This window comes from Chryseobacterium viscerum, assembly GCF_025949665.1.
In the GTDB taxonomy this organism is placed as follows: domain Bacteria; phylum Bacteroidota; class Bacteroidia; order Flavobacteriales; family Weeksellaceae; genus Chryseobacterium; species Chryseobacterium viscerum_A.
Genome location: NZ_JAPDFT010000001.1, coordinates 749,730 through 980,415, shown reverse-complemented (window position 1 = coordinate 980,415; position 230,686 = coordinate 749,730). Strand labels below are relative to the sequence as shown.

Here is a 230,686-nt window from a genome sequence, read left to right as displayed (position 1 = left end):
CAGATAAAGGTTTCCTCTGGAATACGTTCCATTAATTTCCGGCATCACAAAAGGATTAAACTCAGAATACCACGGTCTCCAAATGGTTCGGTTATAAGTAAGGCTCAAATCAAATTTCTCTGAAAAACTATATTTCAGCAATAGATTGGGAAGAAAAGTACCATAAGAATCTTTTCTCTCTGTTCCTGCTACGTCCTGTGTTACTTTATAATCAATATATTCATAACGGATTCCGACTCTTGTTTCCAGCTTTTCAAAAAAAGTCTTGCTGTAATTGGCATATAAAGAGCTCAGATGATCTTCATAATGGAATCTGTCATTCCTGGATAGATTGGCATATTCCGGTGTGGGATTATCAATACTGAACCCATAGAGTCTGTTAGGAATAACATGATTATTCAATTCGGTTTTTCCTCCCACTTCCATGGTTCCCCCTGTTTTACCAAAAGGATGAGTATAATCAATTTTCAGATAATAATTACGCATTTGGTTTGTACTGACAACTCCCAGCTGCTGATTAGTAATTACCCCCTGCTTATTAATTTGTTTGTCAATCAAATTATCATTATTATCGCTGGAATAATTGGTTCCCAAATTAATATCTAAAATCCTGTTCTTTTCTTTATCATAATATTTATAGAAGGCATTGGTCCCTAAATTCCGGCTGAATCCCCAGTTATTTTGTGTCTGAAGGAAAGATTCACCGGGATCTCCGTCTTTTTTAGTCACCCCGTTAGATTCTGCTGAAAGTAAGTTTCTATTCTGTGAATACTCCAGCACAAATCCGAAATTATTCTTATCATTGATTTCAAACTCTGATGTAGAAGAAAGAGACGGACTTTCATTTCTCATCACATTTTCCAGATTGAACTGCGTAAGCTTATTACCTTCAAACCGGTTATCCCAGGTCTGGGTTTTCTGTACATAAGTTCCATTGTTGTAGCCTCCTATAAAAGTTTGGGTAAACTTTTTCTTGTGATAATTCAGGTTAAAATTCGTGTATTGTGAATTCTTGGTACTTTGTCTGTTGTTCAGGGAGATACTTCCTTTCAATCCTTCGTCATCCCTTTTTTTCAGGACAATATTGATAACGGAACCGGAGGTTTCATATCTCGATGAAGGGCTGGTAATTACTTCAATTTTCATCAGGTTATCAGCAGGAATTGTCTTAAGATATTCCTTTAATTCCTTCCCTGTAAAAACTGATTTTCTATCATTGATGTATACGGTAACCATCTGCCCTTCGGCTTTTACATCATCATTATTATCTATGCTTACCAAAGGAGTCATTCTAAGAACATCCCATGTTGTATTTCCTGCCAGAATTGCACTGTTAGCTACATTAAATACAGTTCTGTCTACTTTAGATTCTACGGTCGGTTTTCTGGCAACCAGAGTAACCGCTTCTATTTCTTTTGTATTTCCTTTTACAGTATCCTTTGCTGCCGGAGCCTGAGCCTGCTGAGCCATTGCTAATGATCCTGCTAATATCGCTATTGGAAATAATATTACTTTCATGTGAAATTATAGTTTTTACTATAAGACCATTATCTTCACAATTTTGTTACATCAAAAAATAAAATAAATACTTAATTCCCAATAAGATACCAATTAAAAACAGAACCATAAATTAAAAAACAATAAAAAATCCTCAATAAAGCGATATAATATAAATTACTTCCATAATAAATATTCTTAAAAGTACATTTTATCTGTAATTTAAATTTTATTAAAAAAAATCATAATTTATCATTTATACGTGAATCTTTATTATGAAAACAAGTTACTCATTTTCTCAATTCTCAAAGATTTGCAAACAAAAAAGCCCGGATCTCACCCGGGCCGCTAGCAATAGCAAATTTACAAGGATTAATATTAAAAAATATATGCTAGTTTAAATTTTCAAAATAATGGATAACGCCTACTTCAGGCAGACGAAGCGGATCTTTATTAAAATCAGACTCTTTATTTCTGCTGTTTTCCAGGAAAGAATTACTGAAAAGAGCATATGAAGGCTGTTCTGCCAATCCGTTTTTCAAAAGCTGATGTGCCTCCACAATCGTTTTCCCATACAGCTTTCTGAAGTTTCCAATATTGTATTGTGAAAAAGATCCATAATGAACAATAAATTTGAGTGCCAGATCAATGGTAGTGCTTAAACTCTTACTCAGCTCCTCTATCTTTCTGTTGAATGCACTCCTCATCTTCCACAACATTTTGGAAATGCTCTGGTAAGACGGATTTTCATCATAACGGTAAAATAAAATGGCATCCCCCTCAATCTCAGAAATTTCAAAGTACTGATCGTTCACATCAATCAGTGTAGACAATAACTGTCTTACAATATACTCGCCTGTATACAATTTTGTATTGAACACAAATTCGGTAAATCCGCTGAAATCCGGAATTAAAATGATCCCCTCCTGTATATTTGTCTTCATAATGATATGGATTAAAAAACCTGCTTCATCATTACAGACGAAGCAGATTCAATTTTACTTTATTGCCATCCGCCACCTACAGAGCGGTAAAGAGCTGTAATAGCATTCAGTCTCTGGGTTTTCAGAGAAGCCAGTTCCAATTCTGCCTGAAGTTTGTTCGATTGAGCAATGATCACCTCTACATAAGTTGCTGAATTATATTTAAATAACAAATCAGCCTTCTTCACCGCTTCACCGGATTTCATGGCCAGCCCTTCAGCAATTTTCTGCTGTTCTTCGAGTTTTTGGATCTGTACCAATGCATCAGAAACTTCACCTACCGCTTTTAAAACAGACTGTTTAAAGTTGAGCTCTGCCTGATCCGCCAATACTTTAGACTGCTCATACTGCGTTTTCAACTGTTTCCCATTCAGAATAGGCTGTGCTACAGCTCCTGCCATCATTCCGAACAGTGATCCCGGAACGCTGAACCATTTACTGATCTGGAATGCATTTACACCACCTTGCGCCGTAATATTCAACGAAGGATACATGCTCATTTTGGCAACATGAATTGCGGCTGCACTTTTTCTTACCTCAAGTTCTGCCGTTTTAATATCCGGTCTGTAACTTAATAATTCTGAAGGAACCCCTGCAGCAATATGATCCGGAGACTGTACATTGTTCAGGCTTGCACTTCTTTCAATTTTCCCGGGCATAGAACCGGTCAGCAGACTCAAAGCATTTTCCTGGGTTTTCACAGAACTTTCAATCGCTGGAATTGATTTCAGGATCTGATCTTTCACAATTTCCTGCTGCTGCACTGCCAAAGCCGTTGTTAATCCTAATTCCTGCTGTTTAGCCAGAAACTTCAGAGTATTATCAGCATAAGCCAGATTGGATTTTGTAATTTCCAGCTGAGTATCCAGCATCAGAAGATTATAATATCCCTGCACTACAGCAGACACCACTTGTGTTTTTACCGCCTTTGCTGCTTCCTGCGTTTTGAGATATTCTGCCAGAGCCTGTTCTTTTCTTCCTTTGATCTTACCCCAGATATCGGCTTCCCATGAAAAACTAAGAGAAGCTGTATAATCTTCCATATATCTTTTTCCCATGAACTGCCCGGCCATCATTCCATTCATACTGTTGTCTGAAGGACGATTGATATTCGCATTGGCAGAAGCACTTACCGTTGGAATATTCCCCCATTTACTCTGAGTATAGGCCAGGGAAGCAAATTCAATCTGTTTTAAAGCTACCTGAAGATCATTATTCTGTACCATAGCTTTATCAATCAAGCCTACCAGAACCGGATCTTTGAAAAAATCTTTGTAGCTGATCTTAGCAATATTTTCATTTTGATCCGAAACAAGACTATCACTTCTGAAAGCTTCAGGCATTTTTACCTCAGGCTGTTCATATTTCTGTACTTTACAGGAAATTGCTGTTCCCGAGATGAACGCGATATATGCTATATTTTTAATTTTCATTTTTAAAATCATTTGAATTAATATTCCCAATCCGCATCTGTTACTACCTTTCCGTTGATTCTCTCATGCAAAGCCTGGAATACCACGAAAAGAACCGGAACCACAAAAATCCCTAAGACTGTTCCGAAAAGCATCCCTGAAATGGCTGCATATCCGATAGAATGGTTACCCATCGCTGAAGGTCCTACCACAAAGATCAATGGCAGTAATCCTGTAATAAATGCAAGAGAGGTCATCAAAATAGGACGCAAACGTGCTTTTGCCCCTTCTACAGCAGAAGCAATAAGGCTTTTTCCTGCTCTACGTCTTTGAATCGCAAATTCTACAATCAGAATACCATTCTTCGCCAAAAGCCCAATCAGCATCACCAAAGCAATCTGTACATAAATATTATTGGATAATTCTGCGAATGTAATCCCTACAAATACTCCTGATAAACCTACCGGAATAGCAATCAATACGGCTAACGGAAGAATATAACTTTCATATTGTGCAGATAAAAGGAAGAATACAAATACAATACATAGCCCGAAGATCATAACAGATTGCGAGCTTGAACCCGCTTCTTCACGGCTCATTCCTTTATAATCGTAAGTATATCCCGGAGGAAGCACCTGCTTACTCACTTCTTCAATGGCTGCCATAGCCTGTCCGGTACTGTATCCCGGAGCTGCCATTACCGTTAAATTGGATGAATTAAATAGATTGAAACGGTCTACCACTTCAGCTCCCGTCACCTGCTTCAGGCTTACCAATGTATTAATAGGGACCATTTGTCCTAAATTATTTTTAACAAAAATTCCGTTCAGGGATTCTTTATCCTGTCTTGTCTCCGGAGTAGATTGCACCAATACTCTATAATACTTTCCGAATCTGTTGAAATCCGAAGCCTGAATACTTCCGTAATACCCCTGCATCACTCCTAATACATCAGAAACGTTTACACCCAGCTGAGCAGACTTCACTTCATCTACAAGCACTTCAAACTGCGGATACGTAACATCAAAGGTGGTAAATGCTACTGCTACTTCCGGTCTCTGCATCAAAGCTCCCATCATTCCATAGGAGATATTTCCTAAATTCTGAAGCTCTCCGTTGGTACGGTCTTGAAGCACCAGTTCCATCCCGCTGGTATTACCGAAACCGTCTACCGTTGGGGTATTGATCACAAGGAAATTAGCTCTTTTATCCTGAGAAAGCATTCCCTGCGTTTGTCCGATGATATCATTGATGTTATTCACTGCTCCTCTTTCGCCTCCTTTTTTTAATTTAACGAAAATAGAAGCTGCTGAAGATGACATAGAGCCACTGAATAAGTTTAATCCGTCTACTGAAATTACTTTGTCCACAGCAGGATTTTTCATCAATAAGTCTTCTGTATCAGAAACTACTTTTGACGTTCTGTCCTTTGAGGCTCCCGGAGCAAGATTCGCGGTTACAATAATGAAACTCTGATCTTCATCTGGAATAAATCCTTTTGGTGTTGTCATAGACATCCACGCGAATAAACCTCCAAAGGCTACAATGATGATCAAGGCCACCCATTTTCTTTTTAAAAGGAACAGTACAGCTTTTCCATATCGGAAGGTCAGCTTATTGAAGCTTGCATTGAAACCTGCAAAGAAACGGTCTTTGAAATTCATCTTCTCATGCGTTCCGGGATGGTGCTGTTTTAAAAATAAAGCACATAACGCCGGGCTCAGTGTCAATGCATTGATCGCTGAAATTACAATGGCAATGGCCAATGTCAGGGCAAACTGCTGGTAAAACAATCCTGTAGAACCACTCATAAAGGCTACCGGAACAAACACCGCAGACATGATCAGCGTAATCGAAACAATTGCTCCTGTAATCTCACTCATTGCCGACATCGTAGCCGCTCTTGGGTTCAGCTTTTTATGCTCCATCTTAGCATGAACGGCTTCTACCACTACAATGGCATCATCTACTACAATACCGATTGCCAGTACCAAGGCAAACAACGTCAAAATATTAATAGAGAATCCGAAAACTTTCATAAAGAAGAACGTTCCTACGATGGACACCGGAACTGCAATGGCCGGAATCAAAGTAGATCGGAAATCCTGAAGGAAGATATACACCACAATGAATACCAGGATAAATGCTTCTATCAATGTATGAATCACCTGTTCAATAGACTGATCCAGCGCATCTTTTGTTGCATATGGAATTTCATAATCCATTCCTGCCGGGAAAGATTTTTCCAGTTCTTTCATTCTTTCCTGAAGAGCGATCTGCACTTCATTGGCATTGGAACCTGCCATCTGGAAGATCGCCATCGTTACAGACGCTTTCTTATTATAATTGGAAGAAACCGTATAACTGTAAGCCCCGAATTCTACTTTGGCAATATCTTTTAATTTTAAAACTGAACCGTCATTCAGTGCTTTGATAGTGATATTTTCATATTGCTCAGGCTCTGTAAATTTTCCTTTGTAGCGAAGAACATACTCCATTACCTCTTTACTTCTCTCCCCTAATCTTCCGGGTGCTGCTTCGAGGTTTTGCGTCTGAATAGCACGGGAAACATCAGATGGAGTAAGATTGTATGAAGTCAGTTTATTAGGATCCAGCCAGATACGCATGGAGTAATCTTTATTTCCATACACCATTGCATCTCCTACTCCTTTTACTCTTTTCAGTTCCGGAACGATGTTGATTTTCGCATAGTTTTCAAGGAAAAGGTCGTCCATCTTTCCATCTTTACTGGTGAGGGAAACCATTGCAATCATACTGTTCTGTCTTTTCACCGTGGTGATTCCCGCCTGAATTACCTCTGCAGGAAGCTGGTTGGTCACCTGAGCTACCCTGTTCTGCACGTTAATAGCCGCCTGGTCAGGATCTGTTCCCAGTTTAAAAATAACAGTAATACTCAATGTACCATCGTTACTTGCTGTAGAAGTAATATAGTCCATATTTTCTACCCCATTGATTGCGTTTTCCAGCGGCGGCGCTACAGACCTTGCAATGGTTTCAGCATTAGCTCCCGGATAAGCTGCAGTTACCATAACGGTAGGCGGTGCAATGTCTGGAAATTTGGTAATCGGAAGACTCACCATACCCACGATTCCCAGAATAACAAGCAATACGGAAATCACCGTTGCCAGTACGGGTCTTTTTATAATTTTCTTTAACATGATTTCTTCTTACGATTTTTTCTGTTGAGCAGTTTTCTTTTGTGCCACTACAGGAGTTCCCGGCTGTAATCGGTCGAAACCGCTGGTGATATATTCGTCTCCTGCCTTAAGCCCTTTGGCTACAATGAAATTGTCACCGACTTTACCATTCACTTCAATCGGAAGCATGGCCGCTTTCCCTCCCTGAATGGTAAACACAAATACTTTATCCTGAATAGTTCTGGTAGAAGCAATAGGAAGTAAAATAACATTACTGTAGAATTGATCCAGTACAATTTTACCGGTATTTCCGCTTCTTAAAAGATTATTGGGATTGTTGAATTTTGCTCTTAATGTAATTGATCCGGTTGTTTTATTGAACTGCCCTTCCACAGCATCAATCTTTCCTTTTTCAGCATATTGCTCACCACCGGAAAGGAGTAATGATGCTGCAGGAGTATTTTTAATCACCTCATCAATACTGCTGCCTGTGTATTGTTTCTGGAAATTATTAAAATCATTTTCACTTAAACTGAAATACGTATATACCTGATGAATATCTGACAGCAAGGTGATCGGTTCCTGATTCCCCGGGGCCATCAAACTTCCCAAACGATAGTTGAATCTCCCGATAAAACCACTTACCGGGGCTTTAATTGTAGAGAAATTCAGATTGATTTTTGCTGATTCAATAGAAGATGTTGACTGACTTACAGCTCCTCTTGCTCCATTGTAAGCCGCTTCCGCTTCTTTCACCTGAATTTCGGAAACCATTTTGTTTTTAAACAGTTCTTTTTTTCTATCCAAATCAATTTTAGAGGTTGAAAGACTGGCCTGAGCGGTAATCAAAGCCGCCTGAGCACTTCTCAACTGCTCACGGAAAACCTGATCTTCAATTTTGAACAGAGGCTGGCCTGCTCTCACAAAGTCTCCTTCATCCACAAAAATTTTGCTTAAATATCCTGTTACCTGAGGTCTGATCTCCACATTGGAAACACCCTCGATAGATGCTGCATATTCTCTGGAAACAGAAGCGTCTCCCTGTGTTACCTTTGCAACAGGTAATTCCGGTGCCTGCTGCTGATATCCCTGGTTTTGATTATCTTTCCTACATCCCGTCAAAACGATCAGCGAGAGGAAAAGTAAAGTCGATTTTTGAATAAAAAATCTTTGCATAACAATAGTCCTTTTAAATTTTCCGGACAAAAATCGAACGAAAAAAATTCAATAGGATTATTCAAAAAACTCCTTATTTTGTCAAAAAGACTCCTTATTTTAAAAAATATGAGAAATATCATTTATAGACAATATAAATAATACTATTTACTTTTTTAAATCGAAATTATAGTTGAAATTTGGTAAAAAGACGTCTTAAAATCTTAAATCACTGATTATCAATACAAGTCATCTTTTCTGTATTCCAAAGGAGATCTTCCTACATGTTTTTTAAAAAATTTACTGAAAGAAGCCTGGTCTGAAAACTTCAGTTGTGATGCTACTTCACCGATATTCAGGTTAGGATTTCTCAGCAGCAATCTGGCTTCTACCGCTAAAACCTGATGAATAATATCTCTTGGGGATTTGAACACCGTTTTATTGATCACTTTCGTAAGGTATTTGCGACTGATAAAAAGCTTGTCGGCATAGAACTGAACATTATGCTCTTCTTTGAAATGATCCTGAACCAGCTTAAAAAAACTGGTCGTCAATTCATCTTCCCTATTGGTTACCTGATGAGGTTTTTCTATTTTCTTGAAATAATTATCAATTTCATAGATCACCAGTGAGAAATGATGCCAGATCATTTCATTGAAATAATAATTATCTTTTTCCTTATCATTCAAAACCTTAAGTTCATCGAGATGGAAATTCAATTTCCTGTACACATCCTGCTCATTTCTGACGATATGGGTAGGATCTGATGACAAACTTTTCAGAACATTATTTGACTTATAATTAAACCCTGCATCAGAAATAAAATTCAACGAGAAGAAAATATACTTAGCATTATAATCATCGGTAATTTCATCCAGCCAAAAAGTTTCTAACATAGGACAAAAAACAATATCACCTTTGGAGACCTCATAGCTTTTATCATCCAACCTGAATGTAACTCCTCCCTTCTGTATCATAAAAATGCAGAAATAATCTGAACGGTAAGGCATATTGGGCTTTATGATATAATTTGCCTTATCAATTTCCATCACCACAAATTCCTTGATTCTAAGATCAAACTCAACCTGCTGAAGCACTTCATCAAAGGCTAGCTGTGAAACAAAATCAGGTTTCGGCTGGGATTTTTTAGGCATTGGAAAGAAAATTAAACACGAAGATAGTTGAAAAAGGAAAAAAAGCCAAGAAGGCCAATAATCGAATTACACTTTTTATTGTTTCCTAAACAACAATCAGCAATTCTTTATCATATCCGTTGTATTTTTCATCAATATAACCATGGGGATTACAGATGATCTCAGTTTCTCCGATTTTATATCTGCACGGGGTATGAATATGTCCGTGAATCCAGTACAGCGGTTTGTATTCTGTCAATAAACATTCCAGATCGGAGGCATAAGCAGATGTTACCGGATCTTCCTTATAATGTTCCGGAACAGATTGTATACTGGGTGCATGATGGGTAACGACTATATTTTTAAGACCTTTTGAACTTTCAAGACTTTCTTTTAACCATTCTTTTGAAAGCTGATGGATTTTGAAGGTATCCAGTGTCCTCATTTTCGAATAGGAAGGATCTCTCCTGATCATTTTATAATCATTCATTTTGGACTGGCAAAGCATTCCGTACTGAACCGGATTCCCAAAGATGGAAAAATCCGTCCACAAAGTTGCTCCATGAAAACGAATTCCATCAATGTCTACAAATGAATTTTCCAATACGTGAACATTAGAATTCAAGGAAGCGTCTCTGATCTTATGGAGCGTTTTTGGATATGAACCTTTATAGTATTCATGATTGCCCAAAACATAAATTACAGGTTTATCGGGAATTGCATTTTTAATCCATTCAATTCCTTTGGTTCCCAAATTGACATCACCTGCCAAAACAACAATATCAGAATGATCAAAACATAATTCCGTACTTCCAAATTCCCAGTGGAGATCACTGATGATCTGTATTTTCATGATGAATAGTAAAAAACCAAAGATAATAAAGCTAAACGGAAAGACAAAAAAAGAACCGACACCTAAGCACCGATTCTTCCTCATATAGTTTGTGTATTTTTAGGCCACCTGCTATGAAACAGCCACTTTTGTCTGCTTCACTTTTAAGCCCTTCATTATAAAATAAAACAACATTCCGAGCGCCAGAAGAGCATAGCTGATTAAGACAACCAGATTCAGACTTCCTACTGAAAACCCTGAAGGAAAGATCTGGCTCATTAAAGTCATGAAAGACAATCCAATACCGGCTCCCAAAAAGTAACTTGTAGAACTCAAACTTGATGCCAATCCGTAATTGGAAGGCTCAACATCCTGGATTCCCATTACCGAAAGCGCGGTAAAACAAAACGTCATTCCAACTCCTGAAATACATGCTGCTCCCAACAAAACTACAGCCAGCGGATGTCCGGTATAAACGGAGGTCAACAGTGACAGCCCTCCCATCAACATAAACAACCACCCTAACACTCCCATTTGGGAAGAGCTCAGACGTTTTGATACATGCGGCAGAATAAATTTAGCCGTCAAAGCAGATATGATACTGAAAGGAACAAGCATTAATCCTGCTGAAGCAGCGCTATAGCCCATATCTTTCTGAAGCATCAATGAAATCAGGAATAAAAATCCGATAAAAAATGCCCCCAACGTAAAGAATACGGCATTGGAGATCACTAAAGATCTGTGTTTGAATAATTTTAAGTCAACTAAAGGTGCAGCAACGGATTTCAATCGGTAATATACCATAACCAGCAGCAATACCGCCAGAATCAAAGAGCCTATGACCAGGAATGGCTGTTCTTTAATATGGACTAATTCATGGGTACCGTAAGTAAGACTTAAAAGTCCAAGCACCATTAGTATCCCGGAGACCATATCTGTTTTCTGTGCGGTTTCATTTTTCTCATCTGCAGGCAGATAGTAATAAGACAGCACAATTGTTATTAAAAGAATAGGCACATTAATCAGAAACACCCAGTGCCAGCTCAGGTAGGTACTGATAATTCCTCCTACAGAAAGGCCGCTTCCTGAACCGATAGCAGCGAATGAACTGAAAATTCCGATAGCATGATTCCTCTCCTGCTCTCCTCTGAATGTATTGGTGACAATGGATAGCGCAGACGGCATCACCAATGCGGCTCCTAATCCCTGTAAAGCACGGAAAACAGCCAGCACTTCAAAGTTTTGAGACAATCCTGCACCTAATGAAGTCAGCATAAAAATCAGTGCCCCCAGCAAGAACATTTTCTTTCTTCCGATCTGATCTGAAAGCTTTCCGCCAATGATCAGAAATCCTCCAAAGAACAATACATAAAGGGTCTGCAACCATTGAACCGTCTCTGCTCCAATCTGAAACTGCTGCTGAATAGAAGGAATTGTTAAATTAATAATGGCAATATCCAAAGCCTCCACAAATGTTCCTACCGATGCTAAAATTAATATTAAATTCTTCCTTGTACCCATGTTTCAAATTTCCTGCAAAATTAAAATTAACAGAACGTATTTGAAAATTTAACCTTAAATTTGGAACAATATTATATATATAAAATATTTATAAGAACAAAACTACTGATACACCATACAACAACCTATAAAAACAGAACAAAATGGCAACTGAAAATTATATACCCGATGAAAAAGACTTATCCATCCTGCGTCTTCTTCAGAAAGATGCCAAGATGAGTATCCGTGACATTTCAGCAAGAATCAATTTAAGTCCCACTCCTACTCATGAACGCATCAAACGTATGGAAAAACAGGGGATTATTAAAGAATACACTGCTGTTGTAGACCGTAAAAAGGTCAATAAGGGAATGATGGTGATCTGTATGATTGCCCTGAGTGTTCACAATAAAAAAACTGCAGGAAAATTTATTGAGGAAGTGGGCAAGCTGAAGGAAGTTGTGGAGTTTTATAACATCAGCGGTGATTTTGATTTTATGCTGAAGATCCTTGCTCCCAATATGGATGAATTCCATGAGTTTTTTGTGAACAAATTATCAGAAATTGAAGGAATTGGCCAGACCAAGAGTATTTTTGTGATGAACAGTATCAAGGAAAGCGCCCAGATTGTTTAAGACAAAATACAAAGCAACTGTATGAAAATATACAGCTGCTTTGTATTGTAAACCAGAATATTCCAGAGTAGTTTCTCATCATTTATTTCCAGTAATTCCAGACTGACCCGTCAAATATTGCCAGTGTCTTACTGGTTGTATCGTAACAGATCATACCCGGGTACGGATTTTTTACACTAAGATGTGGTGTTGTTATTTTTGGAAGAATCATGGCCTTATTCTGAGATTCAAGGACTAACACTCCATCAGCAGTACTTACCGCATCTCCCATAATAACTCCTTTACCTGATTCAGCAGAATTATTAGCAACAACTGTACTTGAATTACCGGCATCGGATAAAGATTTCCAGGTGTCATTTTCGTAGACTTTTACTTTATTATCTGTGATATCAAAGATCAATGTTCCATTCACCAAAGTTCCGGTAGGGACTCCGGATGTTGCAGGAAGAATCAAACCTTTTGTATTTCCGGGAACGTTATCAAAATCCAATACGGTACTGTTTCCATCTACTGTTTGTTTTCCAATAGCCACCTGAGCAAAAACTGAATTAAAAACAATCAGGGCAGCTGCTATACTTATATTTCTTACATTTTTCATAAATTCTTTATCAGTAGATTAATCGTTACAGCTTTTTTGTACACACTTCCATTCGGTACCGTTATAAAGCTTTACACATTTGTCCTGGATATCATATAAAAGCATTCCTTCTTTTGGATCAGTAATGGCATCACCAGGTTGTGGTGACTGGCTCACATGCTGAACTCTCGTCATGACAAAACCTTTATTTTTTGATTCCATCGCTAAGAATCCATTGGGTATGTTTTCCGGCCAAGAATTGTTTTTCTGCTGCACTGTAATTCCAAATTTGGTAAAGCCATCAGGCGTTCCTGAAGCTGGTGGTTTTGTACAGAATCCGTCCAGGTCATCAATAATAACCGGAGCGTTACCACAGCTTGTTTTATCTTCAGACAGTCCTTCCGGCCAAAGTCCCGGGCACATGGCTTTTGTTGCATTAGGGCCGCAGAAGCTTGAATTCCCCATCCCCAATCCTGTGACAGATCCCATGGCAATTGTTACTATCTGACTATCATCACTAATAATGGAGCCTTCCCCTCCTCCACTTACATCTGCTTTTGCAATACAGTAAGCTTTTCCGGTAGGATTTCCAATATATTCAACAGAGGGATAAGTCTTAGACTGCTGGGTAAATGTTCCGCATATTTCTACAACACTATTTGTTCCCATCTCAATAACAGAAGTTGCTCCAGGGTAAAATCCGCCAAAAGAAGGGTCTTCCTGAATAACCGATCCTACCAGTGCTAAAAATGATTTGGTTCCTAGTTTAATTTTTGAATTTTTCTGAGATCCGAAAGTTCCTACTTTCACTGTCCCGGTAGACTGAACACTTGTTCCATCACCTATTTCCAGGACTCCATCTACCTGAATACTATTAGATTGAAGCTGCCCGGATTGAATAATAAGTGTTGCCCCATTTGGTATGCTTATATTCGTACTTACATTAAGGTTACTGTTAAGACAATAGATATTTCCACTGGTCATCGCCTGCCCTGTGTAAGGAATACATTGAGCATAGGCTACAGCGCTGAAAGCTAGCATTAATAAAAAAACGACTTTTTTATTAATATTTAAAAAAAATAATTTATTCATGTGCATTTATAATATTTTAACAGATTATTGTTGCTTAATTGGAAAATATTTAAATTTTCAACATCATCGTCGGACTAACCAACAATTAATATACCAAACAAGTGTTTAATTTTTTCGTTATTAAATTATTCTTCATAAAAATGAATACTTTCTGAAACGATCAAAAAAACACATAAAATATTATATTACAACACATTAAACTTATCAAAAGCAATATTGAATCATAGGATTTTTTTTATCTAAATATTTTGTTTCTTACTTCATTCGGACTACAGTTTAATAAATAATATCCTGTACTTTTTAAATATGCCTTTCTTATTTATCCTACAGAATAATCAAAACGACAATAAATTTTATCATAATATATTCTGTTCTATTTTTCCATCTTAATGAAACAATAGATAATCTGAATAACAGACCTCAACGAAAATTCATATTAAAAACCGTAAATTTGCAGCATGAATAACGATACGATATGTGCACTGGCTACTGCCAATGGAATAGGTGCTTTAGGCATCATCCGGGTTTCTGGAAATGAAGCTTTATCTGTAGTTCAGAAAAGTTTTCCGGCAAAAAATCTGGAAAAACAGAAATCTCATACCATTCATTATGGTTATTTTATGGATGAGGAGGAAGCAATTGATGAAGTAATGCTTTCCATCTTTCTGGCACCTAAAAGTTTTACCACTGAAAACTCTGTGGAGATTGCATTTCACGGCTCCCCGCATATCGGAAAACGTATTCTTGAAACGCTGATCAAAAACGGAGCAAGAATGGCAAAAGCAGGAGAATTTACACTCCGCGCCTTTATCAACGGAAGGATCGACCTTTCCCAGGCAGAAGCGATTGCTGATGTGATTGCCTCTGATAACGAAGCTTCCAGAAAGGTAGCCATCAATCAATTGAAAGGAGGAATCACCAATGAAATCTCCCTATTAAGAACGGATCTCCTGAATTTCGTTTCCCTGATTGAGCTGGAACTGGATTTTGCTGAAGAAGATGTAGAATTTGCTGACCGAACCGCTCTGAACGGATTATTAGATAAAATTGAATTAAAATTAAATTCTCTTATCGAGAGTTTCCAATACGGAAATGCCATTAAAAACGGGACAGCCGTTGCCATCATCGGAAAACCAAATGCCGGAAAGTCTACGCTGCTGAACTCACTTTTAAAGGAAGAGAGAGCAATTGTAAGTAATATTGCGGGAACCACCAGAGATACCATTGAGGAAATTCTTCACATTAAAGGCCACGCCTTCCGACTGATTGACACCGCAGGACTTCGCGAAACGATGGATGAAATTGAAGCTATCGGGGTAAAAAAAGCAAAAGAAAAAGTAGAAAACGCCAATATCCTTGTTTATCTGGCTGATGCTGCTACTGAAGATTTTTCGGAGGATATTGAAATGATTCAGTCTCTGTTGAGAGAAGATCTGAAACTAATCATTTGTGCAACAAAAATTGATGAGGTGACTCCTACCAAATATGAAACTGTAGAAAATATCTTTAGAAATGCTATCTCTCACGAGTTTGATTTTATCAAAATCTCAGCCGTTGAAAATCAAAATATCCAGGATCTGAAAAATGAACTTTCATCATATGTTGAGCATCTAAAATCCGAAGAAAACAATGTTGTAATCACCAACCAGCGTCACTTTGAAGCATTACGGAAGTCTCTGGATGCTGTTCATAAAGTAAAAGAAGCCATTTCTTTCCAGATCTCTACAGAATTACTGGCTTATGAGCTTAGAAACGCCCTTGAACATCTTGGAGAAATTTCCGGAGAGGTTACAAATGATGAGGTGCTTGGGAACATTTTCTCTAAGTTCTGTATCGGAAAGTAATTTATCTTTATAAAACCTTAGAAACAATACATTTAATCAATCTGTTGAAACCAAGTTTTTAAGAAAATAAAAAGAGCACCAATATGTTGGTGCTCTTTCTTCTCAAATTGTTATTAATATATGAAAAACCTTTACTTATTTCTGTAATATTTTCTTGGTTTCTATTGTACCATCTGTATATACTGCTGTAATATTATATACTCCGTTGCTAGATATGGAAGGTGAAGAGATCTCTGTGGAATTGATATGGTCTGCATTCCAGATTAACCTACCGCTCATATCGTGAACTTTTACTTCTTGTAGATTCTTGTTTGCTTTTATTTTAATAATACTGTCTACACTTACAATAGTCAGGTGAGTGTCATCTAGTAAATTACTCATTGTCTTTTTATACTTTGCGGTTAGTGAGCTAATTGGTGATATTACCAATTCAAATGTATAGGTTTGTGGTGTTAATTTTTGAGTATTAATGATTAGCTCTCCATTTTTTATCTGGCTACTCTCAAAACTGTTAACGAGTTGTTTTTGCTCATTAAAAAGATTTATTTTTTTGAAGCCCGCTACATCATGAAGATCCAGAATGATTTCATTACTATTGGGCTCTCTGATAAAAGATGAACTAGGTATTTCTTCAGGAGCTATTTTAACGTAAGGAATCGTCATTTTTTTATTTTCATTTGTTGTGACTTCAATAAAATGAGGTCCTTCATTTAATGCTTTAAGATCTATTTCCTGATTTTCTCTGTCAGCTGAGCTTGTTTTCTCTACATCTTGTTCTTCACCATCAAACTTAACTTTGAAGTTTGTAGCTCCCAAAATGTTTAATTTTGAATCTAATGGAGAGCCATTAAAATCATAACTAAGCTCTTGCTTGTCATTTAATTTTTTTGAAAATGCCATTTCTTTTTTAGCACTGGAATTAGTAAAGCCACCTTGCCTTAGGCCTGCAAATATCAGTGAGCTTGCAATGGTATAAGGCACAGCTCCCATTACATGATTCACAATATTTTTAAGTCCATAATCCATATTAAATACGGTTCCATTAATTGTTAGATGGGCCTTAATAAAATTATACTGAAACTTAGACCTCATGACAGCTTTTGTTTTATCTGTATTTTGATAAGGGATAAGGTTGTCTACTTTATTATTGGTCATATATATAGGCGTAGTATTGTACCAGTCATAAACATCACTTTCTTCAAGACATTTTCTTAAAGGATGATTTTGATCATTTTCAAAGGCATTGACAAAAGATGGATAAAACATATCTCTCCAAGTCAAAGGTCCCCAATCCAAAGACAATTCATCAGGATTATCAAGAATATTTTTCTGATATGCTTCCTGATATGCAGGTGCTATAATTTCTTTATAAGAATTATTGTAGCTCTTGTATCCTATTGTCTGACAGCCATTAATAATATTAGCCAAAATATTAATGCTATATTCAGGTTTCTGAAGTAATCCAATATTCAGGGTTGTATCAGACATATCATATGGCCCACCTCCGACAGAAACATATTTGAAATCAAAGTTTTTGTATATAAGATTGTTTGATTTCAGAGCCGCCATTGCTGCGTGCGCACCTTGAGAATAACCAGTCAGAAAATATTCATCATATCTCTTAGTTCCTAATTGCTGTAAAAGTTGATTTGATGCCTTTGTCATATCGAGAGTAGCCGTGGCTTCTGTTTTTGCATTCATATAAGGATGATAACCTTCTGAATCTCCCAATCCAATAAAGTCTGGTGCTACCACAATATATTCATTTACAGCAAAAATTGTAGGAAGTATAAAGCCTAATTTTCCTGAATCACTAAGATTGGAAGGAACATCTTTTTTTGTTGTGGTACCATGGCAGTATACTATAGTAGAAAGTTTGTAATCCACTTTAGGAAACATAACCAGACCAGATGCTTTAACCAGTTTTCCTTCATAATTTGGTGTCCAATAGACAACTTTATAAGCCTCAAGCTTATAATGAGATTGATCAATTATACTGATTAGACCTCCTAGCACTGATCCCAATTGCTGTTGGCCCGCTAGCTCTCCAACGAAATGCTGTGCCAAAAAACTAGGAGTTAAATCTGGTTTTTTTTCGTAACTAATCATTTCTCCGGCACTTTGTGCATTGAGAAATACACCTGCAGTAATACAGGCCAGTAATAATTTTCTTTTCATATGAATTAATTTATGTTAAACAAAAGCACTAAAAAATCATTTTTTTAGCGGTATTTTTCATGTCATTGAAAAAGCTGTAAGTAAATTCTGCATCATAAAAGTTTGCAATATTCTCAGCATCAAGATGATTTCCACCTCCTATAGTTTGGAAACCTATTTGACCCGAACAAACAGTGTTTTTGCAATCTTTTTACTTTAATTAGATCTGATGAAAAAAGATTTCATTGTTATCAAGTTTCAAATCAATTTGAAAATAACTTCCATAAACATCTCAATATTTTAAAACTAACTGTTGGCCATTATACAATTTATTAGTTGAGATTTTCGAATATAATTAAATTCCTATAAGAGCTAAATATATTTCCTAATATTTAGGGAGTCTACCAGTATCACATAGGTATCACGTAGCAAGATGTGCTTTCTATGGCGGTTAATCCAGCTTTCCAAACGTTCAGAAAAACATCTTAAATTGTTAATATATATATATGGGATTACTAGGATCATAGAACTTTACACAAAAAATAATATTTACAAAAAGAGATTGTGTTTTTGCAGCCCCTAATCATAGAGCTACTAATGGATACAAGTAATATTAACCTTAAACTTACAATTGAATTTATTTTATTATTTCCATAATTCTTCTTTATTGGGGAAATACAGAGTGTCATATTATTTTTTCTTCATTTTTAAAGTAGAAAATAAAAATCTGCCCATAAAAAAAAATATGGGCAGATAAATTAAATATGAGAAATTCTGTTTAAACAGAGTGTTTGAGCTGGTAATTTAAATATTGTCAACGACCAATATTTTAGTTAGTTTTTTCAATAGTAAATTCAACAAAAGGACTATTCCCGGTAGATATTTTACCAATCAGTTTGATATCATTTTGAATTTTAGTTATGGTAGGAGCAGTACTGTTGTTTTCTAATTCACTTTTAGTTATTTCACCAAACCCAACAAGAACATTATTAGCATAAGTGTAAGACCATGGAACATAGGTTCCAAAACTTATTTTTACATTCCCTGAAAAATAACTGAGCTGATTATAAACACCGGTAGCCTCTCCCGTATCGTGGGTAGCTAAAATAACTCCGTATTTCCCTGGAGGTATCTTTGAAGGAGGAGAATTAAAAAATGTACTGTTATACCATTGTGTCTTGTTGTTGAAAACAACATCCTGGTTTGTATTATTGTGAATTATTATTTTTGCTGTTAAGCCCGTTCCATATGTTGATTTTAGATTATTAACTTTATCAACTGCTTCATTATAGGTGTTCAAAACATATGCATCAGGTTTATGAATTTTTTTTTCAAGGGTAAGAGTAGACTGTAAACCATAATGATCTGAACATGGAGCGGTGGAATTTAAATACCGGGATTGATAGTTGCAGTTCGTTATCATATGTGATGAGACAGTATTCCAACCCTCGGAGATTAAAAAATAGTCTAATCTTTCCTGAGAAGAACCATAGGATGCAACCGGATAAAAATAATTTGCAAGTTTATTGGATACATTATCATAAGTAAATCCATTATCATAGTTGGGACTTTGATTGGACTCCCTATAAGTATCTTTATAATTGTTGAAAAGTAATTTCAGATCATTGTATTCTGCTGAAGTGTCTCCTATTACATTTAAGTCTCCTGTAATAATTGAAGGAATTCCCTCAAGGTCATTCATTTTTGATTTAATCTGTTCAAACTGCTTCTTTCTTGTTGGAATATTATCTGAATCCTGAGCATGAGTGAAAAAAGAATAAAAATCTCCATAAGGGGTAGAAAACCTTGTTTTATGAAAACCTTTAGTGGCCAATTTAGCTTCCCCCACCGAATCATTATAAGCCGTAAAACTACTTTCCTGAATAGGAAACTTAGATAAAATGAGCAATCCATCTCCCGGATTAATGAATACAGCATTAGAATGCATTGAATAAGGGTATATATCTTTAAGGTTTTCCGCAAGTTCGTTTTTTGTTGAGTCCTTCCATACTTCTGAAAGATACAGAACATCATTAACATATAAATTGGTTCTTATAAACTCAGTGATTTTTTCCTGACGTGCTGCATCTTCCAAGGGAACAAGAGGAAGAAAAAGATGGAGATTATAAGTAGCAACTGTAATTGTATTACTGCCAACCCTTAAATTGGAAGGTTTAATTTCTTCATTAATTTCACCGGTTGCAAGGCTTTCTGTCTGACAGCTGGTAATGAAAATTAACAGTAATAAATAAATAAGATTTAATTTTTTTTCATAACTATTCATGTTGAAATATTAAAATGGTTTTTTATATATAATTATAATTCAGCAATAAAAACTCACAACTATCTATATACCGTTTTTGTATACCACAAGTATATTTATGGAAAGTTTATTACCTTAGAAATTTATATTGATAAAAAACCCCCCATTTTAACAGGAGGTTGGGAACAATAAAAACTTTATTGTTGCACTTGTGTTATTAGAATCGAGGCTTAATTTCTAAAGAATCTCATAAACATATAATCTCCTACAGCTCCTATTTCCGAAGCATAAAACATTCTTGTGGAAAGATTATAAGATTTAACAGTAACACCATCTAGCGGGCTCGGATCATAGGTGTCAAACTGTATTATATTACCCTCTGAATTCTGGAAACCAAAAGAATAGGTTTCAACCCAGGTATTAGGCTGTAAAGTATAAGGACCATTGTATGTTGTACCAGAGTTGCTTGTATGCCCCCAAACAGCAAAATAATATGCATATATTGGATGGGTGGTCATGTTTCTAACCGAAATTGTACCTGCCGTATTGGTACCATTATATCTAACCTGAAGATTTCCCAGCTGAATAACAGAATTAGCGGGAGTAGCCGCATTAATAAATCCTTGATAATTCACACTTGCCCCACTTTGGTTGCTAGGTGTCTGATTTGTTAAATACCATCTTGTACCATCATTGTAATATACTCCGGGAATTACATTATTAGGAGACACTCCGGCAGTTGCTGTATTATAGACAAACATACCTGCTGTATGCGAGGCTAAAGGAGCGCTGGCCACACTACTGGTAAGTGCAACCCTTGGGAGTAAAAGTCCTTTATTAGTGGCTGATGTTTCAAGTATAGCATCACTATTTGGGGCAGCAGTTCCAACACCTACATTTCCGATACCTGTAAAACCTAAACTATTACCTCCCAAATTTAAATTTCTATTTCCTGTTAGTGTTCCATCCGTATTATAAATATTAGTACCACTTCCTCCGTTTCCAGCAAACTTCTTCCAAGCTGTTCCTTCAAAATAGTAATACCCTGTTGCATCAATATTAGCAGCTTGCCCTGTTGCAGTCCCTGTTGAAATATCATTAATATAAACAAAGGTCCCATTGGGAACTCCAGACATATTGAATGCCTTCAATCTATCAATTCTTGGAGCAATAACACCATCTACACTTGTAGCAGATATATTTTTAGCAACAATATCCAAAGTTGCTGAGGGAGTAGTTGTATTTACACCAACTTGGGACTTGACCAAAATAATGCAGCCTAAAGTCCCTAATAAAGTAATTAAATTTTTCATTTTAAATGGTTTTTAAATTAATATATATTTATTTTTCACGTGGACTCAATCAAACCTTGTACTAAATTATACAACCTTAGCTGTTGAAAATCCAAAGTTTACTTTCAATCACTTCACTTATGTATAAGAAGAATGAAGACATTTAAAGAAAATAGTTTTAACAATGAATAATATTTCCTTTCATTAGTCGTTGACAAAAGTATTAATTTGATAGAAATGTTAATTAAACAGAGCTATCACATTGGTATCACACGGTGTTTTAATTGATTTTTTTCATCTAAAATGTAAGTTTTCAGCTTTATTATCATTTTAGATGCTTTATTTATATTTTTGTCTATAACAGTAATTATGTAAAATTATTTATAGTTACAAAAACAAGTATTTTTTCTATATAAACATCCCTTATAAACTTTGTTTTGTTAAGAAGTCAATACAAGATGATTACACAAGTTCAGTATTAAAGAATCACTAAGAACTTGAAAGAATAGCATATAATATAATTGGGAATAATCATTATTAGTCTCTGTTTTTCACCAATATCCAGTTTGAATACTTAATAGCTGTGTTCTTTTTATTATTTTCATTCCATCTTACAGAGAACCAGTAATTTCCTGTGGAGATCTTTCTTCCTGCAATGGTTCCATCCCATTTGTATTGATTGGATTTGTCACCCTGGTAAATTCGGGCACCATATCGATCAAAAATACTAAAAGCCAAATTTTGCTTGCCAGATAATGAAGAATAGTCTATTCCATCATTTATTCCATCACCGTTTGGTGTAATTACGTTAACGAGATTAGGAATTGTTATAGTAATCTCAATAGGTATACAGTTGTAAGCATCTTTTACATATATATTAGCTTCTCCTCTTGGTAAATTATTAAATACATTAGAATTCTGCCAGCTGATATTATCTAATGAATATTGATAAGGAGGAGTTCCACCCACTACATTCACTGTGATTGTACTGGCTGAGATATCTACATTGTTGATTACCGGCTGTTCAGCAGGATATATCGTTACCTTTTGTGTTGCAGTACATTCTCCGGTCTTTAATTTCACCCAATAAATACCAACTCCGGCATTTGTTATCGTTTGAGTTGTAGCGCCAGTACTCCACAGATAAGATACAAAACCTGGTCCTGCATCTAAAGTTGTTTTACCTTCCATACAGATTATTTTGTCTTTTAAGACCGTAGAAAGCACAGGAGCTATGACAACTAAGGTTACTTTGGCTATGGCGTAACATTCATTTGAGTTAATCACTTTAATATAAACGACCCCATCTGGAGCTATGTATGCTGCTGGTGTACTAATTTCGTTTGTCCCATTAGTTGCATCGGTTAAAGAGGGGTAATATTTTTTAATAACTCCAGCTTGAGAGTTTACAGAAGCAGTTGTCAGATTAAAAGAACCCAATGCCGGAGTTGCTTCTATAAAGCAAGATCTCAATGCAGCGTCTTTTACAGTGACGGTTGGCGCAACTTTTAAAGCTATTGTAGCATCATTATTGTCACATAATACTGATGTTGGATCTTTGATGACAACGGAAATATTTGTATCAGTATTATATTGAAAATCTGTAGGATTGGCAATCGGAGTTCCACTTCCGGTAATATAATATGTGAAAGTATAATTGTTAGAGTTTGTTGTAAATTGCGGATTGAATGTTGTTAAATCAATATGGGCCATTCCAGCTAGATCAGGACATACAAATTTGGTGATTGCTGGCTGTAAAAGAGGAATTTTGTCTACAAAAACTTTTACATTTTTAATAGAGTGTCTTGCTCTTGCCCCTCCTGTAGATGCAGAAAATCCAAAATATCCTATAGTCATTGCTGCTGCTGCACCTGTAGGAGTAAAAGACTGGTTAACAATCAGATTGCCATCAAGGATTATTTTTACAATCCAGTTAGCAGGAGCCGCAGGATCTACTTCTCCACTTACTTCAACATGTTTATAAGTTGTCCCTTGAAATGGCTGCGTTGCATTAAGGTCCGCAGAATGAAAGGAGCTTCCTGAGACGTTATAAAATTCAATATTGTTGGAGTCTGTTGTATTTTGAACTTGTCCATATGCAACGTGTACTTTACTCATCCCTGCTTTTCCGGCGATATTGTTATAAGTGTCAAAAGCTGTAATAAAACCTATAGCATTTTGAGGAACACCCATTCCAGAACCAAGAACACTTGCGACTGGAGGGTTTGACAGGTACCAAAATGCTATACCATCGCCGGTATATGCTTGATTTGAATCCATTCTAAAATCAAATTCTACCCGCCACTTATCACAATATTTCAAATTAATTGGTTCATTCAATTTTATAGAACCAGATTTATCATTGGTGTCAGGAGTAAGTTGTACAAAATCACCACTCGCTACGGTAGGAGTAAGCATTGTCCATCCCGTTGTGTTTATAGGATTCCCTGTTAACTGATACGTCTGAGAGATCAGTTTTATAGGAAGAGAAAGTAAAATAAGGAAGAAATAAAAGAGTTTTTTTTTTCATTATTCGTATGTTTATTGGTAAATTATGGTATCATTAATATTGACTTACATTACTAATTTTAATATTGTTCTCTTACTTGTTCTCAGTTTTATTAGGTATTCTAGCATGAATATTTTAATAATGTTTTCGTCCCGTTGGTTAAACTACTACTAAATCATATATTATCTGAAACACATGAATTACAAGAAGGTCAAGTACTATAATAGGTTATAGGTAAAGACAGCCCAGTTATTTGAAGTAAGTGACTCCGGAGCAATACCATCATTGAGATGGAATTTGCTCCGGAGCAGTTATTATTTTGAATATTTATAAGCGTAATGGCCTATATAATAAGTGTATAAATTATAAAACTTCTAAAAGAGAAAATCCTGATGATAAAGCGCAAATTCTTTTTGAATGAGGGGAATAGTTCCTTCAGTTCTTAAAGGAGAGATTCCAAACCCATAGGACATATCTGCCTGAACTTTTGCTTTTACATCAAGAATACCTTTGCCTTGAGGATTTAGCTGTGTTCCCATAGAGACTCCTGCTTTACTCCATAATTCTGAATTGGCAATTGGGATCGTTAAAAATTGTAATTTGATAGCTCCTTTAGCTTCTATTCCTATCTCTGCAGATAAGTTTCCTTCCAAAGAGGTAATACCAAAATTTGATTTTTTTTCCAGAGTAATGTCTAAAACAGGATTTGCAGATACAAGAAAGTTTGCAGTTCCTCCAATATCAAGAAGGTTTAGTTTTGCCTTTCCTGTGGTAGTAATTCCCAAGAAAGGTCCTGCAGAAACAGCGGGACTTAATACAAGACCAGTTGGCCCTAAAATTACTGGAGTAAAAGGAATATTCAGAAAATCAGCTGTATTTAAAGTATAGGCTGCTGCTGCCTGAATGTTTGTCGTAGCCTGAAGACTGATATCATCCATAATAAAGTTAACGGAAAAATCAACTAAATGTCCCCATGAGAAGGTAATATTATAATCAATTTTGGGCGTTACTCCTCCTTTTACATTTACATTTGAAGCCGAAACTTCTGACCCGATTTGACCTATTGGAAAAGTTTTATCAAAGCTGATACGGTTGAAAGCAGTAAGTTTTTGAACTCTTTGATTTTGAGCTTCAATATTATTTATTTTATTATTCAATTCCTTAGAAATAAGGCCTTCTACAGGAATATAATTTACCATTTTACCATTAACACTGATTGGCGTCTTATCAGATGGATCATAGACTCCACTCAAAGTTCCGCTATAAATAAATTCTTCAAGTTTAGCACTCGATGTCTGTACAAAATATTGGTTATTGGTTTTAACGACTGCAGTTACTTTTGAAAGAATTGTTTTAACCGTATTACCTTCCACTTTTGTCCCAACCAATACTGATCCTGTTTTGATTTCATCTGTCTGATCCGTAGCTTTAGTGAAAGTAATATTTTGATTGTTTAAAGTAGAAATCGCAGCTACCGATTCATCATCAAGAATAATCACATTTTTTTGCAATGTCAGGCTTCCTAAAGTTTTAAGGTTGCCAGATTCTGGTAAAGATACAGAGGTTTCTTCATCCAGATTGTCTTGAGAGCAGGATGTTAAACTTAGTGTAATGAATATAGAAACAAAGATAAAATTGAAAAATCTTTTATACATTCTGGAATAATTATTTTTTTTTTTCATAAAGTGGTATTTTAATTTTTAATAAATAAATAATGTATGTAAATGAGATTACAAGAAGTATATTTTTGGTTATTGAAATGATATAAACCGAGGATTATCCTCCTTTTTTATTTAGTGTTTTTTAGAACCTTTAATTCATATTATTTTATATGTAGTTTAGTAATTAATCAGTTTTATGTTCAATAATTAATAGAAAAAATATTATCACAAAACAACAATTTTAAGTAAGGCTTAGATTTTAAACCTAAGCCTGTCCTTCCAACTACTAACCAGAATAGAATTTGGTTCTATAACACGTTAAAAATGACTAAAAGAATTTTAAAGATTAGCAGCTAATTGATGTATACACCAATGCAAAACCAGTATCTTTTATAGTTGAGCAACATCACCATTTTTACTTAAACGCTCCATCTGCTGCTGTCTCTATTGGCCCTTTACAGCAAGTAGCTTGTGGGAGTTTGGGAAAATAGTATGCACAATAATTTTTTTCATTTGTATTTGGTAATAAGTTGTCTAATTCAGTTTAATAAGTTGTCTTTTTTGTGTAAAAGCTCAAAACACGGGATAAAATATCCCGCATTTTGATGAAAAATATGGATGTTTACTTTGTTTCTTGTGTATTTAATTAATAAAAACCAATCCTTCTTTTATTTTTAGTAATTATATTTTCCTTGTTCTTTTATATGTATTATGTTCTATATTTTTGAAGCCATTTATGTAAAGTAGTCTTGGGTATTCTATATTCATTAATAACTTGTTCTTTAGTCATTTGATTACTTGAAATAACCTCAATAATATGTTCTATGATTTCTCTCGTATAAATATTTTTCCTAAACTGTGGTAATTTTGTACTTTGTTTCTCTCTTCTAGATCGTGAATTGTTAGTTTTAGCAGGGGAATATAATATGAGGTGATGGGAATACAATCTGAAAAAATCATAGTCCAAAAGTTTACTCCATTTTAAAAGTATTCTGGTGTCTAAACTTTCGGAACGGAACATTTGTTCAACATCTGCATCTGTACATTTGAAAAAATTGCATATACGTGACAAATCTATTTTATATTCTATAGTTGTTTGCCTAATAAAAAAACCAATATGAATATTTTTTAAGTTCTCCATTTTAAAATTTATAAATAATTAATATACAGCATATTATGTTTTAAATAATTTATTAAACTTTAATATTTATCAAACTTATAAATAAGAAAGAATAGAACAAAAAACATAAATATCACATTAATATCTCATGTTCTTTTTTTAAAATACAACTACAACATAACCAATCACTTATGTTCTGTTTTTTTATTTTAGGTAGCATGTAGAATTTAGTAATATAAATATATAAATCAGTAATAAGTAAGGTAAAACAATGGTCTAAAAAGGCCATGTGAAATATAGATGAAAGATATTTACCCAGTAAATTTTCTTTGCTCTGTATCTTTTTTAGATAGTTTAAAACGCCAATTCTAAACTGATTCTGATTATGTAATAAAAAAGAAGTTTCGGAAACTTTCTACATATATTAAAAATTATATAATACAATAAAATATAATTTGATACTTATTTAAATTCCATAAATAAATGAGTGTGATATATCAAATTAAATATTAGACATTTAATTAATAATGTTGTATGAAAAGCATGCAACTTTGTTTTGAAATCAATATTTGAGTACAGAATAAAAATTAAGAGAGATTTTTAAGCCATAAATAAATATCCTCTTCAGATAAAATATTTAGTTTTTTTCTTAGGCGATTTTTTCTAATCTGGACAGCTCGGGGGGTTACAAAAGTGTACTGAGCAATTTCTTTAGAAGAGAAATTGAGATACAAGTATGCACAAAAGGTGAGTTCACTAGTTTGCAATTTAGAATCAATTTTAAGAAGTGAATTAATAAAGTTGGGATAAACTTCCCTGAATCTTGTAAGAAACCCAGGATCTCCTTCTTTCGCAAGTTGAATGATAACATTAAAAGATTCATTGACTTTTTGTTCAAGTAATTGATTCTTTTCATTCTCCTTTGCAATAACTTTTTCTTGGTGATTAATTGTTTTTTTGGCTGATTTATGTCTTTTTATAAGATAACAAATTGACAAAATAATCAGCAAGGATAAAATTGCCGTAAAAATATACTTATACATGTCTTTTTTTGTCTCCTTGTCTTTTTCAGACAGTAAAAATTTATTAAGTATAGTGTTGGAGAAATCATCATATTCTTTTTCTGACTGAAAATTGTTTTGTAAATCTACCGTTTTGGCATCATATTCATTGGCCATTTTAAAATTCTTTAGCTCACGATACACTCTTGAAATATGGTAATGAACAGTTGGTATATTATATCTACTGCCAATTTCTTCCTTATTTTTTAGAGATTTAAAATAATAAATGAGAGCAGAGTCACTCTTTTTTTGCTTTGCTGCCATCAGTCCTAAAGCCAAATAAATATCAGACTTGTCTCTATATTTGAACTTATCAGCAATACTCATAGACTTTTTTAAATAATATCTAGCTGAGTCATATTTTAATTTTTTAGATAGTAACAAACCTTTAAACACATAAAATTCTGTTGCCTCTTGAGCCGGAATTCCTATCCCATGTTGATCAGATATAATTTCATTTGTCTTTTTTAAAGAATAATATAATGAATCCCACTCCCCTTCTTCAAAATACAAAGAACTTAAACTATTGTATGCTTTAATTTTAATAAGATTTCTAGTGGTCCTATTTTCAATTTTATCAATAAATACAAATCCTTTCTTTAATTCTTTTTTTGCGTCATTAAGAGAAAAAGACGGAACATAGTCATAAGGTATACTATATGTTATTGATATTTCAGCCATTAAAAGGGGATCATTTTTAGAATATTCTTCTTTTTCAGCAAGCATCAGATGTTTTAACCCGGAATTAAATTTTAAAAATTGAATCATTGCCTGCCCTATATAAAAATGACTATATGCTTTTCCTAATGAATAATCAGCTTTTTTACTGTAAATGAGTGCTTTATTTGCATATTGATAGCTGCCTTTAATATCCATGATCTGATATTTCTTTTTTGCTGAATCTAAAAGAATATTAATTTTTTGCTTTTCACTTTTCGATTTTGAAGATTCAAAAAATGAGAACCATTCTTGAGATTTTAAAGATTGGGAGGCCAATAAACTTATAAAAATATATAGAATATTTTTTATCATAATTTTCGTAACAAATTTTAAAATAATAAAAAGACAGAATTCAAATTGTAATGTTGAGGATCGGTTAATAGTTAACATTTAAAATAAGAAGTAAAACAAAATAATCTCAAGGTGGGTAGTGATTATAAAAAACATCAGTAAAACTCATTATTTAATCTTTTCTTAAATAGTTTAGAATTTACATTTTAATCATTCCTTCTTTCAATAATTTTTGTCTATATTCTATACCCCATTTACCCATAATATCAATCACATCATGCAAACTTTTTCCAAAATCAGTCAATTCATATTCAATAGAAACAGGCTGGTTATTATTTTCTATCCTTTTGACCAGATTATTCATTTCTAAATCTTTCAATTCTTTCGAAAGTACTTTGGGGGCTATTTCCGTTTGTCTTTTTAAATCCATAAATCTTATTTTCCCGGTATAATAAAGCTTGTCAATAATGAATGTTTTCCATTTTCCATTTAACAGGTCTACTGTATCTTTTACACCACGAATTTGCTTTATACATTCAGGGCTTAATTGTTCTTTTTTTTTCATATTAAAAATATTACAAATTTAAATTAAAAATGTTTTTTTTGCCGATTACCAATTGGTAACCAGTTACTAACAGGTAATAAGTAGTAAATGGGGATTAATATTTATTATTTTTACATCGCAATTGATGTAACAAAATAATTTACTCTGGGATTTATTTTAAATAGATAAAAGAGTGTTATTAAAATTAAACAAAAAAATTAATTATTTATGATTATTTTAACAAAAAAAATTAATGCAGATTTAGGCATTTTAATTTTACGCATTTCATTAGGTGTTTTGATGCTTTTTCATGGAGTTTTTAAACTTACTGAGGGATTTGATTTTATTAAGAGTGTACTTTCAGAACATGGCTTACCACAGTTTTTATGGCTGGGTGTTCTGGTTATGGAGGTCATAGCACCAATTTTACTCATTCTTGGTATTTTTACAAGATTTTCTGGTTTAGGAATAGCCATACTGATGATTTTTTCTATTTATTTAGCACGTTTATCTGAGGCTTTTACCTTAAATCAATTTGGTGGATTGGGTGGTGAGCTGAACTTTTTATTTTTATTTGGTGGGCTTTCACTCTTTTTCACTGGAGGTGGTCAATATTCTTTATATAAGCCATCAAACGATTGGCTTAAATAACTAAAATCCTATAATAATCCATAATAATCATCTCTAACATAGCTATAACGAAACTGTTTTAGTTTTAAGTTTGGTGGCTTAGGTTTGATCCTAATCAGTTGATTTTATTCATTCCATTTATTTGTTCATCTAACAATTCTGAAGTATTTCTTTAGAGTGGTTAGCATTGAATGTACTAAGTTTAGAGGAAAGAGAAAGATTTGTCAGGCACAGAAGATCTTTATAAGCATTAACAATTAAATTTTCATTGACAAGCTTTCTCTACTCTTTCATTAGAAATAGTACTGAATAATCTATATAATAATTAAATTCACCAATGCCAGTTATTAATACAATCTACTTAAAAAGTAGTTCAGTAAAGCTGGTTTCATAATTTTTTCCTTTCTTAAAATTTTTATTGTCTTAGCGACCTTAAATTCAAAACTTATATTCTGTTATTTCATGTATTTTGAATTTTCAATAAGGAATATAATGGCTTATTTCTTCCTTAGCCACAATCTATTTCACATCAGTAGAAACCGATTGAAGAAAAGACTACAGATTTCATCTTATGAAACCTCTGGATCTTAATGAAGATATTTTCTAACCTTTATTTTTTTAAAACAACAAACACCTCCATGATGATACAGTTGGTATTTTTCATCAGAAAATCACTGAACAGCTTTGCAGATTCAGTTTTCACCCAGATCCTGCCGGAAGATCCAAAAGTTATGTGAAAAACTTTCTGTTGTTGGATAGGGCTAAGTCTTTAGCAGTTATCCCGGCATTAAACTTAATAAATGAGATCTCCCATCATCACTGTTGATTCTTTGCTCAACATATCTTTGAGCCTGTAAAGAAATTCCACTTACCAAAAGTGGAATAAAAAATGCGAAAATTAATTTGTTCTTCATACTAAATCTTTGGTTTATTAGACTTCATTTGTCGTTTTTATTCACCAATCACATTACAATGATTATGAATTTCACAAGTATACACTTCGATTTATTATAAGTCATAATTTTGAGGTATCACATAGATATAACATTACCATAAACAATACAAAATCAACAACATATAAACTATTTAATGAATATGAAATTTTAATAATTTAAGTAAAACATAATACCTGTAAATCTAGATTTCAACATTATAAGCAGTTTTTTTCTATTTCAACCATATTTAAATATCAAAAACTCTTATAGTAATTTAAATAAATATTTGATCAGTTATTAAATCTAAGAGAGAATGATCTTTAAATTGTCTGAAAAATAAGCATCAAAAAACTCCTGCAAAGTGCAGGAGTTGAGAATTGAGCAGTAACAGTAACTACTTATTTTTTATCAGTTTTAAAGTTCCGCTTTTACCAATATTGGATTTCCACTGGACAATATATGTTCCTCCCAAAGAATTTTGGAGATCAACCGACAATTTGTTTAGCCCAGCTTCTATATCTGTAGTGTATGCTCTAACTACTTTACCATTGATATCAACAACATTGATTGAAATTGTTTCCCTATCCACTGCTGTATAATAAAGCTCAGAGAGTCCAATGCTTGGATTAGGTACCAATATTGGATCATTACTTTGAAGATTTCCATTTTTAGAAACGGGAGGACGGATACATATATGACATAAGAACTTGGTAACTCTAATGGTATATTTATTTGGAGCATTACAATAAATATCTACCCCATATCCATACTTACCGGGGTATGGATCATACACAATTAGATTAGGGTCTGAAATGGTTGTATGGCTCCCAACTACCGTTGAAAGTGGATAGTATCCGCTAACTAATACTGGAGATACCGGATCATTAAAAGTTACTTTAACATAGGTAACCTGGGATGAAGTAGTAAATGTTGGAAAAGCATAATCTTTAGAAGCATTATTATTAGGAAGAAATGAATTAAATTGTGGAGCAGAAGACCCTGTTTTTATTTCAAGTGTAAGAGTAGTATCAGCGTATGCAATATCTCCCGGAGCATAATCATCATTTCTAGTAAAGGCAACCTTGTAAGTCTCTACAGGACCAATAATTATTTGCGCCGTTAATTGATTTTGGCAGGCAAATAAAAAAGACAGTAGAAGGATAATTTTTTTCATTTTATTATAATTTTAAATTGTTCTTTTTACTATTAAACGTTATTATGATTTTATTCATAATGTAAAATTGAAGGTTATTGGTTATATAGTAAAAGAACAATTAACAAATGTGAAGGGTTTCCTAATATCTGTTTATATCCATTTAATAACTGTCGATTTAACTAGCTAATAGCTATCTATTTTTTGGATACCATGTCTCAAAATAATCAGCAAATCAACAACAGCCGATATTCACCATCATTTTCTACGGGAGCCCTGTGAACACATGGCAGCGCCTGCTGTTCCGGATGATCTACGGCGATTCGCCAAAGATGACCAATTCCTAAGTTTACAGGTTCTGCATTGGGTTTAGTTTGATAATGAAGATCAAAGAAATATTCTTTGAGAAAGTCTTCAAACTCTTCTTTGGGGCCGCCGTGTAGTTTTTTGAGCTGTTCCCGGATTTCAGGAATCAAAATTTTCTGTTCAACCTGATCATTGGGAATAATATCACTTGCAGCTCCATGATAGGTGCATAAAAAAGTATCTGTTGCAATAGGTGAACGGTCTACATGATATGAATATACATCTGTTGAAATGAAACCAAGTTCTTCATCCCGATCATAACATTTAAGAAGATTAAGAACTGGAGAAGCTCCAAAATCGGTCAATAGCTGTAAGTCATTTAAGATCATTGTTCTTGCCATATCCCCTTCTTCTGATAATTGTAACGCTAAAAGATCCTGAGCGGAAACTACCGTTACATCCTCTTTTAACTGAAGCTGAGAAACAATTTCTTTGAAATTTCCAACTAAATTCCGCTGCCAGCAAATTGCGTTCATAGTTCCTTGGAAATTGCTATGTACAAGTTCTGAGAAAGAAGATACTACCTCTATTTGCGGGTTGTCAGAAAATATATTGCCCATGTTTTGAAATAAACAGTTTAGTTGCTTAATTGTCTGCAAAAATACGGAATAGGTTTTCAAAATCTCCATTTCAAAAAAACGAACATATTTTGATATAGGAGGTATTATTTTGATCACCTTCTTATCTCTTCGTATTATTTTTATTCTTAACTTAGAACAATCTATCTATCAACGAATTAACACCCAGTACCAGCTATGCAAATTTCACCTTCCGCCAGCTTAGCTCCTTACATAAAAAGCTATACCATTGTTACCATTGACAATGATCTCCGGGATGAAGTATTTTATCCTAGCGGATATATAGACCTTATCATCAATATTTCCGGTGGTGCTGCGGCTACTATTATTAATGGAAAAAGAAAGGACACTCCGGATATTGAACTCCTGGGACACCTCACCCTCCCTACAAGGCTTACCGTTGCACAGGGAACTTCTGTGCTGATAGCACGGATTTATCCTTATGCCGGTACTTTATTCTTTTCTGATCCTTTGTCGGAATTCACGAACTACGCAACTGATATGTATGATATAATAAAAAATGAAAGCATAGATTTATATGACCGCATTATGCAGGCTGATGGTCTTCATACAAAAATCAGTGTATTGGAAGCATATTTTCTTCAACAGCTGAAAAGGAATGAAACCAGGCTAAAGAAAGCTGTAATGGTTCAGGCACTCAGCCAGCAATTTTTCATGAATCCTTACCCATTGGATCTTCATGCTTTGGCACAGGATTCAGGATTATCGGAAAGGTATATTCAAAAGCTTTATCTTAAGAATATTGGCATAAATCCTTCGGCTTTTGCTGCTGTCATCAGATTTAACAAAAGCCTGCCAATGGTTCTCAACACTCCGCAACCTCTTACAGCCATAGCTTATGACTGCGGGTATTATGATCAGGCCCATTTTATCAAAGAGTTTAAAAAATTTACAGGTATCACTCCTTCTGCATCCAGACATTCGCAGATCAAAAATGATATGGATCTTCAGCAGGCTGTCAATATTGGTTTTTGATTCTATTTTGCAGGATAGTTGCTGCTGAACATGTCACGGTGCATCCTCCAACCGTTTGTTGTATTCTTCCAGATCACAATTACTTTTCCATCATCCAGTTTTTTGCCTTCTAAATCTGTCATTTCGTAATAACTTTCTTCAGTGACCGATGTTTTGCCGTCTCCATATAGGTTTTGAATAGTAAACTTAACCTGAACCTTAGGCCCGTTTTTAAAGAAATTGAGTATCTGTTCCCTTCCGCAAACCGGTGCCGCATTGGGAGGAAACAGACAGGCATCATCTGTATATCGGGTCAAAATAGATCCGTCATTTTTGTTAGCCAGGTGGGCATAGATTGCATTGCTGGCTTCAATAGTCTTTCTTACCGTTTTCATAACATCATCTTTAGTCTGGGCATTACACAAGGAAGTAAGCATTAATGACAGGCTTAGAATAAGTAATTTTTTCATTTTAATTTTTTATACAAAGCAAAGTATTCTGACAGGCAAAAAATTGTAAAATAACGAACAAGTTCATTTTTTCAGCCCAAGAGTATCCAATAAAAAAACAGTGTCTTCTTTTGGAGAACACTGTTTTATATATAAGGTTATTAATTTTCAGTTTTGTTTTTTACTTCTTCAATATTTTTTCTGTTACTGTAGAAGATTTGGTTTTAAGTTTAATGTAATATACTCCTGTCTGAAGAGGGGATAATACTACCTGTTCCTGCATCAAATTCAAAGTTCCTTGTTTTACCAACTGCCCAGCAGCCCCAAAGATTTCATAAGAAATCAAAGGCTCCTTACTTCTGATCATAAGTACATCCTGAACAGGATTCGGATATAATTGTATTCCTGCCTGAGCGGCTGTTTCTTCTACTGACATCTGACTGCATGCCGATTTAGCATATTTTGTAAAAAATGACTGGGATTTTCCTCCTGCTACATTGACGGCCATTGTATTGACATTATCATTAGAATCTGTAAACAATTGGTCATGAAAAAAGCCTCCCACAATATAATTACCATCTTTATCTGCAGCTACTGCCGTAAATTCATCTATCACATTAAAATTGCTGCGGATCTCCCCAGCTCCTAAAACAGCTCCTGTATCTTTGTTAAGTCTAACCAATAAAGGATCTGATCTATCTCCATCAGGTCGGGTCATTGTATAACTTCCCCAGATATCAGACCAGCTTCCTTTGGCAAAAGCCACTTCATTTCCATTAATAACAATGGTTCCCTTCGTAAAACGATACCCAAACTGAAGACCGGACATTCCCTCCGGAGTTCTTGCCCACTGTACCAAACCAGCAGCATTAAGCTTCATAACAAACGGAACAGCTTCAACATAACTTCTTAAAGGGAAAGTATAACTCCCAAAAGTTGCAGGTACCGTTATCCCATTGAAATAACGTCCTGAAATATAAATATCCGAAGTAGCCGGATCTTTGATGATGGAATGAATTTCATCATCTGTACTTGTAGAACCATTATTAAGTTCTTTTCTCCATACTTCTGCTCCGGTAGTACCGTCAAAAGCCAATAAATAAGCAGCTTTCGTAAATGGTACATTATTATAGGAAAGATCGAGCAGGTTACTAAACCCGGCATCCATTCTCTTTCCTGCAAGATAATAGCGATTTAAGCTTTCATCATATACCAGATTCACTTTACCCTCTCTTCCTACTGAACTTATTGCATCTCCGGTGATTGGAAGAAGCACTGGAGCAGCAGGTGTCATATTACCGTTATCATAGTTGAATTTAACAGCATAATACTGATAGGCCGAGGTGAACGTTGAAGGCACTGTAATTAAACCATTCAAATGGGTACCTGCTCTGAATCCCATAACAGCATGGATATTTTTGGAAGAATCCATGTACATCATCTGAACATCACACATACGGGATGAATAATTAACATCTCCCTGCAAAGGTTTGCTCCATGCAAGTGTACCGTCAGAAGTATTGTATTTCAACAGAAAAGCTGCTTTGTGGGCAGGATCTATTGTCTGGTCATAATGGGTATACAACGGTAATGTGTGGGTATCATCGAAATGCACGGGAACAGCACCTGGATCTCCTATATATGAATTATTATAAATGGTAGCCATCACATATAATCCACCGTTATTATCCAGTTTAATATGCCAGGCATTTTCTCCATCTCCCGATCCTCCTATTGGTCTGGACCATCTTATATTCCCTTCACAATCAGCAGAGAAAAGAAAAAGGTCACTAAGCCCATAATTGTTTACAGAAGTGCCATTCAGGTTTTGTCCCTGCTCACGCATGGTTGCGAGATAGTAAGTATTGTTGTTGTTATCCACTACAATATCCCTTATTGATTCATCAAATACATAATGAAACCCCGGATCAGCAGAGCCTGTTATTCCTCCGGCCTGCTTTCCCCATTGCCATTGGTAAGTCTGGCTAAAAGATAATGCCGGCAGTATCAGAATCAGTCCCCACAGTTTGTTTTTTAATTGTATCATAAAAATTCTTTTTGTTATCACATACTATAAAAAAACAGTGCTCTCCGGGGAGAACACTGCTTTATAAGCTACTAATTTTTAATTAGTTTTCCTTGTAATGATGTGTCTCCCGTTTGTACAATGACAATGTAAACACCTTGCAGCCAGCTGGTAACTTCTACGTCCACCTCACCGGAAGCCGCTTTTAGTTCCTTACGGAATTTGACATTGCCCATGGCGTCAAAAACTGTAATCTGTTTTGCCAGTAATTTTTCACTGCCCGTATTATACGAGATTTTCACTTTTTCCTTCGCAGGATTTGGTATCATTTTCAGAGAAGAGGCTGAAGCAGCAATCACGCTTCTTCCTGCACTTCTCATACCCATCCAGTCCGGATCTGTTGCTTTGGTTGTAAACTTACAAGTTTCATTAGAGAATAAAATCTCATCAGTTCCCTGGAAGCCTGAGTTTGGATAGAATGCCAATGGATTAGCATTCATATCATACACTCCTCCTGCCGGAATAGTGATGATAGACGGAATATAACTTCCATATCCATTAAGACTCGAAACAGTAAGACTTATCGGTTGACTTCCCATATTGTGAAGGATACCAGTAACAGCATAATGATCTCCAACCCACTTCATTCCTTTGATACTTGTTTCCAGCTTACAGTCTGTTTCAAATCCACATTCTTTACCTGGATAATAATTCATAGTTCCGGAAGTAAACTGACATCCTAAATGATCAATCTGAAGCTGATAGGTTCCCGGAGCATTGATATACAACGGATAGATGAAATCATTGTTTCCGCTCTGGATATTGTTTCCAAACAGCTGCCACTCATGATGATCGAAAATTCCTTTTGGTCCTAAAATATAATTCTTTCTAAGACATTCATCATAGCATCCTGTAGGGAATACCCACATCAGACTTTCAATGCTTAACGGCACTTCTGTATTACCAGCTACTTTACAACCGCTTGGCGCAGTATAAATAACCTGATAAGCACCACCTTCATTTACTGTAATAGACTGACCTGTCATTCCATTACTCCAGTTGTAATCTCCAGCAGATGGTCCTGATGCTGTTAACTTTATTTTATAAGGCTGGCAGCTTACCAAACTGTAGCTTACCGTAACCGGCGATGGCGGAGGACTTACTGTAACTGTAAAGTTTTTAGAACTCATACATCCTGATGTACCCGGAGTTCTTACTTCCAGCGTATAAACATATGTACCTGCAGGTAATGATCCTGTATCGAGAACAATCGGATAAGGACCAGGGCTCCACGGACCTGATATCAATCCTCCATTTTTCTTCCATTGATACTCCAATGTTGTATCTGTTACAATACCGCTAAGGATTGCGGAAGATCCTTCACAGATATTAGCTTTTCCGGATATATTAACATATGGAGGGTTTTTAAGGGTTACAGGTATTGCTTTAGTACTCATAATACTTGTTCTACATCCATCAGCCGATACCAGCACCGGCCAGTAGCTTCCTGATTGAGCTGGAGTGAAAACCGGAGCGTCTGGTGCTCCAGCCACAGGCTGAGAACCATTCATCCAGATGTAATGACTTGGAGATCCAAGTGTACTTGTAAATATGATATTAGGAGCACTTCCTATACAAGCAACAAGAGCCGGAGGTGCCATATTACCATCAAGAGTAGCCTCTTTCACACTAATATTAATGACAGCGGAAGTATATTCACATCCATTAGGTGTTTTAATTCTCAGCTGAATTGTTTTTGTTCCGCTCGTATTGTACGTTATAGTAGCATTCGGTCCTCCGGTTACATAAGACGTGCCGTCAAAGACCCAGGTATATGTATTTCCGGGAACATATGATATAGGAGAGAATGTAATTGCTTCACGCACACATATCCATGCCGGAACCAGGAAGCTGGTACTAGGAACCGGAGCCAATGTAATAGTCTGCGTAGTGGTACACGCAGGTTTTCCAGGTGCAGACATTGTCATTGTAAAGGTATAGGTACCAGGCGCCAGATTGTTATAAGTAGCCGTCTGCCCTGTCTGGGTTGGCAGCCCCGGGCTGGTAAATGTGTAAGTAATAGTTGACGGATTGATTTCAAATATAGTAGATGTATTGAAAAGAGTTACATTGTAACCTCCTCCGTTACAAACTGTACTTACATTGAACTTAGGCTCATAGTTCTTTCTTACTTCTACTCCTTTGCTGTACCAGCACGCACCATATCTTAAACGTACAAAAACAATATGTGCAGCAGGAAGATTCGTCTGATATACCGGTGTAGCTGTTCCCTGTCCGGAAGATAAAGTAAGTACAGTATCTGATAGCCACTGAATCTCATCAGGAGTTCCAATGTAAGATAAACCGGTAACAGAAATTGTATTACAACCTGACCACTGTGGAACAAAACTGATCTGAGGGTCTGTTGTACAACCTCCACTGCTCGGACATAACTGAGTAACATTTACATCCTGAGAATAAACCACACAGTTATTAATGTCTACAGCTTGTACTTTATATGTTCCAAAAGCACCTGCTCCTGATATGGTATATGAGTTCGTATTAGCACCTGGTATAATTCCGTTATTTTTATACCATTGCCATGCAATAATATTCGTAAGACCTGTAGAACTGTTAGCCGTAAGTGTATACGGTGTCATTGTTGTCGGGTCACAAACAGTAATATTATATACCGGAGAAATGGTGATAATAGTCTCTGGATATATCGTAAAGTTTGCACTTGCCGTTGGGTTATAGCTACATCCGTTAGTTCCTGTATACGTTACAGTAACTATCTGAGAAATATTACCTCCTGTATTATTTGAGATATATCCGTTATTTGGGAAGCTATAATTTCCGGACGGATTGAAAGCCGTAGTATAGGTTGTTCCGTTAGCAAATGTGAAAGTCACATTTGTAGCCGAAGTAATGGTACCCTGATTTACAGTGAAAGAAAGGTTTGAACCTAAACAAACTCCGCCCACACTGGTAAAGTTTACTACCGGAAGCGGTATTAAAGATACCGGTATGCTGATAATTTTCGTTACCCCGCATTTTACAATTCTTAAATTCAGAGTTGTGCTGCTTGTAGAAGAGATCTCATTGAAGTTTACAGTAATATTAGCTGTACCCTGCCCTCCTATCACACTTCCGAAATTGGAACTTCCAAATGTCCATTCCATAAATTCCGGAACAATTCCATTTAGATTGGCACTGAAAGTCTGAGTACTGCTCGGACAGAAAGGTCCTGGATTAGGATTAATTGTAATAGAATTAAGATCTAACGGTGCTACACTGAACGAAGTTGGAGCCGAAAGACAGCCTGCGCTGCTGATCGATTTGTTCTGTGCAGACACAGTATATGATGAAGCACCAGCGTTAAATATAACGGTTACGGAAGATCCTGCATTACTTCCCTGGATTGTTCCGTTGGTAACACTCCAAACCGGGATCATTCCTGCATCAACAGGGCTGATGGTATATACATAAGGTCTTCCGGAACATACTTTTGTTTCTCCGGAAATAGTACCTGTAGGTGCCTGTGGAATTGGTAATACCTTAATAATTCTTGCGTTACTTTCACAACCTCCACCTTGTTTGGTAGCAGTAATAGTATAAGTACCCGCTGCTGTAAAATTGTAGGTAAATGATCCTGTCGTTACCCCTGATGTAAAAGTAGATCCGCCTGTAGTCACTTTCCAGATAACAGGTACGTTAGGGTTAGTTGTAAATACCTGGCTTGTTCCTGCACAGATTTCATCTGTACCACCACTTACTACTACCGGAGCTTCTACTACGATATCAATAGAAGCCTGGCCTTCGCATGGCAATAAAGTATTGTGATAGTTTGCTACAAGGTGATAAGTTCCAGGCTGTGTTGCAGAGAAAATAGCCTCATTTCTTTGCTGAGTATAATTCAGCTGACCTCCTGCAGGACCGGTTACGCTCCATTGAACGCTGGTTGTAGGCCATTGAGGAATTGAATAGGTATACTGTTTACCTGCACATACTACCGCCTGCCCTTTCACTTTTGCATTCGCTAAAACTACAGGAATTTTGATGGTAGTCCACTCAGGGCATGCACATTCAGATAAATACATTACATAACCGAAACCATCAAGCGGATCTACCTGATCCCACTTCACTTCGATTTCGCTGCCGTAATTATTCACAATAGATCCTCCAATGACTTTCCATTGCCCTTTATTACATCCGTCCTGTGCGCTGTATTTTTCAACACTGCCTTCACATACTACAGATGCACAGTTGATCTGTACAGGATCTGATTTCAGTACTTTGATTTCCTTTTTGTATATACTCTGGCAGCCGCACTTATTAGTGACATTCAGCTTTACAATAAAGTTTCCAGGATTAGTATACACATGAGAGGGTTCAAAAGCAGTTGAAGTAGAAGTAATTCCATCTCCAAACTCCCAGAAATAATTGATAATATCCGATCCTCCGTTTTGCTCGGAAAGGTTATCAAAATACACCGTTGTATTTTTACATACGGTATAATCCAGGTTTAATAATTCAAATTTAGCAATCGGTCTGTTGATTTTTTCAATACAGATGGTCTGGGTTTCAACAGTTCCGTCATTGTAGGTAATAACAGCCTGTAAAGAGCCATTGCCTGCAGCTCCCCAGGTAACATACGCTGCGGTATTTCCTGGTCCTGAAGGGGTTAAAGTTCCTCCTGAAATAGTCCATTGTACATTAGAAACGTTCGGTCCCTGAACCAGATATTTGACAGGGTCTATTGATTTTTCACACACACGGAGACATTGGGAAGAATTGATGTAGGAAACAGCGACTCCGTTATCCGGAATCTGGTCTTCTTTTTCGCCACGGAATTCCTGGCATCCGACCTGTTCAGTCCATGTAATTCGAGCTTGTGCCTGTAGTACCCATGGTACCAAAAGCCAACATAGCAGCAGCCATCTAAAGATATGCTGCCTACTAAAATAGGTGTTGTTTTTCATAGTTATTAAAAAAGTGTTATTAATTTTTTGTCAAATTAATAAAAATAATAATACAAAAATCATTTAATAGTGAAAAAATAACATTATTTTGCTATTGAATATCAATAATATAGACAAATACGTGATTATATCTTATTTCACCCATGTATTAATTATGTAAAAAAGATCTGTCAGTTTCGATATTTCCATGATTCACAAGGTATTTAATCAAATAAAATACTTGTTTTTCTAAAAAATAACGACAAAATCAATAACTAAAACCTAAATTAATTTATTTTTTACTAAATAAATATGTTTTATATTAAAATTAATCAACATTAAAAACCATAAAAACAAATCTGATTTTAAAATAGAATTTCTCACAGTAAGCACCATTTTTATGCAGCCACTTCACACATTACCCAACCCTATCTGACAAAACAAACATCAATGGTGTAATAAAGGAACATTGCCGACAAGATCAAAATACTTTATCTTTGTTTTTCAAGGCTTATCATAAATATTTTATTTGAAGATCTTCTCTATGAAAAACAACAGCTTTTTATTTTCTGCAAAAGGAATTTGTACCGCAGCTTTTCTTTCCTTAAACACAATAGTTTACGCTCAAAAAGTCGCAGACATTTCAACAATCTCAGAAAAAACACTCAATACTATTCTGGAAAAAAACAGAGCTTATTATACACAAGGCAAAGTAGCAGATTATATTCCTGAACTGGGAAAAATGGATGCTAAAGCAATTGCTTTTTCGGTGGTTGATAAAAACGGGAAAATATTCAACACAGGTGATGTGAGTAAAAAATTCACCATGCAGAGTATTTCCAAAATTATATCATTAATGGTGGCTGTAAACGAAAAAGGCGAAGCCCATGTTTTTGATAAGATGGGATATTTCGGTTCTGATAAACCTTTTAACCATTTTTCAAACCTTGAAACCACAGGCAAACCTCTCAATCCTATGATGAATGCTGGAGCTATTCTTACCACTTCGCTGATTTCGGGAGATGGTGAGAAACCCTTCCTTAAGATTCTGGACATGGTGAGATACATTACCAAAAATCAGACTATTGATTACAACAAATCTGTTTATGAATCTGAAAAATCAACAGGACACCGAAACCGTGGCATGTTCTATATCATGAAAAACAGCGGCCTGATTTCAGGAAATGAAGACCAGCTGGATAACTATTTTAAGCAATGTTCTATTGAGCTTACTGCTGAAGATCTTGCAAAAATAGGATACTTCTTTGCCAACCAATGCGTAAGATTTGATGGCGATACTATTTATAAGAATGCTGACATGGCCAAACTGGTAGAATCACAGATGCTGACTGCCGGAATGTATGAATTCAGTGGTGAATACTCCAGAACCGTTGGCCTTCCAAGTAAATCCGGTGTAGGAGGCGGAATTACCGTAAGTGTTCCCGGAAAAATTGGAATCGGTGTATTCAGTCCATCTTTAGATCAGCATGGTAATTCACTGGCAGGATATCACATGATCTTAGACCTGGCAAAACAGTATGGATTAAGTATATTTTAAATCTTAACAGGCAGTTAATTTACAGACCATTCATGGGATAATAAAATTATACTAGCCCTCACAGCCTTTAAATGGCTTATTTATCAGAAAAATCTTAACGATCAACCTATTTAAAAACAGTAAGTATATCAAATACTTACTGTTTTTTTATGAATTTCGGAAAGATATTTTAATTATTCATTAAAATACCTATCTATTTATTTATCAAAAAGATAGATAAAGTTCACAAATAATTTAAATTAAATCACAATATATTGATTAATTTTATGTAAATTCGTTTATCCGTTTTATCAGATTGATAAAGGTTATTCTTACAATTCCCGACCCTATTCAAAGTATATTATCTTTTTGTAATATACCCTAAAACAAATCTCTCATTTTTGAAATATTTTATTTTTTATTCCTATATTTGCTTAACATTTTTTTAACTATAAATATTTATAGTTATAATTAATAAGATTGTACCGACCATATTTCTAAAAATAAGAAAACAATAAATATACTTTAATAGCATTTGAACAATTGATATTTTACTATTAAAAAATCATTATCAAATTGCATTTATGATTAAAGATATATTATAATTTTATTATTTTTATTTCCTCATAACAGCAAATCGCGATTTATGCCGATGGTATTAGCGTTTTGCTATGAGATATCATTAATCATTCCTATACCGTAAATGCTATGAAAAACTTGACTAAAATCAGGCTAATGCCTTTTGAAAAGCCGGACATCAACCTTATATCATACAATCTATCAACAAACAATAGATTCTTGAATAATTACCATAAAAAAACACACATCGTTAACGATTTAACAAAAACCAATTTTATTATATCATAACAAAAAGCGATCGCCTTAATACCGAAAGGCCCTGCATTTTGTTATGAATCTCTTGCTATCATTCAATAATTATCACGCCATGAAAAACTTAACCATTATTGGACTGACGCCTTTTGAAAAACCAGACGTTAACCTTATCCCTAAACTACACCAGGCGGGTGCATTTCCCGTTTTAAGTTTAGGAAATGAAATAACGGCTGCACAGGAAGCGTTACATCAACTTGACCAGATAGACGTACCATCGTATGGTATTTATTTTTCTAAGGACAACTTCGCCTCTCTTCAAATTTCTGAAAAAGTAAGATTTGCGATCCTTCCCTTCGGAATGTTGAAACCTTTCAATCTACCTGTTGTTTATCAGGTAAGCAGTTTGGAAGAAGCCATACAGGCTGAACAATCGGGAGCAGAAGGAATCATTATTAAAGGAAATGAAGCAGGCGGATTAGTAGGCTATGAATCCACGTTTGTATTATTTCAGCGTGTGATCAAAGAAATTCAGAACATTCCGGTGTGGTTACAGGGAGGAATAGGCCTCCATACTGCAGCAGCATCAAAAGCATTGGGAGCAACAGGAGTTGTACTGGACAGTCAGCTTGCCCTGTTTCCTGAAAGTTCAGTTCCTAAGGATCTGAAAGAAGCCTGCTCAAAACTGAATGGTACGGAAACTAAGGTGATTGCTAATCATCGTGTATTAGTAAGACCCAATTCACCTGTATTACCTGAAAATGTAACAGCTGAAGATCTGAAACAGTACTTTACCGGTCTTGACCTTAGTACCTGTTATATTCCTATGGGACAAGACATTTCGCTGGCAACAGACCTGTATGAGGACTTTAAAACCCTGAAAAAGCTGATTTTCGGATTCAAAGAGGCTATGTATGGACATCTGAAACAGGCAAAAGCACTGAAGGTAATCAATAAAGACAATCCAATGGCTCAGGAGCTGGGGCTGCGTTATCCTATCGCTCAAGGTCCTATGACCCGTGTAAGTGATGTTCCTTTATTTGCCAATGCAGTAGCGGAAGCAGGAGCCTTACCTTTTGTTGCCTTATCCTTATTAAAAGGAGAATCTGCAAAATCTTTGGTGATGGATACCAAAAAACTGGCTGGAGAAAAAACATGGGGTGTAGGGATCCTGGGATTTGCACCGCAAGAATTAAGAGAAGAACAGACCTCGTATATATTAGAAGCTAAACCTCCTGTGGTTTTGATTGCAGGCGGAAGACCAGCTCAGGCTAAAGTATTTGAAAAAGCCGGAATAAAATCATTCTTACACGTTCCTTCCCCTGCCCTTCTGGATATTTTCCTTAAAGAAGGTGCTAAAAATTTCATTTTTGAAGGACGCGAATGTGGAGGGCATGTAGGTCCTCTTTCAAGTATGGTCCTTTGGGAAAAACAAATTGAACGTATCTTAAAAGAAGAACACCCTGAAAACATCAGTGTCTTTTTTGCAGGAGGGATTCACAACGCATTTTCAACCGCGTTTGTTTCTATCATGGCTGCACCATTAGCTGCAAGAGGAGTAAAAATTGGTGTATTAATGGGAACTGCTTATCTCTATACACACGAAGCGGTACAAACCGGAGCCATTCAGGAAGAATTCCAGGCGCAGGCTATGCAGGCAAAAGATACCGTTCTATTAGAAACAGCCCCGGGACATGAAACCCGTTGTTTAAATACTGCATTTGCCAACCATTTCAATACAGAAAAAGCAAAACTTCTTGCTGCCGGAGTGGACAAAAAACAGGTGTGGGAACAACTTGAAAAATTAAACGTAGGCCGTTTACGAATTGCGGCTAAAGGTATAGAGCGTCAGGGTGATAAACTTGTCAGCATTCCTAAAGATGACCAACTAGACTTAGGAATGTACATGATAGGACAGGTAGCCACGATGCACAATCGAGTGATCTCATTAGCTGCTTTACACCAAAGTGTTGTAGACAATTACGAGCATATTCAGAATGCGGCGTTACCGGAAGAACCTATTTCTACAGAAAAACCTCTGGACATCGCTATCGTAGGGATGGAATGTATATTCCCTGGTGCTAAAAATCTCGATGAATACTGGAGAAATATCATTTTAGGAAAAGACAGTGTTACTGAAGTACCGGATGAAAGATGGAATAAAGAACTTTATTACAAACCTGATTCCAATGAATCGGATGTATCTCATTCCAAATGGGGAGGATTTATTCCTAAAATTGATTTTGATCCGCTGGCATTCGGAATTCCGCCACAATCGCTTGCAGCCATTGAACCCACACAGCTATTAACCTTATTGGTTGCTAAACGTGCGATGGAAGATGCAGGATATGGTGAAAAATACATTAACAGAGAAAACATTTCTGTCATTATAGGAGCTGAAGGAGGTAATGACCTTGCCAACAGCTATAGTTTCAGAGGATATTATAAGCAGGTTTTCGGAGAACTTCACGAAGAAGTAAAAGAGGCTTTCCCACATACTACTGAAGATTCTTTCCCGGGTATTCTGGCGAATGTAATCGCAGGTAGAATTACAAACCGACTGGATCTTGGCGGTAGAAACTTTACCGTAGATGCAGCTTGTGCTTCTTCTTTGGCCGCAATTGATCTTGCTTGCCAGGAATTGGTATTAGGAAAGTCAGATATGGTTCTTGCCGGAGGAGCAGATTTACATAACGGAATCAATGATTATCTGATGTTCTCCAGCACACATGCCCTATCCAGAAAAGGAAGATGTGCTACATTCGATGGTGATGCAGACGGTATCGCCCTTGGAGAAGGTATTGCTATCCTTGTTTTAAAAAGATATGAGGACGCCGTACGTGATGGTGACCGTATTTATTCAGTAATCAAAGGAGTTGGCGGATCCAGTGACGGTAAAGCACTGGGATTGACTGCTCCAAGACAAATAGGCCAGGTAAGAGCATTAGAACGTGCTTATTCCCAGGCTGGGATAAGTCCGGCTTCCGTAGGTCTTGTAGAAGCTCATGGTACAGGAACCGTAGTAGGTGACAAAACAGAATTAAGTGCACTGACTAATTTATTCAGCCGTTCAGGAGCTTTACCGGGACAGACTCATTTAGGTTCTGTGAAAACACAGATCGGGCATACCAAGTGTGCAGCAGGATTAGCTGGATTAATCAAAGCTTCGCTTGCCGTTTATCACGGGGTAAAACCACCTACCCTACACCTTCAACAGCCTAATGCCTATTACAATTCAGAAACCAGTCCGTTTGCATTCCATGCAGAAAGTGGATTATGGGGTGAGAAAAACCGTTATGCAGGAATCAGTGCTTTCGGATTTGGGGGAACAAATTTCCATACGGTTATTGCCAACCATCCTAAGCAGGATAATTCAATCGCAATGCAGTCATGGCCTTCAGAATTATTTGTTTTCCGTGGAAACACCTATGAAGAAGCCAAAGGAGAATCAAGCAAGGTTAAGGCTTTATTAGAAATTAATGATGGTATTCCATTAAAAGATATCGCTTACAGTTTAAGCATCAGTTCAGAAAAACCAATCCAGTTCAGTATTGTTGCAGACACCGCTGAAGACCTGATGATGAAGCTTGAACTAGTATTGCTGGGGATTGAAACAAAAGACACTTTTACCGTAAATAAAAAAGAAGGTAAAGTAGCTTTCACATTCCCTGGACAAGGCAGTCAGAGAATCAATATGGCTCGTGACTTATTTGTGGTTTTCCCGGCTATGCGTAAGATCATTGATGAATATCCTGAACTTGAAAAAGTAGTTTTCCCATCCAAGACCTTTAATGAAGCTGATTTAAAACAACAAAAAGAAACCATTAAAGATACCCGTTTAGCACAACCGCTTTTAGGAATTGTAGACCTTGCATTGGCTAAATTCCTTGAGTCATTGGGAATTATTCCTGATATGCTGGCAGGTCACAGCTATGGTGAAATACCGGCTTTATGTTTTGCAGGAGTATTTGGAGAAGATAAACTGGTTGACTTAAGTGTTAAGAGAGCTCAATCTATTTTAGACTCAGTAGAAGGAGGAGATCCGGGTTCAATGCTGGCAGCAAGTGCTACTCCGGAACGTTTACAGTCAATTATTGCAAAAGTAGAAGGATGTTATCCTGTAAACTTCAATGCTCCTACCCAATGTGTCATTGCCGGAAGTACAGAAGCCATCAACAAATTGCTGGAAGTGCTTAAACAGGAAGGTATTTCTGCTAAAAAATTAGAAGTTGCATGTGCATTCCATAGCCCGTTATTGGCAAAATCCAAGAATTTATATGCTGAAGTATTAAAAGACGTTCCTTTCCAGGAAATGCAGATCCCTGTATGGTCTAATACCACAGCAAAAGTATATCCCGCGAATCCATCAGAAATAAAAGAAAGACTTACTGACCATCTGGTACAGCCTGTAAGATTTGTAGAACAGCTTCAGGCGATGTACAACGACGGTGCCAGAATATTTATAGAAGTAGGCCCCGGAAAAGTACTTACCGGATTAACCAAATCCTGTCTGGAAAAAGATCAGTTAACCTTATATGTTGAAGACAACAGCCGTAATAAATTCAGTCATCTTCTTTGCATGCTGGCTCAATATTTAGGAACCGGCAGAAGCTTCAATATTGATAAACTTTTTGATGGTAGAAGCGTGAAGGTTATTGATCTTAACCAACCCGAGCTTTACAAGAAAAGCCCTGCCATCTGGCGTGTTAACGGGCAAACTGCCTACCCAACTACCGGTAATCTGCCAGCAAATGGTGCATTACCACTTATAAACCCTATTCCCATGAACAATTTTACTAATAATACACAGGCATCTGCAACTGAGGCTCAGTCTACTGCTGAACGTATGTTGCAGGAATATTTAAACAGTATGAAATTAATGATACAGGCACAGCGTGATGTGATGCTTTCCTTTATGGGACAGAATCCTCAGGCATTCCCTGCTCCTGTATACCATTCACCAGCACCAGTTGCTGCGCACCAGCCAATATCTTCTATTCCGGTTCAGCCTGTTCAACAGGAAAGACCGGTAGCCGTTGCTGCTGTGAAGCAAGCTCCTACGAGAGATATCAAATCCTTATTACTACAGGTAGTAAGTGACAAAACAGGATATCCTCAGGAAATGCTGGGTATGGAAATGGACCTTGAAGCTGATTTAAGTATTGATTCTATTAAAAGAGTGGAGATCATTGGAACACTTCGTAATGAACTGGGAACTCTGGGTAACGGAAATACCAATGAAGATACTGTTATGGAACAGCTTGCAGGAATAAAAACCCTAAGCGGACTGGTTTCATGGCTTACTGAATTCTCAGGAGCCGAAACAACTGCTACGCCTGAAAAAAACGGTTCTTCAGCTGAACCAACAAGTTCAAAACCACAAACACAACCGACATTCTCTCTTGAAGACCTTCAAAATGCGATTCTGAATATCGTAAGTGAAAAAACAGGATACCCAAAAGAAATGTTAGGTCTTGATCTTGACCTGGAAGCAGATTTAAGTATAGACTCCATCAAACGTATGGAAATCATCGGTGATCTTAAAACCAAGATCGGGTTTGGCCAAAACCTTGAACAGGCTGATGATGTTATGGAAAAACTGGCTGCTATTAAAACACTTCGCGGCCTGGCGAGCTGGATCAGCGAAATGAATGGTGAAACCAACGAAGCTGTCCATGAAGTGAAAGAAACCAATATCGCAGAGCCAACTCAAAATGTACTTTCACGTCTTCGTTTCGATATCACTCCTACCGATGATTTTTTAGTACAAAATACAGAAGTATTGCAGGGAAAACGTTTTGCGATTACACAAGATGACAATAAACAAACTTCAGCAATTAAAGAAGCTTTGGAAAAGCATGGAGCTATTGTAGAATTAGTAGATACAGAAAAAGATTTTTCTAATATTGACGGATTAATTATGCTGGATTTATTCTCAGCAACTGATAAACCAAGCATTATTGATCATGTAGATCTGATCAAAAAACTGGATTTTGATAAGGCAAAATGGGTATATCTGATTTCTGATATTCCGGCACACCTTCAGGAAATTACAGATGCAAGCATATTACGCCACCATCAGGGGTATCCGGGACTTTTCAAAAGTCTGGCAAGAGAATTTGATAATACAACCTGCAGACTGATCAGCCTTGGCACGCCTCAGGAAGTAGATCAGATTGCTGAAATTACTTTAAAGGAAATCCTTACCAATGATAAACCCGCTGAAGTTATTTATAAAAATGATCAGAGGCATAAAGTAGATATTATCCCTTCTCCATTGTCAACAAGCTTAAACGAAGCTCATATCCAATTAGATCAAAAATCTGTGGTATTGGTATTGGGAGGCGCACAGGGAATCACTGCTGAATTGGCAAAACATATGTCTCAGGCTTATCCTTGTACTTATATTCTGGTAGGAAGATCAGCTGATCCAAGAGAGGGAGCATTAGAATTAAAAGAATTTGAAGCTATGAAAACCAAAGAAGAAATCAGAGGTTTCCTTATCAGATCCGGCCAATTCACTGCCCCTGCAGAAATAGAAAAAGAAACAACTAAGATTTTCAAAAACAATCAGATCCTGCGCACAATCCGTGATATGGAAGCGCTTGGAAATACTATTATTTACCAATCATTGGATCTTTGTGACGAAGAAGGTTTGAGTAATCTGATCAGCAGTATTTATGAAAAATACAACCGTCTGGATGGAGTAATCCATGGAGCAGGTCTCTTAGAAGATAAACTATTCAAACAAAAGACCACAAGCTCTTTCGGGCGTGTATTTGACACCAAAGTAAAACCACTTCGTGTATTGGCAGAACAGCTTCGTTCAGACTGCCAGTTTGTAGTATTATTCTCAAGTATTGCATCTGTATACGGTAACAAAGGTCAGACAGATTATGCTGCAGCCAACAGTGTACTGGATGATTACGCGAATGCTTTAAACAAAAGATTAAAAGGAAAAGTAATCTCTATCAACTGGGGACCATGGAAAGGTGCCGGAATGGTTTCCTCTACTCTTGAATCAGAATACGAACGCAGAGGTATTTCCATGATCCCATTGGATGAAGGAAAAGAAATCTTCCTTAACGAGATTAAATACGGAACTGAAAGCCAGGTGCTGATCATGTCAGGAAATAATTGGTAAAAATCTGTATAAACGAAGTATGAAAAAAACAGATGTTGCTGTAATTGGTCTATCCTGTGTCTTTCCCGGGGCACAGGATGCCAGCACTTTTTGGCAGAATATTGTCAATAAAGTTGATTCTACCGAGCTGGCTCCGGCTGATCGGATAGATCCGGTTCATTTCAGTGATGCGACAAGTCCCGTTGACCGTTTTTACTGTCAGCGTGGAGGATTTATCCCTGATTATACATTCGATCCTACCGCATTTGGTATCCTGCCATTGGCTGTTGAAGGAACGGAACCTGACCATTTGCTTACCCTTGATCTGGTACAGAAAGCGCTTGAAGATGCAGGTGTATTTCAGAAGAATATTTCCCTTGAAAAAACGGGAATCATCATTGGTAAAGGAAATTACACAGGTCCTGGAGCTACCCGTGCTATCGAAATTGTAAGAACCGGAGAACAAATTTCTTCATTATTACAGGAATTGCTGCCTCAGGTTTCTTCTGCAGACATTGAAAAAGTAAAACATGCTTTTCAACAGCGTAAAGGACGTTTTGCAGCAGATACTGCCATGGGATTAATTCCCAATCTTGTTGCCTCTCTTGTTGCCAACCGCTTCAATTTAGGAGGCGCTGCATTTACTGTAGATGCCGCTTGTGCCTCTGCTTTAATTGCTGTAGATCATGCTGTACAGGAACTTCAGAGAGGTCGTTCCGATATTATGATCGCAGGAGGTGTACACACTGGACAGAATGCCGCTTTCTGGAGTATTTTTGCCCAGTTGGGTGCCATGTCTCACCAACAGCAGATCAAACCGTTCAGTATGGATGCTGACGGTCTATTGATTGGGGAAGGCTGCGGTTTTGTAGTCTTAAAAAGATTAGAAGATGCCGTTCGTGATCAGGATAAAATCTATGCGGTGATCAAAGGCGTGGGGGTAAGCAGCGATGGTAATGGAACCAGCGTGATGAGCCCATCCGTAAAAGGTCAGTTAAAAGCATTAGAACAGGCATGGATCAATGCTGATTTAGACAAAAATAAAGTGGGATATCTTGAGGCGCACGGCACAGGAACTCCCCTTGGAGATAAAACAGAACTTCAGACCTTAGCTCAGTTCTTCGGAAAAGAAGAAACTGCGCCGGCAGCAGGTATCGGATCGGTAAAGTCCAATATCGGACATGCTATGCCAGCTGCAGGAATTGCAGGATTAATTAAAACCTGTTTAGCATTGCATCACGATACTCTGCCACCAACCTTATATTGTGAAAATCCGACTTCGGATATGAAGAATACAAGGTTTGAACCTGTGCAGGAAGCCAAAAACTGGTCAAAAACAGGACTGCCAAAAGTAGCTGCAGTGAATGCTTTCGGATTCGGAGGAATCAATGCTCACGTTGTTCTGGAAGGCTATGATATGCCGAAAAAAGATCATGTGTTGATATTGGCAAGACCTACCCATGAAGAACTGCTTTCTGCATTACAAAATAATGAAACGACCATTGGTGAAGGAGATTTCAGGATTGCGATATTCGATCCGACACCTGCCAGACTGGAAAAAGCCATTAAAATTGTTTCCAAAAATATCATCTGGAAAAACAAACAGGATATCTGGTATACTTCTACTCCATTATTAAAAGATGGCGGTAAAGTAGCCTTTGTATTTCCCGGCTTAGATGGCCTGGCAAAAGGTGAAGTAGAAACGGTAAGCCGTTATTTTGGACTGACAGCCCCTATCGAAACGGAAGGTGAAGGCCTTTTAACCGATGCCTTAAATATTTTCAACAACTGCAGTATCCTCGATAATTCACTGAAAAAACTGGGAATTATCCCAGATATGAATGCCGGACACAGTTTAGGAGAATGGCTGGCAGGATATTCATCTGAGCTGGCAGAAGCCAACTCAGTAAAAGCTTTAATTGATGTGCTGAATCCTGAAACTTTTGAATTAAAAGATTCCAAGTTCATCGCCATAGGAGCCGGAATTGAGGTCATAAAACCTTTTATTACTGAAATTCCAAACCTTTATGTTTCCAATGACAACTGCCCTAATCAGGTGATTCTTTGCGGAAGCAATGCAGCATTGGATGAGTTAGTTCCTTTGTTAAAAGCAAAACAGATCTTCCATCAGGTATTACCGTTCCAGTCCGGATTCCACTCTCCTTTTATCGCTGATAAACTAGATGTGATCCTTGCCGGAATGGAAAAAGCACAGTTTCAGCAGACAAAAATTCCATTGTGGTCTGCCACAACATTAGAACCTTATCCTGCAGATCAGGCAGCGATCAGAAAACTGAGTGCCGAGCATTTGGTAGAACCTGTCCGCTTCCGTGAACTGACAGATAAATTATACGAAGAAGGTGCAAGAGTGTTCATTCAGGTGGGTACAGGAGGTCTTATCGGATTCATTGATGATACTTTGAAGGGGAAATCCTTCAGTACCATTGCTTCCAGCGTTCCTACCCGTTCTGCATTGGCGCAGTTACAACGTGTAGTTGCTTCATTATTTGTAGAAGGAAAAACAATCGCTCTTGACTTTTTAGAGATTCAGAATCACTCGAAAAAACCTTCAGGAAAAGGCATTAAGCTGGAATTAGGGTCACCTATTATCCGTGATTTTAAAGAAGTAAAAGCGTTGGCTCAGTCTTTTGACACGCCAAAACAATATACAGCAACAGCTTCAGCTATTGCTGCAAAAAGCGGCCACCCGCTGGTACAGGCATTCCAGGATAACGTTGCAGATATGATCCGTATGCAGGAAGAAGTACTGACTTTATTCCAGAACCGTCCGGAAATCACGATTCAAAGACCTGTACCTGTAGCTCCTGCAGCTCAAAAAGCACCAAGAAGCACAACCTTCTCAAAAGATTTGTACGTAACCTTAGAAAGTCATCCTTACCTGATCGATCACAGCTTATTGAGACAGCCTAAAGGATGGGCTCATGTGGCAGATATGGAACCGGTTATTCCGATGACGATGATCTTTGAACAGCTTGCAGAAATTGCAGAAGCGGAAATTCCGGGAACACAGGTTCATAAAATCATGAACGTAAGTGTATTCCAATGGATGAACGTAGCCAAACCTTTTGAAAAAACCGTAAAAGGAGAATGGCGCACACCGAATCACGCTTATCTCGATATTGAAAACTTTGCCAACGCAGAAGTAGTCTTAAAATCGGGTCATGTTCCCACCCATGATTTCAATCTTTCCATTGGTAATCTTTTGCCTATTGAAAGAACGCCTGAAGAAATCTATGACATGCACATGTTCCATGGAGACAAATATCAGGGAATCACTGAAGTTTCAGCCGTTGGAGATAAAGGAATCATCGGAAAAATAAAAGGAAACGGCGGCAAAGGTTCTTTGCTTGATAATGCAGGACAGTTATTCGGGCTTTGGCTTCAGCTTACTTTGGTGAAAGACCGTATTGCATTTCCTGTGAAAATCAGAGATATTGAATTCTTCGGAGATATGCATGACCAGAAAGGTATTTTTGAATGCACCTGTATGCTGACCGAACTTAATGATGAATTTGCCATCGCCGATATCATCCTGAAAAGAGACGGAAAAGTATGGTGCGCCATTACCGGCTGGCAGAACAGAAGACTGGAAATTGATGCCGCTTTATGGAATGTTTCCATGTCACCGCTGCACAATAGACTTTCGGAAGAGATTGCTCCTGAAGTTTTCTTCTTCCACCAAGCCTACACCAGAGTTGCTTCATGGGATTTTATCCTGAAAAGATATTTCAACCAAACGGAAAAACAGCATCACCAGCAGTTATTACCCAACAAAAAGAAAAACTGGATGGTAAGCCGTGTGGCCGTGAAAGATGCCGTAAGAAATCTTCTCCGTCAGGAAAAAAATCATGCCTGCTTCCCGATCACTTTTGAAATCCGTTCCGATGAAGTGGGGAAACCTTACCTCATCAGTGATTTTACAGAAGACATCCATATTTCTCTGGCTCACAAAGGAAAAGAAGCCGTAGGAATCGCGAGATATGGAAAATCTGTAGGAATCGATATGGAACTAATGGAAGAACGCAGTTCAGGATTCTACGACATGGTATTTACCGACAAAGAATTAACCTTATTAAAAGACAGAGATCAGGCAGAATGGACCACCCGATTCTGGGTAGCCAAGGAAGCTTACGGAAAGTTCCTGGGAACAGGACTGAAAGGAAATCCTAAAGCCTTTGAAGTCGAATTTATAAAAGATGATCACCTGTGGATCAACAATATTGAAATCAAAACTATTAAACATAAAAATTATATTATCGGATGGACACTGTAAACGCAACATTAAAAATGAACCACGAAGAACTTTTTACTTTATTAAAAGGTTTTATTACTGAAGTGATAGGTGCTGAATTTGTAGAAGAGATGGATATTACTCCTGAAAGTTCATTCACCAAAGATCTTGAAATGGACAGCATCGAGATTGTCTCTTTCTCTGAAAAGATCAAAGCGCATTTTGGAGATCAGATCGACTTTACAGGTTGGTTATCTTCTATGGATCTTGACCAGCTGATCAATCTTGACCTTAGTATGATCATCAATTATATCTACGAATGCCAATAATCACTGTCAATAACAGACAAGTTCATATACAGGAACTCAACAAAGGAGCCGAACAAACCGTGGTACTCATCCACGGTATGTTCAGTAACCTGTCCATTTATTATTTTAATATTGCCCCTGTGTTGGCAAAGCATTTCCATGTGGTGATGTACGATCTGAAAAGCCACGGTATGAGTGAACGCTTTCTGGATGGGTACGATCTTGACAACATGTCATCCGATTTAATAGGTTTAATAGATCACCTTCAACTGGAAAAAGTACACCTTGTAGGCTATAGCTTCGGAGGTCTTATTGCGTTGAAAACAGCATTAGAATATCCTGACCGCGTGAATCAGCTCGTGGTGATGGAAGCTCCGGATCCTCAGGACGAAAAAGCCCGTAACATCATTGATGAATATAGCAAAGAGTTTCTTGAGCATTATGTAGCCAATTTTACAGATACCACCAAAGTGCAGATGGGCAAAAGACAAATGGAAAAGAACCATCGTATGTATGAATTTCTGTTTAACCAGACCAGCATCAAAGCAGATATGATCAGGGAAAAACATTTCCTGGGTGAGACTGATTTTAATAAACTGACGGCTTCTACTCTATTGCTTTATGGCGCTGATTCCAACTGCAGACCTACTGGTGAGTGGCTGCAATCTCAAATCAGCCAGTCTGAACTTGAATTAATTCCGGGTGATCACAATATTCCTATTCAGGAACCTCAGCGCATTGCTGAAACGATTGCTCAATTTTTATCTAAAATTTTAACACAAAACCATGGCTAAATTTGCATTTATAGTTCCACCATTGACAGGACATGTCAACCCTACCTTAAGCATTGGTGCTACCCTGCTGGAAAGAGGACATGAAGTAGCCTGGATCAGCCTTGACCCGACTTTAGAGGCTAAACTTCCCGAGGGAGGAAAATTATTACTGATCCAATACGATCAGACCGACGAAGAAAAAAAAGAAAGTGAACAATATCTCGATATTATTTCAAAAAAAGTAGTGTATGGTATAGACAGCGTTAAGTTCCTGTATGAAGAGGTTCTTATCCCGCTGAACAGACATTGCTATAACGGAATTGTTTCTTTATTAAAAACATATCAGCCCGATTTGATTATCGGGGATCATCAGTTATTTGCAGCCCCGGTTGCCGCCAAAATACTTGGAATTCCTTGTGCCACTTCTGTTACCGCTCCGGCAGCCATTAAAATTATGAATGAGCTTCCGAAAGTACACGAATGGGAAGTCAATCAAATCATCGACTTGCAGAAAGAGCTTGGTTTCCAGGAAGAACGTTCTCTTGCAACTTCAGATTTGTTGACCCTTGTTTTAACATCTAATTATTTCTTTGGTGAAATGGAAGATCTGCCTTCTCAATACCAATTCACAGGTCCGGTTCTTACCGAAAGACGTATTTCATGTGAATTCGACTGGGAAAAATTAAAAAGCAATGGCAATAAAAAGATTTTAGTAAGTATCGGAACAACCTTCGATCACGATCATAAAAAAGCATTTTTCCAAAAGGTCGTTGATGCCTTTAAAGATGAAGATTTAACTGTAGTAGTCGTTTCTGACCCACAGCTTTTCGAGCAGTGGCCGGATAACTTTATGGTGTATCAGCAGGTTCCTCAGCTGGATCTGTTACCTCAACTGGATGGTGTGGTTTGCCACGGCGGTCATAATACCGTATCTGAAACATTATCCAATGGTATTCCTTTGGTGGTAATTCCGATTGCGTATGACCAGTCGCATGTTGCAGGGCGTGTTGTGCGTACAGAAGCGGGTGAGCGTCTTAATTTTAACCGATTTAAAGCCAATCACCTGAGAGAAGCTGTACAACAGATTTTAAATAATCCAAGCTACCGTGAAGCCGCTCAGAAAGTAGGACAGTCTTTTGTGGAAGCAGGAGGTGCACCTACAGCAGCTAATCTACTGGAACAGGCTATATCAAAGGCTTCAAAATCTGAACAACCGTCTAAGTTTTTATTCGTAGTTCCTCCGTTTTTCGGACATGTAAGCCCGACTCTAAGTGTGGGAGCAAGTCTGATTGCCCGCGGACACGAAGTAAAATGGTTCGGAATTACGCCTTTAGACAGCAAACATATTCCTGAAGGAGGTTCTTATTTCTATCCTGAAGAAGATCTTATCCCATATCAGGAGGATATTGCCCGTATTTTAAAAAGACAGGATGACGGACCTGCATGCTCCGGACCTGAAGTGATGAAGCTTGCCCTGGAAGAAACGTATGTTCCTTTCGCTAAAATGATGATGCCGGGATTAACCAGACTTACAGAAAGCTGGATGCCTGATGTGATCGTGAACGACTGTATCACTTTCGGAGGGGCTCTTTTCGCTCACAAAAATAATATTCCTTGTGTAACGACAACTCCGGTTCCGCCGGATGTGATGGGAGACACGGAAAAAAGTGCTCCAAAAATCTGGGAATGGCAGCAAAACCTGATTAAAGACCTTCAAAAGGAAGTAGGTATTCATGAGGAAGGAATTTACATCCATTCTCACAAACTGAATATGGTATTTACTTCGCAGGCTTTCGCTGGTTTTGAAACCGTTCCGTCCCATATGAAATTTGTAGGTCCGGTGAAAGGCCGTCCGAACGATGCTCCATTTGACTGGGATAAATTAAACGCTTCCACAACTCCTAAAATATTTGTATCATTGGGAACGCTGCTGGTAGATATCAGAAAAGCCTTCTTTGAAAAGATCATCGCTGCATTTAAAGATCAGCCGGTAACAGTGATTGCTGCTACTCCACCGGAAATTTTTGAAGAATGGCCGGACAATTTTATCGTGAATAGCTTTGTCCCTCAGTCGGCAGTAATGCAGCAAATGGATATGGTGATTTGCCACGGTGGTTTCAATACGGTAAATGATACTTTCCGTAATGGCTTACCAATGCTGATCACTCCAATTGCTTATGATCACTTCCACATTGCAAAACTTATTGAGCAGGCAGGCTGCGGAATCAGCATCCGGTACAAGAGACTGCGTGTAGAAGCTCTTCGAGAAACCGTTTTTGAATTATTGGAAAATCCAAAATACAGAACCGCCGCTCAAGAAGTCCGCAACACATTTACGCTTGCCGGAGGAAATGACAAAGCCGTAGAACTATTAGAAAATTTTGTACATGAACATTTAATATTAGCCTCCGTATAAGCTCATGGAATCGCAATGATCTGGAAACAAAGGTTGATGAAGACATTGTGATTCATACAACCTTAAAAAAGAAGATATCCGTATATGAAAAGAAGATTGCTATTTGGTGAACGCATGTTACTGGGAAATGGAACAGAACCTTTTAACGCGGTCATTCCGTTCAGACTGAAAGGGACTTTTACATTAAAAGAGATCCAGCAGGCTTTAGCCCAAATTCAAAATAAACATCCATGGCTGAGAGCATTAATCAGCCATGATGAAAAAAATATTCCCTGGTTTAATGTTCCTGAAAAAACCATTTCTATTCCTGTAAGAATCGTCACCAGACAAAGTGAAGATCAGTGGCAGGAAGAATCCAAAAAAGAATGGAACACCACCTTTAATTACGAAAAACTGCCCCTGATCCGGTTTATCTGGATCAAAGGAGAAGACGTCTCCGACATGCTGTTTGTATTCCATCATTGTCTTTGTGATGGTGGCTCTGCAATGGCCTTCTTAAAAGAGTTTTTCATCGTTCTGGACAATCCGGCTGCCGATATAGGAATAGAAAACCCGATAATGGGAATTCAGGATGTAGTTCCTGCCCATATTCTGAACAGCCGAAGACAAAAACTGAAAGCCAGATTTATTGGAAGACTGGCAGCTACAGCCATCAAATGGCTTCCCGTAAACAAAAAGCCTGTTGAAAGACAGAATGACTATCTGATCCATGGAAAACTGGATGAAGAAACAAGTCAGCAGGTCATCGCTTATTGTAAATCTCAGGAAGTTACCGTCAATACATTTTTGAGTGTCGCATTATTACATTCATTTAAAAAAGTAAGAGGTAAAAAATCCTTCAACAAAGTTTCCTGTCCGGTAGATATCAGACGTTTTGCCAAACAGATTAAAGAAGATCATATCTTCGCTTTCGGGCTGATGATTGTGATTTCTTATGATGAAAAGCTAAGCTTTACAGAGAATCTCCGTGCAATGCAGAAATCTGTTGAACAAAAGGCTTCAAAGCTGGATCCGTATATCACTATGATGGTAATGGAATCCGGACATGATGCGCTGAAAAGTTTCACCAGACTGTTAAAGAACGGAAAGTCTTCTAACGACTGTATGTTTTCTAATCTGGGACCTCTTCAGATTCCCCATGAGTATAAAGAGTTTTCAGTAGAGACGATCTTTAGCCCATCGGTCATTGGTCCGTTGGGAAATACTACAACCCTGGTGGTTTCTACCTACCGTGGAAGAATGGATTTTTCAATCATGGGAAGCGAAGGCTATTTACCTTATACTGAAGTAACAGCCATCCGTGATGAGGTTCTGAGGACAATTTATTCACAAGTTAAACAGACAGCAGTATCATGATCAAAAGACCCTTAATGATGGTGGAAAGGATCATGTATGTAGATCCTGAAACACCTTTAAACTGTATTTATACAGCAAAAATAAACGGACAGGTTTCTGAGGACAATTTTAAAACAGCCTTAGTGAAAATCCAGCAGAAGCACCCTATTCTGAGAGTCAATATTGATCATAGCAAGGGACGCTATCCTTTTTTTATGGGGCAAAAGGATATTGAACCTATTCCCCTTCGTATTGTAGAACGAAAGACAGATGAAGATTGGATCAAAGAATCCGAAAAAGGATGGTTTCAGCTTTTTGAAACACCTAAAAAGCCACTGGCCGAAGTAGTCTGGATAAAAGGACAGGATACTTCCGAAATTCTTTGGATCATGCCTCACTGCATTTCAGACGGAACCACCGGAGTGACCTTAATGCGCGAACTTCTGAGTTTGCTGGATAATCCTCATTCCCCGCTGATTCCTTATGTAGCTTTTGAATCTGTAGATGATTTTCTGCCTTCGGATTTTAATACAGGAATCAAAAAATATAAAGCTAGCCTCTACTTGCTATTCGCCAGAATATTCTTTTCTATCCAGCGAAAAAGTAAAAAGAGAAACCTTGGAAAAAACTACGCCATCCACTGGAAAATGACGCCGGAGGATACAAAACTGATCACAGAAAAATGTAAGGCCAACGGCATCTCCGTCCATGCTTTGCTGTGTTCTTCCGTGATGCAGGCGTTCAGGGATATTCAGGGAGACCGTGCCAAAGGGAAGGTGATCAGTCCTGTAGATGTACGTCATTTTATCCCGGAAATAAAAGAAGATCATTTATTTGCTTTTGCTCCAACCGTAGAACTTTCCCTGAAAAAAGACAGCAAAGATGTTCTGAGCAATGCCAGACAGATCAAAAGAGATCTTATTGAGAAAATTGATAAGCTGGAAGCCCGTGAACTCCTGTGGATGGGAGAACATATGCACCCCATTGTGGAACGTATGATCCGTATGCTGAGATCCAGCGAAGGCGGACATGATGTAACCTTATCCAATATGGGAAAGGTGAATATCCCGAATGATTACACAAATTTCAATCTGGAAACGGTATTTAGTCCTACTGTGGCTTTCCCATGGCTGAACTCGAATACCTTAGTCGCCAGTACGTACAACCAGCAGATGGACTTCACCTTCATGTCCAATGAAAATTTCCTTCCCAAAGAGGAAGCCCATAAGATAAAAGATAAAGCCATTGAGCTATTGACCACCTCATGAAATTGAAAATAAAGCCGCCAAAGCCAAAACCTATAAAAAAAACCACCCTCAGACGCTTTCTCATCAAGCGTACGATTTACTATGTCCTCCCGAATGTATTTTTTAATTTCATCATCGCGTATGCCAGCTTCAAAGAATTAGGCTACACCCATTTTTTCTCAGGAACCCAAAACCTGGCCCGTCTTACCCTGCCAATGGCCATCTTCCTTCCAGTAGTCCTTACCATTGATATCATCAAAAGAGTAACCGATGCCGCCAGCCAGGAAGCCATAGAGTTTACCGTAGACGAACAGCTGAATATTAAAAAGCTCATGACCAAGCTAAGCATCTTACATGGCTTAATTACAGGTTCATTGGTACTCTCCCTACTCTTTATAGGACAGTATAATTTTTCAAAAGATTATAAACTGGATGCTACGGTAATGGCTGTGGTGGTAGGTGTATTGGCTGGGATTTTGTCTGTGGTGTTTGTGTATCTGCCGGTTTGGAGGTTGAGGAGGTGGATGTGTAGGAGGGTGAATTTAGTTAATTTAGACACTCAATAAATACTCTAAGTTCTTAAATATTGATAATAAAATAATTGAAATTTTAACACTAGAAAAATAGAAATTACTTGTCTTATTTCTTCGTTTGAGGAGCTCGGAATCTTATCTTTGCCGAACTAAACCAATAACAGAGAAAATTCCTAATGGCATTTAACGAAAATTCCAGAGTTAAAATTCCAGCCCTTCTTCATCTTATGAAGTTGGGCTACAAGTATATTCCATTTTCGGAACAGAATCGTAGAGATGAAACTAATATTTTCGAAGATATTTTTGTTGAAAGTCTCTTGCGTATTAATCCAGATGTATCCAAAGAAGATATCTTACGTATATTAGATGAAATTATTTTAGAATTAGATTATGATGATTTAGGAAGAAAGTTTTTTCAAAGACTTACTGCTAACTCTGGCATTAAGCTGATAGACTTCAAGAACTTCAACAACAATAGTTTTCATGTAACAGCTGAATTAACAGCTAAAAATGGAGACGAAGAATTCAGACCTGATATTACGATTTTAATAAACGGTATACCACTGGCTTTTGTTGAAGTAAAAAAACCACATAACAAACAAGGTGTACTTGATGAAAGAACCCGTATAAATACCCGCTTTAAAAACAAGCATTTCCGACGTTTTGCCAACATTACTCAATTGATGGTCTTTTCCAATAACATGGAATATGAAGATGGTATTGTAGAACCTGTTTTCGGAGCTTTTTATGCAACAGCAGCTTATGCTGATCTGCATTTCAACTATTTCCGTGAAGATGAAGAATTTCCGGTTAAACAAAAATTTGGAATAATTTCAGATTCTGAAGAAAATAGCATTCTAAAAGACAACAATTTATTAGTTATAAAACATAGCCCCGAGTTTAAAGTTAATAAGGAACCTTATACGCCAACACACCGCATACTTACTTCTTTATTCAGCAGGGAACGTCTGGCTTTTATATTGCGCTATGCCATTGCTTATGTAGAAGAAGAGAGCGGTTTGCAAAAACATATTATGCGTTATCCGCAGATTTTTGCGACTATGGCTATTACTCAAAAATTAAGTGAAGGAAAAAACAAGGGAATTATCTGGCACACACAAGGTTCAGGAAAAACAGCATTAGCTTTTTTTAATGTTAAACATCTTACTGATTATTACCAGAAACAAAATACGATTCCAAAGTTCTATTTTATTGTGGATAGAATTGATCTATTGATTCAGGCTTCTACAGAATTTTCTAATCGTGGATTAAAAGTTAATCAAGTTAATTCCCGACAGGAATTTATTAAAGATTTACAGGTTGTAGGCGCTATTCATAATGATGGTGGACAAGCTGAAATTACAGTAGTCAATATTCAGAAGTTTAGTGAAGATTCAACGATTATTAAACTACCGGATTATGATATCAATACTCAACGTGTCTATTTCTTGGATGAAGCTCATAGAAGTTACAATCCAAAAGGTAACTACCTTGCCAATCTTATCAATTCTGACAGAAATTCTGTAATTATAGCATTAACAGGAACTCCATTGCTAAGAGAAGTTACAAAGGAATATGATTCTAAGCTACTCTTTGGAAACTATATTCACAAATACTATTACAACCGTTCCATTGCAGACGGCTACACCTTACGTTTGATTCGTGAAGAAATCGAAGGAAGCTTTAAGATGGAGATGAAGGAAGTAATGGAGCAGATCAAATTGCTGAAAGGAGACATCAAAATATCAGATGTATATGCCGAAAGACCATTTGCACAAGGATTACTTAATTATATAACTAAAGATCTCATAGAATTTAGAGATCGCTGGAAAGATGAATCTTTGGGAGGAATGGTTGTTTGCGATTCTTCCAAACAAGCTAAAATGTTGTTCCAGCTATTTGAAGAACAGTATGGCGAACAAGAAACAGATGCAGATAAACTACCATTAGTTGCGGAAGCATCTGCTCCTTATGGTAAGCGTAAAAAAGACAAATTAACCGCTGCATTAATTCTGCATGATGAAAATGATAAATCCACTCGTAAGGAACTGATAAAAGCCTACAAAGGAGGAAAGATAGATATTCTTTTTGTATACAATATGCTATTAACAGGTTTTGATGCCAAACGATTAAAAAAGCTTTATTTGGCACGTGTTATTCAGGATCACAATTTGTTGCAGACATTGACCAGAGTAAACCGTCCGTACAAAAACTATCAATATGGGTATGTAGTAGATTTTGCTGACATATCCAAAGCTTTTGACCGTACCAATCAACTGTATTTTAAAGAATTGCAAGACGAGCTTGGTGATGAAATGGAAATGTATTCTAACTTGTTCAAATCAGAAGAAGAAATCAGAGAGGAGATTGACAAGATCAAAGAAACTCTTTTCCATTATGATACTGAAAACAGGGAAATATTCTCACAGCAAATAGCTCAGCTGACTGATAAAAAAGAATTGTTACAGTTGGTAAAAGCCTTACGCACTGCAAAAGAATTAAAAAACCTGATAGCATTGCAAGATTTACAGGGACTGGGAGAACTCATAGACTTTGAAATTCTAAACCGCTTATTAATTGAAGCACAAAATCGTTTGGATAATCTCAATCTTCTTGAAAATCTTGCTAATGCTGAAGAAACTCAAAATCTTTTGAATATTGCATTGGAGGATATTGTTTTCCAATTTATTAAAGTAGGAGAAGAAGAACTAAAACTGGCAGATGAACTGAAAGATCAGCTTCGCAAAACACGTGAAGCCCTGCAAAATAATTTTGACCAGAACGATCCAGTTTTTGTAAGTTTAAGAGAAGAACTGGAACGTATTTTCAAGAAAAAAAATCTCACCGAAACAACGCAAGCTGAAATGGTAGAAAACTTACCTTTGCTTCGTAAAATATATGATGAAGCCAAAGAGCTGAACCGTAAAAATGCATTATTGAAAGCCAAGTACAACAACGATGAAAAATACGTCCGCATCCACAAACGCCTGACCGAAAAAAGTAAGCTTAATGCTAAAGAAATACAACTTCACAGGGCACTAATGCAGGTAAAAAATGAAGTAGATACCAGACTTGAAGGACAGGAGGATTATTTAAATAATGAAGCGCTATTCGAACGTTATTTGGTTCGATTGGTTGCTCAAAAATTCGTAATAGAAGAAAAATTAAATTTAGACACTGATACCAGGCAAAATATCAGTAACCTTATTGGAAAAGAATATTTTCAGCTGTATAACAACAGAATATAAAAATGACGCAGGATATAACATACAAAGCTAAAACCGAACAACTAATTGACAACCTAAAAAGTGTCTGTGCTAACTTTGGTCTTGGAAATGACGGTAACGAGTTCAAGATCATATCACAGATGTTTTTATATAAATTTATAAATGATAAGTTCCATTACGAACTAAAAAAAAAGCAACAAGAACTAGGTAAAGATATTGATTCTGAACTATTAGTTGATTTGTTAGATGAAAATGTTGCTAGATTAAAACCCCATCAGTTAATTGCACATTTACATAATAATCAAAATAGTGATGATTTTGCTAAAACATTTGATGAAACATTAAGAGGTATTAGTATAGAGAATGCAGATATATATTCCATAAAATCATATTCCGGAGCTAAGGATTTACTTTTTAATGATTTAAGCGAGTTTATCACTGACCGTTCAGAGCGTGATAATTTTTGTAGAGCATTAATTAACAAATTGTTTGAATTTAACTTTGAAGAAAGTTTTGAAGATTATTTCAGTGAAAAATATGATTTCTTTAAAGATATTTTTGAATACTTAATCAAAGATTACAATTCTGATTCCGGAGGTAAATATGCTGAATATTACACACCAAATGCTGTTTCCCGTATTATTGCCAATATTTTGGTTCCGGAGCCTGTAAAGCAAGCAAAATGTTATGATCCAAGCGTAGGTTCAGGTTCCTTATTAATGTCTTTGGCTCATAAAATTGGAGAGAATAGATGTACTATTTATTCTGAAGATATTTCTCAGAAATCCAGTACTATGTTACGATTGAATCTAATTCTCAATGATCTCATACATAGTATCCCTAATGTAATTAAAACCAATACTATTTCCCAACCATTTTATCTGGAGAAGCAAAAGTTTGATTATATTGTATCTAACCCACCTTTTAAACTCGATTTTTCAGATTTCAGAGATGATTTAGAAAAGGATAATTTTAAAGAACGTTTTTTTGCAGGTATCCCTAATGTACCAAAAACAAAAAAGGAATCAATGGCTATCTATCTGTTGTTTATACAACATATTATGCACAGCCTGAATGATAAAGGAAAGGCAGCCATTGTAGTACCTACCGGATTTATTACAGCACAAAGTGGCATAGAAAAGAAAATACGTGAGCGATTAATAGACAAAGGCTGGTTACGAGGTGTGGTAAGTATGCCTAGCAATATTTTTGCAAGCACAGGTACCAACGTATCAGTATTATTTATAGATAAAAAAGCCGACAGCAAACATATTGTCCTTATGGATGCCAGCAAGCTCGGTGAAACTGTAAAAGAGGGCAAAAACCAACGTACTGTGTTAACCCGTGAGGAAGAAACTCAAATTGTAGGGACATTTAACAATAAAGAAGCCGTAGAAGACCTTTCAATAATAGTAACCAAAGAACAGATAAAAGAAAAGAATTATTCTTTTTCTGCTGGGCAGTATTTTGAAGTTAAAATAGAATATAAGGATATTACCGCTGATGAATTCAAGAATAAAATGCAAAGTTTTGAAGAACGTTTGAATATTTTATTTTCTGAAGGAAATCTTTTGGATACTGAAATTCAGAAACAATTAAAAGGATTGAGGTATGAATAGTTTGAAAAGTGTTATTGAAATTAAAAATGGAAAAATAGCTAAGCGAAATGGTTTAAAATATCCAATTTTTGGTGGAAATGGAATAATTGGTTATTCCAATGAGTATAATTATGAGAATATTATTATAATTGGTCGTGTAGGTGCTAATTGTGGCAGTGTACATAAACATTCTGGAAAATGTTGGGTTTCGGATAATGCGCTAGCTGGCTTGCCAATTAATGGATGTAATGACTTTAACTACTATCTAGTAAAATCTATTGATTTAAATAGTAAACAAATTGGATCAAGCCAACCTTTGTTAACACAAAGTATTCTATATAACCTAAGTATAAATTTTCCTAAAGAGCTTTTCATTCAACAAAAAATCGCGTCTGTTTTATCTGCATTAGATGATAAAATAGAGCTCAACAACAGCATCAATGCAGAACTAGAGCAAATGGCCAAAACACTATATGACTACTGGTTTGTACAGTTTGATTTTCCTAATGAAGAAAGCAAGCCTTATAAATCTTCAGGTGGTAAAATGGTCTATAATGAGGTTTTGAAAAGGAAAACTCCAAAAGGATGGGATGTTACTGTTTTTAATGACTGGATAGAAAAAACCAAAACAGGAGATTGGGGTAAAGATAAAATTGAAGGAAATTACACAGAAAGAGTTTTTTGTGTAAGAGGAGCAGATATTAATGGCTTAAATGGAAAAGGAGATATAAAAGCTCCCCAACGATTTATTCTAAAAAATAATCTATCAAAAAAATTACAACCAAATGATTTTATTATAGAAATTTCAGGAGGAAGTCCCACTCAATCTACAGCTCGGATAGCTTTACTTACAAAAGAGTCTTTTGAGCGTTTTGATACTAATATAGTTTGTTCTAATTTTTGCAAAGCCATTACATTAAAGGACGAAACTTATGCATATAACTTTCAGCAAGAATGGCAAAGGTTATATGATGCAGGAGTATTCTTTGGATATGAGGGAAAAACTAGTGGTATTAAAAATTTCCAATTTGATTCATTTATGGATTCTTATCATGTCGTTAAACCAGATGAAAAATTAGTAAAGAAATTTAATGTTTTTGCCACAGATTTAGAAAAGAAAAGACAATCTAATCTAAAACAAAACCAAGAACTTTCCTCTTTACGTGATTGGCTACTACCAATGCTAATGAACGGACAAGTAAAAATAGCAGATTAACAATACAAAAAGCTCAACAGAAATGTTGAGCTTTTCATTTATAATATCTTAAACTACTTATTGTCAATCAACCTCTCCAGTCTCCCTATCATCTCATCCTTCTCCTTCAACATCCTTTCATAAAGTTCCATTTTTTCTTCATGCAACTTCTTTATTTCATCAATAGGATTGACATTAAAAGTAGGTGTATGCCCTGTGTTCAGAAAAGAATCATTATTGAACGTATTAGAAATAATATTCACCGCCTGTTCCTCATCAAAATTCTGAAACGCTTCCACTGGAATTTTCAATACTTCAGAGATTCTTTTCAGTAAGAGGTCTTCAATAATTTCTTTCTGTTCCAGCAGAGAAACTTTCTTCTGGTTCTAGTCGTCCCCAAGGTCAAGAGCCAATGCCTCCTGCTTGATGCACAGCATTTCCCTAAATCGTTTCACATTGTACCCTGATGTATGTTATGTTCCATGATAAATCAACATTTATGAGGTTTAAATAAAAAAACATTAATAAAAACGCTTCCTAAAAAACAACATAATGAGCTCTAAAAGTATCCTCCTCTCCTATTTCATCATTTCCTTCATTACACACTCTTTTTTTTCTTCAAAAATTCAGAAAAAATAAACCTTATTATCCTGTTTTTATTTTCTGATGAACACGGTCTGAAAACTTTACAACAGCCACTTTTTCTATGCTTTACGCTTCTTATATTTGATAAGACAAACCCAAAAACACAAAATTATGGCATTAGACAATTTAATCAGTATAAGTTTTACTGCAGAAGAACTTAATAACCTCGATCAGGCATTGCATACTATTGAAACGGTGCTATCAGGAAAAACCATCAACCTTACTCCGGAAGAAAGGCAACAATACGGAAGTATTGCAGAGCAAAACAAACTCTTCGTCAACAAAGCTAAAATCTACATGGAGCAATATCCCCAGTATGTTCCGAACTTTTTAGATAAAGCAGAATTCGATAAGGATTATCTGGGAAGAGAACAGGTAGAACAGCGCCTGCAAATCATGAGCTCATTAACTGAGCAGCTGTCTGATACTAAAGTTTTACTGGATCACGATAACTACCACAACGCTATCACCTTCTATAGAAACATGAAATTCCTTTCAGGAGAAAATGTTCCGGGTACCAATGTTATTTATGAAGATCTGAAACAGTTTTTTGTGACAACAGGGACTTCAACCCCTCCGCCAACTCCCTCTGATGACGTAAAGAACTGATAACAATTGGTTAAACAAGTATTAATAATCGGTTCTGAAGTTCAAACACCTATTTATATAAGTATCAATACCCCCTTCCCTAAGGGGGTGTTATTATTTAAAAACTGCCTGCAGGTTATTGGTGAAGTGTCTCCAACTTATTCTAAACTCCCTGTAAACACTTGATCAACTTGTTATCGCTATTTCAAAACCGGTTTCCGATATATCAACCACGTGTTTCAGGGGCTTATTAAGTCCGCTATTGATACTTACGAAATATCAACAGACACTTTTATAAGTACCTGGAGCGACATGTGATAATGGCTGGAAATATTTTTGAGTGGTTAGAAAGTATGGTCTGAACAGGCTTTCAGAACATTACGCTTTTCCGTAAACAAAAGATCGAAATCTTTATTATCATTGCTGCATCTAACAATGATGTGTAAGGATTAATCATATGAAAACGTGTACAATTTTAAATAACACGACAGGTTCTGTCGCTTCAAAGAAATATTTTTGTATTAAATCAAAGTCATATTCGGATACATATGTTAAAAAGTGTTAAATTTGTCAGATTTTATGAATCAGTCAAATCCTGGCTAAAAAACAATAACTATGAAATTTTTATTCAATTACATTCATTCGGCGGATATTCTTCAGCTACTTTTAAAATATTTAAAATCAAGTTAATATGTACAAATTTTCATGCATATGAAATACAATATTTTTTTTCCACAAAGAATATTATTTTGAATAGTTTTGAAACATTTTACAATATAAACCAATTTGATTCTCAGAGATCTATCACCAGATAATCAGATTTAACCATGATTTATCATTACAAACAATGTTAACTTAAAAAACACGGGAATGAAAAAAATCTCTCTCAGTGCATTTATTTTATGTACAGCCTTGGGTATCCATGCCCAGGAAGTGGTATGGCAGAAAGACATCAAATCCTCTACCCAGGATTTTCTTAGCCAGATTACCACAACCATCGATCAGCAATATTTGATCACCGGAAGTTCTATACAGTCAGGAAGCGGGAAGCTGGAGGCTGGAAGTAAGCAGAATAATGGGTACGATTTTCATCTTATCAAACTCAACCAGCAGGGTGAAGAAGCCTGGGAAAAATATTTCTCGGGATCAAATCATGATTATCTGTCAGCCACTGTTACTACACAGGATGGAGGATTTTTATTAGCCGGAACTTCTTATTCAGGAAAAGGACTGGATAAAAAAGAGGATTCCAAAGGAGGATCAGATATCTGGCTGATCAGAATCAATGAATTCGGTGATGAATTATGGCAGAAAACTTTAGGAAGTTCTTCAGACGAAGAAGCCAGAGCAGTAATCCAAACTACAGACTTAGGATTCTTTGTTGCAGGGAATGTACAGAATGCTCCAAAAGGTTATGGCTCTAAAGACGTCTTAATTACCAGAATCGATAAAAACGGAAAAGAACTCTCCCAATTAATCTTAGGGGGAAAAGGCTTAGACGAAGTGGAGAAAATGATTCCAACGAAAGACGGAGGAGCATTATTGGGAATTTATTCCAGGAGTTCAGTTGTACAAAGTAAAATGTATAATGTACAAAGTCCTCAAAATACATCCGACACCCGACAACTGACAACTGTACAAAAACAAAGCGAAAACTTCGGTGAAGGAGACTACTGGATCGTCAAGTTAGACAAAAACGGAAAAGTAGAATGGGAAAAGAATTTTGGAGGCAAAGGTGATGATCATATCAGAACCCTGGCATTAATATCAAATGGTTTTGTTATCGGTGGAGAATCCAGATCAGAAAGATCAGGCAATAAAACGGTTGGACTGGAAGAAGGAACAGACCTTTGGCTGATTTCTTTGAATGAAAGAGGCGATGAACAGTGGCAGAAATCCTACAACTTCAAAAACCGTGATATTTTGATGGGAATGAGCGTTCTTCATTCTGCGGATGACAAATCTTCCAAAGGAATTTTATTAGGAGGTTACACTCAGGCAGAAGGAAGAATACAGACAGATGATGAAACTTTTTGGATGCTGTATTTGGATCAGAATGGCAATGAACAGTGGAGAAAGCATGTGAAAGGAGAATCCAGACAAAAAGAAGAGAGACTTTCAGATTTGAAGCTGAACAGAGACGGTTCTATTGTTCTTGCCGGAACCAGCGCCGAAGAACTTGGTAAAGAAAATTGGAAGATTGTGAAGTTGGGTGACAAACAGGTTGATCAGTTAATTGAAAAATATGACATTAAGATTTATCCGAATCCGGTTTCAGATTATGCTTACGTAGAAATCGGTTTTGAATTTAAAGATGCTGATATTCTGTTATATGATATGAGTGGAAGACAGCTTCAGAGTATAAAAACAAAGAACAGAGTAACTAAGATTAATACCCAGGCTTTGGTTCAGGGAGCTTATCTGGTGACAATAAAAACTGATAACAACAAAACGGCGAATGCCAAATTAATTAAGAAATAAAACATAGTAATGAAAACCTTATATAAACTATTACCATTATCCATATTAATTTTTGGTTTGGGAAAAGGACAAAGAAACTTTGGGGATACTCCTGAGCCGGTTCCTTCAGTTTCCTCTTTTTCCTCTTATGTAAACACCCCTGTTTCATTATCAACAGGTGTACCTAATATATCAATTCCTTTGTTTAGCCTGCCTACTATTAATAGCCAATTAGGAATGTCTACCGGGTTGAGTTATCATGTCGCCAATGCATCAGGAAATAAACCTGGTAGTGAGGTAGGTATCGGATGGTCGCTGGGTAGTGGAGGAAGTATATCACGCGTTGTGAACAGCGAAGTAGATGAATTTTATGATAACGCAAGTAAACCGGATTACAAGAAAAACCAGTTTGATGATGTTTACTATTACAACATTCCCGGAAACTCAGGTAAGTTTACCTTTATCAGGGATCTTACCAACAATACTTTTACCTTAAACCATATTTCAGGGAACAATATTAAAATTGAGTACACGAGAGATTCCAATACTGCCACATTGGTTTTAACCTCTTTCAAAATTACCGATGAAAAAGGATTTAAATATATTTTCGAAGATTATAGCAAGTCTTTGAATGGAACTAACTTTTACTTTAAATCAGCTTTCTTTCTTACTAAGATTCTGGATGAAAGCAATATCGAAGTTGCCAATTTTGCATATCAAAAGGATAATATTAATAAACCAGGAAGTACCACTTTATTATACCAGAGCTGTAAGCTAAAAGAAATTTCCACCGATTTTGGAAAGCTTGGTTTTGAAAATATCTATGAACCTTTGAAAGAAAAAGGATATGATGATCCTTATAAAATAAACAGTGTATCCTTATTTGACAAATACAACAGACTTATTTCCAAATATAAACTCTTTTATTCTAACGGTACCAAAAGAGAACTGAACAGTTTAGAGAAACTTAATAACAATCAGGAGAGTATTGAAAAAAGATCTTTTGAATATGATAATTTTTCATTTGTAGAGTATCAGGATATCGGAAATAATGATTATGCATGTAACAGTTATACTAAAACAGAACATACATACCGTGCTTTAAAGAAAATGCTCCATCCTGAAGGGGGATACACGATGTATAATTTCCAGTTTAACGAGGTTTACAAAGATAATAGCTCCCTTCAGCTAAACAACACTAGTTTAGCAAATCCATATTTACAGTCATTAAATGAAACAAAAAGAATATTTTTTGATACCAATCAAAGCAGTACGTATAACCTTCATGTAGATACTGCAACAACATTTTATATCGGATATTCTGTGGATGAAATATATGAAGATAAATATCCCATGCATGTTCTTCCAGTCATTAATATTAAGCTAAAGAAATCAGGAGTAGAAATTTTACCCACTACAACTACTTGCAGCAAATACAATCTTGCCCCTGGAGATTACACTTTTGAAATTAAAGGACAGGGAAACAATGCAGGTTTTGGTTACGGTAATATAGTACTTAGTACAATTACGACTGCTTCATTACCCTTCAGAAATGCCATGCAGGTTAAAACAGGAGTAAGAATTGCAAGTATTCAGCATTTTGACAGCAATAATGTTTTGAAAAAAACAACACAATATGAATATAATTCGTTTTTAAATCCTAATGATTCCAGCGGAGCGTATTATACTTCTGAAAACTGTGACGGCAACAGTGAATTTTATGATAACGGAATTGTGCTCTATAAAAATGTAAAAGAGATTTATGGAGATACGGGTAATAATCTGGGATATACCAATTATTCTTTTAAAATGCCTGGCGATTTTACTTCTACGATACCTTCTTTTCGGCCTTATTATAATATTACCTCTACCGGTCTTCTGTATAAGCAGGATGTATATAACCAGCAAAATGTAATGACAAGCTCGCAAAATACAGAGTATGTTATGGAGGATATTTCGGGAGCCCCTCAGTATTTTACCTGCTCAGGATATAATTCAAAAGCAGCGTGGATCAAGTCTGCAAAAGTGATTTCTACAACTTTCTTTGATAATGCATCAAGTCTTGTAAACAGCACAGAAACCTCTTATAGCCCTTATAATTTTGCTCCTTCAATCGTAAAAGAAACTTCTCCCGAAGGCATCATTACTGAAAAAACAATAAAATATGCATCTGATGTAGCCAATACGAAACTGATGAATGCCCGTATGCTTGCTACACCTTTACAGACAGAAACCAAAGTAGATGGACAGCTGGCAGCAAAATCAGAAACTAAATTTGACAATCCTGCCAACCTGTATCCCAGCTCAATAGTTTCTTATGACCTTAAAAGCCTGGCTCCCATCACAGAAAGCATCATTACAAACTATGATGGTAAAGGAAACCCAAGGGAAGTCATTGCAAAATCAGGAATTCCAACTGCAATTATTTACGGATATAACGGAACACAGGTCATTGCAAAAATTACAGGCGCATCTTACAATCAGATTTCCTCTCTTGCTACTGTTACAGCAGCCGTAGCTGCCTCTGATGCAGATGCTTCTAATCCGGTCAATGAGCCTGCTTTACTTACTGCTCTGGAAAATGTAAGAAAAGACCCTGCTATGAAAGAGTATTCTATTACTACCTATACCTATGATCCGCTTATCGGGACCACCTCAGTGACCTCACCCAACGGAATAAGGACAGTGTACAGGTACGACAATTTCAACAGACTGCAGAGGCTTGAAGATAAAGATGGGAACATTCTGAAAGATTACGAATACAACTACAAACATTAAAAGTGATGAGTGAATATTTAAATATACATCTAAGCTTTTACTCTTTAACATAAAAAAATCATGAAAAGAATTTTAAATATATTCAGCATATTGTTTGTAGCAGGATCATCTTATGCACAGACAAGCCCCAGTACTACAGAAAATTATATACAGACCAGAACCTATCTGGAAAAAGTAACCACTTCAAGCCCTGGTGCCAGACAGGCTCAGACCGTTCAGTACTTTGACGGATTAGGAAGAGCTGTACAAACCATTGATGTGAAAGCAACACCGGCTGGGAAAGATATTGTAACACCTGTTATTTACGATGAATTCGGAAGGCAGACCAAAAGCTATCTTCCGGTTCCCCAGCCGGGAACACAGGGAGGAGCCATCTACAGTGCTCCGTTAAATAATGCCACAGCTATTTACGGAAACGAAAGGATCTATGGAGAAAAAGTCCTGGAAAATGCTCCTGCAAGCAAAATAAAACAAGTGACACCTATCGGAAATGAATGGGCCCTACATCCCTCAACATTTACCTATGCTGCCAATACCACCGGGGAAGTAATATGGTTCAGTGCACCTACTTCCGGTTCCGTTATTTACAAAGGGAAATATCCAGCAGGTACATTGTACAAGAAAACAGCAACGGATGCAGACGGAAACCTTACTATTGAGTTTTCCAATGGTCTGGGACAGGTTATTCTGGCAAGGAATAATGATGATACCAAAAATATAGATACTTATTATGTATACAATGAATATGGCCAGCTGGCTTATGTAATTCCTCCTCTAGCTGTGAAAGATGCTGCGCCGGATCAGACAGCCCTGGATAATCTTTGCTACCAGTATCAATATGATGGGCAGGGAAGAATGATAGAGAAAAAACTTCCGGGCAAAGGTCGGGAATATATGGTCTATGACAGGCAGGACAGGCTGGTTGCTAAGCAGGATACTGAATTAAAGAAAAAGGGACAATGGCTGTACACCAAGTATGATCAGTTTGGAAGGGTGGCCTTCACAGGCATCTTTTCAGGAGCGGCAAGATCTTCTGAACAGACTTTGGCTGATGGTTTTGGTTCCAATAATACCAAAAGAACAACTGGTGCTTTCTTTAACAGAGAAGGAATGGATGTTTTTTATGATCCCAACGGAACTTATCCTGATACCGGCTGGGTAAAGCTATTGTCCGTCAACTATTATGACACTTATCCCCAGTACAGCTTCAATCCGGCATTTCCGGCAGCAATATTAGGAAAACCTGTTATTTCTGACGTACAGAATACCAGTATAAATACTAAAAACCTTCCGGTGGTAAGTCTGGTTAAAAATATTGAAGATGATAACTGGACGAAAAACTATGTGTATTATGATGACAGAGGAAGAACTATCGGAACCTATTCTGTCAACCATCTGGGAGGTTATACCAAAACGGAATCAGAACTGGATTTTGCAGGGGTTACGAAGCAGTCAAAAGTCTACCATAAAAGACTCCCTTCAGATCCGGAAAAAGTTATTACCCAGACTTTTGAATACGACTCACAGAACAGGTTAAAGAAACAATGGCATCAGGTAAATAGCCAGCCGCAGGAACTGTTATCAGAGAACAGCTACAATGAATTGTCGCAGCTTTCCAATAAAAAGGTAGGAAATAACCTGCAGAGTATTGATTACGCTTATGATATCAGGGGTGCAGTTATTAAAATGAATAATCCGGCCGTCCTTAATGGGAAATTATTTGGATATGAGCTGAAATATACCAATCCTTTAGGAACTTCATCAAAATATAACGGGACTATCGGAGAAGTAGACTGGAAAACAGTTACTGATAATGTACTGAGAAGGTATACCTATGAATATGATGGGTTAAACAGGCTGAAAAAAGCATTGTATTCTGAACCAGGTGCATCCGTTCCACAGAATGGTTTCTATAACGAAACTATAGGATATGATATGAACAGCAATATCACTTCCATCAAGAGAAATACAGGTTTGTCGGGAATTGCGTCTCTTATGGATGATCTGACTTACAATTATACCGGGAACCGGTTAAACGCTGTTACAGATGCTTCGTCCAATTACAGCGGGTATCCTGATGTATCAGGAAGTATCATTTCTTATGATGACAACGGAAACATGACAAACCATCTTGACAAAGGTATACTACAAATAGATTATAACTTATTGAACCTTCCGGATTATGTAAAGTTTGACACTTCATACAGATCCCATGATACCTCAGTACTTTACAATGTCAATACCAGGTATACCTACCGCGCAGATGGCACCAAGATAAGAAAAGTATATACGTATGGATCAGGAAGGGGACAGTTTGAAGCGGCCAATATTGTAGATTATCTGGATGGTTTTCAGTACGAAGGAGACGATATTGTAGGTAGTGCTTTACCGGTTCCGGCACTAAAGTTTGTTCCTACAGCAGAAGGCTACTATGATTTTGAAAATAATAGGTATATTTACAGCTATACTGACCATCTGGGAAATGTACGCCTCAGCTATTTTAAAAATGCCGGTGGCAGTGCAGAAGCTCTTGAAGAAAACAACTACTATCCTTTTGGATTAAAGCATTTGGGATATAATAATGTAGGTGGAAACCCATCTTACAATTATCAATACAACGGTAAGGAATTACAAAAAGAAACCGGATGGAATGATTACGGTGCCAGAATGTACATGGCTGACATCGGAAGATGGGGAGTAATAGATCCTTTAGCAGAAACAAGCAGAAGATTTTCGCCATACACTTATGCTTTAAACAATCCTGTCAGCTTTATAGACCCAGATGGAAGAAAAGCTGCGATGCCTTATGAAGCCAGTGACATGGCTCCTCAGCATCCGAACTCCGGATGGTGGATGGGCATTGCAGGAGATGGATACAGAATGCCAGCAACAGGCATGGGACGTGGTGGCGGACCATTTGCAGGAAACCTTCCAACATTTGGAGAAACACAGGCTTATAGAGATTTGATGGCATCTATCAAAAATGGAGGAGACTTTTCGCTTAAAACCAAAAACGGCTATATGAGCTGGTGGACAGGAGGAGCTTTGGGAGATGCTACAACAGCTCAGGAGATGGTAGGACATATGATGAAGTTTGAAGATAAAACTTTAAGTGATAGTTATTTTGATGGATTTGTAGGAGGAGCTCAGTCATCTTGGAATTATATTAAAGGGCAATTTTTTGGAGAAAGTTATTGGAATGGGCTCGCTAATACTTTTACTTTAGGAGCTTATGGAACAGTAAAAACACTTAATAGTTTAATAGATATTACGAGTAACATTCCTAATTATACCTCAAATGATTATTCATACGGTGCAGGGTACTTAACAGAAAAAGCTGCTGAAGCAATAATATTAAGAGAAGCTGCTGAAGTAAATCCTTTTGGATTTAGAGGGGGATATGGATTTAAAATTGGAAAAGTAGAGTTTTTATATTCTAATCCTAGTGTTGGTGGTGGAACAATATTTTCATATGTTTCATCAACAAACAATAAATTTAGATTAGATTATCATGGATTACCATCATTAAATAAAGGTAATACTTTACATTTTCATACAAATTATTGGGGTTATACTAATTCTCCTCATAGAAGTTTAAATCCATTTCGTTGGGGACAACCTATAAAATAATATGAATGGAAATTAATAATAGTATTTTGAATAAAAATATAAATCTTCTTTCTATTGAAGATTTTGATTTAGATGTGTCAGAGGATTTAATTCGTTTAAAAAAAATATATAAATGTTTGTTTTCAGATAGTAATACTCTTTTTTTTGCTTTCCGAAGAGAAGAAAACTTAACTGATAAGGAAGAGCTTAAAAAGCTTAAAGTTAAGATACTTGAAAATTTTGAGAATTATGGAGAATATATTGTGCTGAAAGAACTTGATAATGCTCGCTTTGATAGTGTTGGCAGAATTAAGATAAATGAGTATACATATAACTTTATTTTTGATGTTTGGAAATATTTTTACAGTTGCACCTTTTTTATTCCTACTGAAAATTTTAATTTTTCTGATTATATCACTTTTCAAAAAAAGAATAAATTTCATGATATAGGAAATGAAAAATTATTAATTCATCACTATGCAAATTTTAGTTGTATAAAAGGGTTAGGTGGAAATACCTTAATCATAAGTTCTCGAAATGACTTCAAGCTACCTGATTTAACGATTAGTTAATAGTCAAAAGTATACAAAATGAATATCCATTATAGATAAGTATATTGGTAACAAATTAGAGTATTGAAAAATCAATACTCTAATTTTCCAAATATGAAAAAAATATCTTGGAAATACCAGGGTAAGCTTTGCCAAAAGCAGCACAGGCGCTCCTGAAATTATTGATACCAACAATTACTATCCTTTTGAGATGAATCATATCTCAGGTTCGTTCAGCACTTCAGGTTTCGGAAGTTTCTACAGCTATAAATATAATGGTAAAGAACTCCAGGAAAGTGGAATGTATGATTATGGTGCAAGGATGTATATGCCTGATCTGGGAAGATGGGGAACCACAGATCCTTTAGCAGAAGGCTTTAGACGATTTAGTCCTTATCATTATGGAGCAGATAATCCTGTTATGTTTATAGACCCTGATGGGATGAGAAATAAACCATATGATGGAGGGTTAGAAATTAGTGTACCTGATGGCTCATGGTGGTTTGCAGGAGGAAGTGGAAATTTCACCTCAGGATATATAGAGAATAACTGGATTGGTAAACGAACCGGAGGTGGAGCAACCCCGAAGACATTTGGAGAAACACAAGCTTATAGAGATATAATGGCTTATCTTGCTGTGCCTGAAGCTGAATATTTCAAAGAAAATGATTTTACACAGGATGATATAGATGAAGAGTGTCCTAAATGTCCCAAATCTAAAGAATATTCAGGTATTCGAAAAACATGGAACTTTCTAGCAGATAATATTATTTCAAAACCAGCAGAAGGTATTCAAGTTGTAGGATATCTCTTTTATGGAAGTTTTTATCTTGCACCAAAAGAAATGATTAAACAAGGAAAGGCTGGTGATATGCATGTAAAAATGGACATAACCTTATGGGGGTTTAAAGATGGGGCATGGGGGCAAACATTAAATTATAAAGATGGAACTACAATATTGAGTGAAAAGGAGAAATTTAATAAAATATCTATTCCGGCTATTGAAGCGATGACAATGGGTATTGGTTTTAGACTTAAACCATTCACTCAATTGGGTACAGTAGGAAACGCTGTTGGCAATTGGGGAGTTAATACAGGAATGAAAAGCACAGTTAAAAAAGGTATATATCAATTAGGACCAAAATATTAATATTATGATAGATTTTGTATTTGGAGGATTTGGAGTTTTTATAAGATGGATTTTTGTATATAAATTTAATTCAAAAAAAATGTCTGAAGCATATAACTCTAATATAGAAAAAGAAGGAGCCAAAAATAATATGGCTGGCTTATTTTTGATACCTATAGCTATAATTATTGGTATAATAATTAATTACTTAGATAAATGGTAACTTTGCAAATATGTTGGTGATAAATTAGAGTATTAATTTTCAATACTCTAATTTTGAATCTTACTTAAAAATACTAGCATTGGTGCAAAAGCTCTTGAAGAAAACAACTATTATCCTTTTGGATTAAAGCATGCCGGATACAATGCTATAGGAGGTAGCAACCTATCTTACAATTATCAATACAACGATAAAGAATTACAAAACGAAGCATGATAGAATGATTACGATGCAAGAAATCTGTCTGATCTTGGAAGATGGGGCGTAATAGATCCATTAGCTGAAGGTTTCAGACGATTTAGCCCTTACCATTATGGAGCAGATAATCCTGTTATGTTTATAGACCCGGATGGGATGAGAAATGTACCTTATGACGGAGGGATGATCAGTAATATCCCAGAAGGATCGTGGTGGTTTGCCGGGATGAACGGAAGCTTTACGCCGGACTACGTAGTAAATTCCGGACTTGATAAACGAACTGGTGGGGGTTCTACTCAGGGAACTTTTGGAAAAACGCAAGCATATGCAGATTTAATGGCAGCAGTTCAAAACGGAGGAGATTTCTCTCTCAAAACCAATAACGGCTATATGAGCTGGTGGACAGGAGGTGCTTTAGGTGATGCCAATACAGCTCAGGAAATGGTGGGGCATATGTTAAAGCTCGCTGGAGATGGTTTATTAGGACTTACGAATGATATAGAAAGTGCAAGTCATTCTTTAATGAAATATCAAACGGAAGATTTTTTTAAAGACACTGAAAAGCATTTAAATGGACAATTAGGAAATGCTAATATGATAATAGATGAGTACAATAAATTATCTAACATAAACAAAATAAACGCTTCAACGTTTCTTTCAGCAGTTAGTGGTATTAGAGCAGGAAAGATTTTAAGATCAACCGAAGGATTTATGAAATCTGTAGGTAAAATATCTAAAAGATTAGGCTATGTTGGTACAGCATTAACTGCTGGTGTAACATTATATGAATTTGGAACTGATACTTGGGATGCCCATTCAATTGTAAATCTTGGTCTATTAGGTGCAACAGCTGTTGCTACATTTGCCACAGCTCCTGTTATAGTTGCAGCAGCTCCCGCCATCCTTGCAGGGATTGCAATTTATGGAGTAGCAGACTATATGTTTGGAGTAAGTGATCAATTAGATAAGAGTATTGGTAGAAAATCTACAATTTGGTACCCATAAATAAATTAAATGAAAAAGTATAAATTTAAAAATTTTTCAATAAAAAGACTGATATTGTTTATGTCTTTTGCTTTTATTTTCGTAATATTATTAACTATACTAACTTCTATTTATTATAATCCAAAAATTTTTCCTGCGATTGTACTTTTTGCATTATCAGCTTTAAGCTTTATGTTAATTAAAAATAATTGTACAATTACATATAATATAATTTTGGATAATGATTATATTTTTTTTAACAATAAAAAAATTGATATAATAGATATTCGTAATTATAATTTTAGTGAAACTGAAACATTTTATGGATGTAGATTAGTCTTTAAGTCTTATAAAATTTTTTTGAATATTCCTAAAAAAGATAGTGGGAATTATTTAGATTTTAAAGAAGATTTAATTGAAATTATTACTTTGCAGAATAAAAAAAGAAGTAATGATTTGATTGTTGAATACAATTGGTATAATACTAAATCAGCTAAGATTTATGGTTATATAATGATTGGAATAATGTTAACATGGCTAATGTTAATGGTAATGTTTCCTAATAAATTGAATATATCAAATTTAGGATTGTTCTTAATTGTTTCAGGAGGTCTTTCACCAATCTTATTGAGGATTTTTAGAAATAATAAATCTATTTAAAAACTGATAGTATTAATAATATTCCAAAAATTTTGATAATAAATTAGGGCATTGGATTTCAATGCTCTAATTTTTGAATATTACTAAAAAATACCGTTGGCAGCGCAGAAGCTCTGGAAGAAAATAACTATTATCCTTTTGGGTTAAAGCACTCAGGATATAATACTGTAGGAGGTAACCCATCTTATAATTACCAGTACAATGGTAAAGAATTACAAAAGGAAACCGGCTGGAATGATTACGGAGCAAGGATGTATATGTCTGACATTGGAAGATGGGGTGTCGTAGACCCGTTAGCAGAAACCTCCAGAAGATTTACCCCATATAATTATGCTTTTAATAACCCGATAAGCTTTATAGATCCGGATGGAAGGCGCGCCATGTCACCGGCAGAAAAAGATCCCAGCTCTATGGGCTTTGGAAATGGGATGTTATCCTATTATGCCAGTGGCGGGAAAGGAAGCCGTGCAAACATCATGGCATTTTCAGGACAGCAAGACTATTCCTTGGGAGGAGTATATGACGCCAAACCATGGACAGGAGGTGGTGGAGAAACTTTTGGAGAAACACAGGCTTATAGAGATTTGATGGCATCTATCAAAAATGGAGGAGACTTTTCGCTTAAAACCAAAAACGGCTATATGAGCTGGTGGACAGGAGGAGCTTTGGGAGATGCTACAACAGCTCAGGAGATGGTAGGACATATGATGAAGTTTGAAGATAAAACTTTAAGTGATAGTTATTTTGATGGATTTGTAGGAGGAGCTCAGTCATCTTGGAATTATATTAAAGGACAATTTTTTGGAGAAAGTTATTGGAATGGGCTTGCTAATACTTTTACTTTAGGAGCTTATGGAACAGTAAAAACACTTAATAGTTTAATAGATATTACGAGTAACATTCCTAATTATACCTCAAATGATTATTCATACGGTGCAGGGTACCTAACAGAAAAAGCTGCTGAAGCAATAATATTAAAAGAAGCATCTCAAATAAATCCTTTTGGACTTAGAGGAGGATATGGTGTTTTTGGAAAAAATGGGCTTAAAATTGGAGGCTATAAAGTAGAGGCTCTTTACGGAAATGGACCAGGTGTTCCAGGAGGTACAATATTTTCTATGAAAAGTAATATTCAAGGTGGAAATTTATTGCGATGGGATTATGGAATTCCTCATGCCAATCCTACAGGATCAATAGGGATTCATTCTCATTTTAGATTTATTATTGGAGGCTCTACGTATGGAAGTTCCGCTCAATATCCTTGGCATGCTCCATTTAATTACTGGAATTATAAAAAATAATTTTTATGGACAAGAGTTTAGATTTATTCCGATATAATGAGGACATAATTAGTATAAAAGATATGGAAAATGATCTTGAAATAAAACAAATAAAATGGGATGATATTTTTAAATATTTTTCAATAAATACTTCTTATGTATATTTTCTTGGGTTTAAACGATGGGTAGAGAATGATAATCTTATGAATACAATTAATTTTATTTCAGACAAAATATTAGTTAGTATTGGTGATGACAATAGAATTATTTTATGTAAATTAAAAATAGATACTCTTATAAATAGGGAACTAATTAATAGAATGTTTCATTATTATGAGTTTCCAACATTAATTTTTATAAAAAATATTGAACAAGAAGCAGAAATTGTTAAGTATACACAGAGATTACCACTAGGAAATATACCCTTAACAAATCTTCCTTATTTATATACAGCTTCCAGAGAATCACAACCAGACGTATTATGGTTACGTAAAAGTCAAGATATGGATTTTCCATGGGAGACCACAAGATCTCCTTTAGCTTTGAAAGAAGAATTTTCTAGACCATGGTATAAAAAGATTTTAAACTCATTAGGTTTTTATTGGGATATTAAGATTAACCGAAATAGATAAAATTTTGATTAATATATTATTTTGAAGATCTGTGGAAATTAATAATAGTATTTTGAATAAAAATATAAATCTTCTTTCTATTGAAGATTTTGATTTAGATGTGTCAGAGGATTTAATTCGTTTAAAAAAAATATATAAATGTTTGTTTTCAGATAGTAATACTCTTTTTTTTGCTTTCCGAAGAGAAGAAAACTTAACTGATAGGGAAGAACTTAAAAAACTTAAAGTTAAGATACTTGAAAATTTTGAGAATTATGGAGAATATATTGTACTGAAAGAACTTGATAATGCTCGCCGGACTACGTGGTAAATTCCGGACTTGGTAAACGAACTGGTGGGGGATCTACTCAGGGAATTTTTGGAAAAACGCAAGCATATGCAGATTTAATGGCAGCAGTTCAAAACGGAGGAGATTTCTCTCTCAAAACCAATAACGGCTATATGAGCTGGTGGACAGGAGGAGCTGCTGGAAATGCGAATACAGCACAAGAAATGGTAGGACATGTGTTGAAGCTTGGTGAGAATTTTCCTTCTAATCAAGAAATAACTCCTTGGCAGTTAGGCGTAGAATGGCTTTCAGGAACAGGTCCAAGACATCGAGATTTTACTAATGGAGACTTAATGACAGAAATGCTAAGACAACATAATCATGTACAAGCCACTAGGGATATTATCCTATCTAAAATGGCTTTAAGTCAAAGTAGTTTAGAGGGGTCAAATTCTTATAAGCTAGGTGGTATTAAAGGAGTTGGGCTTTATCTTAAAGATTATTCAACGTTATTAACAGGCGGGTTAACAGGGAATTTAGCAGTAACATATTTAGGATCTTATAACTTAGAATACACGGCAGCAGCATATAATAAGAGTGTAGTTGTTTCATTTCATGTTGAAAATTCTTCTACAATGCAATCTGCGTCCCGCCCTCCTGTGCTTGGCTATCTTCCAATTTGACAACAGACAGCGGGGAAACTTATTAATGATAAATTTAAAACAGGTTGGGGGTCTAAAACTACTCAATCATTTCACTGGACAGAAGTATTATATCTAAAATGAAAACAAAATTAAAACATTTATTAATTACACTATTAACAATTATGTTATATAGTTGTGGTAAAACTAAGCCAAAACAATCAGATTTTATAGGTACTTGGAAGTCATCTGATAATGCATATATCAAATTAAATAAAAATGGAACTTGTATTTTGAAAGGGGTCGATCATTATAAAATCAGTAGTTTTCCAAAAAATAAAAATAGAGAATTAAATACTGAAGGAACTTGGCAGTTTACAGAAAATGTAGAAAGTGGTATTATTGATAATATAGACAATGGAATTACTATAAAATATAATCTACCCGAGGGAACAAAAGGGGAAATTTTATTTTATATCTCAGGGCAAGGTATCAATGGAAATAATCCACCTTGGAATATTTTTATATGGGAAGGTGATCCTGATGAAATGCTAAAATACGAGTTTGTAAAAAATAATTAAATACATAAGCAACAAACTGCAAGCTAGTGTTAGCGTTCTCGCTCGTGTTATAAAATAAGGTAATGTTTCAAACATGTTGGTGATAAATTAGAGTATTGAAAATCAATACTCTAATTTTAAAAATAAGAATGAAAATCTCAATTTAAATGATATTACTGATAGCCAGAACAGTAGAAAAGAGAAAATAGGTCATTTAAAATATTGAAGATCATACCAGGTGTTTCAGATGTGTTGGTAAAAAGACCATCTTGGAAATACCAGGGTAAGTTTTATCAAAAGCAGCACAGGCGCTCCTGAAATTATCGATACCAACAATTATTACCCTTTTGGGCTGAACCATATCTCGGGTTCTTTCAGCACCTCAGGTTTCGGAAGTTTCTACAGCTATAAATATAATGGCAAAGAACTTCAGGAAAATGGAATGTATGATTATGGTGCAAGGATGTATATGCCGGATTTGGGAAGATGGGGAACCACAGATCCATTAGCGGAAGCATTTAGGAGATTTAGCCCTTATCACTATGGAGCTGATAATCCTGTGATGTTTACAGATCCGGATGGGATGAGAAATAAACCATATGATGGAGGGTTAGAAATTAGTGTACCTGATGGCTCATGGTGGTTTGCAGGAGGAAGTGGGAATTTTACCTCAGGATATATAGAAAATAACTGGATTGGTAAACGAACCGGTGGAGGATCTACAGCAACTAACATCATCCTGAATTTTTTAAGGGGAGATGCTGGGCATGTTGGTAATTTCGTTAATAGCGATTTTGAAAAAAACGGTTGGCATGTAATTGATGCTTCAAGCTTAAAAGATGCTTTGGAAAAATTAATAGCATATCTGGGACAAAATCTTGCCGACAACATTTTTATTAATGCACATGGTTTACAAAGTCTACGTTATGTATTTGATGAAAAAGGAGAAGTAATTCCTGATTCAAATTCTGAGACGGGATATAGAATGACAGGAGATACAGGCTTTTATACAAATCTTAAAACTGAAAAAATCCTAGGGAGTCATATGCAACAGTATACATCTGATAAAAGTAAATTGGCTGCGGAAACAAGAAACAGTATAGAAAGTCTCATCGGGATTGCCAAATATGTTAAGGATGGCAAAAATCTGATTATGGGATCATGTTTGTCCGTGAGATATGATGATCTTTTTGGTACAGGAATTTCCTCAATTGCTAAATCAAGAGATGTTTTTGTGAATAGAGACTATTCAAGTATGATAACTATATGTTTGTTTCTTCAATGGCTATACTAGATAAAGATTTCAATTACGAGTATTTTATAAAATATCATTACATGCCACTACCACCACCAAAAAATGAAATTTATAAAGCGTGGATTACCATACAAGACACTCGAAATTTTTGTAATGTAACAGACATTGATCTAAAAGGAAATATTGTTTACGAAAATATAGATGATATTTTAAGTAATATTTCAAAGGTTCCTAAAGAGAATATCTCTGAAAAAAAATGTAATCCTGTAATTTATGATATTGATCTAAAAGATTTTTTTCCTGAAAAAATCATTAAATAAATTTTTGGTCATGTTCAAAAATGTTTTTTCTATAATTAATGGAACTTAATAAAGAAAATTATAAATAAAATAATTCAAAAAACAGGTAATCTATAGGGTTACCTGTTTTATTTTTATTGGTAAAAACGCTTAAAGATGATTTAAATATGAATATGGCAGATGTGTTAGTGGAAATGTAGGATTTATAAAATACGGAAGAATAAAGTTGTGAAAAAAAATCTATTTTTGGAGCAGAGTTGAATGTAAACATTAGAAATATAATTATGATTTTCTTTTACAATTAACGCAATATTCCCCGAACTCCTACGCCCTTCATAATACTTTAACACCCATTATACCCTATCCCCCAATAAATTTTCGTTCTTTTGCAAAAGTTTTAATTTTTACCTAACTGCATGTCTAAGTTTGATGAAATCCGGTATTTCTATGATCAGGAAGTGAATGAGAGATTACAGAGCATAGCCCGTGATCCGATGATGAAAGCTCTGATGAATTTTACTTTTCCTGATACGGATGAGCAGGTTTGGCTGGAACAGTTTAAAAATGTTCATTCCATCAGTGATTTCCAGCATCAGTTTGTAGCGTATGCCGTTCGTCAGATCCTTGCGAAAAGTTCTGACGGCTTAACGACCTCAGGCTTCGATAAGCTGGATAAGAACACCCCTTACCTTTTCATCTCAAACCACAGGGATATCGTTCTGGATACTTCACTGCTTAATCTGGTTTTGCTGGAGGGTGGCTATATTATGACCGCTTCTGCTATCGGAGATAATCTTGTCCGCAAAAAATTCTTAAACGTACTGGCAAAACTGAACCGGAATTTTTTGGTACAAAGAGGTTTGTCCCTTCGTGAACAACTTACAAGTTCACAGACGATGTCTGAATATATTAAGGAGCAATTGCATCAGGGAAACCGTTCTGTATGGATTGCCCAACGTGAGGGCCGTACCAAAAACGGTAATGATTCTACCCAGCAGGGTGTTTTAAAAATGCTTGCCATGGCAGCTGGAGATCAGTCACTGATAGATTATTTTAAAACTTTAAAAATAGTTCCGATCTCTATTTCCTATGAGTACGATCCTACAGATTCTTTAAAAATGCCTCAATTGCTGGCTCAGCACAGGGATGAGGAATATATTAAAGGGAAAAATGAAGATTTCACCAATATCATCAGTGGAATTCTGGGACAAAAGAAACGTATCCACCTTCATGCCGGTGATGTCCTTGATACTGAACTGGACGAAATTGCAGCGACCATTGACAATAAAAACAAACAGCTGCAGGCCATTGCACAGGTAATTGACCGTTCTATCATCAGTAATTATAAACTTTGGCCAACCAAATACATTGCTTACGATTTACTTCATAATACCAATACCTACGCTTCCGAATACACGGAACAGGAAAAACAGTTATTTACCCGCAGGCTTGAAATGCGTATAGATCCATCCGATCCGGTTTCTAAAGAGTATTTCTTAGCCATGTATGCCAATCCTTTGGTGAATAAACTGAAGCTGGAAGAAGGTTTATAAGAAGAATTGACCACCAAATAATAAAAAACCACTGCTGCTGAGTAGTGGTTTTTTATTTTTTAAAGGGTTTTATTCTCCATGGGTATACTCAATCACTTTTTCTGTTTTTACATTTACTTCGGCATATGCAACACCTCCAATTGCCGGCGGTGTTGGAGAGTTTCCATGCACAATCCAGATACTGTCGTTTTTCTTTTCTGCAACGAACGGTTTTTGCTTATTTATTGTTGATTTACCATACACTTCGTTCCATTTTTTTTCAGCCACGGAAATGGCAATTTCTTTATCGGTCTTACTCTTTTCACAACTTAAAAGTGAAAATAATAATATGAAAGCAAAATATTTCATTTTAAATAAATTATGAATGATGTCTAAAGCTTCTTCGTTATTTTTTATAACACTTGCTCTGTTTTTCTCTGGTACTCAAATATAATTATTTTAAGACAAAATAGTGCTGAGATTTTACTTTTCAACATTCAGATCATCCTATTTGATCTGGCAGATATTTATTTGGTTTGTAACATGGAGTCTACTTCTATAATCGCATCTGCAAATGCTTTTGGAGCTTCCTGTGGCAAATTGTGTCCAATTCCACCTGTTAGAGTATGATGTGCGTATTTGCCTGTATATCTGGAAGCATAACTTTCCGGGGCAGGAAACGCAGCTCCGTTGGCATCACCTTCCAGGGTAACTGTTGGGACTGTAATGGCGGGAGATTTTGCAAGTTTAGCTTCAAATGCATCATATTGTTTTTCCCCTTTCACCAATCCAAGACGCCAGCGGTAATTGTGAATTACAATATCAACGTGGTCAGGATTATTGAATGCTGTAGCAGAACGTTCGTAGGTCTGATCATCAAAAGTCCATTTTGGCGAAGCAGTTTTCCATATCAGTTTATTAAATGCCACAGTATTCGCTTTATAGCCCTTATAACCTCTTTCAGTAGAAAAATAATATTGATACCACCATAAAAATTCAGCATTTGGAGGTAGAGGTTTTTCGTTGGCCTTTGGGCTTCCAATTAAATATCCGCTTACCGCCACCAGTCCGGAGCATCGCTCTGGCCACAATGCAGCCATGATATCTGCCGTTCTGGCTCCCCAGTCAAAACCGCCAATGATCGCTTTATCAATTTTCAGGGCATCCATAAAAGCAATGATATCCAATGCCACAGCACTCTGCTGACCGTTTCGTTTTGTATTGGGTGAAACAAAAGTCGTTGTACCATAGCCTCTTAAATAAGGGACCAAAACACGGTAGCCTTTTTCTGCAAGTATCGCTGAGGATTGTTCAAAACTGTGAATATCATAAGGCCATCCATGAAGAAGGATAACAGGTTTTCCGTTTGCAGGCCCTACTTCTGCATACCCTACATCCAGCAGCCCGGCTCTGATTTTCTTTGTATTCTGAAAAGCTGATCTGACAGCTGCATTTTCCTGATCTTTTTCGCCAGTGGTATAAGTCTGTGCTTTTAGAGATAACAATCCAACTCCCATAAAAATAACCAGGGATAAAACGAATCGTATTTTTTTACTGAAGTTCAATGTTGTATTCATAATAGTGATGTTTTATGATGGTAAAATTATGGTATAACAGAGCCAGGAATAAGTGCAAATACTTTGAGCAGGTCATATTGAGCGGTGAAAACTGATTTTCGGGCGGTAAACCGGACAGCAGAATACATAAAGATGTCTAAAATTATTATTAAAATATGCAAAACATAATTCATCTTCAGGCAGTTTTTCCAAAAACATTATCTTCGTATCTGAAAAAATTTGACAAAATGAAGAAAATAATATTTCTGGCTTCGGCTGTCCTTGTTCTCAATTCATGTGTAGTAAGAACAGCTACAAAAGTAGTATCAGGAGCTGTAAGCTTAAGCTATAAAGCAGTAAAAGGAACCGTCAACGGAATCAGCTGGGCGGTAAGCAAAGCGAAAGGAAAAATTGATGAAGACCGTCTGGACGGAACCTGGAAAGTGGTGGGAGTTTATCGTGGTTCTTTTGAAGATTTTTCTAAAGATCAGAATCCTGACGGCTCATTTACCTCAGAATGTACGGAAGGCTTTGACCAGATCGTTTTCAAGGCTAAAAAGTCAAAATTCAAACCAGTACACTGCAGCACACAGGATGAAGACTGGGTGAAATATTCTATGGAGTTTGGAAAAAATCCTTCAACAAAAGAAAAGGAGAATTATATAGAATACAACTCGAATAACTATATTTCTGTCATAGATGCTAATAATAAGACGATGGTCCTGGAAGGAAACCTGATGCCTAAACTGGCATTTTCCGGGGCTAAATTGTATCTTCTGGAAAAGGTAAAATAGAAATACAGAAGGAAGAGGTTATTTTAAAAACTGGTCTGCAATAAAATAACCTCCTCCCACTACCAGCAATGGCAGTGCTATTGAGATCAGTATTAAAGGCCATGCAAAAATTCTGAAATACGTATATAATTCTACCGAAGAAGGATCATCCGGATCATAGATAACAGTCTCTGTCTCACCTACCGACCAGGCTGAAGGATTGGTACCTTCCGGCAGTTCATAGGTATATTCAACATTATTTCCGGTACGGAAGGTAAAGAGAGGGCTGAATACTATTCCATCCGAATCAAATTCCCGCAGTGAGGTAACGGTTGCCGTTGTCTTTTCTGCTTTTTTTAAGAATAAAAGAGTGCTTTTGAGGCTCAGCAATGCTGCAACAAACAGGAGTATTCCTGCTCCAAGGATAATATAATACTGCCACATAGCTTTTGTTTTGTTTCTGTTCATAATTTGGCATACTGGAAACAAATACACACCTATTGTATTTATTTCCAGATTGATACCCCGAATATACAAAGATTTTCATTGCATAAACAGTTATCGGGTTTCTATCTCCACAATCTTCTTCCCTTCTTTCCCCAGATAATGAAGCACCAGCTTTTCATAAACTTTATAGCCATCATCTACATTGGTAAATATCACAATCCCTCTACCTGAATCAGGCAGTACAATGGCAATACATCTTGTTCCCTGATCTGCTCCTCCGTGAGATAAAGCATATTCGCCATTTCCAAGATCATAAATTTCAAGACCTAGTCCGAAATACTTATTTTCTTTAACCTTCACCTGTTTTTTGATCATTTCCTGAAAAACTTCCGGCTTCAGATTTTTTCCTTTCATAATGCTGACCATAAAATTTCCGTAATCTTCTATCGTGGTGTGCAGATCATCGGCAGCATTGGCTGTTTTAATTTTTTCTATCGGATAAGCATTTCCCTTTTCATTGTATCCTGTCACAAATCTTGACTCATCTGTATTCTGATCCCAGATATAGTTTGTATTACGCATTTTGAGAGGCTGAAAAATAAGTTCTTTCGCAAGCTGGTCCAGTGATTTACCAAACTTCTTTTCCAGTGCTTTCCGAAGGTATTCAAAACCTTCTCCTGAATATTGATACTTTGTGCCCGGATCAAACTGAAAGTTGAGTTTTTTGTTAGTGTTCATCCATCTCCAGTTAGGAAAACCGGTCTGATGGCTCAGGATCATCCTGGTTGTTATCTTTTTATGTCTTGCATCATTCGCAATGTCCGGATCTGTCCAGTAAGCATCTAAAGGTTCATCCAGTTTCCATTTTCCTAAGCTTACCAATCGTAAGGTTACCATTGCAGTAACTGGTTTGGTGAGAGAGGCAACATTAAAATAAGCATTGAGGGGGACTGAAATTCCTGTTTTGGTATCTCCAAAAACTTTTACCTGCTGTAGTTTTCCACCTTCGATAATTCCTAACCCCAAAGTAGGAATATTATTTTCTTTCAGCCAGCTTTGCATCGACTGATCATTATCAAACATTGTTTCATTATCAGTAGTCTGCTTCGGATGGTGATCAAAGCTCAATGAATTTTTAAGTTTCCACTCAGCATTTTCCAAAATCCACAAATGAGTAAACTTTGCTTCCCCGACTAATTTCTCAGCCTGATCCCCTATCTTTTCATAAAACAGGTGATCTCCATTCTGAATGGCAGCATATATTTTCCCATCTTTATACATGGGGTAGATCTCGGTACTTTTACCAACTAAAACTCTTTTTAATTGATAAGTTTCCGGAGACTTACACAATCCGTTTTTAAAATCAATGATGAATTTCTTTTTGTCTTCAAAGCCGCCCTTATCGTGATAAAATTCAAACCCGTCGCTTAACATGCTTTCCATCTTTCCGATGTTACAGGTGTTGTAACCTGCTGAAAAAAACAGGCTGTCTTTTGATATAATTGTTTTGTAAAGAGGGTCAGTTTTTTCTGTCTGTGCATGTACTATACTCATGAACAGAATCAAAAAAGGAAGGATAAACTGTGAAGATTTTGTCATTGTTATTTTTTTGACAAAGATTCAATTTCATTTTGTTTTTTAAATAAAAATAAACCCGACAATAACCCGACAAAGCCACGACACAAATTATAACATACTGAATTTCAACTTAAAATACAGTTTGTTTTTACGGTCAATTTTTACAGTATTTCTTAATATTTATAATATAAAAAGGCCACAACTAAGTATTAATATGAAAAAATTCAGATAAAATGAATAAAAAATCCGAAGAAGCTAAATACTTCTCCGGATTAAATGGTTTCTAATTTAGATGTAATAATGAAAGTAATTGAGTTAGTAATTCTTCATTAATTTTCTTACCTAATTTACAACAAGAAATCTCTCCATTAGTTGAATCGACATTTTAAATATTTGGATATTTTAAACTTCGTGGAATCACTAAGATTACTTTAATAATTCCAAAATGTCAGGATCTGTTAATGGTGATCCTCCCTTTATAGGTCCTATTTTAGCTTCCATAGCTTTCGAAAAGCTTTCTACCGAACTTCTATCTAGCATGAATTTTGTAAAATCTGTTGGAGAGGTATTGGGGTAATTTCTATAGGAAGGATATCCTGATTTGTTAGGCATATCTGTTCTCACTGACCATTCAGACCAGATGCTTTGTATTTTTTTAGAAAGAAGCCAGGTCATGTACAGCTTTGCCGCTGCTTTATGTTTACTAATTTTAAAAATGGCTGAAGTCTGAGCCCAAGTCAAAAAAGGATCTTTCACAGGAAGGACAACTTCTGCATTTGAGTCCTTTGACTTATCAAATACACCCGCAGCTCCTATGGTTCCTAATACATTCCCTTTTGCAACCTGATATGCAGGGGCAGCAGTACCCCGAATCCATTTAGGGTTCTGTTGAATCAGCTTATCTATAAAGTCCCATCCATATTGATCTACAATTTTTTTATATAAGTACAATACTGCATCATCATCATGGGGATAGGTAAGCATTAAATTATCTTTGTAAGCAGGCTGCAAAATATCAGTATATGATTTTGGAGTAGAATTTACTTTATTCCGGTTAACAAGCATTGCAAAAGTAACCATAAATACAGGTGTAAATGCTCCGTCCTGATCCTTAATATCGTCAGGTATTTTATCCCACTGAACAGGCTTGAAGTTTTCTAAAACTCCTTGATTTTTCCAACGGTAAAAATCATGTAAAGTCTGTATATGCACGATATCAGGAGTAAGGTTATTGTTAGTTAACTGATCATCTATTTCAACATCAAGAAATTTGGAGAGATCCACTCTAATATTCATCTTAATTTTTGGAAAGTCTTTTTCCCATTCTGATTTAATCCAGTTTAACTCGCCAGGATCATCTCCACCGCCCCAAACGGTAATTTCATTTCCTTCTTTCTGTGCCTGATTATACAGAAGCTCAATTTCTTTGTTCTCAGCGTTATCAAAATCAGTCTCAATAGTTGTATTGTCAGTTCTACAAGATATTATACTTATTAAAAGTATAAGTAAAAAAATACTTTTTTTCATAATTGATTTTTTTTAAAATTTTTAATGTTTTTATAAAAAATACCTTTAAAAAGTTTCTAACTCTAACTTTTTAGAAGGCTGTTTGTTTTAAGTGCTTTTTTGTTAATATACCTTGGTGATGTCTTTACCCTTAATAGATTGAACGATATCCCAGTGCTCATCGGTAAGTGCATCCTCCGGGCGTATCCTGATAATGTCAAAAATGAAATCTTCCCCGGCGCCATTATTGGTGTTGAAATAATTCATTTCTACAATGAAATCCCCTTCTCCTAAAATGAATTTATTACTTACGCTTAATGTTGTTCCTGAATCTTTCATTTGTTGAAACCAGATCCCTAACTGTTCTCTTCCATCTTTAATAAACGGATTATGCTGCTTATAGACAGTAGCAGCTGTAGTGGCTACTCTTGTTGCCTCAACAATAGAATAATCCAGTTTGTTGAACATATCTGCATCTGCCTGTTTAAATTTTGCGAGATTACTGATTCCGGAAGTCAGAGTGTAGTTAACTTTTGCCCCATCAAACATGGTTCTCCCATTGGCTGTTGTAGCAGGCTGCTCCTGAAGATTACCCCAATGCTCAATAATTTTACCATTCTCTCCAAGTTTAAATAACTCTCCGTGGGCAATGGTTTTCTCAGAGTTTTTCTCTTCAACATGAAGAAATACGTAAGCTCCTTGTTGTATAATCCTATGTACTGTGATCTTATAATTGGTATTTTTAGCGGTTTGTAACGCATAATTTTTCAATCCCATATAAGTGTAATCTCCTGATTCAGGCTGGTGTTCTTTATAACTGCTTCCCACATAAAGATCGGCTTTACTCTGGTTGTTTGAAGAATAAAGATCAGTATAAAACTTCACAACGGTTTCTTTAGAATCCTGAACATTTGCATTGTCATTTCTTTCTATACAAGAATTGTATGCAGCTGATAGAATGACCATTACTATGGCTGTATTTAATTTTTTTAAAATCATTAAAGTGTGTTTTTTTATCAAAAGTAAAAAAAAATATGATCCAAGGAGTACTTTTTCAAAAAAAATGTAATAAAAATTGTTACATTTTAAAATTTGGAAATAAATCGTGGTAATTTCTCTGAATTTTAATGGGCAAAAGTAAAGATTGTTTTGCTAAGCAACTCGCAAATGGCAGCTGCTTTTATAATTGATAAAAGATCTCCACAAGAACTAAAAAGCATTATTACAGTACAAAAGTTTATACTGATGAATCAGAATACAATGGGAGATTAAAAAAATCCCCAATACTTGCAAAATAGGAAAGCCATAGAAAAATTTGAAAATGCTGTTTTCAATCGGAAAACAGATTAACAGACTAATTGAGTATATAAATATTTACAAATTTCATTTCGTTTTTCACATAAAAATGAACCCGACAAAGCAACGATAAAAATTATAACATACTGAATTTCAACTTAAAATACAGTTTGTTTTTACGGTCAATTTCTGCAGTATTTCTTAGGATCATAAATACATTGGACAATACAATAAGGATCATAAGAATAAGCGTAAACTCTTTTCCGAGCTTTAAAAAGATACCGAGCATAAACACAATGGGTGCCATAGCTGTCCAAAACATCTGCAGTGAAATAATCTGTTTGGTGAGACTGTTTCTCTGCTTCATAATAAGCATGATCAGAAAGGGAGCCAGGATATTTAACGGAGGTACTACCACAAATAATAAGGAGGAAAGATTGATCATTTTGATTGAAGAATAATTGAGCGTTTCAGATTCTTCTGTGGCTTCTGTTTTTATCTCTTCTATTTCAGCAGAAATAGTGGTTTCTTCCTGCAATAATAAAGATTCTTCTATTTCCAAAGTCTGCGCCAAAGCTCTTAATGTATGTCCTTTAGGTTCTGTTCCGGATTCTATCCTCTGAATGGTTCTTACAGAAATTTTTGATTTTTCTGACAGCTCCTCCTGGGTCAGATTTTTTTGTTCTCTTATGGCTTTTAGTCTGGACATGTTCTAGGGTAATTCGAAAAAAAATTTGTTTTCGCTAATTTACATTTTTCCATTATTAAAAACAGAAGACCTCTTTTTTAAATTGAACAGTACTAAAATTATAATTGTTATAAAAATAAGTGTATTTTTATTTGAAAATAATCTTCTATCTTTCAGTTATTTATCAACTCCAACACCAGATCAGTTTATGGAAAATACAATATCCAAATCCGAAACCAGGAAGAATATTGCCACTTACCTGTGTCTTACCCTGCTTTTCTGCCTCCCGGTCTATTATATGTGCATCCGTACCGGTAAACTCGGTGGCGGAATTATATCTTACGCCACTATTGTAATGTGGTGTCCGGCTATCGCAGCTCTTCTTACCTGCCGTATCCGGAAAATTCCTGTTTCTTCCCTAGGCTGGAAATGGGGCCTTACAAAATACCAGATCATGGCTTACTGTATTCCTATTCTTTACAGTTTAGTTCCTTACCTTATCATCTGGATCAGTGGGGCTGGCGGTTTTTATAATCATGAGTTTGTAGCAGAAGCTGGTAAAGGTATGGGCTGGAATCTTTCTGATGGCCAGACCATCATCCTGTATATTATTCTGATGAGCAGCTTTGGTATGGTGCGTTCTGTAGGATCAGCATTGGGTGAAGAAATAGGCTGGCGCGGTCTTCTTACTCCACAGCTGGCTAAGATCAATTCTTATACTACGACTTCTCTTTGGATGGGTCTTATATGGTCTATTTATCATTATCCGCTTCTTCTTTTTTCTAATTATAACACGGGTGGTCCCAAATGGCTGGCTCTTTTATGTTTTACGGTGATGATATTTGCATCCTGTTTTATCTTCACTTGGTTACGGTTAAAATCCGGAAGTTTATGGACAGGTGTTATTTTACATGCCAGCCACAACCTTTTTATACAGTCTATTTTCACGCCGCTTACTGTAGATACGGGAAATACCAATTATTATATTGATGAGTTTGGTATTGCTCTGCCCATTGCGACCGCTGTTGTTGCATACTTCTTTTGGCGGAAGAGAAAGGAATTACCTGAAAAGGATAGTGAAAATACTCCCCTTTCTGCATAGCATTATTAATAAAAAAGCCAGCCTTCTGTAGAGAAGGCTGGCTTTTGGGAATATCAGTGAAATTTCGTATTTTAATCAGTAATTCAAGGCTTATTGTTTAATAAGTGTTTTCGGCACTCTCCAACAGTTTTTTGTAATCTTTTCTTTTCTGTGGAATGACGGGGTTATAAGTAATTTGTTTCTCAACCCAGCGTTCAGGCTGTAAATACTTGAGAATAAGCTCCATATCTTTATCATTAAACCCTTCATAAAATCTGTCTTTTTCTTCTTTTGGTATGGGGGTTGGTGGTGATCCATCTTTTTTACGCGGAGCATAATGTGCCCCTGTATAATCTCTTTTTTCTCCTATGAATATTGCTTCTATTGCAGGTTTAAGTTCTATTTTCAGATCTTCTATCTGCCTTTTTGTTTTGGGTCCGGTAGTCCTTATTATTCTGCTAATTTCTTCATCAAGTTTTACCTCAATTTTTGTATTTATTTCTTTTATTTTTTCCTGAAGAAATTTGCCTGATCGTGTTGGAGGTTGACTCAACAATAGCCGTTCATATCCGGTGGCATCTCCTCTTTTTAAAGTCTTACCTCCGCCTATATCCTTCCAGGCAAGCATTCTGCCACCACTCTCACTTCCTTCTTCTTCCATATACCTTACCGTGTACCCCAGCATCGCCATCACTTCAAGATTACCACTTCTGAAACCCAGGTGCTTTACATAGGTAAAGTGTCTTTCAAAATAATCATATAGCTTAAACTGCCCAAAACGGGTATTGCCTCCCCATGCTAATAAAGATGGTGTTTTTTCATCCCAAAACTCGGTAATATTGAATACTTTGGAAGGGTGAATGGTACTTTTGACCTCATTGACAATATCATCAAATTTAGATCCTCTCTCCTTCACATAGCCTTTATCTCCGGTAATAATGATTGCATCATACATTTCTGCTACTCTATAAACAATTTGTCTGATTCCTGTATAGCTTGTATCATGTTCTATATGAATATCTCCTCCTTTCCCACTGAAACGTGACCATAAAATAAGTAAATTGTCTCCACTGGTAGGAATTCCTTTTTGTTCCAGCCAACTTTTTATAGCCTCATCTTCATAGCCATTACTATTGACCTCCCATCTTACTTTTAGCTTATTCCGTAAGGCCGGTGAGTATTTTCTCGCGATATAATCAGTTCCATAATTCACTCTTTTGATGTATCCTCTTGGCTGAAACTCACGTGCTTTATTTTCTAATCTTCTCTTACCCGCATTATCTCCCCTTAATCTATTTACTTCAACTATATGTATTCTATCCTCACCTATTCCGGAATCTCTATAGAATTTTTTTATAGAATCTGCTTTATCCGTGTGGTCTATGAAAGTGCCATTGCCTTTGGAAATAACAACATGAAGTTCATCATCATCAATTAAAGCCGCGGCAATTCCAAACATATCACCTGTGGCGTATCCGGGTTGGATAAGTACTTTAGGTTTAAATTCAGGTTTGGGGTCACGTGGAAGGTCTGGTCTTGGTGCTGGTCTGCGATTAGCATCATCTGTATTGGAAGCACCTGCTTTGTTTTTTTTTCTATTCCTTATCATATCGTTTAGTATTATAATACGTTAGGGAACAAATTTCAAGGTAAAGCTCCTGACAAAACAGAGGGGATCTATCCATTTTCAGAAATTCAGGGTTTACCCGTATGGGCAGAAAAGGTATTTGTGTATTCACCTGTTATGATTATTAAATACACTTTATATGCTAGTCTGTTTTCCGGATTTTAATTATGTCGATATGATATTGTATAAAAATTTCACTCATAGGAGAATTCCCTTATTTTTTAAAATTCAGTTTTTTCCCTTAATGAAGATTTATTTCGATTGATGAAATTTGTATCAGACAAAAGAGATCAGCAATCTCACAGTTAAGGCTTAACCAGGAAATAACAATAAGGTTGAGCTGAAGAAAAAGTCTTTGAAAGAAGATGTTTGAAAATAAAAAACAATAGTAACCCATTAAAACCAGAATATGGCAGAAACAGTAAACACCCAGACTACAGATGCAGTAACGCAGACCAATGTTACCGTACTTGGTGAGTCTCCCGCACAGGCTATGAGTATGCTTTACCAGATGGCCACCCATGCCAGTGGAATTTCCATTCAGAATTCTGTAACCAATCAGCAGAACTTGAACCAGCTCAACCCTGCGATTGTTGCAGATGCCATTAAAATTTTAAAAGGATAATTATAAAACCTTACAATCATGAGTGAAAACAACAGTGAAACCCAACAATCCCAGGCAGCCAATGCTACCACTCCGGCGGAGAAAGCTGTAGTATTTGTGAACAGTGAGGTACTGGCCCCGCCTAAGGCTTCTCCAATGACTGGAGTGACAAAAGTAATGATAGAACAGTCTACAGGAATGATGGTTCAGGATTTACAGTCTTTTTTGAAAGGATTTGAGCAGGTAGGTCTTATAGCATTAAGCAGATTGGCCAATAATTTACTGACATATGGAACGACTTTCGGGCCGGCTCCGGGCAGTAAAGAAACCTCCACTCAGATGGCAGAGCATGTGCAAGGCCAGGACGCAGGAAAAGGAAATGAAATGATGAAAGACTTATTCAAAATGGTAAGTGAATATGCTGAAGTAAAAGCTAAAATTTCCAATACTATTTATAATGTCAACACACTTCCTGTCTCAGAAGCCCTTCCTTCTCCCCCATCCTATACGGAAGTAATCCCTGAGACTGAAGATCCTGAAAAAAAAAACGAGTAGATCCGGTTCCGGAAGAAGTCTCATCAGAAAAGGAAGGCATGAGAAAAAGCTTTATCACGGCTGATCATGGGGGAAAATTAGTATTAAAGTCAGTAAAACTGACACAGCCACTCATAAAACCAGAGATTAAAGAAGCAGTAATTCCTTCAGTAGAACCTGAAGTGAACCGAAAGAAAAAAACAATAATAAACCAACTCCTTGAAAAAATTAAAATAAATAAAAGATGAATTATTCTTCAACAACCAAACCCGCCAAGATTTTAAATCTGGAAAATTTAAATGATTTAAATGAACGACTTTATCTGACTAAAAACAGTGAAATCAATTATCTGGACACCAAAAGTGCAGACCCCAAAAAGACGGAACACAATTCAGAACGTTTTGTATTCAATCTTCAGACTTCTGATATTAATATTCAGCCATCCATAAGACTGGTCAACTGCATCAGCAGAGGAGGTAAAAGATATAATCATTTTCAGTCTTTTGTAGTAGAACCTAAAGATAAATCAACGGGAATTGCCATCATCATGGTAAAACTGGATGATCCAAAAGTCTTTTACTGTAATGTAAGAATCTTACCTTTTACCACTCTAAGCGAAATTGCCGTTCCTGATTATGATTCAAATCTTCTTACGGTTAATCTCGAAAAATCAAAATGGGTACTGAAGACGGATATTACGATTACTCCATCAGACACAGGTGAAGCACAATATTCCGTACATGATGTGGATGTAAGCGCCATTTCCGATCTGGCTTCCCAGGATGAAATAGTAGAATTAAAAAGGGAACTGGAATTTCAGGCATCCAAGCTGATTGCCCATTATTTTCAGGAAATCCTGAGTATTATAGTAAATGAAACGCCTCCATCCGGCAGCAAATCGCTTATCATTCCGGATGATTATATCCTTACCCTTCCTCCTAATCAGTTAAAAGAAATGTTGTCAGCCAGTGCTGTTTCAGCGTGTATTGCATTGGAAATTACAGGATATAATGTAGTAAAAGATATCAACCGGGACTGGAGGGCTGCAGCAGCATTCATTAATTATCTGCTGTAAGTAGGTGCTCACTATTCCCAACACTCTAAAACAATACTTATGCGCAGAAGAATCCGCAAAAAGGCTCCGGCACACAAACCTCCTATACCTGTAACGGAACCTGAAGTCGTTGAAAAAGAAATCATGCCTTTTGTTTTAAGACATGAAGATGAAATCATTACTTATATCAAGGATAAAGCCATCAAAGAGACCATGAAATCGCTGGCTCCTCTGCTGGAAAAGCTGGAAGAAGCCGTAAAACAGCAAGAAGTTCCTCCCCAGGTACAGGCTGCAACACCAGCTCAGACTGATCCTCCTATGATGAACTATGAAGAACAATTGAAAAGACTTCAGGAGGCATCCACTGCAAAGGTAAAAGAGAAGGAGCTTAAAATAATGGACCGAATGAATAAACTGAATGCCCGGTTTGGCAATATCCGTCCATAAAAACATCAACACCAACAGATATTATGAACGAAATTGATACTATAATTATGGGAATGTCTACCGCTGTACCTAATGCTATTTCAACACAGGTAAGTGCGCATTCTACGGGTGCAATGCAGATCAATTCTGCCTTGAACCAACAACGAAATAACATGACTGCCATCAGCAACTATGTCATGGGAGTAAAAAAAATGGGATCCGGAAAACTGAAACACAAAGAATCAGGACTATTTAGAAAAGGACGTTTCTAATTCCGGTTTCACCACCACGGATGCGGTTTATTTTCTCTGCAAAGATGAAATCCGGTGCCCTCAATATATACAATCAGGTCAACATTTATTTTGCACCGTTTTTCAGATGCTGTCTATGTGCAGAAGCAATTATTCAGAATCCATCTTTAGCCCAAAAGAATCCAGCATAGCCAGTATACCTGCAGCAGATATTTATTTTTAAGACAGATATTAAAAATAAAAACCGCATCCTTTTTATCAGGAAATATGCTTTACACTCACACAGATTTTACAGATAGGGTCTCAACCATTGTATTCAGAGCCACCTTCAGATCCAATCACTTATAACCTGTCAATACCAATGCTTTTGAAATGTATTCATCTGCAGGATCTGTAGTGAGTTTAAAATAAAACAGAAAACTAGTTTACCTCAATAATTATTAACCGAGATCAGATCTCAAAAAAAACAATTACAATTATGCCAGTTAATGAACAAATCACAGACGCAGTAACGCAATCGAACGTGAAAGTAGTAGGAGAATCTCCTGCAATGGCTTTAGCCAATGTGTATCAATCTGCAGCACATTCTACAGGAATTATGTTTGAAAATGCTGTAAATGCACAAAACCAACAGAACATTTTAGGCCAGGCTGCCACCACTCAGGGTATTCTGCAGATCTACAGCCTGGATACGGTAGCAGATGCAGTTTCTATCGCTAAGATTCTTAAGCCGTAATTTTTAAACTTTTTGAGAAAAAGTCATTATCTCAGCCGGAAAATCCGGTCGTTTTTTAACCTAATAAACAATAATCATTATGCCAGTTAACGAACAAATCACAGATGCAGTAACGCAGTCGAACGTAAAGGTAGTAGCAGAATCTCCTGCAATGGCTTTAAGTAACGTATATCAGACCGCAGCACATTCTACGGGAATCATGTTTGAAAATGCGATGACCAACCAAAATCAGCACAATATTGTAACGCAGGCCGCTACTACACAGGGTATCTCTCAAATCTACAGTAAAGATACTATTGCAGATGCTATCTCAATTGCTAAAATTCTTAAACCTTAATCATTCTTGCAAACCGCAGAATATAACCATTTTCAGGACCGGAATACCCGGTTATTTTAACCAAAATAAACAATAATCATTATGCCAGTAAACGAAAAAATCACAGACGCAGTAACACAATCGAACGTAAAAGTAGTAGCAGAATCTCCTGCAATGGCTTTAGCTAACGTGTATCAATCTGCCGCACATTCTACAGGAATCATGTTTGAAAATGCAGTGAATACACAAAACCAACAGAATATTGTCTCTCAGGCAGCTACTACACAGGGTATCACTCAGATCTACAGTCTGGATACCATTGCTGATGCTGTTTCTATGGCTAAAATTCTTAATCCGTAATTCATTTTTGCGAACAGCTTAAATTCCTTCCGAACAACCGGAAAATCCGGTTGTTTTTAATCAAAATAAACAATAATCATTATGCCAGTAAACGAACAAATCACAGACGCAGTAACACAGTCGAACGTAAAGGTAGTAGCAGAATCTCCTGCAGTAGCTTTAAGCAACGTATACCAGACTGCAGCTCATTCCACAGGAATTATGTTTGAAAATGCGGTGAGCGCACAAAACCAACAGAACGTTGTCACTCAGGCAGCTACTACACAAGGTATCGCACAGATCTACAGTCTTGATACCATTGCGGACGCTGTTTCTATGGCTAAAATCCTTACTCCGTAATTCACCTTGCGAAAAGCTTAAATACCATTATCCGAGCAACCGGAAAAGCCGGTTGTTTTTTAACCCAAATAAACAATAATCATTATGCCAGTAAACGAACAAATCACAGACGCAGTAACACAATCGAACGTAAAAGTAGTAGCAGAATCTCCTGCAATGGCTTTAAGTAACGTATATCAGTCCGCTGCACATTCTACAGGAATCATGTTTGAAAATGCAGTGAATGCACAAAACCAACAGAACATTTTAGGTCAGGCAGCTACCACTCAGGGTATTCTGCAGATCTATAGCCTGGACACTGTAGCAGATGCAGTATCTATTGCTAAAGTATTGAATCCTAAATTATAGTGTATTTTTAGATTTTCTTGTTATCAGGGAGTACATTCATGTGCTCCCTGATTCTTTTTGGGATAAAATTACTTATCAAATAATACGATTTCGTTCGGATCTATAACCTGGTTCTGTACTGCGTAAATTACAAGCCCGGCCATATTTTTCACTCCTGTTTTGATCATCAGGTTAGTCTTATGAGTTTCTACCGTTTTGGGTGAAATAAAAAGAGAGTCTGCAATTTCCTTAGTGCTGAGCTGCTGGCAAACCAATCGCAGAACTTCCACTTCTCTATCCGTAAGCTCATTCTTAGAAAAGGCATGAAACTCCGGAAGTTTATTGGAAAGCTGGCTTCTCATGACATCAATCTGATCATTGGAAAAATAATGTCCTGTGTGGTGAACGGTTTTGATAATGGCTAATAATTCTTCTAATTCAATTTCTTTGGGCAAAAAAGCATGGGCTCCCATTTTCAGCATCTGCCCCATGAACGAACGGCGATAAAAACTGGAAAGAACAATAATTTTTGTTTCAGTTTCTCTTTTAGCCAGTTCAGACATTACTTCAAGACCATCACCGTTTGTCATTCTCAGATCCAGAATAAGAATGTCTAAAGATCCGGAATCCTCAGTAAGAAACTGATAACCGCCTGTAGAGGTCAGTGTAACCTGATAGTCTCCATTATTATCAATATAATTTTTCAAAAGCTGTACAAACAGCAGGTCGTCATCTACAATTCCGATTTTAATTTTCGTATGTTCCATGTTTATTTTTATTGTATTGCCATACAGGCTATGAATTTTGTGCCTTTTTCAGGCTGTGTTTTAAGTTTATAAATGGCTTTAATTTTTTGTGCTCTTGACTGAATATTCCTAAACCCAATGCCTCCAGAGTGCGTTTCTACGATAAAACCCCGTCCGTTATCTTCTATCGTTAGCATCAGATAGTTCAGAGAGATTCTCAGCGACACATCTACTCTGGTGGCTTCAGCATGTTTCAAAATATTGGTGACCAGTTCCTGAACAATTCTGAAAAGGTTCAGTTTTACCGGGCTGCTGATCGGGGTTCTTATCGTAATATGACGGAAAATAACCTCTATATTTTTATTAACCTGTGCAAGATAATCTGCAATCAAATCTGCCAGTTCAACCTCATCGAGGTCCGGCGGTGTAAGATTATGGGATAATTCCCTTATCAACTGCATGGATTTTTTCAGATCGCGATTAAGCTCTTCGGGATTTTTATCCGTAAGGTTTAAACGGATGAGATTCAACTGTGAGATAATATTATCATGAAGTTCTTCTGCCAGACGTTCCCTGTCCTGCTCCTGTAAAAGCAATGTATTCTCCCAATATTCTTTTTGGGTATTCCGGACCAGCTGAGAGACTTTCTGTTTATTTTTCTTTATACTTTTCAAATAATTAATGACCAATAACGTAATGAATAACGTTGTTAAAAAAAATAGTCCAATACCGATCCATATCCATAGAACTATCTGATCCTGATTTTCCCAACGCCACATCCCAGATTAATAAAAGCAATATAAAAAGACAATAGCAAAATGCCTCTAAAAAGCCAGACAGGAGCTACCCAGCTCAGATGGTTGCTGATTAAAAAATTAAAGGTAGTGGATATGATACATTCAACAGAAAAAAACAGGAAAACAATGATGTTCACGATAAACATATCCCTATCTGCCCTACCTTCCCTGATAATCTTCATAAAATAAGAGGCTGCATAGCTACAAATAATAATACTGGTAATAATATTGGAATAAAAAGTAGCCTGTGTATCATTTTGCACATACAACACATTAGTCATCAGTGCCAATATTGCATATCCATAGATCATCCATTTTAACTCACGGGAAAGCTGGATATAATAATTGCTGTAGATGACGGTAAGGATCATCAAACCAAAAAACTGGCTCAGTATATAATTGTAGGTATTGAGTGTATTTAATTTCATCAGCCGGTCCGTTAAGTCCGTCAGCTCCAGCATAAACTCTCCTGAAAGAAGCACAATCACAGGAAGTTTTGTTTTTATCCCATCTTTTACCAATACAATCAGCCCGGTACACAAGACCAGGTTAATAATAATTTGTAAATACAGGGATAAACTGTTATACGAAAACACTGGTGCTCTGCTTCAAAAGTTGATAATCATTAAGAGTATCAACGGTAAAAGGAGGTCTTGGAGTAGAATAATTTTCTGCGGTCTCACTCATATGATTAATCGCAAGGCTTTTCACGGTAATAATTTCGATATGATAAGGAAAATCCGGATCTTTTTTCTCCAGATCATCAGTAAGTCCAAAAAAACTGGTACAAGTTTGCCCTCCTGTAATTCCCATTTTATCATAATCTGAAAACGGAATGGAAATCAGCTGAAAAATATCTTCTGTTTTCTGAGCCTGTATCCATGAAGTACCGAACATATTCCATCTGAAATTTCGGTTAATGGCCGATTCAGCTGTGATTGGAGGCGGGATCACTTCTTCGTCATTGCTGCTCTCCATCTTCTCCTCAGTAAATTTGCTTGAAAATTCTTTAATAATGATGTTACTAAAATCAGCATCCTTATCACTTTTAGAATCAATCAGGAAAAATTTCAATTGTTCCTCATGAATACCTACATATGCATGAATACTTTTCAGTTCTTCCGTTCCAAGGTTTCTTTTCCATTGTTCTATTTCTTCCCCCGAAACACTGAAATGAGTTCCCTGATTTAAAAATATCAAAATTTCTGCCCCATTTATGCTAATTCCATTTTTATAAGAATCAATAAGATTTTTCCATTTTCTGATGGCTTCAAAGATGTTTTCAGTAGTCATGATAATATTTATTTGTGAATGATAATTATTTTATGTGTTGAAATTTACAAAAAAAACAGACTGGTATTTATTTTAAATCACATTCAAGTGGAAAATAAAATTGAATTGAGTGAAAATTACTATTTCTTCAATTTTTTATCATATCAGATTAGCTACAGTATGTATCTTTGTACCGGAAATATTCGCATTTAAATAACAACTACCAATGATTCCATTTCACGAACTTATTTTTTTCATCCTGGCCGCACTCATCTTAGTTATCAGTCCCGGTCCTAATATGATTTACCTGATTTCAAAATCTATAACACAGGGGAAAAAGTCCGGGTTTATTTCCCTGGCTGGAGTGGTGTGTGGATTTTTATTCCACATTATCATGGTATCTTTTGGCCTGACCGCTGTTTTACTAGCCGTTCCATTGGCTTATACCGTTCTTAAAGCCATGGGAACTGTCTATCTCTTACATCTGGCCTATCAGGCAATAAAACCAAAGAGCAGAAATATTTTTGATGTTGACAGGAATGCTGCTCATGACAGTCCTAAAAAGCTCTTTACCATTGGCTTTTTAACAAATGTATTAAATCCGAAAGTGGCCGTCTTTTATCTGTCTTTCTTTCCTCAGTTCATCAAACCTGAGTATGGTTCCGTCTTCACGCAGAGTCTTGAACTTGGCGTTATTCAGGTTCTGATCAGCTTCAGCATTAACTTTATCATTGTATTAACAGCGGCGAGAGTTGCCCTGTTCTTTTCCAATAATCCGGTCTGGATCAAGGTTCAGAAATGGTTTATGGCCAGTGTATTGACTTATCTGGCTATAAAAATGGCTTTTTCAAAAGCAAAATAAAATCCGGAACAGTTTTCTTTCTGTTCCGAATTCCGGGGTATATTCATATAAAATCTGATCTAAAGAAAACATTATCATTATTCACCGCGAATTTGAGATTAATATTCCAGATGTAAAACCGTGAAAATACGTAATTTTACGGTTACGTATTTATCCTCATCACAACAGGTTTACAGATGAAACAGACCATTCCGACTTATGATTTAAACGGTATTTCCCACCACAGATTCCATGTCAAAAGAATGGATAAGCGTACTCAGGATGCTGAAGATATTCTTTTGGACAAAGGAATACACCGGGACAGTCATTACATTTTCACGTGCATGGAAAGCGGTCATGTAAGAATGATGGTAGATTTTAAAACAATTGAAGCAAAAGATTCCACTCTTTTCTGTGTATTGCCTGGACAGGTACATCAGGGCCTTTTAATGAAAGACGTTTGCGGATGGTTTGTAGCTGTTAAAGCAGAACTTGTCCCTGATATGGTACGTTCTTTTTTTGATGAATCTCTGGGGGAAATACAACCATTGTCTCTGGATAAAAGTCTCGTCAAAAAAATAAATACAACAGCCAGCATGCTTCATGCCTCTTATACGAATGAGATGCTTTCCACCAAAGAAGGGTCGCTTGTTGTACAATCACTGCTTAATGCATTTCTGGGAATGTTTGTCATGATCTATTCCCAAAAGAATGTATCTCCTGCTTCCAGCGAAAACCGGGCTTTACAACTGTCAAGAATATTCAGAACTTTGGTTCGGAAGGAATATAAAACCTCGAAAAGTCCATCTGAATATGCAGAGATTTTAAATATTACAAGAGGATATTTAACGGAGGCAGTCCGGGAAGCAACCGGGAAGCCTGCACAACACTGGATTCATCAGGAAATTTTAATTGAAGCTAAAAGATTACTGGTCTTTACCAACCTAAGTGTAAAAGAAATCGCTTATGAATTGGGATATAGTGACCACACTTATTTCAGCCGATTATTCTCTAAGCTGGAAGACCAATCACCATCAGAGTTCCGGGACCTGCATAAAAACAAACACTAACCACGAATAGTCCAATTATTCCCACGAAACAGCTATCGGTATTTTCTGATTTTGCAACGTCCTTTGCAATAAAAATGATTTATGCCGAGCTTACCAAAATGGATCAATGACACTGTAGAAAATGTCTGGTCCTCAAAATTTAAAGACTGTACGGTTATCCATATAGAAAAAATCACGAATGACCTTCGTCTTATACGTTTTCAAACAGATTTACAGGATGTTTCTTACGAACCTGCATATGCAATTGGGATAAGAATCAATGGCCGTGATTTCCGGAATTATTCTCCCTTCAACTTCAACCAGGAAGCAGGGACTTTTGATGTTTTATTTCACCTGCATGATTCATCTGCTGCAGGAAGCCATTTTGTAACCCAGCTTTCTGCCGGAGATTCCATAAAACTTTTAATGCCAAGAGGAAAACAATTCTTTGCTCCCAATGCAAAAATTCATTTTTCTGTAGGTGACGAAACTTCACTGGGAAGTTCTCTTTCGATCAAAAAAGCCGTGGAGGAAAATGGTTCTTTATTCATCTGTCTTCATGAACTGGAAGAATGTTCTGCTCTTGAAAAACTGAATTTGTATGGCTATCACAGCCCTAAAAACAATACCATGAGAATGATTGAAGCATTGAATGACTTTTTGAGGGAAGAAAAAGAAACTATCTACAATGATGATGCTGTTTTCTACCTCACCGGAAACGGAGGAAGAATGTCTCTGATCAGGAAATTTCTTAAAGCCAGAGGTGTTTCTCCCAAATGTATAAAATCACAGGCATACTGGATTGAAGGGAAAAAAGGATTGTAAAAAGGGAAAATAAAACTTTATCTGACAACAATTGATTTCTATTGTCAGATAAAGTTATCATGATATGTTGTTGGATTATTTTTGTTTCTTTCCCAATTCCTTCACTTTTCTCAGCCATTGAACCCGTTGCTCATCTTTAGAATTTCGGATGATTCCGATATAAGTCAGTTTTACCGGTTTTACTCCGCAGTATTCCAATATAGATTTTTTAAGCTGATTGACGCTGGGTCTTCCAAAAAACAAACGGTAATACCAACCCGGCTGGTCTAATGTGGTGATTATATGTGCTGTTTTTCCTTTTAAAAGCTTATCCCACCATACAGAATTCTCTCGGTATTTATAGGCCAGTCCCGGTAAAAAAAGACGGTCTATGAATCCTTTCATCAAAGCCGGAAATCCGCCCCACCAAACAGGATGAACCCAAACTAGATGATCTGCCCATTGAATAATTTCCCATGCTTTCACCAGATCCGGTTCAAGCTCCATTCTTTTCTGATATCCAAATTGCAGATTAGGATTAAAATTTAAATCCCGGATGACAATTTCCTTTACTTCAGCTCCTGATTCTACAGCTCCTGCCTTATAAGCTTCTGCAATCCCAGAGTTGAAAGAATTTTTATTCGGATGTCCATTGATAATCGCTATTTTTTTCATTGTGTGACATTGATATTGATAGTTTCATAGGTATGAAGCTGTGTCATTAATGATAAAGGTTCATGAAGCTGATGGCTGAAATACACATTGTTTTCATGCGGATTTCTCAGCAGCTCTTCGGTATGTAAAACAGCAGATAAAGCAGTAAGTTCTGCCTGCCCTTTCATGCTTCGTAAGCTTAGTTTCTTCTGACCTTCTTTATCTTTCACCACAATTTCAAACACAGACTGATCTCCGTTTCCACTGGATCCAAAAATCATTTTTCTTTCTTTTAATGATAAAATATTGAATATTCTCAGGTATTGAAAAGATCCCAGCAGCCAGGTAATGAATTTCGAGTTATAAGTCATTTTTACACTTACTCCGGGAATTCGTTCTACCTTATTAAGAATATAGAGATCCGGCACATCAAAATTATAAGCCTTTCTCTCTCCTATTCCAAAAGAGAATTTAAAAGATTCTGTGTCCAAAAAATGTCTGATGGAAATAGGTTTGTCATTCTTATAATGTACAAAAGGAACGGCTACGTTTTCTGCCATAAAATGGGCTGAACTTTCCCCTGCCAGGTCTTTTACAGAATAATATACAAAAACCTTTACTTCCTTGATATCATCTGAATGGGAAAGAGTGTTGACTAATCCCGGTACAATTCCACCCATCCAGCCTGAACTGAAGACAATTCTGCTGTTTACATCTGATTTTCCGGCAATATCGTAGGCCTTAACCAAAGCTGGAGTAGGTTTTGTAATGTCCAGATAATCTATATGATGAGTAATAGCAAAACGAAGTACATGATCTTCTTTATCATTCACGGAAAGAATGATGAGATCTATTTTTTTCTCAGAGATCACTTTAAAAGAGGAAGGATCTGTGACATCGATCTTTAGATCTTTGTCTGTTTTCCCACCTTTTCTTCCCCCTATAAAAACAGTAAAATGAGGATTTCTTGATTTCAGAATTCGGGAAATTGTCTTTCCTACCAATCCATTTCCACCAATAATCAGAATATTTTGCTCCATAATTTTTTTTGACAAAAATAGAGCGCCCCTGTTTCAACGAGCAGGACAAATGTCTAAAAAGAAATTTCCTTTCTGATACGGCTTAAGTGACGTTGTGTAATTCCAAGATAAGAAGCCAGGTACTGCAATGGAATGTTTTGAATATAATCAGGATGATTCTTTAATAATGTTTCATACCGCTGGGCTGCGCTATCTCTCTGAAGCTGAAAAAACCGTGTTTCAAGTTCAAGATATTCCTGCTCTGCAATGATCTTTAAAAACTTTGTCCAGTTAAGGCTGTTCTGCACCAGTTTATCTACTGCTTCTTTTTTAAGAATAATCAGCTCTGCATTGGTAATGGCCTGCATGCTTTCTTTACTCGGGCACCCTGAAATAAATGATGAATACGCAGCGATCATATGATTGGGAAACCGAAAGCAATAAGTCATATCTTTTCCTTCATCTGAAGTATAAAAGGAACGGAAGATACCGGATTTTACCAATCCTACTTCCTTGCAAAGCTCTCCTTCCTGTATGAAATAATCATTTTTATTGATGAATCTGAACTCGGAAAACTTTAGAAATTCTTCAATTTCATCTTCTGAAAACAGATTAAAGCTTCTAAAATAATCCTGTATTATCATTCTTAAAAATAAGGGGTTTTAATGAATCACGAAAATAGATAAAATCAGGATAAAAAATGAATGTAAACTTCTTTATCAACGCAAAGTTTTCATTTTTATAGGATTTTATTCCAAGAGAGCAAAGGTGGAAACTATCTCAAAAGTGAAATAATTTGGCTTTTGTCATTGATTACGTCGAATCTTCGATTTCTGACGAAGGAAGAATCTCATAAATAACCAGAAGTATGAGATTCTTCACTACATTGTTGAACTACGCTCGCAGACCTTCAGTCTGTGTTCAGAATGACACTTTTGAAAAGCCTCTTTTTAAACGGATGCATGTGTCGTGGGAACTTATCTGACAAATTTCAATTAACAGCAAAAAAAATCACCTCAGGACGAGATGATTTACCGTTTTGAATTTACTTGAGTTATTTATGAAGATATGAATGATGTTTTGTTGGTACAAAGATAAATCAGCCCCGGTTTTTATCAATCAGTAGAATCCCTAGAATTATATCCGTAAAAATACGGTTGTATAAAAAGAAAAGCCCTGCAGGAAATACCTTACAGGACTTTGGTTTATCTAACAATTCTTTTGTTTAATGTTTAAATCTGAGGTTTAAAGATATGATTTGCAACCACTTTACCCCATTGATTTTATTAAAGAGGACTTACCAATTGCAGGAACCATTCTTTAACTTCTCCATCCAGATAAGGAGCAAGCTTTTCTTCACACGTATTATGGTAACCATTCAACCATGCGATTTCGCTTTCTGAAAGGATTTCTTTTACTACAGTATCTTTGAAGAACGGGCAGAATGTCAATGTTTCAAATTCATAGAATGTTCCGTGAATTGTTTTTTCCGCTTCTTTTACTGCGATCAGGTTTTCATGACGGATTCCATAATGTCCTTCAAGGTAATATCCAGGTTCGTTTGAACATACCATTCCCGGAAGAAGTTCCTGAGGATTCAGGTCTTTTCTGATGTTTTGCGGTCCTTCATGTACATTCATGAAACTTCCTACACCGTGTCCCGTCCCGTGGTTGAAGTCTTTGCCTTCCATCCATAAAGGAAGTCTTGCAATAGCATCAAGATGTACTCCTTTTGTTCCTTTTGGAAATTTCACCATTGATAAACGGATCAATCCCTGTAATACCAATGTTGAGTTTCTTTTAAACTCTTCTGAAGGAGTTCCTAAGGCAAAAGTTCTTGTAATATCTGTGGTTCCTTCAAGGTACTGGCCTCCTGAATCTACCAGGATTGTTTCCTCGTTGGTCACTTCTTTGCTTCCTTCTTTTTTGGCAGAATAGTGCATGATAGCACCATTATCTTTGTATCCAACGATAGAACCGAAGCTTTCTCCTACAAAATTTTCACCTTCTGCACGGAATCCTCTCAGTTTCTGACCGATAGAATATTCATTCATGGCTTCTTTTCCGGCATTGTGCGTTAACCAATACAGGAATTTCACCATAGCTACTCCGTCTCTTACCATTACTTTTCTGAAGCCTTCCAGCTCAGCTTCATTTTTCTGAGCTTTCATCAGGTTACCCGGAACCGGAGCTTTGATAAACTGGTTGTCTGTTTTTAATGTTTCGAAAATCTGTTGGTTGCTGTTTGGAGAAACCAGTACTTTTTCATTTTTGAATGTCTTCAGGTAATTGTAAAATTCTTCGTAAGGCATCATTTTCACAAAAGCATCATCCATTTGTTTTCTTGCCTCTACTTCCATTTTTTCTAACCCTGTAAAGAGCACTGCATCATTTTTAGTGATTACAATATATCCTAAAAATACGGGATTACTTTCTACATCACTTCCTCTCAGGTTGGCTGTCCATGCTACATCATCCAGACTTGATATGATATGTACGGTGGCTTCCTGGTCCTCCATTTTCTGGCGGATGGCAGCAATTTTATCAGAAACAGATTTACCTGCTCTTTCCACCGGATGTACAAAAATAGGATTGGCAGATGGAGTTCCTCTTTCTTTCCAGACTTCTTTTAAAAGCGGAAAATCTACCAGTGTAATATTTTTTGAATTAAATTTCTGAGAAAGCAGTTCCCAGTTGGCATTAGAAGCTGCTAAAGCATTTACGGCCACTTTACCGCCTGAAGGGATTTCCGAAATAATCCAGTCGATATAGTTGGGAGTTCCTTCCATACCATCTTTGAAAAGGTCAATTCCTGAACCATCCAGCTCGATAGCGGCTTGTGTAAAGTATCTTCCGTCTGTCCAGAGGCCAGCTTTGTCTTTGGTAACTACCACAAAACCGGCAGAACCTAAGAAACCAGACAACCAAGCTCTCTCCTGCCATTCTTCAGGAAGATATTCGCTCATATGCGGATCTGCAGAATATACTATAAATGCATCAACATTATTTTTCTGCATTTCTTCACGAAGCGCAGCAACTTTTTCCTTTGAAGTCATTCTTTTCTTTTTTAAACACCGAAAGTTACGAAAAATTTGAAGTCTGAAGCTGAAATCTTCCGGCTATTTTTCTTAATAATCTGTTATTTTAGCAGGAATTCTTTTGAAGGAATGTACATTGGCTGGTTCGGAATGACAGATGCATTTATAATTTAAAAAACATTAAAACTTTAAACATATTGAATAAAATAAATCATTTTCATCTAAAAAAAACTACCACATTATCAAAATAATAATTTTTTGGAAAGATTATTGCTGTAATCTACTCCATGAAACAGCAGAACTATAATAACCACAGGAAATTTTATCCACCTCATCATTTTATCTATCTTCCTTTGCTCATCCTATTGGAGATTTTCGGAATTTATAAAATATGGGATGACCCGGGAAATCAACTGACCTGGATTCTATTTTCTATTGTGATTTTTCTGCTTTTTTATCTGGCATTTATGACCCGGCAGCATTATGCATTGGGACTCCAGAACCGAATGGTGATCCTGGAATTTCAGCAGCGGTATTTTGAAATCTTCAATAAAAGATCGGATGAAACTGTTGAAAAACTGAGATTTGATCAGATTGCTGCATTGAGATTTACCTATGATGATGAGTTCAAGGAGCTTTTATACAGAGCTCTTCATGAAAACATCTCAGGAGATGAAATTAAAAGGTCTATCAAAAAATGGAGGGCTGACCGACTCAGAATCTAACACCTCAACAAATATATACTTATGAAAAAGTGGAGCTTTTACAGTATTACGATATTAAGTTTGTTGACACTCACAAGTTGTGAAGCAGTAGAAACAATTTTTAAGGCAGGAATGTGGTGGGGAATTCTCTTAGTCTGTGTAATAGTAGGGATTCTTTTACTGATTTTTTCGAGGGGTAAAAACTCTTAACCATGCTTTATGGAGAAGAACACAGACCTGGAGATGATTTCTCACCTTAAGCCTTCAAAAATTGTTAAAATAATGAAGGACCCGGAAGCTTCTGCAAAGGCGGTACATCTTGTATATACCACCGATGCAGAAACCGCCGGAATTACCCGTAAGAAAACAGGAAAGAAATATTCCTATTATAAAGACGGTGAAAAGATAAAGGATAAGGATGAAATTACAAGGATCAACAGCCTGGTACTTCCGCCTGCCTGGGAAAATGTCTGGATCTGTGCCCTAGACAACGGGCATCTTCAGGCGACCGGCTTTGACATCAAAAAAAGAAAACAATACCGCTACCATCCTCTTTGGAGCGCTTTAAGAAACCATACGAAATTTTACAGGATGCTTCAGTTTGGATATGCATTACCAGATATCCGGCTGCAGGTAGAACAGGACCTTGCTCTGAGAAATTTTGAGAAACGGAAAATTTTGGCTTTAATTGTAAGCCTGATGCAAAGAACCAATATCCGTATTGGCAATAATATTTACGAAAAATTATATGGCTCTTTTGGATTAACAACCTTAAAAGGCAAACATGTTCAAGTAAAAGGACAAAAGATTACTTTTTCTTTTAAAGGAAAAAAAGGTATTATGCATAATGTTGATCTTAACAGTAAAAGGCTTGCAGGACTCGTTCAGAAATGTAAGGATATTCCCGGGAAAGAGCTTTTCCAGTATTTTGATGACGAAGGAAACCGCCATTCTATAGATTCGGGAATGGTGAATGAGTATATAAAAGAAATAAGCGGTGAAGATTTTACAGCTAAGGATTTCAGGACCTGGTCCGGAACAGTAAGTGCTCTGATCGCTTTTAAAGAAATCGGATATGCAGAAAATGATACTCAGTATAAAAAGAAAGTAAAAGAGGCCCTGGAGATTGTTGCAGAAAACTTGGGAAATACATCGGCTGTCTGCAGAAAATATTATGTTCATCCTTTAGTTATTAACCTTTACGAAAACAATACAATCAAAAAATATCTTGACGAACTGGAAATTATAGAAAAAAATGATGGAAAAGCTGATCTGACAAAAGAGGAAAGGCTGGTGCTGAAAATTCTGGAAAACGAGAGAATGTAGGGAATTTTCGGTCAATAGTGAATGGTGAATCTGCTTCGCAGTGAATTTTTATACTACACTTCATGAATTCTATTGACTTTTCACTTGCGTAGCAGATTCACCATTGACATCAAAATCTTTATTCTTTACATCAAACTGAAATCCTGCTGCTGCTCAAAAACTGAGTTCTGTACTCCTTCGGGGTAATGCCTGCAATTTTTTTGAAAAGCTGGGTAAAATGGGAAGCGGTATGAAAATTCAGCTCATAAGCAATCTCTGCAATATCTTTACTGGAGTGAAGTAATGCTTTGCTGTAATTGATATCAATTTCATTGATCCACTGTTTTGGTGATTTCTGGGTTACACCCTTTACACATTTATTCAGATAGCTTTCTGTTACAGACAGTTTATCGGCATAAAACGCTACTCTCTTTTCTCCCACATGATATTTAAACAAAAGATCCCGAAACTGAAGGGACAATTCCATAGGACGTGTCGCTGATTTGTGATGAGTATCAGAGTCTGTGCTCAGCATTTTGATTAAAATAAGATGAAGCATCGTCACTACTACATCATTGATATTGAGATTATTTAACCACAATTCCTGCTCCATAATGGGAAGAAGCTGTGTAATGGTGCCGTAGGTCAGGCTGTCAAGATTCAGGAAGGGAGTCATGAAAAATATGCTGCTTTTATGTTTGGGCAGCTCCTGTTCGGAGAGGATATTATTTTCATAAGCCAGGAAGAAACCTTCAATATCGTCTGATAACTCAACCGTTGCCGTAATGGTACCTTGTTTGATGAAGATAACCCCGCCTTTTTCAGCATGATATTCTTTATTTTCAAGGTATTGTCTGATGTGACCGTTTGTAACGAAAATAATAAAATTGAACGTTGTACGGTACGGAATCACCGGCATCAGAATTCCTTTCAGATAGTTTTCTATCCGATACAGCTGTATATCAGCATTATTGGCTAATATCTTGTCCGTAATATTCGGAAGAAAAAGCTTTTTATATTGAAAATTGGATAGTACTTCCATAGTGAGTTGATTATTACAAATTTAATGCGGAAATTGGAGATTTGGATGTTTTTTATTGTGTTATGTCAGATGTATAATGTACAATGTATGGCCATCTTTGAAAACAATAATAACATATTAATTATCTGCTATTTATACTTTCAAAAAAATAATTACCAGCGCAACATTATACATTATACATTATACATTATACATTATACATTACTTTAAAACTTATAATACACTCCTACTCTCACTCCAAAAGGACTTCCCGGGGTGTAAGTAAGGTCTGTAACAGGTTCCGCTTCTCCTTTTAGCTGAGTTTCTGTTGCAAACTGGGCTTCGTTCCATTTTACATTGAAAAGATTGTTAATTTGAAAATTCGCTCCCCATTTCTGACGGTTATAAGAAAGCATAAGATCATTGACAAAGTAAGATTTCGTTCTGATGCTGTTGTCTTCTACAGCCGGCCTTGCCCCAAGATATCTGTATTGGATTCCTAAAGAAAAACCATGCAGGAAATCCCAGTTTACAGATCCTGTACTGGTGACTACCGGAGCTAATGGAACGTAATCCTGACCTTTTTCTTCTTCGGTAAATCTTGCATGAGAGTAATTGATATCTGCATTCAGATAAAAGTTTTCCAATGGCTGAAAACGCACTCCAAGATCGGCACCGAAGCGTCTTGATTTTCCGGAAGGCTCTACTACTGCATCATCTCCTACATAGACAAATTCCTGCTGAAGATCCATATACCATAATGCCGGAGTGATGATCAAGGATTTGAATGGGTGTAATCTCACCCCGAAATCTGCTCCAATAGAATATGGAAGGGTATTTTCATTTTTATTGGGAACCACTACTCTCAGGTCATTGGAGTGAAATCCCATTCCTGTTTTCAGGAACCACATCACATTGTCGTTCTGAGCATAGGAGAAATTCAATTTCGGGCTCAGTCTTGTTGCTTCTTTTGACTGTCCGGATGGCAGTTGTTCCACATCCAGCAGATTGTGCATATTAAAGATAAAATGATCTACTCTCAAAGCCGGATTAATGGTCCATTTTCCGGTTTTCCATACCAGTCCTGAGTATGCATGAAGATTGGTTTCCGTTCCTGTCACGTCTGATAATTTATCAAGCAGCATATCTCTGTGATAAACGTGGTTAAGCTGTAGCGTATTGATATCATCATTTCTTAATCCAATTCCAGAAGTCCAGTTTAAAGAGCTGTTGGCCAGGGTGAAAGTTTTGGTATATTTTACTTCGGCACCGTAGATATTTCTTCCGTCAGTCTGCTGAATTTCGTCGCCATGATCTTTATCTTTTAAATTAAAGGTGAAATCAGAATACAGATTGAAATTATACTTTGAATAGAAAGCCATGGCATCAATCTGTTCGGAAGGAGAAATAATATGCTTGAAGTTCATCTGAAGGTTTGTTCTGGATGTTTTTCCGCCTTCCGTAGGGTCTATACTTCCCCATCTCCCAATGATTCCTTCATCTACGGCACGTTCCGGAATCTGTCCGGAAGCATTCCACGAAGAATTGAATGTAGAGAACTGGATATTGAAATAATCGTTATCCGTAAGCCATTGATTGTATTTCCCGAAGATATTGACTCTGTTAAAATTCTGTTTTACATCAAAAGGTCCGTCTGTATAGTTGTATTCTGCTGCTATATACGCATTTTTTCGTCCCAGATCATCATGCAAAATATTGAACATTCCCAGGACTCTTTTTGAATTGAATGAGCCTCCTTCCAGCTTAATCATACTGTTTTTTAACCCATTGTATGTCTGAAAATCCACATATCCCGCTGTATTGAAGTCTCCGCGGTCCATATAATAAGCTCCTTTTCCAAAGTCTATATTATTAACAGTTTCAGGAATTACAAAGTGTAGATCAGAATATCCCTGACCATGAGCGTGAGAAACAATGTTCACCGGCATTCCATCTACATTTACGCTTACATCGGTACCGTGATCAGCATCAAATCCTCTTAAAAAAAGCTGTTCCGCCTTTCCACCACCCGCATGCTGTGCAATAAACAATCCCGGAACTTTTCTGAGCAGATCTTGTGCTGAGCTTACCGGAAATTTATTCAAATCAACCTTCGTTATAGCTGACAAAAACGAGCTGTGATTGATGGCTACTTCAGAAATCTGAAACGGCTTATGCTGTAAAAAAATAACTTTATTTTTATCTTCATCATTGGTCACCACCCATTTTACCCCATCGTATCCCGGACGGCTGATCAAAAGAGTATCAGGAAGGGATTTTACAGGAATGGCGAATGTACCGTCTGTTCCTGTATGAGTATGGCTGTTTCCGTGGTCATATTTTACCAAAGCATCTGCAATGGGAAATTTGTCATCTGCATCTTTTATCAGCAGCTGTTTTTCGGTTTCCTGCGCCATCATTTTTCCACTGAAAGCCATGACCAGAAATACGGCTGCTATTTTTGTTATTTTCATTTTTTTTATTTTTTTGTACAATGTATAATGTATTATGATTTTAGAAATTGTAGGAATATCAATAGTGAATTTTGCTTCGCAAGTGAATCGTCAATTATCATAAAAGAACTTTAAACTCCCTTAAAACTCTCAAACCCTCCAACTCTCCAACTCCTCCAGCTCTATTTTTTTACTTTAAGAAGTACCTTCTGTAGTAAAAGAGTAATCCACGTTCCGGCTACAAATGGGAAAGTAAACACTCCTCCAACAATATCCAGACAATGATTATCAATCAAAAGGTCATCAATAGCAATGGTAATAAGGACAGCGATCAGCACCCATAAGCCATCTGTTTTTTTGACTCCTGAGAAAACAATTGCCGAAAGGACAGCATTAAATCCAAATAATCCCATGTGAATTTCTTTAATAGGTTCACCATTCAACTGTGATAATCCTGCCCCAAGAATAGAAGCGGTCAATCCGTATAAGGCAGCTATCGGGGAACTGATGAAAACGGCAAGAAAAAAGATCATTCCTGAAAGTATTCCTCCCTGGAATATTACCTCGCCGAATCCGTTGGTACAGGCAAGAAAGTCATCATATTCTGTAGGAACTACTTCACTGCTCAACATCGCAGACGGCGGAATATGGGTAAAATGATGCAAAGCAAAAACCAATACCCATGTAATGATGATGAAAGGAAAAGTAAACACCGGAATTTTCTTTTGGATAAAGAAATGCTGAATAACAGCTGCCAATGCTCCACCCAACACGATTAAAACCCAGATCAGAACCGTAGTCTCGAAAAGGAAGGATAATGCGACTCCCACAAGGGCTGCACTGAAACCATAAAGTCCTGCATTGATTTCAGATTGATTATATTTAAGCTTCATTGCTGTAAAAGTTCCGGCCGCTGTTGAAAGCAGTACTGCAACTCCGCACTGCCAGCTTCCCATAAAGATTCCTATCAGAAACAGAAGCCCGGTCCATCTGTTTTCCTGGAGCATAATCTGCCCGATTCCTTTTAATATATTGTCTAAAAAGGGTAGTTTTTTGAAAAATTCGTCCATAGTTTTTTTTATTGTATTAATGTAGAATGTAAAATGTATTAATGATGTTGGAGACAGAATCAATTTTGCTTCGCAAGTGAATAGTGAATTGTCAATTATCAGTGAAAGGATAACAACTTTAAACTTTAAACCTTAAACTTTAAACAATTTCACTCTCAAACTCTCTTACCCTCAAACTCTACCACTCGTACCCCGGAACTCGTTTACCATCCAAGAAATACCATTCCAACACCGCAAACGGTTACCACCGCTCCGCTTACCACTCCCATATATCTTTCCAGTTTTTCGGTATTGAATAGGGTTGAGTATCCGTAACGTCCCAAAAGAACCATTCCAAGCATTGTCAAGACTGTAGTTGCTGTGAAAGAAGTTACCAATACGGCAATTTCAGACATTGAATGTTTTACTCCCGAATAGAATAATAAAGGAATCAAAGGTTCACTTGGTCCCATCACGAAAATCATGAACAATACAAGCGGAGTCACTTTTATTCTTTTTTGAGGCATTACGACTTCGCTGTGATTATGTTCATATACATACACGTCATCACCCATCACATCAAAATGTTTATGAGGTTTGTTTCTTATTGCCTGAATCAGACCATACACCAGATAAACTCCTCCAAAAATAAGCAGTGCCCATCCAGAGAAATTCCCTCTGATATCCTGAAACCATGAGATTTTATTCAGCTGCCATCCAAGGAAAACTCCGATAAAACCTAAGATCAGAGAACTGAACACATGTCCAAATCCGCAGACAACTGTTAAGATGGCTGTTTTCATTCCACTCCATTTTTTGGATTTTGAAATCACGATAAATGGCAGGTAATGATCCGGCCCTGAAGCGGTATGTATAAAACTTATTGAAATGGCACTCAAAAGAAGCGCCCAAACTGTACTATCCATTTTTTATTAATTCTGTTATTTCAGATTCTTTATTAAGTTTTGGCTAAAGTCAATGGGAAATTTCTTTTTATTAAGCGGGCTAAAGCCCGCTTCTATTGAATATATTAGGATCCTTTTTACTCAAGTGACCAAAGGATTTCCTGAATATGCAGGAAGAGGTTATACATCATTTCACCTCCGTGTCCCAAAGCTCTTACTACGAAACCGTTATCTTCCATTGCGGAAACTCCTACTTCCATTTCTTCATGATGCTGTGCAGCTGCTTCAACGATCTCTTCGATCAATCCGTTTTTATCTACATTCTCCTTTGTGCTGTAAAAGATCAGGGTTCCCTGATGGGTATACTGTTCCAGATTTCCGATACTGCTGATCGGGATCATGTCAGGCTGGATCAGAACGTTATCTTTCACCATCAGTTTATTATTATGATAAATTTCCATGACATTCTGAAAACGCTTCAGTTTAAAAACTTCACCATAATGTTTTCTCCCACAGGTAATGATCTCACTGATGATGATCTGACTGTCTTTTCCGATATGAATATTCGCTTTACTCTTAAAGTTGGAATCTTCATGCGGAACGATCGGATGAGGTACATACGCAAAAGAGGTTTCGTCTTCCATAGAGACATTGAGCTCCTGAAGTGCTTTATCCTTCATATTGAACAATCTCTGATAAGATTGCGACTGCAGCTGAAGAGCAGCTCCTTTTTCAAGGGTAACATCCAGATGATAATGGTCTCCATCCAGAATTCCCGGAGAGGAGCTCATCACCATCTGATAGAGCTTTTTGTCACTTTTCCGCTGTCCTACAGAAACTACTCTGAAAGGAAGCGAGACATAAAGGTCTTTCACATAGGATTCTCCTCCCTTGAATCCTGCAATAATTTTTAAACGACTATCCATTTATCTTACCAGGTTGGGTTCTTCAATTTCCTCTAAAAGAGCATATTTTTTGATCCAACCTATTACTTTATCCAATCCCTCATCTGTTTTCAGATTTGTAAATACAAAAGGATTTCCTTTTCTCATTCTTCTGGCATCATTTTCCATTACTTCAAGGCTGGCTCCTACATAAGGTGCGAGGTCAATTTTATTGATAATCAATAAGTCTGATCTTGTAATACCAGGTCCTCCTTTTCTAGGGATTTTTTCTCCTTCCGCTACATCGATAATAAAGATCGTAACGTCTGCAAGGTCCGGGCTGAATGTTGCTGAAAGGTTATCACCTCCACTTTCGATAAGAACCAGTTCGATTTCCGGGAAACGTGCTGCCAGTTCATCTACTGCTTCAAGATTCATACTTGCATCTTCACGAATGGCAGTATGGGGGCAACCTCCTGTTTCTACACCGATAATTCTGTCGTGGGGAAGAAGGCTGTTTTTCGCCATAAATTCAGCATCTTCTTTGGTATAAATATCATTAGTAATTACTCCAAGATCATAAGTCCCGAATAATTTTCTGCTTAAGCGTTCCAATAATGCAGTCTTCCCGGAACCTACAGGTCCTGCCACTCCTACTTTTATATACTTTCTATTTTCCATTTTTTCTAAACTTTACTTTTTTTAACGCTATGGGCGCTAAGTTTTTTTGATTTTGAATATTTTTCGATCGCAAGGGCGTTTCATTCAGCAAAGAGCACCTTGTTTCAGGTATATTTTTTTAATTGAGAATATTGTAAAGGATGCAAAGGCATTTCATTCGGCTAAGAGGCATACGCATTCATTGAATTTTAAACTTCTTCATTCTCTTAGCTTTCCAACCGTCATTAATCATTTTGCCTTTACTTCCTTTTTACCTTTTCTATGACATATAAAGCCTTGAATAAAGCCTTTCATGCTGCATGCACCTGATATCAAAAGCGGTATTACAAAGTCCTACCATATCTCTGTCCAGCTCCATGGTTTCCCATACTGTTTTTTCCATTACAGGATACAGAGAAAACAGGATATCCTGTCCGTCCAGCTGTCCGAGAGGAACCAATTTTACAGCATTGGTAATCATTCCGGCAACTGAAGTATAGTAGAATCCCAAAAGTGCTTCGTACAAAGGAATTTTCATCAGGTAAGCATACACTCCGAACACAATACAGTAATGAGAATTGGCTTCTTTATTCTGAACTGCTTTTTCAAAAGCTTCCATAAAAGGGAAACTTTCTCTTCTCCTGAAAATTTTGATCAGTCTGAGCCCCAGTTTCTGGCTGGCCTGGCGGATTTCCTTTGGACATTTTATCGCATTACATTCATTATCAAGAAGTATCAACCCCTCTAAGTCTCCTTTTTCTGCTGCTTTATAAGCCAGTTTTACAAAAGCTCCATCATTGAATTTAAGGTTGTACTGAAGCATATTCTGTACAAACTCTTTTGCTGTTGCCAGATTATGTACAATTCTTTCCTGTACATAGGTTTCAAGTCCGTTAGAATGGGTATAACCACCGATGGGAAGTGTAGGGTCTGCTAGATGAAGCAGTCCTGACAGGAAATTTATGTTTATATTATTCATCTTTCGGGGCAGCCATTTTTAGGATTTTTGTAAAGATTGTTGATCCCAAACTTCCGTGTCCGTGAGGTTCTACATTCGATTTAAGAAGATTCAGCAGTTTCACAGATTGTTTTTCCGGTTTGAACCCGCTTGCCTCCAGCCATCTGAACATCGGCATTTCAAAAGGAAGCAATACTTTGTCATTCTGAATAAAAAGCGGAATATGTTTATTCCCGATTTCATAACATACCGTGCCCATTTCCAGCAGTGAATTAGGTGACATTACAATAGCTTCTGTTTCCAGAACATTTATTGCAATTATTTTTTCTGCATCCTCAAAAAGAATATCTCCTTCACGCAAACGCTGTCCTTCTCTGAGAAATTTAATCGCAACATCAATTCCCTGTCTGGTTTTTTTACGCTGGATTCTTTTGGTGGTTTCAAACCATTCCAGATCAAGATAATCTATGGTTTTCTCCGTAGGATTTTCAGTTAGATTGCCTATGATTTGATTAATTATCATTTTTCGATTTTTTTCTGAAGTCTAAGTTTTTGGAAATCCCTACCCCGAAAGTGGAACCACTGATTCCTGCTACATAGCTTTTCGTCCAGCCTTCTTCTTTTGTTTTGGTCTGAAGCATGGATAGCTCTGCAAATTTGAATTTCAGTGCCCAGCCTCCTCCTAATAATATCCCAATCAAAGGATAGGCACGAAGACGGAATCCATTAAAATTCTGCATTGTGTCAGCAGCTGTTGACAACTGTTGTCCCCAAACATAATGGGCATCCACCTGGCCAATCAATACAAAATATTTTCCAAGCATTAGGGATGGACTATACCAGATACCGGCTTCATTTTGTTTGTATATTACATTATGATCAACCGTATTCTGCGAGTAAGCATAATTGACCCCGATAAGATCATTATTATTGATAAAGTAACCTACTCCAAGCGGTGCACTGGAAACGGTACTGCTGCTGCTTGACGGGGTTGTAATTTTAGAATAATCTAAGGAACCATAGACCATAAACTGTCCTTTTGGTCCATCTTCATCGCTTTTCAGCCTGTGCCCGCCCAGAAACTGAGCATTCAGATTCCCTGACAGCATAGACACACCGGCTATGGCAAGAGAAAAAACTGTTTTATTTAAATATTTCATTCTATACTTAGTTCTATAATTATTTTAAAATATGGACTGATAAATCTTTTTTAGTTGTTAAATAAACCTAACAGGTTTTTGAAACCTGTTAGGTTTTATTCGTAAAATTTATCTTAGAACAAGTAATACAACTGTGTTAAAGGAAGTGTTTCCGCAGGTTCGCAAGTGATGTATTCACCATCTACCGTTACTTTATAGTTTTCAGGATTCACTTCAATTAAAGGAGTCTTATCATTATGGATAAGATCTTTTTTGGAAATATTTCTACAGTTTTTCACCGGAAGAATCATTTTTTCCAGCTTGTAAGAAGCAATTGTTCCGTTATCAATAGAGATCTGGGAAACGAAGTTGGCACAAGTCCCAAACTTAGCTTTTCCGTGGGCTCCGAACATATTTCTGTAAATAACAGGCTGAGGCGTTGGGATAGATGCATTAGGATCTCCCATTTTAGCAGCAATTACAAATCCTCCTTTTACAATCATTTCCGGTTTTACTCCGAATAATGCAGGTTTCCAGATTACCAAATCTGCCAGTTTTCCTTCTTCAAGAGATCCTACATATTCTGAAATACCATGTGCAATAGCCGGGTTGATGGTATACTTAGCAACATATCTTTTTGCACGGTAGTTATCGTTATTGGTATTCTGATCTTCTTCCAAAGCACCTCTCTGCTCTTTCATTTTGCTTGCCGTCTGCCATGTTCTTGTGATCACTTCCCCAGGTCTTCCCATCGCCTGAGAATCTGAACTCATAATGCTGAAAACACCCATATCATGAAGAATATCTTCTGCTGCAATGGTTTCAGGACGAATACGGGAATCTGCGAACGCTACATCCTCAGGAATATTTTTGCTCAGGTGGTGGCAAACCATCAGCATATCTAAGTGCTCATCGATTGTATTTACTGTGTAAGGACGCGTAGGGTTTGTAGAAGCTGGTAATACATTGGGGTACATAGCCGCTTTAATGATATCCGGTGCGTGGCCTCCACCAGCTCCTTCTGTGTGGAATGTATGGATCACTCTTCCGTTGATTGCTCTCATGGTATCTTCAAGGAATCCTCCTTCATTCAACGTATCGGTGTGGATGGCAACCTGAACGTCATATTTATCCGCTACTTTCAATGCGGCATCAATCGTTGCGGGAGTTGCTCCCCAGTCTTCGTGAATTTTTACCCCTAAAGCACCTGCTTCCACCTGCTCTTCAATAGGTTCTTCTGCCGAACAGTTTCCTTTTCCGAAGAAACCAAGATTCATAGGATATTCTTCTGCTGCTTCAAGCATTTTCTGCATGTTGAATCTCCCCGGAGTTACTGTGGTAGCATTAGTTCCATCATTTGGACCTGTACCGCCACCGATCATTGTAGTGATTCCGCTGTAAAGTGATGTTTCGATCTGCTGAGGACAGATATAATGAATATGGGTGTCAATTCCTCCTGCAGTTACGATATATCCTTTTCCACCATGAACTTCCGTTGAAGCACCAATAATCATATTAGGAGATACACCATCCATCGTATCAGGATTACCTGCTTTTCCGATTCCTACAATTTTTCCGTCTTTGATCCCGATATCACCTTTTACAATTCCCCAGTGATCAATGATTACAGCTCCTGTAATACAAAGATCCAGAACACCTTCGTCTCTTTTAGCGGTAACATTCTGTCCCATCCCGTCACGTACAGTTTTTCCTCCTCCGAAAACTGCTTCGTCACCGTAGTGAGTGAAATCTTTTTCAATTTCAATGATAATTTCAGTGTCTCCCAGTCTGATTTTATCTCCGGCTGTAGGACCTAATATATTGGCGTATTGTTTTCTGTCTACGTTTAAGCTCATCTTAGTGATTTTTAAAGTTTAACTCTTCAACTTTTGCAAGGCTTGCTTTTTTCTGTTCTTCAGAATCTACCTGTCCGTCAACAAGGTTATTGAAGCCCATTGCTTTTTTGGTTCCTCCTATTTCTACCAACTCCACTTCTTTTTCTTCTCCTGGCTCGAAACGTACTGCAGTACTTGCTACAATATTCAGTCTCTTTCCGAAAGCTTTCTCGCGGTCAAAGCTCATCGCTTTATTGACTTCAAAAAAGTGAAAGTGTGAACCTACCTGAATAGGACGATCTCCTGTGTTTGTCACTTTTATTTTTACAGTTTCTCTGCCTTCATTGCAGATAATTGTACCTTCTTTTACAAAAATTTCTCCTGGTATCATAATCAGTAGTATTAGCGGATTGGGTTGTGTACGGTTACCAACTTTGTCCCATCCGGGAAAGTTGCTTCAATCTGAACATCGTGGATCATTTCTGAAACGCCTGGCATCACATCTTCTTTGGTAAGAAGGTTTGCTCCTTCCTGCATCAGTTCGGCTACTTTTTTTCCGTCTCTTGCTCCTTCAAGCAAAAAGTGACTGATCAGAGCAATTGATTCCGGGTAGTTTAATTTAAGGCCTCTTGCCTTTCTTTTTAGAGCGAGTTCGCCTGCCAGAAATAGCATAAGCTTCTCCGTTTCTCTCGGTGTTAAGTGCATAATATTTTTATTTAAAATTGGACAAACAGAATCCTGTTCACCTTTGTGTAAAGGCAAATAGAAATGTTCAAAAAAATGTAAAATGGGAAATGATTCTTACGGATCTGTATTAACATGAATACAAACCATAACAGATCATTTAAAAATTAAAAAAAGGGATTAGCAGCCCGCTATCTGCAGGCAGTGATACAGAATGTATCTCGGTGCTGTAATATAAATACGGTTTTGAACGGCCGCAACCCGTGTATTGTGAGAATAGCCTGCAAAGAAATAATTAAGCCATTGCTGTGCAAGTATTGAGTAATCAAATTTTACTTTCTCCCAGTCATTGGAATCCTGTACATCCTGCACATCTGAAAAACTGTAGATCTCAGGCTGGGTCTGCTGATCGGATTTCTGCTGAAGGAGATTAATTTTTGAGATAATATCAGAATATGATTGAGTTTTCCCTTTATGTACAAAAAGACCTGCACACAATGCTGAGAAAAATAAGACAAAAGAGAAAAATAGGACTCTTTTTTTCATACCCTGTTAATAATGGTGTAAAATTAGAACAATCTTAAAACCTTGGCTATCAAAAAGATTATTTAAAATGTTCAAAATCGCAACAAATACAATTTTATATAATTTTAACATTTCATGATAAATCCCTTATTTATAACACTTAAGCATTGCTCATGAACTATGACAAATATTTTATTGTCCCTATTCCTATAATTCTGATTATCCTCCTCATTTTTTCCTTCTATTTAAAAGATCATATAAATACATCTACTATTATCACTACAGGATGTTAAAAATCCTTTATTCATTAACGATTACTTAACAATAGGCTTTATTTCATAAAAACAGGCGGTATTTTTTTCTTTCCTTATAATTATCGTAAATTTGTATACACATCTTATTTAATTAATAAAATAATAAAACGTAATATGTCAAAAGCAATTTCGCAAGTACCATTAGCGGTAAATGAGCCGGTAAATTCTTATGAACCGGGATCTCCGGAAGTTAAAAGCCTTATCGACACTTATAAAAAAATGTGGGCTGAAAAGATTGAAGTTCCAATGATCATCAATGGAAAAGAAGTGAAAACTGATACAAAAGTACAGCTTCAGTCTCCACAGGATCATGCTCATGATTTCGGTTTCTACTATCAGGGTGGTATGCAGCATGTGGATGACGCTATCAACGCGGCATTGGCAGCTAAACAGGAATGGAATGAACTAGGCTGGGAACAGCGTGCCGCAATTTTCTTAAAGGCAGCTGATCTTTTGGCTGGTCCTTACAGAGATGTAATTAATGCTGCTACAATGATCGGGCAGTCTAAAAATGTACACCAGGCTGAAATTGATGCGGCTTGTGAATTTATTGACTTCTTAAGATTCAACGTAGAATTCATGACAGAAATGTATGCTGAGCAGCCGGTTTCTGACAATGGAATCTGGAACCGTGTTGAGTACAGACCATTAGAAGGATTCTGCTTTGCAGTAACTCCGTTCAACTTTACAGCGATTTCCGGAAATCTTCCTACTTGTATGGCAATGTTAGGAAACGTAGTGGTTTGGAAGCCGTCTGACAAGCAGGTATATTCTGCAAAAGTAATCATGGATGTATTGACAGAAGCGGGTCTTCCTGCAGGGGTTATCAACATGATCTTTACAGATGGAAAAGAAACTGCTGAAAAAGTATTGGCACACCGTGATTTTGCCGGTCTTCACTTCACAGGTTCTACGAAAGTATTCCAGGGAATGTGGAAAATGATTGGTGATAATATCCACAACTACAGAACATATCCAAGAATCGTTGGAGAAACAGGTGGTAAAGATTTTGTAATCGCTCACCCATCTGCTAACGTAGAAGCTGTAGCTACTGCATTGGTAAGAGGTGCTTTTGAATATCAGGGACAAAAATGTTCTGCTGCTTCAAGAGCCTATGTACCTAAGTCTCTTTGGGCTGACGTGAAAAAAGTAATGGAAACTCAGATGAATTCTATCAAAGTAGGTTCTCCAGAAGATACTTCAAACTTCGTAAACGCAGTAATTGACAAAAATTCTTTCGAAAAATGTAAAGGATATATTGATAGAGCTAATGCTTCAGGTGAAGCTACTGTTGCAATCGGTGGAAAATATGACGATTCTAAAGGATGGTTCGTACATCCAACAGTGATTGAAACTATAAATCCTCACTACGAAAGCATGGTAGAAGAGATCTTCGGCCCAATCTTATCAATCTACGTATATGAAGATCAGGACTGGAAAGAAACTCTGAAACTGGTAGATTCTACTTCTCCTTATTCATTAACAGGTTCTGTATTCTCACAAGACCGTTACGCAATCAATGAAGCTTATAAAGCTTTAGAGAATGCTTCAGGTAACTTCTATATTAATGATAAACCAACAGGTGCTGTAGTAGGACAACAACCTTTCGGTGGTGGTAGAGCTTCAGGAACAAATGACAAAGCAGGTTCTAAAATGAATCTTCTAAGATGGGTTTCTGTAAGAAGCGTAAAAGAAACGTTTGTTTCTCCAAAAAACTACAAATATCCATACCTTGGGTAATTGATAAGTAATGAATAATAGGCAATGAGTAATTATTGTCTGTTCTTTGAATACAGCCTCGGAATTTCGGTTTCGGGGCTTTTTTGTGGTGGGTTCGGGAGGCGGGATACAAGGTTCGGGATTTAAGGTACAAGTTAAAATTCACGGTTTAAAGTTTAGAGTTCAAGGTTTAAGATTTAAAGTTATTAATAGTTAAAGATGTACTTTACCTTCTTCAATACTCTAATACTCTAATACTCTATAACTCTCCCCCTCACTCCTAACCTTTACCACCTGCTACCTAACATCTTTTAACAAACTTTACCTATATTTTACGATTTCCCTTACCCTCTTAGGAATAATTGTTGATTTTCAATACGTATACACCCCAAAATAAGATAGTATGAAAAAGTTATTGCTAACAGTCATTGGAATAGGAATATTTGCAGTGAGCTGTGGAACCAAAGAATCGTCAATGTCATCGAGCAGCCGTGATTCAGCGACGGTAGACAATACACAAAAAAGTGTATCGCCTGCAACCACTGATACTATGACTACAAAAATGACAAATCCTGACAGTATCAAGATAAAAAAAGATTCTGCGGTAATGTCTCCTGTCAAATAGTATTTTGATATACGTTCAATTTAAAATGGAAAATCTGCAGATGAAAGCGCTGCAGATTTTTTTATTGAATAACCAGAAATGTTGGAGTTATCATGAAGTTTCGTTTTGAAAACGCTCATTTTCAGGTTTTGGCTAAAGCCGGTGATTATATATTATTTTTAAAGGTGGGTTAAAACCCACCCCTATTGAGTTTTAATAACAACATCTTTTATCTTTTATCTTTTATCTTTTATCTTTTATCTTTTATCTTTTATCTTTTATCTTTTTAATTAAATTCTTACATTTGATTAACACCAAACATTTAAAATATACTACTATGAAAAAAATCTGGATAGGAGCAGTTCTTGGACTTCTTTTCCTTGGAAGTTGTGCTCAGAATAAAGAAAAAAGAGAGGAATATAAAGATGCCCACAACAAGGATTCTTTAAGAAATAAAATGGGTGATTCTGCTGTGGCTAATTCTATACCTGCTCCGGCAGCTACCGATACTTCAAAAACAAAACCCGACAGTACAAAGGTTAAATAAAATCACAAATCCACAGAAGTCTGTGGATTTGCACTTAAAAAAACTTGACTGAAAAAAAACCGGGCAATCAACCCCGATTATGAGGTATATTTGATATTCTTGAACAGAATATTTCCTTTTAAAGATAAAAATGGGAACCGTGGCTGTTTCAATAATGAAATATGCCCGTGTTCCATATATCAATTTTTCATGGTTTAGTTGTAAGCTTAGGGAAATTGTCTTGCTTTATATTATTTCAGAAAAAGGATATTCCTTCAAAAAATAAAAGAGATCAGCTGTAGTATGATTGTGTTCATGTCCCTGGAACTGGCGCAAAGATAGGACAGCAAAGGGTTCCTGTAAAATAATAGGTTGTTCATTTTCGTGAAAATAGTAAGGTAGAATTTAAAAATCTATCTTTTTTTAATCATTTTCAGGAAAATGAACATTTTTATCTGATTGATTTTCAGCATCAAGATATTTGATATAAGCTGATGGAGAATAGTCTGTGACTGCTTTGAAAACTGCAGCAAACTTACTGTGTGAAGAGAAGCCGCATTCATCAGCAAGAATGCTTATTTTATATTGCCTGTACTTCTCATCGTTGATCAGCTTATCAACAATATATTTGATTCTTAAACGGTTGACATATGATTTAAAGTCAGCACTTTTATGCTGGTTAATTACATAAGACAGGTATTTTGTATTGGTGTTTAATTCACCTGCAAGAAAAGACAGAGACATTCCTTTATTGTTATAGAGATCACCTTTCTCAAAATCGTCAAGAAGTTCAAGCAGCTTTGATTCGGTTTCGGAAGTCATCAGAGAATCATTTCGTCTTCGGTCTGTTTCAGAATCTTTTTCATCAATTTCTTCCACAGATATATTGGAAAACTCAGAACCATCAGATTGTTTTAAAGGATGATTACTCCTGCTGCTCATCACTTTCAACTGAGTTCTTATGATATTTCTGAACTTTGAACGTTGTTTTTTCTGCTTCATTCTGAAGAAAACAAGTAAACCAATCAACAAAGTAAACAGGACAATAATGGTGGCATTTTTCACCAGATTCATATGTCCGCCCTTTTTGCTGATCTTCCCTTTTGAAATCTCTGCCCCTTTCATTGTGAAACTTTGATTACGGGCTGCAATACTGTCATATGTCCTTACATATTTCACAGCATATAAAGAAGCTTTGAAATTATCCCCTACTCCTTCATAGTAATCATTTATATTGGAGTATACTGCTTTTTTCAATGTAAGACTTCGGGAAGTATCTGCTATTTTTTCTGCTTTTTTAAGATATAGTTCAGCTTCTTTCCAGTTTTTCTGTTTCAGACGGATTCCTCCCAAACCATTATAAACCAATCCGAGCGTACAGCTTCCAACTTTAAGCAGGCCTTCAGCTTTCCTGTAATAATTTTCAGAAACGGGATAATCACTAAGTTTGAAATAGGCATCACCCAGCAATTGATAGGAAGCAGCAGCAGTCCTGTCTTCATTACGGCTATTGATTCTTTCAAAATATTTCAGGGAAGATTCTATAAACCGTATTGCATTTGAGTAATTACCCAGTTCCATTTCATAGAAAGCCATTTCCTGATTCAAGAGCCCTGCCGCTTCATTGCTTTTTTGAAAATCAGTAATCCTGCCGGAAGCTTCCAGCCCTTTTACAATGTATTTTTTAGACCTTTCATACAACCCTACCTGTCTATATTGTCTGCCAAGTAATCTGGTTACAACAGCCATCCATTCAGGATTGTTAGTCTGATTGATTACTGAGTGGGCGTTTTCACTATAGCAAATAGCTTTTTTAAGCTCACCAGCATGATGATAAAGTTCTGATGAGAGAATAAGACATTGTATTTTCTCAGAAGGTTTCTGTGCCAACATATAAAGAGAATCCGCAGTCTTGATCGCTTTGGGTAAGTCCTTATACGCCGTAACAGAAGAAGTTTTTTCACAGATCAGGTCAAAGCTGCTTTTTTTCTGAGCCAATATGGGGACTGCTGTTATCAGCAAAAACAAAAATTTCAGGAGATTTTTAGACATACAGAAACAAATTATTATTTTTTATTTTATAATAATTCATCATTATTTTCACTGGGTGTCTTTTTGTTTTTTACAAAACTAGTGATATTTTATTTTTTATTAAAACATTATATTGAAATTTAACTATTTAACCCAAAATAGCCATTTACATTAATTTTAATAATTACACAAAAACTATAGGTGATTATCTTTCATATCCCCCTATCTCTGTTTTAAAACTAATGTTATGGTATAATTATTTTCAATATGAACGGCTCATGTGTCATCATATTTATTACATTTGCAGGGAATAAAAAGTTTTTATGAAAAAAATAGCAATACTTTCCTCAATCTTTATAGGAGTTCTTGCATGGGCACAGGGAATTAAATTTGAAGACGGCAACTTCGCGTCTATCCTTGCCAAAGCAAAAAAAGAAAAAAAACTGGTCTTTATAGATGCATATGCTTCATGGTGTGGACCTTGTAAACTGATGGTGAAAAATATCTTTCCACTTCAGTCTGTGGGCGACTATTATAATTCTCACTTCATCAATGCTAAAATTGACATGGAGAAAGGAGAAGGAATTGAGCTGGCCAAAAAATATAATGTAAAAGCATTCCCTACTTATCTGTTTATTGACGGAAACGGTGAAGCGGTACACAGAACGTTAGGATATGTTGAAGAAAAAGACTTTATCCAGTTTGCCAAAGATGCTGAAGATCCGAACAAAAGACTGACTTCTCTAAAGCAGCAGTTTGAAAAAGGAGAAAAAGATCCTGAGTTTCTAAAGAACCTTGCAGGACTTACCATGTATAATGATGCTGAGTTTGCCGGTAAAGTACTTAACCGTTATTTCCAGCAGAAACCAAGTTTAGATCAGGAAGATGTTCAAATGCTTCTTTCAGGAGTTCAAACTACAGACAGCCCTCTGTACAAAATTTTCCAGGATAAGAAAGCGGATATCATTAAATTCTTCCCAGAAGATAAGTATGAAAAGTTTGACAAAAACATCAAGCTGAATACAGTTTCCAAAAAAGCATATAACGCAGATACAAAAAAATGGGACGACAACTACTTCATGTCTGAAACTCAGAAATTCTTAAGCAAAGAAGAGGCTGACAAGATCTTAAAAAGAATGAAAGCCAACAGAGCTTTAAAGAATAAAGATATTCCTGAGTATGAAAAACTGATCCTTGATTTATACAAAGACTATTCTGCGGCAGGTTCTGAAGAGCTGAATTCTCTTGCTTGGAACTTCTTTGAAAACGTAAGCAATAAATCATCTCTTGAAAAAGCAATTGCATGGGCACAGGAATCTGTAAAGAAAGATCAGAACTTTGCCAATACAGATACTCTGGCCAATCTTTACAATAAAATTGGAGACAAGAAAAATGCAAAAACCTGGGCTGAAAAGTCTATTGAGCTTGCAAAAAGCACAGGGCAGGATTCTTCTGACACCGAAAAATTATTGAAAAGCCTTTAATTAGGAATACATAAAGTAAAAAACCGCAGAACTTCAGTTCTGCGGTTTTATTTTGTTTGGTGAGCAGGAATGGCAAACCACCCGTCAAAAATTCTTTGAATTTTTGACACCTCTCCAAAGGAGGGGAATTTTCACGTCTTCAGTTGTAATATAAGTGAAAATAAAGCTCTCCTTCTATTTTATAAGATATAACAAGCGATTTATTCTCTTCATTTAGTATTCAAACAGAACACTTCCCCATGTAAATCCGCTTCCGAAAGCTGAAAGAAGGACCAAGTCTCCTCTTTTGATTTTCCCTTGTTCAATCGCTTCACTTAAAGCAATAGGGATAGAAGCTGCGGTCGTGTTTCCGTATTTCTGAATATTGTTAAAGATCTTTTCGTTCGGTAATCCGAATTTTTCCTGTACAAACTGAGCAATTCTAAGGTTCGCCTGATGTGGAATAAACATATCAAGATCTTCAACTGTTTTTCCTGCTTTGTTCAATGCTTCCATCATAGTCTCCGGGAACCTTGTTACCGCATGTTTGAACACGAAGTTACCGTTCATGATCGGATATACCTCTTTGTTGGTTACATTTTCAGGTTCTTTTCTCATTCTGTCACTCCATCCGAATTTTGACCCCGGGAACTGAGTACAAAGTTCATCTGCATATTTCCCTTCAGAATGCATATTTACTGCTAAAATATCACCTGAATTTTCATCTTCTGAAGCTGAAAGTACAACCGCTCCTGCTCCATCTCCGAAAATAACAGAAACCCCTCTGCCTTCGTCAGAAAAATCTAATCCGAAAGAGTGAATTTCTGCTCCAACAACAAGGATATTTTTATAAGTACCTGATTTAATAAATGCATTGGCAACGCTCATAGAATATACAAATCCTGAACATTGATTTCTCACGTCCAATGCTCCAATGGTATCACATCCCAGCATATCCTGAAGCAATACCCCGCTTCCCGGGAAATAGTAATCCGGAGAGAGGGTTGCAAAAACAATAAAATCAATGTCTTTTGAGGTAAGACCAGCATTCTGAATGGCTTTTTCTGAGGCTTTAAATGCTAAATAAGCAGTGGTTTCCTGAGCATCATTCCTGTTTTTTCTGTGTCTCCTTTCTTTGATACCCGTTCTTTCCGTAATCCATTCGTCATTGGTAGTCATTAGTTTTGCTAAATCATCATTTGTAACAACGTTATCTGGAACATAAAATCCCACACCTTTTATTGTACTTTTAATCATATAGTTTTTTAATTTTGGCAAAGATAAAACTTATTTAACACATAGTTTTTCAAAATATTAGTATTTTTACTTTATGCCAATTGATACGATATACAGAACCTCCCAGTGTGAATGGGTAGATGTAGAGGCTCCTACAGCAGAAGACCTGAAATTCCTTCATGAAAGATATGAAATCAATAATCTTCTTCTGGAAGATACCATGGATCCCAATCACCTTCCCAAATATGAAGAAGACGGAAATGTCAAATTCTTTCTCCTTCGTGAGAGCACAGAGCTGGAAAGAAAGAATCTGAATACCATCAGTGATATCAGCACCAAGATCGGGATTTTTCTGGTGGAAAATACCATTATCACCATCCACAGGATGAAAACCAGAAGCATCACCGAAGTCAAGAAGAAAGTTTCTTTGATTCAGGAAGATCTTAATCCTCACCAGATAACGTTAATGATTGCTATATTGATCATGAAAAGTTTTGATGATGAATCTTTAAGCCTGTTCGAGACTATGGACAATATAGAGAATGAGATTTTCCTTAAAAATACGAATCATACAAACCAGATCCGCCGTCTTTATAAACTGAAAAGAAAATCAGGATTAAATTCACGGGTACTGGTGATTTCTACGGATGCGATTGATAAATTTAAATTATTGAATTTACAGGATTCCGAAATTGTTGATTTAAAGGATAAACATAAAGATGTAGTGGCGGATTTTGATCATTTGAATATTCAGATCACCAACCTTATTTCAATGTTCCTGGCACTTTCGGATCAAAAGGCCAACCAGGTTATGAAAGTTCTGGCTATCTATTCTATTTACTTCTTACCTATTACCTTTATTGCTGGGGTTTATGGGATGAATTTCGATAATATGCCTGAACTGCATCACAAATACGGATATTTTATAACACTGGGAGCTATGGCTACAGTTATGATCAGTACATTTATTTATGTAAGGAGAAAACAATGGTAATTCATTTTTACGAACGCAAAGGCGCATAAGAATACAAAATGATATATGTTTTAAGGCGCAAAGATTTTATCTCCGATACAATATAACCTAGTTGACTATTTTAGATCAGAGATTGCTTCACCTCAGATCACAATGACTACACCATCAAAACAAAATACCATGACTACTGAAAACCTTAACAAAGTTCTGGAAGATTCTTCTCTTTCGCAGGCCTCCAAAGAAAAACTGGCTGCTTTGCATGAGAATATATCCGCCAAAGAATTCTCTGATCTCCTGGATCAGTCTGGGAATCAGTATGTAGAATTTGTACAGGAAGGTGGTGGTGTCTGGGGAAGTGCATTGGTAGGTTATCTTTACGGCCTGGAAATATTCGGTGTGCGTTTTCTGAAAGTAGCCGGAACGAGTGCCGGAGCCATTAATACCATGCTCATTGCAGCCTGTAAAACCAAAGAAGAGCCCAAAAGTGAGCTTATCAAAGAAATCCTTTTCAGCTGGGATTTTTCCGATTTTATGGATGGGAAAACCTATGTAAAAACTACTCTTCATGCGATGCTTAACAATAAGGATTTTTTTAAGATCAATGCCATTATTGCTGCGATCCTTTTCATAATCCTGATCAGTATTCCTTTTCTGGCTTCTTCAAACACTATACTGAATGCCAAACTGATGTTTCTGATTCCTCTGATTCCGGCTGTCATTCTCTTTTTCTGCATTCAAAAGCTATATAACAATTTCAGAAAAGAAAACAGCGGCCTCAACCCCGGAAATGTTTTTCAGAATACCATGCAAAATGCACTGGATCAATTTGGAATAAAAACGGTGGCCCACCTCAACGAAAAATTTATTCAGAAAGAACGGGATCTCAACCTCAGCTACCGATATGGAAACGGGCATGAATATTATATGATGGCAATACAGAGTATTGAAAATATTAAAATCAAAAATAAGGAACATATTGATCCGACCCGATATAGAATTTTCTATGAAAGTGCTCTCAATAATGATTATTATAAAAACAATCCGTTTTACCTTCTCAAATCTGAATATGTGGTCATTACCACCGATATCAATGCTAAAATTAAGGTGGAGCTTCCTACGATGGCCAATCTCTACTGGTCTGAAGAGGAACTGAAGCACATCAGTCCGGCTGAGTTTGTAAGAGCATCTATGGCCGTTCCTTTTTTCTTTGAACCTTTTCAGAAACAAATCAATAAAAACGACAGTTCCGTAAAGTATGCCTGGAGATATTGGATGAATACCAAACCTGAAGATATCAACCCTGCCGGGGTTTTCATTGATGGAGGCAGTATTTCCAACTTTCCTATTGACCTGTTTCATGCCGATGAAGTTTTTTATCCGAGAATGCCTCTTTTCGGAGTGCAGCTGACGAGTGACTCTGCTATTCTTTCAGAAAAAGGAAAAAGCAGTGCAGAAATCCTTAAAACACCTTTCAGCTATGCCGGAAATATCATCAGTACGTTGAAAGGTTTTAATGACAAAACCTTCCTTACGAAACATACTTTCTATCGTTTGTACAGCATACAGAGTGTCAATTGCGGTACCAGCAGCTGGCTGAATTTCTTTATGAAAAGAGACGAAAAGGTAGAGCTTTTCAACAGAGGTTTTCAGGCTGCTCTTGATTTCCTCAATGGATTCGACTGGGAAAAGTACAAATATGAAAGAATGATGCTTACGATGAAAGAGAAGAAAATACTGAAAGAAGAGGATACGCCAACAGTTGGGTAAGTTTTTTTAAATAATGAATAAATGAACTGGATTATCAGAAGTACAAAGAAGGTAAAATTCCATACAAATCTTCGGGAAATTTTAAAACCTATATGGGATGATCTGATTATTTATAAATGGATTTTGACTGATCTAGAATTTATGCCTAATGGTCAGCCAATCCCTATTAATTATGATCAATATTTTTTTATTTTAAATCATCAGCAATTTGAACAACTTTATAAGAGCAGCCCCCAAATTATTTGGGGGATAATATCAGCTGTTCCAAATAATATTGAGCCAGATACTTCATTAATTTCTAATTTATCTGCTGAAGATACAAATGTGTGGAAACCTAATTATTTTTCAATTCAGAAAAGTATTTTAGAAATTATTGCTTTTGACAGCGGGTACACTATTATGAAATTTAAAGATCAAAATCTTTCATATAAGTTTAAAGAATATTTCCAGGAACAGGCAGTAGATCTGCAAAAGTTTAATGAAAAGTATATTGATAGAACATGAAGAAATTGATCTCAGAAAAATTTCATATTATTATTTTGATACTCACTTTAGGACTGATTATATTTTGGTTAATTAGTACTAATTTAGGAATCAATAACATACTCAAAAGTCCTAAATATACTATCGGAGAAGCCACCTCAGACTGGCATCATAAAAACAATAATGGTGTAGGAATAGATTACAAATATAATGTTAATGGTATTACCTATTCTAAAACGGATAATTTCTCTTATCAGAAAGGAGATAAATTCCTGGTCATTTTTGATTCTATAAAACCTGATAATTCGGCAATACTTGACATCTATTCTATTGAGAACTATCTTATAGATTTAAAAATACCTTCAAAAGGCTGGAAATATCAGGATGTTCCCTTTAATATTGACAGTAATACCATAAAGAAATATGTTCAGGATTGGAATGTGGAGACTTTTGAATACATCCAAAAGTAAGTTGAACTCATTTTAATCAAGAGTTCAACCTTACTTTTTATATTGTTATAAATTATCCAAAAACTCCAGATACATCGGAACACTTCTATTGATCCATTCATCAGAAGAATCTCTTTCAATTCCGTAATAAACGAAAGGTTCTTTATAATCTGCTTTTATATAATCAAAAGTCAGTTCATAAGGCCTGAAAAGCTCTTTCATCGTGTATTTATATTCTCCGGCCGTGGAGTATCCTTCTTCATCTATTCCAGCAGTAACAGCCAGTGACATTTTCTTTCCTGCCAGCTTGAAACCACTGTTGCTTCCATATGCCCAGCCATATAAAACCACCTCATCCAGCCATTGTTTTAAAAGCGGCGGACTGCTGAACCAGTAAAAGGGAAACTGAAATACGATCTTGTCATAAGATTCCATCATTTTTTGTTCCTGTGCCACATTAATTTTCCCATCGGGATATGCTTCATATAATTGATGAACCGTATATTTTTCCGGGTATTTTTTCAATTCATCAATCCATTTTTTATTAATTGCTGATTTTTCAATATCAGGGTGTGTAACAATTACTAAGGTCTTCATTATGTTTAAATTTCTATGACAAAATTACTACACATAACTTACATTTCGTACATTAGCAACCTATTGTATGGTACTATAAAAAATGTAAGTAATGACTAAAATAAAGGAAACCTCCACTAATTTTGCCAATAAGAAAGCACTTGCTGATGAATGTCCGGAAATCTATGCATCCAACATTATCGGAGGGCAATGGGCATTGGCAATCTGCTGTTATCTGATTAGTGGGAAAATGAGATTCGGGGAACTTAGAAAGAAGCTTCAGAATATTACCGAACGCATGCTTACTCTTCAGCTCCGCCGATTGGAAGAAGACAAAATTATTACCAGAACTGTCTATGCAGAAGTTCCACCGCGGGTAGAATATGAACTTACAGAAATCGGGTATAAACTAAAACCTATTATTCTGGAGTTTGAAAAATGGGGAAATGAACATAAACAGATTATGGATAAGGAATAAAAAGATTTTGGGTTAAAGAATTTTAACGGATTATTTTTTGCGTAAATTTAATTCACATTAAATTTCAAAATAACTTCTATGAAAAACATTACTTTTTTTCTAACTCTTACAGCATTCACTTTTTTAGGAAATCTTCTGAATGCACAGAAAATTTCTGACGGCCAAACCATTGATATCAACGGAATGGCGGTTACCTTTAATATCCTCAATAAAGAAAGTGTAGAATCTGGTGGAAAATCTTATGACCGCTATAAAGTTTCTGCATCCGTAAAAAACACTTCGGATAAGGGCTACAATATCAGATTATCTGCTTTTCCTCAAATTGTAAGCAATATCGGCCTCGTAGAATTAGACTGCATTAATGCAACCGGAGCAAGACTGACTTCTAAAAAAATAGAGTTAAAAATGAAAGCTCAGATGATCAATGTTACCTATTCTGCCTATGACAAATCCGGAAAATTTGTAAGTAGTACAATTCCTGTAACCGGTAGCTATTATTTCGATCCGGGAGATACCATCAGCGATAATGCTATTTTCATTGTTCCTCAAGGTGAAAAACCGGATGTTTCTGTGAGAAGTATGAAGTAAAATTGCAACGCGATGCTCGCAAAGCTAAAAAAATAACTTTGAAAACACAGCACTCAGCGAAGATAGGCACAATGATCTTACCAATTCAATAGGAACGGGCTTTAGCCCGTTCAGATAGAGTATAAAATCAAATTGGCTTTAGCCTAAATTTAAAACCTTAGTGAACCGGATTGAGCTTCGTTTTCTTATTCTGAATTTTGCAAGCTGGATTCCTACGGAATGACAGAGTGTGTAAATAATGTCAAACACTTCTACTTGTCATTCCGTAGGAATCTAAGTTTATTACTTATTCAAATTTTCCTTCCACAAAGGCTTTTGAGCCAAAATTTTTGAATGTATCGGGCAGCTTTCATGATGAGCTCCTTTCAGATATCCGGTACTCATAAGAAATTCGTTTACGATTTCTCCGCCTGTGAATTTGAATGTTTTTTTGAATACCTTCATCCATTCCTCCAGGGTTTTAGGATGATGATGTTCCAGCCATTTTTCAAATGATCCGAATTCTTTCTGAAGCTCTATAATCGTTTTAGCATTTTCAATCGCTGCATTTACCTTTAGTTTATTTCTGATAATTCCCGGATCACCTAGCAGTCTTTCGCGGTCTTCTTCTGTATAGGCTGCTATTTTCCGGATATCAAAATGGTCATATGCTTTTCTGAAACTGTCTTCTTTTTTCAGGACGGTTTCCCAGCTTAGTCCTGCCTGGTTGATTTCCAGAATCAGTCTTCCAAACAACTCATTATCATCATGAATGGGAAACCCATAATAATTGTCATGGTAATTTTTGTGCAGTTCTTTTCTGCTTTCAGGCTGCATGCCTTCTATTGCTAAACAATAACTCATTAGAATATGTTTTCTGTTTTCGTTAAAAATTGTTCCAGGGCTTCTTTAATATCAATTCCCGTGCGGTCTGCCAGGATGATCAACCACCAGATATTTTCTGCTAATTTATGTTCCAATTCTTCCGCTGCATCTTTTTTCAGCCATGTTTTCTCATGAGACATTACATTTCTCCCTACTAGTCCCGCATCCGTAAGATAAGCAAGAGCATCCTCTTCCAATGTCCATTGGGTTCCGTTGCTTTTTATTTCCAGCTGATGATACTTTTCTCTGATTTCTAAAGAACGTTTTATGATGATGTCAAAATTATTGGTTTCCATATTTTGCTGTTTTAAGTAAACTTTCAGGATGTAAAGATAAACCGGAACTGTGACAACTGTCCGTCAGCAGTGATTTCAATTTTTAAATTTAATCATAATTCCATTTAATTTCTTCTACTCAGAGAATATTCAGTAGTTTAGAGGGCTCAAAAACTACATCATGAAGTCATTGTTTTCTTTCATCTTTAGTATATATTCCATGGCCATAAATGCCCAAAACTTATATTCTAAAGCCTATGGAAATCCAAAAAATATTCCTGTTATTTTTATTCATGGAGGACCCAGCGGAAATGCTACTTTATTTGAAGGAACCACAGCTCAAAAACTTGCCGATAAAGGATTTTACGTAATTGTATACGACAGGCGTGGGGAAGGCCGTTCAAAAGATGAAAATGCTACCATGACTTTTAAAGAAAGTTTTGAGGATTTAAAAGGAATTTACACAACTTATCATCTCAAAAAAGCAAATATTCTTGCCCACAGCTTCGGTGGAATTATCGGGACTCTTTTCACTTCACAGTTTCCTGAAAAAGTAAATACACTGACTCTTGCCGGAGCTTTATTTACCCAGCAGGAAACCTACAATCATATTTTGAAACAGGCTAAAGAACATTTTAAGAACGATCCTTCCCAGCTCAAAGAGATTTCAGAAATAGAAAGTCTGGACAAAAATTCTGCAGCCTATAGAAAAAGATGCTATGAAATGGCCGGTAAACTCAATTTCTTCGATATGCCCAATCCTACTCCCGAAAGTGAAATGCTGAGAAACGAATACAAAGCGAGTGAATTTTATAAAAACAACATCAGAAATTCTGATTCGCCTCTTAAATTTTATAAAAATGAACCTCTTAACAATCTGGATAATACATCTGTTTTAAAAAATATCCGAAAAAAAGGAATTTCCATTTTTGCTGTGTATGGTAAAAATGATGGAATATTTTCAGAAAAACAGCTGAATAATCTTAAAAATATTGTCGGGAAGAAAAATTTCAAGCTTATTGACAACTGTTCTCATTACCTATTTGTAGATCAGCAGGAGGATTTTTTACAATTTATTAAGCTAACATTGAAATAAAGTGTAGTTTTGTAATTATGCCCAATTCAGGACTCCATATGAAAACCTATAAAGCTGTCATTATGATGCTTGTTTTGGTGTTTTCATTATCACCGTGTTCTGTAAAAAGAAATGTTCTTGATATTTTTGATATTCAGTACATCAGCGGGCTGAATAAGGTAAAGACAACCTCGTCACTTTCTTCCAGCTGCGATACAGCATCTGTTTCCACAAGAGTTTCAGTATCAAAAGCTAAAATTCGGGAGCAATACAAAGATTCTTTTTCCAATTTTTATTCCATTGCAAAAAATTCTGCTGAAAAGAAGATTTTCTTCAATGAATACTCAGGGCATTCTACAGGAAGCAGCCCTCCAAAATATATTCTATTTAAAAGACTGAAGCTTAATCTGGTTTAATTTTTTTACCCCAATTAAAAAATCAGTTTTTTATAATACAATATTAATTTTCAATGAAACATACCCTAAACAGCCAGTCTTCGGACATGGCCGGATTATATACTTTATCTCTCCGAATGGTCATCGGATGGACTTACTTTTCAGCCTTCTGGCGCAGGCTTATCCTCGAAAATAAACTTATTCCTGATGAACAGGGATATATAGGGGAAAAATTCAATCATTTTTTACCGAATGCACTTGGCATAAAGCCTATTATCGAATATCTGGTTACCCATCCTGATGCTTTACAGCAATCCATGATGATTTTCACTATTATTGAAGCTATTGTGGGATTATTCATTATTCTCGGGTTATTTACACGGCTTATGAGTATCGGCATCTTCGGTCTTGCCCTCGGGATTCTTTTGGGTTCCGGCTGGCTGGGAACAACCTGTCTTGATGAATGGCAGATAGGAGTCTTAGGAATTTCAGGCGGATTTGTGCTGTTTCTTACCGGAAGCGGTCCTTATTCAATGGATTATTATTTCATGAAGAATAACAAAAGTTTTTCTCAAAAAAGATGGTTCCAGTGGCTTGGTTCGGGAAGTTTGCCTGTCTCACAAGCAAAAGTTCTTGTATTGGCCGGATCACTCATCATATTCAGTCTGACCCTTTTTACCAATCAGTATTTTCATGGAGGTGTATGGGGAACCCTTCATAATAAATCGGTAAAACCGAAACTGGAAATTTCAAATATTTCCCATGATAATTCGGATTTAAAATTTGAAGTGTACAGAACGGAAGGTGCCGATGTTTATGGCTCTTTCCTGATAGGCATCCACATTCTGGACAAAAATGGAAATATTTTAAAAGCACTGGATCATAAAGAGCTTTCTAATTTTCCTAAAAAAGATATACAGAATCATTATGCAACCAAAATAAAACCGGGGAAATACAGCCTGGTGATTCCTCTGGGAGCAAAGGCTGATGTAACTCTGGATATTGATGATATTCTTCAGAAAAGTGAAATTCACGCGCTGAAACTGATTGATATCAGCGGTATTGAATGGATAGAGAAGATTGAATAAAATATTTTGTGAGTGTACACAAAGGCGCGAAAAGTTTGTATGGATGTGTCATAAAACACAAGGATTTTATCTCCGATAAAATTGAATACTGCTGATATTTTTGATAAGGTTATAGTTAAAGTACTAGATACTTTATTGGTTTTGGCTAAAGCCATTAGACATTCATTTACAGAAAAAGCGGACTAAAGTCCGCTTTTATTCATATTTTGAGATAAAAATTCATTACAATAAGGTCTGCGGAATCTGTATAATCAACGAGATCATTGATAATTATCCTATTTCTCAGAGACCATGACATGATAGCAGCATGAACTGTCCGGATCAAGTTTCAGTACTTTTATGTCTAGTAAAACATCCAGTCCCATTGTATCGCAAACTCCCTGTAAAAAAGGTTTTATGACAGGCCATTTCAACAGACCTGCAATCTGCAGGCTCTGCGTGATTTTATGGTAACGGTCTACTCCTTTGATCAGCAGTTCACATTTGTGTTCATTTAATTCTTTAAATTCAAAATTATATTCGGGACTGGATGTAAAAATTGCTCCTATCAATATTTTGGCTACAGCCGGAATACCAGGCTGCAGATTAGGTTTTATTTCAAGATTTCTCAGTGTCATTCTGGATCCGAGATCATACATAAAAGTACTGGAAAGCTGCTCAATTGCATCGGCTCCGTAAAGTCTGCCAATCTGCTTGAGCATTCCGCCATAAAAAGCTCCTGTAATATCAGACAGACGCTGGGTAAGTTCTGTAAAGGTTCCGGGAAAGAAATCTGAGATAATCTGAGCCTGATTCATTTCAGGAAGAAAGATATCATGCTTTCGGAAGTCTGATAATGCCAAATAGGTTTCCGGTAATTGTATTTGATTCATATTTAATATTTTGTAAGTATGCTGAGATCATGGTTTAGTTAAATAATGAAACGAAAGGCAGTATTTTATAAAGCTTTCGGAAATAAGAACATCGTCTTTATTCGATATAAAAACAAAGTAAAAGACAGCTCCCGATCAATTGATATTCAGATAAAAATTCGGTATTCTATTGGAAAAATTCCTTTTTGAAAAAGGTTTGAGGGGTAAGGGAATCTATTCATATTTTTTCATTTGTTCGTGTAAAGCTAGAAAAAATAATTAAACTCTCCAATAAGTGATATTATTTTTTATTTAACAAAATTAAAATTGAAAGTTACTGCCTAATATTATTTTACAACAGAAATGGATAAAAAAAACCTTCGAGAATATCGAAGGTTTTTAATTAAAATTTAGTGCATGGCTTCACTCAAATCTATTTTTTCTTTGCTCTTTCTTTCTTTTACAAGTAAGATAAACGGAATACATACCAGGAATATTACCCCGAGGTAAAGAAAGACATCCATATAAGAGAGTACTGTTGCCTGTTTGGTAACAGACATATCAAGCATTTTATAGGCGGCATTCATTGCTGCATCTGGTGTCATTCCCTTCGCTACAAAACTTGCTTTAAGAGCTGCCAGTCTTTGCTGGACATCAAAACTGTTTTCGTCAAGATGAGAAATCAGGCTATTCCTATACTTCTGGCCTGCATTGGCAATAAAAGTTGTGATGGCTGCAATCCCGAAAGATCCTCCAAGCTGTCTCATCATCCCGGTAAATGCTGCTCCCTGACCAATCTCCTGCCCTTTCAATGTACTTAATGATAAGGACGTGATTGGAATAAACAGGAGTCCTAAACCTGCTCCTCTTACGATCAGCATCCAGAAAAACGCATCTTTACTGGTATCTGGTGTCAAAATTTTATATCCCCAGAAACTATAGACAAAGAAGATGAACAATCCTAAAGAAACCAGGATCTGCTGTTTTGCTCCTTTTGCAAGTAATCTCCCAATAATAGGCATCATGAAAGCTGTCGTTAAAGCAGCCGGAATCATCAAAGCTCCTGACTGAAGTGCCGTCCATCCCAAAATACTCTGGGTATACAATGGAACGATGAACGTAGAACCATAAAGCCCAAATCCAAGCACGAATGACATCATTGTTCCGATTCTCAGATTACTGTTTTTAAGTACCCTGAGCTCAACAATTGGGTATTTAAAAGTAAGCTCCCTCCAAAGGAATAATATAAATCCTAGAACAGCAGCTACTGTAAATGCTACAATCATCCCACTGGCAAACCAGTCTTCCTCATGTCCTCTTTCCAGAATGAACTGTAATGAACCTACCGTTACTGCCAGTAAACCAATTCCAATCCAGTCTACATCCGAAACTTTGCGTTTTTCTGCATATTTCGGACTTCTTACAAACTGCAGTGTCATCAAGGTTGCTGCAATTCCAATCGGAATATTAATATAGAAAATATATGGCCAGCTGAAGTTATCAACGATATACCCTCCAAGAGGCGGACCTAAGGTAGGACCAATGATTACTCCCAAACCATAAATGGCCTGTGCCATACTTCTTTTTTCAATCGGATAAGATTCCGTAATAATCGTCTGTGAAGTTACCAATAAGGCTCCCCCACCGATTCCCTGCATCAGTCTGAAGAACACAAGTTCCCAGATATTGGTCGCATTTCCACATAAAAATGAAAATATGGTAAATATAATGATGGATGCCGCAAAGTAATTTCTACGCCCAAACTGCTGGGAAAGCCAGCTCGTCATTGGTACTATAATTACGTTACCAATGGCATAAGCCGTGATTACCCATCCCACTTCAGAAAGTGTAGATCCAAGATTCCCCTTCATTTCATTCAAGGCAACATTGACAATCGTGGAGTCTACAATTTCAAGAAGGGCACAAAGGATAGCCGTAATCGTAATGATTACTCTCCGCGCTCCATATTCTACTAATGAATCTTGCATAATTTTTATTCGAATATTTGTATTAATGTAAAATGTAGGATGTATTAATGATTTTCAATTCACCATGAATACATTTTACGTAAGTACATGAATACTATTTCAAAGCGACCTCTGCCTTCACGTTCATTCCTGTTCTCAATCTTTTGGCAATATTCTTATCAAGATTTACAAAATCGATTTTTACAGGAAGTCTCTGAACTACTTTTACGAAGTTACCACTTGCATTATCCGGAGGAAGAATGGAGAAAGTAGCTCCTGTAGCCGGCGAGAATGAGCTTACCACTCCTTCAAATTCCTGATCAGGGAAAGCATCAATCTCAATTTTCACCTTCTGTCCTTCTACCATTTTGTCTACCTGTGTTTCCTTATAGTTGGCCACTACCCATTTCTGGTCGTTTTTAACCAAAGCAAACAACTGTGCTCCCGCCTGCAGATACTGGCCTGCCTGTGTAGGTACTTTTCCTACATATCCGTCTTCAGGGGCAAGGATTACAGTATAAGATAAATTCAGTTTTGCATTTTCTACATCTACTTCTCTTTGTTTGGCAACAGATCCTGCGACACTAATTTGTTGTGAGCTTGCTGCGGTCTGAGAAGAAGCAATATGGGTTTGCTGAGCAATTTGATTTCTCTGGTCAACTAAAACCTGTAATTGTCTGTCTGCAGATTGTTTTGCAGCTAAAGCCTGCTCGTATTGTTGTTCTGTAATAGAATGATCTTTTACAAGATTAGCATATCTCTTCAAATCCTGAGAAGTTTTCCAAACGTTTACTTTTGCAGCTTCTATCTGAGCATTAGCAGTTACTACTGCCGCTTCGGAAGAGCCGATATTTTTAGAAGTCGCTGTAGTAGTAGCTTCTGCATTTGAAATATTGCTTTTAGCAGTTGATAATGCTGCCTGAGCCTGATCAAGTGCCATTTTCTGATCTCTGTTATCCAAAATCACCAAGGTATCTCCTTTCTTTACAAACTGGTTGTCTTTTACTTTTACCTGAGCTACATATCCTGAGATTTTAGAAATTACCGGTGCCATATTGGAAGCGATCTGAGCATCGTCAGTCTCTTCATGATACTGTCCGTAAGTAAAGGCTCTGTAACCATAGATTCCTCCTCCGATTACTACTGCCGCTAAAATGATAGGAAAAACTAAACTTTTTTTCTTTTTAGGTTCAGCTGCCTGTGTATTATTATTTTCCATTTTGGTTTCGATCTGATTATTTAATTGTTAAAGTTCCTGTTGTCTGTAATAGTTTTCTGTATGCTAATGCTGCATCTGCCTTAGCATTGATCACACCTACGTTTGCTGCGATCTGCGCTGCGTCTGCATCCAGTAATTCTGTCATGGTTGCAAGACCGTTATCGTATTTATTTTTTGTGATTCTGTAATTTTCATTAGCCTGCTCAGCAGATTTTTCGAAAACAGTAATTCTCTTTTTTGAATAGTCTGTATTCTGATATTCTCTGTTCACATCAAGCTTAATGTTGTCATTCAATAGTTCATCTGTAGCAGCAAGCTGTTTTTCTCTTGCCTGCGATTGTCTCAATGAAGAATTTTCTTTCCAAAGATTGGATAAGTTATAAGAAACCCCAATTCCTACATTGATAGCATTGTATACGGTAAGAAATTTAGGAATATCTGCAGCTACATAACCTCCGGTAAATGCAATAGAAGGAAGGTTTTCAGCTTTTGCAGCCTTTGATCCCAGCTCTGCCGCTTTTCTCTGTTGTGCTAAAGCCTGTAAATCTTTACGGTTTTCTCTGGCTTCAGTTACATAAAAATCAACCGGTTTCACATCTGAACCTTCTTCAATATAGTTTTCATCCACTTCTAACTCTGTAGTCTCAGGAATGCCTAATAACAAATCCATATTGATGTTGGCAATATTATAATTGTTCTTAGCTTCCAATAGCTGAAGTTCAATATTTGAAGTCTGAAGGTTTGCTTTTAATCTGTCATTTCTTGCAATCAGACCATTGTTTTCCATTTTAAGGAAAGTTTCATCTCTTTTTTGAGAAGCAGCAAGGTTTTCTTCAAAAACTTTGATTGATTGGTTAGCTTTAAACAAATTATTATAAGCCTGAGCTACGTTATAAGCAATAGCAATTTTATCGTTCTCAGTGCTTAATTTGGAAGCTTCTACCAAATATTTAGCCGACTGAATACCATATTTGATTCGGCCGCCGCTGTAAATCGGAACACTAAGATTAGCTGAACCATAAAGCACCTGATGTACTTCGGGGCCTCCTGCTCCTGAAACACCCGGAAGTTTGATATCTACATTGGGTTTTATCGGAAGATACATATAGCTGCCTGATACTTTTAATTCCGGCAACTGTCTGTTTTTAGCTTCCAAAAGATCAGCTGTAGCCTCTTCGATCTTGGCTGCATCGATCTTGAGATTCTTGCTGTTCTGGATTCCCAGCTGCACAGCTTCGTCAAGAGAAAGTGTTTTTTTCTCCTGAGCATTTGCATTTGCTATTCCTACGAATAGTGATAATGCAATCACTGAGTTATTTATTCTCTTCATAACCTAAAAGGTCTTTTAGTAAGTATTTAATGTGTCTATTAAGTTCTGTATAGTATCTTTCATCAAAAGCTGCCTCATCTTCTGTTTCATTCAGGAATTCTTTATACATTTCTTTCGCGTTGAAAGCATAGAATAAAGTTCCGCTTACTGTGGAATGAAGCAGATAAATAGGAGGTTTTTTGGTGAAAATTCCATTTTTAAGACCACTTTCCAATATTTGTGAATACATAGAAAGAAATCCCATTTTGATTTGCTTCAAAAATTCTACAATCTGAGGATTCTGAGTATGCAGCTGCTCTCTCTGCATAATCCTGTAAAAGCATTTTTGAGTTCTGATTTTATTAGAAAACTGATCAATTACTTTTTCAATTTTCTGCCATTCATTGATATCGGTTCGTCCCAAAAGATCTTTTGAAAAAAACTGACCTTCATTCATTCTGTATTCCACTAATTTCTCATAAAGTTTTTCCTTAGAGCCAAAATAATATGAGATCATAGAGATGTTTACATTAGCCTCCTTTGCAATTTCCCTGGTGGAAGTTCCTTCAAACCCCTTTTCGGCAAAAAGCTTCTCGGCTGCAAATAATATATTTTCTTCTTTTGAAATCATGCTAGTGTTCATTTTTCAGGGCGCAAATTTACACAAGTTTTATATAAAATCAAACGATTGATTGATTTTTTAATATAGATTTAATTTATTGTAAATAAAAGATGATCTCTATAATATAGTACAGGACTAATAAAAAAGCCTCTGTTTCCGGCAAAAAACCTCAGTAATTGCTCGGTTTATTTAAAGTTCAGATAACTCGTTACAATAAATCCTTTTATTTCTTTAAAAATTTTAAGCTTAAAAAAAATGAAAAACAAAAACTCCGGTATTGCTGCCGGAGTTTTATTTATATGCTTTTGTGAATATATCTTGATAGTTTTATCCCAAGATCTGTCCATACAATTTTAGGATTTCCGTTTCGGGTCAGATGCAGGTCGGCTGCATTTATTTCTTCTAAGATACTCTCAATATTGGCTCCGCTGATGAATTTTGAAAACCCTGTCCAGTTGAATCCGTTTGCATCTATCTTTTTATATACCAGATTCTCAGACTGATAATTCTGAAGTAGTGCAAGTCTAAAGATTTCGGAACAGTAATTCAGGAAATTTTTCTGCTTTTCCCGGTTCCATCCTGCAATTTCTCTGGCCCAAAGAATTATACTTCTTAAATATTCAGGCTTCTTTTTTACCATAAAGGCGTCTCTCACCCACTGCACAAAGAGTTTTTCAAATTCATTGGTTTTATCTCCGGAGTTCAGCAGTTTTACAGCATCATTAAGATCTCCCTGCGCTTCATGAACAATCTCTTTCACTTTTTCTTCTGAAACAGAAAAGTTCTTTTTGAGATGGTTCTCAATATCTTCATCATGTATTCTCGGGATTTCTACAATCTGTGTTCTGGAAAGAATAGTAGGAAGAATATCATTGGTACTTTCTGCAGTAAGAAGGATAATTGTTTTAGCCGGAGGTTCTTCTAAAAATTTCAAAAATTTGTTTGAAGCCGCGGTATTCATTTTATCAGCTCTCCAGACAATAAGAATTTTGGTTCCTCCTTCAAAACTTTTCAAAGAAAACTTCTGGTTCTGGTCATCAATTTCATCTGCTGAAATAAACAGCTGTTTGTTTTCAGACTCTAAAAAAGCAGTCCAGTCATCATAACTCGCATAAGGAGAAGCCATGATCATTTCTCTGAATTCATCAAATTTATTCTTGCTTAAAGAATTTCTATTGTCCGTAAAAACAGGAAAGCTGAAATGCAGATCCAGGTGATTGAGATGTTCTACTTTTGCTGCAGCATGTTCATTTTCACGATTTAGAATCTCTTTTGCATAGGCCAAAACCATAGGTAATGTTCCGTATCCCTCTTTTCCTACAAAAAGCTGGGCATGGCTCACTCTGTTTTCGGCAATGCTTTCTTTAAGAAGTTTTTTCAGATTTGTCTGTCCGGCGATGTTCTCCCAATTCATGTTTCAAAGATAAAAAATCTTATTTCAATTTATAAAATTAAGTCTGCTTAAAATGTATAAAACTACAGACTACAAATTTCAAAAGAGCAACACTCCTAGTTCTATTATAGGAAATATCAATCATAAGATTAGAATAAAACTTAAATTTATATTTCACACAATTTAATTTTAAACAATAAATTTACCGAGTGAAATTTTTCGTAAATTCATTACCATTTCACACCAATTTCAAATATTAAAATATTAAACCAATGGATACAAACCTGGAACAAAAAATCAGAGGAATATTTCAACAGCAGAAAGCCTTTTTCAAAACCAATCAAACAAAAGATATTGAATTCCGAAAAGCACAATTAAGAAAATTCCGTGAAGTTTTTTTGCAACATACGGATGACCTTTGTGAAGCCTTATCTATTGATCTGGGGAAAAGCAGAAAGGAAGCAGAATATGTGGAAATTCAAATTGTCATCAGTGAACTGGATTACTTGCTGGAAAATATTGATGAGTGGGCAAAATCTACATCTGTACCTTCAAAACCGCATCCATCGGGAGCTGAAGTGGTGAGCAAAATAATGTATGAACCTTATGGAGTTACTTATATTATCGGACCTTTCAACTACCCTGTTCAATTAACATTCAGTCCTCTTATCGGAGCTTTAATCTCAGGAAACACAGCCATTATAAAACCTTCTGAAAATACGCCTCATGTTGCCCAGGTTCTTGAAAATATTGTAAAAGAATCTTTTGATGAATCTTATGTATCGGTCATTCAGGGCGCTATTGAAGAAAACACGTTGCTATTAAGCCTGCCTTTTGATTATATTTTCTTTACAGGAAGTCCGAATGTTGGCAAAATTGTGATGAAAGCCGCTGCAGAACAATTGATTCCGGTGACTCTGGAACTTGGAGGTAAATCTCCTACGATTGTTCATAAAGATGCAGATCTGGATAAAGCAGTAGCAAGAATATCTTACGGAAAATGGATTAACTGTGGGCAAACTTGTGTTGCTCCGGACTATATTTATATCCACGAATCTATAAAAGATGACTTTATTGAAAAGTTTAAAGCTCATTTAAATGCCACTTATGACGGCCAGTCATTAGGAAAAATCGGGAAAATTGTGAGCCAAAATCAAATTAAACATCTTGCAGGTTATCTGGAAGCAGCTCCGGAAAAAGTAATCTACGGAGGAAATTATGACCTTGAAACACGTCATTTTGAAGCAACTGTAATGGATAATGTTACCTGGAATGATCAGGTAATGCAGCAGGAGATCTTCGGTCCCATACTTCCTATCATGACGTATAATGATATTGAAGAAACTTTGGAGGAAATCAATAACCGTCCAAAACCTTTAGCATTATACGTTTTCACAGAAGATCAGGAGCTGGCAGATTATGTTTTAAATCATACCACAAGCGGAGATGCTGAGATCAATAGTGCCATTATTCATGTGGGTTCACATTATTTACCTTTCGGAGGGGTAGGAACTTCAGGAATGGGTAAATATCATGGGAAATTCAGCTTTGAGTGTTTTAGCCACAGCCGTTCTGTTCTTCAGGTAAAATAATAACAAAATATACTACATATAAAACTAAGACTGTTCATCATAGGGCAGTCTTTTTTGTAAAACAGAATTGATATTTTTATTGCAGAAAAATTGCATTTTTCTTTTAAAGAAAAGCCCTTAACAAACTTTAACCACATATAATTTTTACAATTCATTAATATTTAAGATATTTGCGCATTATTTTAAAAATAAAGAATGAAAAAAATCTTTGTAGTATCATTCATATCAGTTGGATATTTTCTTAATGCACAGAGTTTAAGTAACTCTCCTTATGCAACTTATGGAATTGGGGATGTGAAATATGATAATACGATCGAGACTACTTCTATGGGAGGTATATCAACTGCTTTTATAAGTGATTTTACCAGTAGTTTCAATTTTGCCAACCCAGCAAACAATGCCAATTTTGAACTTACGAGTATCAAACTGGAAGCTACCAACGAAAACAATTATTTCAAATCGAATTATAACGATATGAAATCTACAAAGCATTCTACGTATCTTTCCAATATTTCACTTGCATTTCCATTATCATCTAAAGTGAAAATGGGGATCTCTTATCAGCCATACAGTTCTAAAAGCTACGATATCGTAAATGAACAATTCGCTGCAGATGGAACTCCAATGTATAAAAATAACTTTAAAGGAAGCGGAACATTGAATGCGGCACAGGTTGCTGTTTCTTATAAAATTAATCAGGAACTTTCTGTAGGAGCAAGAGCAAACCTTTATTTTGGTGACCTTAATGACCTTAATGAATTCCGTGCATACAACCCTGCTACAGGCAGTTATGCTGGTGAATATGTGAATGGTTATCAGACTAAAAACAGAGTCAGAAACTTTAATTTTACACTGGGTACAAGCTACCAGACTTTAAATACCCGTACTGACAAGAAGTTTACAGTAGGAGCTACCGCTACTTTTGGTAACACCAGTAATATGACTACTGAGTATACCAACAGTACTTACAGATACTCTGATGCTCAGGAAACCACTAAGGTATATGAAACCATCATAGATCAGCAAGAAACAAAATCTAAAAACCTTCTTCCATTACAGGCATCCGTAGGGGTTGGATATGGAAGTGAAAACCATTGGTTCCTATCAGGACAGGTGGATTATAAAAAAGGAGAAGATATTGCTTATTTTGGTAAAACTTTCGACTTTCAGGATACTTACAGAGTTTCTGCCGGTGGATGGTACCTTCCTAACTATAATAACTTCAGAAACTACTTCTCAAGGGTAATCTACAGATACGGAGCTTTCTATGAAAGAGGAAACCTTAAACTGGAAGGGACAAGCATTAACAAATTCGGTATTTCTGCCGGAGTAATGCTTCCATTCAAAACAAGTAGTATCACAAGAATGAGTGGTCTGGAAATAGGTCTGGAAGTAGGTAAAAGAGGAACTCTTAAAAACAACCTGATCAACCAGAATTTCATCAACCTGAAAATCGGCTTTAATTTTGCTGATAAATGGTTCAGAAAGACTCTTTATAACTAGAATGAATTTTTCAAAAAAAATATCATATAAAAATATAGCATGCCTTTTTAGTTGTGCTATATTTTTTATATTGACATCCTGTGAAGAAGATCTTACCAAAAGAAATGGCAGCCAAAGCAAAAATTTCCCTTCACAGATCATCAACAACGCCAATATTATACAGCGTGACTCCGGCTTTGTCACTTTAAAAGCCAAAGCTCCCATCATTGAAAAATATGAGCTGATTGACAGCCCTTATGTAGTAGCCAGAAAAGGAATTGATATTGAGTTTTTTGATAAAAAGAAACCTAAAGTTCCGGGAAGGATTACCGCGAAATACGCACGTATTTTTGAATATAAAAAATTCTACGAAGCCAAAGGTGATGTAAGAATAAAAACCAATGAAGGGCAGAGATTTGCAATGCAGAGTATTTATTGGGACCAAAAAAAGAACAGAATCTACACTAAAGATACAGTATATGTTACCATGGAAGACGGCTCTACACTGGTAGGAGCCAATGGGATGACTGCAAAGGATGACTTTTCAGAATATACTTTCTATAACAACTCAGGAGATTTCAGTTCAAAGAGAATTTCTGAGAATAAAAAATAATCCCCAAAATAATGAAAGCTCTGGCTATTGGACTGATGTCCGGGACAAGTCTGGACGGTTTGGATATCTGTCTCGCAGAATTTGAGAAACAAGACAAATGGTCTTTTCAGATCCTGAAAGCCGAAACAATCCCCTATGCTGAGGATTGGGAAAATAAGCTTAGACACTCCATTCATCTTTCTGCGGAAGATTTATTGGAACTGAATTCCGAATATGGTTTTTATCTTGGCCGGCAGGTTAAAGAATTCATTCATAAGCATCAACTCGAAAACATCAATTTGATTGCCTCTCATGGTCATACGATTTTCCATCAGCCTAATCGAAAATTTACACTTCAGATAGGTGATGGCAGAGCGATAAAACTGGAAACCGGATTACCCGTTATCTATGATTTCAGAAGTCAGGATGTCCTGATGAAAGGAAATGGAGCTCCATTGGTTCCTATAGGTGATGAATTACTTTTTTCAGAATACAACGCCTGTTTAAACCTTGGCGGGTTTTCCAATATCTCTTTACAGTCAGATGGAAAAAGAATCGCTTTTGATATAGCACCGGTGAATATTGTATTGAATCATCTGGCTCAGCACATCAACAAAAGTTTTGATGAAAACGGAGAGCTTGCCCAAAAAGGAAAAATCAATGAAACTTTACTGAACGATCTTAATGCTTTAGATTTTTACCAGAATTCACACCCAAAATCTTTGGGAATCGAATGGTGCCATGAACATATATTTCCAGCTCTTAAAAATATTGAAATCTTAGATGCCCTGGCAACTTTTACAGAGCATACCGCCCAGCAGATCGCCAATGTCATCAATAAAAATAACATAAAGAATATCCTTATTACTGGAGGAGGCGCTTACAATTCATTTTTAATTGAAAAAATAAGATCAAAAACACAAGCTGAAGTGATTATCCCTAAAAAAGAAATTATTGATTATAAGGAAGCTCTGATCTTTGCTTTTATGGGAGTTCTAAAGCTCAATAATGAGGTGAATGTACTTTCATCTGCTACAGGAAGTTCTTCTGACCACTCTTCTGGAGCCATAGCATAAAACTACATTAAAATAAAAAAAAACCTTCAAAAATGAAGGTTTTTTTATTATTTATAAGCTTCGATTTTATCGGTAAGCGTATTGATAAAGTTCTGTAATGGCTTTTCTACCATCATTTTGATGAATGGATTGAATTTCCCTTCAAATAACATCTGAACTTCAGTCTGGTTATCATTAATCGGGTTTAAAGTTGCTGTTAAAGTGAAGTCCAAACTTGAACTTGCAGATCTTAAAACAGCTTTTTGGTCATCCACTTCATCTATTTTTAACGCAATTTCCGGCATTCCCTGTAATCCGAATTTAAATCCGTTATCTCTTGTTTCAAATTTTTGAAGACCATCCGGCATAAAATCTTTGTAATTTTCAGGTGATTTCAGCAACTCGGTAAGTTCTTTAGATGATTTATTGACAATAATCTTTCGTCCTTCTAAATTCATTTCTTATTTTTTATAATTAAATTCTTAACTCTTACAAATGTATAAAGTTTTTGTGCATAAATACTCCAAACTGATAGTCAATATTTTATTTATTACATAATTTTCTGATCATCCGGCAATCAGACAAAGAATGGCAGGTATCCGTTTATCACAATAACAAAATTATAAAAATTTGTCTACAAAGACACCACTAAAACATACTTTTGAAATATAATCTTAAAGCTTAAAAGCCTTTAAAAACAATTCCTGACAGTTTCTATGTAAATAGCCAAGAAAGAGAGCGTCAATAAGGGAATTTACTTTCTATGCTCCATCATAAATACGTAAAATATGCCTCTGTTTAATGTTTAATTTCTATTACAATTTTATATATTTGTGAGTGATTGTAGTAAAAAATAATTAAAAAGTCATTTTTTATTGTTTTGAAAAATAACAAATCACTGATAATCAATTCTAAAATCTACTATATAAGATGTATAAAGTTTTTGTGAACGAAAAAAAATTATTGGTGTCTAAACATCCTGAAAATCTTGAAAAAGAAATTCGGTATGAAAGTTTCACAACTTTAGAAATAGCATTAGACCTTCTGGAGAATACTTCTGTACAGGAACTTAATGTATATGGAGAGAATTTGGATGAAATATGGCAGGAATTTCAAAAGCTTTTCAGAATTATAGAAGCAGCGGGAGGCCTTGTGAATAATCCTGAAGGGAAAGTTCTTTTTATTAAAAGACTTGGCAAATGGGATCTTCCAAAAGGTAAGATGGAAAAAGGAGAATCCAGAGAGGAGTCTGCAGTACGGGAAATAGAAGAAGAAACCGGGCTGAGTGATGTTGAACTCATAAAATTCATCAATACCACCTACCATATTTATGTAGAAAGAAACGGAGAAAAGATCCTAAAATGCACCCATTGGTTTGAAATGAACTTTGACGGAGAGGATACTTCCAAACCGCAAATAGAAGAAGGCATTACTGAAGTTGCCTGGAAAACGACATCAGAAATTGAAAATGAAGTTTTCCCAAGTACCTTTAAAAATATTATACTGATCGTAAAAGAATTCTGGGATATAAAGAAGCTGGAAGCTTAAAGGTCAGAAGCTGGAAGAAGGAGGCTGGAAGTAGTTATTATTCAACAACATTCAACCTCCTTTTTTTTGTATTATACAAAGTCGATTAGTTTTTCCAGAGCAATCCCCCTGGAACCTTTCAACAATATATTTTCAGATTGAATTTTATTCTGTTTTAAATATTCTATCAGGACTGCTGTATTTTCAAAAGCAAGGTCTGAAGAATTAACCTCTTTAAAATGTTTTCCAACAGTGATAATCTCGTTGAAATGAAGATCCTGAGCCAGCTTTAAAATGTTCTGATGTTCTTTCTCACTTTCATCACCCAATTCCAGCATATCACCAATAATAATAGTCTTACTGCCTTCAAAACTGATAAAGTTATTCAACGAAGCCGTCATAGAGCTTGGATTGGCATTGTAAGTATCCAGAACCAAAGTCCTCCCCTCTTTTTTCACAACCTGAGATCTCATATTGGTAGGCGTATACAATTCCAGAGCATGTTTTATTTTTTCAAAACTGATTCCGAAATGAAGTCCCAGGCTTGCCGCTGCGCAAAGATTGGTAAAATTATATTCACCAGTGAGTTTTGAAACAGCCTTTACTCCCTGATATGCCAACCCTACAAAATGTTCTTCTGAAAAAGATTCAAAATTGTAATCCGATGTCACTTTTCCAAAAGTAATCTTAGGTGAATAGTTTTCAGTTTTCTCAGTCTGGATAGGATCATTTTCATTAACAAGAATAGTTCTGTTATTGTTTTTAAGATAGTCATAAAGCTCAGACTTTCCTTTAATCACACCTTCAAAACCTCCGAATCCTTCTAAATGAGCTTTCCCAAAATTGGTAATATATCCAAAATCAGGTTGAGCGATGGTACAAAGGAATTCAATTTCTTTCTGATGATTAGCTCCCATTTCAATCACAGCCATTTCATGTTCCGGTTTAATGGAAAGGATTGTCAAAGGAACTCCGATATGGTTATTCAGGTTTCCAAATGTATACTGCACATTGTATTTTTCTGAAAGGACAGCATGAATCAATTCTTTGGTAGTTGTCTTCCCATTGCTTCCTGTAAGCCCGATAAAAGGAATACTAAGTTTGCTTCTGTGATAGATAGACAGCTGCTGTAAAAACTCAAGGGTAGACGGAACATAGAAAATATTTTTATCTCTGTTTTCGAATTCCGGAAGTTCAACAATTACTGCCAAAGCTCCATCATCTATGGCTTTTTCCGCTAATGTAGCTGCATTGAAATTTTCACCGGAAAAGGCAAAGAAAATATCATTCTCTGCTATTTTTCTGCTATCAATGGTCACTTTTGCGGCCTGCAGAAATAAAGGATAAAACTGTTCTATATTCATGTGGAAATATATATTTTTTTAAAAGAAGTCACATGCAATCGCCAAATCTCTATAAGTATTTTAGACTTTTTAACCGAAGCGATTTCATGATCCAAAAATAAAAAAACCTTCCGAAAGTCCGGAAGGTTTTTTATAAGTATTTTTTGATAAATATTATCTTCTAGTTCTACCCTTATCGTTAGTTCTTGAATCCTGTGCAACACGGAATCCTACCCAACCATAAGCTCTGTTTTGATTTTTATATCTTCTTTGTCCCGGATCCAGCCAATATGCTGTATCCTGCCAAGAACCTCCTTTTACAACTCTAACCTCGTTAGAAACTGCTGAAGTTCTGTCTTTGGTATCTTTCTGTAATTTCACTCTACCAGCTCCGTCTACAACAAAGCTTTGTTTAGGAGCATTGTACATATCGAATCCTGCAGCAGAATCAGAAGCTCTGTAATACTCTAAAGAAGACTGTCTGTCACCATCTCTGTAGTTTCTGTAATCAGCGATAGTTTGTCTTTCAAATTGTCCAGGAAGTCCTTTATAAACTAATCTTCCGTCAGCCAAAGTATCATATTTGATAGTACCTTCGTCGATCATTTTATAAGTTCCGTCACCATTTCTTACAATAGCCTGAGGCATATTTCCTCTATAGTAGTTGAAATCGCTGTAATCTTCATCAATGATTGGTCTGTAAACATCCGCAGTCCATTCTGAAACGTTTCCGAACATACCATATACCCCAAGGTCGTTAGAAGGATACTTTCTTACATCAGAAGTCTGTGCAGAACCATCATTCTTCCATCCTGAGATCCCTGAATAGTCACCTTTACCCATTTTGAAGTTTTCAAGGAACATTCCTCTGTCTCTTCCTTTGGTACCTCTTAATCTTTCGATTTCAGGTTTTTTACCTAGGTATTGGTTATATTCTCTGGTTTTTGCCATACCAAGAGCTGCATATTCCCATTCAACTTCGGTAGGAAGTCTGAACTTCTGTACCATTGCAGAATTTGGAGCTCTGTTAGCTGCAAGCAATCTCTGGTTTGTGGTTTTCATACCAGTTTTTTGCTGCATTCTTTTTTCATTGATATATCCTTGCATTTCAGGATCATTCGATTTGAATTTATCCATGTTGAATGCAGTTCCTCCCTGGTTGTTGGATTCGTTGATATACAAATCTTTGGCAATAATACCAGACTGCATCAAAGCTTTTTCATTCGCTCTGTCTGTCAGCCATTCACAGTATCTGTTTGCCTGAGTCCAGGAAACTCCTACCACCGGATAATAATCAAATTCCGGAGAACGCAGATACGTTTCATTATAATCGTTTCTTGCTAATTTGTTGTCCCATAATAAGGTATCCGGTAAAGCACCGTTATAGATTTCCTTAAAACTAGGATCACTTGGTGGGAATACATACTTCAACCATGTAAGGTATTCGCGGTATTCGTAGTTAGTAATTTCTGTTTCTCCGATAAAGAATGAACTTACCTGCATTCTGCGAGGTGTGTTATTCCAATCGTGCATAACATCATCTTTCACTAATCCCATTGTAAAAGTTCCACCTTCTACATATACCATTCCAGGCCACCCCTTCTGCTTTTGTTGCTTTCCTGCAAAAAACCAACCTTGTTTTTCGTTTGGTTTCCAACCCGTTTTACTGACAAATTTTTTGGTACCGCCACCTTTGCTGGTTCCCGATCCGCCACAGCTGGTTAATGCAAGTGTAGAACTTAATGCTATTAATGAAAACAACTTTAGTTTTTTCATAGTCGATATAAATATTTTCAAAGTACAAAGAAAAAATAAATTATTCAATAAATCAAGTAAACATTTGATTTTTTTGAAAAACGTTAACAATTTAATTTTATTGTATCGCAATTTAATTCTAAAATTTTCATTTATTTTGTAATTTAGCAATTTCAATAGTAAACATGAGACGAAAAATTACGCTTCTATCTTTAATCGCTTTTGCATCAACACTTTACGCCCAAAGGAACACCATAGAATGGAATGGTTCAAAAATTCAGGATTTTGGCGACACAAAATTAAATCTTCCTAATTTCAAAAATGAGGGTTTTTCTTTCAGCCAAAATAATGTTTTTATAGTAACCAAGCAAAAAATCGGAGAAAAGCAGCTGAAAATTTCAGACCTTGTCTGGGAAAGCGTTCCTGCTCAGGATTTATTTGAGTTGGATAAAGGAAGACTTCCTGATTATGATGTAGCAGATGTTTCTTATTATAATTTAGATGGAGACAGCTATGCCAGCATCAGTGTTGCTTTGTTTAAAAATGTAAAAGGCCGCGTTCAGAGATTATCTTCGTTTAATGTTTCAGAAGCCTCTTCATTTGTAAATACTACAGGGACTGTTAATAAAATAGGAACTACTTCCAACCCATTATCAAGCGGCAACTTTTACAAAATAAAAGTCGATAAGTCCGGTGTATTCAAAATTACAGCACAGTTTTTAAAGGATAACGGCATCAATCCCAGCTCTGTAAATCCTAAAAACTTCAGAATTTATGGAAACGGAGGAATATTGCTTCCTGAATATAATCAGGATGCACGATATGGAGCTTTGCAGGAGAATGCCATCCAGGTTGTAGGTGAAGATGACGGGGTATGGAACGATAATGATTATGCTCTTTTCTACGCTCAGGGTCCTGATGGATATAACCTTTACGACACTGCCAATGGAAATGGCTTTAAAAGAAAAGATACCCGATTCAGCGAAAGAAGTAATAATGTCAAAAATATATATGAAGATTTTTCTTATTACTATATCAACTTTGACAAAGGTTCAGGGAAAAGAGTTCCGACTGTTGACGGAAACCTTCCTGCCCAGCTGATTACGAGATATGACAATTACCAGGTGATCAACAAGGATCAGAAAAACTTGTTGAAAGTGGGCAGAACATGGGTGGAAGACACTCCTTTCAGCAATGAAAAAACATTGACATTTTCTACCAACTCACCAATACAGGCTGGAGATGTTATACGATACAGAACTCAGGTGGTAGCATATAATTCGCAACAGAATACGATTGATTTTAAGATCAATAATTTAAATCCGCATCCACTACAAACGATCCCAACAGATACTTCATCTTATCAGTATACCTTCTACCCTGTAACCTATTCCGGAACGCTTTCCAATCTTACCGGAAATCAGATTACAATGGTTTTGAATCCTGATATTTCTAAAAACCCTAACGGAACTTTCTATTTTGATTATGCGGAAGTTCAGTACAAAGAAAATCTGGCTTTCAATGGCTCACAGATGAACTTCAGGGACTATTCAATTGTAAGTGGAAGTAATACAGACTATGGATTCAGCATTACCAATGCTGCTAATATAGAGCAGGTATGGGATGTAACGGATATTACCAATGCCAGCCGAAGAGTGAATAAAGCCGGAGCCGGCGCTTTCAACTTTGCTTATACTGCTGCCGATCAGAATTTCAATAATGAATTTGTAGCTTTCCGTGCTGATGCAGCTTTCAGCCCGCAGTTTGTAGGGAGAATTTCCAATCAGAATCTTTCTGCTTTACAAAATATAGATTACCTGATTCTGACGGTTCCTGAAATGATGGGCCAGGCACAGAGACTTGCCAACTATCATCAGACCGCTCATAATTATAAAGTAGAAATTGTAGACGTCAATAAAATCTATGAAGAATTTGGCAGCGGAAGTAAAGATCTTACGGCTGTAAGAGATTTTGTCAGCAAGCTCAATACTCCTCTTGGCAGACTTCAATATGTATTTATTCTGGGGGATGCTTCATTTGATTATAAAAACAGGGTTCCCAACAATACAAACGTTGTTGCCAGCTACCAGAGTGAGCAGTCTTCAGATTACGTATCCTCATTCGTAACGGATGATTATATTGTAATGACCAAGCCACAGACCACATCATTAATTGAAAACAATTTACCGGATCTGCCCGTGGGTAGAATTCCGGCTGCGAATGCAAGCGAGGCCGGAGATATGATCAATAAAACCCTGGCTTATTACAACTCCCTTCAGGGGCAGTCCACTCCGTTCGGAGACTGGCGTATGAGACTTGACTTTGTAGTGGATGATAATGACGAGGGAGGAGGTCCGTTTCATAATGTAATGAACAGTTCTCTGGCCGGCATATTTGAACAACCGGGACAGACGGAACTTAAAGAATATAATGTTAAAAAATTATATATGGATGCCTTCACCGCTCAGAGTACATCCGGAGGACGAAGATATCCACAGGTAAACCAGGCTATTTCCAATGCTATCGGAAACAGTTTATATCTGTTTTATTTCGGACACGGAGGAATTAACGGCTGGGCACAGGAAAGAGTATTAACAACTACTGAGGTTCAGAATGCCAATAATTTCTCTAATGTATACAGCAGATTTCCGTTTGTCTCTACCATTACATGTGAATTTACATTATGGGATGAGCCTGCAACCAATTCTGTAGGAGAACAGTTTATCAAAATGAAACAGGGAGGTGCCTCAGCAATGATTACTTCCAGCCGTGCTATTGGGGTAGATTACGGGCGTGATTTCACCAATACATTTACTCAGAATATTTTTAAATTAACCAGTGACGATTTCAATTCGTTAGGTAATGCACATTTACTGGCTAAAAAACAGAAGGGGCCAAACAATAACCATTTAAAGGTAAACTTTCTGGGTGACCCTGCTATGAAATTAAGCAGACCGCAAAGACTTCTTACCATTGACAACATTGAAACTCCGGTTCCTGGACTGATCAGAGGTTTGGATTTTGTGAAAATAAAAGGACACGTCAATAATCCGAATGGAACATTGAACAATACCTTCAACGGGAGAGTCAGCATCAATATTTTTGATAAGAGATTAAATAAGAAAACATTAAATAACACCGGTGTTTTATCTCCGGTTTTAGACTATACAGAGGAAGGAAGTGCTATTGTAAAAGCTGCCGGAACCGCTGTAAACGGAGTATTCACTGCAGAATTCTATGTTCCTAAAGACATCAACTATGCGGTGGGCCAGGGAAGAATTTTAGCCTATGCAGACAACAAGGCAACGGATGTTTTCAACAACCAGGCAGTACAGGTAGGTGATATCAATCCTAATGGAATCAATGACAGCCAGCCTCCAAAAGTAAAGCTGTATATGAATAACACCAACTTTGCGGATGGTGGAATTACCAACCAGAATCCAATGCTTCTTGCCTGTCTTACGGATGACACAGGAATCAATTCCACAGGTTCAGGGGTAGGTCACGATATTACAACATACCTGGACGGGCAGATTATCAATACTGTTGTTTTAAATGATTTTTACTCTGCGGGAGAAGGAAATGGATGTTTAAATCCAAGTCTTGCCGACTACCAAAAAGGAAATGTAACCTATCCTTTCAGAAATTTAGCGATTGGGCAACACCAGTTGACATTTAAAGTTTGGGATATAAACAATAATTCTACATCTGCTACGTTAAATTTTGAAGTTAAGGATGAATCTGACCAACACCTGACGATCAACCGTCCGCTGAACTGGCCAAATCCATTTACAAATAAAACCTATATTCAGTTTGAACACAATTGTGATGATATTCTGGATGTGAACGTACAAATTTATACAATAACCGGAAGATTGGTAAGAACTTTATCACAGCCGGTAGTCGCAGAACCGTTCCTACAGGGCTTTAGAACCCCTCGTCAGGCAATAGAATGGGACGGAAGAGATGATTTTGGGTCAACAGTAGCAAAAGGTACGTATATTTTTAAGATATTTGCAAAAAGTCAAAATCAAGAAAAATGCAAAGGAAGTGCTACAGCTGTAGAAAAAATGGTACTTTTGAAATAATTAAATAATACATAGACAATAATATTAACAAAAAACTGATAATATATAAAAGACAACATATGAATTTAACTACTAAACTGCTTTTAGGATTTGGTTTGAGTGCTGGTTTTTTAGGCTATTCGCAAGATTTAGGTAAAGTAAACCCAGTTCTTACCGGAGCCCCTTTCCTAAGAATTGCACCTGATGCGAGATCGGGAGGTATGGGAGACCAAGGGGTGGTAACCTCTCCGGATGCATTTTCACAATTCTGGAATGCGGCTAAATATCCTTTCAGCAGAACAAGTTCTTCCGTAGGTCTTAACTATACGCCTTACATGGGAAAACTTACCAATGATGTATTCTTATTATATGCTTCGTTCCATAAGTTTCTGGGGCAGGAAGAAAGATCTACAATCTCTGCAAGTATCTATTATTTCAACATGGGACAGGTAGACCTGACTCAGTTGGTAGGTACAGAAATTGCATCAATGGGTACATCAAAACCAAACGAATTCTCTATTGACGTTGCTTATGCTTTGAAGCTTTCCGATTCATTCTCGGGTGCTGTTACCGGTAGATTTATCCGTTCAGACTTAGCCGGAGGATTCAACACAGACACTACACTTAAAGCGGCTAACAGTTTTGCAGTAGACGTTTCAGCATACTATACCTCGCCAAGATTCTCCAGTATCGGAGGATATGATGGTAAAGTGAATGCAGGTTTAGCTATTCAGAACGTAGGTCCAAAACTGGATTATACAGGAAATGAAGAATCAAGATCTTATCTTCCTACAATGGCAAGATTAGGGGTTGGGTATGACATGTACCTGGATGATATGAACCGAGTTGGAATTTCTGTAGAAGGTTCAAAACTTTTGGTTCCCGGATCTGAGTATGCAGGAATTGATCCCAATACAAGACAGCCTATTTATCAAATCCCGAATGTAGGGCCAATGGCTGGTATCGGAAAATCTTTCAAAAACAAAAACAGTATCATGTATAGTGGTGCTTTAGAATATTCTTATGATAATGCATTTTCTGTAAGAGGAGGTTACTTCCATGAAAGTGAAGAGCAGGGAGCAAGACAGTTTGCTACAGCGGGTGTTGGTTTAAGATACCGTTCTTTCGGGCTGGATCTTTCTTACCTGATCAACATGTCAAAAATCAACAGTGCATTGGATAACACACTTCGTTTCGGTCTTACCTGGAATATCGGGGAAGAAACATCCAATAACGATCGTTAAAAAAAGCTACAGCTATATAAAAAGCCTCATGTAAAATGAGGCTTTTTTTGTGGCAATTGTGAATCGTCAATCCGCTTCGCTTGTCAATTTTTACACGCTATAACCATTCACCATTCACTTTACGAAGCAAAAATTCACTATTGACCTTCAAATAATCAATTGTGAATCGTCAATCCGCTTCGCTTGTCAATTTCTTTTACACGCTGCAATCATTCACCATTCACTTTGCAAAGCAAAAATTCACTATTGACCTTTAAATAATATAATAGTATAATCAAGAAGTCTCCTATCTCCATAATCTCCATGTCCAGGAACTACAATCTTCGCGTTAGGATATTCTTTTTTAATTTTTTCAACGGTATTTGACCACGCAGAGACATTTGCATCCCCTAAATATCCCTTCCCTGCCTCAAGCTCTTTCAACAAACAACCTCCAAACAGAATATTTTCACCTGGGAAATATCCAACAGCATTATCTCTTGTATGACCTTCCCCAAAATATTTTGCAATAACATCTTTATTTCCTATTTTCAAAACAACAGAATCATTAAAGCTGTTTTCAGGAACAACGAAATGATTTTCTTTGGCTAGTTCTATTGTTTTAGCATATGAATAAGAAGGAATGTTTTTTTTATGAAACGCCAGCAATCCTCCTAAACTATCATCATGAAAATGAGTTGGAATCACTGCATTGATTTTGGCATGAAGTTTTTCATTGATCCATTGTATCAATTCTTCTGAGCTTTTATCATTAGTGGGTGTATCAAAAATAATGGTTTCATTATTATCTTTTACAATGAGTCCATTACACGGTACATTTCCGAAATCATTCGTCTGCTTAAAAGAAGTATGGATAAAAGCATTTTGTGAAATCTGGGTAATAACCAGACTGCTGGATTTATAAATTTCCTTAGCATTAAAGTTATCCTTCTTCTGCGAACCGCAACTTATAATGATAATAGAAAATAAAATGAAGAAGATATTTTTACTGATGATTTTCATGAGCCTGCTGTTTTAGGAATTGAGATAAGCTAAGATAAGAATTCGTGGAACATGAGTGTTCTGCTGAAATGTTAAAACCACTACAATGGCATGCCATTAAAAAAATATAATATTTAAGTTTATAAAAGTCTCTTTTTTATGGCAATTTTCTTAAATTCAATAACTATTTTTGTAGTATGAACTATTCGGCAGAATTAAAAAAATTTGTAACCAGTCAGTATGTATATTCTGCTATCAGAATTACATTAGCTACTGTTCTGCCTTGCTTAGTCCTTGCCCACTTCGGAATTCTGAAGGAATATTTTCTTTTTCCTCTCGGAACCAGCTTTGTAGCTCTTACAGATCAGCCAGGCCCTTTCATCAGAAGAAGAAATGCCCTTACTTTTGCAATATTCTGTTTTGTTTTTGTTGCACTTATTGCCAGCCTTGTGATGAATATCAAAGTACTGGTGCTTCTGGAAGTCATCGTATTTGGGATGTTTTTCTCCCTGATCGGAGTTTACGGTCAGAGATTGGCGGCAGTAGGTTCATTATCGCTTGTTGTACTCGCCATCTTTATTGACGGTCATCTTACGGGAAGTAATATATTTAAAAGTTTACTGATTTTTGCTTGTGGCTGTATATGGTTTCTTCTCATCTTCCTTATTGTAACCACAATTCGTCCTTATAAACTGGCAAGCCAGATGATTGGGGAAAACTACCTTCAGTTGGCCGAGTTTTTAAAGATTAAAGCTAATTATTATCAGAAGAATCCGGATTTTAATAAACTGACCACTCAGGTTATTGCAAAGCAGATTGAGATAAAAAACCTGCAGGAAGACACCAGAGAAACGGTTTTTAAAACAAGAACCATCGTCAATGAATCTACAACAACCAGCCGTTTATTGATGCTGATGTTTCTGAATTCCATGGACCTTCATGAGAAGCTGATGACCTCTGAAAGTGATTATCAGAAGCTTCAACAGAGTTTTGAGGACAGCATGATCCTGGTTAATATTCATGATTATCTCAATCTTTTGGCAGAAGAGATTACCAATATCGGAATCGCGCTGCAAAGTGGTACAAGGGCAAAACCTATGGTGAATCTGGAACTGGAATTAAAGAATCTTAATTATAACTATTTCGAACTCAGAAATAAGCAGCTTTCTTCTGACAATCTGGAAAATTTCATGATCCTGCGCCAGATTCTGATGCGTATCTATGAAATCACGAAAGAAATCAACGAAATTTATAAAGTATTTTCTCAGAATATAAAACTTGCGAAAAGTTTATCCACGGGATTAGACCTTAGGAAATTCATGCCTAATGAACCCAAACTGAATGCTAAGGTTCTAAGGAATAACATTTCCTTATCCTCTTCCCATTTCCGCCATGCGATAAGAATTACAACAGCTTTGCTGCTGGGGTATATTTTCTCGATGTTCGATTTTCTGGGACTGGGACATACATATTGGATATTAATTACCATTACCGCCATTTTAAAACCGGCCTACTCCATTACGAAACAGAGAAATCTTCTCCGTCTCTATGGAACCATTGCAGGGGCCAGTATTGCTTATGCCATTCTGCATTTTGTTCATATTAACGGCGTTTTATTTGCTATTCTGCTGGTCAGTATGATCATGTGTTTCAGTTTTTTGAAAGGAAGATATTTCTGGGCAGTATTATTCATGACGATCTATGTTTTCCTGAGTTTTAATTTTTTGAATCCAGGGAAAGTCAATATTATTTTTAAAGACAGAATCTTTGATACAGCGATTGCCGGAATCATTGCTTTTGCTGTATCTTATATTGTACTGCCGGTTTGGGAACACACCCAAAACCTGGATCTGATGAAGAAATCCGCGGCAGACAACCTTATCTATTTCCAGAGTGTAATTTCCAAATTCTTACAGGGAAATTTTGACCTTGAAGATTATAAAGTAAAGCGAAAAAATGCGATCATTTCTTTAGCCAACCTTTCCGACAATTTCCAGAGAATGATTTCGGATCCTAAAAACCAGCAGAAAAAGCTGGAAGTTGTTCACCAATTTGTAGCTACATCACATCTGATCACAGCATATACAGCTTCTCTTTCTCAATATTCCAAGAGTAATGAACAATATCCTGAAATAGATGCTGAAAGCTGGAGCCGAAAGATTGAAGCAGAAATGCAGCAAACCTCTACCCTTCTCAACGGGAATGACATCAATGAAACATTGAAAATGGAAAGCCGTCTTGAGCCGGAAGATTCATCCATTGAAGATATGCTTCTGAAAAGAAAAACTGAGATTGAGGAAAATGACATTGTAGACAGAAGAGATCCTGATAAAGTATCCCATTTAACGGAGCTTAAAAACATCCACGATATCCTGGAGCTGATCTATGATGTTGCAAAAGAACAGAGAAAAGTGATCGAAAAATATAAAAACGAAGCAGATTCTACTCTTCCACAATCGTAAAGCAGTAGTCGTCGAAAAACTCTACCCTGGCCTTAAATTCATCTGAAAACTGATCATCATAAACACGGCAGCTTATTTTATGGAGATGCTTCAGCTCGAAAGGTTTTACTTCATAATTTTTCTTCAAAGACCAATATTTTGAGTGGTGAATCTTGTACATACTTTCCTTCACACTCCATATAATCGTATAAAAAGTATCTGCTTTATCTTCAGGAATAAAACCGCGCTCATTCTCATAGGTAAATTTATCAATCACCCTTAAAATCTTAGGATTAAACTTTTCGACGTCAATCCCTATTTTATTTTTAGAAATGGCAATGGCAGCGAAGGGAAAAGAATGTGTAATGGAAATTTCCGCATCGTTAGGAGAAAGAAAAGGCTCTCTTTCTTTATATAAAATCTTAGAATCCGGCTTTAATCCTTTCAGGAGCTTCCGCACCATCAAAACTTCCAGTAATTTTTTAGGATGATAATCTTTTACCTTCTCGGCATTTTCCGGTTCCAGAAGTTGATGAATATCAAGCTCTTCACTTTCATCATACTTCCAAACAAGGATGGTGGCATTATCATCTGAAAAATCTCGGTAAAGGGGCATTCTTTTTTTATTGGACAAAAATACTAAAAAAAGCTTGAAGCTGGGAGATGGAAGGTGGAAGTACTATTCGTTATAAAATAAACTACAGATTAAATTAAAAAAATTGTTCAAAAAAACTAATTCTTTGTTTCCTTAATCTTTACAACCTCCAGCTTCCTTCTTCCAGCTCCCAGCTTTAATTATTTAGACTGATGATTCACATCATTTCTATGCTCTACAATTTCAAGATTTGCATCTACAAAATAGGCGCTTCCGAATCCGTTTACATAAGATCCTTTTACAGGCTGTAAGGCTATTAAAATAAAATCCCCCATTTCAGAAATGACATCCACTACTTTTCCGTGAGTCTCTTTAAGTTGAGCAATTACAGTATTCCATATTTCAGAATCTCTTTCAATCTGAGAAGTTACTGCCTCAAAAGTTAAGCGTTCACGAGCGTAAATCTGTTTGGCAGCTGATTCATCTTCAATAAACATGATGGATGTTTTTCTTCCGTCAGCAAGGTTTTTAGTATGTTTTGCCATGAAAGACACCAGAATATAAAATGTCTGATCTACTTGTACGAAAGGAGCATAGCTTGAATTGGGATTCCCTTCTGCATCTACAGTAGCCAGAATGATGCTTTTAGAAGCATTGATCAGTTCTTTTACTTTTGGAGCAACCGGCCTGGCCTTCTTTTCTGTATGGTTTTGATTCATAATATATTTATTTATCAGCTAAAATTAATTATTTATATTAAGACTAAATAATATTAAATCATGTTTAATCTCATAAAACTGAACTTGATCTGCCGTTTTTATATCTTAATTATTAATCGTAATTTTGCCTTTCGTTATCAATTGAATTTAAAAATATTCATTACATATGAGTACTACAACACAATACGTTCCTTATAAAGTTAAGGATATCTCCCTTGCAGAATGGGGTAGAAAAGAAATTACCCTTGCAGAAGCAGAAATGCCTGGTTTGATGTCTATCCGTGAAGAATACGGACCATCTCAACCACTTAAAGGAGCAAGAATCGCAGGATGTCTTCACATGACGATCCAAACGGCTGTGCTTATCGAGACATTGGTAGCTTTAGGAGCTGAAGTTACCTGGTCATCTTGTAATATTTTCTCTACACAGGACCACGCTGCTGCTGCTATTGCTGCTGCAGGAATTCCGGTGTATGCATGGAAAGGTTTAAATGAAGAAGAATTTGACTGGTGTATTGAGCAGACTTTATTCTTTGGTGAAGACAGAAAGCCATTAAATATGATTTTGGATGATGGTGGAGATTTAACAAACATGGTTTTTGATAAATACCCAGAATTTACAAAAGATATCAAAGGTCTTTCTGAAGAAACCACTACCGGAGTACACAGACTGTACGAAAGAATGAAGAACGGAACTTTAGTAATGCCTGCAATCAACGTAAACGATTCAGTAACTAAATCTAAATTCGACAACAAATACGGATGTAAAGAATCTGCTGTAGATGCAGTAAGAAGAGCTACAGACGTAATGTTAGCCGGAAAAAGAGTGGTAGTTTGCGGATACGGAGACGTAGGTAAAGGTACTGCTGCTTCATTCAGAGGAGCTGGTTCTATCGTTACTGTAACGGAAATTGATCCAATCTGTGCGCTTCAGGCTGCTATGGACGGTTATGAAGTAAAAAGATTAGACACTGTGGTAGATAATGCTGATATCATCATCACTACAACAGGTAACTTCAATATCGTAAGAGGAGAACATTTCCTTAAAATGAAAGATAAAGCTATCGTTTGCAACATCGGGCACTTCGACAACGAAATCGATATGGCTTGGTTGAACAAAAACTACGGTCAGACTAAATCTGAAGTGAAGCCTCAGGTTGATATCTATACTATCGAAGGAAAAGAAGTAATCATCCTTGCAGAAGGTAGATTGGTGAACTTAGGATGTGCTACAGGCCACCCAAGTTTCGTAATGTCTAATTCTTTCTCTAACCAGACTTTGGCTCAGATCGAATTATGGAACAACTCTGCTGCTTATGGAAACGAAGTATACATGCTTCCTAAGCACTTAGATGAGAAAGTAGCTGCTTTACACCTTAAGAAATTAAGCGTAGAGCTTGAAACTCTTTCTCCTGAGCAGGCTGAATATATTGGTGTAGATGTAAAAGGGCCATTCAAGCCGGAATACTACAGATACTAAGATTTAAATAAAATATGATATTATCCCACTATTTCTAAGATAGTGGGATTTTTTTATGCAGGGATATAGATCATTCTGTATTTTTGTCAGCTAAATTAATAACATGAAAAAAATCTTATTTCTGGGACTGATGAGCTCTGTGGTATTCTTTAACAGCTGCAGCAGCAATGATGATAATGATGGAACTAATAATCCTTCCGAGCAGCCTCAGCTATTACTGAGTAAAGTTACAACTGTTTATTATGACGATCCTTCTAATCCTCAAACAACTGTTTCAACATTGAGTTATAACACTCAGAGACAATTAATCAAAACTATTTCAGAAGGGAGAGCATCAACTTTCGAATATGATAATGCTGGAAAACCTGTAAAAACGATTTACTATAAACCAGATGGTACTGTAGATTATTATTCTGCGTACACTTATAATGGGGATCAACTGGCAAACGTTAAAGCCATCTACACTAATTCAAATTACAACAGAACGGTTACCTTTAATTATAATACAAACGGACAGGTAATCTCTTCTACCCTTTGCCAGACTCCGGATTGCTCAAGCCCAGGTATTGATACTTATACCTATAATGGAAATAATATTTCATCTGAAACTTCAACGTTTGGAGGAGCTATAACTTATAGTAATAAAAGTGATTTTTCTTATGACGATAAACTCAACCCTTATACCAACATCAATAAGTATCTGAAAATTATGATGGGAAGAGCATATACTTTAAGTAAAAATAATTATCTCGTAGAGAAAATAAGCTTTAAAAATAACGGAGTATGGCAGCAAAGCCAAACTGTAAGCTACACTATACAATACAACACTTCCGGATTACCGGTTCAGGTTGTCGGAAAAGAAGCAGATGGAAGTCTTTCCGTTCAGTATAATTACGAATATATCACTCAATAATAACAAGCTCTCCAATTTTGGGGAGTTTTTTTATGGAGCTAATTCCCGCTATCCGCTCATACTCCTCACGCCAGCACTGTCACCCTGAGCGAAGCCGAAGGGCCTCAATGCAAGTTCCGGGGTAACCGCTGCTATCGGGGCTAGAATGAAAATTATGAATTATGAATTATGGACAGATTTATAAACATTCAACAGAAACGGGCTTTAGTCTGTTTTATAATAGAATAAAATCAACCGGCTTCAGCCAAAACTTAAAAAATAATGAATGTATTTTACCGTGTTTTTCCCATATTTACCCTCTATCAGGCTTATATTTATAAAAAAAGAATATCTTAGCCCTCTTAAATAAAACATTAAACTATGAAAAAACAAAGAGTATCGAATGCATTCGTCGCAGCATCATGGGTAGCATTGGGAGCAGGAATGATCGGTTTTATCGTTGGTCTTGCAAGAGCTGAAATGCTGCTGAATGAAAAAGGATATTATTTCACGATTCTTCTTTATGGCTTATTTGCCGTTGTTTCTCTACAAAAAGCAGTACGTGACAGATTGGAAAATATTCAGGTAACCGATATTTATTACGGAATCTGCTGGTTTGCCACATTATCATCTATTGTATTACTGGCCATTGGACTTTGGAATGCAACTATTCTACCGAGTGAAAAAGGTTTTTATGCCTTTGCCTTTCTGCTCGCTCTCTTCGGGGCCATCGCAGTTCAGAAAAACACACGTGACAATATGCTTCAGGAATAAAGTAAACTCTCCATTTCGGAGAGTTTTTTATTTAAATAATTTCATTAAAATTTATAAATTACTATAAACTTTACATTTAAGTTAAAAATATATTAAGTTTTTTGCTATTTTAGTAGTGCTTATTTCACAAACTAATGACATGTACAAAAAACTCTTATTTTCTACTTTATGTATTCTATTATTCCAGTTTTCAAAAGCACAAAATGAATTCATCACCGTTTGGCAGCCTGGCTTTATAAGTTCTGCTCCCATCTCTGTTTCTGCCCCTTATCCTGCAGTAAACAATCAAATCTGGTTTCCGGCTATTGGCAATAATTTTACAATAAGCTGGGAAGAAGTAGGTTATCCCTCACATCATGGAACAATGACTAATGTTACTTCTGCCAAACAGGTTTTAATAGACTTCGGAACATCCTTACATCCTAATCCGATGCAGGCCAGTTACCGGGTGAAAGTAAGTAATGTAAATGGTCCTTTCAGAATACTTTCTAATGAATATGCTCCTTCTACAGGAGTGAAATACAATGGAAGTGTTGACAAATTACTTGAAATCGCCCAATGGGGAGACATTCAATGGAGTACAATGAACAATGCCTTTGCATTTTGTCCTGATATAACACTCACCGCTTCAGATGTACCGGATCTGTCCAACGTTACTGATCTATCCGGAATGTTCAGGTCTGCAAAGAATTTTACTTCCAATCATTCAATAAACAGCTGGGATACCTCATCTGTACAGGATATGTCTGAACTGTTTTCTCAGACAAAATTCAATTCTCCAATTGATAACTGGAACACGTCCAATGTTACCAATATGTTCCGTATGTTTCATTATGCAAAACTTTTCAATCAGCCTCTGAAAACCTGGGATGTCTCTAAAGTGACCAATATGCAGTATATGTTTATGAATGCAGAAAAGTTTAACCAGCCGTTACAGGACTGGAATACTGAGTCTCTCACTACTATGGCTGATATGTTCAATAGTGCAAGAGAGTTCAATCAATCTCTTAATACCTGGAACATTTCAAATGTAGCCTCTCTTAGTGGTGTATTTTCTTTTGCTGTACAATTCAACCAGCCACTCAATAACTGGGATACTTCAAAAGTAACCGATATGTCCAGAACATTTCTTGGAGCCACGAACTTTAATCAAAATATTAATAGCTGGGATACAACCAAAGTAGGCAATATGTCATATATGTTTGCAGAAGCTGTGAGCTATAACGAGCCTATGACTTCCTGGAAGACAGGAAGCGTTACAGATATGTCTTTTATGTTTCATTTCGACCCGTATTTCAATCAGAATATAAGCAATTGGAATACTGCTAAAGTGGTTAATATGGAGCACATGCTGCACCGCTGTTATGAATTCTCTCATAATCTGGAAAACTGGGATGTCAGCACGGTTTCAAATATGGATCTAATGTTAAAGGAAACTACTTCATACAATCATAGTTTAGAAAAATGGAATCTGAACTCCTTAACAACTGCTTTCTCGATGCTTACTTCTTCAGGATTAGACTGTGTAAATTACAGCAATACACTTATGGGATGGTCTAATAACAGTAATACTCCTGATAATATTAATCTTGGTGATGTTTCCGCCCTAGTCTATTCCGGTACCGCAACTCCTTCAAGAAATCTACTTCTCAACACAAAAGGATGGGTTTTTATGGGTGATAGTTTAGGCAGCTGCGAACTTCAACTGGGTGTATCAGATCATAACCTTAGTAATGAACCTCAAATTTATCCTAATCCGGCAACGGATATGATTTATCTGAAAAATATTCCCAATCCGGAAAGTTACATCATTACCGATATGAGTGGAAGAATGATTATTAAGGAAAGCCTGAAAAGTGATAAAATTCCTGCCAGCCTTTTGTCTCCGGGAAATTATATCCTGCAAATCTTTACCAAAAACAGGGTTCACTCCTTTCCATTCATCAAAAAATAATTCCTTAAAAAACTAATAACGATAACCATGATTTTTAAAAAAATTCCAATGCTCATTTTTCTTTTGCTGATATTCCCGGCAAAGGCACAAAACGAGTTCATCACCATCTGGAAAACCCAAAATGCACAGCTCATTAAATTTCCCGGCCGGGGAATCAACTTCCAAGTATCCTGGGAAGAGGTAGGATATCCTCAACACAATGGAATAATGAGTAATGTCACTTCAACTACTGAATTTATTATCAATCTGGGAACACCATTAAACCCATCTCCTGCCCAGGCAAGCTATAAAATCAAAATCAGTGACGGAAATGGAAGCTTTGATCAGGTGAGATTCTTCGACAATACATTAATTCCCACTTATAATGCTTCAGACCGCTCAAAAATCACTCAAATTGCCCAATGGGGAAATATAAAATGGAAAAGCTTTGACAATGCTTTTGTATTTTGTGACTATATGGATGTGACGGCTACTGATGCACCAGACCTCAGCATGGCAACCAGCATGCGCCAGATGTTTTATTTATGTACTTCACTGATCGGCAATTCCTCTTTCAATACATGGAATACCTCTACCATTACAGATATGTATTATATGTTTGGCGATGATTATCAGTTTAACCAGCCAATTGGAAGCTGGGATACTTCCAATGTTACAGATATGTCCTATATGTTTGATACAACGGGATTCAACCAGCCTCTCGGCGAATGGAATACAGCAAACGTGACAACTATGGAACATATGTTTCATTATGCTGAAAACTTTAATCAGGATCTTCAAAACTGGAATACGGGAAATGTTACCAATATGAACGAAATGTTCCACGATACAGCTTTTAATCAGGATATCGGAAGATGGAATCTGAGTTCATTAACAACCGCTACCGATATGTTTCTCAATTCTGCAATGAGTTGTTTAAATTATGACAAAACGCTTTACGGATGGAGCCAGAGCCCATCAACGCCTAATAACATTAATCTATCAAGTGCCTCGCCATTGGTCTATTCTCATGCTGATGCTGTAGCTGCAAGAAACTATTTAACCAATAATAAAGGCTGGACAATATCCGGTGATACTTACAACGGACTTTGCAACCAGACACTTTCAACTTCTGAAAAGAAGATCAGCACTCAGCCCTCCATCTATCCGAATCCTGTGAAAGAAAATATTTATCTGAAAAACATTCCGAATCCGGTAAGCTATATTATAACCGATATGAGTGGAAGGACTGTTGCCAAAGATAATCTGAAATACGAAGAAATTACTGTCAGTCTTTTAACTCCGGGAAATTATATTCTGCAGATCCTGACAAAGAATAAGGTTCATTCATTTCCATTTATTAAGAAATAACAATAAAAACTAATAACCATAAAACTATAAACATGATTGTAAGAAAAGTCCAAACACTCATTTTTCTTTTGCTGATATTCTTTGCAAATGCTCAAAATGAGTTCATCACGGTATGGAAACCCAGCCTCGCCCCACCTTCCTATCCTTATGCGGGAATTCCTGTTAACTCAAATAATAATCAAATCTGGTTTCCCGGAAGAGGAACAAATTATCAGATCTATTGGGAAGAAATAGGCTACCCTTCTCACAATGCCACTTTAACGAATGTAACTTCTGCTTATCAGACCCTCATCGATTTCGGAGTGCCTCAAAACCCTAATCCATCAGATGCCACTTACCGGTTAAAAGTAAGTAACGGAAACGGAAATTTTCACCAGATAAGATTTGCCGACTGGGATATGTTTAATGATAACGGAATTGTAGGAGATGTTCATAAAATACAATTGATAGAACAATGGGGAAATATTCAGTGGTCTTCTATGGAACAGGCATTTCAGGCGTGCAAAATTTTAGATTTTACAGCAACAGATATTCCTGATCTGAAAGAGGTAACTGATATGTCCCACATGTTTTTAGGCTGTTATAGCTTAGTAGGAAACTCCAGTATCAACACCTGGAATATTTCCAATGTAACAACGCTGCTGGGAACATTTTCAGGGTGTTTTGTATTCAATCAGCCGGTTGGAGACTGGAATACGTCCAATGTTACCATGATGGGGATAACATTCAGTGTGGCAAAGCTTTTCAATCAGCCTCTGGCCAACTGGGACACTTCCAAAGTAACTGCTACTACGGCTATGTTTAGTGGAGCTGCACAGTTTAACCAACCCATCGGAAACTGGGATATGTCTAGTAATCTTGATGCAGAATTCATGTTTTCCAATGCTATGAATTTCAATCAACCACTCGGAAGCTGGAATACCTCACAAATTATTGAAATGAATCATATGTTTAATGGAGCAAAGACTTTCAATCAAGATCTATCTCAATGGGATACAGGCAATGCTACCATTATGAGTGGCATGTTTAATAATGCTGAGAATTTTAACAGCAATATTTCCAATTGGGATACCAGAAAAGTACAATGGATGCAGGATATGTTCAATGGTGCTAAAAAATTCAATCAGAATATAGGAAAATGGAATGTAGCTTTAGTAAAAAACATGAATAACATGTTCAGTAATGCAATTGTTTTTAATCAAAATTTAGGAAGCTGGAATCTGGGTTCTTTACTGTACGCCACTAATATGTTTAAAAATTCTGCACTGAACTGCCAGAACTATGACAGCATACTGTATGGCTGGAGTCTGAATTCTTCGACACCAAATAATATTAACCTATCTTCAGTTTCACCTCTTACTTATTCCCATAATGCAGCAATAACTGCCAGAAACTATCTGATTAACAACAAAGGCTGGACAATCAGTGGAGATACATATAACGGAGAATGTCAATCCTTCCTTGGGACTTCTGATGTAAAGGTGAAAGGTGATCTCAGCATATATCCGAACCCTGCCACCCATATTATTTATGTAAAAAATTCCCGTGCAAAAGACTTTAAAATTATCGACCTAAGCGGAAGAATTGTTTTAAGTGGAAATCTGGAGAATGAACAGATCAATGTTCAGGCTTTAGCTCCCGGAAGCTATATTTTACAGCTTTCTTCAAAAGAAGATATTCAAAACTTAAAATTCATCAAAAAATAATCATAAACGCTAGATATGCTATTAAAAAAAATCCCTACCCTCATTTTTCTAATGGTGGTTTTCGTTGCGAAAGCACAAAATGAATTCATTACGATTTGGAAGCCGGCATCCACTGCAATACCAGCAGTAAATGTAGATGCGCCCTATCAGGCAAGCCTCCAGCAAATATGGTTTCCCGGAATTGGTGAAAATTATAACATATATTGGGAGGAAGTAGGATATCCCCAACACAATGGTACACTTACCAACGTTACTTCTACCAAGCAGGTTCTCATTGATTTCGGAACATCCATCGCAGATGGGAATGATGCAAAATACAGAGTAAAAGTAAGTAATGGCAACGGTTCTTTCAAACAAATAAAATTTGGTTCTCCCCAGGTTTTCTTAACTCCTGACGAACTCTTTCCCATCTGGCAGGTCAACGGAAGTACAGATAAATTATTAGAAATAGAACAGTGGGGTAATATTTCATGGACAGCTATGAACAGTGCATTTAGTTTGTGCAGACTCATGGTGCTTACGGCAGAAGATATTCCTGATCTTACTAATGTGGCAGATGCGTCTTTCATGTTTTACGGTACAACAAGTTTTACAGGTGCCAGCTCTATGCAGAACTGGGATACTTCAAAAATCCAGAATTTCAGTTTTATGTTTTCGCTTTTGTTTGATGTAACGCCTGCTACACTGACAGATCAGTTTAACCCACCTTATTTTGATAGCTGGAATATGTCCTCTGCTACGAATCTAAGCTATATGTTTGGAAACAGAACTCACTTTAACCAAACTCTTAATAGCTGGGACGTCTCTAATGTGACGGATATGAGCTGGATGTTTGGCCAATGTCTTAGCTTCAATCAGCGTCTGGACAACTGGGATACTTCCAGTCTTGAAGATATGCATTTCATGTTTCATATGATCCCGGTTTTTAATCAGCAACTGAACTGGAATACTTCCAAGGTTACCAATATGGCGCATATCTTCCATGGATGCACATCTTTCAATCAATCTTTAGAAAGCTGGGATATGACTAAAGTAACAAAAATAGATCAGATTCTTAACGGTGCTTCAAGTTTTAATCAACCGTTAGGAAACTGGAACTTAGCTTCTGTTATCGATGGTAATGGCGCTCTAAATATAACAGGTATTAATTGTGAAAATTACAGTAAAACACTTCTGGGCTGGGCCGATAATTTCAATACAGCAAACAATGTTGGATTAGGTATGGTAACCGGACTTAAATATGCCTCAAATGTATCTGACAAGAGAGATATTCTTATCAATAAAGGATGGGTCATCAATGGTGACTCAGTAGGAAGCTGTTTATTGTCTTCATCAGATCTGAAACTGAATAAAAAACCTCTGCTCTACCCTAATCCGGCCGTTGAAGATATTCACATTGAAGGGTTAGCTGGTATGAATGGTTATAAAATTTACGACGTTGCCGGAAGACTCGTAAAGGAAGGAAATCCTAATAATGATCTGATCAATGTAAGCTCTTTGCCAAAAGGAAACTATATGATACAACTGATCATGAAAGAAAAAACAGTTTCTTCAAAATTCATTAAGAAATAACTATAAAATCATCCATATGGTATTCAAAAAAATTGTGGTAAGCTTTTTTATTCTGCTGATATTCATTGTGAAAGCCCAGAATGAATTTATCACTATCTGGAAACCTGCCTCTACTGTAATACAGCCTATCACCGTAAGTGCACCCTATCAGGCAAATGACCAACAGATATGGTTTCCCGGAATTGGCGAAAACTATGATATTTATTGGGAAGAGGTAGACTATCCCCAGCACAATGGTTCTCTTACCAATATAACCTCTACAAAACAGGTTTTTATTGATTTCGGTACATCAATGGCAGAAAAGAATGATGCAAAATATAGAGTAAAAGTGAGTAACGGGAATGGAGTTTTTCAACACATAAAATTTGGAGATGTACAGGAGGTTCAACTTCCGGATCAGATTTTTCCGGTCTGGCAGATTAACGGAAGCGCCGATAAAATACTGGAAATAGAACAATGGGGAAATATTGCATGGACAACAATGAACAGTGCTTTCAGCCAATGTAAACTGATTCAGCTCACTGCAACTGATATTCCAGATCTTAGTAATGTTGAAGATGCTTCTTATATGTTTTACGGTGCAAAAACCTTTACAGGCGCAAGCTCCATGCAAAACTGGAATACTTCTAAGATTAAGAAATTCAGATTTATGTTTTCTATTATCTTTGATAGTATCAATACTTCAATTCCCGATCAGTTCAATCCTCCTTATTTTAATAGCTGGAATATGTCGTCAGCAACTGATCTCAGTTTTATGTTTGCAGGAAGAGGGATTTTTAACCAAAAATTGAACAACTGGAATGTTTCCAATGTAACTGATATGAAATGGATGTTTGCTCTTTGTCCAAACTATAATCAACCCATGGATAACTGGGATACCTCAAGTCTTGAAGACATTCGTTTTATGTTCCATTTTGATTCCGGTTTCAATCAATCCTTAAATAATTGGAATACGTCTAAAATTAGCAATATGGCCCATGCTATTCATGGCTGCACGGCCTATAGTCATTCCCTTGAAAACTGGGATATGACCAAGGTTACCAGAATAGATCAGATTCTTAAGGAAACACCCAACTTTAATCATTCCCTTGCAAGCTGGAATCTTGCCAGCGTTAATAATGGAGCCCAGGCTTTTATGCAGACAGGAATGGATTGTGAAAATTTCAGTAAAACACTCGCAGGATGGGCAGATAATCCTGATACTGCCAATAATGTTGATTTAGATATTGTAACCCCTTTGACTTATGCTTCCAATGCCGCAGATAAAAGGAATATTCTCATCAGCAAAGGATGGATGATGTCCGGTGATACAGTAGGAAACTGTTTACTGTCTTCATCAGAAGTCAAGCTGAATAAAAAACTTTCACTATATCCCAATCCCGCTGTGGATGATATTCATATTGAAGGACTAAGTGACATTAAAAAGTATAGAATTTTTGATGCAGCTGGAAGACTGGTACTTGAAGGAAACCCTAATAGGGATATGATTAATGTAGGATCATTACCGAAAGGAAATTACATTTTACAACTCATTCTGAAAGATAAAACAATCTCTTCAAAATTCATCAAGAAATAAAACAAAGAAGCCTCGCTGAAAAGTGAGGCTTTTATTTTGAGTATTAAGATCAACTATTTGTCAAAATGATTAGGGTGCTGGGCTTTGATATCATCTACCGTTCCTAAAACTTTATCTTTTAAGGAATCCTGATATTTCTGAAGTTTTGCAGCTACTTCCTCATTACTGCTTCCTAAAATTTTTGCTGCTAAAATTCCTGCATTTAAAGCTCCGTTCAACGCCACGGTAGCTACCGGAATTCCGCCGGGCATCTGAAGAATAGATAAAACAGAATCCCATCCGTCTATAGAATTACTGGACAAGATCGGAACTCCAATCACAGGAAGTGTTGTACAGCTTGCCACCATTCCGGGAAGGTGCGCTGCTCCTCCAGCTCCTGCTACAATAACCTTCAGACCTCTTTCCTGAGCAGTTTTTGCATAATCGAACATTCTTTCCGGTGTTCTGTGTGCTGAAACTACAGTGAGTTCATAAGGGATATCAAGGCTTTTAAGAAAATTTGCAGCCTGTTCCATGATCGGCAGATCACTCTGACTGCCCATAATAATTCCTACCATCTTCAATTTTATTAGATGTCCAAAGATAAAAAATAAAAATTTAAGCTGGAAGCTGGGGAAAGGGAAGCTGGAGGTTCTTTAAAATCCATTAAATATCTCAATTAAACTAAACTAAGCATCAACCAGATAACTAGCAACTATACAACCACCACCCTTCCTCCCTCAATCTGTATCATCAAAAATTGAAACAACTGTATCCATCATAATCATTTTAAAACCTCTACATTTGTTTGTTACACTACTTATTTACGTTGAAAGATTATAAACTCATTTTTGCTGTTATTACCGTTGCTATGGTATGGGGAACTACCTTTTTAGCAATACGTGTGGCTGTGGAAACAATTCCTGCATGGTTTGTAGCGGGAATCCGTCAGTTTCTGGCTTCTATTATTATGCTTGTTGTTCTACTTTCCAGAAAGGAATTCAAGTGGATTGGCTGGAAAAGTTTGGGATATCAGATTATTTTCGCTTCCCTGATGCTGGTGGTAGCTAATGGAATGACTACTGTGGCTGAAGAAACTGTTTCAAGCAGCCTTGCTTCACTAATCAGTGCATGTTCACCTATTCTCGTGTTCCTTGGAAGTGTGGCGGTAGGATTACAGAAATTCAGTTTGCGGGCCCTTAGCGGTGTTCTGCTATGTTTCAGCGGAATTCTTTTTATTTTCTGGGACGGCCTTAAAGATCTGGCCAACCCTGATTACAGAATGGGTATGATCTTCCTTTTCTGTGCTATTGCAGGCTGGGCTTCCGGAACTATTTTTACCAAGAAGTTAAATATCCAGAGCGGAAATATAACGTTGAACCTGTTTTATCAGTTTTTGTTCGCAGGAGTTGTCCAAATTATTCTTGCCTTCCTGTTCTCTGAAAATTATAACTTCGGAAACTGGACTATTAAAAGTATTTCAGCAATGTTATACCTTTCTGTTTTTGGTTCCGTAGCAGCTTTCTTTGCGTTTCACTATGCACTGACAAAAATTTCACCGGTACAGGTTTCTATCCTTGCCTATATCAATACCATTATTGCGATATTTCTGGGCTGGCTGATTATGGATGAAAAAGTGACATTTAAATTTATCCTCGCCGCTGTAATGATCATCTGTGGTGTTTTTATTATTAATTACAAACCGGGGATGTTTAAAAGGCAAAGAATCGAGTCTTAAGGCCGAAAATAATATCAAAAATCTCACCCAATCTATCCGGCTGTTTTTTAACTTATTAAATGTAATTAAAACAGGATCCGTTTCAGATGGGGTTTCATATTCTCTCCATTTTTCCTATATTGTATACTCCAACCGATACAATATGCTGAAAAACACATTTTTTTTATTTCTGGTCTCTTCTTTTCTTCTTGTAAGCTGTGATTACAAAGAGAAGGAGAAAAATCTGACAGACAGAGAGAAGCAATTATTAGAAAAAGAAAAAGTATTCGCTAAGAAAGAATCCGAATATCAGTCGCTTCTGAAAATGAGGGACAGTATTTTCGCCAAAAAAGATTCTGTGGTGATTGCTGCTGCCTGGCCCACGGAAATCTCCGGTCCATGGAACGGAAAGGTAATCTGTACGGAATCCAACTGCAGTGAATATGCTGTGGGTGACCAGCGTACTGACATATGGGAATTCGATAACGATTCTACCCAGCCTATTACCAAAATTATCAATAACAATAATCTGGTAAGGCTGTATACGGGCAAATTTGAAAATAATGAGATCAGATTGTCTTTCAAAACAGATTCTACGGCAAAAAAAAATGTAGAAATGAGCGTTCTTCTTAATGATATTTCGGACAACAAGATCAAAGGAACAAGAACCATCACATCGGATGGCTGTACCGCCAAGTTCTCTGTTGAATTAGTACGTTCCACAAAATAAACACTTATGATTTTACTGAGTATACACAACCTGAGTTTTCCCATAGAAGATCCGGTACTTAAGTTCCTGTTGGTACTGGTCATCATCCTGGCAGCGCCATTGCTACTAAATAAAATTAAAGTTCCACACCTGCTGGGACTTATCATCGCCGGAGCCGTTATTGGTCCGAACGGATTCAATGTATTATCAAGGGATAGCAGCATTGTTGTGACGGGAACTACCGGATTGCTTTACATCATGTTCCTGGCAGGGCTTGAAATCGATATGGGTGATTTTAAAAAGAATAAATGGAAAAGTCTCACTTTTGGTATTTATACTTTTACCGTTCCTTTTGTACTGGGATATTTGGGAGGTTACTACCTTCTTCACTTTTCAATGCTGACTTCTATTCTGTTTGCCAGCCTTTTTTCATCTCATACTCTTATTGCTTATCCGTTAGTGAGTAAGTTAGGAATTGCGAAAAATAAAGCTGTTAATATCACCGTTGGAGGTACGATGATCACAGATATCCTGGCCTTATTGGTACTGGCTGTGATTGTGGGAATGTCTCAAGGAGATGTTGGAACAGAGTTTTGGGTTAAATTATCCGTCTCATTTGTAGTGTTTGCTTTAATTGTACTTATTGTATTTCCTATTATAGGGCGTTGGTTTTTCAAAAGAGTGGATGATAAAATCTCACAGTATATTTTCGTATTGGTCATGATTTATCTGGCTGCCATGCTTGCTGAACTGGCCGGTGTGGAAGCGATTATTGGAGCTTTCTTTGCCGGCTTGGCTTTAAACCGACTTATTCCTCACACTTCTTCTTTAATGAACAGAGTTGAATTTGTGGGAAATGCCATCTTTATTCCTTTCTTCCTGATCAGTGTAGGAATGCTGATTGATTTCAAAGTGTTCTTCAAAAGCTGGGAAACATTGGAAGTAGCGGGAATTATGCTGGTAGCTTCTATTGGTGGAAAATATCTTTCTGCCGTGGCGACTCAGAAAACATTCAGGCTGACCAAAGAGGAAGGAAAACTTATATTTGGGTTAAGTTCTGCCTCTGCAGCAGCTACATTGGCTTCAGTAATGGTAGGATACAACATCATCCTTTCCGAAACCGAAACCGGAGAACCTGTAAGATTATTAAATGAACACGTACTGAACGGAAGTATTCTGCTGATCCTTATTTCATGTACCATCTCTTCCTTTATTTCCATGGCGAGCGCTCAGAAAATTGCTGAAAGTGATAATGAAGATACTGTTTCAGGGAATACGCATGAAGAGGAAAGTATTCTATTGGCCATCAACCACGAGGCAACTGTTGAGCGAATGGTGAATCTCGGAATTCTGATCAAAGCCCACTCCAATACAGAGGATCTTTTTGCTTTAAATGTGATCAATGAAGATAAAAATGAATCTTCTGTAAAGAATGCTGAGAAACTTCTTCATCAGGCCGCAGATGCAGCCGCAGCCGCAGATGTGAAACTGCAGGCCTTAAAAAGGTATGACAATGACGTCGTTAATGGAGTCAATAATGTTATTAAAGAACAGAAAATTACAGATCTCATCATCGGATTAGAGGATGAAAAAGGGTTTTCCCCTTCTTTTGTGTATAATCTTTACAACGGTTATCTGCAGAATGACGATGTGAATGTATTGGTATATCATGCTGCACAACCGCTTTCTACCATTAAAAAATATGCCGTGATGATTCCTGAAAATGCTCATCAGGAAGCGGGATTCTTCCACGCATTGCTGAGAGTCTGGAATATTGCCAGAAATTCCGGTGCTACGGTTGTCTTTTATGCTCCGGAAAATATTATTGATATTCTTCAGAAAATCATAAAAAAAGCCAATATAGAAGCTGAGTTTATTATCATGAATACCTGGCAGGACGGCGAAAGAACTGCTGCCCAATTGAAAGATGATGAAGCCTTGATTATTCTAATGGCAAAACGTGGTATGAAATCTTATATTCCAAGAATGAGGCTGATCCCGGAACTTCTGAACAGAAATCTGAATGATAACAATTACCTTCTGATTTTCCCTTTCTCAGAATATGATAAAAACAGTCCGGAAATACGTTCTGTAGGAAATCACGGAGACTTTGTGGAGATTGGAAATGTGATTCAGAAGATTTTTAAATAAGAGGATGGAAGCTGGAAGAAGGATGATGGAAGTTATCTATGTCTGAATAATCATTTTTTTATTAAATTATCAAACAATTTGAGTGATTATATAACAAAATAAAGGGAGCCGTTTCTATTTAAAAACGGCTCCCTTTTATTATTTTAAACTGAGATTACTCAGAGATTACTCTTACCATCCCCTTCACCATGACAAGCTTTTCCATAAGCTCTTCTCTGGAATCAGCTAGAACGTTGATATGTCCCATTTTTCTTCCTGGTTTCGTTTCTGTTTTTCCATATAAGTGAATATAAGTTTCAGGAAGCTTCAAAACATCTTCCATTCCTTCATATACTACTTTTCCGGCATATCCTTCTGCTCCTACCAGATTCAGCATTCCGCTGTAAGTGATGGCATCAGTATCTGCTAAAGGTAAGTTTTTAACCACACGGTACATTTGCTCAAATTGCGAGTTGGTATTCCCTTCCTGACTTTGATGTCCTGAATTGTGCAGTCTTGGAGCGGTTTCATTCACCCATACTTTTCCTTCTTTATCAAGGAATAATTCGATGGCAAATAATCCCGGAGAGTTCACAGCATTTAAAAATTTCTCTGTAATGGAATCAATCTGGCTCTGAACATCTTCCGTTAAAAGAACCGGGCATACATTGAAGTCTAAAAGGTTCAGTTTTGGATCAGCAACCATTTCTGTGACCGGGAAAATATTGGTTTCTCCTTTTTCATTTCTTGCCACAATTACGGAAAGCTCTTTTTCAATATCTACCAGACTTTCAATGACAGAAGCTTCCGTCCATAAGTGCTGATAATCTTCTTCTGTTTTGATAACCTGTACTCCTTTTCCATCATATCCGCCTGTATTCATTTTCTGAACGAACGGCAATGGCATGATAATTTTTTCATCACTGTTCCACACTACCTGAAATTCAGGGCTTGGGATATCATGGGTTTTATAAAATTCTTTCTGAAGGATTTTTTGCTGGATTGTTTTGATGATATTGGCATTGGGAACCACTTTTATTCCCTGTTTTTCAAGTTCTACCAGTGCATCAGCATTTACGTGTTCTATTTCAATGGTTACAACATCCTTATCTTTTCCGAAGTTCAGAACCGTTTCGTAGTCATTAAAATTTCCCTGTGTAAAATACGAGATATTATGACATGGCGCATCAGAAGCCGGATCCAGAGTATAAAACTCATCGTCATACTTCAGTGCACTTTGTATCAGCATTCTTCCCAGCTGTCCGCCTCCCAGAATTCCTATTTTCATTTTTTATTTTTATTAAATTTACTTCTTATTGAATTTTATCGATTTTTAAATACCCAAGCCCCATCGGGTTTTCCTGATTTTCTGCATCAGATTTTTTAAGAACGATCGTATATTTTTCTTTCATATAGGCAGGAAGGATATCACTTACATTGAAAATATCATCAATATCTACTCCATGCTTATCATCAATATGGCTTACAGCGCCTTCAAAGCCCATCGTCTGATAAAATTCGGTAGCTTTTGCTCTTTTAACAATTTCCCCCATAGACTGCCCCACCATTAAGTGCTGCTCATGGAATTCTTCAAAGAAACCAGGCTTATAACCTCCCAGATTGAGGAAAAACAATTGATCTTCTGAAGATTTTTCTCCTTTCTCTACAATCTCCACTTCATAGCCATCAGCAAATTTTACTTCCTGGTAACAGTCCAGATGAATTTTACCTTCTGCTTCCTTCCAAAACTCTTTCATATCCGGAATCAAATCTTTAAGATTCTCTGCTATTCCGAAGAAAACATCGTGCTGCTCAATATTTCTTCCTTTAGGAGTTGCCCCAAGGATGACATAAAATAATTTCATTACATTTTTCATGCATGCAAAAATACGTTAAATTTATCTTTTTCAAATGTTTGGCAGACTACTACAATAACTTTATATTTGTAACATTATTTGTAGTATGTCAGAAATCATCATACTCTTCCTTGGCGCAATTTCCGCTGGTCTTTTAGGTTCACTTACGGGTTTAGGAGGAGGAGTTATTATCATTCCTTTATTAACGCTGGGTTTTGGCGTTCCAATGCATTATGCTATCGGTGCTTCACTTATTTCTGTGATCGGTACCTCTTCCGGCGCGGCTGTAGCTTTCGTCAAAGAAGGTTTTACCAACATGAGAATCGGGATGTTTCTCGAAATAGCCACCACAGCAGGAGCCATTGCGGGTGCCTTAGTTTCGGGAATGCTTAACCCTAATACAATCGGAATTATTTTCGCAAGTATTCTTCTTCTTACTGTTATTCTGAATCTTAAAGGGAAACCGGATCACCAGGAACCTTTGGTAAAAGGAAGCCTGGAAGAAAAGCTGAAATTATACGGAACATTCCCTGATAAAGGAATATTGAAAAACTATTCTGCAAGAAATACAGTTCCAGGATTTTTGATGATGATGTTTGCGGGTGCTATGTCCGGACTTTTAGGAATAGGTTCCGGTGCTTTGAAGGTATTGGCAATGGACAATATGATGAAACTTCCTTTCAAGGTATCTACAACAACCAGTAACTTTATGATTGGAGTAACGGCTGTTGCCAGTGCACTAATCTATTTCCAGAGAGGAGAAATTATTCCTGTGATTGTAGCTCCGGTTTTAATTGGAGTTGTAATCGGAAGTTTTATCGGCTCAAAAACGCTGATGGTATCAAAGACCAAAAAATTAAAAGTATTTTTTGCCATTGTTATCACGATTCTGTCAATTTACATGATGTATAACGGTATCAACAAAAGCTTCAGATAATGAAAAAGAATTTTACAGATGTAGATCTGAACCGCTCCGTAGGAAACCTTCTGAGACTGGGTGTTATTCTGTCTGTGGCAACCTCCCTGATTGGTTTTATCAAGTTATTCTTTGAGGGTTTTAAAATGCCCGAAAAATACACAAGCCTTGTGGTAGGCACTTCTTCAGAGAAAGTATGGGGACATTTCTGGAATTCCCTGTGCAAAGGAGAGGGAATGGCTATTATTCAACTGGGAATTCTTCTGTTGATATTCACTCCTTTGATGAGAATTGTTTTTGCTTTAATAGGCTATTTAAAAGAAAAAGACTACGTGTATGTAGTCATTTCTTCAATTGTTTTAGCAATTATGGCTGTAAGCTTCTTTGCCGGCTACGCCCACTAATTCTTACATTTCATAAAATTCTAACGGCAGCTGATCAGGATCCTGGGTGAAGAAAAATTCTTTCCCCGTGAATTCATCTATCCGGATTTCTTCACAATTCAACCCCTTTTCTATCAGTTCATTTCGTTTTTCAGTTACATTTTCAACGGAAAAAGCGAGATGTCTTAAGCCACATGCTTCAGGACGTGATGGACGCTGAGGAGGATTGGGAAAAGAAAACAGCTCTATCACATAATAGTCCCCGATCGCGAGATCAAGTTTATAAGACTGTCTTTCTTCACGGTATACTTCCCGGATAATATTCAGACCTAAAATTTCCGTATAAAATTTCTTTGAAACGGCATAATCTGAGCAAATGATTGCAATATGATGGATCTTCATTTTCTACTTCTTGTTTGATATTATTATTTAATTTCCTTACAGCCTTCTTTTCTTCTCGTATCAATAATATACTGGATTTTCCATTCGTTGTTCTGCTTCACCAACTGAAAGCTATTAGCCCCGCAATGTGATAATTTTTCTTTTAAATAAAAAGAGTAAGGCGTAAATACACTAGCCAGATTTCCATCCGTATGAATGGCTTCTACAATAATTCTTTCATCCAGATCTCCCTTTGTAAATTTTGAAACCGAAGCAACAAAATCTGATATGCTGTCACTTTTTACAGTACCATCCTTCGTGATTGTTTGAAGAACGGCATTTTCAGCAAAGGCTGATTTTACCAGCTCAGGATCTGCATTTTTCATGCCAAGGAATAAGTTACGGATAGGTTTTTCAATATCCTGATTCTGCTGCCCGAAGCAAACAGCACTTAACAGTAAAAGAATACCAGCGATTTTTTTCATGTAATACGTTTTAAGAAATAAAAATAGGGAAAATAATGTTTCAGCTAAACGATTTTCTTCAATTTCAAATACTTGCCCATAAATGTAATCTTCCTTTTACACAGTATTTATTTTAACTTCCTTAGAATGGCAACTTTTGTTTGTATCATTTTAATTGTTGATATCATCTGCCTTTGTCATTCCGAAGGAATCCAGGCTAGCCAATTTTAATATAAAAACATTCTTATCCCATACTTTGCTTAGATTCCTACGGAATGACAGTATGGTTGTTTTATCTTCTTATTAGGTTGATGGATTAATTTTTTATCACTCCGTAGAAACTGGATATTCACATAAAATAGAAGCATTTGTACCTTCTAATAGGAAACAAATTCAATCATAAAACAATAAATTTTCAAAAACATTTTTTGTAACTTTTGTAAAAATAACGCACAAATGATAGAATTTTTAAATGGTAAACATACCTACTATATCTATATTTTGACCAACAAAAGCAGAAGAGTTTTATATACAGGAGTAACAGGTAATCTTCATAGAAGGTTGTATCAGCACAAAACAAAGCTGAATCCTGGCAGCTTTACAGCAAGATATAATCTTGAATTTCTAATTTACTACGAAAAATTTAATTGGATTCATCATGCCATTGCGAGAGAAAAAGAAATTAAAAACTGGGCAAGAGCTAAAAAACTAGAGCTTATAAGAACGGTGAATCCTAATTTAGAATTTTTGAATTATTTGTTTGAAAACTGGTCTTAATACAATAAGTTATAAATTTCTAAGAATACCAACCATTACATATTATGAACTGAATGTGTAATAAAACACGAATTTTGTCATTCCGTAGGAATCTATGCAAAGTATAATTAATGAGTCTGGATTCCTACGGAATGACAAAAGTGAAAACAAACAAATCTGTATGAAAGAACCATCGCATAAAAATCCTAGCTCCTTTATACTAAAAAAGTGGGCCAAAGCCCACTCCTGTTGAATATTATTTTTTATCAGAATCCAAAGTTCCATCCCCAATTAATCGTCCTGTTCCAGCCAAAGGCTACTTTTACCGGACCTTCCTCATATTCAGCAAAAAATATAAGTATTAAAGCAATAACTATGGCAATCAGAATATAAATTTTCTTCTTTTTCATACTAGAATTTCATCACATCCTTCACTACCCCGTTTTTCTGAGTGTGCTGTAATAACTCAGCTTCAATGAAAGTTTTAATCTTTTCTTCAGAATCATTGTTCGGGAACAAAAGATGGACATTAGCTCCTGCATCCAACGTAAAGAATAAAGGCAATCCGGTTTCTCTTCTGAAATCCCAGATTTTGTTGATGACTTCCAATGTACCTGTTTTCATCAGGATAAAAGCAGGATCACTCATCATCATCATAGCATGTAATGTAAGTGCTTCGTGTTCTACCAGCTTGATAAAACGTTCCATATCTCCGTTTCTCAGGATCTCTTTCATTGGTACAAAGTTTTCCCTTGCTTCCTGGAATCTTCTTTCTGCGTAAGGATTGGTATTCATCAAACCGTGTCCTACTGTTGAAGAAACACTCTTCTGTCCTTCATGAATTAACAATACCCAGTCGTTAAAGTTTTTAAATACTTCATGAATTTCAGCATCCGGATATTGTACTCCAAACAGATCTGAACTTCCTTCTACCTCATCAGTTCCCCCCCATACAACAAGACCGCTGTATAAGCTTCTGCATGCGCTTCCACTTCCTAATCTTGCTAAAAATGAAGCCTTTCTCAAAGATTCTTCTTCAGAAGTTTTCCCTGTAAATGAAGCATCCAATGCCATCAGACATTTTGCAATCGCTCCAAATCCTGAAGCTGAACTAGCAATCCCGGAACTGTGTGGAAATGTATTTTCTGTTCTGATAACATATTTCCCTTTTAAAATCCATGGAAGATACTGTTCTATATTTTTGAAATATTTCTCAATTTTTTCAGCAAACTTCACTTCTTCGTTACCGGCCAGAAAAGTCTGTACTGAAAAAGGTTCATTTGCAATAAACCCCATTGAAGTATTAGTTTTACAATGGTTTAATGTATAGCTGATGCTTGGGTTGGCAGGAATCTGATCAGCATATTTTCCCCAGTATTTAATCAGGGCAATATTAGACGGACAGCTTTCTGAAACCGTTTGGGTATGAATGGTGAAATTTTCTTTTCCTATAAAATCTTGTGTCGTCATAGTTTAATTTAAGTCAGTATTTTGAACCACCCTGTCAAAAATTCTTTGAATTTTCGCCACCCTTTCGAAGGAATGGAATTTCACGTCTTCAGTTGTGATTAACGTGAAAACAAGAGGTCAAAAAATTTTTAATACATCTTTTCTATAATGTCTGCGTATTTTTTGATCACTACATTTCTTTTGACCTTCAATGTAGGGGTAATTTCGCCTGTATTGATATCAAATTCTGCCGGCATCAAAGTGAACTTCTTCACTTTTTCATAGTCTGCCAGGTGGCTCTGTAATTCTTTTAATTTCTCTTTATAAAGGTTGATGATCTTTTCATTTTTTACAGCGTCTTCCCAATTGGTGAAAGGAATATTGTTTTTCTTGATATAATCCTGTAAAAACTCAAAATTAGGAACGATCAATGCTGAAACAAACTGTCTTCCCTCTGCAATCAGCATAATCTGCTGAATGAAATTATTATTGGTCAAAAGGTTTTCGATCTGTTGAGGAGCAATATATTTTCCATTGGAAGTTTTCATCAGATCTTTGATTCTGTCTGTAATAATCAGATTTCCTTTATCATCAAATTTTCCTGCATCACCAGTTTTGAACCATCCGTCTTCCGTGAATACTTTCTGGGTTTCTTCAGGTTTATTGTAGTATCCTTTCATGATTCCGTTACCTCTCGCCTGAATCTCATCATTCTCTCCGATACGCATTTCTACACCTGGTAAAGGTTTCCCGCTTGTTCCATGTTCAAAATGAGTCAGGGGGAAAAGCGTCAGTGTTGCGGTAGTTTCCGTTAATCCATATCCTACTGTTACATGAATTCCTACTGATTCAAAGAAACGGGTAACTTCCGGTGACAATGAAGCTCCTCCACAAGGTAAGAACCAAAGTCTTCCGCCCATTTTCTCTTTGATTTTACTGAAAACCAATCTATCTGCAACAGCTTCTTTGAATTTTAATCCAAAAGGAATCGTTTTTTCATTTCTTCTCAATTCAGCAGTTTCCCAACCGGTTTTAAGGGCCCAGTCAAATATTTTTTTCTTTAATGATGAGCCTTCTTCCGCTTTTTCAAGAACTCCGGCATATACTTTCTGGAAAAATCTTGGTACTGCACACATAGCAGTAGGTTTTACTTCTTCCAGTGCTTTGGCTACATTTTTAGGATCTTCCAAGAAATACACTCGGGCACCACCATATAAACATAATAAGCTCCAGCTTCTCTCAAAAACATGGCTTAATGGTAAAAATGCCAATGAAAGTTCTTCTTCAAAGTTTTTAAATTTAAAAAACTCAAAATGTGAGTCAAAAGCTTTGATAAAATTCCCATGGGTAAGCATTACTCCTTTCGGAACTCCTGTTGTTCCGGAAGTATAGATTAAAGTGGCAGTATCATCATTTTCTTTCTTGCAGATCTCCAGAGCTGGTGAAGCTTTTGCAATAAAATCTTCAAGATAAAAACTATTGAATTCTTTCTTGATCCACACTGCTTTTTTAGAGACAATAATGGTTTCAAGATTGTTTTCTTCTTTATGTAAAAACTCAAGACAGGCATCATACTGTATTTGGTTTCCTACTAAAACTACTTTAGCTCCGGAATCGTTAATGATATGTTCTGCCTGCTCAGCATTATTGGTTGAATAAATAGGCACCGTAACTGCACCAATTGCCATTGAAGCCAGGTCAACAATCATCCATTCGGACGAGTTATCTGAATAAATAGCGACTCTGTCATTCTCCTGAACTCCAGCCTCCTTTAAGGCATTGGCTGTTTTAAAAATAACCTCACTGAATTTTTTCCAGCTCAGCTCTTTCCAGGCAGCATCTTTCTTTTTAAATCCAATAGCTGCTTTTATAGGATGTTTTTCTACATTTTTAAGGATAATTGCCTCTGCAAGATTCATTTCTTCAGCTTTTTGTCGTTAATATAATTATTCAGGTGAAAGTCGATACTTTCTTTTACAGGAATAAACTGATAGTTCAGTTTTTCTTTGACTTTGTGATTGGAAATGGTGTTGAATGAAGAAATGGCTTCAATATTTGATTTGGTAACCATTTTCAGTTTGGGAATCAGCCATCCGAAAAGGGTATTGGCTATTCTTCCGATATTTAATACAGATTGTGAAAGAATTCGGGCATCTTTAAGTCCCAGACGGGTTCTGACCTGTTTTGCCAGATCGGCATACCTGTTGTTTTCAGCAACAATGATAAAACGTTCTCCGAAAAGATTATTTTCCATTAACTCTATTGCAGTATTGGCTACATCTCTCACGTCAACATAGGCAGAACCTCCTGAAAAGGTAAAACTATTGTCTTCGAAGGTAGAGAAAAGCTCACCGCTGCTTTGGCTCCAGTTTCCACTTCCTACGATCATTCCCGGATTGATAATCACGACATTCATGCCTTCTGCTGAGGCTCTCCATGCTTCCATTTCAGATAAATGTTTGGATATAGCATAGGCAGAATGTTCCAGTTTTGGATTAAAATCAGAATCTTCATCCAGTTCTCCTTTTTCATTGAAATTATCAAGAACAGCCACAGAACTCACATGAAGAAATTTTTTAACGTCTGATCCTTCGCAGGCAAACAAGAGATTTTCTGTACCCTTAATGTTTGTACGGTACATTTCTTTTTCATCTTTGGGATGAAAGCTCACTTTTGCAGCACAATGATACACCTCATCCACACCTTGCAGTGCTGTTGTCAGAGAATCGAGATCATCAAAATCTACGTTTACCCATTCGATCTTATTAAAAAAATCGTCGGGATTTTCCGTATAAAAGCTGTATGAATGCTTTACTTCGTTTAAATTGCTGCCCGGTCTTTTGGAAGCACGTACATTTTGACCCCTTTTAAGAAGTTCCAGTACAATTATTCTTCCCAGAATTCCGGTAGCACCCGTTACAAAAATCATTAATTATTTTACTTGATTACTGACTAAAATATAACAATATTTTCTATCCGGCAATTCTTCCGGATCCGGCAAAAATTCCTCAGAAAAACTGCTTTTGCAAATTTGCGATTTTTAAAGCATAATTCAACTTTATTTAACCAATATTATCACTCAGAAATCAACAAACCAGAAAAATTTTAATTACAATAGATCATTACATTTAAAAGTCCTGAAAGAATGTACAACTTTCAGGACTTTTATCATAAGAAACAGCCTATTTTCTAAGCCATTACCTCATTATTTCTTCTTGGAGCTTTGTCACAAAGAACGTCTGCAATGCTCTTGGAAATAAGGTTTCCTTCTGTAAGATTATCCAGCCAGAAAAATTCTCCTGCTGCATTGATTTCGATGAAATAATATTCGTCTTCAGGGGAAATGATCATGTCAATTGCTCCATAGTCTACATTGTAAATATCCAGAAGTTCAAGCAGTTTTGCTTCCACATCTCCAGGAAGTTCTGCTCTGTTCCATTTATCAATGAGGTTGATCCCATCTTTTCTCCAGTCTACTTTAGCATCTTCGGACTGCTGGGAGTCTATTTCAAATGCATAAACATCTCTTCCTACAATGGTAATACGAAGTTCTTTTTTCTTTTGAATCATCTGCTGAAACTGCATAGGGCAGTATAACAAGGAATCAAGCTCTTCCAGTTTATCTTCGCTGACAACATTGGTAAACACTACATTTTCAACACCGTCTTCATAGATGGCGAAACCGGTTTGCATTTTGGCTACCACATTCTGATGTTTCAGAATAAATTTTCTGGCTTCATCAGGATTGTTGGTAAGGCATGTGGCCGGAATGGTCAGCCCTAATTTATCTGCAATTTTCAATTGTTCTTCTTTGCTGTCGAGTCTTCTGTAAACACTTGGTTTACCTAAAGAATATGCATCTACAGATTCAAAGAAACCGAAAAGTGTATTTCTGATTTCTCCCATTGCTGCACCGTAAAACTTAGAATCCATTTCTTCTCTCAGGCCTTTTCCGATATTGTAGGCTCTTCTGTACCATATGGCAGAAATATCATCCAAACGATGTTTTGCATCTTGAGTTTCAAGAAAACTTATCCATTCCCCATCCTGAAAAATGGTAGACAGTTTGTTTTGTAAAGGATAGATATCAACATCAAAACGAATGACTTCACAGTCATTTTTTCCGATGTATTCTGTTACTTTTTCAATAGAAAAATTATCTGCAGTATGGGTAATAATTAAAATTTTATTCATGGAAATTGATTCTTTTGATAAGATTATCGGCAATTCTTTCTGCAATGGGAAATCCCAGTTCTTTCTGAAGCATTCCCCACTCTCCCTGTGGATTCACTTCAAGGAAATAATATGCTCCGTCTCTTCCTTTGATCATATCGATAGCTCCTATATAAAGTCCCATTTCGTTCATCATGGAAGTGAGATTGGTTTTGATGAAATCCGGAAGTTCATAAGCTGACCAGAAATAGCCTTCACGAGCAACCCGCCAGTCTGCATTTTCACTGTTATTGATCTTTCCTGTGAAAAAATCACCGTCTACATAAACGATTCTCAATTCGTATTCTTTGTCAATGTAGGGTTGAAAAATCATCGGACAGTAAGCAATATCTGAAAGATGTTCCAGAGATTCTTCTTCAATAACCGTAGTGGAAATCATATTTTCTCCTGACATGGTTTTTGCTGTCACTCCATGAAGCTTAGCAATTGCTTTTCCCTGACAGTATTGATGGAAAAATGTTGTTATTCTTTCTTCATCATTGGAAAAAATGGTTTTGGGAATGGTTAAGTTATTTCTTTCTGCTACTTTTAGCTGAAAAATCTTATTTCCATCCACCTTTTTTTCGTTTTCATAAGGATTAATCCAGGGAATATGTTCTAAGGCAGTCATCAGATTATAACGCAGACTTCCGTATTCATTCAGGAAGATTCTTTCATAGTCCTGATCCAATTCTTCGGGAGCACTGATTCTCCAGGCTTTTCTATGCCATACCCCTTTAATAGCATCCGAATGAATGGTATTTCCGAACTCGTCAGTCAATTCAAATGAATTTTCATGAATGCTGATTTTCTGAAGATGATTCAGGCGGTCAGAATTCAGTCTGAAATAGGGGATATTTTTGGAGGCCAGGTATTCAAAAAAGATATCGATATTATAAAAATCCTGTGAATGGGTGATGCAGAGAATCATTTGCCGGTTTTTATTAAAAAGGGAAACTTAATGTTTAAGTTTCCCCTACTATTTTATTAATATTCTACCTGATTTTATAGTGGAATAGTGATTGTATCGTCATCACCATCAGATGGATATTTCAGCGTGTGCATCATATCATCTTTCGGAGAAGTTACAACGTCTACTGCCGGCTTTGTAATCACGTCTCTTTCAGGAATTGTAATATCAGTTCCTCCTTTTACAGTTTCAGGATCCTTCACCTGTTTTTCCAGAAATGATGCGAAAAACGGTTTCTTCTTTGAGTTATTGCTTTTCATAATGTTTTAGTTTTGTTTGATATATAATTTAGCCTAAACTTTATATTTCTTATGCTTCTAAAACATCCTCATCTCCGTCAGAAGGATATTTCATTGTTACATTATCATTATCAGGCTTAGTAACATTATCCTTAAGAGGAGTAGTAATCTGATCCTGTAGGGATGTCGTAATCTGATCTGCAAGTACAGAAGTAATACCTCCTCCTTTTACTGTTTCAGGGTCTTTAACCTGTTTTTCTAAGAATGACGCGAAAAATGGCTTCTTTTTTGAATTTTTGTTTTCCATAAGTTAATATTTTTATTGTTTTGGAAATCCAAAGTACAAAAAATTCAAATCATGGAGAAATAATATTACTTTTTAATAAAAATTTAACATAATGTCAAAAAATAAAGTATAAAATTAATTCAATTCAAGAAACTCCTTAACAACGTTTGCAAAATCAACTGGATTTTCGGCCTGCACCCAGTGTCCAGCATTTTTCACCGTAACTACCTTAGCTTTAGGAAATTGCTGCTTGATTCCGAATTCATCCTGTGGCAGAATATAATTGGATTTTGCCCCTGCTATAAATAATGTATCCCCTTCAAAAACTCCAAATTTAACAGCATTGGATACAAATTCAGTATATTTTTCAGATAATGTTTTAAGATTAAATCTCCAGCCCAGTTTTTTATTTTCATCCCAATACAGGTTTTTCGTTAAAAACTGTATGGTTGATTTTTCAGGAATATACTGGTTAAGAACTGCTTCCACTTCATTTCTTGAGCCAACTGTATTAAAATCAACAGTTTCCAGGGCTTTGATAATTCCCTGGTGGTGTGGTGGATATGCTTTAGGTGAAATATCGACAACAATCAGTTTTTCAACACGTTCAGGATATTTTATGGCAAACTGCATCACCGCTTTTCCTCCTAAAGAATGTCCTAAAACATGAGCTTTCTGAATTCCATAATGATCCATATAGTGTACAATATCATCTGCCAGATCATCATGAGACATACTTTCTGAATGAAAGCTTCTTCCATGGTTTCTAAGGTCGATCAGATGTACAGGAAGATATTCTCCCAGATCTTTTCCGAAACTTCCCCAGTTGTCAAGCATTCCAAATAATCCGTGAAATACAAGAAGCGGCGTATTGGTTGAATTTTCGCCGAATATTTTTGAGTTTAAGATTTCCATATTTTTTAGACGTTAGATATGAGAAATTAAAAGTTAGATAACATAAGAGATCAGAAACGAAGTTTCACTAACTTCTAATCTCTAACTTCTAGTTTCTTATTAATTACCATTTTGCCAGTCTCTTCAAATAAGCCTGAACTGTGTTTTCCAATCCCATATAAAGTGCTTCAGAAACCAAAGCATGGCCGATAGATACTTCCAACAGGTTTGGAATAGTATCTGCAAAGTATTTCAGGTTTTCTAAACTTAGATCATGACCTGCATTGATTCCCAATCCGAAATTGGTAGCTTCAACCGCTGTGTCGTAATAAGGTTTGATAGCCTGTTCTTTATTGGTAAGATAATTTTTTGCGTAAGCTTCAGTGTACAGTTCAATTCTGTCTGCTCCGGTCTTTGCCGCATATTCTACAAGCTCTGGTAAAGGATCCAGGAAAATAGAGGTACGGATACCTGCCTTTTTAAATTCTGCGATGATCTCTGTAAGGTAATCAAGATGTTTTTTTGTGTCCCATCCTGCATTGGATGTAATGGCATCATCAGCATCCGGCACTAAAGTTACCTGCTCAGGCTTCACTTCCAGTACCATATCGATAAAACTATGATGAGGGTTTCCTTCAATATTAAACTCAGTCGTAACCAACGGCTTCAGATCATAGACATCTTTTCTTGTGATATGCCTTTCATCAGGTCTTGGATGGATGGTAATTCCCTGTCCTCCGAATTCCTGAATTTTTACAGCAGCCTCTGTAACACTTGGGGTTTCACCTCCTCTTGCATTTCTTAACGTCGCAATTTTATTAATGTTTACGCTTAGTTTTGTCATTTTTTATTTTAGATGTTAGATATGAGATGTTAGAAGTTAGAAGTTAGATAACAAATTGCTATTATCATTTCACTAGTATACTTCTCTATACCATTATTAAATTTTATACTTATTATTTGATCTGGATATCAGTTGTAAAGAAGCTTAGCCTCTAACTTCTAATATCTGGTTTCTGGCTTCTATACTTTAATGCTTACCTGCATCACCTGAAGTTCAAATTCTTTGGATGCTACCAGTAAATGGTCAAAAATATCTGCCTGTATCTGTTCAAAACGTTCCCATTTGGAATCATTGGCAAAGCAATATACTTCAAGAGGCAGCCCTTGAGGAGTAATGTCCAGCTGACGTACCATTCGGGTGCCGTTTTTATCTATATCGGGATCATTTTCAATGTATTTCTGTGCATAATATCTGAAAACGCCAATATTGGTAAGCTGTCTCCCATTTACGATCTTATCTTTGTGCTCAAGGCTTTCTTTCTCTTTTTTGATCTCTGATGTTCTTTCTTCCAGATAGTCTGAAATCAGGTTAATCTCCTTTAAACGCTCAACATCTTCATCAGTCAGAAACTTAAAAGAATTGATGTTAAAGTAAATTGATTTTTTTATTCTTCTGGTGTTAGACTCAGACATCACCTGCATATTTTTGATCTCAGTGGTCATCAGATCATAAGTAGGAATGGTGGAAACCGTTTTATCAAAATTAGTAATTTTGGTTGTCAAAAGATTGATTTCCGTAATATTCCCTTCAATACTGTATTTGGGAATGCTTACCCAATCTCCTACTTTTAAATTTTTAGAAGTGGCGACGTGAAGACCTGTTACAAATCCTAAGATTGTATCTCTGAAAACCAATACCAAAACAGCAGTAATAGCCCCAAGACTTCCTACAATAGTTGTTCCTTTGATCCCAAAAATCACACAGAATCCTACGACTGTAAATATGAAGAGTCCTAAAATCTTTACGGTTTCTGAAATGGCATTAAGCGCCATAATTTTGTAAAAATCCTGTTTAATGCTGAAATAATTCCTAAAAGCTGTCAGTGATCTGTAGAGCATTCCTGCTAGTATCAATACCAGCCCCAGATTGATACATCTTATTATAAAAATGGTTGTCTTCGGCAGTGCATTTTCCGGAAATATAGATCCCTGGATTCCGGCAACAGCAATCAGGGCAGCAAAATGCGCTACAGAATTAGTGATTTTGGCCTGATAAATAGATTTTAAGATGGGGAATTTCTGTTCATTATGAAATAACCTGAAGACCGAATTAATGATGAATTTAAAAACAAAATCAGTAATAAAAAACAGGACAAGAAGTAAACTCAGTTTTACAATGATATGAAAAACCCAGTCCAACCCTGAGGGTGATATCTGGGTAATATAGATGTAAAGCTGCTCGCTTAGTTCCTGTATAAAGTTTTTAGTTTCTTGTAACTGGTCATTCATTACAGCAAATTTATGAAATTAAGAATCATCATTTTACTATTCTCAATCAATTTTCATCCCAAAAAGTATTCATTGGGAAATATTTAATCAATTTTTTTAAACAATTACATTAAAAAATATTAAATCCTTTACAGACCCTCATTACAATTGAAAAATAAACTATAAACAACGTATTTAAATGAAAAATATTAAAATAAATTACATTTTTAATGTTTTAATATTAAAATTTTATTAAATTTGGTTAAAACTAAACCCATCAAAATCAACTAAATATGAAACAAAATTACTTGTTAATCATGCTATGCAGCCTTCTGCTCCTAGCTAATTGTAAAGGAGACGACGCTGTTTCTCCTGAAGAAAATCCTACTCAGGTAGTTTCCACAGGAAAAGTGGAAGGCAAAGTATTTGCAAAAAACGGCACCAAACCCATTGGAGGAGCTCTTGTATTCACTACTGACGGCCAAAGCAATATTTACCATACCTATTCCAATGCCGATGGTACCTTCAGCTTAACAGCTCCTGAAGGCAAGACAACACTTCACATTCAGACTGGTAACGGTAAAAATTTCAGATCCGAGGTTCCGGTTACAATTAAAAAGAATGAAACAGTTACTGTAGCTGCAACGGATTCAAAGTTGGACCAAATCGCAAAAATGGCTTATATAAAAGGAAGCTATGATGAAATTGAAGCTATTATAAGTTCACTTGGATATGCTGCAACTGAAATTACTTATCAGGATTTAAAAAACATCAATACGATTTCCCAGTATGATATTATTTTCCTGAACTGCGGATCCCGTACTTATGCCCAAACAGGTACTTCGATGCCAAGCAATGACAATAATGTATATAGTAATCTTTCTACTTTTGTAAGCAATGGCGGAAGTCTTTACAGTTCAGACTGGGCTTCGGCTTATCTGGTAGGAGGAAATACAAATACTGTAAGCTGTAATGCTCCCGGTGGTTTCATCAATGATAATCTTCTTTGCCTGCAAGATACAGGAGCAGCCACCACTTATATGGGCTGTAACGTTTCAAACACTGCTTTGGCAACTGCATTAGGGTTTAATACATTGGATATTCAATATGATATGGGTGCGTGGGAAAAAATCATGAACTATGATCCTGCATTCTGGGATGTTCTTGTACAGAAAGGCAATGAGCCACTGATGATAAGAACAGGACATTATTCCAATCCTTCAGCTCCGCAAACTCCTGTAGGAACATCTTTAAACAATAACCATATCACGATCTGCCATCACACAGCAAGCGGAAATAATATTACCATTACCATCAATCAGAATGCATGGAATGCTCATCAGGCACATGGAGATACCATGGGACCTTGTTCCGGAAATTCCAGCAGCGGAAATATCTACTATACTACATTCCATAACCACGCAAGCGGAAATATCGGAAAAGCAGGCCCGATACTGGAATACGTAATCTTAAATTTGTAATAAAATTTTATAACTCGTTCTCAAAGTGGCTTTTTATAAGGCCACTTTTTTTATATTGCATCTATATTTTAAAGAATGGATACAACAATTATTAATATTTTCTGCCTTATTCTTCTGTTTGTAGGGATATTGGGAACTTTTCTTCCTGTTTTACCAGGGTTGCTGCTGAGTATCTGCGGGCTCCTGATCTATAAATTCGGGACGGATGCTGATCTTCCAATGATTTATATCTGGGCATTCGGAATTCTTACATTAGCTTCTATAGTCCTAAGCTATGTCATTCCGGCAAAAACCAATAGAAAATATGGAGGTACACGCTGGGGAAGTATCGGTTCTGTAATTGGAACCATTGTCGGGATATTTATTCCAATTCCATTAGGCTTCCTTGTAGGAATGTTTGCGGGTGTGTTTATTGGTGAATTACTTCATGACAGCAAGGATATGAATAAAGCCTTACAATCTACCAAAGGAGCACTGATTGGATTCATTTATGGAACCGGATTCAGTTTTGTAGTAGGAGTGGCAATGTTTTTGGTAGTACTTCTTAATATGTTTAACGTTATTTAATTAAAATATAAGAAACTATGTTCCATAAAGTTATCATACTCAGTCTGGGAATTTTTGCATTAACAGGATGCGATGCCCAAAAGAAAGCTAAGATTAATACAAAAACTACTGAAATGCCTGCAGGTACAAAAATAACAAGCACTGACAATCAGAAAGATGGTGTTATATACCTGAATGAAGGAGAAAATAAGTTTTTAAGAGAATACCAGATGAATGTAACGTTCAAAGGGGTTTCTGAAGACAGCCGCTGCCCTGAAGGAGTCAACTGTATCTGGGCCGGAGTCGCTCTTGCTCAGGTGGAAGTAATGGGAACGTCTACCCGGCCAATGATTCTGAACCTCGCAAGCGCAGACTATCCGGGAAGAAATTACCTCCAGTCAGCAGAATTCAATGGGTATACTATTACCTTACAAGATGTTGCTCCTTATCCAAAACAACAGGACGGAGCAAAAGCATTAGCCGGAAAATATAAAATCGGAATTACGATAAAAAAGGCAGGCAGATCAACAGGTTCTACCACGAAATAGGTTTCTTGCCTTTGGAAACAAGATATTCATTAATTTTTGAGAAAGGCTTACTTCCAAAAAATCCTCTGTACACGGAAAATGGTGAAGGGTGTGCCGATTTCAGAATAAAATGCTTAGCCGGATCTATGAGTTCGGCTTTTTTTTGTGCAAAAGCGCCCCACAGTACAAACACCACATTCTCTTTTTTATCCGAAATTTCTTTAATGATAAAATTGGTGAATTTTTCCCAACCCAGATCTTTATGGGAATTGGGTGAATGAGCGCGAACCGTTAATGTTGCATTCAATAGTAAAACACCCTGTCTTCCCCAGTCATCTAATTCTTTGGAAGTTCTTACCACTCCCAGATCATCTTTTAACTCAATAAAAATATTCTTAAGTGATGGCGGTGCAGCAACCTGCTCAGAAACAGAAAAACACAAACCATTGGCCTGAAAATCATTATGATAAGGATCCTGACCAATAATTACGACCTCAACATCATCAAAAGCTGTCAGTTCCAGTGCTCTGAAAATCTGATTTTTTGGAGGGAAAACTTTCGTCGTTGCATATTCATTCTTTACTTTCTCCCAAAGGGTTGTAAAGTATTCCGTACTCTTTATCGGGGCTAAAATTTCTGTCCAGGTCATAGTGCAAAAATAATAATATTAAAATAAAACAAGACCCTCCTTATACTTTAAATATCCTGACTTTTCTTTCAATCAGCATATATGAGAAGTAAGAGAGTAATATAGAGAAAGCTATTAATAGTATATTATTGAGATGATAAGAGTTTACAATAACGAAATCCTGTTTTTTTACAATATAATGGATGATATATAATGAGTAAGAAATATTTCCTAAGAAATACACTGCTTTGGTTTCTAAAAATATCTTTAGATAATTCTGATTCCCTTCATACAGGTATTTTATTATAAACGCAGATAATAAGGGAATAAACAATACTCCTTTTTCAACAAACAACATAGATACAAACAGTAGGAGAATGATATAAATAACGAGGTTACCTTTCTTCATTTTAAATGGTGGTAAAAGAGCAACCCCAATTCCAAGAAAATAGGAAGATACTGTTCTCAGAAGGGAAACAAGGCCATAAGGAAGATCAAGGTATCTTGGTGAATCCCCTACTCCAATCGGGGTTTCTGAACCTATATACAAATGGCCGGAAAAGTAGGGAAGCATCAACCTCAAAATCAAACTTATGATAATTAAAATTTCGCTGCGTATTTTATAGTACAGGACAAGCCATAACATAAAAGGGAATATTAAATAGCAAACCCATTCTGTGCTGAGTGACCAATAGACAACATTCAGCAGATAATCAGGATTAAAAAAGCATTGTAGTAAAGTCGCATTAATCAGGAATCCTGCTATAGAAGTCTTCATTAAAAACAATGCAATAAAAATAACTGATACAATATATACAGGATAAATTCTATTGATCCTTTTTTTATAAAAAACCTCTATTGATTTATAATTCAAATCTTTAAACTTCCCAGAATAAGACACCGTCAGTAAAAAAGCACTTAACACAAAAAAAATATCAACTGCCACATACCCCTTTCCTACTACATCCTGAATAAATTCATTCCGAAAAAAACTAAAATGAAAAAACGCAACCCATAATGCAACAATCCCTCTAAGTCCCGTTAAAGATTTTATTTCATTTTTCATATGCAATTTCAATCGTCAATAAAGATAGAGAAAAACCTGTTAGATTTTATATTAGCCATTACCAGATGGTCTTTTTAAACTAAAAATAATGTTATCCGGAAAACCTTCATCTTTCTTTCCCTCCAGCAAAATAAAATCATGCTTCACAAGAAGTCCTTTTGAATTTTCGTTCAATGTATTGGTAATCGCAACAATTTCGTGTAAATGCAATTCATTAAAACCAAAATCCAAAACTGCATTTAAAGCTTCAGACATCATTCCCTGCCTGTGATATTCCGGCAAGAGCTCATAACCGACTTCTGCTGTTGTCCGGTCTTCAGAAAAATTCCAAAGACAGATTGTTCCAATAAGATTCGGCTGATCTTTCAGGGAAATTCCCCAATAGACCGTCTGATTATTTTGAGTTCTCTGCTTAATCGTTAAAATAAACTGAAGAGCATCATAGTTTGTCTTTGGTGAAACCCTTTTCACAAATTTATTGACCTCCGGATTGCCTCGGATTTTTAAAATATCTTCTGTATGGTTTTCGTTGATTCCCTTTAAAATCAACCTTGTGGTTACCAATTTCATAATTCAAATGTAATAAAAAGAATATCATCAATTTATACAAATGCAAAGGTTATTATATCCATTTCTCATTCTGAGTAAGCAAAGAAGTGCGGCTAAGTCGCTGATAAAGCGGAAAAATAACCGAACCGCTTAGAAAGAATCAATGTATTGATTCCATTCTTTGCTTCCTTAAAGGGATAAGGTTTAGTAATAAAAACTTTGCGTAAAAAAATTAATCTTTTTTGAAGTTTTAAAATTTTCAAGAAAAAAAGCAACTCTATAATCATCAAATTCAAAGTTAATTTATTCTGTAAATCTCTCAGATATACGTAATAATCAAAATTCTCACTAAATTTGCAGTGTGTATATAAATAAAGAAGATTTAGACGAATTAGAGTTTCCGCAATTGCTCGCGGAAATCTCCCCATTTGCGTATTCTCCGAAAACAAGAGAAAAAATTCTTCAACTTCGCCCAATGGAAATAGACGAGGCGGAACTTTCGTTAAAAAAAACATCAGAATATCTGTCAAGTTTTGAAAGTTCAAATGCGATTCCGTTTGATGAATATGAAGATATCGAAAGTGAGCTGAAATTGATGCTGATTGAGAACTACCGCCTGGAAAATGCTGCTTTCATCAAAATAAAAACCATCACGGAACAGATCGGAAAACTGCAGAAGTTCTTCCCCACCATGCCCGAAACATTTCCTACTTTATTAGAGGAAGTTTCTGTACTGGAATTCAGAAAGGAGATCATTGATAAAGTAGATAAGGTTTTCAACCGTTTTGGTGAGGTAAAAAGTGAAGCTTCTCCGGCTTTGAAAGGCTTGAGAACTGAAATCCAGCTTGCTAAAAAAGCAATTCAGGAAAATTTCAACCGTGCACTCACCACCTATGGACAGAGTGATTTTTTGGATGATATCCGGGAAACAATTATTGATGACCAAAGGGTTCTGGCTGTAAAATCAGGATTCAAAAAAAGAGTAGCCGGAAGAACGCTGGGAATCTCCAAAACAGGTTCCATTACCTACATTCAGCCGGACAGTGTTGTAAAGCATTACTTCAAGCTTCGTGAAAGTGAGGAAGAAGAGAAAAAAGAAATTGACAAAGTTCTCCGACAGCTTACTGCCGAACTGGCAGAGTTTCAACCTCAGCTATGGAGATATCAGGTGTATATTTTTGATCTGGATCTTACAAGAGCGAAAGCTAAATTTGCTGATTTAGTGAACGGAATTCTTCCAAAGATCAACCGTCATAAGACATTGAAACTTAAAGACGCTTACCATCCATTGCTATGGTTGAGAAATAAAGTAGAGAATAAAACGATCCATCCTCAGACTCTTTCTTTAACGGAACACAACAGGATCATCTGTATTTCCGGACCTAACGCAGGTGGAAAATCAATTACTCTGAAAACCGTAGGATTATTACAGCTGATGATTCAGAGCGGTATTCTGGTTCCGGTTCATCCCAAATCTGAAATGTTTTTCTTTGAAAAGATCATGACTGACATTGGTGATAATCAATCCATTGAAAATCATCTGTCAACCTATTCATCAAGATTGAAGAAAATGTCCGGAATCATCCGTGAGGCAGATGCCCATACGCTTCTATTGATTGATGAATTCGGTACCGGTTCTGATCCGGAACTTGGAGGTGCGCTGGCAGAAAGTTTCATGGAGTTTTTCTATGACAAAAAGAGTTTTGCCATTATTACTACTCACTACACCAACATTAAACTGGTGATAGAACAGCTTCCCAATGCTCAGAACGCAGCAATGCTCTTCAATGAAGAAACACTGGAGCCGATGTATAAACTGGAAGTAGGCCAGGCAGGAAGTTCATTTACTTTTGAAGTTGCAGAAAAGAATAAAATTCCAAGATTTATTATCCATTCTGCCAAGAAAAAGGTAGAGCATGATATCGTTAATCTCGACAAGACTATTGTAAAGCTGCAGCAGGAGAAATTTGAAGTTGAAAAACTGAAATCCGATCTTGCAGAAAGAAAAGAGTCTGTAGAAGATAAACGTGATAATCTTCAGAAGCTGAATGACCAGCTCCAGCAGAAACTGTTCAATTTCCAGAAACTATATGAAGAGGAACACCGCAAGCTTCAGTTTGGTAATAAAATTGAAACGTTCATCGACAGTTATACAAAAGGAAAATCCAGAAAGGATGTTGTAAAAGACTTTGTAAAACTTCTTGAACAGGAGAAATTCAGGAAATTAGGCCATGATAAGGATGAAACAAAACGCCTGCAGGTTGTTAAGAGAAAAATTACTCAACAGCTGAAAAAAGAGGAAGTCATTGAAAAAATTGCAGAAACCAATGAAAAACTGGAAGAACAACGTAAAAGTGACCGCGCTATCTGGATGAAGATCGGACAGCGTGTTCGTATTACAGGAAGCACCAGTGTGGGAACTATTGAAAAGATTTCCAGAAACAAGGTGATTGTTAATTATGGAACCTTCAAGACTACGATTAATGCAGATGAACTTGAGAGAATTTAAGTAATCTGAAGTGAGTTTAAAAAGAACTCATTTTACGCAAATACTAAGAGAGAGTACCCAATGATACTCTCTCTTTTTTATTTTATTTCTTAATGAATTTTAACCGGATTGCACTATTTTTATCTTTCAGCTGAATAAAATAAATTCCTTCGGATAAATTACTAAGGCTTACTTTATGATCGGAAACTTTTCCTTCACTTGTTTTCTGCCCCAATACATTATAAATTTCATAATCCGTTGCTTCTGAAATTCCGGAGATATTTAAAACATCGGATGCCGGATTTGGATAAATTTCAGGTTTTGCCGATTTACCGGCTTCGTTTACTGCCAGTGTAGGGTTAAGAAAGTTTATACCATAATCCTCAACTTCTCCATAGGTAAATGAACCACAGGCATCCGCAGGCACTTCCTGTCTGCACATTACCCTCATTACAAGTCCGCAACCATTAATTACAGAGTTTGGCAATGTAGGATAACCGGGAATAGAAAATGTGGTTACAACCGGAGCTGTTGAGGTCACATTATTCGCAACCAGTATTCTTTCATTAGAATCAAAAACACCATTGCCATTAATATCTATCCATGCTGTTACAGTGATAGGACTTGGTGTGCCAGTCCATGTATTACTCACTGAAAGCGTATTTCCTACGCTTCCTGCTAAAAATTTAATTCTTCGGTCTACATCAGTTCTGTAATCAATATAGTTGGAAGCTCCGGAGTTGCTCACCATTGGAGCTGTCATTCCCGTTGAACTTACCGTTACATTGGATATATATACCATTGTTGCATCTATAGAGGCAGTAGTGCAATAATTGAGTGATGTTGCAAAAAATATAGGGTTCGACCACATTCCCTGGGTAGTGCATACTTTTGCTACCTGTACTTCATACACTGTACAAGGCTGTAGATTCGTAATAGTAAATGAATTTTGCCCAGGTACAGGAGCAGCCACCATCCAGGTAGTAGTTCCGGGTAATCTGTATCTGATAAAATTATTCGGGGTATCAGGATCGGCCGTCCAGGTAACGGTTCCGGAGGTAAGGGTTATATTGGACATCTGAACACCGGTGGGAGCATTCGTATCACAGTAAAATAATGATTTTAATTCTGTTTCTATTTTATTTTCTGCCTGAAAGCTGGAAATTCCCAAAATAAAAGAGCATACATAAAGTAGTTTTTTTGTCATGTTTATTAGTTTTAAAATTCGCTTGAAAAATAAGTCATTTTTTTGAATATGATTTACATTTAACTTATTTATTATCACTTATTTCTTTCATAAAATATTATGGCTAAGGCATCATTTTATAGGATCAACTGAAAACCAATACAAGATTTAATAAACTGCTACGTTATAATTATCTTCCGAAAAGCATTTAATTTATATATTTGAGGATCAAAAAAATTTCATGATGACTTTTATAAACAAAGCATTCTATTTATCCGCTTTCAGTATTTTATCTATAGCTTTTGTAAAAGGGCAGACTAAAGTTCCTTTTGGAGTTGTAAAAGCTGAAGAAGGATATGCCAACGTACGTGTACATAAAGATGACTATCGAAAAATTGTAGACAAGATCCGTATGCGTAAAGGAGATGTATTTGTTTATGTAAAACCGGCTCCGGGAGAAACGGAATGGATCTGGATCAAATATCCGGAGAAACAGGATGATGACAAACCTTTTGTACGTTATGAAACTCTTGATAAAGAAGGAATGGTTAATAAAGGGCGTATTGCATATGTAGACCAGCTTCCCGCCTATACTCCATCCAAATCTAAAAACGGAAGATCTCTCATTTTCACAGATAATTCTGATCCTAAAATCCCTACTGCACAAAGAAGCAAAGTAGTAATTGATATTTATCCTTCCAATGCTGGATACCGTAAAAAAGAAAAAGATGCAGAAGGAAAAATTCTTACCATTGATAAAGTAAAGCCCTGGGGAATCGGAAATGATCTTCCCGAAGGAATGACTGAAATCAAATCAATCAGAGTACAGCAGCCCGGAAGAGGATCTGTTTTTGTAAGAGAAGCCATCAAAAATATGTTCCAGCCAACCATGGATTTTGAGAACATTGGAGTAACGTCCCTTGACTCTGACAATATTTTCCTTTATATGATAAATGGTTCAGGAGAAAACAGATACACCACTCTTTGGACGATTAAGAAAGGAAGAGTAATCAGCCAGATTATTTACCATAATCCGGAATAAATTCGCTACTTTTGCACCTGAAAAGTTTTACGCTTATTCATCACAGAAATTGGTTCTGCATCACTGCAGATTAAAAGGGAACCGTGTGAAAATCACGGACTGTCGCGCAACTGTAAGTAACTGAAATCTTTATCAAAGATCCACTGTGCGAGGCATGGGAAGGAGATAAAAGATGTTACAAGTCAGGAGACCTGCCTATTTCTTTAAACAAATAACTTTCGCGATTTGAAGTTGTATTGATCTGATGGATTGTTTCAGGGGTTCTCTAAGTTCCTGTCATTATTCTGTTGTTTTAATATCATTTTCATTTCGCTTTAATTAATAATGATATATGACTACAGAAGAAAGAATTGAAGCATCCGAAACCAGAATCTTTAAAGCGGTTTTCCCTAACACAACCAATCATTACGATACCCTTTTTGGTGGTACGGCTATGCAGCTGATGGACGAAGTAGCTTTTATTACCGCTACCAGATTTGCCAGAAAAAGAGTGGTAACGGTGAGCAGTGACAAGATCGATTTCAAGAAACCTATTCCAGCCGGAACTATTGTGGAACTGATCGGGAAAGTTTCATACGTTGGAAAAACCAGTATGAAAGTAAACGTTGAAATTTACACTGAACAAATGTACTCTTACGAAAGAGAAAAAGCCATTGTAGGTGATTTTACTTTTGTAGCGATCGATGAATTCAAGAAACCAATCCAGATACTATAAATCATATAGCTTCGGGCGGCCTTTGGCCGCCCGAAGCTTATTCTATTTTCATTAATTTTATTTCACAACTTTTTCTGTTTCCAGACTTCTGCTTAATAAAAATTCAAAGGCCTCTCCCATTTCATCCGATGCTCTGTTGATCGCATTTTCAAGCATATTTCGGATTTGTTTTTCTGTTACTCCGGCTTCCGTCCAGCTTTTTCCTGAAGTATAGGAATTTAAGATAAATGGCATAATTCTGTCAATCCCACAGGCAAAAATAGCATCAGGAGTTTTCTCATCTTCAAACTCAAGCCATAGATTAAAAAACTCTGTACGCAAAGGTTCGTCCAGGATTCCGAAAATCTTTTGGGCAGATACCTTCTCTCTGTCAAACTTCCCTACCATTGCTTTTTCATCAAAAATAAAGGTGTCTCCAGCTTCTATCTCTACCAAATCATGAATGGAAAGCATTCTTATCACTCTCAACAGATCAATATCTGCACGGTTTTTAGCATATGGATAAAGGATCTGAGCCAGAATGATGATCTGCCAGGAGTGTTCCGCAGTATTCTCTCTTCGGGAATCGTCAGCATTATAATTTCTTCGCTGTACATTTTTCAAGGCATCCACCGCCAGGATAAAATCAATCTCTTTCTGAATTTTCATCTTACTTTTCTCTATTATATTGTTCTGAAGGGTACACCTTTGTTTTGGTTACCCATTTATTATTTATCTTTTCTTTAGTGATTACTTTCACGCGGCCTTCTACCGTCATGTCTTCTTCTTTTTCAAAGACTTTATCAAGCCCTTTATTGGGAATAACTGCATATTCAGTGGTAAAAATATCACAGCAGCCGGATTTTCCATAGGAGATCAAGCGTTTACGTTGGACATCAACATCAAAAATATCAAGGGAACTGGATGCAAGATCCGTAAGTTCTTTACTCTTCACAAATGCCATTCTTGTACTGTTGAACACATAAACATCATAGGAAGCTGCACTATAGTTTCCCATATTTCCGTTCCTTACCGCTATATCTTCTGTTCCATCAAAATTAAAATCATTTATGATTACTGAGTTTTGTTTATTCGTCAGCTGGATCATTTTTCCAAGCTTGGGTTTTTCAGCCTGATCTGTTTCCAATACCAGATCATCCGATGCAAAAGTCTGTATCTTTGTATTTTTGTGATCAAACAACTCTACAGTTCCTTTTCCGCTACATCTGCCATCATAGCAATTTTCTACCTGAATAATGGCATCATAATTCTTTGAAGCATTTTTAACCTCAAACTGATATTGCCCAAAAAATGCTGGCCCAAGTAAAACAAAAGCAGGTAAATGCTTATACTTATTGAATAAATTCATGGTAAAAGTAAATGATTTAGGTGTTTTTTTTCCTAACAAAAATACGAATCATAATACCGATCTCAAAATTCCACCCTTATTATCTGTAAGGATTTGAAACATTTTAACAGCCTTTAAATGAAAGAGTATTCAGTGATAAGAAGCTGTTCCCGCTATACGCTCATACTCCTCGCTCCTTACTAAACCCAAACCACTGTGGGGTAACCGCTGCTATCGGGGCTATATTATGGGTAATGAGCAATGAGTAATAAATAATGATTGATAACTTTTTCTCTTCATTTCTTTCATTTTCAATTAAAATTTAAACATTTTTTGACCAAATTCATTTTTCATAAAATTTACGATAAAAATTATTTAACTGATTATCAATTATTTATATTATTTATTTTAAAAATTTCACTACTTTGTATTGCATAATACCATTTTATTTACATATCTTTGTAATGTAAAATCGAAATAGGTACAACTAGCTAGGTTCCGAACTTCGAAAATTATATAACTAATTAACAAAACTTATAAAGATGAATACCGAAAATACCAAAGCGCAAATGCGAAAAGGAATTCTGGAATTCTGTATTCTAAGTCTCATCAATAATCGCGAAATGTATGTTTCTGATCTTATTGACGAACTGAAAAAAGGAAAACTGGATGTAGTGGAAGGAACCCTCTACCCTCTTCTTACAAGACTTAAAAACGGAGAGTTTCTCTCTTACAGATGGGAAGAATCTACAGGAGGACCACCCAGAAAATATTATCAGATCACAGAAAAAGGAAAACTTTTTCTGGATGAACTTCAAAATACATGGAATGAGCTGACAGCCTCAGTAAACAACATCACCCAACAAAATTAAAAAACAAAGCTATGAACAAGACACTCTCAATAGGACTCGCAGGTTTTTCTTTTACAATAGAAGAACACGCATATATAAAGCTCAGCGATTACCTGAACGCTCTGAGAAGCTCACTGGATGCTTCTGAAGCTGATGAGGTAATGCATGACATAGAAATAAGAATGGTGGAGATTTTCAAAGACTCTCTGGGAAAACGTGAAGTAATTAACGATACCGATGTAGAAAAGGTAATCGCACAGATCGGAAGCCCGGAAAAAATTGAAGAACAGGAAGAGGCTTATTTTTCTGAAAAAACATCTACCAGAAATACCAATTCAGGAAACAATTATACCGATAAAAAACAACTGTTCCGTGACCCGGAAAAACAAAAAGTAGCAGGGGTTTGCGCAGGGTTAGCTCAATATGTAGGAATGGATATTACCGCAATGAGAGCAATCTGGCTGGGAATATTCGTCTTAGGAATTTTTACAGCAGCCATTTCATCTTCACTGATCGGTCTTTTATATGTAATCCTTTGGATCGTACTTCCAAAAGCTGAAACAGCAGCAGATTTCCTGAAAATGCAGGGAAAGCCTATGAACTTCGACAATCTTAAGAATGAGTCTAATAAATTGGTTCAGTTTGCCAATGAATCTACTCAGAGGGTCGGAGAAATATACAACGAAAACAAACCTTACATCAACAATGCTGGAAGCGGAGTTTGGAATGTATTCAAGTATATTGTAGGAGGGTTCTTCGTATTGATGGCTGTAAGCAGCATTATCGGAGTATTTGTATTATTCGGTCTTTTCGGAATGGATACAGACTTCCCAGGTGCCAATGAGATCAGATTCTATATGGATGATCAGGGGCTTGATAAAGTACTGGCAGCTATGATGGTAATCGGAAGCTTAATTCCGGCAATCCTTTTCAGCTTATTAAGCATCAAGATTTTCTCTCCAAAAACAAAACTGAGAAACATCGGATGGGTTGTAGGAGGTTTATTCCTTCTTCTGATCGGACTGGGAACTTACTTCGGAATAAGCATGGCCAAAAAAGACATGATCTATAGAGGAAGTAAAGAAGATGTAGAGAATGTTGCTATCAACACTACTTCAGATACAGTGTATGTGGATGTAAAGCAAGTTAACATTCCTCAGAATTTCAAAGCATATAATAATGATATCTATTCTGATAAAATATCTGTTTATGAAGAAGATTATATCTCAGTAGATGTAACAAGAAAACCAGATATTAAAACACCATATCTGATCATCAAAAAAGAAGGAAAGGGTTATAATTTCCCAATTCAGCTGATAGTTCCTGTAGAAGTTGTAAACAATAAAATATTACTTCCAAACTATATCAAATATCCATATGAGCACAGATTCAGAGACTATAGCCTGGATTATGAACTTGTAGTTCCGCAGAAAACAGTGGTTATTTCATCGAACAAAAACCATATCCATATGGATGGTGACTTAGATGGAGATGGCATCAATGACAATGAACAAGACAGTGATGAAGACAACAACGGTGTTAGAATTGAAAAAAATAAAATCACGGTAAACGGTTCAAGTATCGAATACAACTCTGATGATCAGGACAGTATCATCGTAAACGGTAAAAAAGTTCCGAACAACCAGGCAAAGAAAGTAATTGATTCTGCAGTGTCCAATATCAAAAAATCAAATAAAGATATGGACATCAAAATCAAAGACGGAAAAAACGAAATTTCCATACAAACTAAATAATTAACTTCAGAGAGTGGTAGAAGGTGTGGGTGGATGGCAACCGTTTGAAATTCACACCCTTCTTCTCTCAGAAAAGTAAAAATAAAACCCTATTTAGTTTCTTATGTAAAAAAAAAGTTTTAATTTCGTAGAGCTAAAATTTAATAACCAACCAACCAAAAACACAGCCTTATCATGATACAATTTGCAATGGAATTCGTAATGAAAATCGTAGATTTAATTAGCGGTTTGTTTTAAGAGCGATAATATTTCAATATATTTGTAAAGTATAACCAAAGTTTGGTTATACTTTTTTGTTTTTAATCCAAGAAATCTATGAAAAAGCTGATAGGCAAAGCAATGTTAAAAATATTAGGCTGGAAGGTCGTTCTGCAGGGCGATGTCAACAACCTGAACAGGTGTATCCTTGTGGTAGCACCTCACACCCATAATATGGAATACATTTTAGGAAATTTCGCCTATTGGTCACTGGAAAAGCCTTTAAAAATCATCATTAAAGACGCTCACACCAAAGCCTGGTATGGAGGTCTTGTAAAAGGTCTTGGTGGTATTGGTATAGACAGAAGCCAGAAAAATGATCTGGTGAATTTTGTAGCCAATCAGTTTTCAAAAGAAGATTTCAGTCTTGTTATTACTCCGGAAGGAACAAGAAGCTGGGTTCCGAAATGGAGAAAAGGATTCTATCATATGGCCTTGGCAGCAAAGGTACCTATTGTACTGGCAGCGGGTGATTTCAAAAGAAATATTGTTTATCTGGGCTATACTATTCCGTATGAAAGAATAGCATCAGTCCCTTTTTCAGAAATCATGCAGGAAATTCAGGAATATTATATCAAAAATGACATTGTTCCTAAGGTTCCTGAAAATTGGAATCCTAATATTATGGGAACCGGAACTGAACAGAATTAGATGCTAGATGCTAGATGCTAGATGCTAGATGCTAGATGCTAGATGCAAAATTAAATCAATTATAAGAAATGAAAGGTCAGACAAAAGAAGAAATATTAGCATTCATCAATAACTGGGGAGATGTAACTCTTGCAAAAACTCTTGAAATAAAATTCATCGATATTGATCTGGAAAATGAAACCCTTACTGCCACTATGCCTGTACTTCCGAGAACGCATCAGCCGTTTGGGATCATGCACGGAGGAGCAAGCTGTGTTTTGGCTGAAACTTTAGGTTCAAGCCTGTCTAATATCTTTATTGATGGTGAAAAGTATTACGGGGTAGGAACCAATATCAATTCTAATCATTTAAGAAGCAAAAAGGATGGAATTGTAACTGCTACAGCTCGTTTTATCAGAAAAGGCAAAACCATGCACGTTTCGGAAATTGAAATCCGTGACGAAAAAGGAGTCCTTATCAATCATACGACAATGACAAATAATATCATCAATAGATAGATAAGTACAACATAAAAAAAGAAAGCTCAAATAAATTTTGAGCTTTTTGTATATAATGACTGCAACTATTTTCTTTTTTGTCATCCTATAAGAAAAATAATTACCATGAAAACAATTTTACCTTTTTTATTTCTGATTACTTTATTCATTTCCTGTAAGCAGGATGATGAAATAGTTTTACAAAAAAACGGTTCCTATGACCTGTATGTTTCAGGAAAGGACAATTCACAATTGTGCTACTGGAAAAATGGTATAAAGCATAATATTACCAATGTGCCTGCAGATACTCCATCAAAAATATTTATCAACGGGAATGACGTTTACATCAAAGGAAAATCTGGTTTCTGGAAAAATGGAAATTATACTACTTACTTTCAGGCAGCAGGTCTATCCGGAAATCAGGATATGATAAATATTTTTGATTTTTATATGGAGAACGGAAACATCTATTTTGTAGGGTATACATGGTCTGTAAATAATCCGGCACCTGATAAATATGAATTTTGCTACTGGAAAAATGGTGTTAAAACATTTTTATTTAAAGATACCTTTACTTACAATAATAATTGCACGATCACTGAATTTAATTCTGATGTATATGTAGGAGCAAATAAAAACTTGAACGGATTTATAAGTCAGGGATATTTTAAAAATACCACTTTCACCATCACAGATACCAGTATCGGAACCTTTACCTATATCGTCTCCAATGACAACAATGTGTATCTGACAGGTATTCATTATTATACAAATGTACTTACCGGCGTAAAGACAAATTTTTCCCCAACGCCCATTACAGGAGATTACGGACCTGCATTAGATGGTAATGATGTTTACATTAATGCAAGAGCCAACTCATATTACAAAAATGCAAACATGATCGTGACCAGTAATCCCTTTCCTACCATCCTGGATTTAAAAGTAACCGATCAAAATATCTACATGATCAGAACAAGTAACAATGGTCTGGAATATAAAGTATACATTAATGACGTAGAAACCCAAAGCATACCAAACCCCAATGGCGGATCAAGCTTCAATAATATTACGGTCATAAAAAATTAGGTATGTCAACAATCAACTGGCAGAAAATCTATCACAGCCATTCCCCAAAACTCTTGGGGATTTGTCGTAGATATATACAGGATATGCATACTGCTGAAGATATCATACAGGACAGCTTCATTACAGCCCTCCAGAAAAATCATCAGCTGAAAGATGAAAAAGCACTCTTTGCATGGTTAAAGAAGATCGTTATCAACAATGCTTTACAACACCTTCGTCAGCATAAAGATACTTTTATTATTACCGAACCATCAGAAATCCCAGATCTACATTCAGCCATGGACAATCATCTTTCAGAAGATAGAAATGTCTTCATTTATGACTTTACCAGTGAAGAGCTTCTGTCTTCCATTGACAGTCTTCCACCCCACCACAAATCTGTTTTCAATTTATATTTTATTGAAAATCATTCCCATGCTGAGATTTCTGATCTGTTAGGAATTACTGTAAACACATCAAAATCTCACCTTTTAAGAGCGAAAAAATCCATACAAAATTATTTATTGAACAATGTTGTAAATAATAAAACCACCAAAAATAAAACGGCACAATTGCTTGTATTTATTGGACTCGGTAGTATATTATGGGCACAAACTTTCAAAAGCAAATTTTCAGGATTTTCCATTACTCCTTCAAGGATCTTTGAAATACCAGAGAACATTACTTTCAGGAATGTTAATATTAAAGTCCATTCAGCACATGGTTTGAAAAAGGGACTTATAACCGGAGTAATCACTTTAGCAGTCCTTACAGTTTTCCTTCTAGTTTTCCGTCCTAAGAACAGCAGCTTTCCTCACAATACTATTTCCATCCATAATACTGAAGTTATACAGGAAAATAAAAAGTATGATAAAGAAAATACAAATCATGCCCTTCCACATTCCCGTACAGACTATATTCCAGATGAAAGATTGGTTAAAGACAAAAGCAACTCCTTTGTGAAACCTGAAATTCCTGAAGAAAAAACCAGTACCATCAAATCCAAAAATCACTATACCAATATCAAGGATACCTTATCAGAAAATATTCATCAAAAGGTAATTATAGTAAAGAAAATTATTCAGAGAGATACCATTTATATTGAAAGATAAATTAAAAATAATGTTGTTAAAAAAATCATTACTTATTCTGCTTTTTGCTTTTGTCAGTTTATTCAATGCTCAAAGGAAGAAAACAGATACGTTGTATGTATATGAGAAAGTAATTGTTTATGATACCATTTATCTGGAAAAAGCTTTAAAAATGAAATCTCAAGGTCTCAATCTAAGTCCACAGACGATCTATGAAGCAGAGCTTATAAAACGAAGTCCTTTGAAAGACGAAATCAAAGGAAAACCAATAATGTTATCCAAAAAATTACAGTATGGCGGAGGTATTGAAGGAGGTATTAAGAAAAGTTTCTGGGACGAAAATGCTCACGGAAAAAGCCAGCAATCTGGATTCGGAGCCGGAATCTGGGTTTCAAAATCGGTCTATAACCGGTTTTTACTTATGCTGTCAGCTTATATCTATTCATGGAACTCTACATTTGATCTTGACGCCAATAAGGAAGAAACATGGCTCAACGGATATTATTTTACTGAAGATCATCAACCTTTGCTTTTCCAGAGATTTAACAATAAACATACAGAATATGCGATGCAGCTAAAATTGCTTTATGACTGGAAAAACATACGACCATTTATAGGGTTCGTTACCAATAAAAATGATTATAGCATGCAGTTCCTTGTTCCCGAAAACAATGTATTGGATAAACTGGAAGATTTTAAGTCCAAGCAGATCAATTTCGGATTTTCTTTAGGGTTACAGTATCAGCTAATGAAAAAGTTTCTTCTGTCTTTAGAATACCAGGAATATAAAATAAAGAATATTTCCTTAAAAAACAGTTCTTTTAATTTTGACATCTTTAAGACTAGTAATACCTTTGCAGAAAGGAAAATTTCGCTGGGAATTTCCTATATTATTTCCGGCCGTTGATTTTCAAAATTCTTTCATAGCTCATGATTTATTTCAAACTTCCTTTCGACGGAAGACTACTGTCTGCCGATGAAAAAAACATAAAAAATGCAGTCAATTTTTATTCCTACAATGGTTTAGATCAGATCAGTTTTCATGGAAATATTGTTGAAGTTAATTCTGAAGAATATACTCGTGTTTCAATTACAAACAAAGAGTTGATTAATGGTCCAACAAATTCTGCTGCTGAAACCAAGGAAGAGTACTGCAAAACATTGCAGGAAGTGATAGAGGTGATTAAAGAAAACAATCTCCCTAAGCTGGTTTACTCAAGAAGAAAGATCTTTACAGACTTTAATACCGTTGACTATAAAGAAAGTTTTAAAAATCTTTGTGAGTCTTATCCTAATGCGTTCAGATATCTTTTTAATGACGGAGAGAATGCCTGGATGGGTGCTTTTTCTGAGGTATTGGGGAAATTCAACAAGTCGACCCATGAATTTGAAACCATGGCTCTGGCAGGTACTCTTCCTGTCTCAGAGGACTGGTCTGAAAAAGAAATTGAAGAACAAAAACCTGTAACGAACTATATTCAGAATATTCTTAAAAATTATTCTGACGATATACAGCAGTCGGACACCTATGACCATATTTCCGGAAATATAAAACATTTAAGAACGGATTTTAAAACCCATATTAAACCGGAAGATCTTGATAAGCTTATTCAGGATCTGCACCCTACCCCCGCTGTCTGTGGAATTCCTAAGGATTTTTGCAACGAAAACATCCGTAAATACGAGAAATTTCCACGTGAATTCTATGCCGGATATATTAAAATAGAAACCGAAGAAAGTATTCTGTACTTTGTGAATCTGCGTTGTGCAAGGCTTTATAAAAACGCTGTACATGTTTTTGTAGGAGGTGGAATCACAGCGCAAAGCAATCCTGAAAAAGAATGGACCGAAACAGAACTGAAGTCTGAAGCTATATTGAAAAATCTGGTTATTTCTTAGAAGATATTGTTTTTTACATTTAAGAATTCTCCCACAAATTGCACAGATCTGCACAGATGTTTATATATTTCTTTGCTGAGTGTAACGCCATTGCGAACTATTTCAAAATCATTTATTCTCCTTCTGCGAACTTTGCGTGATAATATTAGGTTTTGGCTAAAGCCTATATTTGAGTGCCTATATTTTTTAAACGAACTAAAGTCCGTTCCTATTGATACAAAAAAACAGTATTGAAATCTAATGGCAGCCAACCCCTGCTACCTACCATCTATCACCTTTTCCCCACCACCTAATAAAACAAAAAACCTCCTTCAAACGAAAGAGGCTATATCTTATAATGAAATATTCAATTATTTCTTTAAACCGATTCTACTCCATGTATCCATTACGAAAAGCAGGATAAGACCTATTGCAGCAGCTCCAGCTGAGAATGCAAACCTAACGTTATCTTCATCTCCTAAGATATCTGTCGCCTGCCAGTTGATAGCATAAAGATTGATGGTGATGAATACGATGAACAGTACTAAAAATACTTTATAAAACTTCTTCATGACTCTTAAAAATTAATATAATTCTGCACCAGCTGGGCAAAATTTGCGGTGAATAATTTAATTGAAATTGCCAAAAGGATAATTCCGAAAACTTTCTGAAGGATCATCAAAGTAGCATCCCCAATTTTTCTCTCCAACCATTTCGCTGATTTCAGCACCAAATATACGAAAATTGTATTAAGAATAATTCCGAAGATAATATTAATATCATGAAATTCAGCTCTCAGAGATAGGGCTGTGGTTAAAGTTCCAGCTCCTGCAACCAGCGGAAATGCGATGGGTACAATAGATGCGGCCTTTGCTTCAGTTGTTTTATTAATTTCAATTCCTAAAATCATTTCCAGGGCTATGACAAAAATCACAAAAGCACCGGCAATGGCAAAAGAATTTACGTCTACTCCAATAAGTTTAAGGATCTTATTTCCTACGAAAAGGAAAACAATCATAATAGCACCAGCAGTGATTGCAGCCTTCCCAGCCTCAATCTGTCCAAACTTCTGCTGAAGACTTACTATAATGGGAACTGAGCCGATAATATCGATAACGGCAAAAAGAACCATAAAGCTGGTAACGATCTCTTTAAAAGAGAAACCATCAAAAATTTCCATCTCTTTGTAATTAAAAATTTCGCAAAAATATGAAAATAAACTGACTATTTGCTAATTTGCGAGTACAAATTAACAATTGTTTTCAAAAGTTCTTCAAGTGCATCAGCAGATTTCACAGGATTGTATTTCTCCATCTGAACTTTCTGCTGCAATTTATTATATTCTTCTGCAACTGAAGCGCCTTTGTGTTTTTCAAGAAAAGTCTTAAACTCTGCTGCAGAGCCTTGAAAATACTGACCTCTCACTTCCTGATCCAATTCCTCCAATGTCGTAAAGAACTTTTCGTACTCACCGTTATCTTTAAGATTTTCCAGATATCCGAAATAATCATTGATATCTGTTTTCAGCAATTCTCTGATCTCTTTTTCTGTTTCAGCCACTGAACCTAAAGGTTTTGACGGTACAGTTTCCCTAACTAATGTACGTTTTTTTTGCCAATTTTTAAATAACAGATAAGCAACAAATAAGCTTATCAAAATGGCAATATTCGTTAAAAGGATATCCCAATGGAATTTACTTTTTTCTTTTACTTTAAATGAAGTGGTTTTTAAAACAGGAGTATTCACCGTCTCCAGAAGGTTATTGGTATATTCATTTACCTTTTCTACCGTAGAACGGGCTTCAAGAATCTGATCATGAGAAAAAGCATTCAGATCCAGCGTTTTTTGTCCCAGATCTACATATTCTTTGTTTTCAGGATCAAAGAAAGCAAACTGTTCCGTTTTAATAGAAATTACTCCAGCTTTTTTGGGAATAATGACATAATTAGCCAGAATCTCCCCCTTCATTCCTGCGGTTCCGGGAGAAACTTTGGAGGTAATTTTCGGAGGAAAAACTTCATAGTCCGGAGATGTAGCAATTTTAGGAAGTTCCATATCCGGTAAATTACCTTCACCCGAAACTTTTACTACAACATTTAATGGTTTTTTTGCTTCCGGTTTTTCTTTGGAAGCATTATATACGTTGACATTAAAGTTTCCAACTGCATTTTTAAAGCATTCAGGAGCTCCTTCCGGAAGCTTTCTTACATTGATTTTTACTTTATTGGAAACAATTTTGGCTTTATTAGAATAAGTACTCACAGAAGCAGATACGCCAGGTACTTCCACATATCCGGCTTCATTAGGAAATACCATAAACATAGCGAGAACCTGTGAAGGCATATTCCCATATCCCGACGGATCTATCTCAGATTTATCAAAATTGATAGGATGTACGTTGATATTATCCTGCTGAGGAAGATGGATATTTTTTACCTTTCTCAGGTTATCCATATTTCTTGAATATACTCTAAGAACAGCAACGGTAGGCTGATCCTGATAGACTTCCCGGTCATCAATCTCCATATTCAGATAAACATCATTGGATGTATTGGCTGCTAATAATCTTCTATCAACAATATCACGGATATTAACATCGAAAGGTTCTGTTTTGTAGATTCTGTTATTGACCGTCACCAGAACTGAACCGATTTTTATTTTTCCTTTTTTCTTAGGTTCAAGAGCAATTCTCGATACTTTTTGGGTAATTAAAGTATTGGTAGCAGGATCAATTACGGTATTGGTAACAGATCCGCTTCCTATGATATTAAATTTTGAAAGATCCGGAAGCTGAAAACCCGTCTGTTGTACAAGGTCACTTCCGTTAAGTTCAAGAACAATGGTAAGGTTTACAATATCTTTCCCTCCATACTCAGATTTATCAGCATCCAGAGTAAGATTTACCTGTCCGTAAGTAATTACGGATGCGAGGGTAAGCAATATGTAAATCAATTTGTGTTGCATCACCAATCTTTCTCGTTGCTTTCAGGCATCGAATAAGAATTTTTGTTTAAAATTCTTCTGGCGGTTTCTTTTTCTTTTTCGTTTATTTTATCTAAGATCGCATTTTCAAGATTCTTAGGCATTCTGCCTTCATTATTCTGATTTTGCTTAGGATTATCACCTTGGTCGCTTTTACCTTCGTTTTGCGGGCCATTTCCCTGATCCTGTTTTTTGTCGCCTTTCTGATCATCACCTTTGTTCTGATCATTTCCGCCGCCACCTTTTCCTGAGTTGTTCTGCTGGTTCTTTTGTTGTTCTTTTTCTTTCTCTTTCAGTTTGGCAATCTCGTAATTTTTTCTGGTTACCTCACTGTAGGGATCCTGCTTCAAAGCTTTCTTATAAAAATCAGCAGCTTTTTCCGGCTGGTTCATCTGCATATAAGCATTCCCTAGATTATGAAGAGCGGCAGTCTTATCAGGAAGTGTTTGTGAAAGTTTTTCTGCTTTTTCAAACTCTGCCTTTGCCTCTTCGTATTTTTTACTTTTATATAATGCATTCCCCATATTATAATGAGCAGTAAAATCTTTATCATTAGATTTTATTGCTTCCATATATTTTGAGGAGGCTCCATCATAATCTTTACCGTCAAATTTCTGGTTGCCTTCATGAACTAAATTCCTGTAGTTTTCCTGCCCAAACAAGAAGCCTGAGAATGAGATGGCAACAATAAACGATAAAAATATGATTTTAGTATTCATCACTTGCAAAATTATTCCTTTATATGTTAAGAAACAGAGTTTTATTTGTTAAAATTCGGTTAAAGTACTTGTAGAATTACTTCTATATAAAGAGGAAATCTACACATTAAGATCCTTTTTCGGATTAAAAATATAAATTAAAAAGAAAAACAGAATAGACACTCCAAGAAAATATTGATAATAATGATTGGCATTCTGGGATTTCACCATGGTTTCTGCTCCTGCAGCCTTTTTATTGACTGCATCCACAATTCTCTCCGGAGCTTCATTGATATTATTGCCGTCAATATAAGTTCCGTCCGTAGACTCTGCCATTTTCTTTAAAGCTTCAGTCTGTCTCTTTGAAATCACTGTTCCTCCGTTCACATCTGTTTTATACCCCATCAGCTGCCCGAATACATATTCCGGAACCGGAGCTCCTTCATCTGTACCGATTCCTACAGAAGTAATGCTTATACCTTCCTTATTTGCCAGTCTTATCGCTGCATTATCGTTTCCTTCGTTATCTTCACCATCACTCAGCAAAATCACTTTTCTGGATCCTTTGCTTACATTTTTAAATTTATCAGCAGCAGCCTGCATGCCTTTCAGAAAATCCGTCCCCTGAATCTGCATAGAATTGGTTTCAATCCCGCTGATATAAGTTTCTGCAGAATTATAATCTGTGGTAAGAGGCATAATAGACATTGCATGTCCGGCAAAGATGACAATACCTACCTTATCATTATTCATTTTCTTCATGGTAGCTGTCATCAGGTTTTTAGCCTCTGTAAGACGGCTAGGGTCTATATCCTCAGCATTCATAGAATTGGATACATCCAGCATAAAGATCACATTGTTCAGTTTCTGAGTACTTTTCACTTCTTCCGAACCATTCAAAAGGTCAATGATGGAGAATATCAAAAACAATGTTCCTAATAGATATAAAGCAGGAAAAAACCTGGTAAATCCTGACCTCTTTTCAAATAAATTATCGTGAAACTGGCTGGATGCAAAAATTTCCCTTTTCTTATTCCTCCATTTTAAGAAACGGATCAAAAAGGAAGCTAACAGCGGCAGAAGCAACAGTAAAAATAAATACCAATAATTTCCTAAAGACCAACTCATCAGCTTAAAATTTTATAAAACACCCATCTCAACAATGCATCAAACACCAGCATTCCCAAAGCAATCCAAAGGAATATTTTGAAATATTCTTCATAATTGTACAGTTTGGAAACTTTCACGTCAGATTTTTCCAGCTGGTTGATTTCATCGTATATTTCTTCAAGACTACTGTTTGAGGTTGCTCTGAAGTATTTACCTCCGGTAGTCTGTGCAATTTCTTTCAAGGTATTTTCATCAATGGTCACCTCGGTTTCCGTAAAGATAAGATCTCCGAAAATGTCCTGTGATGTCGGCATCAGAGCATACCCATTGGTCCCGATTCCGATTGCATATACCTTTATATTATTATTTTTTGCCAGTTCAGCAGCAACCTGTGGAGGAATAGCATTCTGAATATTGCTTACCCCATCTGTCATCAGGATCACCACCTTACTTTTAGCTTTGCTTTTAATCAAATGATTTACTGCAACGGAAAGGCCTTCTCCGATAGCTGTCCCTGGTTCAAGACCTGCAGAATTCAGGTTTTTAATTTCATCAATTACCACCTGGTGATCTGACGTAACCGGAACTTTGGTAAAGGCTTCTGCAGCATATGCAACCACTCCAATCCTGTCATTGGGACGTTTCTGAACAAATTTCACGGCAATATCTTTCAATGCGGTGATTCTGTCCGGATTCAGATCTTTAGCGAGCATACTTAAAGAAACGTCAATAGACAGCATAATATCCACACCTTTCGTATCATCCCTGTCTTGAGAAACCGTAAAAGTTCTTGGTCTTGCCATGGCAATAATCAAAGCAGCAAGAATGATATACTTTGAGATTTTCAGTAAAAAAAGTACGCCCTGGATTCCATCGCTGTGATCCATATTTTTTATGGTAGGCACTTTTATACCTTTTCTTTTCCGTCGCCCGGCATCTTTAATAAAAAGTGGGATAAACAGCAGAAAAAGCAATAAGAACCACGGGCTGTAAAACTCAAAATTAAACATCCTTTCTTAAGTTTTCAAATTCTAAATCTTTGGATGATCTTTTCACAAAATCTCTGATGTTGGCAAAATCAGTCTCCATTGTATTTTGATCCGGAAATGTTTTGGCAAATTTTACCAGATCTCCTCTCAGGAATACATCCTCTATTATTTTTTCATTGTCCTGCGAAATTGTATTGTTCTTTTTCATGACATCAATAAGGTCATCCGTAAGAAGAACATCTGCGGGAAGGTGATATTGTTTCGTAATGAATGTTCTGGAAATATCAATCAGTTCAACATAGAACGAACGGAAGTTTCCTCCTTCAATATATTTTTTCTTTTTAAGAGAGTCAAGTTCTTTCAATGTCTGATTGGTAGCTACTACCGGAGAACTTTTGGATTTCCTGCCCCACTTTACAATCATAATAATTGCAATGATTATGGCAATACCTGCAAGCGCTGCCAGAATATAAAACTTATAAAGCTCCCAATAATCTTTAGCATCAAGTTTCACCTGCTTATTCTTCATGATATCATTGATCTGATCTGCCTTTTGAGCAGTATTAATGACATCTATTTCATAAGGAATGGTTTTAAGTACTTTATCCCCTACTTTGAATTCCAGTTCTGGAATGGTAAACTTCCCTTCATCAAAAACAGCAAATTCAATTTTTCTTTCGTAAGAATTGGCCGTCTGCCCTATACTGTCCTTAGTTTCTTCAAAGTGAAAAGGGAGCAGTTCATTTTTCGGAGCGGAAGTTACCTGCTGCTCATTAAGATTGTCAATCTTTATAGTAATATGATTGGTTTCCCCAAGAGCCAGGGTTTTCTTTTCTACGTTAGAGGATAATATCTGTGAAAAAGCATTCGCACAGATCAGAAAAGATAATATTAAAAGTATTTTTCTCAATGTTAAAATAATAAAGGCAAGTGCCTGATGTTTTTAGTTATGGGCTGAGCCCTGTGTTATTTTTTCTGAAAGTAATTATACAATAATTTTGAATAATCTGAACCGGTATTGATATTCATAAAACTGGCAGAGCTGTTGGCAAAATCTTCTTCCAGAGCTCTCAGCTTTTGTTTTTGAGCTTCAGCAAAGGTATACCGCCATCTTGCACTGGAAGTATTGGCCCATATTTCTTTTCCGGTTTCCACATCCAGTAAACGGGCATATCCTACATCGGGAATTTCATTATCTTTTTCATCATAAATCCTCATTCCCAACAGCTGGTGTTTCTTCGAAGCCACTCTCAGCATTTTGGAATCATATTCATCTCCAAAATCTGAAAACAGAAAAACCAGGGATTTCCTTTTGAAAATTCCCATCATATATTCCATCGCTTTGTCTATTCTGGATTCTGCCGGAACATAATCTGCAGTCAGAATATTACTGATAATGGAAAGAATATGTTTTCTTCCTTTCTGAGGAGGAATTACTTTATATACTTTATCAGCAAACAGGATCAATCCTACTTTATCATTGTTACCGGCTGCTGAAAATCCAAGGCTTGCTGCTATTTCGGCTACATATTCTCTTTTCAGCTGGACTTTCGTACCATAATCCATAGAAGCGGAAATATCAACAAGAATCATCATCGTCAGCTCCCTTTCTTCTTCCATTACTTTTACAAATGGCTCGCGGAACCGCGCAGTTTTATTCCAGTCGATTCTTCTGATTTCGTCTCCAAACTGGTAAGGACGAACTTCTGAGAACGTCATCCCCTGCCCTTTAAAAGCACTGTGATATTGCCCCATCAAAGCAGCCTCCGTCTTTTTTCTGGTACGGATTTCAATCTGCTTTACTTTTTTTACAATATCTTTTATCTGCATAGGACGAGTTCAAGGTTTATGGTTCAAAGTTTGAGGTTTAAAGTTTCGAGGTAAACGAGCTACGTGATACGTGGTTTACAACTATACTTTTTAGTTTCTACTTTTTAAGTTCAATAGATACATTCAACCATTCATTATCAAACTTCGGACTGTATTTTTTATAAAAATTGATGGCTGGCTCATTCCAGTTCAATACCTGGAACACCATTCCGCTATAATTGTTGGATTTTCCATATTCCAGTGTTGCATCAAACAACATTTTTCCAATTTGCTTTCCTCTGAGCCTTTCTGTCACAACGAGATCTTCAAGATACAACCTCCTTCCTTTCCATGTTGAGTATCTGTCGTAATACAGTGATATCCCAACGATTTCACCTTCAAATTCCGCAACAAAAGCTCCCCAGACCGGAGAATTTCCAAAACCATCCTGAATAAATTCATCCAGCGTCACCGTTACTTCATGAAGTGCTTTTTCGTATTCCGCCAGTTCTTTAATTAAATCCAGCATGGAAGCACAGTCCTCCAGAACTGCTTTTCTAATTAGTACATCACTCATTATGGTGCCTGGATTTTTGCTAAAATTCTATTAACGATTTCTTCTGATGAAACTTCTTCTGCTTCGGCCTCGAAAGTCAAGCCAATTCTGTGTCTCAATACGTCTTTTGCCAATGCTTTTACATCTTCAGGAATCACGAACGCTCTTCCTTTTAAGAATGCGTATGCTCTTGAAGCGATGGCAAGGTTAATGGATGCCCTTGGAGAAGCTCCAAAGCTGATATAGTTTTTAAGTTCAGAAAGACCGTAATTTTCTGGATAACGCGTTGCAAATACCATATCCAGAATATATTTTTCAATTTTCTCATCCAGGTAAATCTGGTTGATCAATTCTTTTGCATCTACAATGTCCTGA

Annotated in this window: 201 protein-coding genes, 1 pseudogene and 1 riboswitch (2 of these 203 only partly in view); of the genes and pseudogenes, 100 read left to right on the top strand and 102 right to left on the bottom strand. The window is 36.4% G+C overall.

The genetic code is table 11. The annotated features are described in order from the left end of the window. The 8 genes from OL225_RS04490 to OL225_RS04455 all read right to left on the bottom strand — a co-directional run. Positions 1-1,518, bottom strand: the 5' portion of a protein-coding gene (locus OL225_RS04490) for a TonB-dependent receptor domain-containing protein (RefSeq protein WP_047378239.1). The gene continues 669 nt to the left of window position 1, outside the view; the window shows 1,518 of its 2,187 coding nt (coding positions 1-1,518); it begins with the start codon at positions 1,516-1,518; its stop codon lies beyond the left edge, outside the window. A 371-nt stretch (positions 1,519-1,889) separates the two neighbouring features. Further along, a complete protein-coding gene (locus OL225_RS04485; protein WP_255816070.1) occupies positions 1,890-2,441 on the bottom strand; it encodes a DUF2652 domain-containing protein in 552 nt (183 codons plus the stop codon). A 59-nt stretch (positions 2,442-2,500) separates the two neighbouring features. Continuing rightward, a complete protein-coding gene (locus OL225_RS04480) occupies positions 2,501-3,913 on the bottom strand; it encodes an efflux transporter outer membrane subunit (protein WP_264517413.1) in 1,413 nt (470 codons plus the stop codon). A 17-nt stretch (positions 3,914-3,930) separates the two neighbouring features. Further along, the gene (locus tag OL225_RS04475) at positions 3,931-7,071 is read right to left on the bottom strand and encodes an efflux RND transporter permease subunit (protein WP_264517412.1); all 3,141 of its coding nucleotides are present in this window, start codon (positions 7,069-7,071) and stop codon (positions 3,931-3,933) included. Positions 7,072-7,080: 9 nt separating this feature from the next. Continuing rightward, positions 7,081-8,226, bottom strand: a complete 1,146-nt coding sequence (locus tag OL225_RS04470; RefSeq protein ID WP_264517411.1) for an efflux RND transporter periplasmic adaptor subunit — start codon at positions 8,224-8,226, stop codon at positions 7,081-7,083. A 218-nt stretch (positions 8,227-8,444) separates the two neighbouring features. After that, the gene (locus tag OL225_RS04465) at positions 8,445-9,359 is read right to left on the bottom strand and encodes a helix-turn-helix domain-containing protein (RefSeq protein WP_047378244.1); all 915 of its coding nucleotides are present in this window, start codon (positions 9,357-9,359) and stop codon (positions 8,445-8,447) included. 85 nt (positions 9,360-9,444) lie between these two features. Then, positions 9,445-10,191 (bottom strand): metallophosphoesterase, encoded by a 747-nt coding sequence (locus OL225_RS04460; RefSeq protein ID WP_264517410.1) that lies wholly within the window; start codon positions 10,189-10,191, stop codon positions 9,445-9,447. Positions 10,192-10,302: 111 nt separating this feature from the next. Further along, positions 10,303-11,691, bottom strand: a complete 1,389-nt coding sequence (locus OL225_RS04455; protein ID WP_264517409.1) for an MFS transporter — start codon at positions 11,689-11,691, stop codon at positions 10,303-10,305. A gap of 143 nt (positions 11,692-11,834) precedes the next feature. Between OL225_RS04455 and OL225_RS04450 the strand changes: the two genes are divergently transcribed. Continuing rightward, the gene (locus OL225_RS04450) at positions 11,835-12,305 is read left to right on the top strand and encodes an Lrp/AsnC family transcriptional regulator (protein WP_264517408.1); all 471 of its coding nucleotides are present in this window, start codon (positions 11,835-11,837) and stop codon (positions 12,303-12,305) included. Between the two features lie 82 nt (positions 12,306-12,387). Here the strand turns inward: OL225_RS04450 and OL225_RS04445 are convergent, their stop codons facing one another. Both OL225_RS04445 and OL225_RS04440 read right to left on the bottom strand, forming a co-directional pair. Then, complete coding sequence (locus OL225_RS04445; protein WP_264517407.1) at positions 12,388-12,903, bottom strand: hypothetical protein; 516 nt, start codon at positions 12,901-12,903, stop codon at positions 12,388-12,390. Positions 12,904-12,921: 18 nt separating this feature from the next. After that, the gene (locus OL225_RS04440; protein WP_264517406.1) at positions 12,922-13,974 is read right to left on the bottom strand and encodes a hypothetical protein; all 1,053 of its coding nucleotides are present in this window, start codon (positions 13,972-13,974) and stop codon (positions 12,922-12,924) included. A 458-nt stretch (positions 13,975-14,432) separates the two neighbouring features. On the opposite strand from OL225_RS04440, the gene mnmE reads away from it, so the two are divergent. Continuing rightward, complete coding sequence (gene mnmE, locus OL225_RS04435) at positions 14,433-15,818, top strand: tRNA uridine-5-carboxymethylaminomethyl(34) synthesis GTPase MnmE (RefSeq protein ID WP_264517405.1); 1,386 nt, start codon at positions 14,433-14,435, stop codon at positions 15,816-15,818. 135 nt (positions 15,819-15,953) lie between these two features. Here mnmE and OL225_RS04430 read toward each other — a convergent pair whose 3' ends face one another. The 7 genes from OL225_RS04430 to OL225_RS04395 all read right to left on the bottom strand — a co-directional run bounded on the left by OL225_RS04430 (position 15,954) and on the right by OL225_RS04395 (position 29,457). Then, positions 15,954-17,996, bottom strand: coding sequence for a T9SS type A sorting domain-containing protein (locus tag OL225_RS04430; protein ID WP_264517404.1), 2,043 nt, complete (start codon positions 17,994-17,996; stop codon positions 15,954-15,956). 808 nt (positions 17,997-18,804) lie between these two features. Next, positions 18,805-20,259 carry an endonuclease/exonuclease/phosphatase family protein gene (locus tag OL225_RS04425; protein ID WP_264517403.1) on the bottom strand — a complete coding sequence of 485 codons (1,455 nt, stop codon included), beginning with the start codon at positions 20,257-20,259 and terminating at the stop codon, positions 18,805-18,807. 209 nt (positions 20,260-20,468) lie between these two features. After that, complete coding sequence (locus OL225_RS04420) at positions 20,469-21,551, bottom strand: hypothetical protein (RefSeq protein ID WP_264517402.1); 1,083 nt, start codon at positions 21,549-21,551, stop codon at positions 20,469-20,471. A 516-nt stretch (positions 21,552-22,067) separates the two neighbouring features. Next, a complete protein-coding gene (locus tag OL225_RS04415; protein ID WP_264518687.1) occupies positions 22,068-24,002 on the bottom strand; it encodes a T9SS type B sorting domain-containing protein in 1,935 nt (644 codons plus the stop codon). A gap of 411 nt (positions 24,003-24,413) precedes the next feature. After that, positions 24,414-25,721, bottom strand: coding sequence for a hypothetical protein (locus tag OL225_RS04410; RefSeq protein WP_264517401.1), 1,308 nt, complete (start codon positions 25,719-25,721; stop codon positions 24,414-24,416). Positions 25,722-27,407: 1,686 nt separating this feature from the next. Next, on the bottom strand, positions 27,408-28,913 hold the full coding sequence (locus OL225_RS04400; protein ID WP_264517399.1) for a helix-turn-helix transcriptional regulator: 1,506 nt from the start codon (positions 28,911-28,913) through the stop codon (positions 27,408-27,410). A 178-nt stretch (positions 28,914-29,091) separates the two neighbouring features. Further along, on the bottom strand, positions 29,092-29,457 hold the full coding sequence (locus tag OL225_RS04395; RefSeq protein ID WP_264517398.1) for a winged helix-turn-helix transcriptional regulator: 366 nt from the start codon (positions 29,455-29,457) through the stop codon (positions 29,092-29,094). 207 nt (positions 29,458-29,664) lie between these two features. Between OL225_RS04395 and OL225_RS04390 the strand changes: the two genes are divergently transcribed. Then, complete coding sequence (locus OL225_RS04390) at positions 29,665-30,087, top strand: DoxX family protein (RefSeq protein ID WP_047378345.1); 423 nt, start codon at positions 29,665-29,667, stop codon at positions 30,085-30,087. Between the two features lie 755 nt (positions 30,088-30,842). Here the strand turns inward: OL225_RS04390 and OL225_RS04385 are convergent. The 3 genes from OL225_RS04385 to OL225_RS04375 all read right to left on the bottom strand — a co-directional run bounded on the left by OL225_RS04385 (position 30,843) and on the right by OL225_RS04375 (position 33,080). Beyond that, positions 30,843-30,980 carry a hypothetical protein gene (locus OL225_RS04385; RefSeq protein ID WP_264517397.1) on the bottom strand — a complete coding sequence of 46 codons (138 nt, stop codon included), beginning with the start codon at positions 30,978-30,980 and terminating at the stop codon, positions 30,843-30,845. 415 nt (positions 30,981-31,395) lie between these two features. Then, positions 31,396-32,175, bottom strand: coding sequence for a T9SS type A sorting domain-containing protein (locus tag OL225_RS04380; RefSeq protein ID WP_264517396.1), 780 nt, complete (start codon positions 32,173-32,175; stop codon positions 31,396-31,398). A 206-nt stretch (positions 32,176-32,381) separates the two neighbouring features. Beyond that, on the bottom strand, positions 32,382-33,080 hold the full coding sequence (locus tag OL225_RS04375; RefSeq protein ID WP_264517395.1) for a DUF1826 domain-containing protein: 699 nt from the start codon (positions 33,078-33,080) through the stop codon (positions 32,382-32,384). Between the two features lie 195 nt (positions 33,081-33,275). Here OL225_RS04375 and OL225_RS04370 point away from each other — a divergent pair, with 195 nt between their 5' ends. Then, on the top strand, positions 33,276-34,094 hold the full coding sequence (locus OL225_RS04370) for a helix-turn-helix domain-containing protein (RefSeq protein WP_264517394.1): 819 nt from the start codon (positions 33,276-33,278) through the stop codon (positions 34,092-34,094). Positions 34,095-34,096: 2 nt separating this feature from the next. Here OL225_RS04370 and OL225_RS04365 read toward each other — a convergent pair whose 3' ends face one another. The 3 genes from OL225_RS04365 to OL225_RS04355 all read right to left on the bottom strand — a co-directional run bounded on the left by OL225_RS04365 (position 34,097) and on the right by OL225_RS04355 (position 41,530). Next, a complete protein-coding gene (locus tag OL225_RS04365) occupies positions 34,097-34,543 on the bottom strand; it encodes a YybH family protein (protein ID WP_264517393.1) in 447 nt (148 codons plus the stop codon). 160 nt (positions 34,544-34,703) lie between these two features. Beyond that, positions 34,704-36,569, bottom strand: coding sequence for a T9SS type A sorting domain-containing protein (locus OL225_RS04360; RefSeq protein ID WP_264517392.1), 1,866 nt, complete (start codon positions 36,567-36,569; stop codon positions 34,704-34,706). Between the two features lie 71 nt (positions 36,570-36,640). Continuing rightward, positions 36,641-41,530 carry a PKD domain-containing protein gene (locus tag OL225_RS04355; protein WP_264517391.1) on the bottom strand — a complete coding sequence of 1,630 codons (4,890 nt, stop codon included), beginning with the start codon at positions 41,528-41,530 and terminating at the stop codon, positions 36,641-36,643. A 523-nt stretch (positions 41,531-42,053) separates the two neighbouring features. On the opposite strand from OL225_RS04355, the gene glsA reads away from it, so the two are divergent. From glsA to OL225_RS04295, 12 genes are all read left to right on the top strand, one after another. After that, positions 42,054-43,067, top strand: coding sequence for a glutaminase A (glsA, locus tag OL225_RS04350; RefSeq protein ID WP_264517390.1), 1,014 nt, complete (start codon positions 42,054-42,056; stop codon positions 43,065-43,067). A 925-nt stretch (positions 43,068-43,992) separates the two neighbouring features. Then, entirely contained in the window at positions 43,993-51,021 is a 7,029-nt protein-coding gene (locus OL225_RS04345; protein ID WP_264517389.1) for a type I polyketide synthase, read from the top strand. A gap of 19 nt (positions 51,022-51,040) precedes the next feature. Continuing rightward, positions 51,041-55,294, top strand: a complete 4,254-nt coding sequence (locus OL225_RS04340; RefSeq protein ID WP_264517388.1) for a beta-ketoacyl synthase N-terminal-like domain-containing protein — start codon at positions 51,041-51,043, stop codon at positions 55,292-55,294. After that, positions 55,282-55,581 carry an acyl carrier protein gene (locus OL225_RS04335; protein WP_002977699.1) on the top strand — a complete coding sequence of 100 codons (300 nt, stop codon included), beginning with the start codon at positions 55,282-55,284 and terminating at the stop codon, positions 55,579-55,581. The genes OL225_RS04340 and OL225_RS04335 overlap by 13 nt, the downstream gene beginning before the upstream one ends. After that, complete coding sequence (locus OL225_RS04330; protein ID WP_264517387.1) at positions 55,572-56,354, top strand: alpha/beta fold hydrolase; 783 nt, start codon at positions 55,572-55,574, stop codon at positions 56,352-56,354. The genes OL225_RS04335 and OL225_RS04330 overlap by 10 nt, the downstream gene beginning before the upstream one ends. Next, positions 56,347-58,749 (top strand): glycosyltransferase, encoded by a 2,403-nt coding sequence (locus OL225_RS04325; protein WP_264517386.1) that lies wholly within the window; start codon positions 56,347-56,349, stop codon positions 58,747-58,749. The genes OL225_RS04330 and OL225_RS04325 overlap by 8 nt, the downstream gene beginning before the upstream one ends. Positions 58,750-58,833: 84 nt before the next feature. Next, positions 58,834-60,105, top strand: coding sequence for a condensation domain-containing protein (locus tag OL225_RS04320; RefSeq protein WP_264517385.1), 1,272 nt, complete (start codon positions 58,834-58,836; stop codon positions 60,103-60,105). Beyond that, a complete protein-coding gene (locus OL225_RS04315) occupies positions 60,102-61,352 on the top strand; it encodes a phthiocerol/phthiodiolone dimycocerosyl transferase family protein (protein ID WP_264517384.1) in 1,251 nt (416 codons plus the stop codon). The genes OL225_RS04320 and OL225_RS04315 overlap by 4 nt, the downstream gene beginning before the upstream one ends. Then, positions 61,349-61,897: a hypothetical protein gene (locus OL225_RS04310; protein ID WP_264517383.1), complete on the top strand. Its 549-nt coding sequence runs from the start codon at positions 61,349-61,351 to the stop codon at positions 61,895-61,897. The genes OL225_RS04315 and OL225_RS04310 overlap by 4 nt, the downstream gene beginning before the upstream one ends. A 143-nt stretch (positions 61,898-62,040) precedes the next feature. Then, positions 62,041-65,112, top strand: a complete 3,072-nt coding sequence (locus OL225_RS04305) for a type I restriction endonuclease subunit R (RefSeq protein ID WP_264517382.1) — start codon at positions 62,041-62,043, stop codon at positions 65,110-65,112. A 2-nt stretch (positions 65,113-65,114) separates the two neighbouring features. After that, positions 65,115-66,710 carry a class I SAM-dependent DNA methyltransferase gene (locus OL225_RS04300; RefSeq protein ID WP_264517381.1) on the top strand — a complete coding sequence of 532 codons (1,596 nt, stop codon included), beginning with the start codon at positions 65,115-65,117 and terminating at the stop codon, positions 66,708-66,710. After that, the gene (locus OL225_RS04295) at positions 66,703-67,905 is read left to right on the top strand and encodes a restriction endonuclease subunit S (RefSeq protein ID WP_264517380.1); all 1,203 of its coding nucleotides are present in this window, start codon (positions 66,703-66,705) and stop codon (positions 67,903-67,905) included. Before OL225_RS04300 ends, OL225_RS04295 begins: the two co-directional genes overlap by 8 nt. 53 nt (positions 67,906-67,958) lie before the next feature. Here OL225_RS04295 and OL225_RS04290 read toward each other — a convergent pair. Beyond that, positions 67,959-68,368: pseudogene (locus OL225_RS04290) on the bottom strand (XRE family transcriptional regulator). 272 nt (positions 68,369-68,640) lie between these two features. Here OL225_RS04290 and OL225_RS04285 point away from each other — a divergent pair. From OL225_RS04285 to OL225_RS04200, 17 genes are all read left to right on the top strand, one after another. Continuing rightward, positions 68,641-69,138, top strand: coding sequence for a hypothetical protein (locus tag OL225_RS04285; RefSeq protein ID WP_264517379.1), 498 nt, complete (start codon positions 68,641-68,643; stop codon positions 69,136-69,138). 849 nt (positions 69,139-69,987) lie between these two features. Continuing rightward, positions 69,988-71,598: a T9SS type A sorting domain-containing protein gene (locus tag OL225_RS04280; protein WP_264517378.1), complete on the top strand. Its 1,611-nt coding sequence runs from the start codon at positions 69,988-69,990 to the stop codon at positions 71,596-71,598. Between the two features lie 9 nt (positions 71,599-71,607). Then, positions 71,608-74,355 carry an RHS repeat domain-containing protein gene (locus OL225_RS04275; RefSeq protein WP_264517377.1) on the top strand — a complete coding sequence of 916 codons (2,748 nt, stop codon included), beginning with the start codon at positions 71,608-71,610 and terminating at the stop codon, positions 74,353-74,355. 60 nt (positions 74,356-74,415) lie between these two features. Continuing rightward, on the top strand, positions 74,416-77,985 hold the full coding sequence (locus OL225_RS04270) for an RHS repeat-associated core domain-containing protein (RefSeq protein WP_264517376.1): 3,570 nt from the start codon (positions 74,416-74,418) through the stop codon (positions 77,983-77,985). Between the two features lie 5 nt (positions 77,986-77,990). Then, positions 77,991-78,536, top strand: coding sequence for a hypothetical protein (locus tag OL225_RS04265; RefSeq protein ID WP_264517375.1), 546 nt, complete (start codon positions 77,991-77,993; stop codon positions 78,534-78,536). Positions 78,537-78,726: 190 nt separating this feature from the next. Next, complete coding sequence (locus tag OL225_RS22010; RefSeq protein WP_319800564.1) at positions 78,727-79,665, top strand: RHS repeat-associated core domain-containing protein; 939 nt, start codon at positions 78,727-78,729, stop codon at positions 79,663-79,665. Between the two features lie 4 nt (positions 79,666-79,669). Then, positions 79,670-79,867, top strand: coding sequence for a hypothetical protein (locus tag OL225_RS04255; RefSeq protein WP_193546516.1), 198 nt, complete (start codon positions 79,670-79,672; stop codon positions 79,865-79,867). Positions 79,868-80,197: 330 nt separating this feature from the next. Further along, the gene (locus tag OL225_RS04245; protein WP_264517374.1) at positions 80,198-81,067 is read left to right on the top strand and encodes a hypothetical protein; all 870 of its coding nucleotides are present in this window, start codon (positions 80,198-80,200) and stop codon (positions 81,065-81,067) included. A gap of 9 nt (positions 81,068-81,076) precedes the next feature. Next, the gene (locus OL225_RS04240; RefSeq protein WP_264517373.1) at positions 81,077-81,706 is read left to right on the top strand and encodes a hypothetical protein; all 630 of its coding nucleotides are present in this window, start codon (positions 81,077-81,079) and stop codon (positions 81,704-81,706) included. 77 nt (positions 81,707-81,783) lie between these two features. Continuing rightward, positions 81,784-83,007, top strand: coding sequence for an RHS repeat-associated core domain-containing protein (locus OL225_RS22040; protein WP_413541850.1), 1,224 nt, complete (start codon positions 81,784-81,786; stop codon positions 83,005-83,007). A 5-nt stretch (positions 83,008-83,012) separates the two neighbouring features. Further along, positions 83,013-83,618, top strand: a complete 606-nt coding sequence (locus OL225_RS04230; RefSeq protein WP_264517372.1) for a hypothetical protein — start codon at positions 83,013-83,015, stop codon at positions 83,616-83,618. Between the two features lie 52 nt (positions 83,619-83,670). After that, positions 83,671-83,928: a hypothetical protein gene (locus OL225_RS04225; protein WP_264517371.1), complete on the top strand. Its 258-nt coding sequence runs from the start codon at positions 83,671-83,673 to the stop codon at positions 83,926-83,928. A 77-nt stretch (positions 83,929-84,005) separates the two neighbouring features. Further along, positions 84,006-84,569: a hypothetical protein gene (locus tag OL225_RS04220; protein ID WP_264517370.1), complete on the top strand. Its 564-nt coding sequence runs from the start codon at positions 84,006-84,008 to the stop codon at positions 84,567-84,569. Between the two features lie 98 nt (positions 84,570-84,667). Beyond that, positions 84,668-85,108: a hypothetical protein gene (locus OL225_RS04215; protein ID WP_264517369.1), complete on the top strand. Its 441-nt coding sequence runs from the start codon at positions 84,668-84,670 to the stop codon at positions 85,106-85,108. A 271-nt stretch (positions 85,109-85,379) separates the two neighbouring features. Beyond that, positions 85,380-86,381, top strand: a complete 1,002-nt coding sequence (locus tag OL225_RS22005; RefSeq protein WP_319800588.1) for an RHS repeat-associated core domain-containing protein — start codon at positions 85,380-85,382, stop codon at positions 86,379-86,381. A 41-nt stretch (positions 86,382-86,422) separates the two neighbouring features. Next, positions 86,423-86,662, top strand: coding sequence for a hypothetical protein (locus OL225_RS04205; protein WP_264517368.1), 240 nt, complete (start codon positions 86,423-86,425; stop codon positions 86,660-86,662). A gap of 395 nt (positions 86,663-87,057) precedes the next feature. Continuing rightward, positions 87,058-88,194 carry a 1-acyl-sn-glycerol-3-phosphate acyltransferase gene (locus OL225_RS04200; protein ID WP_264517367.1) on the top strand — a complete coding sequence of 379 codons (1,137 nt, stop codon included), beginning with the start codon at positions 87,058-87,060 and terminating at the stop codon, positions 88,192-88,194. Between the two features lie 69 nt (positions 88,195-88,263). Here OL225_RS04200 and OL225_RS04195 read toward each other — a convergent pair whose 3' ends face one another. Together OL225_RS04195 and OL225_RS04190 are read right to left on the bottom strand one after the other, a co-directional pair. Beyond that, a complete protein-coding gene (locus OL225_RS04195; RefSeq protein ID WP_264517366.1) occupies positions 88,264-88,542 on the bottom strand; it encodes a YbbC/YhhH family protein in 279 nt (92 codons plus the stop codon). A gap of 158 nt (positions 88,543-88,700) precedes the next feature. After that, positions 88,701-89,750 (bottom strand): alpha/beta fold hydrolase, encoded by a 1,050-nt coding sequence (locus tag OL225_RS04190; RefSeq protein WP_264517365.1) that lies wholly within the window; start codon positions 89,748-89,750, stop codon positions 88,701-88,703. Between the two features lie 227 nt (positions 89,751-89,977). Between OL225_RS04190 and OL225_RS04185 the strand changes: the two genes are divergently transcribed. Continuing rightward, complete coding sequence (locus tag OL225_RS04185) at positions 89,978-90,523, top strand: hypothetical protein (protein WP_264517364.1); 546 nt, start codon at positions 89,978-89,980, stop codon at positions 90,521-90,523. Between the two features lie 18 nt (positions 90,524-90,541). Here OL225_RS04185 and OL225_RS04180 read toward each other — a convergent pair whose 3' ends face one another. The 5 genes from OL225_RS04180 to OL225_RS04160 form a co-directional block, all read right to left on the bottom strand. Next, the gene (locus OL225_RS04180; protein ID WP_264517363.1) at positions 90,542-90,970 is read right to left on the bottom strand and encodes a DUF3592 domain-containing protein; all 429 of its coding nucleotides are present in this window, start codon (positions 90,968-90,970) and stop codon (positions 90,542-90,544) included. 90 nt (positions 90,971-91,060) lie between these two features. Beyond that, positions 91,061-92,548 (bottom strand): class A beta-lactamase-related serine hydrolase, encoded by a 1,488-nt coding sequence (locus OL225_RS04175; protein ID WP_264517362.1) that lies wholly within the window; start codon positions 92,546-92,548, stop codon positions 91,061-91,063. Between the two features lie 405 nt (positions 92,549-92,953). Further along, complete coding sequence (locus OL225_RS04170) at positions 92,954-94,054, bottom strand: ABC transporter substrate-binding protein (protein WP_264517361.1); 1,101 nt, start codon at positions 94,052-94,054, stop codon at positions 92,954-92,956. Between the two features lie 102 nt (positions 94,055-94,156). Continuing rightward, on the bottom strand, positions 94,157-95,032 hold the full coding sequence (locus tag OL225_RS04165) for a hypothetical protein (RefSeq protein WP_264517360.1): 876 nt from the start codon (positions 95,030-95,032) through the stop codon (positions 94,157-94,159). 433 nt (positions 95,033-95,465) lie between these two features. After that, positions 95,466-96,038 (bottom strand): helix-turn-helix domain-containing protein, encoded by a 573-nt coding sequence (locus OL225_RS04160; RefSeq protein ID WP_264517359.1) that lies wholly within the window; start codon positions 96,036-96,038, stop codon positions 95,466-95,468. Positions 96,039-96,225: 187 nt separating this feature from the next. On the opposite strand from OL225_RS04160, the gene OL225_RS04155 reads away from it, so the two are divergent. Beyond that, positions 96,226-97,119, top strand: a complete 894-nt coding sequence (locus tag OL225_RS04155) for a CPBP family intramembrane glutamic endopeptidase (protein WP_264517358.1) — start codon at positions 96,226-96,228, stop codon at positions 97,117-97,119. A 97-nt stretch (positions 97,120-97,216) separates the two neighbouring features. Here OL225_RS04155 and OL225_RS04150 read toward each other — a convergent pair whose 3' ends face one another. Continuing rightward, on the bottom strand, positions 97,217-98,707 hold the full coding sequence (locus tag OL225_RS04150; RefSeq protein ID WP_264517357.1) for a hypothetical protein: 1,491 nt from the start codon (positions 98,705-98,707) through the stop codon (positions 97,217-97,219). Positions 98,708-99,134: 427 nt separating this feature from the next. Here OL225_RS04150 and OL225_RS04145 point away from each other — a divergent pair, with 427 nt between their 5' ends. The 11 genes from OL225_RS04145 (at position 99,135) to OL225_RS04095 (ending at position 103,693) form a co-directional block, all read left to right on the top strand. After that, positions 99,135-99,350 (top strand): RebB family R body protein, encoded by a 216-nt coding sequence (locus OL225_RS04145; RefSeq protein ID WP_034697211.1) that lies wholly within the window; start codon positions 99,135-99,137, stop codon positions 99,348-99,350. An 18-nt stretch (positions 99,351-99,368) separates the two neighbouring features. Continuing rightward, complete coding sequence (locus OL225_RS04140; protein ID WP_047378378.1) at positions 99,369-99,884, top strand: hypothetical protein; 516 nt, start codon at positions 99,369-99,371, stop codon at positions 99,882-99,884. 38 nt (positions 99,885-99,922) lie between these two features. Then, positions 99,923-100,111 (top strand): hypothetical protein, encoded by a 189-nt coding sequence (locus OL225_RS04135; protein ID WP_047378379.1) that lies wholly within the window; start codon positions 99,923-99,925, stop codon positions 100,109-100,111. Then, the gene (locus tag OL225_RS04130) at positions 100,108-100,938 is read left to right on the top strand and encodes a hypothetical protein (protein WP_264517356.1); all 831 of its coding nucleotides are present in this window, start codon (positions 100,108-100,110) and stop codon (positions 100,936-100,938) included. The genes OL225_RS04135 and OL225_RS04130 overlap by 4 nt, the downstream gene beginning before the upstream one ends. Positions 100,939-100,977: 39 nt before the next feature. Continuing rightward, positions 100,978-101,364 (top strand): hypothetical protein, encoded by a 387-nt coding sequence (locus OL225_RS04125; RefSeq protein WP_264517355.1) that lies wholly within the window; start codon positions 100,978-100,980, stop codon positions 101,362-101,364. Positions 101,365-101,387: 23 nt separating this feature from the next. Further along, entirely contained in the window at positions 101,388-101,615 is a 228-nt protein-coding gene (locus OL225_RS04120; protein ID WP_223599390.1) for a RebB family R body protein, read from the top strand. 457 nt (positions 101,616-102,072) lie between these two features. Next, positions 102,073-102,330 carry a RebB family R body protein gene (locus tag OL225_RS04115; RefSeq protein WP_047378383.1) on the top strand — a complete coding sequence of 86 codons (258 nt, stop codon included), beginning with the start codon at positions 102,073-102,075 and terminating at the stop codon, positions 102,328-102,330. A 79-nt stretch (positions 102,331-102,409) separates the two neighbouring features. After that, positions 102,410-102,667, top strand: coding sequence for a RebB family R body protein (locus OL225_RS04110; protein WP_047378384.1), 258 nt, complete (start codon positions 102,410-102,412; stop codon positions 102,665-102,667). An 81-nt stretch (positions 102,668-102,748) separates the two neighbouring features. Next, entirely contained in the window at positions 102,749-103,006 is a 258-nt protein-coding gene (locus tag OL225_RS04105) for a RebB family R body protein (RefSeq protein ID WP_047378385.1), read from the top strand. 81 nt (positions 103,007-103,087) lie between these two features. Next, positions 103,088-103,345 (top strand): RebB family R body protein, encoded by a 258-nt coding sequence (locus OL225_RS04100; RefSeq protein WP_047378386.1) that lies wholly within the window; start codon positions 103,088-103,090, stop codon positions 103,343-103,345. Between the two features lie 84 nt (positions 103,346-103,429). Then, positions 103,430-103,693, top strand: a complete 264-nt coding sequence (locus OL225_RS04095; RefSeq protein ID WP_047378387.1) for a RebB family R body protein — start codon at positions 103,430-103,432, stop codon at positions 103,691-103,693. Between the two features lie 68 nt (positions 103,694-103,761). On the opposite strand, the gene OL225_RS04090 is transcribed toward OL225_RS04095, so the two are convergent. The 4 genes from OL225_RS04090 to OL225_RS04075 form a co-directional block, all read right to left on the bottom strand. Beyond that, positions 103,762-104,439, bottom strand: coding sequence for a response regulator transcription factor (locus OL225_RS04090; RefSeq protein WP_264517354.1), 678 nt, complete (start codon positions 104,437-104,439; stop codon positions 103,762-103,764). A gap of 8 nt (positions 104,440-104,447) precedes the next feature. Next, positions 104,448-105,092, bottom strand: coding sequence for a sensor histidine kinase (locus OL225_RS04085; RefSeq protein ID WP_185097858.1), 645 nt, complete (start codon positions 105,090-105,092; stop codon positions 104,448-104,450). A 74-nt stretch (positions 105,093-105,166) separates the two neighbouring features. Next, complete coding sequence (locus OL225_RS04080; RefSeq protein ID WP_264517353.1) at positions 105,167-105,757, bottom strand: hypothetical protein; 591 nt, start codon at positions 105,755-105,757, stop codon at positions 105,167-105,169. Positions 105,758-105,797: 40 nt separating this feature from the next. Beyond that, complete coding sequence (locus OL225_RS04075; protein ID WP_047378392.1) at positions 105,798-106,508, bottom strand: hypothetical protein; 711 nt, start codon at positions 106,506-106,508, stop codon at positions 105,798-105,800. Positions 106,509-106,713: 205 nt separating this feature from the next. Between OL225_RS04075 and OL225_RS04070 the strand changes: the two genes are divergently transcribed. The 3 genes from OL225_RS04070 to OL225_RS04060 all read left to right on the top strand — a co-directional run bounded on the left by OL225_RS04070 (position 106,714) and on the right by OL225_RS04060 (position 109,202). Next, positions 106,714-107,349: a LysE family translocator gene (locus OL225_RS04070; RefSeq protein ID WP_264517352.1), complete on the top strand. Its 636-nt coding sequence runs from the start codon at positions 106,714-106,716 to the stop codon at positions 107,347-107,349. Positions 107,350-107,525: 176 nt separating this feature from the next. Beyond that, entirely contained in the window at positions 107,526-108,398 is an 873-nt protein-coding gene (locus OL225_RS04065; protein WP_264517351.1) for a helix-turn-helix domain-containing protein, read from the top strand. Positions 108,399-108,479: 81 nt separating this feature from the next. Further along, positions 108,480-109,202, top strand: coding sequence for a siderophore-interacting protein (locus OL225_RS04060; protein ID WP_264517350.1), 723 nt, complete (start codon positions 108,480-108,482; stop codon positions 109,200-109,202). 75 nt (positions 109,203-109,277) lie between these two features. Here OL225_RS04060 and OL225_RS04055 read toward each other — a convergent pair whose 3' ends face one another. The 4 genes from OL225_RS04055 to OL225_RS04040 all read right to left on the bottom strand — a co-directional run bounded on the left by OL225_RS04055 (position 109,278) and on the right by OL225_RS04040 (position 113,910). Beyond that, positions 109,278-109,856, bottom strand: coding sequence for an NAD(P)H-dependent oxidoreductase (locus tag OL225_RS04055; protein ID WP_264517349.1), 579 nt, complete (start codon positions 109,854-109,856; stop codon positions 109,278-109,280). Further along, positions 109,853-110,875, bottom strand: a complete 1,023-nt coding sequence (locus tag OL225_RS04050; RefSeq protein WP_264517348.1) for a saccharopine dehydrogenase — start codon at positions 110,873-110,875, stop codon at positions 109,853-109,855. The genes OL225_RS04055 and OL225_RS04050 overlap by 4 nt, the downstream gene beginning before the upstream one ends. 53 nt (positions 110,876-110,928) lie before the next feature. Continuing rightward, complete coding sequence (locus OL225_RS04045; protein WP_264518685.1) at positions 110,929-111,495, bottom strand: Crp/Fnr family transcriptional regulator; 567 nt, start codon at positions 111,493-111,495, stop codon at positions 110,929-110,931. Between the two features lie 645 nt (positions 111,496-112,140). Then, the gene (locus OL225_RS04040) at positions 112,141-113,910 is read right to left on the bottom strand and encodes an aminopeptidase P family protein (protein ID WP_264517347.1); all 1,770 of its coding nucleotides are present in this window, start codon (positions 113,908-113,910) and stop codon (positions 112,141-112,143) included. Positions 113,911-114,179: 269 nt separating this feature from the next. On the opposite strand from OL225_RS04040, the gene OL225_RS04035 reads away from it, so the two are divergent. Then, entirely contained in the window at positions 114,180-114,617 is a 438-nt protein-coding gene (locus OL225_RS04035) for a DUF6526 family protein (protein WP_047387789.1), read from the top strand. 198 nt (positions 114,618-114,815) lie between these two features. Further along, positions 114,816-115,922 carry a DNA topoisomerase IB gene (locus OL225_RS04030; RefSeq protein WP_264517346.1) on the top strand — a complete coding sequence of 369 codons (1,107 nt, stop codon included), beginning with the start codon at positions 114,816-114,818 and terminating at the stop codon, positions 115,920-115,922. A gap of 130 nt (positions 115,923-116,052) precedes the next feature. Here the strand turns inward: OL225_RS04030 and OL225_RS04025 are convergent, their stop codons facing one another. From OL225_RS04025 to OL225_RS03965, 13 genes are all read right to left on the bottom strand, one after another. Next, positions 116,053-116,943, bottom strand: a complete 891-nt coding sequence (locus OL225_RS04025; RefSeq protein ID WP_264517345.1) for a helix-turn-helix domain-containing protein — start codon at positions 116,941-116,943, stop codon at positions 116,053-116,055. A gap of 206 nt (positions 116,944-117,149) precedes the next feature. Then, complete coding sequence (locus OL225_RS04020) at positions 117,150-119,396, bottom strand: TonB-dependent receptor (protein WP_264517344.1); 2,247 nt, start codon at positions 119,394-119,396, stop codon at positions 117,150-117,152. Between the two features lie 161 nt (positions 119,397-119,557). Then, positions 119,558-120,445 (bottom strand): urea transporter, encoded by an 888-nt coding sequence (locus tag OL225_RS04015; RefSeq protein WP_264517343.1) that lies wholly within the window; start codon positions 120,443-120,445, stop codon positions 119,558-119,560. A 203-nt stretch (positions 120,446-120,648) separates the two neighbouring features. Continuing rightward, positions 120,649-121,350 (bottom strand): hypothetical protein, encoded by a 702-nt coding sequence (locus OL225_RS04010; protein WP_264517342.1) that lies wholly within the window; start codon positions 121,348-121,350, stop codon positions 120,649-120,651. A gap of 116 nt (positions 121,351-121,466) precedes the next feature. Next, positions 121,467-122,255: an urease accessory protein UreD gene (locus tag OL225_RS04005; RefSeq protein WP_047378412.1), complete on the bottom strand. Its 789-nt coding sequence runs from the start codon at positions 122,253-122,255 to the stop codon at positions 121,467-121,469. Continuing rightward, positions 122,256-122,894, bottom strand: coding sequence for an urease accessory protein UreG (gene ureG / locus OL225_RS04000; protein WP_047094673.1), 639 nt, complete (start codon positions 122,892-122,894; stop codon positions 122,256-122,258). A gap of 259 nt (positions 122,895-123,153) precedes the next feature. Next, complete coding sequence (locus OL225_RS03995) at positions 123,154-123,852, bottom strand: urease accessory protein UreF (RefSeq protein WP_264517341.1); 699 nt, start codon at positions 123,850-123,852, stop codon at positions 123,154-123,156. Then, positions 123,845-124,354 carry an urease accessory protein UreE gene (gene ureE, locus OL225_RS03990; RefSeq protein ID WP_264517340.1) on the bottom strand — a complete coding sequence of 170 codons (510 nt, stop codon included), beginning with the start codon at positions 124,352-124,354 and terminating at the stop codon, positions 123,845-123,847. Before ureE ends, OL225_RS03995 begins: the two co-directional genes overlap by 8 nt. Next, positions 124,344-124,991, bottom strand: coding sequence for a hypothetical protein (locus tag OL225_RS03985; RefSeq protein WP_264517339.1), 648 nt, complete (start codon positions 124,989-124,991; stop codon positions 124,344-124,346). Before OL225_RS03985 ends, ureE begins: the two co-directional genes overlap by 11 nt. Before the next feature lie 113 nt (positions 124,992-125,104). After that, positions 125,105-126,826, bottom strand: coding sequence for an urease subunit alpha (gene ureC, locus OL225_RS03980; RefSeq protein WP_264517338.1), 1,722 nt, complete (start codon positions 126,824-126,826; stop codon positions 125,105-125,107). 1 nt (position 126,827) lies between these two features. Further along, positions 126,828-127,196 (bottom strand): urease subunit beta, encoded by a 369-nt coding sequence (ureB, locus tag OL225_RS03975; protein WP_047378418.1) that lies wholly within the window; start codon positions 127,194-127,196, stop codon positions 126,828-126,830. A gap of 11 nt (positions 127,197-127,207) precedes the next feature. Continuing rightward, the gene (gene ureA, locus OL225_RS03970) at positions 127,208-127,510 is read right to left on the bottom strand and encodes an urease subunit gamma (RefSeq protein WP_034697260.1); all 303 of its coding nucleotides are present in this window, start codon (positions 127,508-127,510) and stop codon (positions 127,208-127,210) included. Between the two features lie 159 nt (positions 127,511-127,669). Beyond that, positions 127,670-128,035 (bottom strand): hypothetical protein, encoded by a 366-nt coding sequence (locus OL225_RS03965; RefSeq protein ID WP_047378419.1) that lies wholly within the window; start codon positions 128,033-128,035, stop codon positions 127,670-127,672. Between the two features lie 407 nt (positions 128,036-128,442). Here OL225_RS03965 and pruA point away from each other — a divergent pair, with 407 nt between their 5' ends. From pruA to OL225_RS03950, 3 genes are all read left to right on the top strand, one after another. Beyond that, on the top strand, positions 128,443-130,068 hold the full coding sequence (gene pruA / locus OL225_RS03960; RefSeq protein WP_264517337.1) for an L-glutamate gamma-semialdehyde dehydrogenase: 1,626 nt from the start codon (positions 128,443-128,445) through the stop codon (positions 130,066-130,068). 382 nt (positions 130,069-130,450) lie between these two features. Continuing rightward, on the top strand, positions 130,451-130,672 hold the full coding sequence (locus OL225_RS03955) for a hypothetical protein (RefSeq protein WP_047378421.1): 222 nt from the start codon (positions 130,451-130,453) through the stop codon (positions 130,670-130,672). A gap of 316 nt (positions 130,673-130,988) precedes the next feature. After that, positions 130,989-131,198, top strand: coding sequence for a hypothetical protein (locus OL225_RS03950; protein WP_264517336.1), 210 nt, complete (start codon positions 130,989-130,991; stop codon positions 131,196-131,198). Between the two features lie 402 nt (positions 131,199-131,600). On the opposite strand, the gene OL225_RS03945 is transcribed toward OL225_RS03950, so the two are convergent. Continuing rightward, positions 131,601-133,229 (bottom strand): AraC family transcriptional regulator, encoded by a 1,629-nt coding sequence (locus tag OL225_RS03945; RefSeq protein WP_264517335.1) that lies wholly within the window; start codon positions 133,227-133,229, stop codon positions 131,601-131,603. 302 nt (positions 133,230-133,531) lie between these two features. Between OL225_RS03945 and OL225_RS03940 the strand changes: the two genes are divergently transcribed. Beyond that, positions 133,532-134,692 (top strand): thioredoxin family protein, encoded by a 1,161-nt coding sequence (locus OL225_RS03940; RefSeq protein ID WP_047378424.1) that lies wholly within the window; start codon positions 133,532-133,534, stop codon positions 134,690-134,692. 213 nt (positions 134,693-134,905) lie between these two features. On the opposite strand, the gene OL225_RS03935 is transcribed toward OL225_RS03940, so the two are convergent. Continuing rightward, complete coding sequence (locus OL225_RS03935) at positions 134,906-135,928, bottom strand: 3-oxoacyl-ACP synthase III family protein (protein WP_047378425.1); 1,023 nt, start codon at positions 135,926-135,928, stop codon at positions 134,906-134,908. Between the two features lie 73 nt (positions 135,929-136,001). Here OL225_RS03935 and OL225_RS03930 point away from each other — a divergent pair, with 73 nt between their 5' ends. The 4 genes from OL225_RS03930 to OL225_RS03915 all read left to right on the top strand — a co-directional run bounded on the left by OL225_RS03930 (position 136,002) and on the right by OL225_RS03915 (position 139,600). Further along, positions 136,002-136,901, top strand: coding sequence for a CorA family divalent cation transporter (locus OL225_RS03930; protein WP_047378426.1), 900 nt, complete (start codon positions 136,002-136,004; stop codon positions 136,899-136,901). 159 nt (positions 136,902-137,060) lie between these two features. Further along, positions 137,061-138,647 carry a patatin-like phospholipase family protein gene (locus OL225_RS03925; protein ID WP_264517334.1) on the top strand — a complete coding sequence of 529 codons (1,587 nt, stop codon included), beginning with the start codon at positions 137,061-137,063 and terminating at the stop codon, positions 138,645-138,647. Positions 138,648-138,668: 21 nt separating this feature from the next. Then, on the top strand, positions 138,669-139,151 hold the full coding sequence (locus OL225_RS03920) for a hypothetical protein (RefSeq protein WP_264517333.1): 483 nt from the start codon (positions 138,669-138,671) through the stop codon (positions 139,149-139,151). Further along, a complete protein-coding gene (locus OL225_RS03915; RefSeq protein ID WP_047378428.1) occupies positions 139,148-139,600 on the top strand; it encodes a hypothetical protein in 453 nt (150 codons plus the stop codon). The genes OL225_RS03920 and OL225_RS03915 overlap by 4 nt, the downstream gene beginning before the upstream one ends. Before the next feature lie 45 nt (positions 139,601-139,645). Here OL225_RS03915 and OL225_RS03910 read toward each other — a convergent pair whose 3' ends face one another. Then, positions 139,646-140,176, bottom strand: coding sequence for an NAD(P)H-dependent oxidoreductase (locus tag OL225_RS03910; RefSeq protein WP_264517332.1), 531 nt, complete (start codon positions 140,174-140,176; stop codon positions 139,646-139,648). A 91-nt stretch (positions 140,177-140,267) separates the two neighbouring features. Here OL225_RS03910 and OL225_RS03905 point away from each other — a divergent pair, with 91 nt between their 5' ends. Together OL225_RS03905 and OL225_RS03900 are read left to right on the top strand one after the other, a co-directional pair. Further along, positions 140,268-140,633 carry a winged helix-turn-helix transcriptional regulator gene (locus OL225_RS03905; RefSeq protein ID WP_264517331.1) on the top strand — a complete coding sequence of 122 codons (366 nt, stop codon included), beginning with the start codon at positions 140,268-140,270 and terminating at the stop codon, positions 140,631-140,633. Between the two features lie 78 nt (positions 140,634-140,711). Next, complete coding sequence (locus OL225_RS03900; protein WP_264517330.1) at positions 140,712-141,221, top strand: hypothetical protein; 510 nt, start codon at positions 140,712-140,714, stop codon at positions 141,219-141,221. Positions 141,222-141,503: 282 nt separating this feature from the next. Here OL225_RS03900 and OL225_RS03895 read toward each other — a convergent pair whose 3' ends face one another. Together OL225_RS03895 and OL225_RS03890 are read right to left on the bottom strand one after the other, a co-directional pair. Continuing rightward, positions 141,504-142,064 carry a DNA-3-methyladenine glycosylase I gene (locus tag OL225_RS03895; protein ID WP_264517329.1) on the bottom strand — a complete coding sequence of 187 codons (561 nt, stop codon included), beginning with the start codon at positions 142,062-142,064 and terminating at the stop codon, positions 141,504-141,506. After that, positions 142,064-142,381, bottom strand: coding sequence for a MazG-like protein (locus tag OL225_RS03890; protein WP_047378432.1), 318 nt, complete (start codon positions 142,379-142,381; stop codon positions 142,064-142,066). Before OL225_RS03890 ends, OL225_RS03895 begins: the two co-directional genes overlap by 1 nt. Before the next feature lie 160 nt (positions 142,382-142,541). Here OL225_RS03890 and OL225_RS03885 point away from each other — a divergent pair, with 160 nt between their 5' ends. Genes OL225_RS03885 through OL225_RS03875 form a run of 3 tightly spaced genes read left to right on the top strand, consistent with a single transcriptional unit; the run spans position 142,542 to position 144,918 of the window. After that, positions 142,542-143,456, top strand: a complete 915-nt coding sequence (locus OL225_RS03885; protein ID WP_264517328.1) for an alpha/beta hydrolase — start codon at positions 142,542-142,544, stop codon at positions 143,454-143,456. Positions 143,457-143,494: 38 nt separating this feature from the next. Beyond that, positions 143,495-143,851, top strand: a complete 357-nt coding sequence (locus OL225_RS03880; RefSeq protein WP_264517327.1) for a hypothetical protein — start codon at positions 143,495-143,497, stop codon at positions 143,849-143,851. A 53-nt stretch (positions 143,852-143,904) separates the two neighbouring features. Beyond that, positions 143,905-144,918: a TQO small subunit DoxD gene (locus OL225_RS03875; protein WP_264517326.1), complete on the top strand. Its 1,014-nt coding sequence runs from the start codon at positions 143,905-143,907 to the stop codon at positions 144,916-144,918. 275 nt (positions 144,919-145,193) lie between these two features. Here OL225_RS03875 and OL225_RS03870 read toward each other — a convergent pair whose 3' ends face one another. The 6 genes from OL225_RS03870 to OL225_RS03845 form a co-directional block, all read right to left on the bottom strand. Beyond that, a complete protein-coding gene (locus tag OL225_RS03870) occupies positions 145,194-145,790 on the bottom strand; it encodes a hypothetical protein (protein WP_264517325.1) in 597 nt (198 codons plus the stop codon). A gap of 389 nt (positions 145,791-146,179) precedes the next feature. Then, positions 146,180-147,757: a DHA2 family efflux MFS transporter permease subunit gene (locus OL225_RS03865; protein ID WP_047378440.1), complete on the bottom strand. Its 1,578-nt coding sequence runs from the start codon at positions 147,755-147,757 to the stop codon at positions 146,180-146,182. A gap of 94 nt (positions 147,758-147,851) precedes the next feature. Continuing rightward, entirely contained in the window at positions 147,852-148,955 is a 1,104-nt protein-coding gene (locus tag OL225_RS03860; protein WP_047378441.1) for an HlyD family secretion protein, read from the bottom strand. Positions 148,956-148,971: 16 nt separating this feature from the next. Continuing rightward, positions 148,972-150,285, bottom strand: coding sequence for a TolC family protein (locus tag OL225_RS03855; protein ID WP_047378442.1), 1,314 nt, complete (start codon positions 150,283-150,285; stop codon positions 148,972-148,974). After that, positions 150,269-150,895, bottom strand: coding sequence for a TetR/AcrR family transcriptional regulator (locus OL225_RS03850; RefSeq protein ID WP_264517324.1), 627 nt, complete (start codon positions 150,893-150,895; stop codon positions 150,269-150,271). The genes OL225_RS03855 and OL225_RS03850 overlap by 17 nt, the downstream gene beginning before the upstream one ends. Positions 150,896-151,181: 286 nt before the next feature. Continuing rightward, on the bottom strand, positions 151,182-152,300 hold the full coding sequence (locus OL225_RS03845) for an ATP-binding protein (RefSeq protein ID WP_047378445.1): 1,119 nt from the start codon (positions 152,298-152,300) through the stop codon (positions 151,182-151,184). A gap of 251 nt (positions 152,301-152,551) precedes the next feature. Between OL225_RS03845 and mdlD the strand changes: the two genes are divergently transcribed. The 4 genes from mdlD (at position 152,552) to OL225_RS03825 (ending at position 157,021) form a co-directional block, all read left to right on the top strand. Further along, positions 152,552-153,871, top strand: a complete 1,320-nt coding sequence (mdlD, locus tag OL225_RS03840; protein ID WP_264517323.1) for an NAD(P)-dependent benzaldehyde dehydrogenase MdlD — start codon at positions 152,552-152,554, stop codon at positions 153,869-153,871. A gap of 195 nt (positions 153,872-154,066) precedes the next feature. Then, a complete protein-coding gene (locus OL225_RS03835) occupies positions 154,067-155,374 on the top strand; it encodes a hypothetical protein (RefSeq protein ID WP_264517322.1) in 1,308 nt (435 codons plus the stop codon). 1 nt (position 155,375) lies between these two features. Further along, on the top strand, positions 155,376-155,966 hold the full coding sequence (lptC, locus tag OL225_RS03830) for an LPS export ABC transporter periplasmic protein LptC (protein WP_047378448.1): 591 nt from the start codon (positions 155,376-155,378) through the stop codon (positions 155,964-155,966). A gap of 11 nt (positions 155,967-155,977) precedes the next feature. Beyond that, positions 155,978-157,021 (top strand): anhydro-N-acetylmuramic acid kinase, encoded by a 1,044-nt coding sequence (locus OL225_RS03825; protein WP_264517321.1) that lies wholly within the window; start codon positions 155,978-155,980, stop codon positions 157,019-157,021. A 47-nt stretch (positions 157,022-157,068) separates the two neighbouring features. Here the strand turns inward: OL225_RS03825 and OL225_RS03820 are convergent, their stop codons facing one another. Further along, positions 157,069-157,458 carry a hypothetical protein gene (locus OL225_RS03820; protein ID WP_047378450.1) on the bottom strand — a complete coding sequence of 130 codons (390 nt, stop codon included), beginning with the start codon at positions 157,456-157,458 and terminating at the stop codon, positions 157,069-157,071. 472 nt (positions 157,459-157,930) lie between these two features. Here OL225_RS03820 and OL225_RS03815 point away from each other — a divergent pair, with 472 nt between their 5' ends. Beyond that, positions 157,931-158,548, top strand: coding sequence for an NUDIX hydrolase (locus OL225_RS03815; RefSeq protein ID WP_264517320.1), 618 nt, complete (start codon positions 157,931-157,933; stop codon positions 158,546-158,548). Positions 158,549-158,619: 71 nt separating this feature from the next. Here OL225_RS03815 and OL225_RS03810 read toward each other — a convergent pair whose 3' ends face one another. After that, on the bottom strand, positions 158,620-159,891 hold the full coding sequence (locus tag OL225_RS03810; protein ID WP_264517319.1) for a UDP-N-acetylmuramoyl-tripeptide--D-alanyl-D-alanine ligase: 1,272 nt from the start codon (positions 159,889-159,891) through the stop codon (positions 158,620-158,622). 153 nt (positions 159,892-160,044) lie between these two features. Continuing rightward, positions 160,045-161,646 carry a gliding motility lipoprotein GldJ gene (gene gldJ, locus OL225_RS03805; RefSeq protein WP_047378453.1) on the bottom strand — a complete coding sequence of 534 codons (1,602 nt, stop codon included), beginning with the start codon at positions 161,644-161,646 and terminating at the stop codon, positions 160,045-160,047. A gap of 164 nt (positions 161,647-161,810) precedes the next feature. On the opposite strand from gldJ, the gene porU reads away from it, so the two are divergent. Next, entirely contained in the window at positions 161,811-165,713 is a 3,903-nt protein-coding gene (porU, locus tag OL225_RS03800; RefSeq protein WP_264517318.1) for a type IX secretion system sortase PorU, read from the top strand. Between the two features lie 59 nt (positions 165,714-165,772). Continuing rightward, positions 165,773-166,936, top strand: a complete 1,164-nt coding sequence (gene porV, locus OL225_RS03795) for a type IX secretion system outer membrane channel protein PorV (protein ID WP_047378455.1) — start codon at positions 165,773-165,775, stop codon at positions 166,934-166,936. A gap of 243 nt (positions 166,937-167,179) precedes the next feature. Here the strand turns inward: porV and blaCHM are convergent, their stop codons facing one another. Next, positions 167,180-167,938: a CHM family subclass B1 metallo-beta-lactamase gene (gene blaCHM / locus OL225_RS03790; RefSeq protein ID WP_264517317.1), complete on the bottom strand. Its 759-nt coding sequence runs from the start codon at positions 167,936-167,938 to the stop codon at positions 167,180-167,182. Between the two features lie 176 nt (positions 167,939-168,114). Here blaCHM and OL225_RS03785 point away from each other — a divergent pair, with 176 nt between their 5' ends. After that, a complete protein-coding gene (locus tag OL225_RS03785) occupies positions 168,115-170,379 on the top strand; it encodes an FUSC family protein (RefSeq protein WP_047378458.1) in 2,265 nt (754 codons plus the stop codon). Here OL225_RS03785 and OL225_RS03780 read toward each other — a convergent pair. Continuing rightward, entirely contained in the window at positions 170,360-170,974 is a 615-nt protein-coding gene (locus OL225_RS03780) for a 4'-phosphopantetheinyl transferase family protein (RefSeq protein WP_047378459.1), read from the bottom strand. The genes OL225_RS03785 and OL225_RS03780 overlap by 20 nt on opposite strands. Positions 170,975-171,153: 179 nt before the next feature. Further along, positions 171,154-171,672, bottom strand: a complete 519-nt coding sequence (locus OL225_RS03775; RefSeq protein WP_264517316.1) for a pyridoxamine 5'-phosphate oxidase family protein — start codon at positions 171,670-171,672, stop codon at positions 171,154-171,156. Positions 171,673-171,838: 166 nt separating this feature from the next. Between OL225_RS03775 and ahcY the strand changes: the two genes are divergently transcribed. From ahcY to OL225_RS03735, 8 genes are all read left to right on the top strand, one after another. Beyond that, a complete protein-coding gene (ahcY, locus tag OL225_RS03770) occupies positions 171,839-173,152 on the top strand; it encodes an adenosylhomocysteinase (protein ID WP_047378461.1) in 1,314 nt (437 codons plus the stop codon). A gap of 103 nt (positions 173,153-173,255) precedes the next feature. After that, a complete protein-coding gene (locus OL225_RS03765) occupies positions 173,256-174,065 on the top strand; it encodes a hypothetical protein (RefSeq protein WP_264517315.1) in 810 nt (269 codons plus the stop codon). Between the two features lie 360 nt (positions 174,066-174,425). After that, on the top strand, positions 174,426-174,818 hold the full coding sequence (gene yiaA, locus OL225_RS03760; RefSeq protein ID WP_034699887.1) for an inner membrane protein YiaA: 393 nt from the start codon (positions 174,426-174,428) through the stop codon (positions 174,816-174,818). A gap of 139 nt (positions 174,819-174,957) precedes the next feature. Next, entirely contained in the window at positions 174,958-176,772 is a 1,815-nt protein-coding gene (locus tag OL225_RS03755) for a BspA family leucine-rich repeat surface protein (RefSeq protein WP_264517314.1), read from the top strand. Between the two features lie 48 nt (positions 176,773-176,820). Beyond that, positions 176,821-178,122 (top strand): BspA family leucine-rich repeat surface protein, encoded by a 1,302-nt coding sequence (locus tag OL225_RS03750; protein WP_264517313.1) that lies wholly within the window; start codon positions 176,821-176,823, stop codon positions 178,120-178,122. Between the two features lie 32 nt (positions 178,123-178,154). Further along, positions 178,155-179,828 carry a BspA family leucine-rich repeat surface protein gene (locus OL225_RS03745; protein WP_264517312.1) on the top strand — a complete coding sequence of 558 codons (1,674 nt, stop codon included), beginning with the start codon at positions 178,155-178,157 and terminating at the stop codon, positions 179,826-179,828. Positions 179,829-179,843: 15 nt separating this feature from the next. Further along, a complete protein-coding gene (locus OL225_RS03740) occupies positions 179,844-181,400 on the top strand; it encodes a BspA family leucine-rich repeat surface protein (RefSeq protein ID WP_264517311.1) in 1,557 nt (518 codons plus the stop codon). Positions 181,401-181,416: 16 nt separating this feature from the next. After that, positions 181,417-182,976: a BspA family leucine-rich repeat surface protein gene (locus OL225_RS03735; protein WP_264517310.1), complete on the top strand. Its 1,560-nt coding sequence runs from the start codon at positions 181,417-181,419 to the stop codon at positions 182,974-182,976. 53 nt (positions 182,977-183,029) lie between these two features. Here OL225_RS03735 and purE read toward each other — a convergent pair whose 3' ends face one another. Then, positions 183,030-183,533: a 5-(carboxyamino)imidazole ribonucleotide mutase gene (gene purE / locus OL225_RS03730; protein WP_047378465.1), complete on the bottom strand. Its 504-nt coding sequence runs from the start codon at positions 183,531-183,533 to the stop codon at positions 183,030-183,032. A gap of 251 nt (positions 183,534-183,784) precedes the next feature. On the opposite strand from purE, the gene OL225_RS03725 reads away from it, so the two are divergent. The 3 genes from OL225_RS03725 to OL225_RS03715 all read left to right on the top strand — a co-directional run bounded on the left by OL225_RS03725 (position 183,785) and on the right by OL225_RS03715 (position 187,532). Beyond that, positions 183,785-184,693 (top strand): DMT family transporter, encoded by a 909-nt coding sequence (locus tag OL225_RS03725; protein ID WP_264518684.1) that lies wholly within the window; start codon positions 183,785-183,787, stop codon positions 184,691-184,693. 142 nt (positions 184,694-184,835) lie between these two features. Next, the gene (locus tag OL225_RS03720) at positions 184,836-185,402 is read left to right on the top strand and encodes a hypothetical protein (RefSeq protein ID WP_047378468.1); all 567 of its coding nucleotides are present in this window, start codon (positions 184,836-184,838) and stop codon (positions 185,400-185,402) included. Positions 185,403-185,408: 6 nt separating this feature from the next. Then, a complete protein-coding gene (locus tag OL225_RS03715) occupies positions 185,409-187,532 on the top strand; it encodes a cation:proton antiporter (protein ID WP_264517309.1) in 2,124 nt (707 codons plus the stop codon). A 154-nt stretch (positions 187,533-187,686) separates the two neighbouring features. Here the strand turns inward: OL225_RS03715 and OL225_RS03710 are convergent, their stop codons facing one another. Together OL225_RS03710 and OL225_RS03705 are read right to left on the bottom strand one after the other, a co-directional pair. Next, the gene (locus OL225_RS03710; RefSeq protein ID WP_264517308.1) at positions 187,687-188,799 is read right to left on the bottom strand and encodes a 5-(carboxyamino)imidazole ribonucleotide synthase; all 1,113 of its coding nucleotides are present in this window, start codon (positions 188,797-188,799) and stop codon (positions 187,687-187,689) included. Between the two features lie 25 nt (positions 188,800-188,824). Then, complete coding sequence (locus OL225_RS03705; RefSeq protein ID WP_047379475.1) at positions 188,825-189,376, bottom strand: DUF1543 domain-containing protein; 552 nt, start codon at positions 189,374-189,376, stop codon at positions 188,825-188,827. 97 nt (positions 189,377-189,473) lie between these two features. On the opposite strand from OL225_RS03705, the gene OL225_RS03700 reads away from it, so the two are divergent. Continuing rightward, positions 189,474-190,304 (top strand): sulfite exporter TauE/SafE family protein, encoded by an 831-nt coding sequence (locus OL225_RS03700; RefSeq protein ID WP_264517307.1) that lies wholly within the window; start codon positions 189,474-189,476, stop codon positions 190,302-190,304. After that, on the top strand, positions 190,304-190,687 hold the full coding sequence (locus tag OL225_RS03695) for a DUF1634 domain-containing protein (RefSeq protein WP_047378474.1): 384 nt from the start codon (positions 190,304-190,306) through the stop codon (positions 190,685-190,687). The genes OL225_RS03700 and OL225_RS03695 overlap by 1 nt, the downstream gene beginning before the upstream one ends. Positions 190,688-190,690: 3 nt before the next feature. Here OL225_RS03695 and OL225_RS03690 read toward each other — a convergent pair whose 3' ends face one another. Together OL225_RS03690 and OL225_RS03685 are read right to left on the bottom strand one after the other, a co-directional pair. Beyond that, positions 190,691-191,068: a VOC family protein gene (locus OL225_RS03690; protein WP_264517306.1), complete on the bottom strand. Its 378-nt coding sequence runs from the start codon at positions 191,066-191,068 to the stop codon at positions 190,691-190,693. A 23-nt stretch (positions 191,069-191,091) separates the two neighbouring features. Next, complete coding sequence (locus OL225_RS03685) at positions 191,092-191,532, bottom strand: nuclear transport factor 2 family protein (protein WP_047378478.1); 441 nt, start codon at positions 191,530-191,532, stop codon at positions 191,092-191,094. 435 nt (positions 191,533-191,967) lie between these two features. On the opposite strand from OL225_RS03685, the gene OL225_RS03680 reads away from it, so the two are divergent. Further along, complete coding sequence (locus tag OL225_RS03680; RefSeq protein WP_264517305.1) at positions 191,968-192,288, top strand: GIY-YIG nuclease family protein; 321 nt, start codon at positions 191,968-191,970, stop codon at positions 192,286-192,288. Positions 192,289-192,533: 245 nt separating this feature from the next. On the opposite strand, the gene OL225_RS03675 is transcribed toward OL225_RS03680, so the two are convergent. The 11 genes from OL225_RS03675 to OL225_RS03625 form a co-directional block, all read right to left on the bottom strand. Then, entirely contained in the window at positions 192,534-192,677 is a 144-nt protein-coding gene (locus OL225_RS03675) for a hypothetical protein (protein WP_156118472.1), read from the bottom strand. Between the two features lies 1 nt (position 192,678). Continuing rightward, entirely contained in the window at positions 192,679-193,737 is a 1,059-nt protein-coding gene (locus OL225_RS03670) for a diphosphomevalonate/mevalonate 3,5-bisphosphate decarboxylase family protein (RefSeq protein WP_047378482.1), read from the bottom strand. Positions 193,738-193,865: 128 nt separating this feature from the next. Beyond that, entirely contained in the window at positions 193,866-195,635 is a 1,770-nt protein-coding gene (locus OL225_RS03665) for an AMP-dependent synthetase/ligase (RefSeq protein WP_264517304.1), read from the bottom strand. Further along, complete coding sequence (locus OL225_RS03660; RefSeq protein ID WP_264517303.1) at positions 195,632-196,645, bottom strand: NAD-dependent epimerase/dehydratase family protein; 1,014 nt, start codon at positions 196,643-196,645, stop codon at positions 195,632-195,634. The genes OL225_RS03665 and OL225_RS03660 overlap by 4 nt, the downstream gene beginning before the upstream one ends. Before the next feature lie 260 nt (positions 196,646-196,905). After that, positions 196,906-197,910, bottom strand: a complete 1,005-nt coding sequence (locus OL225_RS03655; protein ID WP_264517302.1) for an MvdD family ATP-grasp ribosomal peptide maturase — start codon at positions 197,908-197,910, stop codon at positions 196,906-196,908. Further along, complete coding sequence (locus tag OL225_RS03650; RefSeq protein ID WP_264517301.1) at positions 197,903-198,859, bottom strand: MvdC family ATP-grasp ribosomal peptide maturase; 957 nt, start codon at positions 198,857-198,859, stop codon at positions 197,903-197,905. Before OL225_RS03650 ends, OL225_RS03655 begins: the two co-directional genes overlap by 8 nt. A gap of 74 nt (positions 198,860-198,933) precedes the next feature. Then, positions 198,934-199,158, bottom strand: a complete 225-nt coding sequence (locus OL225_RS03645; protein WP_047378489.1) for a microviridin/marinostatin family tricyclic proteinase inhibitor — start codon at positions 199,156-199,158, stop codon at positions 198,934-198,936. A gap of 49 nt (positions 199,159-199,207) precedes the next feature. Continuing rightward, complete coding sequence (locus tag OL225_RS03640; protein WP_047378491.1) at positions 199,208-199,444, bottom strand: microviridin/marinostatin family tricyclic proteinase inhibitor; 237 nt, start codon at positions 199,442-199,444, stop codon at positions 199,208-199,210. A 114-nt stretch (positions 199,445-199,558) separates the two neighbouring features. Further along, positions 199,559-200,338, bottom strand: coding sequence for an alpha/beta fold hydrolase (locus tag OL225_RS03635; RefSeq protein ID WP_264517300.1), 780 nt, complete (start codon positions 200,336-200,338; stop codon positions 199,559-199,561). A gap of 103 nt (positions 200,339-200,441) precedes the next feature. Next, complete coding sequence (locus OL225_RS03630; protein ID WP_047378493.1) at positions 200,442-201,161, bottom strand: pyridoxine 5'-phosphate synthase; 720 nt, start codon at positions 201,159-201,161, stop codon at positions 200,442-200,444. 179 nt (positions 201,162-201,340) lie between these two features. After that, entirely contained in the window at positions 201,341-202,609 is a 1,269-nt protein-coding gene (locus tag OL225_RS03625; RefSeq protein ID WP_047378495.1) for a mechanosensitive ion channel family protein, read from the bottom strand. Between the two features lie 272 nt (positions 202,610-202,881). Between OL225_RS03625 and OL225_RS03620 the strand changes: the two genes are divergently transcribed. The 3 genes from OL225_RS03620 (at position 202,882) to OL225_RS03610 (ending at position 205,163) form a co-directional block, all read left to right on the top strand. Next, the gene (locus tag OL225_RS03620; protein ID WP_264517299.1) at positions 202,882-204,069 is read left to right on the top strand and encodes a carboxypeptidase-like regulatory domain-containing protein; all 1,188 of its coding nucleotides are present in this window, start codon (positions 202,882-202,884) and stop codon (positions 204,067-204,069) included. A 75-nt stretch (positions 204,070-204,144) separates the two neighbouring features. Then, positions 204,145-204,636, top strand: a complete 492-nt coding sequence (locus OL225_RS03615; RefSeq protein WP_047378496.1) for a DUF456 domain-containing protein — start codon at positions 204,145-204,147, stop codon at positions 204,634-204,636. Between the two features lie 17 nt (positions 204,637-204,653). Then, positions 204,654-205,163, top strand: coding sequence for a hypothetical protein (locus tag OL225_RS03610; RefSeq protein WP_047378497.1), 510 nt, complete (start codon positions 204,654-204,656; stop codon positions 205,161-205,163). Here the strand turns inward: OL225_RS03610 and OL225_RS03605 are convergent. From OL225_RS03605 to OL225_RS03595, 3 genes are read right to left on the bottom strand one after another with little or no spacing between them, the layout of a single operon-like run. Beyond that, entirely contained in the window at positions 205,150-205,791 is a 642-nt protein-coding gene (locus OL225_RS03605) for a uracil-DNA glycosylase (RefSeq protein ID WP_149833116.1), read from the bottom strand. The two genes, OL225_RS03610 and OL225_RS03605, sit on opposite strands and share 14 nt — an antisense overlap. A 40-nt stretch (positions 205,792-205,831) precedes the next feature. Further along, positions 205,832-206,836 carry an acyltransferase family protein gene (locus OL225_RS03600; RefSeq protein ID WP_264517298.1) on the bottom strand — a complete coding sequence of 335 codons (1,005 nt, stop codon included), beginning with the start codon at positions 206,834-206,836 and terminating at the stop codon, positions 205,832-205,834. Between the two features lie 51 nt (positions 206,837-206,887). Then, on the bottom strand, positions 206,888-207,406 hold the full coding sequence (locus tag OL225_RS03595) for a GNAT family N-acetyltransferase (RefSeq protein WP_264517297.1): 519 nt from the start codon (positions 207,404-207,406) through the stop codon (positions 206,888-206,890). A gap of 340 nt (positions 207,407-207,746) precedes the next feature. Here OL225_RS03595 and OL225_RS03590 point away from each other — a divergent pair, with 340 nt between their 5' ends. Beyond that, complete coding sequence (locus tag OL225_RS03590; protein ID WP_264517296.1) at positions 207,747-209,894, top strand: endonuclease MutS2; 2,148 nt, start codon at positions 207,747-207,749, stop codon at positions 209,892-209,894. A gap of 82 nt (positions 209,895-209,976) precedes the next feature. Here the strand turns inward: OL225_RS03590 and OL225_RS03585 are convergent, their stop codons facing one another. Then, a complete protein-coding gene (locus tag OL225_RS03585; protein ID WP_264517295.1) occupies positions 209,977-211,080 on the bottom strand; it encodes a GEVED domain-containing protein in 1,104 nt (367 codons plus the stop codon). A 220-nt stretch (positions 211,081-211,300) separates the two neighbouring features. On the opposite strand from OL225_RS03585, the gene OL225_RS03580 reads away from it, so the two are divergent. Then, positions 211,301-212,101 (top strand): hypothetical protein, encoded by an 801-nt coding sequence (locus OL225_RS03580; protein WP_047378505.1) that lies wholly within the window; start codon positions 211,301-211,303, stop codon positions 212,099-212,101. A gap of 33 nt (positions 212,102-212,134) precedes the next feature. Next, a riboswitch (cobalamin riboswitch) is annotated at positions 212,135-212,315 on the top strand. A 117-nt stretch (positions 212,316-212,432) separates the two neighbouring features. After that, positions 212,433-212,816 (top strand): acyl-CoA thioesterase, encoded by a 384-nt coding sequence (locus OL225_RS03575; protein ID WP_002977578.1) that lies wholly within the window; start codon positions 212,433-212,435, stop codon positions 212,814-212,816. Between the two features lie 57 nt (positions 212,817-212,873). Here OL225_RS03575 and OL225_RS03570 read toward each other — a convergent pair whose 3' ends face one another. Next, positions 212,874-213,464 carry an HD domain-containing protein gene (locus OL225_RS03570; RefSeq protein WP_264517294.1) on the bottom strand — a complete coding sequence of 197 codons (591 nt, stop codon included), beginning with the start codon at positions 213,462-213,464 and terminating at the stop codon, positions 212,874-212,876. A gap of 1 nt (position 213,465) precedes the next feature. Beyond that, positions 213,466-214,164 carry an XAC2610-related protein gene (locus tag OL225_RS03565; protein WP_264517293.1) on the bottom strand — a complete coding sequence of 233 codons (699 nt, stop codon included), beginning with the start codon at positions 214,162-214,164 and terminating at the stop codon, positions 213,466-213,468. Positions 214,165-214,685: 521 nt separating this feature from the next. Here OL225_RS03565 and OL225_RS03560 point away from each other — a divergent pair. From OL225_RS03560 to OL225_RS03525, 8 genes are all read left to right on the top strand, one after another. Beyond that, entirely contained in the window at positions 214,686-215,015 is a 330-nt protein-coding gene (locus tag OL225_RS03560) for a PadR family transcriptional regulator (protein WP_047378510.1), read from the top strand. 11 nt (positions 215,016-215,026) lie between these two features. After that, the gene (locus OL225_RS03555; RefSeq protein ID WP_264517292.1) at positions 215,027-216,748 is read left to right on the top strand and encodes a PspC domain-containing protein; all 1,722 of its coding nucleotides are present in this window, start codon (positions 215,027-215,029) and stop codon (positions 216,746-216,748) included. Between the two features lie 315 nt (positions 216,749-217,063). Continuing rightward, positions 217,064-217,657: a 1-acyl-sn-glycerol-3-phosphate acyltransferase gene (locus tag OL225_RS03550; RefSeq protein WP_264517291.1), complete on the top strand. Its 594-nt coding sequence runs from the start codon at positions 217,064-217,066 to the stop codon at positions 217,655-217,657. 68 nt (positions 217,658-217,725) lie between these two features. Beyond that, entirely contained in the window at positions 217,726-218,154 is a 429-nt protein-coding gene (locus tag OL225_RS03545; RefSeq protein WP_047378514.1) for a PaaI family thioesterase, read from the top strand. A gap of 105 nt (positions 218,155-218,259) precedes the next feature. Next, positions 218,260-219,219, top strand: a complete 960-nt coding sequence (locus tag OL225_RS03540) for a hypothetical protein (RefSeq protein ID WP_047378515.1) — start codon at positions 218,260-218,262, stop codon at positions 219,217-219,219. A 2-nt stretch (positions 219,220-219,221) separates the two neighbouring features. Then, positions 219,222-220,310, top strand: a complete 1,089-nt coding sequence (locus OL225_RS03535) for an RNA polymerase sigma factor (RefSeq protein ID WP_264517290.1) — start codon at positions 219,222-219,224, stop codon at positions 220,308-220,310. Between the two features lie 10 nt (positions 220,311-220,320). After that, positions 220,321-221,196: a hypothetical protein gene (locus OL225_RS03530; protein WP_264517289.1), complete on the top strand. Its 876-nt coding sequence runs from the start codon at positions 220,321-220,323 to the stop codon at positions 221,194-221,196. A 23-nt stretch (positions 221,197-221,219) separates the two neighbouring features. Beyond that, positions 221,220-222,188: a chorismate-binding protein gene (locus OL225_RS03525; RefSeq protein WP_264517288.1), complete on the top strand. Its 969-nt coding sequence runs from the start codon at positions 221,220-221,222 to the stop codon at positions 222,186-222,188. Positions 222,189-222,538: 350 nt separating this feature from the next. On the opposite strand, the gene OL225_RS03520 is transcribed toward OL225_RS03525, so the two are convergent. The 10 genes from OL225_RS03520 to OL225_RS03475 form a co-directional block, all read right to left on the bottom strand. Next, on the bottom strand, positions 222,539-222,739 hold the full coding sequence (locus OL225_RS03520; protein ID WP_047378522.1) for a hypothetical protein: 201 nt from the start codon (positions 222,737-222,739) through the stop codon (positions 222,539-222,541). A gap of 5 nt (positions 222,740-222,744) precedes the next feature. Further along, entirely contained in the window at positions 222,745-223,347 is a 603-nt protein-coding gene (locus OL225_RS03515) for a MarC family protein (RefSeq protein ID WP_047378524.1), read from the bottom strand. A gap of 44 nt (positions 223,348-223,391) precedes the next feature. Continuing rightward, positions 223,392-225,131 carry a BatD family protein gene (locus OL225_RS03510; protein ID WP_264517287.1) on the bottom strand — a complete coding sequence of 580 codons (1,740 nt, stop codon included), beginning with the start codon at positions 225,129-225,131 and terminating at the stop codon, positions 223,392-223,394. Beyond that, the gene (locus OL225_RS03505) at positions 225,131-225,868 is read right to left on the bottom strand and encodes a tetratricopeptide repeat protein (protein ID WP_052184829.1); all 738 of its coding nucleotides are present in this window, start codon (positions 225,866-225,868) and stop codon (positions 225,131-225,133) included. The genes OL225_RS03510 and OL225_RS03505 overlap by 1 nt, the downstream gene beginning before the upstream one ends. 99 nt (positions 225,869-225,967) lie before the next feature. Further along, positions 225,968-226,975: a vWA domain-containing protein gene (locus OL225_RS03500; protein WP_264517286.1), complete on the bottom strand. Its 1,008-nt coding sequence runs from the start codon at positions 226,973-226,975 to the stop codon at positions 225,968-225,970. Then, on the bottom strand, positions 226,975-227,967 hold the full coding sequence (locus tag OL225_RS03495; RefSeq protein WP_264517285.1) for a VWA domain-containing protein: 993 nt from the start codon (positions 227,965-227,967) through the stop codon (positions 226,975-226,977). The genes OL225_RS03500 and OL225_RS03495 overlap by 1 nt, the downstream gene beginning before the upstream one ends. Further along, entirely contained in the window at positions 227,960-228,856 is an 897-nt protein-coding gene (locus OL225_RS03490; protein WP_264517284.1) for a BatD family protein, read from the bottom strand. Before OL225_RS03490 ends, OL225_RS03495 begins: the two co-directional genes overlap by 8 nt. Before the next feature lie 56 nt (positions 228,857-228,912). Beyond that, positions 228,913-229,776, bottom strand: a complete 864-nt coding sequence (locus tag OL225_RS03485; protein ID WP_047378531.1) for a DUF58 domain-containing protein — start codon at positions 229,774-229,776, stop codon at positions 228,913-228,915. A 97-nt stretch (positions 229,777-229,873) separates the two neighbouring features. Then, positions 229,874-230,332, bottom strand: coding sequence for a GNAT family N-acetyltransferase (locus OL225_RS03480; RefSeq protein ID WP_264517283.1), 459 nt, complete (start codon positions 230,330-230,332; stop codon positions 229,874-229,876). Beyond that, a protein-coding gene (locus OL225_RS03475) for an AAA family ATPase (protein WP_047378533.1) crosses the window boundary here: on the bottom strand, positions 230,332-230,686 show its final stretch. 650 nt of this gene lie beyond the right edge of the window; only the last 355 of its 1,005 coding nucleotides appear in the window; its start codon lies beyond the right edge, outside the window; the stop codon is at positions 230,332-230,334. Before OL225_RS03475 ends, OL225_RS03480 begins: the two co-directional genes overlap by 1 nt.

Excerpts from the sequence above, each read along its gene's own strand:
- OL225_RS03525 (WP_264517288.1), top strand. The coding sequence starts at position 221,220 with ATGATTTATTTCAAACTTCCTTTCGACGGAAGACTACTGTCTGCCGAT.
- OL225_RS03645 (WP_047378489.1), bottom strand. The coding sequence starts at position 199,158 with ATGAAAAGCAATAACTCAAAGAAGAAACCGTTTTTCGCATCATTTCTG.
- OL225_RS03995 (WP_264517341.1), bottom strand. The coding sequence starts at position 123,852 with ATGAATAATATAAACATAAATTTCCTGTCAGGACTGCTTCATCTAGCA.
- OL225_RS04265 (WP_264517375.1), top strand. The coding sequence starts at position 77,991 with ATGGAAATTAATAATAGTATTTTGAATAAAAATATAAATCTTCTTTCT.
- OL225_RS03865 (WP_047378440.1), bottom strand. The coding sequence starts at position 147,757 with ATGCAAGATTCATTAGTAGAATATGGAGCGCGGAGAGTAATCATTACG.
- OL225_RS03745 (WP_264517312.1), top strand. The coding sequence starts at position 178,155 with ATGATTGTAAGAAAAGTCCAAACACTCATTTTTCTTTTGCTGATATTC.
- OL225_RS04310 (WP_264517383.1), top strand. The coding sequence starts at position 61,349 with ATGAAATTGAAAATAAAGCCGCCAAAGCCAAAACCTATAAAAAAAACC.
- OL225_RS03565 (WP_264517293.1), bottom strand. The coding sequence starts at position 214,164 with ATGAATTTATTCAATAAGTATAAGCATTTACCTGCTTTTGTTTTACTT.
- OL225_RS04370 (WP_264517394.1), top strand. The coding sequence starts at position 33,276 with ATGCAAATTTCACCTTCCGCCAGCTTAGCTCCTTACATAAAAAGCTAT.
- OL225_RS04010 (WP_264517342.1), bottom strand. The coding sequence starts at position 121,350 with ATGGATAGTACAGTTTGGGCGCTTCTTTTGAGTGCCATTTCAATAAGT.
- OL225_RS03945 (WP_264517335.1), bottom strand. The coding sequence starts at position 133,229 with ATGTCTAAAAATCTCCTGAAATTTTTGTTTTTGCTGATAACAGCAGTC.
- OL225_RS04220 (WP_264517370.1), top strand. The coding sequence starts at position 84,006 with ATGGCAGCAGTTCAAAACGGAGGAGATTTCTCTCTCAAAACCAATAAC.
- OL225_RS03775 (WP_264517316.1), bottom strand. The coding sequence starts at position 171,672 with ATGAATCAAAACCATACAGAAAAGAAGGCCAGGCCGGTTGCTCCAAAA.
- OL225_RS04185 (WP_264517364.1), top strand. The coding sequence starts at position 89,978 with ATGAAGAAAATAATATTTCTGGCTTCGGCTGTCCTTGTTCTCAATTCA.
- OL225_RS04205 (WP_264517368.1), top strand. The coding sequence starts at position 86,423 with ATGCCACTACCACCACCAAAAAATGAAATTTATAAAGCGTGGATTACC.
- OL225_RS03820 (WP_047378450.1), bottom strand. The coding sequence starts at position 157,458 with ATGAATTTAGAAGGACGAAAGATTATTGTCAATAAATCATCTAAAGAA.
- OL225_RS04075 (WP_047378392.1), bottom strand. The coding sequence starts at position 106,508 with ATGACTACTGAAAACATCTTTGAAGCCATCAGAAAATGGAAAAATCTT.
- OL225_RS04030 (WP_264517346.1), top strand. The coding sequence starts at position 114,816 with ATGGAGAAGAACACAGACCTGGAGATGATTTCTCACCTTAAGCCTTCA.
- OL225_RS03785 (WP_047378458.1), top strand. The coding sequence starts at position 168,115 with ATGAACTATTCGGCAGAATTAAAAAAATTTGTAACCAGTCAGTATGTA.
- OL225_RS03750 (WP_264517313.1), top strand. The coding sequence starts at position 176,821 with ATGCTCATTTTTCTTTTGCTGATATTCCCGGCAAAGGCACAAAACGAG.
- OL225_RS03495 (WP_264517285.1), bottom strand. The coding sequence starts at position 227,967 with ATGTTTAATTTTGAGTTTTACAGCCCGTGGTTCTTATTGCTTTTTCTG.
- OL225_RS04395 (WP_264517398.1), bottom strand. The coding sequence starts at position 29,457 with ATGAAAAAAAAAGAACAATTAAGCCCTGAATGTATAAAGCAAATTCGT.
- OL225_RS03870 (WP_264517325.1), bottom strand. The coding sequence starts at position 145,790 with ATGAATCAAATACAATTACCGGAAACCTATTTGGCATTATCAGACTTC.
- OL225_RS03845 (WP_047378445.1), bottom strand. The coding sequence starts at position 152,300 with ATGAATTGGGAGAACATCGCCGGACAGACAAATCTGAAAAAACTTCTT.
- OL225_RS03480 (WP_264517283.1), bottom strand. The coding sequence starts at position 230,332 with ATGAGTGATGTACTAATTAGAAAAGCAGTTCTGGAGGACTGTGCTTCC.
- OL225_RS03825 (WP_264517321.1), top strand. The coding sequence starts at position 155,978 with ATGAAAGCTCTGGCTATTGGACTGATGTCCGGGACAAGTCTGGACGGT.
- OL225_RS04480 (WP_264517413.1), bottom strand. The coding sequence starts at position 3,913 with ATGAAAATTAAAAATATAGCATATATCGCGTTCATCTCGGGAACAGCA.
- OL225_RS04200 (WP_264517367.1), top strand. The coding sequence starts at position 87,058 with ATGTCTAAGTTTGATGAAATCCGGTATTTCTATGATCAGGAAGTGAAT.
- OL225_RS03530 (WP_264517289.1), top strand. The coding sequence starts at position 220,321 with ATGTTGTTAAAAAAATCATTACTTATTCTGCTTTTTGCTTTTGTCAGT.
- OL225_RS03660 (WP_264517303.1), bottom strand. The coding sequence starts at position 196,645 with ATGATTTTTGTAACGGGTGCTACCGGAATTCTGGGAAGAATAATTGTA.
- OL225_RS03925 (WP_264517334.1), top strand. The coding sequence starts at position 137,061 with ATGACTACTGAAAACCTTAACAAAGTTCTGGAAGATTCTTCTCTTTCG.
- OL225_RS03570 (WP_264517294.1), bottom strand. The coding sequence starts at position 213,464 with ATGAAAATTCAGAAAGAGATTGATTTTATCCTGGCGGTGGATGCCTTG.
- ureG (WP_047094673.1), bottom strand. The coding sequence starts at position 122,894 with ATGGAAAATAGAAAGTATATAAAAGTAGGAGTGGCAGGACCTGTAGGT.
- OL225_RS04165 (WP_264517360.1), bottom strand. The coding sequence starts at position 95,032 with ATGATTTTAAAAAAATTAAATACAGCCATAGTAATGGTCATTCTATCA.
- OL225_RS03765 (WP_264517315.1), top strand. The coding sequence starts at position 173,256 with ATGAAAAAAATCTTATTTCTGGGACTGATGAGCTCTGTGGTATTCTTT.
- OL225_RS03515 (WP_047378524.1), bottom strand. The coding sequence starts at position 223,347 with ATGGAAATTTTTGATGGTTTCTCTTTTAAAGAGATCGTTACCAGCTTT.
- glsA (WP_264517390.1), top strand. The coding sequence starts at position 42,054 with ATGAAAAACAACAGCTTTTTATTTTCTGCAAAAGGAATTTGTACCGCA.
- OL225_RS04180 (WP_264517363.1), bottom strand. The coding sequence starts at position 90,970 with ATGAACAGAAACAAAACAAAAGCTATGTGGCAGTATTATATTATCCTT.
- OL225_RS04460 (WP_264517410.1), bottom strand. The coding sequence starts at position 10,191 with ATGAAAATACAGATCATCAGTGATCTCCACTGGGAATTTGGAAGTACG.
- OL225_RS04100 (WP_047378386.1), top strand. The coding sequence starts at position 103,088 with ATGCCAGTAAACGAACAAATCACAGACGCAGTAACACAGTCGAACGTA.
- ureC (WP_264517338.1), bottom strand. The coding sequence starts at position 126,826 with ATGAGCTTAAACGTAGACAGAAAACAATACGCCAATATATTAGGTCCT.
- OL225_RS03700 (WP_264517307.1), top strand. The coding sequence starts at position 189,474 with ATGTCAGAAATCATCATACTCTTCCTTGGCGCAATTTCCGCTGGTCTT.
- OL225_RS04400 (WP_264517399.1), bottom strand. The coding sequence starts at position 28,913 with ATGATAAAAAATATTCTATATATTTTTATAAGTTTATTGGCCTCCCAA.
- OL225_RS03695 (WP_047378474.1), top strand. The coding sequence starts at position 190,304 with ATGAAAAAGAATTTTACAGATGTAGATCTGAACCGCTCCGTAGGAAAC.
- OL225_RS03890 (WP_047378432.1), bottom strand. The coding sequence starts at position 142,381 with ATGGAAACCAATAATTTTGACATCATCATAAAACGTTCTTTAGAAATC.
- OL225_RS04135 (WP_047378379.1), top strand. The coding sequence starts at position 99,923 with ATGAGAAAAAGCTTTATCACGGCTGATCATGGGGGAAAATTAGTATTA.
- OL225_RS04120 (WP_223599390.1), top strand. The coding sequence starts at position 101,388 with ATGAACGAAATTGATACTATAATTATGGGAATGTCTACCGCTGTACCT.
- OL225_RS04340 (WP_264517388.1), top strand. The coding sequence starts at position 51,041 with ATGAAAAAAACAGATGTTGCTGTAATTGGTCTATCCTGTGTCTTTCCC.
- OL225_RS04005 (WP_047378412.1), bottom strand. The coding sequence starts at position 122,255 with ATGGATAGTCGTTTAAAAATTATTGCAGGATTCAAGGGAGGAGAATCC.
- OL225_RS04095 (WP_047378387.1), top strand. The coding sequence starts at position 103,430 with ATGCCAGTAAACGAACAAATCACAGACGCAGTAACACAATCGAACGTA.
- OL225_RS03900 (WP_264517330.1), top strand. The coding sequence starts at position 140,712 with ATGAAAAACATTACTTTTTTTCTAACTCTTACAGCATTCACTTTTTTA.
- OL225_RS03920 (WP_264517333.1), top strand. The coding sequence starts at position 138,669 with ATGAACTGGATTATCAGAAGTACAAAGAAGGTAAAATTCCATACAAAT.
- ureA (WP_034697260.1), bottom strand. The coding sequence starts at position 127,510 with ATGCACTTAACACCGAGAGAAACGGAGAAGCTTATGCTATTTCTGGCA.
- OL225_RS04255 (WP_193546516.1), top strand. The coding sequence starts at position 79,670 with ATGATAGATTTTGTATTTGGAGGATTTGGAGTTTTTATAAGATGGATT.
- ureB (WP_047378418.1), bottom strand. The coding sequence starts at position 127,196 with ATGATACCAGGAGAAATTTTTGTAAAAGAAGGTACAATTATCTGCAAT.
- OL225_RS03675 (WP_156118472.1), bottom strand. The coding sequence starts at position 192,677 with ATGAAAAAGAAGAAAATTTATATTCTGATTGCCATAGTTATTGCTTTA.
- OL225_RS03575 (WP_002977578.1), top strand. The coding sequence starts at position 212,433 with ATGACTACAGAAGAAAGAATTGAAGCATCCGAAACCAGAATCTTTAAA.
- OL225_RS04380 (WP_264517396.1), bottom strand. The coding sequence starts at position 32,175 with ATGAAAAAAATTATCCTTCTACTGTCTTTTTTATTTGCCTGCCAAAAT.
- OL225_RS03985 (WP_264517339.1), bottom strand. The coding sequence starts at position 124,991 with ATGAAATATTTAAATAAAACAGTTTTTTCTCTTGCCATAGCCGGTGTG.
- OL225_RS04425 (WP_264517403.1), bottom strand. The coding sequence starts at position 20,259 with ATGAATAGTTATGAAAAAAAATTAAATCTTATTTATTTATTACTGTTA.
- OL225_RS03930 (WP_047378426.1), top strand. The coding sequence starts at position 136,002 with ATGCCAATTGATACGATATACAGAACCTCCCAGTGTGAATGGGTAGAT.
- OL225_RS03650 (WP_264517301.1), bottom strand. The coding sequence starts at position 198,859 with ATGATTCTCTGCATCACCCATTCACAGGATTTTTATAATATCGATATC.
- OL225_RS03710 (WP_264517308.1), bottom strand. The coding sequence starts at position 188,799 with ATGAAAATAGGAATTCTGGGAGGCGGACAGCTGGGAAGAATGCTGATA.
- OL225_RS04125 (WP_264517355.1), top strand. The coding sequence starts at position 100,978 with ATGCGCAGAAGAATCCGCAAAAAGGCTCCGGCACACAAACCTCCTATA.
- OL225_RS04385 (WP_264517397.1), bottom strand. The coding sequence starts at position 30,980 with ATGAAGAACAAATTAATTTTCGCATTTTTTATTCCACTTTTGGTAAGT.
- OL225_RS03560 (WP_047378510.1), top strand. The coding sequence starts at position 214,686 with ATGAATACCGAAAATACCAAAGCGCAAATGCGAAAAGGAATTCTGGAA.
- OL225_RS03615 (WP_047378496.1), top strand. The coding sequence starts at position 204,145 with ATGGATACAACAATTATTAATATTTTCTGCCTTATTCTTCTGTTTGTA.
- OL225_RS03605 (WP_149833116.1), bottom strand. The coding sequence starts at position 205,791 with ATGACCTGGACAGAAATTTTAGCCCCGATAAAGAGTACGGAATACTTT.
- OL225_RS04090 (WP_264517354.1), bottom strand. The coding sequence starts at position 104,439 with ATGGAACATACGAAAATTAAAATCGGAATTGTAGATGACGACCTGCTG.
- OL225_RS04025 (WP_264517345.1), bottom strand. The coding sequence starts at position 116,943 with ATGGAAGTACTATCCAATTTTCAATATAAAAAGCTTTTTCTTCCGAAT.
- OL225_RS03905 (WP_264517331.1), top strand. The coding sequence starts at position 140,268 with ATGACTAAAATAAAGGAAACCTCCACTAATTTTGCCAATAAGAAAGCA.
- OL225_RS03680 (WP_264517305.1), top strand. The coding sequence starts at position 191,968 with ATGATAGAATTTTTAAATGGTAAACATACCTACTATATCTATATTTTG.
- OL225_RS03950 (WP_264517336.1), top strand. The coding sequence starts at position 130,989 with ATGAAAAAAATCTGGATAGGAGCAGTTCTTGGACTTCTTTTCCTTGGA.
- OL225_RS22010 (WP_319800564.1), top strand. The coding sequence starts at position 78,727 with ATGAATCATATCTCAGGTTCGTTCAGCACTTCAGGTTTCGGAAGTTTC.
- OL225_RS03735 (WP_264517310.1), top strand. The coding sequence starts at position 181,417 with ATGGTATTCAAAAAAATTGTGGTAAGCTTTTTTATTCTGCTGATATTC.
- OL225_RS03510 (WP_264517287.1), bottom strand. The coding sequence starts at position 225,131 with ATGCAACACAAATTGATTTACATATTGCTTACCCTCGCATCCGTAATT.
- OL225_RS04390 (WP_047378345.1), top strand. The coding sequence starts at position 29,665 with ATGATTATTTTAACAAAAAAAATTAATGCAGATTTAGGCATTTTAATT.
- OL225_RS04430 (WP_264517404.1), bottom strand. The coding sequence starts at position 17,996 with ATGAAAAGAAAATTATTACTGGCCTGTATTACTGCAGGTGTATTTCTC.
- OL225_RS03690 (WP_264517306.1), bottom strand. The coding sequence starts at position 191,068 with ATGAAGATCCATCATATTGCAATCATTTGCTCAGATTATGCCGTTTCA.
- OL225_RS04465 (WP_047378244.1), bottom strand. The coding sequence starts at position 9,359 with ATGCCTAAAAAATCCCAGCCGAAACCTGATTTTGTTTCACAGCTAGCC.
- OL225_RS04070 (WP_264517352.1), top strand. The coding sequence starts at position 106,714 with ATGATTCCATTTCACGAACTTATTTTTTTCATCCTGGCCGCACTCATC.
- OL225_RS04410 (WP_264517401.1), bottom strand. The coding sequence starts at position 25,721 with ATGAAAAAAAAAAATAATTATTCCAGAATGTATAAAAGATTTTTCAAT.
- OL225_RS03780 (WP_047378459.1), bottom strand. The coding sequence starts at position 170,974 with ATGCCCCTTTACCGAGATTTTTCAGATGATAATGCCACCATCCTTGTT.
- OL225_RS04420 (WP_264517402.1), bottom strand. The coding sequence starts at position 21,551 with ATGAAAAATTTAATTACTTTATTAGGGACTTTAGGCTGCATTATTTTG.
- OL225_RS04295 (WP_264517380.1), top strand. The coding sequence starts at position 66,703 with ATGAATAGTTTGAAAAGTGTTATTGAAATTAAAAATGGAAAAATAGCT.
- OL225_RS03610 (WP_047378497.1), top strand. The coding sequence starts at position 204,654 with ATGTTCCATAAAGTTATCATACTCAGTCTGGGAATTTTTGCATTAACA.
- OL225_RS04140 (WP_047378378.1), top strand. The coding sequence starts at position 99,369 with ATGAGTGAAAACAACAGTGAAACCCAACAATCCCAGGCAGCCAATGCT.
- OL225_RS04445 (WP_264517407.1), bottom strand. The coding sequence starts at position 12,903 with ATGAAAAATGTAAGAAATATAAGTATAGCAGCTGCCCTGATTGTTTTT.
- OL225_RS03670 (WP_047378482.1), bottom strand. The coding sequence starts at position 193,737 with ATGACGACACAAGATTTTATAGGAAAAGAAAATTTCACCATTCATACC.
- OL225_RS03600 (WP_264517298.1), bottom strand. The coding sequence starts at position 206,836 with ATGAAAAATGAAATAAAATCTTTAACGGGACTTAGAGGGATTGTTGCA.
- OL225_RS04035 (WP_047387789.1), top strand. The coding sequence starts at position 114,180 with ATGAAACAGCAGAACTATAATAACCACAGGAAATTTTATCCACCTCAT.
- OL225_RS03685 (WP_047378478.1), bottom strand. The coding sequence starts at position 191,532 with ATGAAAAAAATCGCTGGTATTCTTTTACTGTTAAGTGCTGTTTGCTTC.
- OL225_RS04475 (WP_264517412.1), bottom strand. The coding sequence starts at position 7,071 with ATGTTAAAGAAAATTATAAAAAGACCCGTACTGGCAACGGTGATTTCC.
- gldJ (WP_047378453.1), bottom strand. The coding sequence starts at position 161,646 with ATGAAAAAACTAAAGTTGTTTTCATTAATAGCATTAAGTTCTACACTT.
- OL225_RS03740 (WP_264517311.1), top strand. The coding sequence starts at position 179,844 with ATGCTATTAAAAAAAATCCCTACCCTCATTTTTCTAATGGTGGTTTTC.
- OL225_RS04345 (WP_264517389.1), top strand. The coding sequence starts at position 43,993 with ATGAAAAACTTAACCATTATTGGACTGACGCCTTTTGAAAAACCAGAC.
- OL225_RS03875 (WP_264517326.1), top strand. The coding sequence starts at position 143,905 with ATGAAACATACCCTAAACAGCCAGTCTTCGGACATGGCCGGATTATAT.
- OL225_RS04040 (WP_264517347.1), bottom strand. The coding sequence starts at position 113,910 with ATGACTTCAAAGGAAAAAGTTGCTGCGCTTCGTGAAGAAATGCAGAAA.
- OL225_RS04160 (WP_264517359.1), bottom strand. The coding sequence starts at position 96,038 with ATGTCCAGACTAAAAGCCATAAGAGAACAAAAAAATCTGACCCAGGAG.
- OL225_RS03545 (WP_047378514.1), top strand. The coding sequence starts at position 217,726 with ATGAAAGGTCAGACAAAAGAAGAAATATTAGCATTCATCAATAACTGG.
- blaCHM (WP_264517317.1), bottom strand. The coding sequence starts at position 167,938 with ATGAAAATCATCAGTAAAAATATCTTCTTCATTTTATTTTCTATTATC.
- OL225_RS04360 (WP_264517392.1), bottom strand. The coding sequence starts at position 36,569 with ATGATACAATTAAAAAACAAACTGTGGGGACTGATTCTGATACTGCCG.
- OL225_RS03815 (WP_264517320.1), top strand. The coding sequence starts at position 157,931 with ATGTATAAAGTTTTTGTGAACGAAAAAAAATTATTGGTGTCTAAACAT.
- OL225_RS04485 (WP_255816070.1), bottom strand. The coding sequence starts at position 2,441 with ATGAAGACAAATATACAGGAGGGGATCATTTTAATTCCGGATTTCAGC.
- OL225_RS04215 (WP_264517369.1), top strand. The coding sequence starts at position 84,668 with ATGAAAACAAAATTAAAACATTTATTAATTACACTATTAACAATTATG.
- OL225_RS03500 (WP_264517286.1), bottom strand. The coding sequence starts at position 226,975 with ATGAGTTGGTCTTTAGGAAATTATTGGTATTTATTTTTACTGTTGCTT.
- OL225_RS04440 (WP_264517406.1), bottom strand. The coding sequence starts at position 13,974 with ATGAATAAATTATTTTTTTTAAATATTAATAAAAAAGTCGTTTTTTTA.
- OL225_RS03885 (WP_264517328.1), top strand. The coding sequence starts at position 142,542 with ATGAAGTCATTGTTTTCTTTCATCTTTAGTATATATTCCATGGCCATA.
- OL225_RS04280 (WP_264517378.1), top strand. The coding sequence starts at position 69,988 with ATGAAAAAAATCTCTCTCAGTGCATTTATTTTATGTACAGCCTTGGGT.
- yiaA (WP_034699887.1), top strand. The coding sequence starts at position 174,426 with ATGAAAAAACAAAGAGTATCGAATGCATTCGTCGCAGCATCATGGGTA.
- OL225_RS04115 (WP_047378383.1), top strand. The coding sequence starts at position 102,073 with ATGCCAGTTAATGAACAAATCACAGACGCAGTAACGCAATCGAACGTG.
- OL225_RS03555 (WP_264517292.1), top strand. The coding sequence starts at position 215,027 with ATGAACAAGACACTCTCAATAGGACTCGCAGGTTTTTCTTTTACAATA.
- OL225_RS03850 (WP_264517324.1), bottom strand. The coding sequence starts at position 150,895 with ATGATTTCAAAAGAAGAAAATATATTATTTGCAGCCGAGAAGCTTTTT.
- OL225_RS04150 (WP_264517357.1), bottom strand. The coding sequence starts at position 98,707 with ATGATAAGGAATAGAAAAAAAAACAAAGCAGGTGCTTCCAATACAGAT.
- OL225_RS03810 (WP_264517319.1), bottom strand. The coding sequence starts at position 159,891 with ATGAATATAGAACAGTTTTATCCTTTATTTCTGCAGGCCGCAAAAGTG.
- porU (WP_264517318.1), top strand. The coding sequence starts at position 161,811 with ATGAGACGAAAAATTACGCTTCTATCTTTAATCGCTTTTGCATCAACA.
- OL225_RS03580 (WP_047378505.1), top strand. The coding sequence starts at position 211,301 with ATGATGACTTTTATAAACAAAGCATTCTATTTATCCGCTTTCAGTATT.
- purE (WP_047378465.1), bottom strand. The coding sequence starts at position 183,533 with ATGGTAGGAATTATTATGGGCAGTCAGAGTGATCTGCCGATCATGGAA.
- OL225_RS03535 (WP_264517290.1), top strand. The coding sequence starts at position 219,222 with ATGTCAACAATCAACTGGCAGAAAATCTATCACAGCCATTCCCCAAAA.
- OL225_RS03910 (WP_264517332.1), bottom strand. The coding sequence starts at position 140,176 with ATGAAGACCTTAGTAATTGTTACACACCCTGATATTGAAAAATCAGCA.
- OL225_RS03940 (WP_047378424.1), top strand. The coding sequence starts at position 133,532 with ATGAAAAAAATAGCAATACTTTCCTCAATCTTTATAGGAGTTCTTGCA.
- OL225_RS04105 (WP_047378385.1), top strand. The coding sequence starts at position 102,749 with ATGCCAGTAAACGAAAAAATCACAGACGCAGTAACACAATCGAACGTA.
- OL225_RS04315 (WP_264517384.1), top strand. The coding sequence starts at position 60,102 with ATGATCAAAAGACCCTTAATGATGGTGGAAAGGATCATGTATGTAGAT.
- OL225_RS04230 (WP_264517372.1), top strand. The coding sequence starts at position 83,013 with ATGGACAAGAGTTTAGATTTATTCCGATATAATGAGGACATAATTAGT.
- OL225_RS03720 (WP_047378468.1), top strand. The coding sequence starts at position 184,836 with ATGCTGAAAAACACATTTTTTTTATTTCTGGTCTCTTCTTTTCTTCTT.
- OL225_RS03755 (WP_264517314.1), top strand. The coding sequence starts at position 174,958 with ATGTACAAAAAACTCTTATTTTCTACTTTATGTATTCTATTATTCCAG.
- OL225_RS03595 (WP_264517297.1), bottom strand. The coding sequence starts at position 207,406 with ATGAAATTGGTAACCACAAGGTTGATTTTAAAGGGAATCAACGAAAAC.
- OL225_RS04145 (WP_034697211.1), top strand. The coding sequence starts at position 99,135 with ATGGCAGAAACAGTAAACACCCAGACTACAGATGCAGTAACGCAGACC.
- OL225_RS04065 (WP_264517351.1), top strand. The coding sequence starts at position 107,526 with ATGAAACAGACCATTCCGACTTATGATTTAAACGGTATTTCCCACCAC.
- OL225_RS04060 (WP_264517350.1), top strand. The coding sequence starts at position 108,480 with ATGCCGAGCTTACCAAAATGGATCAATGACACTGTAGAAAATGTCTGG.
- pruA (WP_264517337.1), top strand. The coding sequence starts at position 128,443 with ATGTCAAAAGCAATTTCGCAAGTACCATTAGCGGTAAATGAGCCGGTA.
- OL225_RS03915 (WP_047378428.1), top strand. The coding sequence starts at position 139,148 with ATGAAGAAATTGATCTCAGAAAAATTTCATATTATTATTTTGATACTC.
- OL225_RS04330 (WP_264517387.1), top strand. The coding sequence starts at position 55,572 with ATGCCAATAATCACTGTCAATAACAGACAAGTTCATATACAGGAACTC.
- OL225_RS04240 (WP_264517373.1), top strand. The coding sequence starts at position 81,077 with ATGAAAAAGTATAAATTTAAAAATTTTTCAATAAAAAGACTGATATTG.
- OL225_RS04275 (WP_264517377.1), top strand. The coding sequence starts at position 71,608 with ATGAAAACCTTATATAAACTATTACCATTATCCATATTAATTTTTGGT.
- OL225_RS03635 (WP_264517300.1), bottom strand. The coding sequence starts at position 200,338 with ATGGAAATCTTAAACTCAAAAATATTCGGCGAAAATTCAACCAATACG.
- OL225_RS04325 (WP_264517386.1), top strand. The coding sequence starts at position 56,347 with ATGGCTAAATTTGCATTTATAGTTCCACCATTGACAGGACATGTCAAC.
- OL225_RS04195 (WP_264517366.1), bottom strand. The coding sequence starts at position 88,542 with ATGAAATATTTTGCTTTCATATTATTATTTTCACTTTTAAGTTGTGAA.
- OL225_RS04245 (WP_264517374.1), top strand. The coding sequence starts at position 80,198 with ATGTTTATAGACCCGGATGGGATGAGAAATGTACCTTATGACGGAGGG.
- OL225_RS03665 (WP_264517304.1), bottom strand. The coding sequence starts at position 195,635 with ATGAATCTTGCAGAGGCAATTATCCTTAAAAATGTAGAAAAACATCCT.
- OL225_RS04365 (WP_264517393.1), bottom strand. The coding sequence starts at position 34,543 with ATGAAAAAATTACTTATTCTAAGCCTGTCATTAATGCTTACTTCCTTG.
- OL225_RS03935 (WP_047378425.1), bottom strand. The coding sequence starts at position 135,928 with ATGATTAAAAGTACAATAAAAGGTGTGGGATTTTATGTTCCAGATAAC.
- OL225_RS04170 (WP_264517361.1), bottom strand. The coding sequence starts at position 94,054 with ATGAAAAAAAGTATTTTTTTACTTATACTTTTAATAAGTATAATATCT.
- OL225_RS04130 (WP_264517356.1), top strand. The coding sequence starts at position 100,108 with ATGAATTATTCTTCAACAACCAAACCCGCCAAGATTTTAAATCTGGAA.
- OL225_RS04320 (WP_264517385.1), top strand. The coding sequence starts at position 58,834 with ATGAAAAGAAGATTGCTATTTGGTGAACGCATGTTACTGGGAAATGGA.
- OL225_RS04375 (WP_264517395.1), bottom strand. The coding sequence starts at position 33,080 with ATGGGCAATATATTTTCTGACAACCCGCAAATAGAGGTAGTATCTTCT.
- OL225_RS04300 (WP_264517381.1), top strand. The coding sequence starts at position 65,115 with ATGACGCAGGATATAACATACAAAGCTAAAACCGAACAACTAATTGAC.
- OL225_RS03625 (WP_047378495.1), bottom strand. The coding sequence starts at position 202,609 with ATGAATGACCAGTTACAAGAAACTAAAAACTTTATACAGGAACTAAGC.
- OL225_RS04455 (WP_264517409.1), bottom strand. The coding sequence starts at position 11,691 with ATGGGTACAAGGAAGAATTTAATATTAATTTTAGCATCGGTAGGAACA.
- OL225_RS04015 (WP_264517343.1), bottom strand. The coding sequence starts at position 120,445 with ATGGACGAATTTTTCAAAAAACTACCCTTTTTAGACAATATATTAAAA.
- OL225_RS04020 (WP_264517344.1), bottom strand. The coding sequence starts at position 119,396 with ATGAAAATAACAAAAATAGCAGCCGTATTTCTGGTCATGGCTTTCAGT.
- OL225_RS03640 (WP_047378491.1), bottom strand. The coding sequence starts at position 199,444 with ATGGAAAACAAAAATTCAAAAAAGAAGCCATTTTTCGCGTCATTCTTA.
- mdlD (WP_264517323.1), top strand. The coding sequence starts at position 152,552 with ATGGATACAAACCTGGAACAAAAAATCAGAGGAATATTTCAACAGCAG.
- OL225_RS03955 (WP_047378421.1), top strand. The coding sequence starts at position 130,451 with ATGAAAAAGTTATTGCTAACAGTCATTGGAATAGGAATATTTGCAGTG.
- OL225_RS03860 (WP_047378441.1), bottom strand. The coding sequence starts at position 148,955 with ATGGAAAATAATAATACACAGGCAGCTGAACCTAAAAAGAAAAAAAGT.
- OL225_RS03715 (WP_264517309.1), top strand. The coding sequence starts at position 185,409 with ATGATTTTACTGAGTATACACAACCTGAGTTTTCCCATAGAAGATCCG.
- OL225_RS04155 (WP_264517358.1), top strand. The coding sequence starts at position 96,226 with ATGGAAAATACAATATCCAAATCCGAAACCAGGAAGAATATTGCCACT.
- OL225_RS04355 (WP_264517391.1), bottom strand. The coding sequence starts at position 41,530 with ATGAAAAACAACACCTATTTTAGTAGGCAGCATATCTTTAGATGGCTG.
- lptC (WP_047378448.1), top strand. The coding sequence starts at position 155,376 with ATGAATTTTTCAAAAAAAATATCATATAAAAATATAGCATGCCTTTTT.
- OL225_RS03895 (WP_264517329.1), bottom strand. The coding sequence starts at position 142,064 with ATGAGTTATTGTTTAGCAATAGAAGGCATGCAGCCTGAAAGCAGAAAA.
- OL225_RS04450 (WP_264517408.1), top strand. The coding sequence starts at position 11,835 with ATGGCAACTGAAAATTATATACCCGATGAAAAAGACTTATCCATCCTG.
- OL225_RS03705 (WP_047379475.1), bottom strand. The coding sequence starts at position 189,376 with ATGAAATTATTTTATGTCATCCTTGGGGCAACTCCTAAAGGAAGAAAT.
- OL225_RS03505 (WP_052184829.1), bottom strand. The coding sequence starts at position 225,868 with ATGAATACTAAAATCATATTTTTATCGTTTATTGTTGCCATCTCATTC.
- OL225_RS03585 (WP_264517295.1), bottom strand. The coding sequence starts at position 211,080 with ATGACAAAAAAACTACTTTATGTATGCTCTTTTATTTTGGGAATTTCC.
- OL225_RS03880 (WP_264517327.1), top strand. The coding sequence starts at position 143,495 with ATGAAAACCTATAAAGCTGTCATTATGATGCTTGTTTTGGTGTTTTCA.
- OL225_RS03655 (WP_264517302.1), bottom strand. The coding sequence starts at position 197,910 with ATGAATAAAATTTTAATTATTACCCATACTGCAGATAATTTTTCTATT.
- OL225_RS04285 (WP_264517379.1), top strand. The coding sequence starts at position 68,641 with ATGGCATTAGACAATTTAATCAGTATAAGTTTTACTGCAGAAGAACTT.
- OL225_RS03520 (WP_047378522.1), bottom strand. The coding sequence starts at position 222,739 with ATGAAGAAGTTTTATAAAGTATTTTTAGTACTGTTCATCGTATTCATC.
- OL225_RS04110 (WP_047378384.1), top strand. The coding sequence starts at position 102,410 with ATGCCAGTTAACGAACAAATCACAGATGCAGTAACGCAGTCGAACGTA.
- OL225_RS04175 (WP_264517362.1), bottom strand. The coding sequence starts at position 92,548 with ATGACAAAATCTTCACAGTTTATCCTTCCTTTTTTGATTCTGTTCATG.
- ureE (WP_264517340.1), bottom strand. The coding sequence starts at position 124,354 with ATGATAATTAATCAAATCATAGGCAATCTAACTGAAAATCCTACGGAG.
- OL225_RS03550 (WP_264517291.1), top strand. The coding sequence starts at position 217,064 with ATGAAAAAGCTGATAGGCAAAGCAATGTTAAAAATATTAGGCTGGAAG.
- OL225_RS04055 (WP_264517349.1), bottom strand. The coding sequence starts at position 109,856 with ATGAAAAAAATAGCGATTATCAATGGACATCCGAATAAAAATTCTTTC.
- OL225_RS04190 (WP_264517365.1), bottom strand. The coding sequence starts at position 89,750 with ATGAATACAACATTGAACTTCAGTAAAAAAATACGATTCGTTTTATCC.
- OL225_RS04470 (WP_264517411.1), bottom strand. The coding sequence starts at position 8,226 with ATGCAAAGATTTTTTATTCAAAAATCGACTTTACTTTTCCTCTCGCTG.
- ahcY (WP_047378461.1), top strand. The coding sequence starts at position 171,839 with ATGAGTACTACAACACAATACGTTCCTTATAAAGTTAAGGATATCTCC.
- OL225_RS04305 (WP_264517382.1), top strand. The coding sequence starts at position 62,041 with ATGGCATTTAACGAAAATTCCAGAGTTAAAATTCCAGCCCTTCTTCAT.
- mnmE (WP_264517405.1), top strand. The coding sequence starts at position 14,433 with ATGAATAACGATACGATATGTGCACTGGCTACTGCCAATGGAATAGGT.
- OL225_RS03620 (WP_264517299.1), top strand. The coding sequence starts at position 202,882 with ATGAAACAAAATTACTTGTTAATCATGCTATGCAGCCTTCTGCTCCTA.
- OL225_RS03540 (WP_047378515.1), top strand. The coding sequence starts at position 218,260 with ATGAAAACAATTTTACCTTTTTTATTTCTGATTACTTTATTCATTTCC.
- OL225_RS03630 (WP_047378493.1), bottom strand. The coding sequence starts at position 201,161 with ATGACAAAACTAAGCGTAAACATTAATAAAATTGCGACGTTAAGAAAT.
- OL225_RS04050 (WP_264517348.1), bottom strand. The coding sequence starts at position 110,875 with ATGGAGCAAAATATTCTGATTATTGGTGGAAATGGATTGGTAGGAAAG.
- OL225_RS04270 (WP_264517376.1), top strand. The coding sequence starts at position 74,416 with ATGAAAAGAATTTTAAATATATTCAGCATATTGTTTGTAGCAGGATCA.
- OL225_RS04335 (WP_002977699.1), top strand. The coding sequence starts at position 55,282 with ATGGACACTGTAAACGCAACATTAAAAATGAACCACGAAGAACTTTTT.
- OL225_RS03485 (WP_047378531.1), bottom strand. The coding sequence starts at position 229,776 with ATGCAGATAAAAGATATTGTAAAAAAAGTAAAGCAGATTGAAATCCGT.
- OL225_RS03835 (WP_264517322.1), top strand. The coding sequence starts at position 154,067 with ATGAAAAAAATCTTTGTAGTATCATTCATATCAGTTGGATATTTTCTT.
- OL225_RS03965 (WP_047378419.1), bottom strand. The coding sequence starts at position 128,035 with ATGAAAAAAAGAGTCCTATTTTTCTCTTTTGTCTTATTTTTCTCAGCA.
- OL225_RS03855 (WP_047378442.1), bottom strand. The coding sequence starts at position 150,285 with ATGAAGAGAATAAATAACTCAGTGATTGCATTATCACTATTCGTAGGA.
- porV (WP_047378455.1), top strand. The coding sequence starts at position 165,773 with ATGAATTTAACTACTAAACTGCTTTTAGGATTTGGTTTGAGTGCTGGT.